General features: G+C 63.5%; 165 protein-coding genes, 2 tRNA genes and 1 pseudogene (1 of these 168 only partly in view). 63 read left to right on the top strand and 105 right to left on the bottom strand.

Annotated elements, in window-relative coordinates; all coding sequences use genetic code 11:
• Positions 1 to 73: 73 nt before the first annotated feature.
• Positions 74 to 850 carry an enoyl-CoA hydratase gene (locus V3C40_RS22515; protein WP_331778574.1) on the bottom strand — a complete coding sequence of 259 codons (777 nt, stop codon included), beginning with the start codon at positions 848 to 850 and terminating at the stop codon, positions 74 to 76.
• A gap of 76 nt (positions 851 to 926) precedes the next feature.
• Between V3C40_RS22515 and V3C40_RS22510 the strand changes: the two genes are divergently transcribed.
• Entirely contained in the window at positions 927 to 2228 is a 1302-nt protein-coding gene (locus V3C40_RS22510) for an MFS transporter (protein WP_331778573.1), read from the top strand.
• Positions 2229 to 2365: 137 nt separating this feature from the next.
• The gene (locus tag V3C40_RS22505) at positions 2366 to 2803 is read left to right on the top strand and encodes a universal stress protein (protein ID WP_070305541.1); all 438 of its coding nucleotides are present in this window, start codon (positions 2366 to 2368) and stop codon (positions 2801 to 2803) included.
• Between the two features lie 32 nt (positions 2804 to 2835).
• Here the strand turns inward: V3C40_RS22505 and mltA are convergent, their stop codons facing one another.
• Entirely contained in the window at positions 2836 to 4014 is a 1179-nt protein-coding gene (gene mltA, locus V3C40_RS22500) for a murein transglycosylase A (protein ID WP_034753545.1), read from the bottom strand.
• Positions 4015 to 4111: 97 nt separating this feature from the next.
• Between mltA and V3C40_RS22495 the strand changes: the two genes are divergently transcribed.
• Positions 4112 to 4258, top strand: coding sequence for a hypothetical protein (locus V3C40_RS22495; protein ID WP_165829277.1), 147 nt, complete (start codon positions 4112 to 4114; stop codon positions 4256 to 4258).
• A 25-nt stretch (positions 4259 to 4283) separates the two neighbouring features.
• Here the strand turns inward: V3C40_RS22495 and apaG are convergent, their stop codons facing one another.
• Positions 4284 to 4658, bottom strand: coding sequence for a Co2+/Mg2+ efflux protein ApaG (gene apaG / locus V3C40_RS22490; protein WP_034753698.1), 375 nt, complete (start codon positions 4656 to 4658; stop codon positions 4284 to 4286).
• Positions 4659 to 4822: 164 nt separating this feature from the next.
• Between apaG and rpe the strand changes: the two genes are divergently transcribed.
• From rpe to V3C40_RS22455, 7 genes are all read left to right on the top strand, one after another.
• Complete coding sequence (rpe, locus tag V3C40_RS22485; RefSeq protein ID WP_034753544.1) at positions 4823 to 5497, top strand: ribulose-phosphate 3-epimerase; 675 nt, start codon at positions 4823 to 4825, stop codon at positions 5495 to 5497.
• Positions 5497 to 6201 (top strand): phosphoglycolate phosphatase, encoded by a 705-nt coding sequence (locus V3C40_RS22480; protein ID WP_070305534.1) that lies wholly within the window; start codon positions 5497 to 5499, stop codon positions 6199 to 6201. The genes rpe and V3C40_RS22480 overlap by 1 nt, the downstream gene beginning before the upstream one ends.
• A 269-nt stretch (positions 6202 to 6470) precedes the next feature.
• Entirely contained in the window at positions 6471 to 7967 is a 1497-nt protein-coding gene (gene trpE / locus V3C40_RS22475; RefSeq protein WP_070305532.1) for an anthranilate synthase component I, read from the top strand.
• A 1-nt stretch (position 7968) separates the two neighbouring features.
• A complete protein-coding gene (locus tag V3C40_RS22470; RefSeq protein ID WP_034753541.1) occupies positions 7969 to 8532 on the top strand; it encodes an aminodeoxychorismate/anthranilate synthase component II in 564 nt (187 codons plus the stop codon).
• A gap of 65 nt (positions 8533 to 8597) precedes the next feature.
• Entirely contained in the window at positions 8598 to 9641 is a 1044-nt protein-coding gene (gene trpD / locus V3C40_RS22465) for an anthranilate phosphoribosyltransferase (protein WP_072457171.1), read from the top strand.
• 34 nt (positions 9642 to 9675) lie between these two features.
• Positions 9676 to 10476, top strand: coding sequence for an indole-3-glycerol phosphate synthase TrpC (gene trpC, locus V3C40_RS22460; protein ID WP_319992281.1), 801 nt, complete (start codon positions 9676 to 9678; stop codon positions 10474 to 10476).
• A 20-nt stretch (positions 10477 to 10496) separates the two neighbouring features.
• Positions 10497 to 10961: a hypothetical protein gene (locus V3C40_RS22455; protein ID WP_331778572.1), complete on the top strand. Its 465-nt coding sequence runs from the start codon at positions 10497 to 10499 to the stop codon at positions 10959 to 10961.
• On the opposite strand, the gene V3C40_RS22450 is transcribed toward V3C40_RS22455, so the two are convergent.
• The 9 genes and pseudogenes from V3C40_RS22450 to dkgB form a co-directional block, all read right to left on the bottom strand.
• On the bottom strand, positions 10912 to 12114 hold the full coding sequence (locus tag V3C40_RS22450) for a GGDEF domain-containing protein (protein WP_331778571.1): 1203 nt from the start codon (positions 12112 to 12114) through the stop codon (positions 10912 to 10914). The genes V3C40_RS22455 and V3C40_RS22450 overlap by 50 nt on opposite strands.
• Positions 12115 to 12303: 189 nt before the next feature.
• A complete protein-coding gene (locus V3C40_RS22445) occupies positions 12304 to 14184 on the bottom strand; it encodes a M61 family metallopeptidase (protein ID WP_331778578.1) in 1881 nt (626 codons plus the stop codon).
• A gap of 138 nt (positions 14185 to 14322) precedes the next feature.
• Positions 14323 to 14802, bottom strand: a pseudogene (locus tag V3C40_RS22440) (nucleotidyltransferase family protein); the annotation flags it as partial.
• A 31-nt stretch (positions 14803 to 14833) separates the two neighbouring features.
• Positions 14834 to 17107 (bottom strand): xanthine dehydrogenase family protein molybdopterin-binding subunit, encoded by a 2274-nt coding sequence (locus tag V3C40_RS22435; RefSeq protein WP_331778570.1) that lies wholly within the window; start codon positions 17105 to 17107, stop codon positions 14834 to 14836.
• A gap of 10 nt (positions 17108 to 17117) precedes the next feature.
• Complete coding sequence (locus V3C40_RS22430; RefSeq protein ID WP_034753534.1) at positions 17118 to 17576, bottom strand: (2Fe-2S)-binding protein; 459 nt, start codon at positions 17574 to 17576, stop codon at positions 17118 to 17120.
• A gap of 132 nt (positions 17577 to 17708) precedes the next feature.
• The gene (locus V3C40_RS22425) at positions 17709 to 18425 is read right to left on the bottom strand and encodes a DsbC family protein (RefSeq protein WP_235194254.1); all 717 of its coding nucleotides are present in this window, start codon (positions 18423 to 18425) and stop codon (positions 17709 to 17711) included.
• A 171-nt stretch (positions 18426 to 18596) separates the two neighbouring features.
• The gene (locus tag V3C40_RS22420) at positions 18597 to 19841 is read right to left on the bottom strand and encodes a UbiH/UbiF family hydroxylase (protein ID WP_331778569.1); all 1245 of its coding nucleotides are present in this window, start codon (positions 19839 to 19841) and stop codon (positions 18597 to 18599) included.
• A 66-nt stretch (positions 19842 to 19907) separates the two neighbouring features.
• Positions 19908 to 20837 (bottom strand): TIGR03571 family LLM class oxidoreductase, encoded by a 930-nt coding sequence (locus V3C40_RS22415; protein ID WP_331778568.1) that lies wholly within the window; start codon positions 20835 to 20837, stop codon positions 19908 to 19910.
• A 1-nt stretch (position 20838) separates the two neighbouring features.
• Positions 20839 to 21663, bottom strand: coding sequence for a 2,5-didehydrogluconate reductase DkgB (dkgB, locus tag V3C40_RS22410; protein WP_331778567.1), 825 nt, complete (start codon positions 21661 to 21663; stop codon positions 20839 to 20841).
• A 186-nt stretch (positions 21664 to 21849) separates the two neighbouring features.
• On the opposite strand from dkgB, the gene V3C40_RS22405 reads away from it, so the two are divergent.
• Together V3C40_RS22405 and V3C40_RS22400 are read left to right on the top strand one after the other, a co-directional pair.
• Positions 21850 to 21925: transfer RNA gene (locus V3C40_RS22405), tRNA-Phe, on the top strand.
• 181 nt (positions 21926 to 22106) lie between these two features.
• Positions 22107 to 23084, top strand: coding sequence for a hypothetical protein (locus tag V3C40_RS22400; protein ID WP_331778566.1), 978 nt, complete (start codon positions 22107 to 22109; stop codon positions 23082 to 23084).
• A gap of 76 nt (positions 23085 to 23160) precedes the next feature.
• On the opposite strand, the gene V3C40_RS22395 is transcribed toward V3C40_RS22400, so the two are convergent.
• Positions 23161 to 23700: a DUF2058 domain-containing protein gene (locus V3C40_RS22395; protein ID WP_034753528.1), complete on the bottom strand. Its 540-nt coding sequence runs from the start codon at positions 23698 to 23700 to the stop codon at positions 23161 to 23163.
• A gap of 264 nt (positions 23701 to 23964) precedes the next feature.
• Between V3C40_RS22395 and V3C40_RS22390 the strand changes: the two genes are divergently transcribed.
• Positions 23965 to 24270 carry a PsiF family protein gene (locus V3C40_RS22390; RefSeq protein ID WP_034753527.1) on the top strand — a complete coding sequence of 102 codons (306 nt, stop codon included), beginning with the start codon at positions 23965 to 23967 and terminating at the stop codon, positions 24268 to 24270.
• A gap of 47 nt (positions 24271 to 24317) precedes the next feature.
• Here V3C40_RS22390 and V3C40_RS22385 read toward each other — a convergent pair whose 3' ends face one another.
• Positions 24318 to 25037 (bottom strand): glutamine amidotransferase-related protein, encoded by a 720-nt coding sequence (locus V3C40_RS22385; RefSeq protein ID WP_331778565.1) that lies wholly within the window; start codon positions 25035 to 25037, stop codon positions 24318 to 24320.
• A gap of 31 nt (positions 25038 to 25068) precedes the next feature.
• Positions 25069 to 26370: a MocR-like B6 salvage transcription factor PtsJ gene (ptsJ, locus tag V3C40_RS22380; RefSeq protein WP_331778577.1), complete on the bottom strand. Its 1302-nt coding sequence runs from the start codon at positions 26368 to 26370 to the stop codon at positions 25069 to 25071.
• A gap of 91 nt (positions 26371 to 26461) precedes the next feature.
• On the opposite strand from ptsJ, the gene V3C40_RS22375 reads away from it, so the two are divergent.
• The 3 genes from V3C40_RS22375 to V3C40_RS22365 all read left to right on the top strand — a co-directional run bounded on the left by V3C40_RS22375 (position 26462) and on the right by V3C40_RS22365 (position 32141).
• On the top strand, positions 26462 to 27268 hold the full coding sequence (locus tag V3C40_RS22375; RefSeq protein ID WP_331778564.1) for a YggS family pyridoxal phosphate-dependent enzyme: 807 nt from the start codon (positions 26462 to 26464) through the stop codon (positions 27266 to 27268).
• A gap of 134 nt (positions 27269 to 27402) precedes the next feature.
• A complete protein-coding gene (locus V3C40_RS22370) occupies positions 27403 to 29667 on the top strand; it encodes a putative bifunctional diguanylate cyclase/phosphodiesterase (RefSeq protein ID WP_331778563.1) in 2265 nt (754 codons plus the stop codon).
• A 92-nt stretch (positions 29668 to 29759) separates the two neighbouring features.
• Positions 29760 to 32141 (top strand): S9 family peptidase, encoded by a 2382-nt coding sequence (locus tag V3C40_RS22365; protein WP_331778562.1) that lies wholly within the window; start codon positions 29760 to 29762, stop codon positions 32139 to 32141.
• A 112-nt stretch (positions 32142 to 32253) separates the two neighbouring features.
• Here V3C40_RS22365 and V3C40_RS22360 read toward each other — a convergent pair whose 3' ends face one another.
• Positions 32254 to 33237, bottom strand: coding sequence for a cytochrome-c peroxidase (locus V3C40_RS22360; RefSeq protein ID WP_331778561.1), 984 nt, complete (start codon positions 33235 to 33237; stop codon positions 32254 to 32256).
• Positions 33238 to 33457: 220 nt separating this feature from the next.
• On the opposite strand from V3C40_RS22360, the gene V3C40_RS22355 reads away from it, so the two are divergent.
• Positions 33458 to 33889 carry a hypothetical protein gene (locus V3C40_RS22355; RefSeq protein WP_331778560.1) on the top strand — a complete coding sequence of 144 codons (432 nt, stop codon included), beginning with the start codon at positions 33458 to 33460 and terminating at the stop codon, positions 33887 to 33889.
• Between the two features lie 20 nt (positions 33890 to 33909).
• On the opposite strand, the gene V3C40_RS22350 is transcribed toward V3C40_RS22355, so the two are convergent.
• Positions 33910 to 34680 (bottom strand): hypothetical protein, encoded by a 771-nt coding sequence (locus tag V3C40_RS22350; protein ID WP_331778559.1) that lies wholly within the window; start codon positions 34678 to 34680, stop codon positions 33910 to 33912.
• A 119-nt stretch (positions 34681 to 34799) separates the two neighbouring features.
• Between V3C40_RS22350 and V3C40_RS22345 the strand changes: the two genes are divergently transcribed.
• The 8 genes from V3C40_RS22345 (at position 34800) to gdhA (ending at position 45471) form a co-directional block, all read left to right on the top strand.
• Positions 34800 to 34875, top strand: a tRNA-Phe gene (locus V3C40_RS22345).
• Positions 34876 to 35164: 289 nt separating this feature from the next.
• Positions 35165 to 37501 carry a PKD domain-containing protein gene (locus V3C40_RS22340; protein WP_152546481.1) on the top strand — a complete coding sequence of 779 codons (2337 nt, stop codon included), beginning with the start codon at positions 35165 to 35167 and terminating at the stop codon, positions 37499 to 37501.
• Between the two features lie 322 nt (positions 37502 to 37823).
• A complete protein-coding gene (locus V3C40_RS22335) occupies positions 37824 to 38156 on the top strand; it encodes a hypothetical protein (protein ID WP_070305493.1) in 333 nt (110 codons plus the stop codon).
• A gap of 123 nt (positions 38157 to 38279) precedes the next feature.
• Positions 38280 to 40634, top strand: coding sequence for an acyl-CoA dehydrogenase (locus V3C40_RS22330; protein ID WP_331778558.1), 2355 nt, complete (start codon positions 38280 to 38282; stop codon positions 40632 to 40634).
• A gap of 66 nt (positions 40635 to 40700) precedes the next feature.
• The gene (locus tag V3C40_RS22325) at positions 40701 to 40946 is read left to right on the top strand and encodes a DUF1059 domain-containing protein (RefSeq protein ID WP_070305491.1); all 246 of its coding nucleotides are present in this window, start codon (positions 40701 to 40703) and stop codon (positions 40944 to 40946) included.
• Positions 40947 to 41122: 176 nt separating this feature from the next.
• On the top strand, positions 41123 to 42484 hold the full coding sequence (gene trhP, locus V3C40_RS22320; RefSeq protein ID WP_331778557.1) for a prephenate-dependent tRNA uridine(34) hydroxylase TrhP: 1362 nt from the start codon (positions 41123 to 41125) through the stop codon (positions 42482 to 42484).
• 182 nt (positions 42485 to 42666) lie between these two features.
• Entirely contained in the window at positions 42667 to 43914 is a 1248-nt protein-coding gene (locus tag V3C40_RS22315; RefSeq protein ID WP_331778556.1) for a DUF819 family protein, read from the top strand.
• Positions 43915 to 44127: 213 nt separating this feature from the next.
• A complete protein-coding gene (gene gdhA / locus V3C40_RS22310) occupies positions 44128 to 45471 on the top strand; it encodes an NADP-specific glutamate dehydrogenase (protein ID WP_034753510.1) in 1344 nt (447 codons plus the stop codon).
• A gap of 143 nt (positions 45472 to 45614) precedes the next feature.
• Here the strand turns inward: gdhA and V3C40_RS22305 are convergent, their stop codons facing one another.
• Positions 45615 to 46172, bottom strand: coding sequence for a flavin reductase family protein (locus V3C40_RS22305; protein WP_331778555.1), 558 nt, complete (start codon positions 46170 to 46172; stop codon positions 45615 to 45617).
• Positions 46173 to 46347: 175 nt separating this feature from the next.
• On the opposite strand from V3C40_RS22305, the gene V3C40_RS22300 reads away from it, so the two are divergent.
• Together V3C40_RS22300 and V3C40_RS22295 are read left to right on the top strand one after the other, a co-directional pair.
• Positions 46348 to 46977, top strand: a complete 630-nt coding sequence (locus V3C40_RS22300) for a head GIN domain-containing protein (protein ID WP_070305483.1) — start codon at positions 46348 to 46350, stop codon at positions 46975 to 46977.
• 42 nt (positions 46978 to 47019) lie between these two features.
• Complete coding sequence (locus tag V3C40_RS22295; RefSeq protein WP_331778554.1) at positions 47020 to 47817, top strand: enoyl-CoA hydratase; 798 nt, start codon at positions 47020 to 47022, stop codon at positions 47815 to 47817.
• Between the two features lie 6 nt (positions 47818 to 47823).
• Here V3C40_RS22295 and V3C40_RS22290 read toward each other — a convergent pair whose 3' ends face one another.
• The 5 genes from V3C40_RS22290 to V3C40_RS22270 all read right to left on the bottom strand — a co-directional run bounded on the left by V3C40_RS22290 (position 47824) and on the right by V3C40_RS22270 (position 53980).
• A complete protein-coding gene (locus V3C40_RS22290; protein ID WP_034753505.1) occupies positions 47824 to 48561 on the bottom strand; it encodes an AIM24 family protein in 738 nt (245 codons plus the stop codon).
• A 3-nt stretch (positions 48562 to 48564) separates the two neighbouring features.
• Positions 48565 to 49206 (bottom strand): AIM24 family protein, encoded by a 642-nt coding sequence (locus V3C40_RS22285; RefSeq protein ID WP_070305480.1) that lies wholly within the window; start codon positions 49204 to 49206, stop codon positions 48565 to 48567.
• A gap of 17 nt (positions 49207 to 49223) precedes the next feature.
• Entirely contained in the window at positions 49224 to 49877 is a 654-nt protein-coding gene (locus V3C40_RS22280; protein WP_080698634.1) for an AIM24 family protein, read from the bottom strand.
• 121 nt (positions 49878 to 49998) lie between these two features.
• On the bottom strand, positions 49999 to 53163 hold the full coding sequence (locus tag V3C40_RS22275; protein WP_219329758.1) for a S8 family serine peptidase: 3165 nt from the start codon (positions 53161 to 53163) through the stop codon (positions 49999 to 50001).
• A gap of 1 nt (position 53164) precedes the next feature.
• Positions 53165 to 53980 (bottom strand): NF038120 family PEP-CTERM protein, encoded by an 816-nt coding sequence (locus V3C40_RS22270; protein ID WP_331778553.1) that lies wholly within the window; start codon positions 53978 to 53980, stop codon positions 53165 to 53167.
• 427 nt (positions 53981 to 54407) lie between these two features.
• Here V3C40_RS22270 and V3C40_RS22265 point away from each other — a divergent pair, with 427 nt between their 5' ends.
• Entirely contained in the window at positions 54408 to 55319 is a 912-nt protein-coding gene (locus V3C40_RS22265; RefSeq protein ID WP_331778552.1) for a histidine kinase, read from the top strand.
• Positions 55320 to 55327: 8 nt separating this feature from the next.
• Positions 55328 to 55975, top strand: coding sequence for a response regulator transcription factor (locus V3C40_RS22260; protein ID WP_331778551.1), 648 nt, complete (start codon positions 55328 to 55330; stop codon positions 55973 to 55975).
• Here V3C40_RS22260 and V3C40_RS22255 read toward each other — a convergent pair.
• A complete protein-coding gene (locus tag V3C40_RS22255; RefSeq protein WP_331778550.1) occupies positions 55972 to 58470 on the bottom strand; it encodes a TonB-dependent receptor in 2499 nt (832 codons plus the stop codon). The two genes, V3C40_RS22260 and V3C40_RS22255, sit on opposite strands and share 4 nt — an antisense overlap.
• A gap of 94 nt (positions 58471 to 58564) precedes the next feature.
• Complete coding sequence (locus V3C40_RS22250; protein ID WP_034784295.1) at positions 58565 to 59026, bottom strand: Lrp/AsnC family transcriptional regulator; 462 nt, start codon at positions 59024 to 59026, stop codon at positions 58565 to 58567.
• Positions 59027 to 59125: 99 nt separating this feature from the next.
• Here V3C40_RS22250 and ilvB point away from each other — a divergent pair, with 99 nt between their 5' ends.
• Positions 59126 to 60877, top strand: a complete 1752-nt coding sequence (gene ilvB / locus V3C40_RS22245; RefSeq protein ID WP_331778549.1) for a biosynthetic-type acetolactate synthase large subunit — start codon at positions 59126 to 59128, stop codon at positions 60875 to 60877.
• Positions 60878 to 61019: 142 nt separating this feature from the next.
• On the opposite strand, the gene V3C40_RS22240 is transcribed toward ilvB, so the two are convergent.
• Entirely contained in the window at positions 61020 to 61877 is an 858-nt protein-coding gene (locus V3C40_RS22240) for a helix-turn-helix domain-containing protein (RefSeq protein ID WP_331778548.1), read from the bottom strand.
• 114 nt (positions 61878 to 61991) lie between these two features.
• On the opposite strand from V3C40_RS22240, the gene V3C40_RS22235 reads away from it, so the two are divergent.
• The 5 genes from V3C40_RS22235 to bamE are packed head-to-tail and all read left to right on the top strand — an operon-like array spanning position 61992 to position 65426.
• Entirely contained in the window at positions 61992 to 63431 is a 1440-nt protein-coding gene (locus V3C40_RS22235; protein ID WP_331778547.1) for a cytochrome P450, read from the top strand.
• Between the two features lie 35 nt (positions 63432 to 63466).
• Positions 63467 to 63928, top strand: a complete 462-nt coding sequence (locus tag V3C40_RS22230; RefSeq protein WP_046682200.1) for a GNAT family N-acetyltransferase — start codon at positions 63467 to 63469, stop codon at positions 63926 to 63928.
• Complete coding sequence (locus tag V3C40_RS22225; protein ID WP_331778546.1) at positions 63925 to 64284, top strand: nucleotide pyrophosphohydrolase; 360 nt, start codon at positions 63925 to 63927, stop codon at positions 64282 to 64284. Before V3C40_RS22230 ends, V3C40_RS22225 begins: the two co-directional genes overlap by 4 nt.
• 48 nt (positions 64285 to 64332) lie before the next feature.
• Positions 64333 to 65121 carry a hypothetical protein gene (locus tag V3C40_RS22220; RefSeq protein WP_331778545.1) on the top strand — a complete coding sequence of 263 codons (789 nt, stop codon included), beginning with the start codon at positions 64333 to 64335 and terminating at the stop codon, positions 65119 to 65121.
• On the top strand, positions 65118 to 65426 hold the full coding sequence (gene bamE, locus V3C40_RS22215; RefSeq protein WP_331778544.1) for an outer membrane protein assembly factor BamE domain-containing protein: 309 nt from the start codon (positions 65118 to 65120) through the stop codon (positions 65424 to 65426). Before V3C40_RS22220 ends, bamE begins: the two co-directional genes overlap by 4 nt.
• 67 nt (positions 65427 to 65493) lie before the next feature.
• Here bamE and V3C40_RS22210 read toward each other — a convergent pair whose 3' ends face one another.
• From V3C40_RS22210 to V3C40_RS22200, 3 genes are all read right to left on the bottom strand, one after another.
• Complete coding sequence (locus tag V3C40_RS22210; RefSeq protein WP_072457118.1) at positions 65494 to 67149, bottom strand: methyl-accepting chemotaxis protein; 1656 nt, start codon at positions 67147 to 67149, stop codon at positions 65494 to 65496.
• A gap of 435 nt (positions 67150 to 67584) precedes the next feature.
• The gene (locus tag V3C40_RS22205; protein WP_331778543.1) at positions 67585 to 69747 is read right to left on the bottom strand and encodes a DEAD/DEAH box helicase; all 2163 of its coding nucleotides are present in this window, start codon (positions 69745 to 69747) and stop codon (positions 67585 to 67587) included.
• Positions 69748 to 69947: 200 nt separating this feature from the next.
• Positions 69948 to 70829, bottom strand: a complete 882-nt coding sequence (locus tag V3C40_RS22200; protein WP_331778542.1) for an alpha/beta fold hydrolase — start codon at positions 70827 to 70829, stop codon at positions 69948 to 69950.
• A gap of 135 nt (positions 70830 to 70964) precedes the next feature.
• Here V3C40_RS22200 and V3C40_RS22195 point away from each other — a divergent pair, with 135 nt between their 5' ends.
• A complete protein-coding gene (locus tag V3C40_RS22195; protein ID WP_331778541.1) occupies positions 70965 to 72581 on the top strand; it encodes a M28 family peptidase in 1617 nt (538 codons plus the stop codon).
• Positions 72582 to 72715: 134 nt separating this feature from the next.
• On the opposite strand, the gene V3C40_RS22190 is transcribed toward V3C40_RS22195, so the two are convergent.
• The 3 genes from V3C40_RS22190 to V3C40_RS22180 form a co-directional block, all read right to left on the bottom strand.
• Positions 72716 to 73132, bottom strand: a complete 417-nt coding sequence (locus V3C40_RS22190; protein WP_034753486.1) for an SRPBCC family protein — start codon at positions 73130 to 73132, stop codon at positions 72716 to 72718.
• A 140-nt stretch (positions 73133 to 73272) separates the two neighbouring features.
• Positions 73273 to 73971 (bottom strand): dienelactone hydrolase family protein, encoded by a 699-nt coding sequence (locus V3C40_RS22185; protein WP_331778540.1) that lies wholly within the window; start codon positions 73969 to 73971, stop codon positions 73273 to 73275.
• Between the two features lie 89 nt (positions 73972 to 74060).
• Complete coding sequence (locus tag V3C40_RS22180; protein ID WP_331778539.1) at positions 74061 to 76955, bottom strand: polymer-forming cytoskeletal protein; 2895 nt, start codon at positions 76953 to 76955, stop codon at positions 74061 to 74063.
• 154 nt (positions 76956 to 77109) lie between these two features.
• Here V3C40_RS22180 and V3C40_RS22175 point away from each other — a divergent pair, with 154 nt between their 5' ends.
• Positions 77110 to 78114: a GlxA family transcriptional regulator gene (locus tag V3C40_RS22175; protein WP_331778538.1), complete on the top strand. Its 1005-nt coding sequence runs from the start codon at positions 77110 to 77112 to the stop codon at positions 78112 to 78114.
• A gap of 4 nt (positions 78115 to 78118) precedes the next feature.
• Here V3C40_RS22175 and V3C40_RS22170 read toward each other — a convergent pair whose 3' ends face one another.
• Positions 78119 to 78352: a hypothetical protein gene (locus tag V3C40_RS22170; protein ID WP_034753482.1), complete on the bottom strand. Its 234-nt coding sequence runs from the start codon at positions 78350 to 78352 to the stop codon at positions 78119 to 78121.
• Positions 78353 to 78482: 130 nt separating this feature from the next.
• Positions 78483 to 79589, bottom strand: coding sequence for an S-(hydroxymethyl)glutathione dehydrogenase/class III alcohol dehydrogenase (locus tag V3C40_RS22165; protein ID WP_035824324.1), 1107 nt, complete (start codon positions 79587 to 79589; stop codon positions 78483 to 78485).
• Between the two features lie 213 nt (positions 79590 to 79802).
• Between V3C40_RS22165 and V3C40_RS22160 the strand changes: the two genes are divergently transcribed.
• The 3 genes from V3C40_RS22160 to V3C40_RS22150 all read left to right on the top strand — a co-directional run bounded on the left by V3C40_RS22160 (position 79803) and on the right by V3C40_RS22150 (position 82700).
• Positions 79803 to 81254, top strand: coding sequence for a PQQ-dependent sugar dehydrogenase (locus tag V3C40_RS22160; RefSeq protein WP_331778537.1), 1452 nt, complete (start codon positions 79803 to 79805; stop codon positions 81252 to 81254).
• A 156-nt stretch (positions 81255 to 81410) separates the two neighbouring features.
• Positions 81411 to 81854 carry a thioesterase family protein gene (locus V3C40_RS22155; RefSeq protein WP_034753479.1) on the top strand — a complete coding sequence of 148 codons (444 nt, stop codon included), beginning with the start codon at positions 81411 to 81413 and terminating at the stop codon, positions 81852 to 81854.
• A 60-nt stretch (positions 81855 to 81914) separates the two neighbouring features.
• A complete protein-coding gene (locus V3C40_RS22150) occupies positions 81915 to 82700 on the top strand; it encodes a substrate-binding periplasmic protein (protein ID WP_331778536.1) in 786 nt (261 codons plus the stop codon).
• Positions 82701 to 82715: 15 nt separating this feature from the next.
• On the opposite strand, the gene V3C40_RS22145 is transcribed toward V3C40_RS22150, so the two are convergent.
• Positions 82716 to 83219 carry a DUF3016 domain-containing protein gene (locus V3C40_RS22145; RefSeq protein ID WP_331778535.1) on the bottom strand — a complete coding sequence of 168 codons (504 nt, stop codon included), beginning with the start codon at positions 83217 to 83219 and terminating at the stop codon, positions 82716 to 82718.
• Between the two features lie 438 nt (positions 83220 to 83657).
• Between V3C40_RS22145 and V3C40_RS22140 the strand changes: the two genes are divergently transcribed.
• Positions 83658 to 85169 carry a DUF3369 domain-containing protein gene (locus V3C40_RS22140; RefSeq protein ID WP_034753476.1) on the top strand — a complete coding sequence of 504 codons (1512 nt, stop codon included), beginning with the start codon at positions 83658 to 83660 and terminating at the stop codon, positions 85167 to 85169.
• Positions 85170 to 85406: 237 nt separating this feature from the next.
• Here the strand turns inward: V3C40_RS22140 and V3C40_RS22135 are convergent, their stop codons facing one another.
• Positions 85407 to 87353, bottom strand: a complete 1947-nt coding sequence (locus tag V3C40_RS22135) for a GAF domain-containing sensor histidine kinase (protein WP_034753475.1) — start codon at positions 87351 to 87353, stop codon at positions 85407 to 85409.
• Positions 87354 to 87538: 185 nt separating this feature from the next.
• Between V3C40_RS22135 and V3C40_RS22130 the strand changes: the two genes are divergently transcribed.
• From V3C40_RS22130 to V3C40_RS22110, 5 genes are all read left to right on the top strand, one after another.
• Positions 87539 to 89086: a C13 family peptidase gene (locus tag V3C40_RS22130; RefSeq protein ID WP_331778534.1), complete on the top strand. Its 1548-nt coding sequence runs from the start codon at positions 87539 to 87541 to the stop codon at positions 89084 to 89086.
• 42 nt (positions 89087 to 89128) lie between these two features.
• Positions 89129 to 89497 carry a cation efflux protein, CzcI family gene (czcI, locus tag V3C40_RS22125; RefSeq protein ID WP_319992239.1) on the top strand — a complete coding sequence of 123 codons (369 nt, stop codon included), beginning with the start codon at positions 89129 to 89131 and terminating at the stop codon, positions 89495 to 89497.
• A 91-nt stretch (positions 89498 to 89588) separates the two neighbouring features.
• Complete coding sequence (locus tag V3C40_RS22120) at positions 89589 to 90821, top strand: TolC family protein (RefSeq protein WP_331778533.1); 1233 nt, start codon at positions 89589 to 89591, stop codon at positions 90819 to 90821.
• A 12-nt stretch (positions 90822 to 90833) separates the two neighbouring features.
• The gene (locus V3C40_RS22115; protein ID WP_331778532.1) at positions 90834 to 92039 is read left to right on the top strand and encodes an efflux RND transporter periplasmic adaptor subunit; all 1206 of its coding nucleotides are present in this window, start codon (positions 90834 to 90836) and stop codon (positions 92037 to 92039) included.
• Between the two features lie 25 nt (positions 92040 to 92064).
• Positions 92065 to 95205 carry an efflux RND transporter permease subunit gene (locus V3C40_RS22110; RefSeq protein ID WP_331778531.1) on the top strand — a complete coding sequence of 1047 codons (3141 nt, stop codon included), beginning with the start codon at positions 92065 to 92067 and terminating at the stop codon, positions 95203 to 95205.
• A 184-nt stretch (positions 95206 to 95389) separates the two neighbouring features.
• Here the strand turns inward: V3C40_RS22110 and V3C40_RS22105 are convergent, their stop codons facing one another.
• Entirely contained in the window at positions 95390 to 95899 is a 510-nt protein-coding gene (locus V3C40_RS22105; protein WP_034753470.1) for a hypothetical protein, read from the bottom strand.
• A 121-nt stretch (positions 95900 to 96020) separates the two neighbouring features.
• Positions 96021 to 96257, bottom strand: a complete 237-nt coding sequence (locus V3C40_RS22100; protein WP_072457088.1) for a hypothetical protein — start codon at positions 96255 to 96257, stop codon at positions 96021 to 96023.
• A gap of 211 nt (positions 96258 to 96468) precedes the next feature.
• Here V3C40_RS22100 and V3C40_RS22095 point away from each other — a divergent pair, with 211 nt between their 5' ends.
• Positions 96469 to 96843 carry a hypothetical protein gene (locus V3C40_RS22095; protein WP_331778530.1) on the top strand — a complete coding sequence of 125 codons (375 nt, stop codon included), beginning with the start codon at positions 96469 to 96471 and terminating at the stop codon, positions 96841 to 96843.
• On the opposite strand, the gene V3C40_RS22090 is transcribed toward V3C40_RS22095, so the two are convergent.
• The gene (locus V3C40_RS22090) at positions 96844 to 99882 is read right to left on the bottom strand and encodes a sensor domain-containing diguanylate cyclase (protein ID WP_331778529.1); all 3039 of its coding nucleotides are present in this window, start codon (positions 99880 to 99882) and stop codon (positions 96844 to 96846) included.
• Between the two features lie 223 nt (positions 99883 to 100105).
• Between V3C40_RS22090 and V3C40_RS22085 the strand changes: the two genes are divergently transcribed.
• Complete coding sequence (locus V3C40_RS22085) at positions 100106 to 100825, top strand: AraC family transcriptional regulator (RefSeq protein WP_331778528.1); 720 nt, start codon at positions 100106 to 100108, stop codon at positions 100823 to 100825.
• On the opposite strand, the gene V3C40_RS22080 is transcribed toward V3C40_RS22085, so the two are convergent.
• Positions 100809 to 101726, bottom strand: a complete 918-nt coding sequence (locus V3C40_RS22080; protein WP_072457082.1) for a sterol desaturase family protein — start codon at positions 101724 to 101726, stop codon at positions 100809 to 100811. The two genes, V3C40_RS22085 and V3C40_RS22080, sit on opposite strands and share 17 nt — an antisense overlap.
• Positions 101727 to 101803: 77 nt before the next feature.
• The gene (gene queC / locus V3C40_RS22075) at positions 101804 to 102517 is read right to left on the bottom strand and encodes a 7-cyano-7-deazaguanine synthase QueC (RefSeq protein WP_046682176.1); all 714 of its coding nucleotides are present in this window, start codon (positions 102515 to 102517) and stop codon (positions 101804 to 101806) included.
• A 220-nt stretch (positions 102518 to 102737) separates the two neighbouring features.
• Between queC and V3C40_RS22070 the strand changes: the two genes are divergently transcribed.
• Together V3C40_RS22070 and V3C40_RS22065 are read left to right on the top strand one after the other, a co-directional pair.
• Positions 102738 to 104636 carry an autotransporter assembly complex protein TamA gene (locus tag V3C40_RS22070; RefSeq protein ID WP_331778527.1) on the top strand — a complete coding sequence of 633 codons (1899 nt, stop codon included), beginning with the start codon at positions 102738 to 102740 and terminating at the stop codon, positions 104634 to 104636.
• A complete protein-coding gene (locus V3C40_RS22065) occupies positions 104636 to 109060 on the top strand; it encodes a translocation/assembly module TamB domain-containing protein (RefSeq protein WP_331778526.1) in 4425 nt (1474 codons plus the stop codon). The genes V3C40_RS22070 and V3C40_RS22065 overlap by 1 nt, the downstream gene beginning before the upstream one ends.
• Positions 109061 to 109229: 169 nt before the next feature.
• Here V3C40_RS22065 and V3C40_RS22060 read toward each other — a convergent pair whose 3' ends face one another.
• The 4 genes from V3C40_RS22060 to V3C40_RS22045 all read right to left on the bottom strand — a co-directional run bounded on the left by V3C40_RS22060 (position 109230) and on the right by V3C40_RS22045 (position 112198).
• Positions 109230 to 109469, bottom strand: a complete 240-nt coding sequence (locus tag V3C40_RS22060) for a hypothetical protein (protein WP_034753464.1) — start codon at positions 109467 to 109469, stop codon at positions 109230 to 109232.
• Positions 109470 to 109493: 24 nt separating this feature from the next.
• Positions 109494 to 109646 carry a hypothetical protein gene (locus V3C40_RS22055; RefSeq protein WP_175444616.1) on the bottom strand — a complete coding sequence of 51 codons (153 nt, stop codon included), beginning with the start codon at positions 109644 to 109646 and terminating at the stop codon, positions 109494 to 109496.
• A gap of 56 nt (positions 109647 to 109702) precedes the next feature.
• Positions 109703 to 110917 (bottom strand): alpha/beta hydrolase family protein, encoded by a 1215-nt coding sequence (locus tag V3C40_RS22050; protein WP_331778525.1) that lies wholly within the window; start codon positions 110915 to 110917, stop codon positions 109703 to 109705.
• Positions 110918 to 111019: 102 nt separating this feature from the next.
• Positions 111020 to 112198, bottom strand: a complete 1179-nt coding sequence (locus V3C40_RS22045) for a hypothetical protein (RefSeq protein WP_331778524.1) — start codon at positions 112196 to 112198, stop codon at positions 111020 to 111022.
• A gap of 189 nt (positions 112199 to 112387) precedes the next feature.
• Here V3C40_RS22045 and V3C40_RS22040 point away from each other — a divergent pair, with 189 nt between their 5' ends.
• The gene (locus V3C40_RS22040) at positions 112388 to 112906 is read left to right on the top strand and encodes a hypothetical protein (RefSeq protein ID WP_034753462.1); all 519 of its coding nucleotides are present in this window, start codon (positions 112388 to 112390) and stop codon (positions 112904 to 112906) included.
• Positions 112907 to 112916: 10 nt separating this feature from the next.
• On the opposite strand, the gene V3C40_RS22035 is transcribed toward V3C40_RS22040, so the two are convergent.
• The 8 genes from V3C40_RS22035 to V3C40_RS22000 all read right to left on the bottom strand — a co-directional run bounded on the left by V3C40_RS22035 (position 112917) and on the right by V3C40_RS22000 (position 122491).
• A complete protein-coding gene (locus V3C40_RS22035; RefSeq protein ID WP_331778523.1) occupies positions 112917 to 113726 on the bottom strand; it encodes a hypothetical protein in 810 nt (269 codons plus the stop codon).
• 86 nt (positions 113727 to 113812) lie between these two features.
• On the bottom strand, positions 113813 to 114391 hold the full coding sequence (locus tag V3C40_RS22030) for a nucleotidyltransferase family protein (protein ID WP_331778522.1): 579 nt from the start codon (positions 114389 to 114391) through the stop codon (positions 113813 to 113815).
• Positions 114392 to 114393: 2 nt separating this feature from the next.
• Positions 114394 to 115398, bottom strand: a complete 1005-nt coding sequence (locus V3C40_RS22025; protein WP_331778521.1) for a DUF4424 family protein — start codon at positions 115396 to 115398, stop codon at positions 114394 to 114396.
• Positions 115398 to 118229, bottom strand: a complete 2832-nt coding sequence (locus V3C40_RS22020) for an ATP-binding protein (protein WP_331778520.1) — start codon at positions 118227 to 118229, stop codon at positions 115398 to 115400. The genes V3C40_RS22025 and V3C40_RS22020 overlap by 1 nt, the downstream gene beginning before the upstream one ends.
• 8 nt (positions 118230 to 118237) lie before the next feature.
• Positions 118238 to 118972, bottom strand: coding sequence for a hypothetical protein (locus V3C40_RS22015; protein WP_219329729.1), 735 nt, complete (start codon positions 118970 to 118972; stop codon positions 118238 to 118240).
• On the bottom strand, positions 118965 to 120335 hold the full coding sequence (locus V3C40_RS22010) for a hypothetical protein (RefSeq protein WP_139248478.1): 1371 nt from the start codon (positions 120333 to 120335) through the stop codon (positions 118965 to 118967). The genes V3C40_RS22015 and V3C40_RS22010 overlap by 8 nt, the downstream gene beginning before the upstream one ends.
• 269 nt (positions 120336 to 120604) lie before the next feature.
• Positions 120605 to 121366: a DUF3108 domain-containing protein gene (locus V3C40_RS22005; RefSeq protein WP_331778519.1), complete on the bottom strand. Its 762-nt coding sequence runs from the start codon at positions 121364 to 121366 to the stop codon at positions 120605 to 120607.
• Positions 121367 to 122491 (bottom strand): DUF3108 domain-containing protein, encoded by a 1125-nt coding sequence (locus tag V3C40_RS22000; RefSeq protein WP_331778518.1) that lies wholly within the window; start codon positions 122489 to 122491, stop codon positions 121367 to 121369. It lies immediately after the preceding gene.
• A 149-nt stretch (positions 122492 to 122640) separates the two neighbouring features.
• Here V3C40_RS22000 and V3C40_RS21995 point away from each other — a divergent pair, with 149 nt between their 5' ends.
• Positions 122641 to 123357 (top strand): PhaM family polyhydroxyalkanoate granule multifunctional regulatory protein, encoded by a 717-nt coding sequence (locus tag V3C40_RS21995; RefSeq protein WP_034753455.1) that lies wholly within the window; start codon positions 122641 to 122643, stop codon positions 123355 to 123357.
• 21 nt (positions 123358 to 123378) lie between these two features.
• Here V3C40_RS21995 and V3C40_RS21990 read toward each other — a convergent pair whose 3' ends face one another.
• From V3C40_RS21990 to pdxR, 11 genes are all read right to left on the bottom strand, one after another.
• A complete protein-coding gene (locus V3C40_RS21990) occupies positions 123379 to 123675 on the bottom strand; it encodes a hypothetical protein (protein ID WP_230516689.1) in 297 nt (98 codons plus the stop codon).
• Positions 123659 to 125389 (bottom strand): response regulator, encoded by a 1731-nt coding sequence (locus V3C40_RS21985; RefSeq protein WP_331778517.1) that lies wholly within the window; start codon positions 125387 to 125389, stop codon positions 123659 to 123661. Before V3C40_RS21985 ends, V3C40_RS21990 begins: the two co-directional genes overlap by 17 nt.
• 11 nt (positions 125390 to 125400) lie before the next feature.
• Positions 125401 to 126120, bottom strand: coding sequence for a sensor histidine kinase (locus tag V3C40_RS21980; RefSeq protein WP_331778516.1), 720 nt, complete (start codon positions 126118 to 126120; stop codon positions 125401 to 125403).
• A gap of 156 nt (positions 126121 to 126276) precedes the next feature.
• Positions 126277 to 128052 (bottom strand): family 2A encapsulin nanocompartment cargo protein cysteine desulfurase, encoded by a 1776-nt coding sequence (locus V3C40_RS21975; RefSeq protein ID WP_331778515.1) that lies wholly within the window; start codon positions 128050 to 128052, stop codon positions 126277 to 126279.
• Positions 128027 to 128956: a family 2A encapsulin nanocompartment shell protein gene (locus tag V3C40_RS21970; RefSeq protein WP_331778514.1), complete on the bottom strand. Its 930-nt coding sequence runs from the start codon at positions 128954 to 128956 to the stop codon at positions 128027 to 128029. Before V3C40_RS21970 ends, V3C40_RS21975 begins: the two co-directional genes overlap by 26 nt.
• 227 nt (positions 128957 to 129183) lie before the next feature.
• Positions 129184 to 129408 (bottom strand): helix-turn-helix domain-containing protein, encoded by a 225-nt coding sequence (locus V3C40_RS21965; RefSeq protein ID WP_070305409.1) that lies wholly within the window; start codon positions 129406 to 129408, stop codon positions 129184 to 129186.
• A gap of 7 nt (positions 129409 to 129415) precedes the next feature.
• Entirely contained in the window at positions 129416 to 130402 is a 987-nt protein-coding gene (gene epsC / locus V3C40_RS21960) for a serine O-acetyltransferase EpsC (protein ID WP_331778513.1), read from the bottom strand.
• A gap of 20 nt (positions 130403 to 130422) precedes the next feature.
• Complete coding sequence (locus tag V3C40_RS21955) at positions 130423 to 130920, bottom strand: rhodanese-like domain-containing protein (protein WP_219329723.1); 498 nt, start codon at positions 130918 to 130920, stop codon at positions 130423 to 130425.
• Between the two features lie 180 nt (positions 130921 to 131100).
• On the bottom strand, positions 131101 to 132732 hold the full coding sequence (gene mnmC / locus V3C40_RS21950) for an FAD-dependent 5-carboxymethylaminomethyl-2-thiouridine(34) oxidoreductase MnmC (RefSeq protein WP_219329722.1): 1632 nt from the start codon (positions 132730 to 132732) through the stop codon (positions 131101 to 131103).
• Positions 132732 to 133295, bottom strand: coding sequence for a DNA-3-methyladenine glycosylase I (locus tag V3C40_RS21945; RefSeq protein ID WP_331778512.1), 564 nt, complete (start codon positions 133293 to 133295; stop codon positions 132732 to 132734). Before V3C40_RS21945 ends, mnmC begins: the two co-directional genes overlap by 1 nt.
• A gap of 38 nt (positions 133296 to 133333) precedes the next feature.
• Entirely contained in the window at positions 133334 to 134815 is a 1482-nt protein-coding gene (pdxR, locus tag V3C40_RS21940) for a MocR-like pyridoxine biosynthesis transcription factor PdxR (protein WP_331778511.1), read from the bottom strand.
• A 105-nt stretch (positions 134816 to 134920) separates the two neighbouring features.
• Between pdxR and V3C40_RS21935 the strand changes: the two genes are divergently transcribed.
• The gene (locus V3C40_RS21935) at positions 134921 to 135382 is read left to right on the top strand and encodes an OsmC family protein (RefSeq protein ID WP_331778510.1); all 462 of its coding nucleotides are present in this window, start codon (positions 134921 to 134923) and stop codon (positions 135380 to 135382) included.
• Entirely contained in the window at positions 135383 to 136036 is a 654-nt protein-coding gene (locus tag V3C40_RS21930; RefSeq protein WP_331778509.1) for an FMN-binding negative transcriptional regulator, read from the top strand.
• Here V3C40_RS21930 and V3C40_RS21925 read toward each other — a convergent pair.
• The 4 genes from V3C40_RS21925 to V3C40_RS21910 all read right to left on the bottom strand — a co-directional run bounded on the left by V3C40_RS21925 (position 136020) and on the right by V3C40_RS21910 (position 138363).
• A complete protein-coding gene (locus V3C40_RS21925) occupies positions 136020 to 136160 on the bottom strand; it encodes a hypothetical protein (protein ID WP_161784201.1) in 141 nt (46 codons plus the stop codon). The two genes, V3C40_RS21930 and V3C40_RS21925, sit on opposite strands and share 17 nt — an antisense overlap.
• Before the next feature lie 2 nt (positions 136161 to 136162).
• Positions 136163 to 137116 (bottom strand): AEC family transporter, encoded by a 954-nt coding sequence (locus V3C40_RS21920; RefSeq protein ID WP_331778508.1) that lies wholly within the window; start codon positions 137114 to 137116, stop codon positions 136163 to 136165.
• 94 nt (positions 137117 to 137210) lie between these two features.
• Positions 137211 to 137648 carry a CHRD domain-containing protein gene (locus V3C40_RS21915; protein WP_331778507.1) on the bottom strand — a complete coding sequence of 146 codons (438 nt, stop codon included), beginning with the start codon at positions 137646 to 137648 and terminating at the stop codon, positions 137211 to 137213.
• A gap of 157 nt (positions 137649 to 137805) precedes the next feature.
• A complete protein-coding gene (locus V3C40_RS21910) occupies positions 137806 to 138363 on the bottom strand; it encodes a winged helix-turn-helix transcriptional regulator (protein WP_034753667.1) in 558 nt (185 codons plus the stop codon).
• Between the two features lie 253 nt (positions 138364 to 138616).
• Between V3C40_RS21910 and V3C40_RS21905 the strand changes: the two genes are divergently transcribed.
• On the top strand, positions 138617 to 138853 hold the full coding sequence (locus V3C40_RS21905) for a hypothetical protein (protein WP_319992211.1): 237 nt from the start codon (positions 138617 to 138619) through the stop codon (positions 138851 to 138853).
• Here V3C40_RS21905 and V3C40_RS21900 read toward each other — a convergent pair.
• Genes V3C40_RS21900 through V3C40_RS21885 form a run of 4 tightly spaced genes read right to left on the bottom strand, consistent with a single transcriptional unit; the run spans position 138850 to position 143547 of the window.
• On the bottom strand, positions 138850 to 139863 hold the full coding sequence (locus V3C40_RS21900; protein ID WP_331778506.1) for a Csu type fimbrial protein: 1014 nt from the start codon (positions 139861 to 139863) through the stop codon (positions 138850 to 138852). The genes V3C40_RS21905 and V3C40_RS21900 overlap by 4 nt on opposite strands.
• Positions 139863 to 142229 carry a fimbria/pilus outer membrane usher protein gene (locus V3C40_RS21895; RefSeq protein ID WP_331778505.1) on the bottom strand — a complete coding sequence of 789 codons (2367 nt, stop codon included), beginning with the start codon at positions 142227 to 142229 and terminating at the stop codon, positions 139863 to 139865. Before V3C40_RS21895 ends, V3C40_RS21900 begins: the two co-directional genes overlap by 1 nt.
• Positions 142230 to 142275: 46 nt before the next feature.
• Entirely contained in the window at positions 142276 to 143004 is a 729-nt protein-coding gene (locus V3C40_RS21890) for a fimbrial biogenesis chaperone (RefSeq protein WP_235194250.1), read from the bottom strand.
• A gap of 12 nt (positions 143005 to 143016) precedes the next feature.
• Entirely contained in the window at positions 143017 to 143547 is a 531-nt protein-coding gene (locus V3C40_RS21885) for a Csu type fimbrial protein (RefSeq protein WP_034753434.1), read from the bottom strand.
• Positions 143548 to 143755: 208 nt separating this feature from the next.
• On the opposite strand from V3C40_RS21885, the gene V3C40_RS21880 reads away from it, so the two are divergent.
• A complete protein-coding gene (locus tag V3C40_RS21880; protein ID WP_257620510.1) occupies positions 143756 to 143884 on the top strand; it encodes a hypothetical protein in 129 nt (42 codons plus the stop codon).
• A gap of 12 nt (positions 143885 to 143896) precedes the next feature.
• Positions 143897 to 144703, top strand: a complete 807-nt coding sequence (locus tag V3C40_RS21875) for a response regulator transcription factor (protein ID WP_070305391.1) — start codon at positions 143897 to 143899, stop codon at positions 144701 to 144703.
• Here V3C40_RS21875 and V3C40_RS21870 read toward each other — a convergent pair.
• Both V3C40_RS21870 and pnuC read right to left on the bottom strand, forming a co-directional pair.
• Positions 144700 to 147267: a TonB-dependent receptor gene (locus V3C40_RS21870; RefSeq protein ID WP_319992209.1), complete on the bottom strand. Its 2568-nt coding sequence runs from the start codon at positions 147265 to 147267 to the stop codon at positions 144700 to 144702. The genes V3C40_RS21875 and V3C40_RS21870 overlap by 4 nt on opposite strands.
• Before the next feature lie 330 nt (positions 147268 to 147597).
• Entirely contained in the window at positions 147598 to 148188 is a 591-nt protein-coding gene (pnuC, locus tag V3C40_RS21865) for a nicotinamide riboside transporter PnuC (RefSeq protein ID WP_331778504.1), read from the bottom strand.
• A gap of 135 nt (positions 148189 to 148323) precedes the next feature.
• Between pnuC and V3C40_RS21860 the strand changes: the two genes are divergently transcribed.
• The gene (locus V3C40_RS21860; protein WP_331778503.1) at positions 148324 to 149085 is read left to right on the top strand and encodes a substrate-binding periplasmic protein; all 762 of its coding nucleotides are present in this window, start codon (positions 148324 to 148326) and stop codon (positions 149083 to 149085) included.
• 6 nt (positions 149086 to 149091) lie between these two features.
• Here V3C40_RS21860 and V3C40_RS21855 read toward each other — a convergent pair whose 3' ends face one another.
• Both V3C40_RS21855 and V3C40_RS21850 read right to left on the bottom strand, forming a co-directional pair.
• Positions 149092 to 149793: an isochorismatase family protein gene (locus V3C40_RS21855; protein WP_198511246.1), complete on the bottom strand. Its 702-nt coding sequence runs from the start codon at positions 149791 to 149793 to the stop codon at positions 149092 to 149094.
• Between the two features lie 77 nt (positions 149794 to 149870).
• Positions 149871 to 150737, bottom strand: a complete 867-nt coding sequence (locus tag V3C40_RS21850; RefSeq protein WP_331778502.1) for a pirin family protein — start codon at positions 150735 to 150737, stop codon at positions 149871 to 149873.
• A 119-nt stretch (positions 150738 to 150856) separates the two neighbouring features.
• Here V3C40_RS21850 and V3C40_RS21845 point away from each other — a divergent pair, with 119 nt between their 5' ends.
• Positions 150857 to 151762, top strand: coding sequence for a LysR family transcriptional regulator (locus V3C40_RS21845; protein WP_331778501.1), 906 nt, complete (start codon positions 150857 to 150859; stop codon positions 151760 to 151762).
• Positions 151763 to 151808: 46 nt separating this feature from the next.
• The gene (locus tag V3C40_RS21840; RefSeq protein WP_331778500.1) at positions 151809 to 152612 is read left to right on the top strand and encodes a metallophosphoesterase family protein; all 804 of its coding nucleotides are present in this window, start codon (positions 151809 to 151811) and stop codon (positions 152610 to 152612) included.
• Here the strand turns inward: V3C40_RS21840 and V3C40_RS21835 are convergent.
• The 3 genes from V3C40_RS21835 to bla form a co-directional block, all read right to left on the bottom strand.
• Positions 152609 to 152782, bottom strand: coding sequence for a hypothetical protein (locus V3C40_RS21835; protein ID WP_175560566.1), 174 nt, complete (start codon positions 152780 to 152782; stop codon positions 152609 to 152611). The genes V3C40_RS21840 and V3C40_RS21835 overlap by 4 nt on opposite strands.
• 11 nt (positions 152783 to 152793) lie before the next feature.
• A complete protein-coding gene (locus tag V3C40_RS21830) occupies positions 152794 to 154002 on the bottom strand; it encodes an RtcB family protein (protein WP_331778499.1) in 1209 nt (402 codons plus the stop codon).
• Positions 154003 to 154281: 279 nt separating this feature from the next.
• Complete coding sequence (gene bla / locus V3C40_RS21825; protein WP_331778498.1) at positions 154282 to 155226, bottom strand: subclass B3 metallo-beta-lactamase; 945 nt, start codon at positions 155224 to 155226, stop codon at positions 154282 to 154284.
• A 124-nt stretch (positions 155227 to 155350) separates the two neighbouring features.
• On the opposite strand from bla, the gene V3C40_RS21820 reads away from it, so the two are divergent.
• Positions 155351 to 156154 (top strand): metallophosphoesterase family protein, encoded by an 804-nt coding sequence (locus tag V3C40_RS21820; RefSeq protein WP_331778497.1) that lies wholly within the window; start codon positions 155351 to 155353, stop codon positions 156152 to 156154.
• On the opposite strand, the gene V3C40_RS21815 is transcribed toward V3C40_RS21820, so the two are convergent.
• Positions 156151 to 156678, bottom strand: a complete 528-nt coding sequence (locus V3C40_RS21815) for a dihydrofolate reductase family protein (protein WP_331778496.1) — start codon at positions 156676 to 156678, stop codon at positions 156151 to 156153. The genes V3C40_RS21820 and V3C40_RS21815 overlap by 4 nt on opposite strands.
• 41 nt (positions 156679 to 156719) lie before the next feature.
• Here V3C40_RS21815 and V3C40_RS21810 point away from each other — a divergent pair, with 41 nt between their 5' ends.
• Positions 156720 to 157316 (top strand): TetR/AcrR family transcriptional regulator, encoded by a 597-nt coding sequence (locus V3C40_RS21810; RefSeq protein WP_331778495.1) that lies wholly within the window; start codon positions 156720 to 156722, stop codon positions 157314 to 157316.
• 30 nt (positions 157317 to 157346) lie between these two features.
• On the opposite strand, the gene V3C40_RS21805 is transcribed toward V3C40_RS21810, so the two are convergent.
• The 6 genes from V3C40_RS21805 to V3C40_RS21780 form a co-directional block, all read right to left on the bottom strand.
• Positions 157347 to 158024 carry a type 1 glutamine amidotransferase domain-containing protein gene (locus V3C40_RS21805; RefSeq protein WP_070305371.1) on the bottom strand — a complete coding sequence of 226 codons (678 nt, stop codon included), beginning with the start codon at positions 158022 to 158024 and terminating at the stop codon, positions 157347 to 157349.
• Between the two features lie 22 nt (positions 158025 to 158046).
• Positions 158047 to 159210 (bottom strand): iron-containing alcohol dehydrogenase, encoded by a 1164-nt coding sequence (locus V3C40_RS21800; protein WP_331778494.1) that lies wholly within the window; start codon positions 159208 to 159210, stop codon positions 158047 to 158049.
• A gap of 91 nt (positions 159211 to 159301) precedes the next feature.
• On the bottom strand, positions 159302 to 159910 hold the full coding sequence (locus V3C40_RS21795; protein ID WP_331778493.1) for a TetR/AcrR family transcriptional regulator: 609 nt from the start codon (positions 159908 to 159910) through the stop codon (positions 159302 to 159304).
• A gap of 66 nt (positions 159911 to 159976) precedes the next feature.
• A complete protein-coding gene (locus V3C40_RS21790) occupies positions 159977 to 161386 on the bottom strand; it encodes an HdeD family acid-resistance protein (RefSeq protein ID WP_331778492.1) in 1410 nt (469 codons plus the stop codon).
• 247 nt (positions 161387 to 161633) lie between these two features.
• On the bottom strand, positions 161634 to 162884 hold the full coding sequence (locus V3C40_RS21785; RefSeq protein WP_331778491.1) for a low temperature requirement protein A: 1251 nt from the start codon (positions 162882 to 162884) through the stop codon (positions 161634 to 161636).
• Positions 162885 to 162996: 112 nt separating this feature from the next.
• Positions 162997 to 163854: an oxidoreductase gene (locus V3C40_RS21780; protein WP_331778576.1), complete on the bottom strand. Its 858-nt coding sequence runs from the start codon at positions 163852 to 163854 to the stop codon at positions 162997 to 162999.
• A gap of 113 nt (positions 163855 to 163967) precedes the next feature.
• Between V3C40_RS21780 and V3C40_RS21775 the strand changes: the two genes are divergently transcribed.
• Positions 163968 to 164909, top strand: a complete 942-nt coding sequence (locus V3C40_RS21775) for a LysR family transcriptional regulator (protein ID WP_331778490.1) — start codon at positions 163968 to 163970, stop codon at positions 164907 to 164909.
• Positions 164910 to 165049: 140 nt separating this feature from the next.
• Here V3C40_RS21775 and V3C40_RS21770 read toward each other — a convergent pair whose 3' ends face one another.
• The 19 genes from V3C40_RS21770 to V3C40_RS21680 form a co-directional block, all read right to left on the bottom strand.
• Positions 165050 to 165829, bottom strand: a complete 780-nt coding sequence (locus V3C40_RS21770) for an enoyl-CoA hydratase (protein ID WP_072457016.1) — start codon at positions 165827 to 165829, stop codon at positions 165050 to 165052.
• Between the two features lie 73 nt (positions 165830 to 165902).
• The gene (locus V3C40_RS21765; protein ID WP_034753391.1) at positions 165903 to 167099 is read right to left on the bottom strand and encodes an acetyl-CoA C-acyltransferase; all 1197 of its coding nucleotides are present in this window, start codon (positions 167097 to 167099) and stop codon (positions 165903 to 165905) included.
• A gap of 60 nt (positions 167100 to 167159) precedes the next feature.
• Positions 167160 to 167606, bottom strand: a complete 447-nt coding sequence (locus V3C40_RS21760; protein WP_034753657.1) for a PaaI family thioesterase — start codon at positions 167604 to 167606, stop codon at positions 167160 to 167162.
• Positions 167607 to 167668: 62 nt separating this feature from the next.
• On the bottom strand, positions 167669 to 170068 hold the full coding sequence (locus V3C40_RS21755) for a 3-hydroxyacyl-CoA dehydrogenase/enoyl-CoA hydratase family protein (RefSeq protein ID WP_070257699.1): 2400 nt from the start codon (positions 170066 to 170068) through the stop codon (positions 167669 to 167671).
• A 14-nt stretch (positions 170069 to 170082) separates the two neighbouring features.
• Complete coding sequence (locus V3C40_RS21750) at positions 170083 to 171873, bottom strand: acyl-CoA dehydrogenase C-terminal domain-containing protein (protein WP_034753387.1); 1791 nt, start codon at positions 171871 to 171873, stop codon at positions 170083 to 170085.
• A gap of 78 nt (positions 171874 to 171951) precedes the next feature.
• Entirely contained in the window at positions 171952 to 172554 is a 603-nt protein-coding gene (locus tag V3C40_RS21745) for a TetR/AcrR family transcriptional regulator (RefSeq protein WP_034753385.1), read from the bottom strand.
• Between the two features lie 258 nt (positions 172555 to 172812).
• A complete protein-coding gene (locus tag V3C40_RS21740; protein ID WP_070305356.1) occupies positions 172813 to 173202 on the bottom strand; it encodes an RNA-binding S4 domain-containing protein in 390 nt (129 codons plus the stop codon).
• Complete coding sequence (clsB, locus tag V3C40_RS21735; RefSeq protein ID WP_331778489.1) at positions 173199 to 174362, bottom strand: cardiolipin synthase ClsB; 1164 nt, start codon at positions 174360 to 174362, stop codon at positions 173199 to 173201. Before clsB ends, V3C40_RS21740 begins: the two co-directional genes overlap by 4 nt.
• Before the next feature lie 9 nt (positions 174363 to 174371).
• On the bottom strand, positions 174372 to 175193 hold the full coding sequence (locus V3C40_RS21730) for an endonuclease/exonuclease/phosphatase family protein (protein WP_034753381.1): 822 nt from the start codon (positions 175191 to 175193) through the stop codon (positions 174372 to 174374).
• Between the two features lie 70 nt (positions 175194 to 175263).
• Complete coding sequence (locus V3C40_RS21725) at positions 175264 to 175530, bottom strand: hypothetical protein (protein ID WP_070305354.1); 267 nt, start codon at positions 175528 to 175530, stop codon at positions 175264 to 175266.
• 109 nt (positions 175531 to 175639) lie between these two features.
• Positions 175640 to 175933: a hypothetical protein gene (locus tag V3C40_RS21720; protein ID WP_072457749.1), complete on the bottom strand. Its 294-nt coding sequence runs from the start codon at positions 175931 to 175933 to the stop codon at positions 175640 to 175642.
• A 19-nt stretch (positions 175934 to 175952) separates the two neighbouring features.
• Entirely contained in the window at positions 175953 to 176417 is a 465-nt protein-coding gene (nudB, locus tag V3C40_RS21715) for a dihydroneopterin triphosphate diphosphatase (protein ID WP_331778488.1), read from the bottom strand.
• 84 nt (positions 176418 to 176501) lie between these two features.
• Complete coding sequence (gene aspS, locus V3C40_RS21710; protein ID WP_035824170.1) at positions 176502 to 178298, bottom strand: aspartate--tRNA ligase; 1797 nt, start codon at positions 178296 to 178298, stop codon at positions 176502 to 176504.
• A 69-nt stretch (positions 178299 to 178367) separates the two neighbouring features.
• On the bottom strand, positions 178368 to 179009 hold the full coding sequence (locus V3C40_RS21705; RefSeq protein ID WP_034753372.1) for a DUF502 domain-containing protein: 642 nt from the start codon (positions 179007 to 179009) through the stop codon (positions 178368 to 178370).
• A gap of 39 nt (positions 179010 to 179048) precedes the next feature.
• On the bottom strand, positions 179049 to 179357 hold the full coding sequence (locus V3C40_RS21700) for an FmdB family zinc ribbon protein (RefSeq protein WP_046682127.1): 309 nt from the start codon (positions 179355 to 179357) through the stop codon (positions 179049 to 179051).
• Between the two features lie 79 nt (positions 179358 to 179436).
• On the bottom strand, positions 179437 to 180039 hold the full coding sequence (locus V3C40_RS21695) for a methyltransferase (protein ID WP_331778487.1): 603 nt from the start codon (positions 180037 to 180039) through the stop codon (positions 179437 to 179439).
• Between the two features lie 18 nt (positions 180040 to 180057).
• Positions 180058 to 181629: a ubiquinone biosynthesis regulatory protein kinase UbiB gene (ubiB, locus tag V3C40_RS21690; RefSeq protein ID WP_128141126.1), complete on the bottom strand. Its 1572-nt coding sequence runs from the start codon at positions 181627 to 181629 to the stop codon at positions 180058 to 180060.
• Entirely contained in the window at positions 181626 to 182264 is a 639-nt protein-coding gene (locus tag V3C40_RS21685; RefSeq protein ID WP_070305555.1) for a ubiquinone biosynthesis accessory factor UbiJ, read from the bottom strand. Before V3C40_RS21685 ends, ubiB begins: the two co-directional genes overlap by 4 nt.
• 147 nt (positions 182265 to 182411) lie before the next feature.
• On the bottom strand, positions 182412 to 183313 hold the 3' portion of the coding sequence (locus tag V3C40_RS21680; protein ID WP_072457756.1) for a Tim44 domain-containing protein. It continues 52 nt past the right edge of the window; only the last 902 of its 954 coding nucleotides appear in the window; its start codon lies beyond the right edge, outside the window; it ends in the stop codon at positions 182412 to 182414.

Here is a 183313-nt window from a genome sequence, read left to right as displayed (position 1 = left end):
CTACTACCCAGCCCCGGAAGGCCGTCCCTTTTGTGCCGCAAACTAGTGCGTCTCATCGGGGAGGCGAATCATATCAAAGACCGTCGAAGTTTGGCAAGCGCTTTTCCAGGAAAGCGTGCATGCCTTCTTTTTGCGCCGGCGTACCGAAGGCGGCCTGGAACAAACGGCGCTCGTAGGCGACACCATCGGTCAAGGTCGTTTCAAAGGCGCGGTTGACGCAATCCTTGATCATCATGGCAACCGAAGTCGGCATGGCGGCGATGGTCTTGGCGGCGGCCAGGGTTTCTTCCAGCAATTTATCTGCCGGCACCACGCGCGACACGAGGCCGATGCGTTCCGCCTCGGCGGCATCGATGGTGCGCGCCGTCAGCAGCAAGTCCATGGCCTTGGCCTTGCCGATGGCGCGCGGCAAACGCTGCGTACCGCCCGCGCCCGGCGTGACGCCAACCTTGATTTCCGGCTGGCCGAACTTGGCGCTGTCGGCGGCGATCAGGAAATCGCACATCATGGCCAGTTCGCAGCCGCCACCGAGCGCATAGCCGGCCACGGCGCCCACCACCGGTTTGCCCACGCGCAAGATATGCTCCCAGTTACGGCTGATGTAGCCTTGGGTATAGGTATCCGGGTAGGTGTAATCGGCCATGGCCGCGATGTCGGCGCCGGCGGCAAATGCTTTTTCGCTGCCCGTGAGCACGATGCAGCCGATACTCTCGTCGGCGTCGAACTTCAGCAAGGCGTCGCCCAGCTCATTCATCATGTTCTCGTTCAAGGCGTTCAGGGCCTTGGGGCGGTTCAGGCGGATGACCGCCACTTTGTCCTGGATATCGATGATCAGGTCTTCGTATTGCATGGTGTCTCCTCTCGATGAACGGTGCAACGATTGTAGCGGCTAACGGCAGCGGCGCGGCAGGTGCGCTGCTATTATTGTGAGCCCGATCTTTTTTATCGAGCAGCATATTTTCTCTTCCCTCTTCCAGTATTGCGCCAGCTACCTGCGCGGCGACGGCAGCGCCGCCAGCGTCAATTTCCGCCGCCTGTGGTTCAGCAACGGCCTCAATTGCTTCGGCGCCCAGATCACCTCGCTGGCCCTGCCCCTGTGCGCGGTGCTCTTGCTGCATGCGACGCCGGAACAGATGGGCGTGCTGGTTGCGCTGCAGGCGCTGCCGTTCGCCCTGTTCGGCTTGCCCGTCGGCGTGCTGCTTGACCGGCGCAGCAAGCACCCGATCATGCTGTTCAGCGAAAGCATGTCGGGCCTGGCCCTGGCCAGCGTGGCCGTGGCTTACTGGTGCGGCGTGCTGTCGATGCCATGGTTATATATAGTGGGCTTCATCATCGGCACGGGCTTCGTCGTCGGTGGTGGCGCCGAACAGGTGTTTCTGACTTTCCTCGTGGGCCGCGATGGCTTGATCGATGCGCAGTCGAAATTTGCCGCCACCGAATCAGCTTCGCGCCTGATCGGTCCCGGCCTGGCCGGCGTACTCGTGCAAGTGCTGTCGGCGCCCGTCGCCATCCTGTGCACGGCGTGCGGCTATCTGGTTTCCGTTTTCAATCTGCGCGCCATGAGCGTGCGCGATCCGCGGCCAGCGCCATCCGACAAGCACGCCTTGCGCGACATCGCCGACGGCTTGCTGTTCGTCTGGCGCGAACCGCTGCTGCGCGCGCTGGCCTGGGGCGCCGGCATCTGGCACTTCCTGTTTTACGCCAGCATGGCCTTGACGGTGCTGTTTGCCACGCGCGACCTGGGCATGAGCCCTGGCGTGCTGGGCATGACGCAGATGCTCGGCGGCGCCGGCGTCCTGCTCAGCGCCTTCATCGTCAAGCCCTTGACGCAGCGCTATGGCGCCGGCCGCACCATCCTGCTCGGCCTGGCATCGACCTCGCTCTGTTTTGCCCTGACGCCCACGATACCCGCCGCGCTGTTCGGCAGCGCGGCCGCCAGCGCCGTGGCGTATGCCATCTTGATGTTCTTTTTCGATTGCGGCGTGATGCTGTTCTTTATTCCCTACCTGGGCTTGCGCCAGAAGGTCACGCCCGATCCCATGCTGGGCCGCATGACGTCGACCATGCGCTTCCTGACGGTGGCGACGGCGCCGCTGGGCGCGCTGGCCGCCGGCTGGGTAGCGGAACACTTTGGCGTGCGCAATGGCCTGGCCTGCATCGCGGCAGGCAGCATTGTGTTGACGGTCGCCATGGTGTGGGGCACGCCGCTACGTAGCGTGCGCACCTGAAGCGATGAACGGGAATACACTGGTGAAAGATTGCCTTGGCGACACTATTCATGCCAAAGCCTGTGAGGTTTGATTTACATCAAGGTTTTAATTGATGTAAATCCATAAGCTGTCTTACATCACTTGAGGAGCACGCTATGTTTAACACCATCTTATTTCCCACCGACGGCTCGCCGTTGTCCGACAAAGCCGCCGAGACCGCCCTCGCCTTCGCCCAATTGAACAAGGCCAAGCTGGTCGCCATCAGCGTGGTACAGCCGTTCCCGTTCTCGCCGATGGCGGACGGCGGCATCGTGCTCGACGCCAGCCTGTATGAACAGCAGATGCAGGAAGCGTCGCAACGCGCCATCGACAAGATCGGCGCAGCGGCAGGCGCCGCCGGCGTGCCTTTCGAAGGCGTGGTGGCCGTGTCGCCGAGCCCGCACGATGAAATCGTCAACGCGGCGCAAACCTACCATTGCGACATCATCCTGATGGCTTCGCACGGCCGCAAGGGTTTGAACAAGCTGTTCGTGGGCAGCGAAACGCAAAAAGTGCTGGCCCACACCCACTTGCCAGTGATGGTCTTGCGCTAAGCCACACCACGAACTGCCCGGCGACGCTTTCCCTAGCGCGCCGGCGCCTGCTTCGGCAACAACACCCACACGGCGCCGCTCTGCTTCATGCGGCCCGCATTCTCGGCCGCTTCCGCGCCAAAACCAAAGAAGTAATCGACACGGATCGGCCCGCGAATGGCGCCGCCCGTATCCTGCGCCATCACCAGGCGCTGCATGGGAATCTCGCTATTGGCTTGCGTGGTGGACAGGAACACGGGCGCGCCCAGCGGCAAGAAGCGCGAATCAATGGCCACCGAACGCTGCGGCGTCAATGGCACGCCAAGCGCCCCCTTCGGCCCCACTTTCGGGTCGGGCAAACGCTCTTCCTTGAAGAAGACATAGCTGGGATTGGCGTTGAACAATTCATCCTTGCGCGTGGGATGGCCGGCGATCCACGCCTTGATGCCCTGCGCGGACGCCTGGCTCAAGGTCAGCTCTCCCTTGTCGACCAGGTAGCGGCCGATCGATTTGTACGGATGGCCATTCTGGTCAGCGTAGGCCACGCGCACGGTTTCCTGCGTATCGGTCAGCTGCACGCGGCCGGAACCCTGCACCTGCAGGAAGAAGGCCTCGACTTCATCATCCACCCACAACAATTCCTTGCCCGTGACGGACGTGGCGCGCTCGATGTCGGCGCGGGTCGCATACGGGATCACCTTCTTGCCGACCAGCTTGCCCCGCAAGCGCATGTTCTTCAATTCCGGATACACGCCGGACAAATCCACCGAGACGAGGTCGTCGGGCACCTTGTACAGCGGTGTCTGGTATGGGCCGCCCCGCTTGCGCGCCCCGTGCAGCAGCGGTTCGTAGTAGCCGGTTACCAAGCCGGTACTGGCGCCATCGGCCGTGATGACTTGATTCGGCACAAAGAAGGTCTCGAAGAACAGGCGGATGGCCTTGTCGCTGTCGGCATTCACCTGGCGCGCGATCGTGCACGATTCCTTCCAGTCCGGACGTTTCACAAGCACGCCGCACGACGCCATGAAGGCGGGCCAGGCGGCGCGCATGTCGTCGCGGGCCCAGCCAGGCAAGGCGGAAAATTTGGCGGGCACGAAGGTGGGTGCCGCCACATCCGCGGCGTCCTTGGCGTCGGCCGGCTTGGCCGGAACCGGCCTGACGACGGTCGGCGCGATGGGCGGCGCCTTGCCGCTGGCAGCGGGCGGCGCGGGCGGCGTGGTACAGGCGGACAACGCAAGCGCGACGGCGCCGATTGAAACGGGTAGACTACCGCGTGTCAACAGACGGCGGGTAAATACTAAGCTGCGGGTAAATAACATAGGGGTGCGTATGTGGATCTTGATGATAGAGGCGCTGGTGGCGTTCTTCTTGCTGGCATTTATAGTCTGGTGGACCATGTATTCGGGTAAAAAACCCGCACCGCCGGCGCGCAAGCAGCTCGGCGAAGAACAGGACAGCACCGAAAAACTGAAGTAAGGGGCGCAAGCCCCCCGGCGTTGCGTCAATGCAGGGTGCGCGGCACCGACAGCACGAACTCGGGAATCGGCGCTTCAAACTGATGGCCATCTTCGGCCACGCAGAAATACTCGCCGTGCATCGAACCTTGCGGCGTGCCCAGCATGGTGCCGCTCGTGTATTCGAACTGTTCGCCCGGCTGCAGCAGCGGCTGGTGGCCGACGGCGCCCAGGCCGCGCACCTCTTCCACCTTGTTGTTCGCATCCGTGATGACCCAGTGGCGCGAAATCAGTTGCGCGCCAGCCGTGCCCGTGTTGACGACGCGGATCGTGTAGCTGAACACGTGCCGCCCCTGGTCCGGTGCCGATTGCTCGGGCAGGTATTGCGTCTTGACCGTTACCGTAAATTCATAAGTCGCCATCGTCATTCCTATTCAGACATTGCAGTCATTATGGCGGCGCGTGTGCCGCATTGGCCACGGCGTGCCGCGTATTCTGTGTTTCATCGTGCTTCAATAAGGCATGGCAGCGGCGTCAAGCGTAAAATAGCGCATCTTCGCATTTTCTATCCTTTGGCTACTCCACCATGACTACATTCCGTATCGCTCCCAGCATCCTGTCCGCCGACTTTGCCCGCCTGGGCGAGGAAGTGCGCAACGTCGTTACCGCCGGCGCCGACATCATCCACTTCGACGTGATGGATAACCATTATGTGCCGAACCTGACCATCGGCCCGCTGGTGTGCGAAGCGATCCGCCCGCACGTGCAAGTGCCCATCGACGTGCACCTGATGGTCAAGCCTGTCGATCGCATTATCCCGGATTTCGCCAAGGCTGGCGCGAACATCATCACCTTTCACCCGGAAGCGTCGGATCACGTCGACCGCTCCTTGCAGCTGATCCGCGACAATGGCTGCAAATCGGGCCTGGTATTCAACCCGGGCACGCCGCTGCACTACCTGGAACACGTGATGGACAAGATCGACATCATCCTGATCATGTCCGTCAACCCGGGCTTCGGCGGCCAGTCCTTCATCCCGCAGGCGCTGAAGAAAATCGCCGAAGCGCGCCGCATGATCGACGAATCGGGCCGTGACATCATGCTGGAAGTCGATGGCGGCATCAAGATCGACAACATCGCCGCTGCCGCCGCTGCCGGCGCCGACACCTTTGTCGCCGGCTCGGCCATCTTCGGCAAGCCCGACTACAAAGCCGTCATCGACGCCATGCGCGCCGAGCTGGCAGCCGTCAAGGGCGCCTGATGCAAGCGGGCACGGTGAAAGACCACGTACTGACCGGCGTGCGCGCCGCCATCATCGACCTCGATGGCACGATGCTCGACACCGTGCCCGATTTCCATGTCGCCATCAACGGCATGCGCGCCGAACTGGACCTGGCGCCCATCAGCGCCGACGCCATCAAGCTGATGGTCGGCAAGGGCTCGGAAAACCTGATCCGCACCGTACTGGCGCTCGACTTCGACGCGGCCGGCGTGGAACAGCGTTTCGAGCAGGCGATGGACGGCTACCAGCGCCATTACCTGGCCATCAACGGCCAGTTCAGCACCCTGTACCCGGACGTGGAAGCGGGGCTGGCGGCGATGAAGGCGGCGGGCCTGCGCCTGGCCTGCGTCACCAACAAGCCGATCGCCTTCGCCCTGCCCCTGCTGAAGCAGAAAAATCTCGACCAGTATTTCGAGATCGTCTACGGCGGCGATTCGCTGCCGAGGAAGAAACCGGACCCGCTGCCGCTGCTGCAAGTGTGCGCGGACTTCGACCTGGCGCCCGCCAAAGTGGTGGCCATCGGCGACTCCTCGAACGACGCGCAAGCGGCCAGGGCTGCGGCTTGTCCCGTACTGACGGTACCCTATGGCTACAATCACGGACACTCTATACACGATACCGATTCCGATGGTATAGTAAAGACACTGCTCGAAGCAGCCCGTTTTATTAGCATGCAAAACTAACCGGCATACTGACCAAACCCACCACCATATCGTGAACACGTTTCTCATCAAAAAACACAATGTCACCCAAACCGGCTCGATTGAGGCCTGGCTTTGGCGACGCTGGCAATCCTGGCAGGCTTAAGGGCCGAGCCGTTACGATTGCTGCCGGCTGCACCCGTATAGTTTGCGCATATTGCGCCTGTTGCGTGCCCCGGCAAGTTTTTTGATAACCCACCGCAGGGTTTGTGCACTATGCACATGCATACCCTGACGGCATGGAGAGAAACATGACCGAACTCGAATTCAAATCGCTGTCCCAGCAAGGCTACAACCGCATCCCCCTGATCGCAGAAGCGTTCGCCGACCTGGAAACCCCGCTCACCCTGTACCTGAAACTGGCACAGTCCCAACAAGGCGGCAAGAACACCTTCCTGCTCGAATCCGTCGTCGGCGGCGAACGCTTCGGCCGCTATTCCTTCATCGGCTTGCCCGCCACGACCGTGTTGCGCAGCCATGGCAAGCGCACCGAGATCGTCAAGAACGGCGTCGTGATCGAAGAGCACGAAGGCAATCCGCTCGACTTCATCGAACAGTACCAGTCGCGCTTCAAGGTGGCCCTGCGCCCCGGCATGCCGCGCTTCTGCGGCGGCCTGGCCGGCTACTTCGGCTACGACACCGTGCGCCACATCGAGAAAAAACTGGCCGGCGGCGCGCCGAAAGATGACTTGAAGCTGCCCGACATCCAGCTGATGGTGACGGAAGAACTGGCCGTCATCGACAACCTGTCCGGCAAGCTCTACCTGATCGTCTACGCCGATACGACGCAGCCCGAATCGTTTTCGAAAGCGCAGCAGCGCCTGAAGGATTTGCGCATGATGCTGCGCCGCGGTGTCGATGCGCCCGTCACCAGCGCGTCCGTGCGCACGGAAACCATCCGCGACTTTTCCAAGGAAGACTACCTGAAGGCCGTCGCCAAGGCGCATGAATACGTGATGGCGGGCGACCTGATGCAGGTGCAGATCGGCCAGCGCATCCGCAAGCCGTATGTCGATTCGCCACTGACTTTGTACCGCGCCTTGCGTTCGCTCAACCCTTCGCCGTATATGTACTTCTATAATTTCGGCGACATGCAGATCATCGGCGCCTCGCCCGAGATCCTGGTGCGCAACGAGAAGACGGCGGACGGCGGCAAGAAAGTCACCTTGCGTCCCATCGCCGGCACCCGTCCGCGCGGCGCCACGCCCGAGCGCGACGCCGAACTGTCGGCCGAGCTGCTGGCCGACCCGAAAGAGATCGCAGAGCACGTGATGCTGATCGACCTGGCGCGCAACGATATCGGCCGCATCGCGGAGACGGGCAGCGTACACGTCACCGACCGCATGGTTATCGAAAAATACTCGCACGTGCAGCACATCGTCTCGAACGTGGAAGGCACCCTCAAGGAGGGCCTGTCGAACCTGGACGTGCTGCGCGCGACCTTCCCCGCCGGCACCCTGACGGGCGCGCCGAAAGTGCGCGCCATGGAAGTGATCGACGAACTGGAAATCACCAAGCGCGGCATCTACGGCGGCGCCTGCGGCTACCTGTCGTTTGGCGGCGAAATGGATGTGGCCATCGCCATCCGCACGGGCGTGGTCAAGGACGGCATGCTGTACGTGCAGGCCGCGGCCGGCATCGTGGCCGACTCCATCCCCGAAATGGAATGGCAGGAAACGGAAAACAAGGCGCGCGCCGTGCTGCGCGCCGCCGAACAAGTGCAAGATGGCCTGGATGGAGGGTTTTAAGATGCTGCTCATGATCGACAACTACGACTCCTTCACCTACAACATCGTGCAGTATTTTGGCGAACTGGGCGAAGACGTGCGGGTCTACCGCAACGATGAAATCACGATCGAACAGATCGAGGCGCTGAACCCGGACCGCATCTGCATCTCGCCCGGCCCGAAAGCGCCGGCGCAGGCTGGCATTTCGGTGGCAGTGCTCAAGCACTTTGCCGGCAAGAAACCGATACTGGGCGTGTGCCTGGGCCACCAGGCCATCGGCGAAGCGTTTGGCGGTAAAGTCATCCGCGCCAAGCAAGTCATGCATGGCAAGACTTCCCTCATCGCGCATACAGGCGTGGGTGTCTTCAAGGACATCCCCAGCCCCTTCACAGTGATCCGCTACCACTCTTTGGCGATCGAACGCGCCTCGCTGCCTTCCTGCCTGGAAGTGACGGCGTGGACGGACGACGGCGAAATCATGGGCGTGCGCCACCGGGAATACGATATCGAGGGCGTGCAGTTCCACCCCGAATCGATCCTCTCGGAGCACGGCCACGCCCTGCTGAAGAATTTCCTCGAGCGCTGATCCCATGCGCACGCCACGGCGTGCCATCAGTGTCCTCCTGCGCCATCATTGAAGAAGGAAGCATCATGCCGATCACACCACAAGAAGCCCTGCTGCGCTGCATCGAACACCGCGAGATCTTTCACGACGAAATGCTGTACCTGTTCCGCCAGATCATGTCCGGCGAAATGTCGCCCACCATGATCGCGGCCCTCACCATGGGCCTGCGCGTGAAAAAGGAAACCATCGGCGAAATCGCCGCCGCCGCGCAAGTGATGCGCGAGTTTTCCACCAAGGTGCCCATGGCCGACACCACCAACCTGCTCGACATCGTCGGCACGGGCGGCGACGGCGCGCACACTTTCAACATTTCCACCGCCTCGATGTTCGTGGCGGCCGCCGCCGGCGCGCGCGTGGCCAAGCATGGCGGGCGCAGCGTGTCGTCCTCGTCCGGCAGCGCCGACGTGCTCGATTCCTTGGGCGTCAACATCAACCTGCAGCCCGAGCAGATCGCCCAGTCGATCGCGCAAACGGGCATCGGCTTCATGTACGCGCCGAACCACCATGCGGCCATGAAGCATGCGGCGCCCGTGCGCAAGGAGCTGGGGGTGCGCACGATTTTCAATATCCTCGGGCCGCTGACCAACCCGGCCGGCGCGCCGAACATCTTGATGGGCGTGTTCCACGCCGACCTGGTCGGCATCCAGGTGCGCGTGCTGCAGCGCCTGGGAGCGCAGCATGCGATCGTCGTGTATGGCCGCGACAATATGGATGAAGTGTCGCTCGGCGCCTCTACCCTCGTCGGTGAACTGGTCAACGGCGAAATCCGCGAATATGAAATCCATCCGGAAGACTTCGGCATGTCGATGATCGCCAGCCGTAACCTGAAGGTGGCCGATTCCATCGAATCGAAAGCGAAGATGATGGAAGCACTGCGCGGCGAGCCCGGAGCCGCTGCCGACATCGTCGCCCTGAACGCGGGCACGGCGCTGTATGCAGCCGGCGTGGCCAGCTCGATCGAAGACGGCCTGGCACGTGCGCGCACCGCCGTCAGCTCGGGTGCGGCCTTGGCGAAACTCGACCAATTCGTGCAGGTGACGCAGCAGCTGGGCACCCCGGCGCAAGCGTAAGTCCTCCGCCCTCCTTTATAGAATAGCGACCATCATGTCCGACATACTCGATAAAATCCTGGCCGTCAAAGCCGATGAAGTGGCCAAGGCCAAAGTCCGCCGCAGCCTGGCCAGCCTGCGCGGCGATGTGGAAAGCGACAGCGAACTGCGCGCCGGCCTGCGCGGCTTTGAAGCCAGCCTGCGCCAGCACATCGCCGCCGGCAAGCCCGGCATCATCGCCGAAGTGAAAAAGGCATCGCCGTCGAAAGGCGTGATACGCGCCGACTTCCGCCCTGCCGACATCGCCGCCAGCTATGCCCAGCACGGCGCGGCCTGCCTGTCCGTGCTGACGGACGAGCAGTTCTTCCAGGGCTCCGTGGAGTATCTGCAGCAGGCGCGCGCCGCCTGCGCCATCCCCGTGCTGCGCAAGGATTTCATGGTCGACATGTACCAGATCTATGAAGCGCGCGCCATGGGCGCCGACTGCATCCTCCTGATCGTCGCGGCACTCGACCATGGCTTGATGGCGGAGATGGAAGCGTGCGCCCACGAACTGGGCATGGGCGTGCTGATCGAAAGCCACGACGGTGAAGAACTGACGGCGGCCCTCAAGCTCAAGAGCGCACTGATCGGCATCAACAACCGCAACCTACGCACGTTCGACACGTCGCTGGAAACGACACTCGGCCTGCTGCCGCGCATCCCGCAAGACAAATTGATCATCACGGAATCGGGCATCCACAGCACGGCCGACGTGCAACGCATGCGCGATGCGCACATCCACAGTTTCCTCGTGGGTGAAGCGTTCATGCGCGCGCCAGACCCCGGCGTGGAGCTGGAACGCCTGTTCAGTTAAACCGTGGTAGGCTGGCAGCCATGAGACACGCGATCACCGTTCTTGCCGCCGCCAGCCTGCTGGCAGCCTGCCAAAGTACGCCGCCACCAGCGGCGAACATGCCCACGTCCACGTCCTCTCGCACGCCGGCCGCGATAAAGCTGGCCGCCAGCATCGACGCCTACAAATCGCTGGTGGCGCAGCAGATCATGGCGGCCAACGCTGAATACACGTTCAGCGGGCGCTTGCCGCCCATGCTGCCGGCCATCGTCGTGCTCGACCTGAGCGTGGGCCCTAACGGCGAACTGAAAAGCGTGCACGTGCACCGTTCGCGCAACAGCGAAGCATCTGCCGCCGCGCTGGCCGCCGTGCGGCGTGTGCAAAACGCGTTTCCACCGGCCGAACACCTGATGCGCCGCCACGCCCGGACCTTCGATTTTTCCGAAACCTTCCTGTTCAACGACCAGTACCGCTTCCAGCTGCGGACATTGTCCGGCCCTCAGTAAGCGCGCAGGCATCGAGTTCGATACGGTCGCGTCCCCGCTCCTTGGCCAGGTACAGGGCCGCATCGGCGCGCGACAGCAACTGTTCCAGCCCTTCCACCACCGATGCCTGGCAAGCGACGCCGATGCTGACCGTACACGGTGGCAGCCCCGCATGACTGGGCTCGTGCAGCAAGGCGCGGATGCGTTCGGCCACGCCGAGCGCATTATGCGCCGGCATGTCCGGCATCAGCACGACGAACTCCTCGCCGCCGAAACGCGCCACGCAATCCGATTCGCGCAAGGCGCTGCCGATGACGGCGGCCACGTGCGCCAGCACCTGGTCGCCCACCGCGTGACCGTAGCGGTCATTGATCAATTTGAAGTAATCGAGGTCGATGCTGAGCAGTGTCAGCGGCAAACGGCGGCGGCGCAGATTGCCTGTCTCGCGCGCATAGGCGTCGCCAAAGCCGCGCCGGTTCAGCACCTGCGTCAGCGGATCGTGGGTCGAACGACGTTCCAGTATCTGCTGCAGGCGGCGCGTGGCCACCGTCATGAAGCCCACCGTCAGCAGCAGCGCCATGAAATTGGCGACCGCCAGATAGATGCCGGCCGGCGTGCCGGCCACCATCAGGTTCACGCTGGCGCCGCCATGCAGCAAGGCCGACACGCCGCGCGCCAGTACCACGACAGCTTGCATCAGCATCAGCGCGCCAAAGAAAAAACTGGAAAAGTGGCGCTCGCCATGGCGCCACACCAGCTGCACCTGGCGCGCATAAAACAGGAAGACCAGCAGGGAAAAAACCGCCACGCGCACCGAGAAATCGGGGCGCGCCAGCAGCCACCAGCTATTGCCGGCGATGGCCAGGGCGAGTATCAGCAGATAGGCGCGGCGGCTGGGCGCCAGGCCGAAGAATTTCTCCGTGCCCAGCATCGACAGGCCGATGCCGGCCACCAGCGCCGCATTGGCAGCGATCATGGACAATGCCGGCGGCAGCACCTCGCGGGTGCCGAACAGCAGGGACGCGCACACCAGCAACAGCAGACCGGCCGCCCAATGCCCGAGGCCCTGCACCTCGCGCCGGAAGCTGCGATACACCGAGAACATGACGATGCTCATCGCCCCGCACATCAGGGTCGTCATCAGCATGATGGTTCGGGGATCGAGGGTTTGCACGTTGGGCGCGATCTAAAAGAAGCAGTTCGGCAATTTTAGTTTAGTTAAAGAAAAATTAGTTCATTTGCAGTAAATATGATGACAAGAGGCCAAGGCGGCCGGCGGATACGCTGCATTGAGAAATTGCAGCCTGAAATAGAAAACCGGCCAGTGACGGCCGGTTCTCTGTCTTACCGCATGACGAACAGCTTATACAGCGCTAGGACGCTTCGGTCCCGTGGCTTTCTTTGGCGCCGGCAGCAGGGCCAGGCTGACGCCCGGCACGCGGTCGCCCTGCAGCACGGCCGCGAACGTCATCAGCTCGTCGCGGCGGAAGGCGTGAACCGCCACCTTGGCGCCGACGGCGTAGCGGCCCAAGAGGGTGTCCAGGTTGGTGCCCGTCACGCGCAAGCCATCGACGGCCACCAGCACGTCGCCCGCCGACAGGCCGGCTGCGTGGGCGGCGCCGCCCTGGTGCACCTGCGCCAGTTTGGCGTCGTTGCCGTCGCGGCCCAGGTTGACGTCCAGGCTGGCTTTTTCCGCCTTGCGCGCGTCGCTGTATTTCACGCCGAATGGTGCCAGCAGGCGCGCCAGCGGCACGTCGTCCGTGCCGCGGATGTAGCGCTCGAAGAACGGCTTCATGCGCGTGCCGGAAACTTCATCGAACAGGGCTTCGACTTCGGCCGGCGTCACGCCGCGCGCTTTGCCCTTGTAGAAATCGCGGCCATAGCGCTGCCACAACGCCTGCATCACGTCGTCCAGCGATTTTTCTCCATTTGTCTTGCTGCGGATCGTCAGGTCGAAGGCCAGCGCGATCAGCGAACCCTTGGTGTAGTAGCTGACGATGGCGTTCGGCGCGTTTTCATCCTGGCGGTAGTACTTGCCCCAGGCGTCGAAGCTGGAATCGGCCACGCTTTGCTTGGTGCGGCCGCTGCCGCGCAAGACGCTGTTGACGGTTTTTCCCAGCAGCTTGAAATAGGCCGCTTCATCGATCAGGCCCGCGCGCACCAGCATCAGGTCATCGTAATAGCTGGTGAAGCCTTCGAACAGCCACAGCAGCGGCGAGTAGCTTTCCGCCTGCAGGTTGTACGGCGCAAAGGCGGCCGGCTTGATGCGCTTGACGTTCCAGGTGTGGAAGTACTCGTGGCTGCACAAGCCCAGGAATTTCAGGTAGCCGTCGCCGATCTCCGTGCTGTTCGACGCTGTCGTCGGCAGGTCGGCGCGCGCGCAGATCAGCGCCGTCGAGGCGCGGTGTTCGAGGCCGCCGTAACCGTCGCCGACGGCCATGGTCATGAACACATAGCGGTCCATCGGCGCTTTTTTGGTTTTCGGCTCGAAGAAGGCGATCTGCGTTTCGCAGATGGCTTTCAGGTCGCGGCACAGACGGTCCAGGTCCAGGTTCGGCACCTTGCCCGTGACGACGATATCGTGCGGCACGCCATGCGCGGTGAAGGTGGCCAGCGCGAAGTCGCCCATTTCCACCGGGTGGTCGATCAGCTCATCGTAGTTGGCGGCCTGGTAGCTGCCGAAGCCATAGCGCTTCGCTTTCAGCTCCGGCAGGGTGGTGGCCACTTTCCAGGTCTTGCAGGCCGCATCCTTAGGCTGCACGATGTTCACCTCATGGGCATCGGATTCCTGGCCCAGCACGCGCAGGAACACGCTGGTGCCGTTGAAGAAGCCATGATTCTGGTCCAGGTGGGCGGCGCGCACGGACAGATCCCATGCATACACGTCGTATTCGACCGTCAACGGGCCCTTGCACGGGGCGGCTTGCCACGAGTGCTTGTCCAATTTGGTCAGCGCCACGGCCTTGCCTTCGGACTCGGCGCGGATGCTGACGATGTTGCGCGAAAATTCGCGGATCATGTAGCTGCCCGGGATCCAGGCCGGCAAGGACAGCACCTGGCCGATGGCGGCCGGCGACTTGACCGTCAACGTCACCTTGAACATGTGGCCGGCCAGGTCCGCTGCGGCGATGCTGTAGATGATGCCGGCGGCCGGTGCGGCTTTCGTCTTGGTTTTCGCAACGGCTTTGCTTGTGGCATTGCCGGAGGCTTTTGCGGTGATTTTTTTAATCGGTGCTTTCTTCATGTTTTCCTCGTGTCTGGCATGGATATTCTTCAATCGCCCGGGCGCGCCATGCACCGGCGACAAATCGTCAGGTGTATCAATATCGCGCAAGATGCCGCCGTCGTCCACTGTCACTTCGCATACGGCATGGCTGTTGACGATGCTGCGCGCGCCCTGGTCGCCATCGAGCGCCAGCAGCAGCGGCAAGTGATAGGCGCCAAACGCGACAGGATTGCCGCGCCGTCCCTCGAACACGGGCACGGCGATGTGCGCGCCATCGCCAATGGCTTGCGACAAGGCGGCGATTGTAGCCGCTTCCACGAAAGGCATGTCGCCCAGAGCGATCAGCCAGCCCGGCGCGCCGCGTACGTAATCGATGGCGCAGGTGAGCGAGGCGGCCATGCCCGTGTCGGCATCATGACAGACGCGCACTTCGCAGCCCAGCGCGCCGAGCACGCGCGCCACCTGCGTGTCGTCGGCACGCACCACGGCCAGCACGCGCGGCAAGGCGGCCAGCATGGCTTTTGCTGCCGCCACCACCACGGGCAATCCCGCATGCGGGCCTTCGGCCAGCGGCTGCAATAATTTGTTCTGTACGCCGGAAGGGTCGAACCTGCGTCCCCTTCCGGCTGCCAGCAAGATGCCGACCGTACTCAAAAAACCGCTGCCGTCATGCGGCCGCCAGGTCGAACGGCAGCTTGCGCAGGCGCTTGCCCGTCAGGGCGAACAGCGCATTGGCAAATGCCGGCGCCAGTGGCGGCACGCCCGGCTCGCCCATGCCCGTCGGCGCGTCGCCCGACGGCACCAGGTGCACCTCGATCACGGGCATGTCGGGCATGCGCGGCACCGGGTAGTCGCCGAAGTTCTGCTGCTTCACCACGCCATCCTTGAGCGTGATGGCCGCGCCGGGGATGGTCATGCCCAGCGCCATCAGCGCGGCGCCCTGCACTTGCGCCTCGATCGTCAAGGGGTTGACGGCCAGGTTGCAATGCACGCCCGCCCATACCTGGTGCAGCTTGGGCGCGCCTTCCACCACCGAAGCCGTCACCACGTAGGCGACGACGGAATTGAACGACTCGTGCATGGCCACGCCCCAGGCTTGTCCCTTCGGCAGCTTCTTCTTGCCATAGCCGGACTTGGCCACGGCCAGATCCAGCGCGGCGATGTGGCGCGTGTGCTTGGCATCGATCAGCTGCTTGCGGTAGGCGACGGGGTCCATCTTCGCCACGTGCGCCGCCTCGTCGATCAGGGTTTCCATGACGAAGGCCGTATGCGTCGAGCCGACGGAGCGCCACCACAGCACGGGCACGTTCGCCTTGGCCGTGTGTACGGACAGCTTCATCGGCAAGGTGTAAGGCTCGCCCATGCCTTCGACCATGGTGCCGTCGACGCCATTTTTCACCATGAAGGCTTCGAACGGCGTGCCGGCCATGATGGACTGGCCCACGATGGTGTGGTCCCAGGCGAGGATCTTGCCCTTGGCGTCAAGGCCGATCTGCGCGCGGTGCACGTGCGACGGCCGGTAGTAGCCGCCCTTGATGTCGTCCTCGCGGCTCCACATAAGCTTTAACGGACCGCTCTTGCCCGCCGCGCGGTAAGCCTTGGCGACGTTGACGGCTTCGACCACGTAGTCGGACGAGGGCACGGCGCGTCGGCCAAAGCCGCCGCCCGCCATCATCGTGTGCAAGGTCACCTGCTCCGGCTTCAGGCCGGAAGTCGCGGCAATCGCCGCCTGGTCGCCTGTCTGGAATTGCGAACCAACCCACATCGTGCATTTGTCCGCTTGCAGATCGACGACGCAGTTGAGCGGCTCCATCGGCGCGTGCGCCAGGTAGGGGAATTCGTACACGGCTTCGATCTTTTTCGGCGCCTTGGCTAGCTTGCCCATGTCGGCAGGCCTGGCGATAGTGCCCGGCGTTTTCGCCAGCGCCTTGAAGGCGGCCAGCTGCTTGTCGCTGCTGACCTTTTCCACGGCGCTCGTATCCCACTCGATCACCAGCGCGTCGCGCCCCTGCTTGGCGGGCCAGTAACCGTCGGCGATGACGGCAACGCCGCTGCCGCCACGGTCGGTCTTCACTTCCAGCACGTCCAGCACGCCCTTGATGGCTTTCGCCTTGCTGGCGTCGAATTTCGCCACCTTGGCGCCAAACACGGGCGGGCGCGCCACCATGGCCACTTTCGCGCCTGGCGGCTTGAAGTCGATGCCGAACTGCTGCTTGCCCGTCGACTTGGCGGACGCGTCGAGGCGTTTCACGGGTTTGCCGATGATGGAAAATTCGCGCGGGTCTTTCAGCTTCACGGTAGTAGGTACAGGCTGGCGCATGGCCGCGTCGGCAAACTCGCCATACGTCGACTTTTGTCCGCCGGGGCCATACAGCACGCCTTTCGCGGCGCGTACCTGGTCGGGATTGACTTTCCACTGCGCGGCAGCGGCGCCCACCAGCATGGCGCGCGCCTTCGCGCCGATTTCGCGGTACTGCGTAAACGAGTGGGCGATGCTGCCCGAGCCGCCCGTCATCTGCATGCCGTAGGCGGCATCCTTGTATTGTTCTCCGGCGGGCGCCAGCGCGCCGTGCACCAGGCTCCAGTCGGCGTCGAGTTCCTCGGCGATCAGCATGGGCAAGCTCGTTTGCACGCCCTGGCCAAATTCCAGCCGGTTCACCTGCACCGTCACCGTGTTATCGGGAGCGATGTGCAAAAACGCGTTCGGCGCATACACGGGCTTGGCGGGTGCGGCATCGGCCGCCTGCGCCAGCTTGCCTGCGCCGGGCAGGAAAAAGCCCAGCATCAAGCCGCCGCCGGCCACAGCGCCGGCCTTCATGAAACCGCGCCGCGACACGCCATCGGCCGCGCCAACGACAGCCACCGGCGCCGATGCCAGCGCCGCGCCCAGGGTCACCCCGCCATGCTGCAATGCTTCCTGATTCAACCATTCGATACGCATGCCGTTCTCCTCAGGCCAGGGTCTTGGCCGCGTCCTTGATGGCCGCGCGGATCCGTTGATAGGTGCCGCAGCGGCAGATATTGCCGCTCATGGCGCCGTCGATGTCGGCATCGCTGGGCGCCTTGTTGGTGCGCAGCAGCGCCGTCGCGCTCATCACCTGGCCGCTTTGACAGTAGCCGCATTGCGGCACGTCGTGGCGTACCCATGCCGCCTGGACAGCCTTGCCCACCTGGTCGTTTTCCATCGCTTCGATGGTGGTGATCTTTTGTGCGCCCACCGAGGAAATCGGCGTGATGCACGAGCGGATAGGCTGGCCATCGAGGTGCACCGTGCAGGCGCCGCACAGGGCAGCGCCGCAACCGAACTTGGTGCCCGTCATGTTCAGGTTATCGCGCAGCGCCCACAGGATGGGCGTGGAAGGATCGGCGTCGACTTGCGTGTCGCGTCCGTTGATATTCAAGGTAATCATCTGCTGCTTCCCCTTTTTTGGATTGTTATGGCGTCTACGAACAACACTTGATGATACGACAGCGGAAAAAAACGCAAAAAAAAGCGCGCCTTGCGAGGGCGCGCCGTCCAGCCTTCCTGGCGACAGCCCGGATTACTTAATGGTCGAGAATTTCTGTTCCAGCGTTTTCGCATCGACCGCGCCCGGAATGCGGCTGCCGTCGGCGAAGAAGATGGCTGGCGTGCCCGAGACGCGCAACTGCTGGCCCAGGGCCAGGATTTTTTCATGCGGGTTGGCGCAATTGGCAGCGACCGTGGCTGGCGCCTTGCCGTTCAACATCCAGTCATCCCAGGCCTTGTTGCGGTCCGGCGCGCACCACACATTGCGCGACTTGACGATCGAATCGGGCGACAGGATGTTGTACATGAAGGTGTAGACGGTGACGTTGTCGATTTCCTTCAAAGCGTTCTGGCGGAAGCGCTTGCAATAGCCGCAGTTCGGATCTTCGAACACGGCGATCACGCGCTTGCCATTGCCCTTGACGGTCTTCATGGCCGAATCGAGCGGCAGGTCGGAGAACTTGATGCGATTGACTTCGTCCAGGCGCACCTTGGTGAGATCCTGCGACGTCTTGGCGTCGAAGACGTGGCCGACGAACAGGTATTGCGCGCTCTTGTCCGTGTACAGGATGTCGCCACCCGTGCGCACTTCGTACAGGCCGCCGTACGGCGTTTCCTTGACCGAATCGACCTTGGCGCCTTCGCCCAGGCGCGGCTCGATCAGCTTTTTAATGTTCGCTTCCGTCGGCGTTTCGGCGCCAGCGCACGACATCATCAGGCCCGAGGCCATCAGCAAGGCGATTTTGCTCATGCTTCTGTTCATTGTTATCACTATCACTTCTCCACTTGAAACGCCCGGCGAAACTGGCAGGGGGCCCGGCGCCGTTATCTCTTTAATAAAACGAGCGCCGCAGACCAGCTGCGGCGACCTTGAATTTTCACTGCTGCCATTATCCGGCGATATCTTAAGATACGCTGATATTTACTGATGTCCCAATGCGTGCGAAATCATTTTCCGCTTCAGGGCAGGTAATTTATCCAGCAAGTTTAATCCCAAATTGCGAACCACGCGCAACGGTTCCAGATCGGCGCCAAATAATCGCGCCAGGCCATCGGTGGCCAGCTGCATCAGCAGCACGTCTTCCTTGCGCGCCCGCGCATAGCGGGCCAGCACGCGTTCGTCGCCGATGCCGCGGTGCGCTTCGCGTTCGCCGATCGTCTTGACCAGCTGCGCCACATCGGCAAAGCCCAGATTCATGCCGTGGCCAGCCATCGGATGGACCACGTGGGCGGCGTCGCCCACCAGTGCCACGCGCGGCGCCACCATGGCGTGCGGGCGCATCAGAGTCAATGGGAAGGCACGCACCAGCTCCGGCTGCAAAGGCGTGAGTTTACCCAGCTTGTCCTGGCAGTATGCGGACAAGCGCGCGGCCAGGGCGTCGGCCGGTTCGGCCATCAAGGTATCGGCCAGCGCATCGGGCGCCGACCAGACGAGAGAAACGCGCTCGCCCGGCAGCGGCAGCAGCGCGACAATGCCTTCGCTGCCCGTAAACCACTGGTGGGCCGCGCCATGATGCGGCTTTTCGCAGGCGAAGTTGCTGACCACGCCGCGCTGGCCATACGAGCGGTAATCGAGGCCGATGTCGCACTGACCCCGCACCCACGACTGGGCGCCGTCCGCGCCCACCACCAGCGCGCAGGTGATGGTGTCGCCGCCATCGAGGTGCACGATGGCCGAGTCGTTCGTCCATTCCAGACGGCTGGCGCGGCCCTGCAGCACGCTGACGTTCGGCGCGAATTTCAGGGCGGCGTCCAGCGCCTGGCCCAGGTTGCGGTCTTCGATGATCCACGCCAGGCTGCCCACATGGGCGCCGTAGGCGTCGAAACCGAGTCCGCCCGCCTGCGCGCCGTCGCCGTTGACCAGCATGGCGTCGACGGGCGCCACCCTGTCAGCCTCCAGCGCGCCCCACACCTTCAGCGAAGACAGCAAGTCGTGCGCCGTGTGATTGAGCGCATACACGCGCACGTCCCAGCTGGCTTCGACCGGCTTGGCGACCAAAGGGGATGCGGTCACCGGCGGGCTCGCCGGAGATAACAAGGTGACGCTTTGTCCTGCCTGGGCAAACGCCAGCGCCGTGGTTTTCGCGATGGCGCCGTTGCCGACGATGCAAACGTCGCTGTGGCTGTCCATGAAGCGCCGCATGGTAGGGGAAGTGGGACTGTTCATGGAGCCATTATAGCGTTTGCCCCACCTGTTTCAGATACTCCGGAAGTACAGAACGCGTGCCCCAGGTCAAGCGGCGCCATGAAAGACGGGCAGCACGTGGTCCGCGATCTCCTGCATCGTCTCGGCCAGCGGGCGGCGGTTCTGCCGCAGCTGCAAGCCGATGTGCCGCACGCCGGCCGCGCGCATGGCGTGCAGCTCGGCGATCAGGCCATCGCGTCCCGTGCGCCCGCCGAAGCGGAAGCGCTGCAGCGGCAAGCTCGGGTCTTCATCCAGGTCCAGGTGAATGAAGCTGACATACGGCTTGTCGTCGCCGGCCACGGCGCGCCATTGCGCCGCGCGCCGCGCATGGTCTTCCGGCGTGCCCGGATAGGCGAGCCAGCCATCCATCTGCGCGCCAATCCACGCGGGCGACTGCTGCGCCAGCCCCGCCACCAGCAGCGGCAAAGGTGCGGCCGGCTGGGGCAGCAAACGGATGCCGGCCGGCAGGCGCGTTACGCCCCAGTCGCGCAGCATGGCGACCTGCTCGCGGAAGGCGGCGCCGCGCTGCTCGAAATCGCGGCCGAACACGGGATACTCGACCGGCCGGTCGCCGCTGGCAACGCCCAGCAGCAAACGCCCGCCGCTCAACTGGTCGACGCTGGCCGCCGCTTTTAACATCAGCGCCGGCTCGCGCAGCGGCAGCACCACGGCGGCCGTGCCCAGCAAGATATTGTCCGTGATGCCGGCCAGGTAGCCGAGATACGTAAACACCTCGAAGACTTGGGCCGCGTCGCCAAACGACGGGTCGTACAGGGGCACGTCGCGCAGCCACAAGGCCCGGAAACCCAGGCGGTCGGCCAGCTTCGCCAGCGCCGCATGCTGTGTCATATCCGGCTCGCCCGGCACGCGGCCGGACACCGCATTCGCCTGGCGTCCCGTGGACGACCAGTCATTGTCGAGCGGCAGTTCCAGGCCGATACTGAAACCGCTCTGCCCCAGCTTCGTCATGGCACCCATTTCAATCCCACTGCGGCGCCAGGCCGTCCGGGTTGGCCAGGCGCTCGCCCCGCTCCAGGGTCGCCATCTGCGCCATCTCGTCCGGCGACAGGGTGATGCGCTGAAAATGCAGGTTCGCTTCCAGGTTGACGCGTTTGGTCGACGACGGGATCACGGCAAAGCCCTGCTGCAGCGACCAGCTCAGCGCCACCTGCGCCGGCGTCACGCCATGTCTGGCGGCGATGGCCGCGATCACGGGGTCCGCCATCACCTTGCCATACGCGAGCGGCATGTAGGCCGTAATGTGGATGCCCTGGCTGCGCGCAAAATCGATGACCTTGCGGTTTTGCAGGAACGGGTGGATCTCGACCTGCTGCGTGGCGATTTCCGATGCGCCCACCGTATCGATGGCTTGCCGCAGCTGCGCGTTGGTGAAATTCGATACGCCGATGGCCCTGGTCAGTCCCTGCGCCTTCGCCTGCGCCAGCGCTTCCATGTACTCGGCCACGGGAATCGCGTTGTTCGGCGACGGCCAGTGGATCAGGGTCAGGTCCAGTTGTTCCAGCCGCAGCTTGCGCAGGCTGTCCTTCAGGCTCGGAATCAGCTTGTCGCGCTGCAGATTGTCGATCCAGATCTTCGTGGTGACGAACAGCGCGTCGCGCGGGACGGCGCTGGCGGCGATCGCCTGGCCCACTTCGGCTTCATTGCCGTAGATTTGCGCCGTGTCGATATGGCGGTAGCCGACGTCCAGGCCCGCGGTGACGGAATCGATGACGACCTGGCCCTGCAGGCGGAAGGTGCCCAGGCCGATTTCAGGGATGGCGGTGTGATTGGTGGTGGTATTCATGCGGCAGTCCTCTCAAATACATGTCGATGACCACACTATGCGCCCATCCTTTGTTGAGAAAAATACCGTTTATGTCAAATCATATTTGATCTACAGGCAAGTAAGCTGATGCCCATGCAGGAAATCCGGGAAAAGTCGTCACCGGCTCTTGCATTCCCGTTTTGGTCTGCTATAATTCGCCACCTTGGCCTGGTAGCTCAGTCGGTAGAGCAGAGGATTGAAAATCCTTGTGTCGGTGGTTCGATTCCGCCCCGGGCCACCAAGAATTAGTTTCACGTTCAAAAACGCCACCTTCGGGTGGCGTTTTTGTTTGTGGCGCCGTCACATTCCCTCCCAGCTCATCATCCGGCACCATTGCACAAGACGCCGGCATTCCTGACACAGGATTTTCCCCACGGGAACATGTTAAGATTAATCAAAGATTAACGCCCGTATCAAGGAACATGACCGTGAAACAATGTTTATTACTGGCTGTTGCCAGTGCCCTTGCCAGTACCGGGATGGCGCAGCCTGCGCAAGTCGCAGCACAGGTGACAACGTCTTCAAGCGCCACGCAGCAGGAACCTCGGCGCGCAATCCCACTCAGGCCATGGGAAAAAAGGCTGGCAGCGTCGACGTTTTCCATGCAGATGCTGGCAAGCGGCCGCATTGATCCCGACTACCCTGGCTTGCCGCTTGGCCTCGCCGTGACCGCCATACAAAAATTCTTGGCCGACAAAAAAGGCGAATTCGAATCGACGGCTGATTATCAGCGTAGAAAGACCGCTGCCCTGGATGAAAAAATCATCGGCAACTCAAGCTTGAATGACTGGTTTGCCTTGGTGACCCCGGTCAAGAATAACGAACAATCTTCAAATGCCATCAGCTACGAATTCAATGCGAATACAGGAAAAGTAAAGCTCTTTGTCTTGCCTTACTCTTTTGAGCTGAATGGCATCGGCGCTCCTGACTACGACCTCAACAAACTGCGATACAAGGGCCTGGATCAATTTCAATTGAGTTCCAAACTGAAATCAAAAGGTCCGTACAAGGGGCATGGCAGCTATCGCGCAAAATACCCCATCGAAGAAACCGACACGGCAAGGCTGGGCATTGCAGTCAATCGCATCCCGTTCCTGGATTTTCAGCGTGACAATTTCCAATCTAACAAGAAACCTGTAATCCAGTTGACGATGGAAAATGCCGTCGCGGCAAAAGAGCTACCTGCCTTGAAGGCGCTGCTCGTGATGAAAGTGGCGGCGCCTTACCTGGTCTATAATTTCTACCGGTCCGAGTTTACTCCGGACAGAACGGACATGAAAACAATACAAAGCATTTACCTTGCCGGCAATATGGCTGGCATTATTTTTTACTCCGGCATCACCGGCGACATTCTGGGGCGATTACCCGCAGGATTTGGCCTGCCTGTCGCACCGAATTAATGCAAAAAAAAGCCAACCCGAAGGTTGGCGTTCTCAAATCACGCAAGGCGGCCGCCTGCGGCCAGCCACATCGCTTTTACCACATCAAATCATCAGGAATCTGGAACGCCGCGTACGGATCGTCCTCATCCACTTCGGTGCTGGCCTGCTTGACGCGCACGACGATGGCGGGGTCGCGTTCGGCGATCTTGTCGGCGATGATGCGCGGCACCAGTTCCACGGCCCCGCCCAGGCAGACGATCACCAGACGGCCCGCCACCAGATGGGCTTGCACGGCCGCCGTCACGTAGATGCGCTCGATCTTGTTGTTGAACGTGAAGTTATACGGCACGTCGCCGTTGTTGCCCTTGCTCTGGCGGTTCTTCTGCACCATTTGCGCGATCTGCGCCACGATGGCTTTCTGGTTGGCGGCCGCGTCGCGCTGGGCATTCAGTTCGCGCGCGCGTTCCGCGTTCTTGCGCTGCGTCTCGAGCGCGGCCAGGCGCACTTCATCGACGCTTTGCGTGCCGCTTTTGCGCTCGTCCTTTTTTTGCTTGCTCTTGTCCTGGTTGGCCAGCTTGACCTTCTTCTTGTCGACCAGGCCGGCCTTTAAAAACTGCTCTTGCAACGAGACCATAACTACTCCGTATTTAGGGTGCGCCGGCCAAGGCAGCGGCATCGGCCGGTGGAAAGACGCTAGCATAGCAAAAAACAGGGACGCTGCCGCCGCAACATGGCTGCCCGGGCCAGCCGGCAGGCGCCTTGTGCCTGTCAGTAACAAAAAGACACACTCGAGTGGAAATTTTGTTGATAAATGTCATATAGTTAGTTACGTTCTGCATATCGGCATTGCCTGCCGCTTGCATGTCCCCTTCCACTGACTGCGCCTAAAGGATTTACCATGAAACAATTCATCGCCCTCTGCATCGCCGCCGCGTTTGCCAGCACCGCCTTTGCCGCCGCACCGGAAGCGGCGCCCGTCGCCAAGACGGCCCAACAGTCAAAAATGACCACCTGCAATGCGGATGCCGCCGGCAAGAAAGGCGATGAGCGCAAGGCCTTCATGAAGGAATGCCTGAGCGCCAAGCCGGCGCCGGCCATGACGCAGCAAAACAAGATGAAGGCGTGCAATGTCGACGCCAAGGACATGAAGGGCGACGCCCGCAAGGCGTTCATGAAGGAATGCCTGAGCGCGCCGAAGAAATAAGCGCCTCGCCGCTTGCCCCAACAACGCCAGCGTCATGCTGGCGTTTTTTATTGCGCTGCGTAAGCCTGCATCAGCCGGTCGAGGAAGATAAACAGCTGGCCGTTCATCGCTTGCCAGTTGTGGGCGCGCAGGGCCGCTGGCTGCTGCACGAAGCGGTGCGACGTGAGCGTGGCCAGCTCTGGCTCTGACGCGGCGATCAGCAGTTCGACCACCTCCGGCGTGAATTCCATATGGCACTGGAAGCCGTACACCAGATTGCCGTATTCGATGATCTGACGCGGGCAGCCTTCGCTATAGGCGATGATCTTCGCGCTGTCGGTCAGGCCCGGCATGTCGCTGTGCCAATGCCCGGTTTCCAGGACGTCGCCGACATGGGTGAACTTGTCGTTCGCCTTTCCGTCTGCCGTCAGCATGATGGGAAACTTGCCGATCTCCTTTTCAGGGCTGTGCGCGTGCCGTGCTCCCAGGGCCGCGCCGATCAGCTGCGCGCCCAGGCAAACGCCGACGACGGCCTTGCCCGCCGCGGCACAGGCGGCAATCAAGGCCTGTTCGGCTGCGGCGTCGAAATGCGGGCATTCCCCGCGCGTCGTCGACGGCGACTGCGGCCCGCCCATGACGACCAGCAGGTCGATGTCCGCGATGGAACCGGGCAGCGGCTCATGGGCATGGACGCGGGAATACGTGGCCTCGTGGCCCCGTTCGCGCACCCATGTTTCGTAGGCGCCCGGCGCCTCGAATGCTTCATGCACGACGAAATGGACTTTCATGATGTTCCCCTTCTGTAGCGAGTAAATGAAACTATGGCCGGCCCAGCACCTGGGCCAGCACCGCGGCGAACGCCTGCGCGCCCGCTTCGTCGATGTCCGACACGGTGATCCGCAATCCCCGCGCCGGCGCCTGCACGCCGAAGGCTTCGCCACCGCGCACCAGCCAGCCATGCCGGGCCAGCGCCAGCACGGCCGCCTGGCTGCTGTCCGGCAGCGGCAGCCACAGGTTCAGCCCATCGGCGGGACTGGCGCAGACCAGGCCTTGCGCCGCCAGCGCCGCCGCCACCATGTCGCGGCGGCGCGCATAGTCTGCGCGGGCCAGGACCACCTGCGCGGACACGTCGGACGACGACAGGCAGGCGCTCACGGCATCCTGCAAAAGATGGCTGACCCAGTTCGTGCCGGGCGCCAGGCGCAGGCGCAAACGCTGTGCCGTCTGCCCGTCGCTAGCGACAACGGCCAGGCGCAAGTCGGGGCCGAAGATCTTCGATACCGATCGGACCAGCGCCCAGCGCTTGGCGGCAGGGGGAATCACGTCCTGGTAGCCGGCGGTGGACAACAGCGAGAAATGGTCGTCGACGATGACCAGCACGTGCGGATAGGCGGCCAGCACGGCGCGCAGCTGATCCGCGCGCGCCGCGCTCAGGCTGCAGCCGGTGGGATTGTGCGCGCGCGGCGTCACGATGACGGCTTGCGCGCCTTGCGCCAGCGCCCGTTCCAGCGCCACGGCCTGCATGCCCTCGGCATCGACGGCCACGCCAACGGCGTGCAGCCCGGCGATGCGCAAGGTGTTGATGCTGCTGACGAAACACGGGTCTTCCACGGCCACCTTGTCGCCCGCGGCCAGGTACGCCCCCAGGAGGCGCTCGACCGCATCGACGGCCCCATTCGTCACGGTGATGTCGAGGCCTTCGGGGCAATCGCCGGCCAGCCAGCGCCGCGCCAGCACTTCCAGTTCCGGGTCCACGGTGGCTTCGCCATACAGGCGCGGACGGTATGGCTTGCGCGACAGGGCCGCGCCGACGTGGGGCAGCCAGGCCAGGTTCGGATTGCCGCCGCCCAGGTCGGCCAGCGGCGAGCCGGGCAGCAGGCCTTCCTGCTCGCCGGGATCGCGCTGCGCGCGGATGGCCGTGCCCAAACGCCCTTGTGTGACCGCGATCCCGGCCGTCACCAGGCGCTGGTACGCCAGCGACACGGTATTGCGGTTGACGCCCAGGGTCGCGGCCAGCTCGCGCACGGTCGGCAGCTCCTGGCCCGGCAGCAATTCGCCCGCCTGCGTCAGCGCGCGGATGCTGTCGAACAGTTCCGCGGCGGTTTTTCCGGCAATCTTCACGATAGTCTCAGACATGATATATTTTGGCATAGGACAATAATACACCACTCCCGCGACTCCTGCCGCTAGAAGGCGAACACAAGGCTGACACATGAACAATGACACTCCCCTGCTCACTCCCACCATGCATGAGCGGCATGGGCGCTGGCCGCAAGCCGTGTCGGTGGACGACTTCCGCCGCAATCTGGCGGCAGTGCATGCGCGCATGGCGGCCGCATGCCAGCGGGTCGGGCGCGATCCGGCCGGCGTGCGGCTGCTGCCCGTCAGCAAGACCAAGCCCGAGGCGAGCCTGCGCCTGGCCTACGCCGCCGGTTGCCGCATGCTGGGAGAAAACAAGCCGCAGGAAGCGGGCCGCAAATGGGAAGCGATGGCGGATCTGGCCGACCTGCAATGGTCGGTGATCGGCCATTTGCAGACCAACAAGGCCAAGCTGGTGGCGCGCTTTGCCAGCGAATTCCAGGCGCTCGACAGCCTGCGCGTGGCCGAGGCGCTGGAACGGCGCCTGCAAGCGGAAGGGCGCGGACTCGATGTGTTCGTGCAAGTAAACACCTCGGGAGAAGCCAGCAAGTACGGCTTGCCGCCGGACGAGGTGGCCGCTTTCCTGCGCCAGCTGTCCGCCTTCCCGGCGCTGCGCGTGCGCGGACTCATGACCTTGGCGCTGTTGTCGGCGGAAGCCGTGCGCGTGCGCCGCTGCTTCGTGCTGCTGCGCGAACTGCGCGACCGGCTGCGCCAGGACGTCCCTGATGGCATCAGCCTCGACGAGCTGTCGATGGGCATGTCCGGCGATTATGAAATCGCCATTGAGGAAGGCGCCACCGTCGTGCGCGTCGGCCAGGCCATCTTCGGCGCGCGCGATACGCCCGATAGCCACTACTGGCCCACGGCGCAAACGGACTAGGCGGCCCTATGCGCCTTGTGGTCGCGCCGTCAATCATGCCGAATGATCAAGATGACATGCAGAAAGATACCGCGTAATATTTTTACCATACTGCTCAGCTCGGCAGCACAGCTCCCTGGGGAAAGGACGGCAGCGTGGCCGCGTCAAACGACCTCGCGCACTGGCGCGGACAGATTTTTGCGCGCCTGCTGCAGGCGGTGCTGCTGCTGGGCATCGTCACTGCCATTCCCAGCGCCCTGCTGGCCGCGCGCGAAGCTATCTGGTCCATAGTCGCCCTCGACTTGCTGGCCATCGGCTGGATCGGCCTCATCTGGCATCTGCGCGCCATGCCCTACCGCTGGCGCGTGTGGCAATTCCTCATCGTCGCCTATCTGGTGGGCGTGGGCCTGCTGATGAAAATCGGCCCCGTCAGCCAGATCTACATGATGCTCATGCCCGTGCTGGCGGCCCTGCTGCTGGGCATGCGGCCAGCCTTGTCGACCCTGGCCCTGACGTCGCTGACCATCTTCCTGCTCGGCCTGCATCCCGACGTGGAGCTGCAATTGCGCGGCGTGCCCGATTCACCCGTGCTGCGCGCGCTGATCGTGGCCCTGAACTTCCTGTTCATCGCCGCCGTGCTGACCCTGTCCTGCGCCTTCCTGCTGCGCCACCTGGAACGCAGCAGCCAGGCCCTGTCACAGCTGAACGCCGACCTGCGCCTGACGGCCACGGCGCTGGCCCGCCTGAACGACATGGTGATGATCGCCGAAGTGGCCGATACCGCGTTAGGCGCGGGTACGGTGCCCGCCACGCGCATCATCTTCGTCAACGATGCCTTCGAGCGCAGCAGCGGCTATGCGCGCGCCGAGGTGCTGGGCCGCAGCCTGCTGTTCCAGCAAGGCCCCGCCACCGATGCGGACGAACTGGCGCGCGTCGCCGCCGCCATGGCCCGCGCCCAGCCAGCCAGGGCGGAATTACTGAATTACAACAAGGCCGGCAAGGCCTACTGGGTCGAGGCGGAACTGGTGCCGTTCACGGATGCGGACGGCAGGCAGACGCACTGGGTGGCCGTCGAGCGCGAAATCGACGAGCGCAAGAAATCGGAAGCGGACATCCACCGCCTGGCTTTCTATGACGTGCTGACGGGCCTGCCCAACCGGCGCCTGCTGATGGACCGCATCGGCCACTTGCTGGCCGCCGCGCCGCGCAACCATACCATCAGCGCGCTGATGTTCATCGACCTCGACCACTTCAAGCACATCAACGACGCGCGCGGCCACGCCACCGGCGACGCGCTGCTGCGCCTGGCCGGCGAACGGCTGGCGCAGCTGATGCGCAAGGCCGACACAGTGGCGCGCATCGGCGGCGATGAATTCGTCGTGCTGCTGGCGCACCTGGCCGATGACCTGGACAGCGCCGCGCGCGCAGCAGCCCAGGTGGCCGAGAAAATCCGCGCCGCCATCGCGCGCGACTTCGAAATCGGCGCGCAGTCCTATCATTGCAGCGCCAGCATCGGCGTGACCCTGCTGCCGAAAATGGAACAGCAGGCGCACGACCTGCTGCGCGAAGCGGACATCGCCATGTACCGCGCCAAGGCGGAAGGGCGCAACGGCATCGCCTTCTTCGAAGCGGCCATGCAGGCGGGCGTGGAGCGCCGGCTGACCCTGGAACGGGCGCTGGCGCGCGCCCTCGATGACCATGTTTTATGCATGCACGTGCAGCCGCAGGTCGACCGCCACGGCCGGGTCACGGGCGCCGAATTGCTGATGCGCTGGCCGCAGGCGGACGGCACGTACATCGCGCCGGATATATTCATTCCCATCGCCGAGGAATCGGGGCTGATCGTCAAGCTCGGCCACTGGGCGCTGCGCGAAGCATGCCGCGCCGCCAGGGTGCTGGCGCAGGCGGGATCGCCCGTCGCCCTGTCCGTGAACGTCAGCCCGGCCCAGTTTCGCCAGCCCGATTTCGCTTCCCGCGTGCAGGCGGCGCTGGCCGAACACGGCACGCCGGCCGGCGCCCTGATCCTGGAATTGACGGAAGGCTTGCTGATCGATCAGCGCGACGCCTCGCTGGCGCGCATGCGCGAACTGGCGGACCTGGGCATCCGCTTTTCCATCGACGATTTCGGCACCGGCTATTCCAGCCTCGCCTACCTGACCTCGATGCCGCTGTATGAACTCAAAATCGACAAGCGCTTCATCGACGACACGCCGCACGATGCGCGCGGCACGGCCATCGTGCAAGCGATCCTGGCCATGGCGCGCCACCTGGGCTTGCGCGTCGTGGCCGAAGGCGTGGAAACGCAGGAGCAGGCAGACTTCCTCATCGCCCACGATTGCGACGGCTTGCAGGGCTTCCTGTATGCGCGGCCGATGCCGCTCGCCGACTTCCTCGCCTGGCTGGCCGGGCGTCAAGCTTAGCTTTCCGACATTTCCTGCACGCAACTCCTCCGCTAGAATACCGGCCTCATAGCCTGTACCTTCACCATCCCCTTTGATTAAAGTGATCCCCGATGCGTCTGGTTCTTCCCCTGCTGCTCTCTCTGCTGCCCGCCGCGCATGCGGCCCCTTCCTCCACCGTCACTGCGCCCACGCCGATCACGCTGGACCAGGCCATGGCCGATCCCGACTGGATCGGCACACCCGTCGAAGCGGCATGGTGGGGTTGGAATGGCCAGCTCTACTACAAGCAAAAGCGCCTCGGTTCGCCCCTGCGCGACACCTATCAATTGCCAGGCGCGAACGCCAAGCTCAATAGCGGCAAGAAGGTCGACGATGCGCAGCTGGCCAACCTCGATGGCCAGCAGATGGTCGTCAACCGGGCCGGCACGCGCGCCATCCTGCTGCGCAACGGCGACCTGTTCGAGCGCGACCTGAAAAACGGCGCCTTGACGCAAATCACGCGCGGCGTGACGGCCATCAGCGACCCGCAATATTCCAGCGACGGCGGCGCCGTGCAATACCGCAGCGGCACGGACTGGTTCAGCTGGAACCGTCTCGATCGCCTGAGCGCCCCCGTCGCCCTGCTGCGCGCGGCCAAGGATCCGGACGCCAAGCCGGAAGCGGACGCCCTGCGCGAACTGCAGCTGCGCCTGATCGTCAACCTGGCGCGCCAGAAGGAAGACCGCGACGCGAGCCGCGAACGCCGCCATGAAGAGCGCCGCCTGGACGCCACGCGCGCGCCGGAACCGATCTACCTGGGCGAGAAAGTGACGATTTCCGGCAGCGCCCTGTCGCCGGACGGCCGCTGGCTGCTGTTCGTCACGCAAGACAAGGCCGCCGAAAAAGGCAAGCTGGGCAAACTGGCCCGCTACGTCACGGAAACGGGCTATCCGGAAGCGGACGACGAGCGCACGCGCGTGGGCCGCAACATGCCGATCGCGCAAAGCCTGAAACTGGCGGACCTGCGCACGGGCCAGGTGCGCGAGATCGCCTTTGACAGCCTGCCGGGCATCGCCACCGACCCGCTGGCAGCCTTGCGCGCCGAACAGAAGCTGCCGCCGTTGAAAGGCAACCGCGCCGTGCGCATCGACGCCCAGCGCGACGGCATCGCCTGGGCCGATGACGGCAGCAAGGCCGCCGTGCGCATCCGCGCCATCGACAACAAGGACGGCTGGCTCGCCAACGTCGACCTGGCCAACGGTACCCTCGTGCCCGTGCACCGCATCAGCGACACGGCCTGGGTCAACCGCCGCGCCGAGGAATTCGGCTGGCTGCCCGACAACGCCACCTTGTGGTATCTGTCCGAGGAAAGCGGCTACGCCCACCTGTACACGAAACAGGGCGCGGCTCCGGCACGCGCCTTGACCAGCGGCCAGTGGGAAGTGAGCGCCGTCGAATGGAGCCGCGACGGCAGGACCGCCTATTTCATGTGCAACCGGCAGGCGCCAGGCACGTATGAAGTGTGCGCCAGCACGGCCAGGGATGGCGGCGCGCGCGAAGTCACCAGTTTGAAAGGCGTGGAAAACTTCGGCCTGTCGCCCGACAACGGCAAGCTGCTGCTGCGCTATTCCACCAGCTATATGCCGGCCCAGCTGGCCACCGTTTCTGTCTCTGGCGGCAAGGCGACTATCCTCACCGATACGCGCAGCGACGCCTTCAAGGCGCGCAACTGGGTCATGCCGGAACTGGTGCAAGTGCCGTCCACGCATGGCGCGGCGCCCATCTGGGCCAAGCTGTACCGGCCCGCGCAGCTGGAAGCGGGCAAGCGCTATCCGATCGTCATGTTCGCGCACGGCGCCGGCTACCTGCAGAACGTGACCGAGCGCTATCCCGTCTACTTCCGCGAACAGATGTTCCACAACCTGCTGGTCGAGCAAGGCTACATCGTGCTCGACGTCGACTACCGCGCCTCGCTCGGCTACGGCAGCGCCTGGCGCACGGCCATCTACCGCCAGATGGGCCACCCGGAACTGGAAGATTTTGTCGATGGCGCCAACTGGCTGGCGCAACAGCACCAAGGCGACATCCGGAACGTGGGCATCTATGGCGGCAGCTATGGCGGCTTCATGAGCCTGATGGCCCTGATGCGCGCGCCGGACATCTTCAAATCGGGCGCCGCCCTGCGCCCCGTGACGGACTGGACGACCTACAACCACGAGTACACGGCAAATATCCTGAACACGCCGGACATCGATCCACAGGCGTATAAAATCTCGTCGCCGATCGAATACGCGGACAAGCTGACTGGCAACCTGCTGATCGCCCACGGCATGATCGACGACAACGTGTTCTACCAGGATTCCGTGCGCCTGTCGCAGCGCCTGATCGATCTGAAAAAGGATAACTGGGAAATGGCCAGCTACCCGATGGAGCGCCACGGTTTCGTCCAGCCTGAAGCGTGGTATGACGAGTACCGCCGCATCTATCAATTGTTCCAGCGTACGTTGAAGTAAGCGATATCAGAATGTCGGATTACACGGCTACGCCGCTAATCCGACCTACCCGCTCCGGCGTAGAGAGTAGGTCGGATTAGCCCGCAAGGGCGTAATCCGACACCACACTCACTCAGTCAAACGGCACCGGCCGTGGCGTCGTATCCGACGATGGTGGCAAGATCGGCAGCACGATGTGCGGGTGCTTGCCCGTCAGGGTTTTCAGGAAAGCCACCAGTTTGGCGTTTTCATCGGGCGTAAACGTGCGGCCCAGCTGCAAGCGGCCCATCACGTCGACGGCCTGCGTCAGGGTCGCCGCTTCGCCATCGTGGAAGTACGGATACGTCAGCTCCACGTTGCGCAGGGTCGGCACCTTGAAATTGAAGCGGTCCGCATCCTTGCCCGTCACGGCCGAGCGCCCTTCAGCCGTCATCGCCGTCTTGTACGGTTCCACCACGCCCATCTTCTGGAAAGTGTTGCCGCCCACGGCGGGACCGTTATGACAGGCGATGCAGCCGCTCGATTTGAACAGCTGGTAGCCGGCCAGTTCGTCTTTCGTCAACGCGCTTTTCTTGCCCGACAGCCATTGGTCGAAGCGCGAACCGGGCGTCACCAATACCTCTTCAAAGGCGGCGATGGCGCGCGTGACTTGCTCGATGGACAGCTTGTCCTGGCCAAACACTTGCCTGAACTCCGCGCGGTAAGCGGGAATCGAGGCCAGCACGTCGATGGCCAGCTCGTGCGTAAAAGCCATCTCGCCCGGATTGGCGATGGGGCCGCCCGCCTGCTCCTGCAAATCCTTGGCGCGGCCATCCCAGAATTGCGCCACGTTCATGCTGGAATTAAGTACTGTGGGTGAATTGATGGGCCCGCGCTGCCAGTTGTGGCCGATCGAGGTCTTGATATTGTCCGTGCCGCCCATGCTCAGGTTATGGCAGCTGTTGCAGGAAATAAAGCCCGAGCGCGACAGGCGCGGATCGAAAAACAGTTTCTTACCCAGCTCGACCATCGCTGGATTGGCAACCTTGGCGGCAGTGATGGGCTGGATCGGCTCCTTGCTGGCGGCGTGCAGCGCGCCACTGAGAGCGAGGCTGGCGATGAAAAGGAAGGGGGACATGGTGCGGCGCATAGTCTAACTCCTGGAAACATTCCCGAATCGGCGGCGCGCGCCGGCGCGGGAATGCAGCGCGCCGGCCCGGTCGCCACCCGTACATCGCTGATTGGATGTTGATTTATATTAACTTTGACGGGTTGACAATGGAAATGACCGGGATCAAGGTTCTGGCCAAGTGCGAATCGCGCTTGCCATTTACGCAAGCGTGGCACATGATGAAGGCATGAAAACGCCTACCTACTCCGCCCTGTTGCGCGCCACGTGCGCCAGCTTCCTGCTGCTGGCCGCCAGCGCCTGCGGCAGCGCCCCCACGCAAGATGATGCGCCGCCCGCCCCCGGCAATGCCGGCTTGCTGGCGCAAATCCAGGCGGAAGTGGGCACCGCCGCCTGCGATTCCACCCAGCAATGTCAGACCATCGCGATCGGCGCCAAGGCTTGCGGCGGCCCCGAGCGCTACCTGGCCTGGTCCAGCAAAAACAATGACGGCAAGAAGCTCAAGGCACTGGCCCAGGCGCAAGCCGAGGCCAGCCGCAAGCAGCAGCAAACGGACGGCATGATGTCGACCTGCTCCATCGTCACGGACCCGGGCGCCACCTGCGAAGCGGGACGCTGCGTGCTGCAAAAGAGCGCCATGGGCGGCAACGCCGCCATGTAATCGAATGTGCCGGCAACACGTCAGGATTGCAATTGCAAGGTCTTGACGATCTTGCTCTCCACCCTCTCGCCCGCGCCTGAGGTGGTGTTTTTGCTCTCCTTGCGCAGCAACAATAAATGGTCGCCGCTGACGCCATACTGGCGCGTCTCGTCCGACTTTTGCGTAAAGCTGACGACCACAAAGGCGCGCCCGCTCACGTCAAAGTGGAAATGGCTGGCCAGCGGCGTGCCGTCCGCGGCGATCCACACCTCGATGCCGCCTTCGAACTTCTTCACATACTTGCGGTCTTTCTCAGCTACCTTGTCGAGCGACAAGGTAAAGCTGAGCAGACGCGCCGGCTTGCCCTTGTAGCTATCCATCTTTTCACTGCTGAACACGGCTTCCTCGATCTCGCGCGACAGGGCGTCCGCCGCCGACACCATGGAACGCAACTCCGTCGCCTTCATTTCTCCCAGCGCAAAGCCGATCGGCGTCTTGACCTTCGGATCCTTCACCCTGGCGCGCTGCTCGGCCTCCACTTTCGCCAGCAAATCCTTGCCGTAGAGCACTTGCAAGCCCGCCGGCCCGCCTTCGACGGTGACTGTCGCCTGGCCGCTATCCTCTTCCGCCGCCTTGCCCTCGCCCTCGCGGCGCCAGCTTTTCGATTCCACCTGCGCCTTGATCGGCATCTGGCCCTGCAATCGGGCCAGCGCCGCAGTCAGATCGGCCAACCCGTCGGCGCGGGCCGCGCCGCAAAACAAACTGAACAAGCCCGCCACCGCCAGGCCCTGCACTCCAATACGTCGCTGCATCGCCACATCCCTTCGGGTCATACAAGGATGCCAAAACACCATGTTTTGGCCATCTGTTGCATTTGAACACAGCTAGCTCTGGTCAGGTAGAAAGTCTTTCTGCTATAATTCGCCGCCTTGGCCTGGTAGCTCAGTCGGTAGAGCAGAGGATTGAAAATCCTTGTGTCGGTGGTTCGATTCCGCCCCGGGCCACCAAGAATTCAGCAGCACATAGCAAAAAGCCAACCTTCGGGTTGGCTTTTTTGTTTGCTGAATTGCTCGCGTCCAGCCTGTCGCCAGTCACGCTGCAAGCCGCGCAGCGCTGCGCGCCACATGAAAAAATACATCCCTACGCCCCTTCAAGTGCATAGCCTTCAATTTCAAGGCATAAAATATTGCTTAAAGATATATAATTTCCCTTAACAGACTGACTTCGGCAAGAGCTTGGCCGTTTGAACGTGACGCCACATGGCATCACTTTAAAAATTGAAAATGGATATATTCGATGAAGATTTTGGCAATTATGCTTGGTTCGTGCATGCTCGTTGCATGCGGTGGTGGTGGTAGCAGCTCCTCACCGGCCCCTGCTAACCCGGCAAAATTAACCGTCAACGGCACTGCCGCAACGGGGAAAGCAATTGCTGGCGCCATGATTACTGCCAAATGCCAGACGGGCACAGGCAACGCCACGTCGCTGGCCGACGGCAGCTACAGCCTTGCCGCCGCCGGTGGCCAACTACCGTGCCTGCTCCAGATCACCGATCCGGCTGATGGTTCGAAATTACACACGCTCGTGCTGGGAAGCGGCAACGCCGCCACTGCCAACATCACGCCACTGACCGAAATGCTGACGGCGCGGGTATTGGGTAACGAACCCGCGGTCTTCTTTGCCGCGTTTGACTCCGCTATTGCCGGCAGCAAGATCAATAGCACTGCGGTGAAAGCGGCGCAGGCCGACGTGGCTGCGGTACTGAGCGGTGTCGTCGACACGACCCCGCTCGCTGATTTCCTTTCCACGCCCTTGAAAGCGGCGACGCAAGGCAACCCCGCCGGCGGCGATGCACAGGACAGGGTTCTCGATGCGCTCAGAATAAAAATCAATGCCGCCCAGCTTACCCAGGTCGTGACCGCGCTGGCCAAGATCAGCAATCCAGACACCATCAAGCAAGTCATCGCCGATATTGCCGCAGTCCCCCCTGTCGCCCAGGCCGGGCCGGCACAAAGCGTGGTAACGGGCACTGTCGTTACCCTCGATGCCAGCGCCAGCTCGGCCTATGCCGGCCGTACACTCAGCTATGCATGGACCCTGCAATCCAAACCGGCAGGCAGCACGGCAAGCTTGTTGTCGCCGACCTCCGCCAGGCCCACTTTTACGGCGGATGTGGCTGGCACCTATGTCGCCAGCGTCATCGTCAACGACGGCAAGGTCAGCAGCAACGCCGCGGCGGTCAGCATTACGGCCAGTGTAGCCAATGCGGCGCCGGTTGCGAACGCAGGCTACGCGCAAAATGTCTTGTCCGGCAGCGTGGTCGAACTCGATGGCAGCGCCAGCTCGGATGCCAATGGCGATGTCTTGACGTTTGCCTGGATGCTGACGGAAAAACCGGCGAACAGTACGGCCACCTTGTCCTCTGCCAGCGCAGCCAGGACCAGCTTTACCGCCGATGCCTCCGGCTTGTATGTCGCCAAGCTCATCGTCAACGATGGCAAAGCGAGCAGTGCGGATGCAACGGTCACTGTCAGCGCCAGTGCCGTCGACACATCGGGACCCTCCGTGTCAGCCATCACTGTCACCCCCGCCACCGTCAACGTCTCGCAGGCAAGCCAACGCGTGACGGCCACGGTGACCGTGACAGATGCCACCGGAATCAATCTCAACGCCCTGCCCCACCCCTATTGGCACAGCATCGCCGATATCGGCGGCACCCGCATCGATAGCAAATGGGTGCTGGCCTACGGCGACGCGAAGCATGCCACCTTCAGTTCGACGGTGACGATCCCCGCAGGCGCCAAAGCCGGCTCCTGGACGGTTGGCTGGACAGCGTTCCGTGACACATTAGGATATACGAGTACGAATGGCGGCTACGAAAAGAGTTTCACCGTGCAAAGTAATGAACTCAGCGACACGTCGGGCCCCGCCGTTTCAGCCATCACCGTCAATCCCACCACCGTTGACGTCTCGCAGGCAAGCCAACTGGTGACGGCCACGGTGACCGTGACAGATGCCACCGGGGTCAATCTCAACGCCCTGCCCAATCCCTATTGGTACAACGTCGCCGATATCGGCGGCACCCGCATCGACAGCAAATGGATGCTGGCCTCCGGCGACGCGAAGCATGCTACGTTCAGTTCAACGGTGACGATACCCACAGGCGCCAAAGCCGGCTCCTGGACGGTTGGCTGGACAGCGTTCCGTGACACATTAGGATATACGAGTACGAATGGCGGCTACGAAAAGAGTTTCACCGTGCAAAGTAATGGACTCAGCGACACATCGGGTCCCGCCGTTTCAGCCATCACCGTCAATCCCACCACCGTTGATGTCTCTCAGACAAGTCAACTGGTGACGACCACCGTCATCGTGACAGATGCCACCGGGATCAATCTCAACGTCCTGCCCAATCCCTATTGGTACAACATCGCCGATATCGGCGGAACACGCATCGACAGCAAATGGGTGCTGGCATCCGGCGACGCGAAGCATGCTACGTTCAGTTCAACGGTGACGATACCCGCAGGCGCCAAAGCGGGGCAATGGGTGGTTGGCTGGACAGCGTTCCGTGACACATTAGGATATACAAGTACGAATGGTGGCTACGACAAAAGTTTCACCGTTAAATAAACGCGCCAGGCAGCACCAGACGATCAATCAGGGAGCTGCCAGCCCGCTTTGAACATCCTCAGCCAACCTTCGGGTTGGCTTTTTTGTTTTTCTTTGCACAAAATCTCTCCCGCCCCACCGCTGTGTACGCAAACGTACGGACTGCAGCGGCCCAAGAGCCCATGCTGCAGGCAGACCACACACCCTTCCCGCCGCCAGCGCCCTGCGCGACACGGCGCAACGGCCACCTGGCCAGTTCTCCCCGCTACACCGCCATGCGAAACTCGCGCCCGACGCCGTCGAGCCGTTCCGTACATTACGGCACACTGCCAAAGGATGCATCATGAAAACTACCCTGATATTGCTCGCGCTCGCCTCTACCCTTGCCCTGACGGCTTGCCAGCGCGAAGCACCACCCGCACCCACCGTCGTACAAGTCGTTCCCGGCCCTGCCGGCGCGCCTGGTCCTGCCGGCGCGACGGGTGCCACGGGCGCTGAAGCCCCTGCCGGCGCGACCGGTGCCACCGGCGCCACGGGACAGACCGGCGACAGCGGTGCCGCCGGATATGACGGCGCCAAGGGCGCCACTGGAGCACAAGGCAACGATGGTGCCAAGGGCGACGACGGCGCCAAAGGTAAGACGGGCGACACGGTGATTGTCGTTCCACAACGTTAATACGCTTTACTCCGGACACCACAACGCCAACCCATCCGGTTGGCGTTGTGCGTATGCGCTGTACCGCACAGTAACATTCGCCATCTCGGCCTATCCTGTTGTCATATAACAGGGAGATATCGCATGCTGACGATCATACTGGTGGTGGCCCTGCTGGGCCTGGTTGTACTGTTCGCGCCCGGCCCCGTGCGCCGCGCCCTGATTACCCCACACCTGCTGGCCCTGTTCAAGCGCATCTTGCCGACGATGTCCGACACGGAGCGTGACGCGCTCGAAGCCGGTACCACGTGGTGGGATGCGGACCTGTTTTCCGGCAAACCCGACTGGCCCAAGCTGCTGAGCTATGGACGCGCCACGCTCACGGCCGAGGAGCGCCACTTTCTTGAGCACGACGTCGAGCGGCTGTGCGAACTGGTCAACGACTGGGAAACGCAGCAGGCGCAGGATTTGCCATCCCAGGCGTGGGACTACATGAAGGCGCAAGGTTTCCTCGGCATGATTATCCCGAAGCAATATGGCGGCAAGCAATTCTCCGCCTACATGCATTCGCAAGTGGTGATGAAATTGTCGAGCCGATGTTCGGCGCTGGCCGTGACCGTGATGGTGCCCAACTCGCTGGGACCGGCCGAACTGCTGCTGCACTACGGCACAGAAGAACAGAAAAACCATTATTTGCCACGCCTGGCCAACGGCACCGAGATTCCCTGCTTCGCCCTGACCAGCCCGTACGCGGGTTCCGATGCGGCCGCCATTCCAGACTTGGGCGTGGTCTGCATGGGCATGCATGAGGGCCGCGCTACCCTCGGTTTCCGCCTCACGTGGAACAAGCGCTACATCACCCTGGCGCCCGTGGCAACCTTGCTGGGCCTGGCATTCCAGACCAGCGACCCCGATCATCTGCTGTCCGACAACGATGCGCCCGGCATCACTTGCGCGCTGATCCCCGCCAGCCACGACGGCGTGGTGATCGGGCGCCGCCACCATCCATTGAACGCCGCTTTCCAGAACGGCCCCACGTCGGGCAACGATGTGTTCATCCCCATCGACTGGGTCATCGGCGGTCAGGCGCAAGTGGGCAAAGGCTGGCGCATGCTGATGGAGTGCCTGGCGGCTGGGCGCGCCATTTCGCTGCCCTCGTCCAGCGTGGGCATGGGCAAGATGGCCGTGCGCGGCACCGGCGCGTATGCGGCCGTGCGGCGCCAATTCAACATGCCGATCGGCAAGTTCGAAGGGGTGCAGGAAGCGCTGGCCCGCATGGGCGCCAACCTGTACCTGATGGATGCGGCGCGCACCCTGGCCGCGCACGCCGTCGACCTGGGCGAAAAGCCGGCCGTCATTTCCGCCATCGTCAAATACCACGTCACGGAACGGGGCCGCGCGCTCGTCAACGACGGCATGGATATTCTCGGCGGCAAGGGCATCTGCATCGGCCCCAACAATTTCCTCGCCAGCGCCTACCAGCAAATCCCCATCGCGATCACGGTCGAAGGGGCCAACATCCTCACGCGCAGCCTGATCATCTTCGGCCAGGGCGCCATCCGCGCGCATCCGTATGTGCTCAGAGAAATGGCTGCCGTCAGCGAAAGCGACGGCCGCAAGGCCTTGCACGATTTCGACTCGGCCTTCTTTGGCCATGTCGGCTTTGTGCTGGGCAACCTGGCCAGGGGCTTGTGGTACGGACTGGGCGGCGCGCGCCTGGCGGCCGTGCCCGATGCCGGCGCGCCTGTACTGACACCCTACTACCGCGCCCTGACGCGGCTGTCGACGGCGTTTGCCGTCATGACGGATATGTCGATGTTCGTGCTCGGTGGCGAACTCAAGCGCCGCGAGCGGCTGTCCGCCCGGCTGGGCGACGTGCTGGCGCAGCTGTACCTGGCGTCGTCCGTGCTGAAGCGCTACGAAGACGATGGCCGTCCCGAGGCCGACCTGCCCTATGTACACTGGTCGCTGCAGGATGCGCTGGTCAAGGCGCAGCAGGGCTTGACGGGCGTGCTCGACAATTTCCCCGCGCGCGTGCTGGCGGCGCTGCTGCGCACCTTGCTGTTTCCGTTTGGCCTGCCCCACCGTCCGCCTTCCGACGAACTGGGCAGCGAGGTGGCGCTGGCCCTGCAAACGCCGGGCGCCGACCGCGAACGCCTGCTGGCCGACGGCTATGTGGCCAACGACAGCAACGACCCCGTGGCCTGCGCCGAGCGGGCCCTCGCCCTGCTGCCCGACATCCTGCACATCGAAAAACGCCTGAAAGACACGCCCGAAGGCGCGGCCCTGCGGCACCTGCCGCAAAGCCTGTCCGCCATGCAGCAGTGGCTGGCCGCAGCCAAGGCGGCGGGTTCGGTCAGCTGCCAGGAGCACAACACCTTGCTCGACTATGCGCGCCTGGTCGACGGCTTGATACAGGTCGACGATTTTGCGCCCGCTGCGGCGCAGCCTACACACTTGCAGGCGCACGGGGCCGATATCAACAGCCGCGCCGCCTAGGCGAATTTGCGGCCTATACTGAATTGAGCGGGTGCTGTGCCCGCTCTTTTCGGAAAGGAGTCGATCATGACGCGCAAATTCATCGATTGCCGGGAATTCCCAAGCGACACGCATTGCTCGGTGGCCATCTCGGCCGATAGCGAGGAAGAGCTATTGGGTATTGCCGTGGAGCACGCGGTCTCGGTACACCATCACCACGACACGCCGGAACTGCGCCAGCAATTGCGTCAACTGTTCAAGGACGGCATGCCGCCCGAACACCTGCCCATGACGGGACAGGCCGGCAACAGCGGGACCGCGCATGCGCACTAGCCGGCCAGGGCTTGCGCCGGTTGCTGAAAGCGCAAGCCCGGCACGAGCGGCACCAGGGACACACAGGCTTGAACGCCTGACGCCTGAGCACGCCGGCAGCGGATGCCAATCCCTTGACCCAAGGCAATGCAATATGCGGCCAGCCAGCATAAGATCGCCGGCTTTGCCCATCCTCCATGCGCCACGCTCCCGAACTCCTCCTGCCTGCCGGCTCCCTGGCCAAGATGCACGCCGCCTTCGACTATGGCGCCGACGCCGTCTACGCGGGCCAGCCGCGCTACAGCTTGCGCGTGCGCAATAACGATTTTTCGACCTTGCAAGCCTTGCAGGAGGGCATCGATGGCGCGCATGCACGCGGCAAGCAGTTCTTTGTCGCCAGCAATATCTTCGCCCACAACGCCAAGCTGAAAACGTATTTGCGCGACATGGAACCGGTGATCGCCATGCGCCCCGACGCGCTGATCATGGCCGACCCGGGCCTGATCATGATGGTGCGCGACAAGTGGCCGGACGTCCCCGTACACCTGTCCGTGCAGGCGAACGCCGTCAACTGGGCCGACGTCAAGTTCTGGCACCGCATGGGCTTGACGCGCGTGATTTTATCTCGCGAACTGTCGCTCGACGAGATCGAGGAAATCCGCCAGCGCTGCCCGGAAATGGAGCTCGAGGTCTTCGTTCACGGCGCGCTGTGCATCGCCTATTCGGGCCGTTGCCTGCTGTCCGGTTATTTCAACCACCGCGACCCGAACCAGGGCACCTGCACGAATTCCTGCCGCTGGGATTACAAGGTGAAAAACGCGTCCGAAGACGCCAGCGGCGACCTGGGCGGCATGCAGGTGGTGCCGCTGGAATTTCACCAGGCGCTGGCCGAGGCGGACAACAATGCGTTTTCCGCCCTGCACCAGCAACCGCGCCACCCGCTGGCCGACCAGCCCTATCTGATTGAAGAAGCCCAGCGCCCGGGCCAGCTGATGCCGATACTCGAAGACGAGCACGGCACCTACATCATGAATTCGAAGGACTTGCGCGCCGTCGAGCATATCGAGCGCCTGGTGAAAATCGGCGTCGATTCGCTGAAGGTCGAGGGCCGCACCAAGTCGCTGTACTACGCGGCGCGCACCGCGCAAGTCTACCGCCAGGCCATCGATGACGCCGTCGCGGGCCGCCCCTTCGACATCAGCCTGCTGGGCCAGCTGCAAGGCCTGGCCAACCGCGGCTACACGGACGGCTTTTACCAGCGCCACCACACGCAGGCGCACCAGAACTACATGCGCGGCGCGTCCGAGGCGGACCGCAGCCAGTACGTGGGCGACGTGCTGGGCGTGGCGGACGGCTGGGCCAGGGTGGAAGTGAAAAACCGCTTCGCCGTGGGCGACCGCATCGAGGCCGTGCATCCGGGCGGCAACCGCGACGTCACCATTACCCGCATGCTCAGCGATGACGGCAAAGAGATCCAGGTGGCGCCCGGCAGCGGCCACTTCGTGCGCATCGAACTTGACGGCGCTCTCGACAAGGCCTTGCTGGCCCGTTATTTGTAACCGCCAGTCTGCTGCGCGGGGTAGCGAAGCAGTCTACAAGTGTTTGATTTGACAAGAAAAATTCCGGCTGGCACTACCTAAATAATTTGTTTAGGCTTCAACATTGCTATACGATACGGCCACCCGCGCCCGGGGCCTTATCGGCATCCCGTGCGTCCCTGACACGTTCACCGGAATCCCCGATGCCACCTGCCACACCCGCCCTGATCACCAATGACGCCGTCGTCCTCGGCCTGCTCGCCATGACCCTGGGAGCCGTCTTCTGGAGCGCTTCCCGCCCAGACGGCTTCTGGAAAAAGTTCTACACGTATATCCCGTCGCTGCTGATGTGCTATTTGATCCCGGCGTTGCTCAACACGTTCGGCATCATCGACGGCAACGCGTCCGGCCTGTACGCCGTGGCGCGCGACTATCTGCTGCCCAGCGCGCTGGTGCTGCTGTGCGTGGCCATCGATTTCGGCGGCATCATCCGCCTCGGTCCCAAGGCCATCATCATGTTTTTGACGGGCACCCTGGGCGTCATGCTGGGCGCCCTCGTCTCGTTCGAAGCCTTGCGTTTGATCCACCCGGAAACGGTGGCCGGCGACACCTGGCGCGGCATGACCACCGTGGCCGGCTCGTGGATAGGCGGCGGCGCCAACCAGGCGGCCATGAAGGAAGTGTTTGAAGTGGATGCGACGCTGTTTGGCCAGTTCGTCGCCGTCGACGTGCTGGTGGCCAACGTCTGGACGGCCGTGCTGCTGTTCCTGGCCGGCCGCGCGGGCGCCTTCGACCGCTGGACCGGTGCCGATTTGTCCGCCATCAATGCGCTCAAGGACAGCATCGAAAGCTACCGCGCCCAGCACGCGCGCGTAGCCAACCTGACCGACATCATGATCATCCTCGGCGTGGGCCTGGGCGTGACGGGCCTGTCGCACTTCCTGGCCGGCCCCATCATCGGCTGGATCAGCACCCTGCCCGCCGCATGGCGCTTGCAGGATTACAGCCTGACGTCGAACTTCTTCTGGATCGTCGTGCTCGCCACCACCTTCGGCCTGCTGCTCAGTTTTACCCGGGCGCGCAGCCTGGAAGGCGCGGGCGCTTCGACCATCGGCTCGGCCATGCTGTACGTGCTGGTGGCTACCATCGGCATGCGCATGGACTTGAAAGCCCTGTTCGACAAGCCTTTCCTGTTCCTGCTGGGCCTGATCTGGATCGCCGTGCATGGCGGCCTGATGCTGCTCGTCGCCAAGCTGATCCGCGCCCCGCTGTTCTTCATGGCCGTGGGATCGCAGGCGAACATTGGCGGCGCCGCCTCGGCCCCCGTCATCGCTAGCGCCTTCCACCCATCCCTGGCCCCCGTCGGCGTCCTGCTGGCCGTGCTCGGCTACGCGCTGGGCACCTACGGCGCCTACATCACCGGTTTGATTCTGCGCAGCATGGCGGGGTGATGCCTGTCCTGGCTTGACCAGCCAGGCACGCAAGAATGACGACAACGCCAGCCTTAGGGCTGGCGTTGTCGTTTACGGCTCGCATCGGCCGCAGCATCCCAAAAAATCCCCACAATGTAGCAGAAACCCCTCAAAACCAAATTTCCGCACCATTTTTGTGCAAAATCTGCGATGATAGTTGTCCAAATAACCGATTACCTCCATGGAATTCTGATGAAATACGCATCTGCTCACGAGTATGTCCAGCATGTCGCCGCACGCAATCCAGGTCAACCCGAGTTTCTGCAAGCCGTCACCGAAGTCATGGAGAGCTTGTGGCCATTCCTGGAGCAGCACCCGAAATATGCGGAACAAGGCTTGCTGGAACGCTTGATCGAGCCGGAGCGCGTGGTGATGTTCCGCGTGTCGTGGGTCGATGACCACGGGCAAGTACAAGTCAATCGCGGCTACCGCATCCAGCACAGCATGGCCATCGGACCGTACAAGGGCGGCATCCGCTTCCACCCTTCCGTGACCTTGTCCGTGCTGAAATTCCTCGCCTTCGAACAGACGTTCAAGAATGCGCTGACGACCTTGCCGATGGGCGGCGGCAAGGGCGGTTCCGACTTCGATCCAAAGGGCAAGAGTCCGGGCGAAGTGATGCGCTTCTGCCAGGCGTTCGTGAGCGAACTGTTCCGCCACGTAGGTTCGGACACGGACGTGCCGGCCGGCGACATCGGCGTGGGCGGGCGTGAAGTGGGCTATATGGCCGGCATGATGAAAAAACTCAGCAACCGCGCCGACTGCGTGTTCACGGGCAAGGGCGCCAGCTTCGGCGGCTCGCTGATGCGGCCGGAAGCGACGGGCTACGGCACCGTATATTTTGCGCAGGAAATGCTGAAAACGCGGGGCCGCTCGTTCGAAGGCATGCGCGTGTCCGTGTCCGGCTCGGGCAACGTGGCGCAGTACGCTGTGGAAAAAGCCATGGCGATGGGCGCGAAAGTCATCACCGTCTCCGATTCGAGCGGCACCGTCATCGACGAGGCAGGCTTTACGCCGGAAAAGCTGGCCATCCTGATGGAGGTCAAGAATCATTTGTATGGCAGGGTCAGCGACTACGCCGCGCGCACGGGCGTGCGCTTCGAGGCCGGCGTGTCGCCATGGCATGTGCCGGTCGACATCGCCCTGCCTTGCGCCACGCAAAATGAATTGCATATCGACGACGCGCGCACCTTGATCGCCAACGGCGTGCAGTGTGTGGCTGAGGGCGCCAACATGCCGACCACCATCGAGGCAGCCAAGGCATTCGAAGCGGCCGGCGTGCTGTATGCGCCGGGCAAGGCCAGCAATGCGGGCGGCGTGGCCACGTCCGGCCTGGAAATGAGCCAGAACGCGGCCCGAATTTCCTGGCCGCGCGAGGAAGTCGATGCGCGTTTGCTGCAGATCATGCAGGGCATCCACGCCGCGTGCAAGCAATACGGTACGCGCGCCGATGGCACGGTCAGCTATGTCGATGGCGCCAATATCGCCGGCTTTGTGAAAGTGGCCGATGCGATGCTGGCGCAGGGCGTGATTTAAGGGGGGTGATTTAAGCGGCCTCACGACACCTAACAAAACCGTAGCGAGCGGAAGATAGAGGTGGCTAAGAAGCGCAACCGTACTCAAGTACGGTGAGCATCGCAGGCCGCCTATATCGACGCGCAGTAGGTTTGGTCAGGTGTCTACAATATCTCCGGCTTCATCAGGCTCTTGCGGCTGATGGTCCGGCCCGACACCATGAACTCGCCGTTGCCGCGGTAATGTAACGTTTCCGGCAGCTTGGGCGAGGTGGCCACGTGGGCTTTCACGCACTCGAAGATGAAGAAGCCGCCTTTCGGATTGCCCGCCACCTGGGCCAGCTTGCATTCGAAGTTGGCGTAGCACTCGGCGATCAGGGGCGCGCCCACCAGTTCGGCTGGCTGGGGCGTCAAGCCGAAGGCCGTGAACTTGTCCGTGTCTTCGCCGCTGCAATTGCCGATGGCGACGACCTGGTCGACCATGTCGGCCGTGGGCAGGTTGATCACACACTCCATGCTGCGCTTGATCATTTCATAGCTGTGGTTCGCGTCGGAAATAAAGCAGCCCAGCAACGATGGCGTGAATTCCATCAGCATGTGCCAGGCCATGGTCATGACGTCGCTTTCGCCCTGCCACGTTGAACTGACGAGCACCACCGGCCCCGGTTCGAGAAAGCGCCGGATATCGGCGACGGGATAATCTTCTTTGTGGTAATTTTTCATCTGCTCTCCAGGACGCGGTACGCCATAGCATAGACCAACGGCGCCTTGCCGGGCGCGCGGCTGGCCGGCCGCGGCGTGTCATCGGCACCGCGATTTGTGCCGTTCATCGCAAATTTCTCCCCCTTGGAGATGTTGCAACATAGAATACACTGATCAACTACTCAAGGAAACCGCCATGCGTCCTCTGTTCCTGTTGTCAGTCCTGTCCCTCGCCTGCCTCTCGACCCTCGCGCATGCCGACGAGCAAACCCGCACGGTAGCCGCCTTCAACGCCATCGACATCCGCGGCCCCATCAGCATCGAAGTGGAATCGGGCAAGGAGCAAAGCCTGCTGCTGCGCGGCGACCAGAAATTCCTCAGCGGCGTCATCACGGAAGTGGTCGATGGCGAGCTGAAAATTTCCATGAAGGACAAGGACATCAAGAAGACCGAGGGCGATCCGCGCATCATCATCACCATGCCCACCTTGCGCAAGCTGATCGCGGAAGGCGCGGGCGAAAAAATCCTCACCAAGCTCAATGGCCCACGAGTCGACATCAGCTACAAGGGCGCGGGCCGCCTGGCCGCCGATGGCCAGGTCGACTGGCTGCGCCTGAAGGCGCAAGGCGTGGGCGAGGTCGATACGAAAGCCTTGCTGGCGAAAAACGTCGATGTGAATTTCGAAGGCATCGGCTCCGTCAAGGTGTATTCCTCGGGCGAGCTGAACGCCGTGGTGCGCGGCATGGGCGAACTGACCTACTACGGCAAGCCGAAGATCGTGCACAAATCGATCGCCGGCATCGGCAGCGTCAATGCCGCAAAATAAGACTTCCTAGAACAACAAGGCCATCAGGCCACTGGAGACCGCATGACCGCAACACATGATACCGAAGCGCCGCTGGTACTGCGCGAGGAGCACGATGGCCTCGTCACCCTGCGGCTGAACCGCCCGCTGCAATTCAATGCCCTGTCCGAAGCCATGCTGGCCGCGCTGCAGGAAGCGTTCGACACGATCGCGCAGCAGCCGCACGTGCGCTGCGTGGTGCTGGCCGCCGAAGGCAAAGCCTTTTGCGCGGGCCACGATTTGCGCCAGATGCAGGCCACGCGCCAGCTTGCATATTATCAAATCCTGTTCGCGCAATGCTCGCGCGTGATGCAAGCCATTCAAACCTTGCCCGTGCCCGTGATTGCCCGCGTGCACGGCATCGCCACGGCGGCCGGCTGCCAATTGGTCGCCAGCTGCGACCTGGCCGTGGCGGGCGCCTCCGCCCGTTTTGCCGTCTCCGGCATCAACGTAGGCCTGTTCTGCGCCACGCCATCGGTCGCCCTGTCGCGCAATGTGTCGCCCAAGCGGGCCTTCGACATGCTGGTGACGGGGCGCTTCATCGACGCCGACACGGCCGCCGACTGGGGCCTGATCAATGAAACGGTGGCCGACGCGGCGCTCGACGACGCCGTGGCGCGCCTGGCGCAGCAGATCATGGCGAAAAGCCCGACGGCCATCCGCTACGGCAAGCAGATGTTCTACCGGCAGCGCCAGCTGCCGCTGGACGACGCGTACGCGTATGCGGGCGACGTGATGGCGCGCAACATGATGGAAGAGGATGCGGAAGAAGGCGTCACCGCCTTCTTGGAAAAGCGGCCGCCCAACTGGGCGCGGCCGTAATATAACTTAACGCTCCTGCTTCATCTGCTGCTGCACGGACAAGCTCAAGGTCCCCAGGTCTTCCTTGCCCAGCATCGGCAATTGCGCCAGCAGGTTGGCCAGGGCCGAGCTGCCCGTCACGTCCAGCTCGGACGACTGCACCAGCACCGTGCCGGCGCCCGTGAAGTCGATCTGCTTTTCCTCGCCCGACAGGGTAAAGCCCGTGAGCGCGCCGGCGGCCGAGGCCCAGCCCTGCACGTGGGCGTAATCGTAGTGATACGAAGGACTGGGGCAATCGGCCCAGCCCAGCACGGCCTGCTCGTCCACGCGGCATGGCAACTCGAGGAAATGCACGGGGCCGTTCGACGAGGCGATCACTTTACCGGTGCCTATCATGGTCAGATAGCCGGGCAAGGTCGATTCCTGGCAAATCACATCCTTCGTAAAACCCAGCAGGTTTTTCGCGCGGATGGTCATGTTGGCGTTATCGAGGTCGTAGCAGGCCAGGTCGTTGCCGTTGTCGCCCAGGATCAATTGGCCTTGCCCTTGCGCGACGACAAAGTGGTGGATGTATTTCGGCGCATTGAAGGCATTGCGCACGATCAGGTCGAGCACGCTGCTGCCCATGGCTTCGAAGCGCAGTTCGCCATAGAAGGCGATCATCTTGCCCTTGCGAATGAAGATCTGTTCCTTGACGTCGATGACATACGAAAAACGGTTCAGGTTATCGTTCTTCGGCAAGGTATCGGGAGTGTAAATCGTCATGGCTTACCTTTCGCTCGCTTGGATGTAGACCGTGCCCTGGCCCGTGAACTTCACCTGGTACGATTCGCCGGACGCCTGGCCGACGAAGGTTTTCCAGTTCAAGTCCGTGACGATGGTCGAGCTCAGCTGCCCCGTGTGGCCGATATACGCTTGCGGATCGACAAAGACGGGCACGTCCGGCGTGACGGGCAAGCCGATGGCATTACCATCCGACAAAATCGCCACGTCGCCCGTGCCTTGCAAGGTGGTGGTAAACAAGCCCTGGCCCGTAGCCATGCCGCGCACCACGCCCTGCACGCCGCCCTGGTTGCCGAGGAACATGGTACCGGCCGTCAAGCGCGCATCGAAGGCCAGCAGGGAATCGCTTTCCACGTAAAACGTTTCGCCGCGCACGGGGACGATGGTGACGAACAGGCCGCCTTGCGCGTAAAACACGCTGCCCGTGCCACGCGCCGACATCATGGCGTAGCCTTCGTTCGTGACGGCGCGCATGGCCAGGCTTTGCACGCCCTGGCCAGCCAGGAAGGAGCGGCTGAACGCCACGTCGCCCTGGTACGACACCATGGCGCCCTTGCGCGCGAACACTTCTTCATTGCCGAGTTTGACCTCGAGCATCTTTTCATTGATCTGCTGATAGACAGGCATCGCGGGTCCTCGCTAACTTAACGTTCGGCGGGCTGGATGAACACCACGCCCTGGCCTGTGAATTTGTGCTGGTACGATTCGCCCGAGCTCTGGCCGATCATCGTGCGCCAGTTGACGTCGAAAACGAATTCCTGGCGGATGTCGCCCTTGAAGCCGACGAAGGCGTCCGGGTCCACGCGCAGCGGATGCGTGGGCGTCACTTCCAGCATGATCAGGTTGCCGCGCGAAATGACGGCCAGGTTGCCGTTGCCTTCGACGGTGGTGGAAAACAGGCCCTGGCCCGAGCTGGCGCCGCGCAAGCCCGCAAAGCTGGTGCCCGTCTTCAGGCTCGTGTCGTAGGCCAGCAGGCTGCTGCTTTCGATGGTCAACTTTTCGCCGGCCAGCGCCATGACGGTGATCTCGGCCGCATTCTGCGCGAAAAACACCGTGCCGGTGCCAGAGGCCTGCATCACCTGCATGCCTTCGTTCGTCACCTTGCGCTTGAGCGCGCCGAAGAGGCCCTCGCCGCCGAGCAGGGACTTTTCAAATTTGATGGCGCCCGTATAGGCGACCATCGCGCCGGCAATCGCCAGCACTTTTTCATCCTGCAGGCGCACTTCCAGCAGGCGGTCGGTATTGGTGCGGAAACTGGTCACGCGCGACTCCCCAAGAATGCCAGGCCACAAAGCCATGGCTATCCGACAAGATACCGGGGGCGTTACCGCCATGCAAGTGCTATTCCTCCCGAACAGGGGTCTGCGTTAAAAAAAAGGCGTGCCCGGAGGCACGCCTTGCGCTGACATCTGCAACGGTTTACTCGGCCAGCACCGGCTTGGCGCCGCGCGCGTTCTGGAACAGCGGCACGGGATCATTGGTATTGACCTCGACCACCGTCACGCCCTGCACCACGCCAGCGACCTGGTAGCCGACGGCGCCCAGGTGGCGCTTGCCTTCGGCCAGGTTGGACCAGCTCAGCGAGACAGACGCGGTGCCGCCCATGAAGGCCGTGCCCGGCATCAGCGCCTTGAAGCTGCCGTTGTTCAAGCCCGGCGCCAGCACCCACGACGACAAGGTGTAGTCGGCCTGGCCGTTTTGCGGCGCAAAACCGATCACGCACACCTTGTAGGTGCCGGCGGCGGGCAGGCGCAGTTCCACCTGCTCATTGGAACTTTCATTGCCGCTGCTGCCGACCAGCACATTGGCGGCGTTGTAGACCTCCATGTCCAGGTCGGTATTCGCGCCGCCCGTCGTTTCCGTATCGTAGGTGGCAAAGCGCGCCGCCAGGGTGCCGGCCGGGACCACCACGTTGTGCACGTTCACGCCCGTCGCGCCGCCCGCCTTGCAGGCAGCCGATGCGGCGGCGCCCGTCACCGCCTGGCCGATCGTGCGCGTCTGGCGCACGGCTTCGACGAGACCCGACTTGACGCCCACCAGCGCGCCCGTGAAGCCCGTGCCCAGGGTCAGCACCTTGCTGCCCGTGGCCGCCTCGCTGCTGACCAGCGGAATGGCGGCCAGCGACGTGCCGCGCGCCGTCAGCGGGCTGCGCACCGTGTGCGTGCCATCCGTCCAGCTCAGGGCGCCGTAGGTCCAGGTATTGGCCGGCGCCGTGGTGCGCGTCAGCTTGACCTGGTACTGGCCCTTGGCGCCCGGCGCCAGGCTCAGACTCGTTGGCGTCACCGCCACCGTGTAGCCGGGCAGGCTGGCCGAGACGTTATAGACGGCGCTGCTGGCGCCCACGTTGGTCACCGTGCGCGTCAGCACTTGCGTACCCAGCACGTTGGCCGCCGTCAGCGACGCCAGGTTCAGGTTGTAGGCAGGAATGGTGCCGACGGCCTGGCAGGTGGCGGGACTGTAGACCTTCAGGTTCAGGCCGCACAGGAAGCGCGCATAGTCGATTTCCGACACGTCGTACACGAGGCCGGGATCGGCAGCGCTGTTCGGTGCGATGTGGCCGGCGCCCTGGCCCCATGGCAGCTGGCCCGAGTTCTTCGCCGTGGCATCCCACGACACGGAACCGTTCAAGCCATCGGGATACGTGCTGAAGGCCGTCGTCATCAGTGCCGACTTGATGGCCGCGGGCGACCAGCCCGGATGCTGCTGCTTGAGCAGCGCCGCCACGCCGGCCACGTGCGGGCTGGCCATCGAGGTGCCGGAATAGAAATCCCATTCCGCCACGGGCGCCGCGCCGCCAGCGGCCACGGCATCGCGCTGCGCCGGCGTCAGGTCGGCCGTCACGCCGGCGAGGATGTTGGTGCCGGGCGCCGACATGTCCGGTTTCAGGATGTTCGCGTTGGCCACGTTCGGTCCGCGCGAGGAACGGTCGCTGACGATCGGCGCCTGCACCGTCGTGTCGGCGATCGTATGGATCTCGCCCAATGCCGCCGTGCCGTCCGGATTGGACGCCATGAAAGCCTTCAGCGCGTCGCCCTGCGCCTGCGCCAGGTGCACGGTCGACAGCGTGTGCGCCTGGTTGATGATGGTGTTGGCGCCGCCGGCCACGTTGGCGATGACCACACCCGCCGCGCCCGCCGTCCTGGCATTCGCGCTCTTGTTGACCAGCACGTTGCCACCACGGTCGCACACGAGTATCTTGCCCGCCACTTTCGCCGGGTCCAGATAAGCGGACGTGGCATCGGCCCCGCCGAAGCAGCGCAGCAAATTGAGGTCCGTCGGCAGCACGCCGGCCAGGCCAGCATCGCGCGAGCGGATCAGCGGCAGCGCCGGCGTCTTCGCATTGCTCGACGCGCCTTCCAGCCTGGTGCCATTGCTGAGGATGACATTGCCCGCATACAGGCGGTTGTGCGTGGAATTGGCCACCGTCGCCAGCCACGGGCTGATGTGCGAGACGGGCGCCGGCACGTCGGGCGCTGGCGTGGATGGGCCGGAATTGCCGCCCGACGTGGCGACAAACACGCCGGCCGCCGCCGCGCCGAGGAAGGCGACTTCCGTCGGCTCGTCGAAGGCGCCGCCGCCCGCGTTCGGGCCGATGGAGAAGTTGATGACGTTGACGCCATCCTTGACGGCCTGGTCGATGGCGGCCACGCTGTCGGCCGTGGCGCAACCGTTGCGGCCCGTCGATGCGGCCGTCCAGCAGACTTTATAGGCGGCGATGCGGGCACGCGGCGCCATGCCCGAGGCCTTGCCCAGCGACACGCCGTTCGAGGTGGCTAGGGCACCATTGTTGCCGCCGGCCGTGGACGCCGTATGCGTGCCATGGCCGCCGTGTCCCGTCAGGCCGGCGACGGAATCACGCGGCGACAGGAATTCCGTCCAGTGCAGCGCCGACGTGGAAGCGCGGTAGTAGCGCGCGCCGATCAGCTTGTTGTTGCAATTCTCGGCGCTAAAACCTTCGCCCGTCTGACAGGTACCCTGCCAGCTGGCCGGTGGCGCGCCGTACACGACGTTGCTGCCGCTGTGGCTGGGCACGCCGTTCTCGTCGAGGCGGTCGGCAAAGGCCGTGTTCTCGGGCCAGATGCCGCTGTCGACGATGCCGATGATGATGTCTTCGCCCGCGTGTGTCTTGCCGCCCAGTTGTTCCCACAGGCCGCCCGGCTTGTCCAGGCCCAGGAAGGTGGGCGTGTAGCTGGTGTCGAGCTGCAGAATGGAGTCGGCGCTGATGCTGGCCACGCCGCTGTTTTTCTTCAGGGCCCGCACTTCATCGTCCGTCAGCAAGGCGGAAAAGCCGTTGAAGACGACGCTGTACTGGTGCGTGATTTCCGCCGCGCTGACGGTGCCGGCCACGGCGGCCTGCTTGCTGTCGAGGTAGCTCAGGTAGGCCTGCACATCGGCGGCGCCCACGTTGATGCGCGCACCCGGGGCCGGCTTGGTGGCGGCCAGGCCGTCGACCTGGCCCGTGTAGGTGGCGGCCGGCTTGTCGACCAGCTGCACGATGTAGGAGCGGCGTTCCTGCGCCTGCGCCGCTTGCGCCAGGCTGGCGGCCAGCAGGAGGATACCGAGAGAGACGGGACGTAATTTCATCTCACGCTCCTTGCACGGTGAACGCTGCGAACTTGCCGCTGCGGCGGCGCGACAGCATGCCGATGGCGCCCAGGCCGGCCAGCAGCAGCATGTAGGTCGACGGTTCCGGCACGGCGCTGATGTTGATATTGTCGAGCGCAAACTGGCCCTGGTTAAAGGCGGGGAAATCGATGGAATTGCTGCACGCGCCAGTGTCATTGAAAATGCAGGCGTTGAAGGTCAGGCCCGTGAAGGAATAGTTGCTGAAGCCGCCCAGCAGGGATGCGCTCTGGAAATGGTAATTGCCATCGCTGCCCTGGCCCGGAAACGCCAGCGACGTGCTGACCACCTGGCCGTTGCTGAGGGTGCCGCTCAGTTGCAGCTGGCCCCACTGCATGTTGGGCAAGCCGGAAACGGGCCCGATGAAGGAATAGTCGAAACCGGCCAGGCTGAACGCCTGGTGGTCGGCACGCGCGAAATTCACGCCGCCATCGTTGAGGATGGCCAGGTAGTTGCCGGTGGCGCCCTGCGGGCAGGCGGCGATATCGCACGACGAGCCCACGCGGCCATCGAGGATGGCGCCCACGCCGCTGACGCCGCCGCCGGCCGCCGTGGTCGGGTCGGCCAGGAACAGCAGGTTGTAGCTCGACGTATTGAGCGTCTGGCCGCTTTCATACACGTCGGGGGGCAAATTATCGAAGGTCAGGACACCGGCCATGGCCGGCGCCGAGGCCAGCACGGACAAGGTGGCCAGCGCGGCCAGGATGGTGGCGCGGCCGCGGGTAGCGGGCCGATCGGCGGTGGCGGGCGATACCCGCGCATGTGATGGACGATTCATTCTATTCCCTTGGTTGTTGTGGATAGATAGGTCGGCAGGTCTCGCGCCCGCTTTCAGCTTTTTCACAAAAGTGTCAACAAATATAGCAAACCACACAAAACAAATATCATATTTTTAATATCATTTATTTATTTTTTATCTAACTCTGCGATACTTTGTTTTGTTTTATCTATGAAAGCTTGAGCAATCTCAACGTTACATCGGAACAACAATGCCTCGCACCGCAGACGTGCGCGCCAGCGCGCCGGCCCGACTTCAGATAAGCTCGAAAACCGCGCCTGCCGCGCCGTCATCCCCGTCACATCGCGGTACACCTGTTCCATCCTGGAACACTTGTCTCTCGCCGCGAAGCGCCCGGCCACAGCCCCTGCGCGATGGCATGAAGCTTGCACAACAAGGGAATCGACCGCGCTCAGGGAGCAGCATCATGGAACACCATCAATTTGCCGGCAACGGCAGCGCAGGCACGCGGCCGGCCCGGCGCCTCCTCGTGTGCTGCGCGCTGGCGCTGGCTTTTTTCCTGCTGGCCGCCAGGCTGGATCTGGCCGAACGGCTGACGTACGCGCTGTGGCGCCACGAACACTGGCAACTCGATGAACTGGCCCTGAGCCTGCTGTTGCTGGCGCTGGCCCTGGCCGGCTTTGCCGTGCGGCGCGGACGCCAGGTGGCGCTGCTGCTGGCACAAAACCGCACCCTCACGCAGCGCCTGCTGCGCGCGCAGGAGGAGGAACGCTGCGCGCTGGCGCGCGAGCTGCACGATGAAGTGGGACAAGACTGCACAGCCATCCGCGCGGCCGCCAGCTACATCCTGCGCGCGCGCGATGGCGACCAGGCGAACGTGCAGGCGTGCGCCGCCAGCATCGCGCGCTCGTCGGAAGCGCTGCATGCGATGGTGCGCACCATGCTGCGCCGGCTGCGCCCGCCCGTGCTCGACAGCCTGGGATTGGCGCCGGCCCTGCAGGCGCTGTGCGACAGCTGGTCCCAGCAGCACGGCATCGCCTGCCATTTCGCACCGCACGCCATCCCCGCCAACCTCGACGACTGCACCGCCACCGCCATCTACCGCCTGGTGCAGGAAGGCTTGACGAACGTGGCGCGCCACGCGGGCGCCAACCGGGCCACGGTGGAATTGCGCGCCGATGCGCACGGCTTGCTGCACCTGGCTATCGAAGACAATGGCCAGGGTTTGCATCCAGACAAAACGCCGACAGATGGCTTCGGCATGCTGGGCATGCGCGAAAGAGTGGCCGGCCTGCGCGGCCATATCCGCTGGATCAGCGCGCTGGGCAACGGCTTGCGCATCGAAGTGGCGATGCCGCTGGCGGCAGGTGCGGCATGAACGCGGCCATGACCCCGATCCGCGTGATGCTGGTCGACGACCACCCGGTGGTGCGCACCGGTTACCGGCGCCTGCTGGAACAGGGCGGCGACATCGCCGTCGTGGCCGAGGCGGGCAATGGCGAAACGGCGTATGGCTTGTACCAGGAGCACGCGCCCGACGTCTGCGTGACGGATTTGTCCATGCCCGGTATCGGCGGCCTGGAATTGCTGCGCAAGCTGATCGCCCGCGATGCCGGTGCCCGCGTGCTCGTGTTCAGCATGCACGACACGCCGCAGCTGATCGCCCGCGCTTTTGAGGGCGGCGCCTGCGGCTTCGTCAGCAAGCAGGCCGACCCGGAACACCTGGTCGACGCCGTGCGTGCCGCCCATGCGGGCCGGCGCTACCTCGATCCGCACAGCGTACCCGGCGTGCTGCAAGACACCGCCAGCATGGAAGCGCAGCGCTTGAGCAGCCTGAGCCAGCGCGAATTCGAAATCTTCCGCCTGCTGGCCGAAGGCCGCAGCGCCGCAGACTGCGCCCGCCTGCTGCACCTGAGCAGCAAGACGGTGGCCAACCACCAGACCTGCATCAGGGAAAAGCTCGACGTACCCGGCCCCGCCGCGCTCGTCCATCTTGCCCTGCGCAATGGCGTCATTGAACAGATCCACCCTTAAAACACGTAGCGCAAGCCCACATTCACGCTGCGCGGGGCGCCGGCCGCGTAGAAGGTCGCGTTGACCATCGGATATTCGCCGTTCACGGCCGGCAGTGGCCGGGCGGCAAAGTTGCCGTTGGCGTCGAAACCCGTCGCGCCCAGCTGGGCCGCCGTCGCATAGTGCCGGTCGAACAGGTTGTTGACCTGGGCGAACACGCTCAGTTGCCGTGTCAGCTGGTATTTGCCATTGAGCTCGACCACGGCGTAGCCGCCGCTCTTGCCCGCGCCCAGGTACGCTGGCCCGCCCGCCTGGTGCGCATTGTTTTCATTACCGCGCGCATAGGAGCTCGACACGGCCATCATGGCCAGGCCCACCGTCCAGTCGCGTCCGCCCTGAACCTCCACGTGCGCCTTCAGGATATGGCTGGGCGTGAGGGGAATCCGGTTGCCCGGCGTGATGACGATATTGCCTTCGAGGCCAGGCGCGTCCGCGTCGCTGCTGCTGTTGGCGCTGCCGTTGACGGTTTCCCGGCTTTGATACGTCGCCTGCAGCCACGTGTAGTTGACGCCGAAGTCCAGCGCGCCCGCCTTGCCGTCGAGCGCCAGCTCCATGCCCTGGTGGCGCGTCTTGCCGAAATTCTTGAAGTAGCCGAAACCGGCCTGGTTGTCGGCCACAAACAGGATATCGTCGTGGTTTTCCGCGCGGAACACGCCAGCGCTCCAGCGCGCCACCTCGTCCCACTGGCCGCGCACGCCCGCTTCCCACGTCTTCGTCACCACCTGTTTCAAGGGCGGGTCGCCAGCCATGGCGTTGGGCAGGCGGCAAGGGTTGTCCGGGTCGGCGCAGCCAAGCTCGATGGCCGTCGGCGTGCGGCTGCCTTCGTTGTAGCCGAGGTAGGCGCTCACGCCCTTGACTGGCGCATAGGCCAGGCCGATGGCGGGATTGAAGCGGCTGAAACGGTGGTCGCCATCGAGCGAGCCGCTGCCGCCGCCGGGCGTGATGGCGTCGCGGTTGCGCACCGTGCTGCGGTTGTAGCGGCCGGAGACGGTCAATGTCTGGTCTTGATTGAACGCGATGCTGTCGCTCGCATACACGCTCCACGTGCGCATGCGTCCGCTCAAGTCGACACGGTTATCGACAGGCGTGCCATCGTCGTCGATTTGCGTACCGTCGGCAAAGAAGTCGACGGGCGTGATGCCGCGGTCCGGGTTCAGGTAGCCGAACTGGCTCGTCTGGCGGAAGGTGGCGTGGCTCGTATCATAGGCGGCGCCAGCCGTGACGGCATGGCGCATGCTGGCCACGTCGGCCAGCGCGGTGAACTGGCCGGAAAAACCATAGTTTTCCTGCTCGGTATGGCTGCGGTTGATCATGCCATTGCATTTTTCGGCCGGCTCGTCATTCAGCAGCACGTTGGCTATGCAGCGCCACTTCGGAAACGGCGTATTGGTCACATTTGCCCCGCTGACGGGAAAGCCCGTGTAGCCGGCCGCCGCCAGGGCCGCGCGCTCGGCCGCGCCGGGCTGGTAGACGGACTGGTCGAGCGACTCGTCGTTGAGGTCGCCATTGAAGGTGTGCGTGTCGATCTTGCGGTAGTACACATTGCCGGACCATAGCAAGGCGGCGCCGGCCTGGTGCTTACCCGTCAGGTTCAGCAAGGTCGACCTGTTTTCCGTCAAGTCTGGCTTGGTGTAGACGCTGCGGTAGTCGCGCGCCAGCATGCGCTGTTCCTGCAAGCCGTTGCCCGTCAACGCATTGTCCGCGTGGGCCACGGTGACGGCGATATCGGTGCGCGCATCGCCCCAGCCCAGCTTGCCAAACACCTGGCGCACGTCGGATGGCGAATCGTCACGCCAGCCCACTTCCTTGAAGCGGTTGCCCGTCACGTACCAGTGCCAGCCCTGCGCATTGCTGCCGCCATGTTCAACTTCCACGGCGCGCCGTTGATCGGAACCCAGGCGCGCCTCGACGGCGGTGCCGGGATTGCTGCGGCCATCCTTGGTCTGCAGGGCCAGCGCGCCACCCAGGGTGTTCAGGCCGAACAGGGGATTCGAGCCGGGCATCAGGGTCAGCGAAGCGATCGCCAGGCGCGGGATCAAGTCCCAGCTGACGACGTCGCCGAACGGCTGGTTCAGGCGCATGCCATCGAGATACACGGACAGTCCCTGCGGCGTGCCCAGCAGCGGCGAGGCCGTATAGCCGCGGTAGCTGACGTCGGGCTGGAACGGGTTGTTCTGCACTTCGTTCACGTAAACGCTGCCCAGGTTGCGGCGCAGGAAGGCGGAAATATCGAGCGCGCCGCTGGCGGCGATCTGCTGTGCGCTGGCCGTCTGCACGGGCGCGGCCAAGGTATCACGCGGCTGCTCCACGGTGGGCAGCGGCATGCTGCCCGTGATGATGACGGTGGGCAAGTCGCCCGAGGCGGCCAGGTTCGCGGCCATGCTGGCGGCAACAGGCTCGGCAGCCTGCGCCTGGCACAGCGCCATGGCAGCGGCAGCCAATAAAGTCAGTTTCATGCGGGTCCCCGTTTTTATCATGGTTTTTATGTCTGTCCATTATCGGACAGCCACCATCGATGAACTAGGGAAAAACTCCCGCCGTGCGGGCAGGCTATCGCTGCAAGGGCAGATAGCTCTGCTTGAGCTGGCGCAGCACAAAACTCGATTTGCTGTGGCGGATGCCGGGAATTTTGTATAAACGCTCGCGCAGCAGCCGTTCATAGTCGCGCGTGTCGCTGACCGCGATGCGCAGGTAGTAGTCGTAGTCGCCGGAGACGAGGAACGCTTCGAGCACTTCCGGGATCATGGCCAGCGCGTGGCCGAATTCGAACAGGGCCTGGTCGGAATGGTCGTCCAGGGTGACTTGCACGATGACGGTGTCGGCCAGCCCTACCTTGGCCGCGTTGACGTTCACCGTGTAGCCTTCGATGACGCCGTCGTCCTCCATGCGCTTGATGCGCGCCCAGCACGGCGACGAAGTCAGGCCCACCTTGGCGCTCAGCTCGTGCAGGCTGATACGGGCGTCCTGCTGCAGGGCCGTCAGGATAGCGAGGTCGAATTTGTCGAGCTTCATTCTGTTTCTTCCATATTTTGCAGCAAATTTTGTTGAAGTATGCATTTTATACGAGAAAACCAGCAACCTTTTCTGCCAGGGCAAGCAGAAAATAGACACATGAAACCCGATCCCGCTCCCCTCCTCGCTCCCGCCCACGATCTTGCGCCGCGCAATGGCGCCAGCACCCTGATCGACACCCTGCTGGCCCTGGGCGTCGACACCGTCTTCGGCTACCCGGGCGGCGCCGTGCTGCCCCTGTACGATGCGCTGCACGCGCAACCGCGCTTGCGCCACGTGCTGGTGCGCCACGAACAGGCGGCCGTGCACGCGGCCGAGGGTTATGCCCGCAGCACGGGGCGGCCTGGCGTCGTCTTCGTCACCTCCGGCCCCGGCATGAGCAATACCACCACGGGCTTGCTTGACGCCCTGTGCGATTCGATTCCCGTCATCTGCATCAGCGGCCAGGTAGCCACCACCAGCATCGGCACGAACGCCTTCCAGGAATGCGACGCGCTGGGCATCTCGCGCCCCGTCACCAAGTGGAACCGGCAAATCCGCGCGGCCGACGAGACGGCCGCCGTCGTGCACGAAGCATTTATCCAGGCCACGCAGGGCCGGCCCGGCCCCGTGCTGATCGATTTTCCCAAGGATATGCAATTGGCGCAGGTCGCGGCCAACACGCCGCCGCCATCCGTCGCCAACGTCGCCGCCCCCTTGCCCGAGGCGGCCGATATCGAGCAGGCCGCCATCCTGATCGCCTCCGCGCGCCAGCCCGTGTTCTATGGTGGCGGGGGCCTCATCAATTCCGGGCTCGATGCCTGCGCCGCTTTCCAGCAGCTGGTGAAACTGGCGGCCGCGCCCTGCACCCTGACCCTGCTGGGCCTGGGCGCCTTTCCCGCCTCGCATCCGGCCTTCCTCGGCATGCTGGGCATGCACGGCACCCTGGAAGCGAACCTGGCCATGCACCATGCGGACCTGATCGTCTGCGTGGGCGCCCGCTTCGACGACCGGGTCACGGGCAGGCTGGACGCCTTCTGCCCCGGCGCGAAAATCATCCACGTTGATATCGACCCGGCGTCGATCGGCAAGGTGGTGCGCGCCGACGTGGCCCTGCGCGGCGATTGCGCGCCCGTGCTGGCGGCATTGCTGGCGCAGCTGCGCGGCCGCTTGCTGGCGGACCGCCAGCCGTGGTGGCAGCGCATCGACGGCTGGCGCGCGCAGGATAGTTTGGCCTTCGACGACACGCCGGACGTGATCGCGCCGCAGGCGCTGATGCGCCGGCTGCAGGCGGCCCTGGACGGACAGGACGCCATCGTGTCCACCGACGTGGGCCAGCACCAGATGTGGGCGGCGCAGCATTTGCGCTTCGAGCAGCCGCGCCGCTGGCTGACCTCGGGCGGCGCCGGCACCATGGGCTATGGATTGCCGGCCGCCATCGGCGCGCAGATCGCCCATCCGGGAAAATGCATCGTGTGCGTCAGCGGCGACGCGTCGATTTTGATGAATATCCAGGAACTGGCCACGGCCGTGCAGCACCGCCTGCCCGTCAAGGTCGTGCTGTCGAACAATGGCTACATGGGCATGGTGCGCCAGTGGCAGGAACTCATCCATGGCGGACGCTACAGCCACAGCTATACGGAAGCGCTGCCCGATTTCGTCGCCCTGGCGCGGGCGTTCGGCTGGCAGGCGCATACGGTCAGCCGGCGCGAAGACCTCGACGCGGCGCTGGCGGCCTGCCTGGCATCCGAAGGCCCGTATTTCCTCGACGTGCGCGTGCATGGCGCAGAAAATTGTTTCCCCATGATGGCGCCCGGCGCGGGGCACCATGAAGTGACCCTGTCCAAGGGCAAGGTGTACAGCGAGCGGTAGGTCGGCATGACCACCACCGGCCACGCCAACGATGTTGTCGGATTACGCGTGGCGTTGCCACGCTAATCCGACCTACTCGCCACCACGGGTAGGTCGGATTAGCGGCGGTACGCCGCGTAATCCGACATCACCACCGGCCGGATTACGCCCAAATCCTGTAGATCCAGTAACTTTCATCTTCGCGGCTGGCGCGCGCCAGTTCGGTGGGACTCAGGCCGGTGATGGCGCGCACTTCGCGGCACAGGTGGGCCTGGTCGGCGTAGCCGCCCTCGGCGGCGATATCGGTCCATGAAGCATTGCCTTGCAGCATGGCCTCGCGTGCGTCGAGAAACGACTGTTCCGCGCGGCGCATGCGGCGCAGGGTGCGCATGGGCTGGCCGGCCCAGGCCTTGATGCGGCGCTCGATATTGCGCGCGCCGCTGGCCAGGCCAGTCGAGGCCGCCTGTACGCCCAGGCGGCGCACCCAGTCCTGGATGGCGCCGGTGGGATGGTCGCCGCTCTTGCGCGCCAACGCCCAGCGCGGCGCGAGGAATGCTTCCACCAGCGCGATGCGCGCTGCATCGTCGGGTGCGGCCAGCACGGCGTCGGACAAGGCCAGCCAGTCGGCGTCGAACAGCGGTTCCAGCGGGAGTACCTGGTCGAACAGGGCCGCCATGTCGATGCCCGTCAGCGCGTGCAGGGCGGCCGGATACAGCATCACCATGAACGAGTGCACGGGGCCGGGGTTGTAGCTGACCAGCGGATAGCCGCGCGGCCCGCTGAACAGGGCGGGCGGCATGCGCACGTGCAGCAGGTCGGGACCGGGCGCGGCCGCCTCGACGTCGCCCGCGACCGTCCACAGCAGGCAGCACATGGGCGTGGCGGGAAAGCGGTTCAGGCGCTGCGCGGGCGGCAGCGGCGCGCAATGCGTGGTGTCGCGCACGAGGAAGGCGCGCACGCAGGAAGCGAGTTCGGTACGCGGCGCGATCAAGCGGGTCAGGGGCATGGGGGCGGCAGGCATGGCGACGATTGTACCGGCAATTTTTGGCCGCGCGCGATGTCGTATTCGTTCAAGACGCGTGCCCGCAAGCGCGCTAGAGTCTAGCCATCGTTCCCACGACAACAGGAGCTTTCCATGCCACCACTCGACCACGCCGCCGCACCCGCCACCACCGCGCCGCTGCGCCAGATCCGCCGCTTGCCGGGGCCCTTCGCCCTGCCCATCGTCGGCAACAGCCTGCAAATCAAGCTCACGCGCATCCACCGCGACGTGGAAGAGTGGGTACGCCGCTATGGACCTTTCATGCGCGCCTGGTTCGGCCGCACCCTGGTACTGGTGGTGGCCGACAGCGAGGCCGTCGGCGCCGTGCTGCGCGACCGGCCAGACGGTTTTCGCCGGCCCCTGAGCAGCTCCATCGTGTCCGACGAAATGGGCGGCGTGCCCGGCCTGTTCCTGGCCGAGGGCACGGAATGGCGCAACCAGCGCCGCATGGTCATGGCCGGCATGGCGCCCGGCGCCATCAAGGCGTATTTTCCCGCGCTGGTGAGGGTGGCGCAGCGCCTGCAAAGACGCTGGCATCTGGCCGCCACGCAAGGCCAGGCCATCGACCTCGACGGCGACCTGAAACGCTACACGGTCGACATCATCGCCGGCCTGGCCTTCGGCACCGAAGTCAACACGCTCGAATCGGGCGAAGACGTGATCCAGCGCCACATGGACGACATCCTGCCAGCCGTGGCGCGGCGCAGCCTGTCCATGTTTCCGTACTGGCGCTATGTCAAGCTGCCCGCCGACCGGCGGCTGGACCGCGACGTGGCGGCCCTGTCCGCCGCCGTGTCCGACCTGGTGCAGCAGGCGCGCACGCGCATGGCGCGCGACCCGGCGCGCCGCGAGCGTCCGCCCAACCTGCTCGAAGCGATGGTCGCCGCCGCCGACCTGGAAGGCAGCGGTGTGACGGACCGCAACGTGGCCGGCAACGTGCTGACCATGCTGCTGGCGGGCGAGGATACGACGGCCAATACGGTCTCCTGGATGATCTATCTGTTGCAATGCAATCCGCACACCCTGGCCCGGGCGCGCGAGGAAGTGCGGCGCCTGGCGCCCGACGTGGCCCACTTCACGATCGAGCAGATGGATAGCCTCGACTATCTGGGCGCCTGCGCCAGCGAAGCCATGCGATTGAAACCGGTGGCCCCCTTCCTGCCCGTCGAGGCGCTGCGCGACACGGTCATCGCCGACATCGCCGTCCCGGCCGGCACCCTCGTGTGGTGCGTGATGCGCAACGACACGGTATCCGATGCGCACTTCCCCGACGCCCAGGCCTTCCAGCCCGAACGCTGGCTGGAAGGCGGCGAGGCGAACAACAAGCGCGCCGCCATGCCTTTCGGCGCCGGCTTGCGCACGTGCCCGGGCCGCTACCTGGCCTTGTTGGAAATCAAGATCGCCATGGCCATGCTGCTGGGCAGCTTCGACATCGCCGGCGTCGACACGCCCGATGGCGGCGAAGCGAAGGAACTGATGGGTTTTGTCATGTCACCCATCGGCCTGACGATGCGCCTGGCACCACCGCAGTGATACCATGGGGGAAGTCCCATTCATTCGACCTCCCCATGACCATCCGCCTGGAATCGCCGCAGCAAGCCGACGTGCAAACCCTGATCGCCGAGCTTGATGCCTATCAACAGACCCTGTACCCGGCCGAATGCGTGTATTCGCTGGACCTGGCGTCCGTGCCGTCCGATACCCTGCTGTTTGCCGTCGCCCGCGATGCGGCAGGCGCGGCGCGCGCTTGCGGCGCCATCGTCGTCACGCCCGATTTCGGCGAAGTCAAGCGCATGTATGTGCACCCGGACAGCCGCGGCCTGGGCCTGGCCAAGCGCCTGCTGGCCCTGCTGGAAGAACAGGCGCTGGCGCGCGGCTGCCGCTTGCTGACCTTGGAGACGGGCATCCACCAGCCCGAAGCCATCGCCCTGTACGCGCGCCACGGCTACCAGCGGCGCGGGCCGTACGGCGACTATCCCGACGATCCGTTCAGTGTCTTCATGGAAAAACCGCTGCAGGTGGCGGCATGAGTACGCCTGCCGACAGCCTGTTTGACATCCGCACGCGCCTGCGCGCCTTTGCCGACGAGCGCGACTGGGACCAGTTCCACACGCCGAAAAACCTGGCCATGGCCTTGTCCGTCGAAGTGGCGGAACTGGCCGAGCACTACCAGTGGCTGCCCACGGGCGCGGACGCCGAGCTGGACGATGCCAAACGCACGGGCATCCGCTACGAACTGGCCGACGTACTGATGTACCTGGTGCGCCTGGCCGACAAGAGCGGCGTCGACCTGCACGCAGCCGTGCTGGAAAAGATGGAACTCAATGCGCAGAAATACCCGGCGCAGCAGGTACGCGGCGACGCGCGCAAATACAGCGAATACTGAACAGCCATCCGTGCGTGGCTGATGCGCAAAAAAGCGTAGCATCCAGCCATGCGCATCCCTATTCCCCTGCTGCTTGCCTGCCTGCTCCCTGGCCCGGTTGCCCTGGCGCAAACCTCGCCCGTGCCGCAGGTGAAAGTGGGCGCCACGCGCGACCCCGTCGATAAATCGTACCGCAAGATGCTGCAGGGCGTGGACCGTTTCGAACGCGACCGTGCGCTGGCGCCGCAAGCGAGCCTGCGCTTTCGTCTGCTGCCGCGCCAGCCTGGCGTGGACATGACGGGCGTGCAGCTGCGCATCGCCGGCGACACCGTCAGCATCCCGTTACCCCTGGCCGAAGACAACAGCTTTGCTCCCGTGCGCAATGCGCAAGCGGCGCGCGAAGACGCCGTGCTGATCGCCAACCGCAAGGCGACCACCATGAGCTGGCGCGCGCAAGTGATCACGCCCGGCTTGCCGCCCGGCACGCGGCGCCTGGGCGACCTGCGCCTGGAATGCCGCGCCGGCATGGATTCGGGCCTGATCTCGAACGACCCGCAAATCATCGCCTGGCTGTCCAGCATGCTCTACAGCACGGACAAGGTCTGTTCCGAGCCGGACGGCAATTATTTGTTCTTCACGGAGCGGCCCCTGTTCGGCGTGACCCTCGTGCATGGCGAGCGCCGCCTGGCGTTACCGTTCAAGATGCTGTATGCGGGCGGCGAGCAGACGCCCGCCTCGCTGCCCTATTGCGATTGCCAGGTCCTGCTCGACCGCACGTATTACGCGCCCTTGTGGGATGCCAGCTGGCCCGACGACACCCTGCTGGAATTTACTTACATGGACGAGGTGGCGCCATGAAATGGCTGCTGATCGCCATGCTGGCGCTGCTGGCCGCCTGCTCCGGCACGCGCGCCTTGCAGGCAAGTAAGAACGTGCCATATGCCACCTTGGAACAGACGGTGCAACCGGGCAGCAGCACGCGCGAACAGGTGCGCGCGGCGCTGGGAGAAAGCACGTCCATCAGCTTCGATAGCGGCAATGAAGTATGGATGTACACCTACCCGGCCGTCTCGGGCGCGCAGGGGGAATATGTGATTTTGTTTGGCGGGGATGGGGTGGTGGTGAAGGTGCGCAGCGGAGAGGTGTATCGGGTGAAGCAGTAAAAGTACCCAGGCAAAACCCGGGGTCAGACCCGACGGGTCTGACCCCAGCCTTTCGCCGTTGGGGTAATTAGCGTGCCTTCAGCAAGGCCCTTGCCGCCACGCCCGCGCCCACGCTGCGCCCCACGCCAGCCGTCTTGCGCTTGGGAGAGGCCTTCAATTTGAAGATGCCGATCGACTGGGCCACGCTGTCGGTGCGCTGCGCCAGGCTGGTGGCGGCTGCCGCCGCCTGTTCCACCAGCGCCGCATTCTGCTGCGTGATGCCATCCATGTGGATGACGGCCTGGTTGACTTGCCCGATGCCCTGGTTCTGCTCGCGCGTGGTCGAGGAAATCTCGTCCATCACTTCCGTCACCCTGGCAACCGAGGCGATCACTTCCGTCATGGTGGCGCCCGCATTGCTGGTCAGCACGCTGCCCGCATTCACGGTGGCGATCGAATGGTCGATCAGGTTCTTCACTTCTTTCGCCGCTGTTGCCGAGCGCTGCGCCAGGCTGCGCACTTCGCCGGCCACGACGGCGAAGCCGCGGCCATGCTCGCCCGCGCGGGCCGCTTCCACTGCCGCGTTCAAGGCGAGGATGTTCGTCTGGAAGGCGATGCCGTCGATGAGACCAATGATGTCGAGAATCTTGCGCGACGAGGTGCTGATCTCGTCCATCGTGGTCACCACTTCGCTGACGATGGTGCCGCCCTTGGCCGCGACGGTAGACGCCTGCGCCGCCAGCTTATTGGCCGTGTCCACGTGGTCGGCGCTGTTCTGCACCGTGGAAGTCAGCTCTTCCATGCTGGCCGCCGTCTGTTCGAGGCTGGACGCCTGCGATTCCGTGCGGCTGGACAGGTCCATATTGCCCGTGGCGATCTCGGCCGTGGTGACGCGGATATCCTCGAAGTTGGCGCGCACGTCGCCGATGATGCTGTGCAAGTTGATATTCGTCTGGCGCAAGGCCGCCATCAATTGGCCCATGTCGTCGTCGCGCACTTTGTCGATGACGCCCGTCAAGTCGCCGCCAGCCATCTTGCGCGCCACCGTGATGGCCTCGCCCAGCGGCGCGACGAGGGAATTGTGCAAATGGGCCCAGAAATACAGCATCAGCGCCACGGCCGCGGCGGCGGCGCCGCTGAGCCAGCTGCGCGTGGCCGTGCTCGTGTCGCCGTCGATATTCCACACGGCGCAGCCGAGGATGGCCAGCACCACGCCAAAGACGATGCAATGCAGGGCCAGGTCTTGCGACAGGGTCAGCTTGCGCCACTCGGCCAGCTTGGCGGCCAAGCCCTGGCGCACGACGCGGCCATTGCGGATCGCCAGCTTGGCGCTATTACCGTCTTTAAAACTTTTATACAGGGCTGCCGCTTCGTTGATCTGCTCGCGCGTGGGCTTGGTGCGCACGGACATATAACCGATCGGGCGGCCGTTTTCGATGACGGGCGTGATATTGGCGAAGACCCAGTAGAAATCGCCATTCTTGCAGCGGTTCTTGACCATGCCGGTCCATGGCATGCCGGTCTTGATGGTATCCCACAGGTCGGCAAACGCTTCGGCCGGCATATCGGGATGACGCAGAATATTCTGTGGCGCACCCAGCAGTTCCATTTCTGAAAAACCGCTGACTTCAATGAAATACTGATTGGCGTAATTGATGTTTCCCTGTAAATCCGTCGTGGAAACAATCGTCATGCCTTCATTTAATACGTATTCATTTTGCGTGATAGGCGTATTGACCCGCATCGTCGCTCCTCTATTTTTTTCAACTAGCATAACAAAATCATAAAAACAATATACCACATCAAGCACCCATGATATATCGCCCCGGCGACAGTGACACTGGTCAAACAATTTAATAAAAGCTAATTCATTTATGTTTTAGAATTTACTTTGATTCAACTTGATTGATTTTATTGAATGCAAAATTCAAATTGCGCGCAAACACAATAATTAATAAAAAATTATTTATCGGCGAAGCAGGCAATAAATACGGCGTATGCGCCGATAAAAGGCGCGAGGGAACTGGCGCAATGGCCGGCATGTGGCGACGCCTGCCGCCAACAATAACGCGGCAACAATATTCATTTCTTGAGGGAAAATAAAAACTGGCGCGAATGCGCCAGTGGGGGATGTGTCTCCAATCCGCGACACAGGCGCCGAAGCGCCCGTGGGGATGGCTTACTTGTAGGTCTTACGCGGTGGCGACTTCGGACGCGGTGGCGCAGGCTTGCGCTCCGTCGTGCCATCGTCCAGGCTGATGCGCAGCTTCTGGCCCGAGACCACGACCGATTTCAGGTGGTCGAGGATTTCCGGCGGCATGCCTTCCGGCAGGTCCAGCACGCTGTAGTTGTCAAAGATATCGATGCGGCCGATATGCTTGGCTTCCAGGTTCGCTTCGTTGGCGATGGCGCCGACGATATTGCTTGGCGTCACGGCGTGTTCGCGGCCCACTTCGATGCGGTAAGCCGTCACGCCTGGACGTGGGCGTTCCTTCTTCGGCGCGCGCGGCGCAGGGGCTGCGTCGCCCGCGTCCGCTGGCGCATCCTTGAACGCTGGCGCGGACTTGGCGGCGAACGGCTTGCGCGGCGCGGCTGGCGGCGCCAGGTCCGGCGCGTCGCCGTCGCGGCTGATACGCAGCTGCTGGCCCGCGACCCACACGGTTTTCAGCTGATCCAGCAATTCTTTCGGCATGCTGTCCGGCAAGTCCAGGACGCTGTAGTCGTCATAGATTTCGATGCGGCCGATGTTTTTCGAATCGATGCCCGCTTCGTTGGCGATGGCACCCACGATATTGCCTGGTTTCACGCCATGCTGATGACCGACTTCAATGCGGAAGGTCTGCATGCCGGCGTCGGCTGGACGCTGGATACGTTCCTTTTTCGGGAAGGCCGGGCGTTCGCTGCGCTCGTTGCGGTCGAAGCGGTCATTACGCTCGAAACGGTCACTGCGCTCAGGGCGGTCAAAACGGTCTTGGCGCACTGGACGGTCGTCTTGCCACGTGGCTTGCTCGCGCGCCTTGTTCTTGTCCAGCAGCAGCGGCGTATTGCCACGCGCCATCTTCGCCAGGGCAGCGGCGATTTCGATGGCGGGAATGTTTTGCTCGCGTTCGAAATCCTCAATCAGCGACTGGAACTGTTCCAGTTCGCCCAGGGCCAGGGTTTCGCTGATCTGTTCCTTGAACTTGGCGATACGCACGTCGTTGACGGCCTGGATCGTTGGCAGTTCCAGCATGCCGATCGGCTGGCGGGTCGAGCGTTCGATGGCTTTCAACAAGTTCTTTTCACGCGGGGTGATGAACAAAATCGCTTCGCCGCTGCGGCCGGCGCGGCCCGTGCGGCCGATGCGGTGGGTATAGCTTTCCGGATCGTGCGGCACGTCGTAGTTGACGACGTGGCTGATGCGCTCGACGTCCAGGCCGCGGGCGGCCACGTCGGTGGCCACGAGGATGTCGATCTTGCCATCTTTCAACTGCTGGATCGTGCGCTCGCGCTGGGCTTGCTGGATGTCGCCATTGATGGCGGCAGCCGAGAAGCCACGGGCTTGCAGCTTGCCGGCCAGCTCTTCCGTGCCCAGCTTGGTACGGGCGAAGATGATCATGCCGTCAAACGCTTCCGCTTCCAGGATGCGGGTCAACGCGTCGAGCTTGTGCATGCCCGACACCAGCCAGTAGCGCTGGCGGATGTTGTCGGCCGTGCCCGTCTTGGCGGCGACCGTCACTTCGGCCGGGTTCACCAGATAGGTCGTGGCGATGCGCTTGATGACGGAAGGCATGGTGGCCGAGAACAACGCCGTTTGATGGCCTTCCGGGGTTTCTTTCAAGATACGTTCGACGTCGTCGATAAAGCCCATGCGCAGCATTTCATCGGCTTCGTCGAGCACCAGGGTTTTCAGCTTGGACAGGTCGAGCGAACCCTTGTCCAGGTGATCGATGACGCGGCCTGGGGTGCCGACGATGACGTGCACGCCGCGGCGCAGGGCCGACAGCTGCGGGCCGTAGCTTTGGCCGCCGTAGATCGGCAGCACGTGGAAGCCGGGGATGTGGGCGGCGTACACCTGGAACGCTTCGGCGACCTGGATGGCCAGTTCGCGCGTCGGTGCCAGGACCAGGGCTTGGGGTGAGCTTTGTTTCAGATCGATGCGCGACAGGATCGGCAAGGCGAAGGCGGCGGTTTTACCCGTGCCCGTTTGCGCCTGGCCCAGCACGTCGCGGTTCGCGAGCAATAATGGAATCGTGGCCGCCTGGATAGGCGACGGTGTTTCGTAACCGACATCCTTGAGCGCGCGAATCAGCGGCTCGCTCAGGTTAAGGTCGGAAAATAAGGAAATTGGTGTATCAGACATGAAATCACTCACAAGTTCGCTCGAATCGCCCAATGCGAAAGAGTGTATCCGCTAGTTTACTCTTTACTGGACCTTACCGGGTGGAACGGGGCGGCAGAACGCCATTTTTTGCAGTCTAAAACGCAGAAAAATCGGCGATCCGCACGCAATTGGTGCAAAAACCAAGCAATATTATATGTTTTGCAATGGATATGCCGGTTTTACAAGTGTGCCTCGATATTGCTTGCCGCATCGACCGAGTGGCGCAAAAATTCCAGCAAGTCCTCGTTCAGCCGGTCCTTGTGCGTCGTCGCCAGGCCGTGCGGCGCGCCCGCATACACGAGCAGCTTGCTGCCGATGATGAGTTCGGCAGTGCGCCGCGCCGAGGCGGCAATCGGCACGATCTGGTCGTCGTCGCCATGGATCACCAGGGTCGGCACGTCGAATTTGGCCAGGTCAGCCGTAAAATCCGTCTCGGAAAATTGCTTGATGCACAGGTAGGATGCCGGCATGCCCGCCTGCATGCCTTGCCGCCAGAAACCGTCGCGCACGCCCTGCGACGGCTTTGCATCGGGCCGGTTGTAGCCATAGAAGGCCTCGCTCAAGTCCTGGAAAAACTGGCTGCGGTCGGCCTGCACGCCGGCACGGATGGCGTCAAATGTGGACAGGGGCAAGCCCAGCGGGGTTTCCGTGGTTTGCAGCATCAGCGGCGGCACGGCGCCCACGAGCACGGCGCCGGCCAGACGCCCGGTGCCATGGCGGCCGATGTAGCGCGCCACTTCGCCGCCGCCCGTCGAGTGGCCGACGAGGGTGGCGCCCGTCAAATCCAGCGCGTCGATCAGGGCGGCCAGGTCGTCGGCATAGGTATCCATGTCGTTGCCGTCAAACGGCTGGCTCGAGCGGCCATGGCCGCGCCGGTCGTGCGCGATGACGCGGTAGCCGCGCGAGGCCAGATAAAACATCTGGTCTTCCCACGCGTCGGACGACAATGGCCAGCCGTGGCTGAAGACGACGGGCGGGCCGCTGCCCCAGTCCTTGTAGTGGATCAGGGTACCGTCGGCGGTACGCAGGGTATTGCTCGATTGCAAGTCAGTGGCAGTCATGGAAAGCTCCTTGTCGGTGGACCAGCAGCCATTGTGGCCGCAATTGGCCCGCGCGCGACGCGCGCTACGCCAGGGCATTGCGGTAGAGTAAGATTGTCGCTGCTTTGCTTTCCCGTATTCACTTTTGGAGTTGTCATGCGCTTTCCCCTCGTCCTCGCCGCCAGCCTGTTCAGCACGGCCGCCCTCGCCCAACCGCTCGTGGCCGAAGCGCCTCTGCGCGCCCACCTGTCCTTCCTGGCCGACGATTTACTGGAAGGACGCGGCACGGGCCAGCGCGGCGGCGACCTGGCCGTGCGCTACCTGGAAACGCAGGCGGCCGTGGCCGGCCTGCAACCGTTGAAGGATGGCACGTACCGCCAGGCGCTGACCATCGTCGGCAGCAAGGCCTTGCCATCCAGCAAAGTCACGTTCAGCGCGGGCGGCAAGACCTTGTCTCCCGCCTTCGGCAAGGACATCGTCTTTGGCGCGGCAAATGGCCAGCAGAAAGTGGCGTTCGACGCGCCCGTCGTGTTCGCCGGCTACGGCATCCGCGCGCCAGAAGAAAACTGGGACGATTTCAAGGGCGTTGATGTAAAAGGAAAACTCGTCATCATGATGGTCAACGACCCGCAGCCCACAAGCGCCGAACCGCAGCGCTTTGCCGGCAAGTCGCTGACCTATTACGGCCGCTGGGTCTACAAGTACGAGGAAGCGCTGCGCCAGGGCGCCGCCGGCGTGCTGCTGATACACACGACCGCATCGGCTTCGTATCCGTGGTCGGTACCGGCCAACGGTTTCGGCCATGAACGCTTCAACCTGGCCGGTGCGGGCAATGCGATGGAAGGCTGGCTGCAGGAAGACATGGCGCGCACGCTGTTCCAGGCCGGCGGACAGGACCTGGACGCCTTGCGCGCGCAGGCGGAAACGCGCGCGTTCCGCCCCGTGGCCCTGAACGCCACGGTCAAGGTGGCGCTCGATAGCCAGGTACGCAGCATCGAGCAATTCAACGTGGCCGGCATCGTGCCGGGCACGGATCCGAAATTGAAGGACGAGGCCGTCATTTACTCGGCCCACTGGGACCACCTGGGCAAGGATGACGAAGGCAGCCAGCGCGCCGGGCAAAGCGACCATATCTACAACGGCGCCATCGACAACGCGTCGGGCGCGGCCGCCCTGCTGGCCATGGCGCAAGTGGCCGTAAAACAGCCGGCGCGCCGCACGCAGATCTTCCTGTGGCCGGCCGGCGAAGAAACGGGCATGCTGGGCAGCACGGCCTACACGCGCGCGCCCCTGTGGCCGCTGGCCAAGACAGCCGCCGACCTGAACCTCGACAGCATGAATTTTGTCGGCAAGACGCACGACATCGGCGTGGCCGGCGCCGAGCGCAGCAGCCTGTACGCGAGCGCCGCCAAGGTTGCCAAGCGCATGGGCCTGCGTCTGGCACCGACGATCCCCGACCTGTCCGGCGCGTTTTACCGGGCCGACCATTTTGCCTTCGCCAAGGCTGGCGTACCCGCCTTCAACGTGGGTTCGGCAGTGTTTTCCGGCGACGGCTCGTTCGACTTCGTCCAGGAGCCGAAAGCGTCGGGCGAGCGCCTGGTCGCATTTAAAAAGGACTACCACCAGGTCACCGATGAGTACAACCCGTCGTGGGACTTGTCCGGCATGGTGCAGCAGGCGCAATTTACATTGAACCTCGGCTATGAAGTGGCGAACGACAAGAATTTGCCGGTGTGGAACAAGGGCGAAGCGTTTGGGAAGGTCAAGCGCTAGGCATCATGAAAAACACCGGCCTGTGCCGGTGTTTTTACAAGCGTGCCGGCCACAATCCCGTAGGTCGGATTAGCGGCACAGCCGCGTAATCCGACAACATTGTTAGCGCCGGTGGGAATGCCGGATACGCGGCTTCAGATTGCCATGATGCGTTTCAGGTCGACGAACGCCGTTTCATACAGATGCTGAAACGCGCCGACCATGACCTCTTCCACGCCTTCGGCCGCGTCGAATTCGCTCGACCATTCGGCCACGCACTCGTTCGCGCCCGGCTCGCCCGTGACGCGCAAGGTGGAACGGTAGTTCTTGACGGGGATCGGGCCCGAGACGATGGTGTAGCTGTAGCTCTTGTCCGCTTCGCTGTAGCTTTGCAGGCGTTCGGCGATGATGGCGCCGTCCGTGGTTTTCAGGCGGCGCACGCGGCCGCCGTGCTCGGACAGGCTGGTCTTGATCGAGCTCGACCATTCAGCCAGCGACTGGAAGCCGCCGATAAAATCCCACACTCGTTCGGCGCTTGCCGCCAATGTTACAGAAACAATTACTTGGGCCATCTTTAATTCGGTTCCTCATCCAGGTTTGCCGAGCGCCGTGCCCGGCCGGCCGGAGTTGCCCGGCACAGCCGCTATTTTAGCGCCCATGCCGCTTTGCTGCTGAGCAAACTATGGCAACTGGCCAGCCTGGGGTGGCTGTCTTACAGGTTTTCCGCCAGGAAAATCAACGAATTGCCATGCGCCTGGGCGGCGGCGCGCTGCTGGTAGCTGTCGCGGTGGGTGCAGTTGAAACCGTGCTCGGCGCTTGGGTAGATATGGATTTCCACGTCTTGGCGGTCTTCGAAGCGCTCGGCGATCTTTTGCACGGCTTCCGGCGGAATATGGCTGTCCTGGCCGCCGAAATGCATGAGCAGCGGCACCTTGATCTGGTCGGCCAGGTCCAGCTTGTTCTGGATGCCGCCGCCGTAATAGGCGATGGCCGCATCGACGAGACCAGCCGCGGCCGCCTGATACGACAGCCGGCCGCCGAAGCAGTAGCCGACCGAAGCGAGCTTGCCCGTCACTTCCGGACGCGCGCGCAGGGCGGCGATGGTGGCGGCGATATCGGCGTCGGCCTGCGGATTGTCGGTGGCCTGCATCAGTTCGACGGCGCGCTTCCAGCCGTCCGCGTCATAGCCCAGCTCGATGTGCGCGCCGGCGCGCCAGAACAGGTCCGGCACCAGCACCACGTAACCATCGGCCGCATACTGGTCAGCCACGGCGCGGATGTGCTCGTTAACGCCGAAAATTTCCTGCAACAGGATAATGGCGGGGCCCTTGCCCACGTGCGGCACGGCCAGGTAAGCCTGGAAGCTGCCGTCCGGGCCGGCGATATCGATCCACTGCGAAGTTGTGCTCATAGAAAACTCCAGTCTGAGGTTGGGGGGAATGCCACAGCCAGCCATGTTACTGGTTTTTCGCGCTGTCTGCGCCTGCCCTTGGTACAGGCTCAATACATCTCGCGCAGGTAAATCACGGGACCCGATTTGAAGACGCCGAAGACGACGGTGCCGATGGTGCTGGCCAGGTAGGGATGGCTGCCCACGGAAACATCCACGCTGCCGGCCTTGCCGGCGCCGGGCGCCAGCAAGGTCAGGAGATTGGTTTGCGGCAGTGCGCCTTGCGTGACGGTGTATATCCGGTCATCAACGGCCAGCTTGCCGCAGTCCAGCGTTTTCTTGCAATTGACAAACAACACGTCCGACTTGTTCAAGGCACTGACGTTGTCGAGCAGATTCGTGACCCATTTCGTGCCGTTCCAGTACTGGACTTGCACGGCCAGCCTGACGGGCAACAACTCGGAACCATAGCCGTGGGGCACCATCCATTGCCCCGACAGCACAGTCATTCGGGCCTCGTTCTGTATCACTGCCGAGCTTGAGCTGACGACGGCGCCGCCGGGATAGGTGCTGCTGGCGCGCAAGCGCACGTCGGTAGGCGCCACCTTCAGCGGCACGCCGGCCTTGCCCGGAAAACGGTAGGCGACCATGGGAAGGGCAACGCCGAGGGTGAATTTCGCGGGCGCCACGCCGGTGATGGTGGTCTGCGCCTTCTTGCCATCGGTAAGCCGGCTGCTGCCATCGGGGGTACTCGGCGGAAAGGAAATCGTGCCCGTGGCCGCATCGAGGCCTTCGAGCAGCACGGGCGCCAGGACGCTCGGGACGCGGTCGTCATAGTTTTTGGTCGGCGTCCCGCCCAAGGCGCGCGCCGTCACGCGCATGCCTATCGCCTGCCCCGAGTAAGCGTAGCGGCCTTTTTCCCCGTCGTTGGCGCAGGTGAGCGGTGCGGCGCACGGCGTGGCGATGCCGGCGGGAGCGCCGGTTTTCACCAGTTCCGTAATGAAGTGGTGCGGGATAAACTGCACCTCCCCGCTCACGCCCGAAGCCTTGGGCAAGGCCGGCATAGCAAGGTTGGCATCCAGGTAGCCGTTGGGGTTGGCCAGATTGAAGGCGATGGTGATGGTGCCCACTTCCGGCCAGTTCATGTCGCTGCTGACAACGCTGCCATTCGTGAAGACCACGCCACCCTGCATGGCCGGCTTGGCTGGTGTGTCCGGCGCGGCGATCTCGCTGGTCGTCGGCTTGACCAGGCTGGCCAGTGTCGGCAGCGCCGTCTCCGCCGGATTTTCGTTGCCGAAGTTCGGCGTCACGGCGCCCGCGCTATTGAGCGCGCGCATGCTGACCGCCACTGCCGCGCCTGCGCGCTGGGGGTTGGCGATGGCAACGACGCTGAACGAGGCCGGCACGACGGTAACCTTGCCACTGCCCGTCATGCTCAAGCCGGCGTCGCCGGTTGTGGCCGACCCCGTATAGGTGGCCTTCAAATTCAGTTGTCCCACGTCCGCATACGACATGATGGCGGTGGCGACGCCCTGGTCGTTGAACGCCAGGTTGACGTTCGCGCCCGCCGTGCCGCAGGCGCTGGTGCTGTTCGATGCCAGTGGCACGAGCGCCCCGGTTCCCTGCACGAAAACAGGCAGGGTGCCGCTGGCGGGATTGCCATAGCTGCAAGCGAGGTTCAGGTTCTTGCTGGTACTTTTGAACAGGGGTACGCAAGCCTGCGGGGTCGCACTGGGGGGCGCCTGCACGGCGCTGATACTGAACGATTGCAGCTTGGCAGAAACATGATTGACGGGAGTGACCGTCAAGCCTGTCGCCGCAAAGCTCATGTCGCAGCTGCTGCTGTTGTCAGAAGCACGCTTGCATACGAGCGCGCCCGTGGTACCGGGCACGCTCGTCAGGCTCAGGGTGGCCGTGCCGGCCGTGTACTGGCGCACGCTGGCCGTCGCCACGCCGGTGTTGCCTATCTGCGTCGCCGTGCCGCCAGGGCTGACAGTGACATTCACGCCGTTCGTGTACTTGGCGCTGCAGGCGGCATCCGCACATGCCGTCACCGTCACCGCCTGCGGCGCGCACGTCAGGGCATTGCCCGAATGCTCGATCTGGAAATGGTGGGGCCCCGCCTGCGTACCGGGCCCGCACTTCGGACCCATCGGTTCATTGAAAGCCCAGCCGCTGTTGTTCGTCACGCAGCTACATGGATACGACGGCGTATAGGTTTTGCAAGTGATGGTTTGCTGCACCCGGCCCTGCCAGCCCAGAGTGATGTGGTCGACCTTGGCGTTGCCCGTGATATAGGCGTTGGACGAGTCGAGCGTTACCTCGCCAGCGTCCACATTGCCCTTGATGCCATTGCCCGAGGCGATCGACAAGGAATTGCTGGCTTCCACGTCGCCCGTGACGAGCAGGCCGGACGCTTTCAAGTCGATCGCCGGCGATTTCAGGTTACCCGTCACCTGGCTGCCGGAACCGATGGTCAGCGAAGTGGTCGCCGTGATATCGCCCTGGATGCGGGTATTGGCGGCCAGGATATTGACGATGGTGCCGCTGATGGGCCCGTTGATGAGCGAACCCGAGGCGATTTCCACCGGCCCCTTGGCGCTGATCCTGCCCGTCACCGTGACGTTGTTCGAGCCCATCTTGATGGCCGTGGCGGAGATATTCGCCGTAATCGTCTGTTCCTGCGCACCCAGGAAGAAAGTGCCACCCTCGGCTGTCAGGTTTCCGCCCGTCACCTTCAGGTTCGGCGGATTGATGTCCTTGATGTCGAGATTGCCCTTGACCGTCAGCGCGGCATTGCCGCTCATCGTCAAACCCTGGTTGTAGCTCATCGACAAGGAACTGTTGACCGTCACGCCATACGCGCTGCCGATGACGATGACGTCGGTAGAACCGAGCGCCAGCGAGGCGCACGTGTATTGCAAACCGTCCTGGCTCAGGCCGCAGCCGCTGACGGCGCCGCCATTGAAGTTGAGCGTGGCCGCGTGGGCAAGGGATGAGCCCAACAGCAATGTCAGGGCGGCAAAAAGGTGGAGTAAGCGCACGATATTCAGGAATCCGATCGGTGGGGAGCCAGCGGGCGCGTCGATTATTTCATGCTAACCTACGCCATCGCTGTTGTTGCATTATGGCAGTATTTATCCCCCTCGCGCATATCGCATGATCAAGCAAAGCCCCAAAGAATTTCCCCTGCGCACAGTCGACATCATCGTCTATCCCGGCTTCAAGGCGCTCGAAGCCATCGGCGCCATGAAGGTGTTTGACTATGCCAACACCCATCTGCGCCTGCGCAAGCTGCCCGGCGGCTACGACGTGCGCATCGCCTCGACGGCCATCGGCCCGGTCGAATCGGACACGCTCATGTCGCTGCACGCAAGCAAGGCGCTCGACGCCAGCCGCCTGCCCGACCTGGCCGTCATCGTTGGCTGCCATCACGTCGAGCAAGTCTTGCAGGACATCCCCGCGCTCGCCGCCTGGGTGGCCGAAGCGGCGCCGCGCATCGATACCCTGGCGGCCCTGTGCACGGGCTGCTTCTTCCTGGCCGAAGCCGGTGTGCTCGACGGCAAAAGCGCCGCCACGCACTGGAGCGCCGTGGACAGCCTGCGCCAGCGCTATCCATTGATACAGGTCAATGCCGATGCGATTTTCGTGCGGGAAGGGAAATTCTGGACGTCGGCCGGCGTGACGGCCGGCGTCGACCTGGCGCTGGCCCTGGTGGAAGACGATTTCAGCCGCGATATCGCGCTGGAAGTGGCGCGCGACCTGGTCGTGTATTTGAAGCGGCCCGGCGGCCAGTCGCAGTTTTCCGTGCACCTGTCGAGCCAGATGACGACGCATCCGACCATCCGCCAGTTGCAGGGCTGGATCATGGAGCATCTTGCCGAAGAACTCACCGTGCCGCTGCTGGCGGCCAGGCTGGCCATGAGCGAACGCAATTTTACGCGCGTGTTCCAGCGCGAAACGGGCACCAGCCCCACGGAATTCATCGACACGGCCCGCTTCGAAGTGGCGCGCCGTTTGCTGGAAGACAATGTATCTTCCTTAAAACAGGTGGCCGTGCAGGCGGGCTTGCATAGCGAGGACAGGCTGCGCCGCCTATTCCAAAAGAAACTCGCCATCACGCCGCGCGACTATCGCGAGCGCTTTTCCAGCACGGCGCGCTAGCAGGTCAGCGCGGCTTGCCGTGACGCACGTGGCGCGTGGCCAGCTGGCGGCTCTGCAGGGCCAGCGGCGTAAACAGGAGTGCGCACAGCAGATACGTCGCCAGCAGCGCCAGCCAGATGGCGGGCGTTGCAAGGCTGGCGGCATTGCTCCACCACAAGGCCAGCAGGGAAGACAGGGCCGCGCCGAGGAAGACGGGCAGCATGCGGCGCAAGGTCGCGAGATAGGCAGTGGCAAACATGGACGGCTCCCAAAGCAAGGCGGATGTCTTCACACTAGCAGGGGCAGGCAGCGAAGTACAGCGTGCCGCCCTGCCCCGTCCGTCAAGTGTTGCGCAATGAGTACAGTCCGATAAGATTAATACAATACGATTAATACAGGACCACGGAACGGATCGATTCGCCGCTCTTCATCAGGTCGAAGCCCTCATTGATGCGTTCGAGCGGCAAACGGTGCGTGATCAGGTCGTCGATATTGAGCTTGCCTTCCATATACCAGTCGACGATTTTCGGCACGTCCGTGCGTCCCCGCGCGCCGCCGAAGGCCGAACCGCGCCATTCGCGCCCCGTCACCAGCTGGAATGGACGGGTGGAAATTTCCTGGCCCGCCGCCGCCACGCCGATGATGAAGGACTTGCCCCAGCCCTTGTGCGTGCACTCGAGCGCCTGGCGCATCAAGGTCGTGTTGCCCACGCATTCGAACGAATAATCAGCGCCGCCGTCCGTCAGCTGCACGATGGCGTCGACGACGTTTTCCACTTCGTTCGGGTTGATAAAATGCGTCATGCCGAACTTGCGCGCGATGGCCTGGCGCGCCGGGTTGATGTCGATACCGATGATCTTGTCGGCACCGACCATTTTCGCCGCCTGGATCACGTTCAGGCCGATGCCGCCCAGGCCGAACACGGCCACGTTGGCGCCCGCTTCCACCTTGGCCGAGAACAGGACGGCACCCACGCCCGTCGTCACGCCGCAGCCGATGTAGCACACCTTGTCGAATGGCGCGTCTTCGCGGATCTTCGCCAAGGCGATTTCCGGCACGACGATGTAGTTCGAGAACGTGGACGTGCCCATGTAATGGAACAGGGGCTGGCCATTGAGCGAGAAGCGGCTGGTCGCGTCCGGCATCAGGCCGCGGCCCTGCGTGGAACGGATGGCCTGGCACAGATTCGTCTTTTGCGACAGGCAGAACTTGCACTGGCGGCATTCCGGCGTGTACAGCGGGATGACGTGGTCGTCCTTTTTCAGGGTCGTCACGCCCGGGCCCACGTCGACGACGACGCCGGCGCCTTCATGGCCGAGGATGGCAGGGAAGATGCCTTCCGGATCGGCGCCGGACAAGGTGTAGTAATCGGTATGGCAAATGCCCGTGGCTTTCAGCTCGACCAGTACCTCGCCGGCGCGCGGGCCGGCCAGGTCGACTTCTTCGATGGTCAGCGGGGCGCCCGCCTTCCAGGCAATCGCGGCTTTGGTTTTCATGTGTGTCATTCCTGCTCGGTTTCAGATGCGCCATTATCGGGCGCTGGCGGGCGCGATGGCGCGGCTGGCCACGCGCTTGTCTGAAAACGCGGCGCATTTGTCCGATGGCGCCGCACGTTTGCGCCAACGCAAACCTACAGGCACAAAGACGCGCATTCTTGGCACAGGCTCCCCGATTGAGCCGCCGTTGCGCCGTTCCCGCAGGAGACCGACATGCGCCATATCCTTTCCCGCTTTCCCCGGCCCTGGCTGGCCCTGCTGCTGGCATGCTGTTTGGCCCTGCTGGCCGGCTGTGGCGGCGGTGGCGACGACGATCCCGCGCCTGGCCCCACCACCGGCAGCCTGACGGTCAGCATCGGCGGCTTGCCGGCCGGCGTGGCGGGCGCCGTCACGGTGACGGGACCTGCGTCCTACAGCAAGACATTGACGGCGAGCGCCACGCTCACGGATCTGGCGCCCGGCGCCTATACGCTCAACGCCGCCAGCGTGACACAAGGCACGGGACCGCTGGCGCCCACGCCCGTCACGCAGCAGGTGCAAGTCAATGCGGGGGCGACGGCCAGCGCCAGCGTCCTGTATGCGGCGGCCACGCCGCTGACCCTGGGCCTGCAGGAGGTGGCCAGCGGCTTGAGCGTGCCCATCTTCCTTACGGCGCCGCCCGGCGACAGCCGTTTGTTCATCCTCGAACGGGCCGGCCGCATCCGCGTAGTGCAGAACGGCACTCTGCTGGCCACGCCCTTCCTCGACATCAGTACGCTCACCACCACCAGCGGCGAACGGGGTTTGCTGTCGATGGCCTTCCATCCGCAATACGCCAGCAATGGCTATTTCTTCCTGTATTACACCAACCTGGCTGGCGATATCGTCATCGAGCGCCGGCAGGTGTCGGCCGGCAACGCCAACATGGCCGATCCCCTGTCAGCGCTGACCATCCTGACGATCCCCCACCCCACGTTCAGCAACCATTATGGCGGCCTGCTCAGCTTTGGGCCGGACGGCTATCTGTATGCGGGCACGGGCGATGGCGGCGGCGCGGGCGACCCGCCACGCAACGCGCAAAACACGAATGTCCTGCTGGGCAAGCTGCTGCGCCTGGACGTCAACGCCAGCAGCGCCGCCCAGCCGTACGCCATTCCGCCCGGCAACCCGTTTGCCACGGCAGGCGGGCGTCCTGAAATCTGGGCCTACGGCTTGCGCAACCCGTGGCGCTATGCCTTCGACGTGCCAGCCCAACTGCTGTACATCGCCGATGTGGGCCAGGCCAATCTGGAAGAAGTCGACGTGCGTCCCGTGGGCCAGGCGGGCAACAACTATGGCTGGAACATCATGGAGGGCACGCAGTGCTACAACAGCACCAGTTGCAACCAGGCGGGGCTGGTCTTGCCCGCCATCACGTACAACAACGATACGGCCAACGGCTGCTCAATCACGGGCGGCTATGTGTACCGGGGAGCGGCCTTGCCGGAACTGGCGGGGCAATACCTGTATTCGGATTACTGCAGCGCCTGGCTGAAGAGTTTCAGCTACAGCAATGGCACGGCATCGGCCGTGAAAGACTGGGGCATCACGAACGTGGGCAACATCCTGTCGTTCGGCCAGGATGCGCAAAACGAGCTGTACATGCTGAGCGGCACGGGCAAGGTGTACAAGATTGTACGCAAATAAGCGTACGCAAAAAGGTGGGCCAATGAGGTGGGCCAATGAGCATGTGCAAGCAGTCATGGCGACGCACGCCTGAGGCCGCGTTTTTCGACGGGGCGCGGGGAACCGGCTAGAATTGGTTTTTCCGCCGCGCCCTGCGCACCAGCCCAAGAGAACACCATGGCCCGTTTGAAACTTGAATTTCCCGAAGACCAGTACTGCTATTCCTCGCAACTGACGGTACGCACGACGGACATCAATGCCGGCAACCATCTCGGCAACGATTCCATGATTTCCATGATTTCCGAGGCGCGCGCCCGCTTCCTGTTCGAATATGGCGTGCGCGACATCGAAGCGGACGGCACCGGTATCATCGTCACCGACCTGGCCACCACCTACCGCGCCGAAGCCCATGCGCGCGACCAGTTGCTGTTCGAAGTGGGCGTCATGGATTTCAACAAGTATGGCGGCGACATCACCTTCCGCATCACGCGCCCGCGCGACAACACCCTGATCGCGATGGCCAAGTCCGGCTTTGTCTTCTTCAACTACAAGCGCAGCCAGGTCGTGCCCATGCCGGAAGAGTTCGGCAGCAAGTTCCCGCAGGTGAACTGGATCGATTGACAGCAGCTCGATGCCGCCATGCTGTATCCTTGCCAGGAAGATAATTAATTCTGGAGCGGCATGCAATCAGCAATAACGGCAAGACTGTGCCTGGCCCTGGCGTTGCTGGGCGTCTTGCCATGCGCCCTGGCCGCGCCGCAAACCGTCACGCTGTACGGCGATGATGACTACGCGCCGTACAGCTATGTGGAAAATGGTGTCTTCAAGGGCATGTATATCGACATCCTGCGCCAGGCGGCGGGCACGATGCCCGGCTACCGGCTGGAATTGCAGCCGCGCCCCTGGAAACGGGGGCTCGACGCGCTGGAAAAAGGCCAGGTTTTCGGCCTGTTTCCGCCCGGACGCAAGACGGAACGCTCGTACGTGCAACCATATTCGGCCGTGCTGCACCGCGAATCGGTGGTGCTGTTTTGCCATGACGCCGTCATGCGCACGCCGCGCACGCACTTCCCGACCGACTTTGCGGGTCTGACCATTGGCGTCAACACGGGTTTTTTGCTGTCGGAAAAGTTGATGGCGCCAGCCCGCCAGGGGCTGCTGCGCCTGGAAGCGGCCAAGGGGAATGAAGCGAACCTGAAGAAACTGGCCCTGCGGCGCATCGATTGCTACGCCAGCGACCGCGGCGCGGCACGCCACACGGCACGCCAGCTTCAAGAGGAACTGGCCGGCTACGGTTTTCAATTGCGCGAAGTGCTGGAATTGTCGTCCGAAGCCACCTACATCGCCTACAGCGCGCGCAACACGCCCGCCTACAAGGCCGATTTCATCGAGAAGATGAATGCCGCCCTGCTCGCCATGCGGCAGAACGGCGAGCTGGCGCGCATCGAAGGCGCTTACCTGCGCTGATTTACTACTTGCTCACTACTTGCGCGCGTGGCGTTTCACCTTGACGCCAAAGGTATCGGAAAACCAGTCATCGATCATCAGCTTTTCATAGCGCAACTTTTCATTGCTGAAGTAAGGATTGATGCGGCTCAGGTATGACATATCGGACAGGGCCGCATTGCCGCTGCTGATGACCTTGCCATCCTGTTCCAGCACATACTGCAAGCGCATGCGCGGCCAGTCGACCCGGCCATTCATGACACGGATATCATGGCCGGCACGCAGTGAAGGATTTTCACGTCCCGCCAGGTCCACATCCGTGACGTCGATTTTCAAGGTCCGCCCGGGCGGCAGCGCCGTACCCAGCTTCTCGAAATGCCGGGTCAGCTCCTTCAGTACGTCTTCCCGTTCGTTCGGATCGAACGGCACATCCGTGAATTGATCCGGTTTGCTGAAATGCACTTCGGTTCCTGCCCAGGCCGCGCTGCTGGCCAGCAAGGCCAGGCCGGCGATCAGGACGCGCGTTGTCTTCTTTTTCATGATGTAATCCTTTCAGGAAAAATATGGGTGGCGCATGAGCCACTTTTTATCCGATTCACTATACCCCCATGCGCCGCCGTTCAAAGCGAAATTCATACCTTGTTACCTTTTCCTACGGCAACTCTGACAAGACCGGCCGCCGACTTTTTTGCAGATTCATTGGCAATATTAATTAAAACAAAGTATTGTCTTGAAAATATAGTTGCCTAAGCGATAAAGTATAGATAGTGTCGGCAGCACGGATTTAAAGTGCTTTTTTAGCACGTGTGTTGCATGATTTTAGTCAATTGTTCTTGCTTATTGTTAATACTTAGCTGTCAGTCTACAATCGACAAAATGCGCCCGAAAAACGCGCAACGCCGGTCATGGCGCACAGGAATTCCTGGCGCGGGCGTCTCAGCATTGCGTCAGTTATGCCTTTTAGCGGAACTCGCCCTTATGTCATTTTTGTCTTCAGCATCGCCCAAGTTACCTCCCTGGAAAGTCCTGCTCGTCGATGATGAACCCGACATCCACGACATCACCAAACTGACGCTGAGCCGTTTCCGCCTCGAAGGCCGCGCGCTGAGCTTCGTGCACGCGTACAGCGGCGCCGAAGCCAAGCAGGTGCTGGCGCGCGAAGAAGGCATCGCGCTCGTCTTCCTCGACGTGGTGATGGAACGCGAAGACAGCGGCCTGGAAGTGGCGCGCTGGATGCGCGAAGACCTGGGCAACCAGTTTACGCGCATCGTGCTGCGCACGGGACAGCCGGGACAGGCGCCGGAAGAACGGGTGATCGTCAACTACGACATCAATGACTACAAGGAAAAGACGGAACTGGACCGCACCAAGCTGTTCACCACCACCTTTGCCGCCCTGCGCGCCTACCGCGACATCATGAAGGTGGAAGAAGCGCGCCAGGCCCAGCTCCATTACCGAGAAGGACTCGAGCGCGTCATCGCCGCCTCGGCGCACATCTTCAAGCAGCGCAACCTGCGCGACTTCGCCAGCGGCCTGCTGCAGCAAGTCGTCGCCCTGCTGCGCCTGGAAACGAGCATGCTGCTGCGCCTGCGCGGCGCCAGCGCCATCACGGGCGAGCAAGACTATGAAATCCTCGCGCAGATCGGCGACCATGAAGCCGATGGCGGCATCCTCAGCCCGTCCCTGCTGTCGCAACTGGACGATGCCAAGAGCAACAAGATTTCGCGCCTGCATGGCGACACCTATGTCGGCTATTTCCCGAACAGCAGCGGCAAGGCGTCCTTGCTGGTACTCAAAGGCGTGGAAGAAATCTCCGACCTCGACGCACAATTGCTGGAAGTATTCTGCTCGGGCGTGGCCATCGCCTTCGACAACATCCTGCTGACGCAGGAAATCACCGATACCCAGGCCGAGCTGATCCTGCGCCTGGGCGACGTGGTCGAATCGCGCTCGCACGAAGGCGGCAACCACGTGCGCCGCATGGCCGAAGTGTGCCAGCTGCTGGCGCAGGCGTCCGGCATGTCGGAAGAAGAAACCATGGTGCTGCGCCACGCGGCGCCCATGCACGACATCGGCAAGATTTCCACGCCCGACGCCGTGCTGCTCAAACCGGGCAAGCTCGATGCGGCCGAATGGGAAATCATGAAGCAGCATCCGACGGTGGGCATGTCCATCCTCGACGGCTCGCAGCGCCCGCTCCTGAAGGCAGCGGCCGTGATCGCCCACCAGCACCATGAAAAATTCGACGGCAGCGGCTACCCGCAAGGCCTGGTCGGCGAAAACATCCACAAATACGCACGCATCGCCGCCGTCGCCGACGTCTTCGACGCCCTCATGCACAAGCGCTGCTACAAGGACGCCTGGCCACTCGAGCGCGTGGTCAGCTACCTGCGCGAAGTGAGCGGCAGCCACCTCGATCCGCAGTATGTGGAGTTGCTGATTGCGAATCTGGATGAGGCGCTGGCGTTGAATCAGCGCTTCCCGGATTAGCAGATCAGAGCCAAGTGCCTCCGAGCGATACGCACGCCAGCAAAATACGCTTCGGCCCAAGCCCCCAACACGGGCACTCCGGGCCAAGCGGGCCTGAAAAATGTCGAGGGCAAGGCGCAGCGACGCAGACAGTACGCATGTACGGCAAGGAGCTGCAACGCCGCCATCGGCATTTTCTCAGGCCCGCGTCTCCGGCCCGCCGTTTTTGGCCGCCGGCGTCGGATTACGGCCTGCGGCCTAATCCGACCTACGTGGCTCCAGCGGGAAGCGTATCTTGTAATGCAATCCCATGCCTGGCGCACTAACCACCTTCACCGTCCCTCCCAGCGGCCCCGTCACCAGGTTGTACAGGATATGCGCGCCGAGTCCGCTGCCGCCCGAGCCCCGCTTCGTCGTGAAAAAGGGGTCGAACAGCTGTGCCAGGGTGGCGCTGTCCATGCCCATGCCATCGTCGCTGTAGTCAAGTTCCAGCATGTCGCCCGCCGTCCTGGCGGACAGCTTGATCTTGCCCGGCTCGCCTTCGGCAAAGCCGTGCACCAGTGAATTGACCACCATGTTCGTGACGATCTGCGAGACGGCGCCCGGATAGCTGCGCAGCTGCACCTCGGGCGCGCAATCGATCTCCACTTTGACCGGCTTGCCCTTGAGTTTGGGCTGCAGGGACAGCAGGACTTCATCAAGGTATTTGCGCAAATTAAAGCTGCGCAATTCGTCCGACGACTGGTCCACGGCCACCTGCTTGAAGCTGCGCACCAGCGCCGCGGCGCGCTGCGTGTTCGTCGTCATGATGCGCAGGGTCTGGTCGATGATGTCGAAGAATTGCCGCAAGCCGTCCTCGTCGAGCTGGCCGCCTTCCAAGTCTTCGCGCGTGAGTTTCAATTCCTGCACCAGGTGGCTGGTGGCCGTGACGCAAATACCCAACGGCGTATTGATTTCATGCGCCACGCCCGCCACCAGGCGCCCCAGGGACGCCAGCTTTTCCTGGCGCACCAGTTCCGACTGCGCTTCCTGCAAGGCGCTCAGGGCGCTGTTCAGGGCCGCGTTCTGTTCTTCCAGCGCTTCCTTGGCCTGGCGCATGGCGCTGTCGGCCTGGATGCGGGCCATCGCCACGGCCACGTGGCTGGCCATGAAGGCCAGCACGTCCAGTTCCGCCTGGCCATACACGACGGATTCGTCATAGCTTTGCACGATGATCACGCCATATTTGCGCTCGCCCAGCAGCATGGGCGCGCCCATCCAGCTGGCGATACCGACATTGCCCAGCGGTTCGTCCATCTCGCCGCTGGCCACCAGCGCCGCATAGCTGCTGGCATCGAGCAGGCAAGCCTTGCGCCGCGCCAGCACGTACGAACTCATGCCGATGCCGTAATGAAAGCGTTTCACGGGCGCCTGCGCATCCTTCTCGTCGACAAAATACGGGATCGTGATGTCCTTGTTGTCCGGGTGGTACAGGGCGATCAGGAAATTCTTGGCCGTCACCAGTTCGCTGATGATGGCGTGCAGGCGCGCATACAGGGTCGTCGCGTCGGCCGCCTGCGCCGACAGGTTGGCGATTTCATACAGCGCATGCTGGAGGTTTTCCGCGCGGCGCCGCTCGGCCACCTCGTGCGCCAGCAGGGCCGTGCGCTCCTGCACCGCCTTTTCCAGCCTGTCCATGCTTTGCATGCCTTGCAGGGCGCTCGACACGTGGGTGGCGATCAGCGCGAACAGGGCCTGGTCTTCCAGGCTGAAGCGGTGCTGCGCGTCATAGCTTTGGATGACGATGGCGCCCAGCACCTGGTGCTGCTGGTCCAGCAGCGGACAGCCGATCCAGTGCTCGGCCGCCGTGCCGCCGCCCCAGGCGCCGCCGCCGATGGCGCGCATGGCGTCGTCGTCGGCCGTCATCACCAGCTGCTTGCGGTTGACGATGACCCACGCCGTGGGCGACTGCGCGGCGCTGGCCAGGCGCACGCCCTCGTCCGGGTCGGGCGCGGCGTCGAATTCATCGACAAAATACGGAAAGCGCACGAGGCCGTCGTCATGGTCGCTGAGCGCCACGTAAAAGTTCGCCGCATACATGATGCGTCCCAGCGCCGCATGCACCGCCTGCAGGAATTCGCTGATATCGCTGCAGGTGCTCGAGCGCTGCCCGATTTCCAGCAACACGGTTTGAACGGCTTCCAGACGGCTGAGACGGCTTTCCATGGGTGACTATGTACCTTGTGCAAGTATATGTTCTGAAAATCAATATTATCAGTTCAGCCCGGCCTTGGCACGGCATAAAACGGAGAATCTTGCCTTGAGGCAGAGCAACGCACGCCACGCGCACATTTGCCACGCTGGCAATACAGTGGCAGACTAGGCCCCTTCCTACAGACCAGACCGTCCTCATGACCGCCACGCTACGCGCCTCGCTTCGTCCCTATACCCTCGCCGGCCTGCTGGCCTTTGCCGCGCTGGGCATGCCGCCGCTGTGCGCCGCGCCAGCCAAGGCGCCGGCGGCGGAAACGGCCGATGGCGGACGCTATTTCGGTCCCCTCGTCGCGGGCAAGATGCATGGCCAGGGCCGGCTCGAATACGCGAGCGGCGCGTTCTACGAAGGGGGCTTCGCGCGCGGCGTGTTTTCCGGCCAGGGCAAGCTGCGCCAGGCTTCGGGCGTCGAATACACGGGCGCCTTCCGCCAGGGCGCCTTCGATGGCATCGGCCGCTACACCTCGCCCAAGGGCGAGATTTATGCGGGCAACTTCGTCAAGGGCAGCTTCGAGGGACAAGGCCGCTTCCAGGGCGCCGATGGCGCCACCTTCGAAGGCCACTTCAAGCACTGGCGCCCGCACGGCGCCGGCAAACTGACCGACACGGACGGCACCGTCTTCGAAGGCGACTTCGTCCAGGGCCAGGTGCAAGGCAAGGCCAAGGTCACCACCAGCGACGGCATCCACTACGAAGGCGAGCTGAAAGACTGGAAATTCGAAGGTGAAGGCGTGCTGCGCACGGCCGACGGCGACGAATACCGGGGCGGCTTCAAGAATGGCCAGTTCGACGGCAAGGGCGTGCTGCGCTACGCCGTGGCGCAAGCGGACGGCCGGCGCGAAGACAGCGGCAACTGGACGGAAGGCCAGTTGGACGACCCGGCCCTGGACAAGCTCACGCGCGACAATATCGAACTGGCCCTGTACAACCAGCGCACCCTGCTCGACGGCGCCCTGGCCCGCATCGCGCCGCGCGATGCGGCGAAAAAGATCAATCTGTATTTGCTGGGCGTGGCCGGCGATGGCGCGCAGGAAGTGTTCCACCGCGAAACGGCCTTCGTGCAGCGCCAGTTCGACCGCGATTACGGTACCGTGGGCCGCTCCTTGATGCTGGTCAACAGCCGCAACACGGTGGCCCAGCAGCCGATGGCCACGCGCACCAGCATCGCGGCCAGCCTCGACGCGCTGGGCGCCAAGATGGACAAGGCCAACGACATCCTGTTCCTGTTCCTCACCAGCCACGGCTCGCCCGAGCACGAACTGGCGCTGGCGCAAAACGGCATGGACTTGCACAGCCTGCCCGCGCAGGAGCTGGCTTCCATGCTCAAGCACAGCGGCATCCGCTGGAAAGTCATCGTGATCTCGGCCTGCTATGCGGGCGGCTTCATTGCGCCCTTAAAAGATGACAATACCCTCATCATCACGGCCGCGCGCAGCGACCGCACCTCGTTCGGCTGCGACGACCAGAACGATTTTACGTATTTCAGCGAAGCGTATTTCAAGGAAGCCTTGCCGAAGAGCGCTGGCTTTGCCGAAGCGTTCGACAAGGCCAAAGTGCTGGTGCAGGCGCGCGAAGCGGCCGACTTTAACGAAGGCGGCATGGAGGCGGAAGAGCATTCCGAGCCGCAACTGTTCCAGGGCAAGGCCATCGCCGCGCAGCTGAAGGCGTGGCGCGCCCAGCCGCGCTGACATGGGCACGGCCTTCTTTCTTTCTGTACAATAGCCGTCACCATGCGCCGATTCTTCCTCATTTTTCTGCTGTTCGTGCTTCCGCTCCAGATGTCCTGGGCCGCGGCGAGCGCGTATTGCCTGCACGAGGAAGGCAAGGCGGCGCAGCACCTGGGTCACCACAGCCATCAGCACAAGGCAGATGCGGACAAGCAGCCTGCCGGCGACAAAAAAGTGGCGGACCAGCAGAAAAAAGGCCAGCCGCACAGCGACTGCAACGTCTGCCACGGCATCGGCCATGCATGGCTGCCAGCCGGCTCCAGCCTGCCCATCGGCGACACGGCCTCCGTCAACGCGGACACCTCCCCCTTCTTTTACGCTTCCCACATCCCGGACGCTCCCAAGCGCCCTGACTGGTCGTCGGCCATCTAGGCCGACGGGACGTTTCAATCACTTATCGCAGTAAGTCAGGCGCAGGCCTGCGCGTCCCGTCGAATTCTTTTTCCGTACCTTGGAGAATTCGATGCACCGATTCATTTTCTTGCTATCCGCTGGCCTGCTGGCCGGCAACCTTGCCCACGCGCAATCTGGCGTGGAACCCGCCGCACCGTTGACCCTGCCCGCCGCGCTGGCGCTGGCCGAGGGCGGCAACGCCACCCTGTCCGCCGCCCGCCACGAACTGGCGGCGCAGGGCGGCGCCCTGCAACAGGCACGCGCCCTGCCCAATCCGGAACTGCAAACCGTGCTGGAAGACACGCGGCGCGCCACGCGCAGCACCACGGTGCAACTGAACCAGCTCATCGAACTGGGCGGCAAACGCGGGGCGCGCGCCGCCGTTGCCCAGCGCGGCGCAGACCTGGCGCAAGCGGGCCTGTCAATGCAGCAAGCCGACACGCGCGCCGCCGTCACGAGTGCCTTTGTCGACGTGCTGGCCGCGCAGGAAGGCTTGCGCCTGGCCGACAGCGCGCAAGCCCTGGCCGCGCGCGCCAGCGACATCACGGCGCGCAGGGTAACGGCCGGCAAGGCTTCGCCCGTCGAGGAAACGCGCGCCAGGGTCGCCGAAGCGAGCGTGCGGCTGGAACTGAACCTGGCTCGCAGCACCTTGGCCAGCGCCCGCAAGCGCCTGGCCGCCCTGTGGGGCAACGCCACGCCGCGCTTCAGCGTCGCGGAAGGACGGCTGGAAACCTTGCCGGCGCTGCCACCGGCCAGCGAACTGGCGGCGCGCCTGGAGCAAGCCCCGGCCGTGCGCCAGGCGCAAAGTGCGCTGGCCCAGCGGCAAGCCATGCTCGACGTGGAACAGCGGCGCGCCACGCCCGACGTCACGGTGAGCATCGGCATGAAGCGCTCGGAAGAGCTGGGCCGCAGCCAGGCCATCATCGGCCTGGCCTTGCCGCTGCCCCTGTTCGACCGCAATGCGGGCAACAAGCTCGACGCCCTGCGCCGCAGCGACAAGGCCAGCGACGAGCTGGCCGCCGCCCGCATCGCCGTGCAAGCGGACGTGGCCGCCGCCACCGAACGCCTGGCCACGGCCCGGCTCGACGTGGAAAGCTTGCGCCAGGACATCTTGCCTGGTGCCCAAAGCGCCTATGACGCGGCCAGCAAAGGTTTCGAGTTCGGCAAGTTCGCCTTCCTCGACGTGCTCGATGCCCAGCGCACCTTGCTGCAAGCCAAAAACCAATACCTGCGCGCGCTGACGGAAGCGCAACACGCCGCCGCCGACATCGAGCGCCTGCTGGGTACACCAGCTCCTTTGTAAGGAACACCAGCCATGCACATCACACTCAACAAAAAGCAGGCGGTCGCCATCGCTTCCATCGCGGCCGCCGGCATCGTGCTGGCCTTTCTGATCCTCGGCACCGGCAAGTCCAGCGCCCCTTCGGTCCCTGCCGTCAAGGCGGAAGCACATGCGGAAAAGAAAGACGAACACGGCCACGAAGAAGTGGAAGGCAAGCTGGAATTGACGGCGGCGCAAAGCAAGGCAGCCGGCGTCGTCATCGCCATGGCCGCGCCCGGCCGCATCAAGACGACGGTCGCCCTGCCCGGTGAAATCCGTTTTAATGAAGACCGCACGGCCCACGTCGTGCCGCGCCTGGCCGGCGTGGTCGAAACGGTGCAAGCGGACCTGGGCCAGCTGGTCAAGAAGGGACAAGTGCTGGCCGTCATCGCCAGCACGGAATTGTCGGAACAGCGCAGCGCGCTGCTGTCGGCGCAGCGGCGCTTGTCGCTGGCCCGCTCCACGTATGAGCGCGAGGAAAAACTGTGGCTCGAGAAAATTTCGGCCGAACAGGATTATCTGCAGGCGCAGCAGGCGTGGCGCGAAGCGGAAATCGCCGTGCAGAACGCGCAGCAAAAGCTCAGCGCGCTGGGCGCCACGAGTACCAGCAAAGGTCCGCTGAACCGCTACGACATCCGCGCGCCGTTCGATGGCATGGTGCTGGAAAAACACATCACCCTGGGCGAGGCCGTCAAGGAAGACGCGAATATCTTCGTCATTTCCGACCTGTCGACCGTGTGGGCGGAAATCGCCGTGCCGGCGAAAGACCTGGCCACCGTGCGCATGGGAGGCAAGGCGGAGGTGAAAGCGTCCGCGTTTGACGCCAGCGCACAAGGCACGATCACCTACGTGGGCGCGCTGCTGGGCGAGCAGACGCGCACGGCCAAGGCACGCATCAGCTTGCAAAACCCCGACATGGCCTGGCGCCCGGGCCTGTTCGTCACGGTGGAAGTGGTGTCCGGCGAAGCGGACGCGCCCGTCACCGTGCACAGCACGGCCATCCAGACGGTGGAAGACAAGCCCGTCGTCTTCGTGCAGGTAAAAGACGGCTACCAGGCCACGCCCGTGGTGCCGGGCCGCAGCGATGGCACATTGACGCACATCAAGCAGGGCCTGGCAGCCGGCACGCCGTACGCGGCGCAAGGCAGTTTTGTCCTGAAGTCCGAGCTGGGCAAAGACTCCGCCGGCCACGAACACTGATCACGTCAAACGAAAGGAAACCATCATGTTTGAACGCTTGATCCGCTTCGCCATCGACCAGCGCTGGCTGGTGATGCTGGCCGTGGCCGCCATGGCTGGCCTGGGCATCTACAGCTATCAAAAGCTGCCCATCGATGCCGTGCCCGACATCACCAATGTGCAGGTGCAAATCAATACCCAGTCCGCCGGCTATTCGCCGCTGGAAACCGAGCAGCGCGTCACCTTCCCCATCGAGACGGCCATGGCCGGCTTGCCGAACCTGGAACAGACGCGCTCGCTGTCACGCTATGGCCTGTCGCAAGTGACCGTGATCTTCAAGGATGGCACGGACATTTATTTTGCCCGCCAGATGATCAACGAGCGCTTGCAGGAAGCCAGGGAAAGCCTGCCGTCCGGCATCACGCCCAAGATGGGGCCCGTCTCCACGGGCCTCGGTGAAATCTACCTGTGGACGGTGGAAACGGAACTTGGCGCGAAAAAGCCGGACGGCACGCCGTACACGCCGACGGACTTGCGCGAAATCCAGGACTGGATCATCAAGCCGCAGTTGCGCAACGTCACGGGCGTGACGGAAATCAACGCCATCGGCGGCTACGCCAAGCAATACCAGGTGGCGCCGTATCCGGAAAAACTGGCCGCCTACGGCATCAGCCTGCAAGACGTGGTGACGGCGCTTGAGCGCAACAACAGCAACGTGGGCGCCGGCTACATCGAAAAGCAGGGCGAGCAATTGCTGATACGCGCGCCGGGCCAGGTGGCGTCGAAAAGCGACATCGGCAACATCGTCGTCGCCAACGTGCAGGGCGTGGCGATCCGCATCCGCGACGTGGCCGACGTGGTGCTGGGGCGCGAGCTGCGCACGGGCGCGGCCACGGAAAACGGCCGCGAAGTGGTGCTCGGCACCGTCTTCATGCTGATCGGGCAGAACAGCCGCGCCGTCTCGCAAGCCGTCGACAAGAAGATGGTGGAGATCAACCGCAGCCTGCCCAAAGGCGTGCACGCCGTCACCGTGTATGACCGCACGGTCCTCGTCGACAAGGCCATCAATACGGTAAAGAAAAACCTGCTCGAAGGCGCGGTATTGGTGATCGCCATTTTGTTCCTGTTCCTCGGCAATATCCGCGCGGCCGTCATCACGGCCATGGTGATTCCGCTGGCCATGCTGTTCACGTTTACGGGCATGGTGCAATACCATGTAAGCGCCAACCTGATGAGTTTGGGGGCGCTCGATTTCGGCATCATCATCGATGGCGCCGTCGTGATCGTGGAAAACTGCGTGCGCCGCCTGGCCCACGCGCAGCAGAAACTGGGACGGCCGTTGACCTTGCAGGAGCGTTTTCACGAAGTGTTTGCCGCATCGCAAGAGGCGCGCCGTCCCCTGCTGTACGGCCAGCTGATCATCATGGTCGTGTACCTGCCCATCTTCGCGCTCACGGGCGTGGAAGGCCGCATGTTTACGCCGATGGCGCTGACGGTCGTCATCGCCCTGCTGGGCGCCATGCTGCTGTCGATCACCTTCATTCCGGCCGCCGTGGCGCTGTTCATCGGCGACAAGGTGGCGGAAAAGGAAAACGCCATCATGCGCGCCGCCAAGCGCTGGTATGCGCCGCTGCTGGACAAGGTGATGCGCAACACGCCCGTCGTGCTGACGGGCGCGGCCGTGGCCGTCGTGCTGTCAGGCTTGCTGGCCACGCGCATGGGCAGCGAATTCGTGCCCAGCCTGAATGAGGGCGACATCGCCATCCAGGCCCTGCGCATCCCCGGCACCAGCTTGACGCAATCGCTGGCCATGCAGCAGCAGCTGGAAAGCAAGCTGATGGCAAACCACAAGGAAATCGCGCGCGTGTTCGCCCGCACGGGGACGGCCGAGATCGCGTCCGACCCCATGCCGCCGAATATTTCCGATGGCTACATCATGCTCAAGCCCCGCGACGAATGGCCGGAACCGGGAAAATCACGCGAGCAATTGCTGGCGGAAATCGAAGCGACGGCCACCAGTTTACCGGGCAATAACTACGAGTTTTCACAGCCGATCCAGCTGCGCTTCAATGAGCTGATTTCCGGCGTGCGCAGCGACGTGGCCGTGAAACTGTTCGGCGACGACATGCTTGTCCTCGACGGGACGGCCGCGAAGATCGCCGGCGTACTGGGCAAGATTCCCGGTGCGACGGAAGTGAAGGTCGAGCAGACGACGGGCCTGCCCATGCTGACGGTGCAGATCGACCGCGAGCAAACGGCCCGCTACGGCCTCAACATAGCGGACGTGCAAGCGGCGATTGCCACGGCCATCGGCGGGCAAGAGGCGGGTACCCTGTTCCAGGGCGACCGCCGCTTCGACATCGTCGTGCGCCTGCCCGACAGCCTGCGCAGCGACCTCGAGCAGCTGAAACGCTTGCCCATCGCCCTGCCCCTGGGCGCGGCGGCGGAAGGCCGTGCCCGCTTCATTCCGCTCGGTGAAGTGGCCAGCCTGCAAGTGGCGCCGGGACCGAACCAGATCAGCCGCGAAGACGGCAAGCGCCGCATCGTCATCAGCGCGAATGTGCGCGGACGCGATATCGGCTCGTTTGTCGCCGACGCCACGCAGCAGCTGCAAGCGCAAGTGGCCATTCCCGCCGGCTACTGGACCAGCTGGGGCGGCCAGTTCGAGCAGCTGCAGTCGGCCACGAAACGCCTGGAACTGGTGGTGCCGGTGGCGCTGGCCCTCGTGTTCGTCTTGCTGTTCGCCATGTTCGGCAACGTGAAAGATGGTTTGCTGGTGTTCAGCGGCATCCCGTTCGCCTTGACAGGCGGCATCGTCGCCCTGTGGCTGCGCGACATCCCCATGTCGATCTCGGCCGCTGTCGGCTTCATCGCCCTGTCCGGCGTGGCCGTGCTGAACGGCCTCGTGATGATCGCCTACATCCGCCAGCTGCGCGAACAGGGCATGCCCTTGCACGATGCCATACGGGAAGGGGCGATCACCCGCTTGCGGCCCGTCTTGATGACAGCGCTGGTGGCGTCGCTCGGTTTCGTGCCGATGGCGATCGCCACGGGCACGGGCGCCGAAGTGCAGCGTCCGCTGGCCACCGTGGTGATCGGCGGCATTTTATCGTCGACGGCCTTGACCTTGCTGGTGCTGCCGCTGTTGTACAGGCTCGCGTATGCCGCAAAAGGTAGGTCGGATTAGGTCCGAAGGAACGTAATCCGACACCACCACTGGCGCAAACAATATGTCGGATTACGGCCTTTCAGGCCTAATCCGACCTACGCCTGCCCCTGCTGTACCGGCTGGCGTATGCCGCAAGAGGTAGGTCGGATTAGCGCGCAAGCGCGTAATCCGACACATTGTTGACGCCGGTGGTGGCGTTGGATTACGGACGGCGGTAGCCGCCCTCGATCCAGTTCGCGGCGGACGTCGCATTGAACTTGAACGCGGCCGAGGTGCGCACCTTGGCGATCTGTTCGCCGTCGGCGTCGTAGGCGCTCAGTTCCGCGTACGGGTGGTCTTCGTCGGGGACGATGTCGAACATCACCTTGACTTGCCCCTCGTCGGTGGCGACGAACAGGTTCTTGTGCAATTGCGCATGCAGCTGCTGCTCGTGGCGGCGCAGCACTTCCGACGCCGTCTTGACCAGGGTATTGAACGCGTTGACGTCGAGCGGCTTCGGGTTTTTCTTGTCGCGGCCCATGGTCCACGGACCCACCAGCGCCGGCTCCGGTTCGCCATCCTTGATCATGGCCACGGCCCAGCCTTCATCTTCCTCGTTCTTGATCACCCTCGCCGTCCAGCCATTGCCTACCCACAGGCGCGGCTCCTGGATCGGGGCGTCATTGTCCTGCTCGGCTGCTTCGTCGGAAAAGTCGGGAAAATCGGTACTCATGGCGGTGCTCGTGATGGAAGGTCGGGGCTAGCATGATAGTCGAAAACGCCCGCCCGTGCCGCGTTCCCGGCGGCACGGGTGAACGTTCAACACTTCCGTCCGGCATCTTCCCACGCGACTGTCAGCACATGGACATGGCAGGCCGGTTGGGCCAGGTCAGCGGCGGGCCCGGCGGCACCCAGCGCGGGTCGATGGCCGGCAGCGGCGCATGGTAATTAAACGGATTGATGATGATCGGCGGTATCGCCGATGGCGCACCGACGGGCTCGGCGCAGGACTGCGTGGCGCTACGCTGGCGCGTGATTCGATGGTCAGGGGGGGATAGCGATTGATCCCCGGTATCTGCAAACAAAAGCATGTTGCCCTCCTTGCGAGAGTGAGGTATTCAGTATAGGACGGCTTGCGCACATTACAAGAAAAGAAATCTTGTTCCAGATCAGCGTTTTCTGGCCTCCAGCGCCTTCCATACCGTGAAAATGACGGCCTGTCGCACGCCGCTGGCGGCAAGCCGGGCGCGCCCCTACAGTGTGACCATGCAATACCCGATCACCCACACTGCGAGGCCTACCATGAAAAAACTGCTCACCTTCGTCCTCACCGTCATGCTCGCCTGCCTGTTCCTCGACAAGGTCGGCGGCAGCGACATGCACATGCAGTTCAACGGCGACGATATCGACGGTCCGCTTGAGTGGCTGTTCGGCCTCGTGTTTGCCGGCGGCGGCTTGCTGATCGCCGCCATTGCGGTGGTGTGCGCCGCCATCGTGGCGGGCGTGGTGCTGGCCGGCGTGGGCGTGGTGCTGATCGCCGCCGTGGCCCTGTGCGTCGTGCTGGCGCTCGCGCTGAGCACGCCCGTGCTGCTGCCGCTGCTAATTCCCGTGGCCATCGTCTGGCTGATCGTCAGCCGCAACCGCAAGCAGACGCAAGCGCGTCAGCACAGCCTGTAATCACTGCGCCATAAATTTGCTGAGCACGCCGTCGCCGCCGCCATCATTCTGTTCGATGCGGTTGCGCCCGCCCCGCTTGGCCCGGTACAGCGCCTCGTCGGCGCGCGCCAGCACGGCATCGCAATCGGCATCGGTACCGGCCATGGCGGCCATGCCGATGCTCACCGTGATGGTGATCACCGTGCCGCCATCGATGGTCAGCGAGCTTTCCGCCACGCGCCGGCGCAGCCGTTCGGCAAACACGGCGGCGGCGCTCAGATCCGTGCCCGGCAACAAGATGGCAAATTCCTCGCCGCCCACGCGGCCCGGCACGTCGACCTTGCGCAACGCCTGACACATCAGCGCGCCCAGGTGGCGCAGTACGGCATCGCCCACGGCATGGCCATACTCGTCGTTGACGCGCTTGAAGTGATCGATGTCGAGCATCAGCACGCTGGCGCAGCTGGCCAGTTCGCGCTGCAAGCGGGCATGCTCGTTTTCCAGCGACGCCATGAAGTGGCGCCGGTTCGGCAAGCCGGTCAGGAAATCCGTGGTGGCCAGCTGCAGCAGTTCCGCGTTCATGCGCTTGCGCTCGGTGATGTCGAGCGAAGACACCATGACGAAATCGAGGCTGTCCGCATGGCCAGGCATCACCAGCAAGCTCAATTCATTTTGCCGCGCCGCGCCATCGAGACGCACGAAGCTGCTCTCGCACTCGTACAGGTGGGCGCCGCCAGCCAGCGCCAGCAGCGCATCGCCGAAACGGGGCAAGGCGCTGTCGTCGAAATTCTGCGCCAGGCTCAGCGCGCCGCGGCGCTGGTCGTCCTCGTTGGCGCGCACCTGCGCCAGCGCGGCGCCGTTCGCATCGATGATGCGCACCAGCCCCGCCAGCCGCCGCAGCGCGTCCGGATTGGCCTGGAAGTGGGCGCCCAGGTCGCGCACGCCCGCTTGCTCGATAGCATCGAGCGCGGCGCGCACGGCCGACCAGTCCTGTTCCCACAAGGCCACGGGCGCATGGTCGTACAGGCTGCGGAAACGCGCTTCGCCGGCGCGCAGGGCCAGCGCCACCTGCGCCTGTTCAATGGCCATGCCGGCCAGGTGCGCCGCCTCGCTCAGCCGCGCCAGATGGGCCGCGCCCGGCAGGGTCGGCTGGCGGTGATACGCCATCAGCACGCCGAGCAGCTTGCCCGAGCCGCCACGCACGGGCTCGGCCCAGCACGACTGCAGCTGGGCCCGGCACGCCAGTTCCATCGTTTCCTGCGCAGCGGCATGCAGGTCGCCGACGATCACGCGCTGGCCGTCGCGCACGGCTTGCGCGGCGATCCCATGCACGCCCTGCAGGGTGTCGAGGTCGTGGCCATGGCTGGACAGGTTGAAAAACGCGGGCAAGCTCGGCGCCGCGCCCAGCACCAGGCGGTGGCGGCTTTCGTCGAGCAGCAAGATGCTGCACAGCATGGCGGGATGGTCGGCCTGCACGCTCAGCACCACGCTTTCCAGCACCCGTTCCAGCGGCGCGCCCGTGGCCAGCATTTCCAGCACTTGCCGCCGCGTGTGCTCGCGCCGTTCCATCTGGCTGCGCTCGCTGATATCGCGGAAAGTCCACAAACGCGCCTGCTCATTGCCCAGTTGCATGCTGCGCACGTATTGCTCGACCACCCGTCCATCGCGCAGGTGCAGCACGTCGCGCCGCTCGCGGTGGCCGTGCGGCGCATGGGCGCGTGCCCCGAGGAAAGGCGCCGCCTGCTCGAGCTGGCTTTCCACATGGCGCACGAGCGCCGTGCCATCGGCTTGCCAGTCGAGCGCGTCGGGCACTTGCCACAGGTCGCGGAAACGCCGGTTCGACGTGAAGATGCGGCCGTTGACGTTGTCGACCAGAATGCCGTCGATGGTCGAATCGAGGATGCTGCGCAGCATGGCCTGGCTGCGCTGCGCCGCCTCGGCCATCGCCAGCACGCTCGCCTGCCCCTGCTCCAGCTGGCCGGTCAGCTCGCTCGAGCGCGCCAGCGCCGCCTGGGCGCGGGCACGGCCCGCCGCCAGCAGCCAGGCCGCCAGCGCCAGCACGATGCTGGCCAGCAAGCCGGTCCAGGCCACCAGACGGGGCCGCGCCAGCAGCTCGCCATCGAAGCCCGGCATGGCGCGCACGCGCAAGGTCCAGGGGCGGCCGGCGATGGTGATGACTTGCCGCGACACGAGGCTGTCCGACGCGGCAGAGGAAAAGCCGCCCGGCAAGCTGTCGTACATCAGGGTCGCCTCGGCCAGTTGCGCGCCATCATAGATTTCCAGGTCCAGCTGGCGCGCCGCCTCGCCGCCCACGCCCGCCATCAGGTCGCCCATGCGGAACGGCGCAAACACCCAGGCGCGCAAGGCGGCGCGCCGCTGTTCCACGCTCGCATGCAGCATGCCGTTGTCATACACGGGCAGCACGACGAGGAAGCCATGCGCCTGCGCGCTGCCGCTGTCTTGCACCAGGTGAATCTTGCCCGTCATGGCGGCCCGCCCCGTATCGCGCGCCTGCTCGAGCGCGGCGCGGCGCACGGGTTCGGACCAGAGGTCATAGCCGAAGGCCAGCAGGTTGCTGTCGCTTAAAGGTTCCAGATAGGTGATGGGCGCATGCCAGGCGCGCTGGCCGTGCGGACGCACGGCATAGCCGGGATAGCCTTCCGCGCGCACGCTGGCCTCGTGCCGCGCCAGGGCGGCGCCGGGCAACAGCGGCAGGTAGCCGATGCCGTGGATGCCGGGAAAGTGACGGTCCACCTGCTGCACCGACAGATAGGCATGGAATTCGCGGCGCGTGACTTCCTGCGAACTGGCATACAGTCCCTGCACCCCGTGCAGCACCTGGATATAAGTCTGCATGCGGCCGGCGATGTTGCCCACCAGTTCGCGCACGCGGAAATCGAAATCGGCCTGCACCTGCTGTTCGCTGGCGTCGTCGGCATTGCGCCAGGCGCCGTACGTCAACCCCAGGCACAGCGCCAGCACCAGCGCGGCCAACGCACGCGGTCCCACCCAGTGCGACACTGGCTTGGCAAACCACGACGAAGACGCGCGTGTAGACATGACAGGCTGACAGGCAGGACGACATCAAACCATTTCACGGCCAGCAACATGGCTGGCAGCGGGCTGTACAACTACCATCGGTAGTCGATGAGAATGATAGTACGTTACAGCGGGCGCCCTTGCAATGCTGAATATTGTATTAAAAAGAGCACATATTTCGTGAACGCAATGATGTGTACTCCAGGAAAATTCGATGCCATGAAAACCATCGCCCGACACTGGTATGATCGCCCCGCAATCCATTACCGAGGAGCCGCGTTTGCAGCAAGATAGCTGGCAGGGAACACTCTGGCTGGCGCCGGACTTTGCCATCTTGCATGGCGCAGCGGGCGCCACGGACAGCCACGCCCATTATGCGCACCAGCTGATGCTGAGCACGGGAGCGCCCTTCACGGCCGAGCTCGACGGCATCATCCACACAGCGCGGCACTTGCTGGTCGACAGCCTGCGCCCGCACGCCATCATCGCCGCGCCGGACCCCATGCTGACCATCTATGCGGAACCGCAGCGCCTGGGCGGCGCGGCCCTGCTGGCGGCGGCCGCCAGCGCCGGCGTACCCAGTCTCGACAGCCTGGCCGCCGCGCTGCAGGCGCAGCCGCGCGAGCGCTTGCCCGATCCCCGCCTGCTGCGGGCGCTGGACAAGGTCGATGCGCTCTTGTCTGGCAAGGTCAGCGCGGCGGAAGTGGCCGAGGCCGCGCATTTGTCGCTGAGCCAGCTGGAGCGCCTGTTCAGCGCCCAGCTGGGCTTGCCTGTGCGGCGCCTGGTGCTGTGGCGCCGCTTGCGCCTGGCCATCCGCTTCATCTTGCTCGGCAGTACCCTGACGCAGGCGGCCCACGGCGCCGGCTTTGCCGATGCCGCACATTTTTCGCGCACCATGCGCAGCCTGTTCGGCGTGCGCGCCGACCGCAGCTTGCGCCAGCTCGACGTCAAGCTGCTCGATTGACGGCACGATTGAGCGCCTGCCGCAAGCCGGCCGGCAGCTCCGGCGCGCGCACGCCCTCTTCCGCGCGGAACGGTTCCAGCAGCTGCGGTCCATAAGCAACGGGATAATCGGGACGGCTGCCGATGCCCAGGTCCTCGCCCCGCATGCGGTAGCCGGGCGCGTCGAACGCCGTGCCCAGCAGGCGGTCCCAGCACGTAAAGAACAGGCCGAAATTCACGTCGCCGGCCGTGCCGTACTTCATGTGGTGAAAACGGTGCAAGGGTGCCCACGCGAACACGTGGCGCAGCGGCCCCATGCGCATGTCGACATTCGCGTGCTGCAGCAACAGCTGGATCGCCACGGCAAACGCCAGCACGGCCATGACCTTCTCCGGTATGCCCAGCAGCAGCAAGGGCAGCATGCCGCCCGCCGCTTCGAGCAGCAGATGCAGCGGATGTTTCATCCAGCCATTAAAACCGTACATGCGCTGCACGCTGTGGTGCACGGCATGCAGTTTCCACAGAAAATAATAACGGTGGCTCAGGTAATGCACGAGCGTGATGCCGCAGTCGGCAATCAGGATCGCCAGCAGCAGCTGCGCCCAGAACGGCAGTTGGCCCGGCCAGAACGGCCCCAGCGCCAGATGCCCGGCCAGCAGGGGAAAGGCCGCCAGGCCCAGCAAGTAGAGCGCTTCATTGACGAGCGCGTGCAGCGTATCGCGCCAGCTGTCGCCGTGACCGTCGTTCCACGCGCCGTCATACGGCGCATAGCGCTCGGCAAGAAAGGAAGTGAGCAGGGCCAGCAGCAGCAAGGGTGGCAAGACCCACAGGGAATAGTGGCACACCGCGATCAGGCAAGCGGCGGCGCCGATGAAGCCGGCCCAGAACACGGGGCCGTACAGCGCGGCAAAGAGGGATTTCATGGCAAGACACTCCTGTGGCAAAAACCACAGCATGGCTGGTCTCCCCGCCGCGCCGCTTGAAGAAACGGCGCAACCTGTTACTTCAGGGCTTTTCTCGCAGCATATTGCTGGTAGCCATTCGCGCGCAGGGCACAGGCGGGGCAAGTGCCGCAGCCATAGCCCCAGTCGTGCAATTCACCCCGCTCACCCAGGTAGCAGGTATGCGTGCCGCTGCGGATCAGGTCGACCAGCGGCTGGCCGCCCAGGTCTTCCGCCAGGTCCCAGCTTTGCGCCTTGTCCAGCCACATCAGCGGCGTTTCCAGCTTCAAGCGCGTGTCCATGCCCAGGTTCAAGGCCACTTGCAGTGCCTTCATCGTGTCGTCGCGGCAATCCGGGTAGCCGGAAAAGTCCGTCTCGCACATGCCGCCCACTAACACCGTCAAGCCGCGGCGGTAGGCCACGGTGGCGGCCACCGTCATGAACAGCAAGTTACGGCCAGGAACAAAAGTGTTCGGCAAACCGTTTTCCTGCATGACGATCTCGACGTTCTGCGTCATGGCCGTATCGGAAATGGCGGAAATGAGCGACAGGTCGATCATGTGATCCTGACCCAGGCGGCTGTCCCACTCGGGCGACTGCTGGCGCATCTGTTCCAGTACGCCTGGGCGCACGGTCAGCTCGATCGCATGGCGCTGGCCATAATCAAAGCCGATGGTTTCGACGCGGCTATAGTGCTTGAGGGCCCAGGCCAGGCAGGTGGTGGAATCTTGTCCACCGCTAAAGAGCACCAGTGCGGAGTCCGTTGCTAGCATAATTTCTTTCTTTTCAGTTTTATTCTGTCCGGGTGCGCGGGAAAACATGATTCCCTGCGCAAAAAATACTTATTCGTCCGCCATCAGTTTACCTATTCCGGTAACATGCAGTCAGCATTTACTTATCTGGAGCACCATGTTTTCTGCACGACCCATACGGCATACGGCTGCCGGCAAGGCGATACGACCACGAATTTTGGCACAAGTAGTGGCAAAAGTAATGGGTCAACTGACACTGGCGGCCGCCGGCGGTGCCATCTTGCTGTTTCCTGCCGCCCATGCTGCCGCACAAGAGGCCACGCAAGATGCTGCTCCAGAGAGCGCCAGCGCCACGGAAGCGGCGCCTGCCCCGCTGCAGTACGAGGTCAAGGTCAACGCGCCCGGCGACCTCGATGAGTTGCTCGAAAAAAACCTGGACCTGGAACGCTTCCGCGGCAACCCGCGCATGGACCGCGAGCAATTGCGCCGCCTCGTGCGCGCTACGCCCGAGGAAGCCAAAAACCTCATCGCCACGGCCGGCTACTATACGCCCGTCGTCACGGTGCGCGTCGATACGACGGGCGCCAAGCCCGTCGTCATCGTCGACGTCGACCCGGGCCAGCCTGCGACCATCGACAAGGTCGAGCTGGAATTGCGCGGCTTCGACCCCACGCCGCCGCTGGCCGCCAGCGAGCCTTACGATACGGAAGCCCTGAAGCGCAGCTGGGCCCTGAAGACGGGTAGCGTGTTTCGCCAGTCCGACTGGGAAGCGGCCAAGCGCGCGCTGCTGCGCGAAGTGGTGCAGACGCGCTACCCGCGCGCCCAGCTGGTCGATACGCAAGCCGTGGTCGACCCGGAAACGCATAAGGTTTCCTTGCTGGTGGTGCTCGACAGCGGCCCCGAGCTGCGCTTTGGCGAACTGCGCATCGAAGGCTTGAAGCGCTACGATGCCAGCATCATCCGCAACCTCGACAAGATACGTCCGGGCGAGTACTACAGCGAATCGGCGCTGCAATCATTCCAGGCGCGCCTGCAGGACACCGGTTACTTTGCCAGCGTGGAAGTGAGCGCCGACATGAGCAGCATCCTCAGCGAGCAGATCGAGGCGGGCCAGGAAAGCCAGCAAGCCGATGCCGCCGGCGCCTCGCCCGACGCCAAGCCCGCCAACCGCGGCCCCGCGCCGCAGTTGCCGCTGGTCGTGCGCGTGACGGAAAACAAGCAGCAGAACGTCAGCGCCGGTCTCGGTTTCAGTACCAACACGGGTAACCGCGCCCAGCTCAACTATGACAACCTGAACGTGTGGGGCACGCGCTTCAAGAGCGCTCTCACGATGGAAACGAAGAAACAGGCGGCGCACGCCAATTTTTACTTTCCAACGACCGAGCGCGGCTACAACGACAGCGCGGGCGCCTCGTTCGAGCGCAGCGACATTTCCAACGAAATCACGGCCGTGACGACCATCTCGGCCAAGCGCAACTGGGGCGGCACCAACCTCGAGCGCAGCCTGACGTTCGAGTTCCTCAGCGAAAACAAAACCGTCGTGGGCCTGGAACAGACGCGCAGCAAGAGCTTGCCGCTGACCTATGCCATCACCAAGCGCAGCCTCGACAGCCTGCTGTTCCCCACCAAGGGCTATGTCATCAACGCCCAGGTGGGCGGCGCCCTGCTGCCCCTGCTGACGGACGAGCGCTTCGTGCGCGTGGCCGGCAAGGCTGTGTATTACCGTCCGCTCGGTGAAAAGGGCGAGCTGATCGTGCGCGGCGAAATGGGCGCGCTGGGCTCGAAGGAAAAACGCGGCGTGCCGGCCGTCTACCTGTTCCGCGCGGGCGGCGACCAGTCGGTGCGCGGCTATGCCTACCAGGAACTGGGTGTCAAAGAGGGCGACGCTACCGTCGGCGGGCGCTACATGCTCACCGGCAGCGCCGAATACCAGTACTGGTTCAAGCCGAAGTGGGCCATTGCCGCCTTCTATGACGCCGGCAACGCGGCCGACACCATGAAAGCGGCCATGACGCCGAAATCGGGCTACGGCCTGGGCGGGCGCTACAAGAGCCCCGTCGGTCCCATCAATGTCGACGTGGCATATGGCCACGCCGTCCACGCCTACCGTTTGCACTTCTCTCTGGGATTCACTTTCTGATGTCCGATATTTCTACCGAATCCCCCGGCGCCGTCCCTCCTCCGCCGGCAAAAAAACCGCGCCGGGCGATGCGCTACGTACTGATCGCCGTCGCCAGCCTGGCCCTGCTGCTGGGCGGCGCCTTCTGGTTCCTGGGCCGCGAATCGACCTTGCAGATGCTGGTGCAAAAAGTGGCCAGCGCCAGCGGCGGCGAGATCGAAGTGTCGGGCGTGTCCGGTTCGCTGTACAACCGCATGCACCTGGGCCACGTCAGCTACCGCAGCAAGACCCAGCACATCACGGCCGACAATATCGACATCAACTGGTCGCCATTCCAGTTCTTCTCGGAAGGTATTGCCATCAGCGAACTGCACGTGGCCAGCCTGTCCGTGGAAAGCACGGCGCCGTCCGAGGAACCGTCGACCATGCCCACCAGCCTGGCCGCGCCGTTCAGGATCGGCATTGCCGACGCGCGCCTGGACAAGGTGACCCTGGTCAGCCCGAGCGGCAACACGGTGTTTGAAAAAATCCATTTCACCTTGTCGGGTGACAAGTCGCAATGGCAGCTGGAAGACGCCTCAGCCCTGACGCCGTTCGGCCAGGCCACGGCCAGCGCGACGATAGCCGCCACGCAGCCGTTCAAACTGTCGGGCAAGGCCGGCTTGACGCAGCTCAACCCCGCCGCCGGCGAAAAACCGGCTGCCCTCGCCTTGCAGCTGGGCGGCGACTTGAACGTGCTGAACGTCACGGCCAAGGGCAGCGCGGGCGCGGCCACGGCCGACGCCCGGCTGGCGCTGGCGCCGTTCGATCCCGTCATCATCCTGCGCTCGGCCAGCATCAAAGGCCGCAACATCAATCCGGGCAAGTTCGACGCCACCTTGCCGCAGGCGGACCTGAGCCTGGAACTCGACGCCGCCATCGACACGCGCCCCAACGCGCAAACCGTGTCGGGCAAGCTGGCCATCCTCAACCACGCCACGCCGGGCCCCATCGACCAGCAAAAGCTGCCGCTGCGCCAGTTCGAGGCACGCCTGGGCGGCACCCTGACGGCCACGACGCTCGAGTCGGCCATCATCGACTTCGGCAACGCAGGCAAATTCACGGGCGGCGGCAAGCTTAACCGCGACGCGGCCGACGCGCCCATCGGCAATGCGCAGCTGACCTTGCACACGGACAAGATCGACTTGCAGCACATTTACAGCAGCATCAACAGCACCAAGATCGTCGGCGACATCGTGCTCGACAGCGACGGCAAGACGCAAACGCTGCGCGCCAAGCTCGGTGAAGCCAAACTGCGCCTGGACGTGGAAGCGACCTTGGCCGACTCCTTGGTGCAACTGCGCAAGGCGACCTTGCAAGCGGGCAAAAGCAGCGTCAATGCGACGGGCCAGATCAGCCTGAAGGACGAGCAGCCATTCAAGGCCGTGGCCAGTACCAGCCGTCTCAATCCCGCCGACTTCGGCGCCTTCCCCGTGGCCGACCTGAACCTCGACGTGCGCGCGAATGGTCACGTGGCGCCCAAGTGGCTGGCGAATGCGGACTTCACCGTGCGCCCCAGCAAGCTGCTCGACCAGCCCCTGTCGGGCAAGGGCAAGCTGACGGCCGATGCGGCCCACTTCAGCGGCATCGACGTGCAATTGGCGCTGGGAAAGAACAACGTGACGGCTAAGGGCAACTTTGGCGGCGCCGGCGAAAAACTCAACTGGAACGTCGATGCGCGGCAACTTTCCGCCTTGCAGGGCGACTTGCTGGGCACGGTACTGGCCAGCGGCGTGGTGCAGGGCACCATGCAGCAGCCGCGCACGAGCTTTGTTGCCGATGCGAAGGGCCTGGGCCTGACCAGCGGCAAGCGCCCTGCGCCCGACAGCGCCATCCACGCCAGCGGCGAAGTGGGCTTGACGGGGCCGAAGCAGCAAGCGGAATTGAAAATGACGGGTTCCCTGCAAAAGATCAACCCGGCCGCGTTTGGCGCATCGCTGCCCAATGGTAACGTCAATGCGGACTTCAACGGCAGCGGCCGCCTGACGAGCGACTGGCAAGTGGCCCTGAACCTTGCCTTGCGCGAATCGACCTTGCAAAACGCGCCGCTGGCCGGCTACGCCAAGCTGTCGGCCAACGCAAAACGCATCGACAGCGTCGATACGGAATTGCGCCTGGGGCCGAACAGCCTGCTGGCCAAGGGCGCGCTGGGCGGCGCTACGGACAAGCTGACGTGGAAACTCGATGCGCCGCAACTGTCGACCCTGGGACCGCGCTTTGCCGGCGTGCTGCATGCGGCCGGTTCCGTCTCGGGCAAGATGGATGCGCCCGCAGCCCAGCTGACGCTCGACGGCAAGGACTTGACCTTCTTTGGCGACCAGCAATTGAAAGCCGTCAAAGGCAGCGCCAGCGTGGGCGCCGGCCAGGGCGCGCTCGACCCCATGGTCAGCAGCCTGGAAATCACGGGCTACAGCACGCCCACCTTCAAGCTGGCCAGCGCCCGCCTGGGCACGACGGGTACGCGCGGCAGCCATACGGTGAGCCTGGCGGCGCGCAATGACGATTTCGACGCCACCGTGCAAGTGCGCGGCAGCCAGAGCGGCGCCAGCTGGACGGGCACCATCGACAGCCTGCAAAACAAGGGCCGCTATGCACTCGTGCTGCAAGCGCCCGTGCCCGTGAAAGTGGCGGGCCCTGCCAACAGCGGCGTGGCGGGCCTGGGCCAGCCCGAGCAGATCAGCGTGGGCAACACCGTCATCAAATTGCCGGCAGGCAGCATCACCATGCAAAGCCTCGTCAAGAACGGCCCCCGCTGGACCAGTTCCGGCCAGGCGGCCGGCGTAGCGCTGACCTATCTGGCGCAAGTGATTCCCGCGCTGCAAGCCAATGCGCGCAGCGACCTGACCCTGGGCGCGCAATGGTCGCTCGACATGCAAGTGCCGACGGCGAAACAGAAGGATCCATCTTTGGCCGGCATGCTGCACATCTACCGCGAAAAAGGCGACGTGACGGTGGGCGTGGAGCAGCCGCTGGCGCTGGGCTTGCGCACCCTCGATGCGAGAGTGGACGTGGCCAACCAGCAGCTGCGCCTGGCCGTGAAACTCGATGGCGCGCGCGCGGGACAGAGCGACATCAATGCCACCGTGCAAATGCTGGGCGGACGCATCAGCAACGACAGCGCCCTCTCGCTGACGGGCACCACCAATATCGATTCGCTGGCGTGGCTGGCGCCGCTGACGGGCCAGCCGGGCCTGGAACTGGGCGGCGCCTTGAAGGTGGCCCTGTCCGGCAGCGGTACCATCGGCGCGCCGCAATTGAATGGCGACATCAACGGCAGCAAGCTGCTCGTCAACTGGGCCGACCAGGGCTTGAAATTGCGCAATGGCGTGCTGCAGGCGAAGCTGGCCGGCGATCAACTGCAATTGCAGCGCCTGAGCTTTGACGGCGGCGATGGCAAGGTGCAGGCAGATGGCTGGGTACGCTTTGCGAATGGTGAAGCAAGCCTGGAACTGAAACTGCTGGCCGACCGCCTGCAGGCGCTGTCGCGGCCCGACCGTACCCTGGTCTTGTCAGGCAACAGCACCCTGGTGCGCAACGACAAACGCTTCAGCTTCGAGGGCAAGTTCAGGGCCAACCGCGCGCTGATCGAACTGGCGCCGCAAGACACGCCGACGCAAAGCAGCGACGTGGTGGTGCTGGGCAAGGAAGTCAAGGGCAGCAAGGAAGCGCCGTCGCTGCCCCTGAATATCGACCTCGAGTTCGACCTGGGCAACGCCTTCCACCTGCGCGGCATGGGCATCGATGCGGATCTGGCGGGCAATGTGCGCGCCAGAGTCATCAACCGCGCCGCGCCGCGCGTGACGGGCAGCATCAAGGTCACCAGCGGCCAGTACGCGGCCTACGGGCAGAAGCTGTCGATCGAACGGGGCTTGATCGCCTTCACGGGCGCCTACGATAACCCGTCGCTCAATATCCTGGCCGTGCGCAAGCGTCCCGAAGGCGAAGCCTTGTCGGAAACGAACGTGGAAGCGGGCGTGGAAGTGCGCGGCACGGCCCAGGCGCCGACGGCCAAGCTGGTGTCCACGCCAAGCGTATCGGACAGCGACAAGCTGGCCTGGCTGATCCTCGGCCACGGCGCGGAAACGGCGGCCGGCGATGAAATGGCCCTCCTGACGACGGCGGCCGGCGCCCTCTTCGGCGGCTCCGGCGGCGGCCTGCAAGGCAAGCTGGCCAATTCGCTGGGCCTCGATGAAGTGGGCCTGTCGCAGGCGCAAGGGCTGGAAAGCACGGTCGTCACCGTCGGCAAGCGCCTGTCCTCGCGCGCCTACCTGACGTTCGAGCAAGGCACGAGCACGGCGACGAGCCTGGTCAAACTCCGTTATAAGCTGAACCGCCGCATCACCTTGCAATTCCAGACGGGCACGAACAATGCGCTCGACGTGTTGTACACGTGGGCGTTTGATTAAATTGGCGGCCAACCATGTTGTCGGATTACGCGGGGCGTTGCCCCGCTAATCCGACCTACGTTCCATGTGCATGCGCGTAGGTCGGATTAGCGGCGCAGCCGCGTAATCCGACACCAGCAGAAACACAAAGGGCGCCGCGGCGCCCTTTTTCATCAATACTGCAAACAGCTTACTCGGCCACGTCGAGCCCCCGCTCGATCATGCCTTCGACGTAGGCGCGCAGGTATTGTTCCAGCGCGGGGCCGGACAGCACGTTGGCCGTCAGCGCGCCGTGCGGCGAGCCTTTCAGCACGCCGTCGTGGTACACGCGCGCAATCCAGGCCACGTCCGCGCCCTGGGTGTAATCGAGTTCATAGTCGAACGATTCTCCGCTGACTTTGCGTGTGTAGACTTCCTTGACAATTGCCATCTAAAACAGCCTTTCTTGAAGAGATTAACTGGGATGCGGGTGCGGCACCGGATCGTCCTGCGGCACCGGGTGCACGGGCCCCGGCTGGCGCCCGGGCGCTTCTTGCGGCTCCGGCGCCGGCATGGGTTCATCGACGGGCGCCGGGTCGGGCGCGCGGTGGGTATGGATGACTGACATGGCTGGCCTCCCTGCAGACAAAGGAAGACCATACCACGAGATGCGCGCCGCTGCCCTTATTTGCTTGCCGGCTTGGCGTCGGCGGCTGGCGGTGCCGCGTTCTTCACATATTTCTCCAGCCAGTTGTTGCTTTCATACAGCATCTGCATGATCGATTCGCGCGCGCGGTAGCCGTGGCTCTCGTTCGGCAACATCACCAGGCGCGCCGTGCCGCCCAGTCCCTTGACGGCCTGGAACATGCGTTCGCTCTGGATGGGGAAAGTGCCCGAGTTGTTGTCCTGCTCGCCGTGGATCATCAGCAGCGCATCCTTGATCTTGTCCGCATAATTAAACGGCGACATGGCCTGGTAGACGGCCGGCGCCTGCCAGAACGAGCGCTCTTCCGCCTGGAAGCCGAACGGCGTCAGAGTGCGGTTGTAGGCGCCGCTGCGGGCGATGCCGGCGCGGAACAGGCGCGTGTGCGCCAGCAAATTGCCCGTCATGAAAGCGCCATATGAGTGGCCGCCGATGGCGATGCGGTTGCGGTCGGACACGCCGCGGCGCACCACCTCCTCGACGGCAGCCTCGGCGTCGGCCACCAGCTGCGGCAGATACGTGTCGTTCGGTTCCTGCTCGCCATTGCCGACGATGGGGAACGATGGATTGTCGAGCACGGCGTAGCCCATGGACAGGAAGGCGGCCGGCCCCCAGTAGCTGACGGCATTGAATTTGTACGGCGAACCCTTGGTCTGGCTGGCGGCGCTGGCCGTCTTGAATTCCTGCGGGTATGCCCACATCAGGGTCGGCAGCGGACCGTCGCGCTTGGCGTCGTAGTTCGGCGGCAGCATCAAGGTCGCCGTCAAGTCCACGCCGTCGGCGCGCTTGTAGCGGATCAGCTCTTTCTGCACGTCCTTCAATTGCGGCAGCGGATGGGGGAAATGCGTGAGAGCCGTCAATTGCGCCGCACCCTGCTGCTTCAGGTTGCGCACATAGTAATTCGGCTGCTCGGTCGGCGATTCGCGCGTCGACAGCAAACGGCTGCCGTCCTCATCCAGCACGGCCACCACGTTTTCATAATACGGCGCGGCGCTCTGGAACAGGCGCTGCTTCTGTTTCGTCGCCAGGTTCAGGCGGTCGATGAAGGGACGGTCGCCTTCCTTCGACGCACCCTGGCCGTCGAGCAGGATGGAGTTGTCAAAGGCGATCAGCAGGCGCGGCAAGCCGGCCGCGTCGGCGCGCATCACCGGCTGGCCCGGATCGTTGTAGCGGTCTTCGAACGATCCCGCATACACGAGGTCGGCCGGCGCGGCAGGTTGGTCTGGCGAAATCTTCCACTGCTTGACGGCGCGCGTCTTGTACCACGCTTCGCTGAGCAGGGCCAGGTCGCCGCGGCCCTAGGCGATGCCCGCATAGCGCGAGCCGAGCTTGGCCAGCACGGCCGGCTTGGCGGTGAACGGCGCCGCCTGCGTGTAGACGATGTCGCGGATCTCGACCACCTTGGCCGGGTCGCCGCCATCCTGCGCCTCGGCCCACACCAGGGTGGCTGGCGCGTCAACGCGCCAGCTGACGGAACGCACACCGGCGGACACGGCATCATTGCCTGGCGGCAGACCTTCTTCCAGCGGCAGGGCCGCCACCGCATGCACCACCTTGCCATTCAGGTCGCGCACGTCGATCTTGTGCGCAAAGTCGGAGGCCGGCACGATGTAGGAATACGGACGCACGATGCTGGTCGTCAGCAGGTGCTTGCCATCGGGCGAGGCCGCCACGCGCGAGAACTGGCCCGGCTGGCCCACGAGGCGCTGCTTGCCCGCCACGTCCAGCAAGGCCAGCTGCACGGTGATGTAGTGCTCGAACAGCTGTGCATCCTGTTCGTTTTTCAGCAGGTCGGGATAGGTGCGCAATTGCTTGACGCCGCCGCCCGGCACGCTGTCCTGGATGGACGGGCCCGTCGGGATGCCGCTGGCCACGGGCGCCGCGCCCAGCTTGGCCGGTTTCAGCTGCACCAGCAAGGTCTTGCTGTCTGGCAGCCAGGAAAAGCCGCGGCCATATACGGTCGACAGGGCTTGATTGCCCAGCTTGCGCGCCGCTTTCGTCTGCACGTCAAGCAGCCACAGTTCCACGCCCGATTCCTTCACGCCCTTGGCGGGATCGGCAAAGGCGATGTGCGTAAACGCCAGGTAGCGCTGGTCGGGCGACCAGGCCAGGTCGGCGATGCGGGGCGAAGCTGGCAAGCCGCTGACCTTGATTTCCTTCTGCGTATCGATGTCGAGCAAACCCAGTCCCGTGTGAAAACTGAAACGGCTGGCCGAATACGTGCGTGGATTGATGCGCAAGCCCGCCAGTTTCAGTTCCGGCTGCGCCACTTCGCTGATGCTGGGCAAGGATGGCGTGGGCAGCACGGCCGCCAGGTTGCGTTTCGGGCTCAGGCTCAGGGTCGGCGCGCGCGGCGCATCGACGATGGCTTGCAGAGGCGCTGGCGGGGCTTGATACGCGCCATCTTGCGCCATGGCCAGGGAAGACGAGGCCATCAGGCCGACAGTGATGGGCAGCAAAGGCAAACGAGTAGACATGGAACTCCAGTGTATGAAGGTGGCGACAACAAGCAAGCGCACCGCACCGCTCATGGCGGCGCTGTGTGACAGGGCATAGTGCGTTCATGCCATGTAAATGTCAACCAGCAACTTTTGCTGTTTGACAAGCATCGCCGCCCATCCCCATCTGGCTTACAATCGCTGTTTTACCCGCACCCGAATGTCTACATGGAAACCACTACTCTCGCCCTGCTGTTCCTGGTCCCGCTGCTGGTCTGGCGCATTTATTCGCGTCTGAAGAAACTGGTGGCGCGCCAGAAGTCGCAGCTGTGGCGCCACTGGAGCGTGGCGGTCGTCTTTCCCGCGCTGCTGCTGTTCCTGGCGACGACGACGAAATTCGAGCTGTTGCCCCTGTCCAGCCTGGGCGCGGGCGCGCTGGCCGGCGGCTGGCTCGGCGTGCTGGGATTGAAACTGACGCGCTTCGAACAGGTCGGCAAGGATTTCTTCTTTACCCAGCACCGCTACCTGGGCCTGGCCATCACGATGCTGTTCATCGCCCGCCTGCTGTACCGCGGCATGGAAATCTACCTGAACACGCGCCTGGACGTGCCCGTGCCGCCGCCACCGTTCGGCCAGAGTCCGCTGACCATGGCCGCCTACGGCCTCGTCATCGGCTACTACGCCGTGTATGCGTGGGGCCTCGTGCGCTGGCGCCAGCGCAACAAGCCGCTGCAGGCATCGGAGTAAGTCACATCAGTCAGTAGTACTGGCACAGGCCGGTACACGTCGTCACCGACAGCGCCTGGCGTATCGCCGCCAGCGCCGACGCCAGGGCCGGATCGAGATCCTTGTCCGCATCGGCCAGGCTGGTCAGTAAACGCTCGCGCAAGGGCGGCGCCATCAGATTGGCATTCGCCGCGGCGTGCTGCGCCGCCGCTTCCAGCATCCGCTTCTTTTGCGCCACGTTCCAGAACGGCACTTGCACGAACTGCACCACGTTCACAAACATGGTGCTCGATCCCTTGCTGAAGGCGCGGGCACGCATGCGCTCCGCACTGCTCACCTCGGGCAAGGGCTGGCTGCTGAACTCCTTTTCCATCAAGCCAATCAAGTGCGCATGGCAATGCATGCCAAAGGCGAACAAGGCAGCCATTTCATCGCCGTAGTCGGCCAGGTTCTGCGTCACCTGTTCCCTGCGCGCCTGCTGCAATTCGGCGCCCGACAACAGCAGCGGCCGCGTGAGGCCAAATTGGTAATAGGACTTGCCCAGATTGGTGCTCCGTTCGCACAGGGACACGCTCTGGTTGACGTCCTGCAGCGCCGCGACGGGCGCCTGGAACAGGCGCGGGCCATCGGCGATATGGGCAAACAGCTGCGCCACGCCAGGGTCGCCCAGGCGCGGCAAGCCGCTTTGCGGCGTGGCCTTGGCCATCAGCGCTTCCAGCTGGCCGCTCGCTTGCTGGAAATCGCTGTAGCTGTCGGCCCAGGCGGCGGGCGCCACGAGGGCGGAGGAAAGGCAGAACAAACGGCCTAGGCGGCGCAGCGGCATGGAAATGGACAGGGACATGAGATCAGGAAAACACTATTGGATAACTGGCAATTATAGGCAATCTGTATCCACAGTGTATTTAATTGCTTTTACGCCAGCATTTTTCAAGCGATGATGGTGACACGCGGCCAGCGCGCCGCATAGTTCTTGCTGGCCAGGCGCTGCGCATAGCCGTCTTCGCTGATGCGCGCCGGGTTGCGCCGCACCACCATGTCGAACAGGTCATCGAGGCCATGCGGTGCGATGACGCCGATCCCGCCGTCAGACTGCAGATGGATGCCGACCGCCGTGGCAAACTCGGGCCAGGAAGCGATGGCGTCGTCGAGCGACAGCAGCGGCGGCACGGCGTAGCCGAACTCGTCTTCAAACCACAGGTGCACCCGGGCCTGGTTGCACACTTCCCACGGCACACCGGGCAGCACAGTCTCCAGGCGCTGGCGCAACTGCGTTTCGCTTTCCGGATGCACATCGTGCGCATCGAAATACGCCACGTCGATGTCGCTCAATGCCGACGGTTGCGCGTAGCCGTGCAAGGCGTCCCACACAAGGTTGCGCACGGCGCCGGCGCCGATACAGCAGTGGGGCAAGCCCAGCTGCGCCACGGCGTGCAGGGCTTGCATGCACCACGGCGTGGCGCGGGCGATGGCGCGCAAGCGCGCGGCCAGCGCTTCCTGCGTGCTCATTGCTATGGCCGGATCCGTGGCGCCACGCCGTCGTGGTCGCCCGCGCCTTCGACATTGCCGAAGTACACGTCGAGGTCCTGCTTCGGATGGAAGTTGCGCAGCTTGACTTGCAAGGTGGTGGGGTTGATCTTGGTGAACGTGCCGGGGAAGCAGAGGCTGACCAGCTCGTCCGGCTTGCCCTTGATCAGGTTCAAGGTAAAGTCTTCGATGCCATTCTTCCACGTGTTACCGGTCGTCAAAATGTACGACACCCACACGGCATTGACGAAGCCGCTTTCGCCCTGCTTGGCCGCCAGGCGGTTCCACGTCTTGTAGAAGGCCTTGTCGCCACAGTATTTCTTTTCAAATGTATCGCCATCGCCCAGGTAGGATGCGCCCGGACCGGCCGCGACAAATGGCGCATATTGATGGCGCACGCGCACGACTTTGCCGGCGGGGAATTTCTGCTGCCACAGATAGATGACTTTGACGGTCCAGGCCGGTACCCATTCCTCGTCATACAGCTGGGCCAGCAAGCCTTCGCGTATCATGATCTTGCTCTGCGCGGCCGTCAGCGGCGCCACCTTCTTGTCGAACGGGGTGTGTGAGGGGAAATAGGCAATTTGCGCATCCGACAGGCCCAGCTGGCGCAAGCGGGACGTCACGTCCTCGGCGTCGAGCTTGGCGACGAAGGTCGTTTGATAGTCCTTGCGCTTGCCATCGACGTCGACGGTGAACTGCTGCGGCTGGCCGTAATACGTGGGCGAGCCATGGTAGCCGGCCGAGTATTCGGGCAGCGGAAAGAAGATCGTCTCTTCCACATCCTTGGCCGACTCGTTGAGGAATTCATACTCGACCTTGATCAAGTCCGTGCTCACGCTAAGCACTTCCTTTTTCATGGCCACGGCATCCGTCTTGCCGAACAGGATGCCGCCCGCGCTGACGGAACCGATGCCGTCGTTGGCCACGGCTGGCGCCGAGCACGCCAGCGCCAGTACTGCAGATGCGAGCAAAGTGCGTACAAGCATCACGCCGCCTTGCCCGGCGCGGGTTCGACCCGGCGCTGCAGCACGAAAATCGGTTGCGCCCATTGGGTATCCTTTTTCTTCTTGCTGGTGATCAAAGTAAGCTCGGACGGATCATAGACGTCCGTGTTGTGCGTCAGCGGCGTCGTCATCAGGTATTGCGCTTCCGTATTCTTCAGGAACTCGCCGACCAGCTGAATGTTGCGGATATCCAAATGGGCAAACGGTTCGTCGATGAAGACGAAGCCGCCGGAACCGTCTTCCGATTTCAGCAAGCCGATCAGCAGCACCAGGGACTTCATCACCTGCTGGCCGCCCGACGCTTCGCCATCGTTCATGCCGATGACGCCCTTGCCGTCGAACTTGAAGCGCACGTGCAAGCCAGCCTGCGACAGTTGCACATCGTCGTTTTCCAGGCGCACGGGGTCGGCATGGACTTCGATGCCAGCCAGCTCGCCCAGCTCCTTGATGTTCTTGCTGTAGGTCTTGATGGTGTAGCGCAAGCGCTCCATATAGGCGCCGCGGGCATTGCCCGTCGCTTCGATGGCGCGGTTGTTCTGGTAGCGGCGCTCGTCCGTTTCCGACTGGCGGCCATGCAGCTGGTCCGACAGGCGGTGATGCTGGTCGATGACGGTCGCGTCCAGTTCCCAGTCGTCGCGCGCCAGGCTGTTTTGCAGGCTGGCCACGCGCAGATCGACCTGGTGCGCATTTTGGTGCTCGGCCACGAGGGCTGCGCGACGAGCGGGACGGCGCCAGCTTTTCGGCAGGTGGCGCCACGCATGGCGCAGGGCCAGCAAGGCGCGCGCATGCTCGGCGCGCTGTTCAATTTGCTTCTTGTAGCCGAGGCGCGAACCGGCTTCCGCTTCCGACAAAGCCAGGCGCGCGTTTTGCCACACCGTATCGGCACGCGTGCGCGCCACGGTGGCGTTCTTCGTCAGGTTCTGCAGCTCGCCCAGGCGGCCGCCCACTTCCAGGCGCTCTTCCTTGAGCGGCTTCGAATTGCGCAGCGCTTCGGCGAATTCTTCCTGGCGTGCGCTCAGTTCCTTGGCCGCGTCGACGCCGGCGATGCGCGCCTTCAAGGCACCCACTTCGGCCGCCAGCTTCGAGATCGCCAGGGTGAGCGTGTCTTCCTGTCCTTCCAGTCCCGGCAGCGAGCGCAGCAGCGCTTCCAGGCGGCCGCTGCGGCCAGCCTGGCCGAAGCGGTAGCGCGACGCTTCCACGAACAGCGAGCGTCCGCCTCGGCGTTCGCGGTGGTAAGCCTCGGGCGTGATCCACTCTTCATGGTTGCCCAGCTTGAAACCGGCTTCGACGGAATCGACGCGTGCAATGCGCGACAGCTGCTCGATCAGCCAGCTTGGCACGGGCGCGGAAAATTTCACCACAGCCAGCAAGCTTTCGTCTTTCGCTACCGGAGCCGTGACCAAGTCGGGCACGATGAAGTGGCGGTAGCGTTCCTTCTCGGCCAGACGGTAAGCGGCGGCGGCATCCTTGGCCTTGTCGAGCAGAACGACGGAGGCGTAACCGCCCAGCACGCCTTCGACGGCGCCCTGCCAGCGGCTGTCCGTCACTTCGACGATGTCCGACAGCATGGCGTGGCTGATCCCCGCGTCACGCAGCGCGCGGCGTATGCCGCGCACATTGTCCGGCTCCGGCATGGCCGTCTTGCCTTGCAATGCTGCAATCGTCGCCTGCTCGCCCGCGATGCGCGCCGACAGGGCGTCGCGCTGCTGGCGCTGGCGCAGCAATTCCGCTTCCTTCTGTTCCAGCTGGGCCGCCACTTCGGCGATGTCGCTGCCCGAGTCCGCCGCCAGCTTGTGCAAGCGGTCCTTCTGTTCCAGCAGGCTGTCCAGCGGTTTCAGTTTTGCATTGATCAGGGAAAGGCGGCTCTGCAGGCCGATCGATTCCTGCTCCAGCAGGGTCTCGTTCATCTGCGCGTCGGACAGCGCCTTCGCTTGCGCGGCCAGCGCATTGCGTTTATCGGTCAGTTGCTGGTCCGCCTGCGCCATCGGCTTGCGCGCGTCGCGCAATTGCCGGCTGGCGATGGCCGCCTTTTCGCGCGCCTCGTGGTATTGCAGGCTGGGCAGCACTTCTTCCAGCAGGTTACGGCGCTCTTTATGCAGCCCTTCCCACTGGTGGTAATTGGCCACGCGCAGGCGCAAGCCTTCCAGGTTGGTCTTCGACGCTTCCAGTTCCGTCTCAAAACGTTTCAGCTCCACTTCCGTGTCGCGCTGGTGGCGCTTGGCTTCGTCGTAGGCGTCCAGCACTTCCTTGTCGCCGAACACCTGGAACACCAGATCGAGCAGCTGGCGCGGCGCATATTCGCACAATTTGTCCGTCTCGCCCTGCTCCAGCGCCAGCACTTTCGACATGGCTGGCGACAAGCCCGCATTGGCCAGGCGCTTGCGGTAGTTTTCCACACCGAGCCAGTCGTTGGCATCCGTGATGTCTTCGATCTGCACATTGCCCGGACGCATCAGATACTGGCGCTTCCAGTCGCCGCCATTTTTCTGGATCTGGCAAAACAGGGTCACTTCATCGTCGCTGAAGAAGCCGGAACTGCGGAACGGACGGTTCGACAGCTGCTTGCCCACGTTCTTGTTGTCGACCACGGCGCGCAGCCAGGCCGTCTGCTGGCCCGAGTGGCGCGCATAGTGTTTATACGTGCGGCCCATCGAGCAGTCGAGGCCGAACAGGGTGCGCAAAGCGTCGAGCAAGGTGGTCTTGCCGGAACCGTTCTGCCCCGCGATGGTGATGATCTTCGCGTCGAGCGGGATATTCTTGATGCGCTGCCAGTAATCCCAGTGCACCAGTTCAAGTGATTTGATATGAAACATGGGCGCTTTCAGTGAGGAAGGTCGGACGCGGGCTCGTCGCCAGCGTCAGGCAGGTCGCCGATATCGGCGGACAGGTCGTCTGCCAGATCGGCGTCAGGATCGATGGCCACCAGGCGCGCCGGCGCCCGCTTGAATACGTCGGCCAGGGCGCCGTTGATGATGCGCTCTTTCAAGACGTCCGTGTCCATCATCAGGTCCAGCAGCGGACCTTCCAGGATGAAATCGCCGCGCCGCTCGATGAAGCCCAGCTTGGCCAGGGTGCCCAGATTCATGTCCATGCGCGTCTTCTTGCCCAGCTTGTCGCCGAAGTCCGACAGCAGCGCCTTGTAGGAAATGCCGATCGACGCGTCTTCCGCGCGCGGCAGCGGCTTTTCCGTGCCGAACATATCGTTCTGGTCATCGTCCGCATGCTGGTGCGTTTCCTGGCGTTCGCGCTTGGGCAGGATGATCTGCGCCCACAGCACCACCAGCAAGGCCACGCCATCGCGCGCCAAACCGAAATTATTGTTTTGCCACACGTCGCGCGCGCCGAAAATCTTCGGTTCGATGGTGCGCGTCAGTGCCAAAGTCACGTGGTCGGCATACACGTTGTCGAGCAGTTTCAAGCCGCAGGCCAGCAATCGCGCATCGATCTCGGCGCGGAACAGCTCGTCGGACAGCACGCGCTTGACGAGCTTGTCGTCGCGACGCAGGGTTTGATGCGTGAGCAGGCGCGCAATCAGGATTTGGGAATCGTCATTCATCGGCAGTGCCGCTATCTAAATCAAGTGAAACATTCAGTGAAAGCGAGGCGATCGACATGGCCGCCACGTGGGGGTCGGTCAGTTGGACCATCTCGTCGGTCGGTGTAAAGGTAATCGGCAAGCGGGCCAGTTCGGCCGTCGAGCCTTGCAAGCTCGCTTCGGACACGTCGCCCAGCAGCGGCAGCATCGAAGCGCGGTATGACGCCACGGCAAAGCTGGCCGGCAGCAAGGAATCCTGCACGGGCACCGATTTCGGCCCCTCTTCGCCGATGCTGGGGAAATTGCCCAGGCTGGCGAAGTTCGACAGGCGGTCCAACAGGTCATCGAGTTCAAGCTGCATGGCGGGTCCGTCGCTGATGGTGGTGGGCGCATCCTCTCCGCTGGGCAGGCCCGTGTTGGTCACGCCTGCCGCCCGTTCGGACAGCAGTTCCGTTTCGGCCACGTCGATCATCTCGGCCGGCGTGGAGAACAGCGGCACGACGGGCTGGTCGATGGCGCCTTCGGCCAGGCTGGCCAGGTCTTCGTGCAGCAAGAGCCAGCGCTTGATGTCCGTGGTTGACAGGCCCGACTGGCCCAGGTGCACGCGCTGGCGCTCGATCTGGTTCAGGGCGCGCGAAAACATGCCTTGCATGTTGAGCAATTTGCTTTGCGCGCGGCCGATCGCCTGCGCCGCCTTGTGCGTGGCGCTATCCGCGTTTTCATCGGACGTGATGGCCACGAGGATTTCGGACCCCTTCTCGACCCAGTCGCACGCCATGTTCCACTTTGCCTGCGCCGTGCGCAGCCGGAATTCGGAACCGGACGCGATGGCGTCGGAGAACTCCTCCGTCAAGTCCACGAGGCGCCCCAGCAAATGCTGGAGTTGTTCAACGGATACGCCGCCGACGGCTTGCGCGCCCGCTACCTGCGACAGCAGAAAACCCATTTCCGCTTCGTCTTCCGTCTGGCCCAGGCCAAGCAAGCTGTCGATGGCCGACAGCACATTGCGCGCCATCGGCGTCACGCGATACACGCCCTGCTGCGCATCCCAGGCCAGCAACTGGTTCGAGCGCAGGCGCAGCAAGACCGTTTCCAGGCTTTCCGGCAACAGGTAGGCGAGTTTCGTGTTGATATCGGCGCGCGTATAGGCGGACGTGGCCGCATCGGACGCGAGTTCGCGCAACACGAGCAGACGCACCAGCACGCCATCGAAACCGCCGTGGAACAGGGCCGTAAACACTTGCAGCAGAGGCTGCGCCCGCTTCAAGTGAAAAACTTGCTCTATTTCATCGGCCGAAATATTGGGCTGGAAATGCGCCTGCAAGGAATCGTGATGCTCTTGCTCTGTCTGATTTGCATCCGTAGCCACGGCTGCACTTGCCATTATATCAATCATTCTTTTCCGGATGAGTGTTCAGCGGGCGGCGCAGCGGGCTAACGCAGCGCTGCGGGGCGGGGGCGTCAGTATATCAGTTCTGACATGCAATTTAGCGCGTGGGAGGGGGAGGTGCGGACACGGCGCAACGCTGGCGCCTGCTTATCAAGACTCCTGATGGCGAAAACGGGCGGACAAGGGTCAGTTCCTTTGGAATCGGGATGCGCCCATTGGGCACCTCCCCCCGGCGGGTCTGACCCCACAACAACAGCAAGCACTTACTTCTGCACGACCTTTTGCAAGGTTTGCTCGACGTAATCACCATCTTCATCGGCGAACGTCACCTTCACGGGATACCATTCCAGCGACGGGGCCAGCCACAGGTCTACTTGCTGGCCCTTCTTGTCCGGCGGTGGCGCCTTGATCAGGTGCACGGCCTCCACCAGACCCTGGCCGGTGGCGACGGTCTCCTGCTTGACGACCTTGAAGGTCCACGGCTCGGCGTCGTGGCGGCCGGCAACGAAGAAACTCCATTCCGAGCCGGGTGTGAATTTCTCGGGGGCGGCGCGCGCTATGCTGACCAGTTGCCAGACGGTGCTGTTACGGTCCTGCTCGCCGCCTTTCAGCGGATAGCTGTCGTCGCCTTCGCTGAAGACGATGGTCTTGCTGTCGCGCTTGAAAGTAGTCGTGGCCGCTTCCTTGCGGAAACGCTTTTCCACGAACTGCGCTGGCGCCAGGCCGTAATCGTCGACCGTGCCTTCGCTGCGCTGCTCGAGGATCTTGCCGAACAGGGCGGCCTTGGTTTCGGCCAGCAGCGAGTACTTGCCATCGCCAGCGCGCCAGTTGCTGACCGATTCGCCGGACAGCGCGATGCCGCGCTGCTTCGCCTTGATCGAATAGACGAGGTCGGCCGACGGCGCCAGCTTGTACGGGCGCTTGATGACGGGATGCTCCACGGGCGCGTCGGCCATGGCGGGAGCGAAGGTGGCGGCCAGCACGCCGGCGGCCAGCAAGTGTTTCAAAGAATTCAGAGTCATCATTTATTTTCCTGTAGCGTCATTGACGCGGATTTGGGTCACGGTTTGCGTGGTCAGCGCCCCGTTCGCTTCGGTATTGCGTATTTGTACCGGATACCATTGCATGGACGGCGCCAGCCAGATATCGAGCTGCGACGAATACGTGCCGGGTTTCGGCGGCCGGCGCAAATGCCAGGTCACCAGGCGGCCCATCTTGGTCTCCAGTTCTTCCTCGCCCACCAGCTGGAAGCGGAACACGGTCGCTTCTTTTTCCTCGCCAACGAGGATGTCAATATTGCCCGCCAGTTGGTTGACGTCCGCGCGGCCGATGGCGGCCAGCTGGAATGGCACGGTGGCCTTGTCCTGCGCCCCCTCCTGCCATGGCACCGTGGCCGTCGTGGCCGAAAACGTGATGGCCTTGGCGTCGCGGTTGAAATGCGTGGCCGTTTGCGCGCGGCCCTTGCGCTTTTCCGTGGCCGTGACGGGCACGATGCCGCTGCCATCGATCAGGCCTTCGCTGGTCAGTACCAGCAGGTTGATGCGCGTGATCAACATGCTCAAGCCCACTTCCAGTTTCAGCTGGTACGTCTCGCCCCGGTTGTCCCACGCCATGGCGGCCACGCCCTGCCACTTGGTACCGTCCGCATCGCGCCGGTCCACATGCAGGTCGAACTGGGCCGATGCAGGCGCATTCGTCTTGTAGCGCCGCGCCTGCTCGACGGGCGGCGGCGGCGGACTGGCCGGTGCCGGTGCTTCCGCCACGGCGGGCGGTGGCGCCGTGATGGCTGGCGCGCTGGCCGCCGGTGCCGCTGGCGTGACCGGCCCTTGCGGCGCGTCGCTGGCGGGCGCCGTGAACTGGGCCGTGTCGCTCGACGGCAGCTCCGTCGGCGGCGGCGGTGGCGGCAAGCGGGGCTCGGGCAAGGGCCGCAGCTTGGGCGGCGGAGGCGGAGGCGGAGGCGGCACCGGCACGGGTGCGGGCGGCTCGGCGATCAAGGCCATGCTGACCACCTGCGCATGATCCTGCCCCAGCGGCACCATGCTGGCACGCGAGGTGAGCCATTCCAGCGCCACGTAATGCAGTGCGCCGATGACCGCGACAAAAATGACGGTGCGGCGGCGCGGTGGCGAAAAGAAGGAGTCAGGCATCATAGGCCGTAGTGTAACGCCTTCCCCCTACTTCCCGCTTCTTGCCCGTACTCAACTCCTGCTGTTTTATGTAAGAAAATGTTGGCGGCTTTGCGTCAGTTGCAAGCTGATATCTGCTACGCTAGGCACATCCACCTACCAGGAGATTTCGCATGGCAAACCCGCAAATGCCCCAAATGCCGGGCGCAGCAGTTGTGACCGACACCCTCGACTTCGTCAAGAACCTGTGGGGCAGCATGAGCGTGCCCGGCATGGGCGTGCCTGGCATCACGGCGCCCACCATGTCGGTGGAAGAGCTGGACAAGAAAATCAACGACTTGAAAGCCGTCGAAGCCTGGCTGAACCTCAATACCAGCATGCTGCGCGGCAGTATCCAGGCATTGGAAGTGCAGCGCGGCACCATCGCTACCCTGAAATCGATGGGCGCTTCCCTGGCGGCAGCCATCACCCAGCCCGGCGCCAGCGAGAAATCCGTGTTTGAATCGGTACCCTACGCTTCCGCATTTTTCCAGCAAGCCGCACCCGCAGCTGCGGCACCAGCGCCTGAACCGAAACCGGCGCCTGCCCCCGCACCGGAACCGGCTGCGGCGGCGCCCAGCGATGCCGGCAGCCAGGCGGCAGCCCAGCTGGCCAATCCAAGTGCCTGGTGGAATTTATTACAAGATCAGTTCAAGCAGGCCGTGTCGACAGCGATGTCGCCCGATGCTGCCAGTTTTGGCGGTGGAGCGGCTGGAGCGACGGCCAAGCCAGCGGCCGGCAAATCCGCCAAGCCCGCTGAAGCAGGCACGGCAGCCAAGGCCAAGGCCCCGCTGCGCAAGGCGCCGGCAAAGCGCGCGGCACCCAAGTCGAAAGCACCAGGCAAGGCCTGATGTTTCAAGCTGGCGACATGATCAGGCGATACGATGAATGCGGATCGCCTCGATCTGATTGTCGGCTTGGCGTTTTACGTCACCGATCGTGATCAGGCCTTCGTCGGCCAGCGCCTTGGCGTGCTCGTACGAAGACTGGAATGTTTCCAGCGTGTCTCCCTTGGCGGCGACCGGGCGTACCCAGGCAACGGCGCCGACTTTCATTTTTTTGTATACTTCATTGACCACATCACGCATAGTTTCTTCCTTATTGTTGTAGAGCAACTCAAGCACGGGCGAACCCACGCTGGCCCCTAGTTTATCATCCGGCACGCTCACGCACGACTTTTCCCCCTTTTTCCGGCACCGGCGGCGCTTTTTCCGGCACCACGACGGCCTCTTCCGGCCCGGGCGGCGGCGTCAGCTGCACCAGTTGCTCCATCAATTGCGCGAAGCGCTGCTGCCCTGGTGCAATTTTGTCCACATACAACAACACTTCCATGGCTTCGGCCGCCAATTCCGCCTGGTAGCCGCGCTGCTCCAGGAACGACACGATGATTTGCGCGGAATTGAACAGGATGCGCAAGTTGTTCGGCAGCTTGTCGCGCGCCGTGCGCATCCAGGCAACGGCTTCGTTGAGCTTGTCCGTCTTCCACAGCAGCACGCCCTTGTTCATCAAGTCCGACGCTTCCTTGCGCGAGGCGATGATCAGGCTCGTGCCCTCGTCGCCCATCTTGGCCTTGTCGAAAATTTTCTGCACTTCGTCCTGCACCACCTGGTTATCGTGGTTGTTCTTGACCACGTAGCACAGCAGGCCGGCCGGCGCATCCTTGACGCCGACGGCGAACAGCAGGGTCGCCAGTTCCATGCAAATGCTTTTCTCGGGCCGCGCCGGGTCTTCGGCCAGCATCGCTTCGAGCTCGTCGCCGCACTTGCGCGCGCGCCGGTAATCGCCCGTTTCGTGGTGCACCATGCCTTCCGTGATCTTCGCGCGCAGCCCGATCTGCTCGGGCGAGAATTCGCGCTGCGCCAGCAGCAGCCACTGCAGCGCTTCCTTGGCATCCTTTTTGAGGCCGCACACGCGCGCCAGGCCCAGGTAAGCGTCCGGCGTCTTCATGACGGAAAACTCGCCGATGGAGATGCATTTGCGAAAGGCCTTTTCCGCCATGCTGACATTGCCGACCTTCAAGGCCGCCAGTCCCAGGTTGCGCTGGCGCGGCACGGAATTGGGCGACAGGCGCGCCGCCTTTTCCAGCACGCCGCACGCTTCCTCGTGCTGGCCCATCAGCTGGTAGGCGACGGCCATTTGGTCGTAGGCATCGATGTAGTACTTGTTTTCCACGATCACGCCTTGGAAGATTTGCCGCGCCGCCTCGTGCTCGCCGTTGTTCATGCGGATCTTGCCCAGGCCAGCCTTGGCCCAGCTGTAATCGCGGTCGGCCAGCACTTTCTCGTACACGGCACGGGCCTTTTCCGGCTCGCCGCTTTTCAGCAGCAACGACGCCTTCATGCGCAGCAGTTCCAGCTCGTGCAGCTTGTTAAGCTCGATCTGCGCGTCGCACAGCTTGGCCGCGCGCAGATAATCCTTTTCCATGCAGGCCTGGTCGATTTCGCGGAACACCTGCTTCTTGTGCCACACGCGGTTCAGCCGCGTCAGCAGCACGCCTTCCGTGATCGGCTTGATCAGATACGCGTCGGGCTGGTGCTCGGCCGCGCCCATCACGGATTCCACGCTTTTCTCGGCCGACACCATCAGCCAGACGCTCGACGGCGCCGTCAGGTTGCGCACGCGCGTCTCTTCCAGTACTTGCTGGCCGTTCTTGCCTTCGCCAAGGTTGTAGTCGCACAGCACCACGTCGTAGCGCGTCTTGGCCAGCAGCTTCATGGCTTCGCCGCCGCTGGCCGCCTGGTCGATATGGCGCGCGCCCAGGTTGCGCAGCGATTCGCGCAGCAGGATGCGGATGCCGATGAAATCGTCGACCAACAGATAATGCTTGTCGGCCCAGTCGGTGCTGCCCGCTTCGGCGGCGGTGGCGTGGCTGTCTGTCGTCATGGCATCCTCGTTCAGGGCAGGCGCAGGATGAAACAGCCGCCGCCCAGGGCGCCGCCGTTTTCCAGGGCGATGCTGCCGCTGCTGCCACGGTGCTTGTGCATCTTTGCCACTTCGCTGGAAAAATACAGGCCCAGGCCCGTGCTGTTGGTGGAAAAGTTCACGCCGGCCGCCATGCCATCCATGGCCGCGCTGCCCGCGTCGAGCAAGGCCTGCGTATAGCCGTCGCCATTGTCTTCCACGCGCAGCTCGAGCATGCCGCCGTGCTCCCGCACGGACAGGCGGATCGTGTCTTTCGTGTAGCGGATGGCGTTGTTGATCGCATGCGCGAGCACGCCGATGACCAGGTCTTCATCGAGGGTCCAGATCAGCTCCGGCGCACAGGCCGTCTCCAGCCGGATGCCTTTCGACGCCAGCAATATCTTTTCCTGGTCCACCACCTGGTCGACCACCTGGCTCACCAGCTGCGGCTGCACGTCGAACGGGTAGCCGGGCTTGCCCACTTCCTTGTACAGGGCCAGCAGCTGGATCAGGTTATCGTTGAGGCGCTTGGTCTGGTACAGCATCTGCGCCATCTGCAGGTAGGCGGGGTCGGCCTGGGGGGCTGTTTTCGCCTGCTCGGCCGCCAGCAGCGACTCCAACGTGCCGCTGACCACGCTGATCGAGTTTTTCATGTCGTGCGCGGTCGACGCCAGGAACAGGAATAGCTCGGGCGAGCTGTGTTGATCTTCCACCGGATATCTCCTTGGGCCGCAGCTTCAATATTGCCAAGGATAAATTATACCGCCAGCCTGCAGGCGCCAGCCAGCCGCACGTAAAGTCCGTGACATGACGCAACAATGCCGCCCCCGCTTGCGCAGGGGCGGCATCAGCTTGACAAGCAGGCAAGATCAGCGGCGCGCGCCCGCCAGGCGCTTGACCACGACGATCATGCGGTCGATTTCCTCATACGTGTTGTAGAAGGCGAACGATGGCCGCACGGTCGCTTCCACGCCGAAGCGGCGCAGAATCGGCTGGGCGCAGTGGTGGCCCGAGCGCACGGCGATGCCCTCGTCGTTCAGCGCGCGCCCCACTTCCGCCGGCTCGTAGCCGGCCAGCACGAACGAAGCCACGCTCGCCTTGTCCAGCGCCGTGCCGATCAGGCGTACGCCGGAAATGGCCTGCAAGTGATGCGTCGCGTATTCCAGCAGCGCGTGCTCGTAGGCGGCGATGTTTTCCAGGCCGATGCGCTGCACGTAATCGATGGCCGCGCCCAGGCCCACGGCATCGGCGATATTGCCCGTGCCCGCCTCGAAACGGTTAGGCACGCCCTGGTAGACGGTGCGCTCGAACGTGACGTCGGCGATCATGTTGCCGCCGCCCTGCCATGGCGGCAATTGCTCGAGCAAGTCCGCCTTGCCATACACGGCGCCGATGCCCGTCGGGCCAAATACCTTGTGGCCCGAGAACACATAGAAATCCGCACCCAGCGCCTGCACGTCCACGCGCAGATGCGACACGGCTTGCGCGCCATCGACCAGCACGCGCACGCCGGCCGCATGCGCCAGCGCGATGATCTGCGCCACGGGCGTCACGGTGCCCAATGCATTCGACACCTGCGTCACGGACACCAACCTGGTGCGGCCGTTGAGCAGCTTGCGGAATTCATCGAGCAGGATCTGCCCGCTGTCGTCGACGGGAATCACGCGCAGGGTCGCGCCCTTTTCCGCCGCCAGTTGCTGCCACGGCACGATGTTGGCGTGGTGCTCGAGCTGCGAGACGATGATCTCGTCGCCGCTGCCGATGTATTTTCGCCCGAACGTATTGGCGACCAGGTTGATGCCCTCGGTGGCGCCCCGCACGAAAATGATTTCATTGGGCGAAGCCGCACCGAGGAAATTGGCCACCTTGGCGCGCGCGGCCTCGTACGCGTCGCTGGCACGCGCCGCCAATGCGTGCGCGGCGCGGTGGATGTTCGAATTCTCGTGCGCATAGAAATACGACACGCGGTCGATCACCGACTGCGGCTTGTGCGTGGTGGCCGCATTGTCGAACCAGGCCAGCGGCTTGCCGTTGACGCGCTCCGCCAGCACGGGAAAATCGCGCCGCACGGCATGCACGTCGAACGGCGCCGGCGTCTGGTGCTGGCCCGGCTTCGTCGCCGAGGGCAGCTCGGTCTGGAAGTAGAACACGGGCTGGCTGTTCGCCGGCGATACGGGCAGCTGGCGCGCGGGTGCCTGCTGCGGCGCGGCCTGTCCCAGACCCTGCTGCGCCAGGCCATCGAGCTTGCCGTTCGACGCGGGATAACCATGTGCGCCGCCGACAAAGTAATACGGCGACGGCGCACCGAGGCTTGATGCACGCGGCGTCGGCACGGAAGCCGGCGCCGGCGCAACCGGTGCTTCCAAAGGTGGCGTCACGGGCGGCACTTGCGCCGTCGCCACGCCGGGGGCGATGGCGGCGAAGGAAGGGCCGGGCTGCGGCGGCGGACGGTTCGCATAGCGGGGCGCCGCATCGAGCACGCTGCCGGAACCGCCAAGGCTGGGCGACTTGTCCAACGCGGGGGCCAACCCTGGCAAACGGGCAAAGAATTCACCGGCCAGGCGGTTCAAAGTCGCTTCATCGGGTAAAAACGGGACGGCAGGCAAGCCCGCCGCGCCATCACTTGTAGGTGTCTGGGTAGTCATGGTATTTACCGATCTCCACGTCTTCCAGTACGGCCAGCGCATCGTCGGTCAGCACGGCCAGCGAGCAATACAGCGAAATCAGGTAGGACGAAATCGCATGGCGGTTGATGCCCATGAAGCGCACGGACAGGCCCGGGCTTTGCTCGCCCGCCAGACCAGGCTGGAACAGGCCGATCACGCCCTGCCGCTGTTCGCCCGCGCGCAGCAAAATGATCTTCGTCTTGCCGTCTTCGATCGGCAGTTTGTCCGATGGCACCAGCGGCACGCCGCGCCACGTGAGGAACTGGGAGCCGAACAGGCTGACGGTCGGCGGCGGCACGCCGCGGCGCGTGCATTCGCGGCCAAAGGCGGCAATGGCCAACGGGTGGGCGAGGAAGAAGCCCGGTTCCTTCCACACTTTCGTCAGCAGTTCGTCGAGATCGTCCGGCGTGGGCGCGCCCGTCAGGGTAAAGATGCGCTGGTCGTCATGCACGCTGGCCAGCAGGCCGTAGTCGGGATTGTTGATCAATTCGCTTTCCTGGCGTTCCTTGATCGTCTCGATGGTCAGGCGCAGCTGCTCCTTGATCTGGTCGTGCGGGCTGCTGTACAGGTCCGACACGCGCGTGTGCACATCGAGCACCGTGCTGACGGCGTTGAGAAAATATTCGCGCGGCTGGTCGTCGTAGTCGACGAAGGTTTGCGGCAGTTCCGACTCGTCGCGCTGCGAGCAGGCGACGCGCACGTCCTTCGGATTTTTCACGCGATTGAGGCGGTAGATACCCGCTTCCACGGGCAGCCATTGCAGCAGGTGCACGAGCCAGCGCGGCGTGATCGTGGATAACTGGGGGATGCTCTTGCTTGCATTGGCCAGCTGGCGCGCGGCGTTATCGCCCAGCGCGAACTGGCTCTCTGTTGCTTCTGCCATGACTACTCCTGATGAGAAAAGTGAATATGCTTATCTGAAAAACGAATAAAGTATCGAGCGTCTCCCCTCTTCTCTCAACATGCTATCGCCACCAAAAAACGCTTAACCAAACCTACTGCGCGTCGCGATTTGCAGCCTGCGATGCTCACTGTGCATTCGCACAGCTGCGCTTCTCGGCCACAACTCACTGCCGCTCGCCACGGCTTTGTTAAGCGTTTTACCCGTTTTTAATCGACCAACTCCGGCTCGCAGCGCGCCATCAATCCGGCCAGGCCGACGCCCAGCGCGACGGCCAGCTTTTCCACCGTCAGCAGCGACGGCGTGGCGGCGCCCCGTTCGATTTCGCCGATGAACGAGCGGTTCAAGTCGGCCGCTTCGGCCAGCCGCTCCTGCGACCAGCCATGCCCTTCACGCAACTGGCGCACGGCCAGTCCAAACTGTTTGATCAACATGCTGTCCTCATGGGTGGTGGGCAAAGGCGGGGTGGGATGGCGCCGGCAATTCCGGTGCCTCCTGCTGGTTGTGCGCTTGCGTGACATGGCTGCCGGGCGCCACGCTGCGGGTCAGCCAGACATTGCCGCCGATGACGGAGCCCTGGCCGATGGTCACCCGTCCCAGGATCGTCGCGCCCGCATAAATGACCACGTCGTCCTGCACGATGGGGTGGCGCGCCAGTCCCTTTTTCAGCACGCCGTCGGCGCCGGCGGGAAAGCGCTTGGCGCCCAGGGTGACGGCTTGATAGATGCGCACGCGTTCGCCGATGATGGCCGTCTCGCCGATCACCACGCCCGTGCCATGGTCGATGAAAAAGCTGCTGCCGATGATGGCGCCCGGGTGGATGTCGATGCCCGTCTGCGAATGGGCCACTTCGGCGATGATGCGCGCCACCAGCGGCGCGCCCAGCGCATACAGGGTGTGCGCCAGGCGGTAATGGATGATGGCCAGGATGCCCGGATAGCACAGCAGCACTTCATCGACGCTGTGCGCGGCCGGGTCGCCATGGAAGGCGGCCGCCACGTCCGTGTCGAGCTGGGTGCGGATGCGCGGCAGCGCGCGGGCGAAGCGCTGCACGATGGCCAGCGCCTGCTGTTCGATGGAGACCGTCTGCTGCAAGCCGTGCTGGCGCGCGTGGTAACTGAGTTCGCGCCGCACCTGTTCGTGCAAGCCCGTGAGGTTCGTGTCGAGCGTGTGGCCGACAAAGAAATCTTCGCTCTCCTGCTGCAGGTCGAGGGGCCCCAGGCGCATGGGAAACAGCGCCGCGCACAGGGCTTTGATGATGTCGTGCAAGTGCTGGCGCGACGGGAATTCGCGCGCGCCGCACTCCTGGTTGCTGGCCAATCCTTCGCGCCACTGCTCGCGCACGGCGCGCAATTCATCGACGATCTGGCGCAGTTCCCATTGCGGCTGTGCGGCAAGAGAGGCAGGGGGAATGGCTCGCTGGTTCATGGTGGTCCCGGGGAAGAGGTTCAATCTTGCAGCCAGGGCAGCGCATGCCAGCGCCAGCCACCGCTGTGGCCGCGCTGCTGCTGCTCGTCAAGGTCACCCTCGAAGCCTTGCGCGATATTGAAAACGTGCGTGAAACCGGCCTTGGCGGCCGCTTCGGCGGCCGCGGCCGAGCGCTTGCCGCTGCGGCACAGCAGCACCACGACGGCATCCTTGCCGCCCACCTTTGCTTCCAGTTCGCGCGTAAAGCGGGGATTGCGGTTCATGGCCGTGCCGGTGGCCCACGCCACGTGCAACGAGGCGGACACGTAGCCGACGAACGTGCGTTCTTCATGCGTGCGCACGTCGACCAGCACGGCTTTGCCGGCCTGCACCAGTTGCCACGCATCCTGCGCGCTGACGATGCCCGCATACGGCAAGCCCTGCGCCTGCGCCTGGGTACGCGCGAGATTGAGCACTTCGTCAAAAGCCGCCTCGCCGTGCGCGGCGCGGGGATCGAAAATCAGTTCTGCAGCAGCCATCTTTCCACCTCTTTATTCCGTCGTCAAAAACCAGCACGAGTCCACTGTAGCGAACTTATGTTGTTCGGAAAACAAATTAAAAAGAGTTTGGAAAGCTGAAAAACGTATATGGAGATATTGCAGCGTAAAGCCGGGGTCAGACCCGCCGGGTCTGACCCCGGAATTTGCCTTTGGGTGTCCTCAGGAAGCGCGGCGCCGTTCCCGCAATAAAAATCGCGCAGGATCCAAGGCAGCGGCCAATTGACTCTCCAGCGGCAGCGGCTCCCCCTCCAGCTGGCACGCCAGCAGCTCGGCCGCCAGCGGCGCCCAGATCAGGCCGCGCGAGGCGTAGCCGAGCAAGCCAAACAGGCCGGGCCAGCGCGGCACGTCGCGCAGGCGCTCGCAGCGGCCCGGTACGCCGCGGTCGGGCAAGGCGCCCGCCAGCGGCAGGCGGTCCGGTGCCATGCAGCGAAAGCCCGTGCGCCCGGCCAGCGGCGCGGCGAACGGGGCCACGCCAAGGATATCGGCGATCTTCGCGATATTGTCTTCCTGGCTCGATGGGCGCAAGCTGGTGTCCGCGTCCGCGTCGTAACTGGCGCCCACGCACACGATGCCCTGGTGCGCCGGCGTCATGTAGGCTTCGCGGCAGACGACGAACGGCAACGATGGCAAGCTTCCTTCGGCCAGGTGCGTGACCTGGCCGCGCACGGCGTCCAGCGGCAGGCCGGCCGCCTGTTCGAAATCGACGGCACCCGTGCCCGCCGCCAGGATGACGTTGGGTGCAGCCGCGATCAGGGCGCCGTCCGCATCGCGCACCAGCCATTCCTGGTCGCCGCGCTCCAGGCGCAAGGCGCTGCTGGAAAAGCGCCGCGTGAGCGAGGCGCCGCAGGCGTCCAGCATGGCCGCGCAGACGGAAGACGGGCGCGCCCAGCCGCCCTGCTCGAACCACCAGGCGCCATCGGGCGCCGGTGCGCCCAGCATGGCGGTCGCCTCGGGCGCTTCCAGCCAGCGGGCGAATTCACGCGGATACAGGCCACTGGCGGCGATCTGCCGCTGCACCTGCGCATGCGCGCCGTCGCGCGCCAGGTGCAGCACGCCGCTTTGCGCACCCTCGATGGCGGCGCCGATGCCTCCCAGGTCTTTCCAGCGGTTCAGCGAATACAGGTAGGCGGCGCGCACCAGGCGCGTGGCGATATTGTCGTCCTTCGACATCAGCGGCATGAAGATGCCGGCCAGGTTGCCCGAGGCCTCGCTGGCCGGTTGCATGTGGCGCTCGACCAGGGTCACCTTCCAGCCGCGCGCGGCCAGCCGTTCGCAGGCGGCCGCGCCGGCCACGCCCGCGCCGATGACGATGGCGCGCCGCTCGGGCGCGGTGACGGCCGCGTACTCTGCGCGCCGCGCATAAAACACGGCGCGCAAACGGCTCTCGTCAAAAACAAAGCCATTCTTTTGCAGGGCCGCGCGCTGCGCCTCGTCCAGATGCACGGCTTGCAGACGGGCGCCATCAGCCATCAGGCGCGCCAGCACCGGCGTGGCTGGCGGCACCCAGGCCAGGTGTACTTCATCGACGCGCGCCGACAGTTGCGCCAGGCAGGTATCGGCTTCGCCGATCAGCACATCGAGCGTGACGAGGCCATCGTGCGAGACCATGCGATGCAGGCCCGGCACGCAGGGCGGCCATTGCGCACGCCACTCTTCGGGCAAGTGGCGCGCATCGACGGGACGCGGCGCCAGCGCGATGTAATGCAGGCGGCGACCGCCATGCGCCGCACAGGCGGCACGCAAGCGGGCGCCGTCAAAATCCGTATCGAGCAGGACGAGCACGCGGTGCATCAGCGCCCCGCGCGGCAAAAGCAGGCGGGCGCATGGTCATTGACCATGCCGATGCCCTGCATGTAGGCGTAGATGATGGTCGAGCCGACGAACTTGAAGCCCAGCTTGAGCAAGTCTTTCGACAGTTGGTCGGACAATGCCGTCTTGGCAGGAAATTCGCCCGGCTGCCAGCTGTTGACGATAGGCTGGCCATCGACATACGCCCACAGGAAGCTGTCCAGGGTCTGGCCTTGCGCGCGCAGGCGCAAATAGGCTTGCGCATTCGTGATGGCGGCCGCCACCTTCAGGCGGTTGCGCACGATGCCGGGGTCCGCCAGCAGCTGCGCCACCTTGTCCGGGCCATACGCGGCGATCTTTTCCGCGTCCCAGTCGTCAAACGCGGCGCGGTAGGTGTCGCGCTTGTTGAGGATGGTTTCCCAGCTCAGGCCAGCCTGTGCGCCTTCCAGGTTCAGCATCTCGAACAGCCGGTGCTCGTCGTGGCAGGGCACGCCCCACTCCGTATCGTGGTAGTCGAGATAGCGGGGATTGGCCGGGTTGGCCCAGGAGCAGCGGATGGTGGTCATGGTCGTGTTCTTAATGTGCAGGCAAGTGCCAGTATAGTTTATCGGCCGCGCAGGATGCGGCCCAATTCCTGCAAGCCGTGCTCCATCTCGGCCGGGGGAATGGCCGCAAAGCCCAGCAGCAGCCCGGGCGGCGTGGCGCACTCGGGCCCCGCCGCCGGATCGGCATAGTGGTTCAACGGACGCAATTCGATGCCCCGTGCCAGGCCCGCGCGCGCGACCGTTTCTTCATCGTGGCCGGCGCGAAAATACGCGCACAATTCCAGGCCGCTGTCGGCCGGGCCGCACGCGAGCTGGTCGCACAATTCGCGCGCGATGCCGCGCACCAGCAGGTCGCGCCGTTCGGCATTGCTGTCGCGCGTGCGGCGGATATGCCGGCCAAAGTGGCCCTCGGCGATGAAGTCGGCCAGCGCCATCTGCGGCACGATGGCCGTGTGCCGGTCCATCACGGCCTTGGCTTGCACCAGCGCGTCGGCCAGCGCGGGCGGCGCCACCATGTAGCCGAGGCGCAGGCCAGGGAACAACACTTTCGACAGGGTGCCGACATACACCACGCAGCCGGCCCGGTCCAGGCTTTGCAGCGAAGCCAATGGCGCGCCCGCGTAGCGGTATTCGCTGTCGTAATCGTCTTCCACCAGCCACGCCTTGTGCTGTGCGGCCCAGGCCAGCAAGGCCAGGCGGCGGGGTAAACTCATGCTCACGCCCAGCGGCATCTGATGCGACGGCGTCACGTACGCCAGCTTCGCCTGCGGACAGTGCGCCACGCCATACGCCACGTCCAGCCCCTGCGCATCGACGGGGACAGGAAACACGCGCGCGCCGGCCGCGCGCAGCGGGCCGCTGGCGCCCCGGTAGCCGGGCGACTCCATCCAGACCGGGTCGCCGGGCGCCAGCAAAATGGTCGACAGCAGGAACAGCGCCTGCTGCGAACCGGACGTAATGACGATCTGCTGCGGCGTGCACTGGACACCGCGCGACGCCTTCAGATACACGCACAGCAGCTCGCGCAGCGGCAGGTAGCCGGCCGGATCGCTGTAGCCGAAATGGTGGTCGGGCCGGCGCCAGCGCCGCGCTTCCAGGCGGTTCCACACGTCGAACGGGAAATGGTCGATACGCGGCATGCCGACACGGAAGGCCCGCAGCGGGCCACGGTGATATGCCACCTGGCGCATGGCCGTCACCACGCCCTGGCCGCGCGCCGACAGGGGGCGCAGCAGGCCAGGCGCGACGGCAGGGACAGGCGCCGGCAGCGGAACGTCGCGACTGACAAAAGTACCGCGCCCCACGGCGCCATCGAGATAGCCTTCGGCCGTCAGAAGCGCATACGCATTGAGCACCGTCTGGCGCGACACGGCCAGCAGGCGGCAAAAGTCGCGCGTGGGCGGCAGCTGCATGCCGGGATTCATGCGGCCATCGAGGATGGCGGCCTTGATGGCCGCATACAGCTGGCGAAACAGCGGCTCGCTGGCGCCGCGCTGCAGCGGCAAGGTGGCGATGATCTGGTGCAAATGGGAAGCTGGCATGGCGGCACTCTTGAATTGGTATCTTCAAGATAGCACTTATTGGCTGTTTTAAATAGCCAAGACTGGCGCTAAGATGACATACCCCCTTACTCTTGCGGAGCACCCATGCATCAGTTTTTCGCCACCGTGGCCTGGCAGCGCGACGGCCAGGATTTCGCCGGCCAGCGCTACAGCCGTGGCCATGAATGGCAGTTCGACGGCGGCCTGACGGTAGCTGCCTCGTCGTCGCCCCTGTCCGTGCCGCTGCCCATGTCGGTGGCGGAAAATATCGATCCGGAAGAAGCGCTGGTGGCGGCCACGTCGAGCTGCCACATGCTGTTCTTCCTGTCGCTGGCGGCGCAGCGCGGCTACGTCATCGACGACTACCGCGACGAGGCCACCGGCGAGCTGGGCAAGAATGCGCAAGGCCGCCTGGCCATGACGCGCATCGTGCTGCGTCCACGCATTGCGTTTGCGGGAACGCCGCCCTCGCCCGAGGCGCTGACCGCCCTGCACCACGACGCGCACAAACGCTGCTACATCGCCAATTCGCTGACGGCCGACGTGGTCGTGGAAGGAGCCGATTAAATGTACTCGCCCGCCAGCTTTCGCGAAGAGCGCCTCGACGTGCTGCATGGCTTGATCGACGCCCATCCCTTGGGCGCGCTGGTGCGCCAGGGCGTCGATGGCTTGTGCGCCGACCACCTGCCGTTCGAGATCGCCGCGCCCACGCCCGACGCCCCATTCGGCAGCCTGCGGGCCCACGTGGCGCGCGCCAATCCGCTGTGGCGCGCCGCCGGCGGGAACGACGAAGCACTGGTGATCTTCCAGGGCCCGCACGCCTACATCACGCCCGCCTGGTATGCGGAAAAGCAGCGCAGCGGCAAGGAAGTGCCGACCTTTAATTACGCCGTCGTGCACGCCCACGGCCCCTTGCGCGCCATCGACGATGCGGCGTGGCTGCTGGGATTGGTGGAGCGGCTGACGGCACGCCATGAGGCAGATCAAGCCGCGCCATGGCGGGTGAGCGACGCGCCGGCCGCCTATATCGAGAAACTCTTGAAAGCCATCGTCGGCATCGAAATCCCCCTCACGCGCATCACGGGCAAATGGAAGCTGGGCCAGAACCGCAGCATGCAGGACCAGGCCACCATGGCGCGCGAACTGGCCGCCGGCACCCAGCCCGGCGCGGCGCAAGCACTCGGTGCGCTGATCGCCGCCAACGTCACGCCAGCCAGCTGACGGCCGCCGAAAACGTCAAAAACGACAGCGCCGTCGAGACCAGAATAATGCGGGCGATGCGCGCCGTCGCTGTGCTCTCGACGATGCGCAAGGCGCGCGGCGAGGCCCGGGGCCACGCGGCCACCCTCACGCCAGCCAGCTGACGGCTGCCGAAAACGTCAAAAACGACAGCGCCGTCGATACCAGGATGATGCGGGCGATGCGCGCCGTGTTCGCGCCAAAGCGCTCCGACAGCAGCGAGACATTGCTGGCGCTGGGCAGGCAAGCCACCAGCACCATGCAGGTCAGCGCGAACGGATCGAGCGGCGCGCCCAGCGCGATGGCCGCATGGCCAATACCCCACACCAGCAGCGGATGCAGCAGCAGTTTTTTCAGCGCCACGGGCACATACTCCCCCAGCGGCGCCGGGTCGGCCGTGCTCATTTGCGAACGGGCCAGCACGGCGCCGATGGTAAACAGGGCAACGGGCGAGGCGGCGTCGGCCAGCAGGCCCACCGTCTGCATCAATGGCTTGGGCAAGGCCAGTTCCAGCCACGATGACATGGCGCCCAGCACGATCGCCCACGGCATCGGGTTGCCCAGCATGCCCTTCATGGCGTTGACGATGGCGGCGCGGCTGCCGTGCGCGCCGCCGCTGCCGATGCGCGACAGGGCGATGCACAGCGAGCTGGTAATGAGCATGTCGACGACGATGGTGACGATGACGGGACCGGACGAACGGGGTCCGAGCAGGGTCAACAGCAGGGGCACGCCCATGAAGCCCGTGTTCGGGAAGGCCGCCACCAGCGCGCCGAAGGCGGCGTTGTTCCAGTCGATGCGGTGGCTCAGGGTCATGGCCGTGGTGACGCCCACCATGATCAGGGCGCACAGCAAGTAGACGCCGAACACGCTGCCATCGAGCAGCTGCGCGATGGGCGTGGCGGCGCCGAAGCGGTACAACATGCACGGCAGCGCGAAGTACAGGACAAAACTGTTCAAGCCGCCGATGGCGGCCAACGGCAGCAGCGTGCGCCGCACGGCCAGGTAGCCGCACAGTACCAGGGCGAAGAAGGGAAAGGTAATGGCGAGGATGGTCAGCATGAAGCGCCATTGTAGCGCGCTGCCGTGGCTGGCCGCCGGGCGCAAAAAAAGGCCGCTCGCGCGGCCCAAGGAGGTTTCGGGAAAGCGCCGGCGGCTATGGCTTGAGCTGGGCGCGGATCTCGCCGGCCGGGTAGGCGGCGCTGTGTACGTTCACGTACAGGTTGCCGGCCTGGTAGCTCGCATACTGGGGCGGCGTCAGCATGGCGCCGGCCGGCACGGCAAACATGCCTTCGGCCGTTTTCACCAGGGGCATGATGACGGGGCCGTTGGCGCCGGCCGGCGCTTCATGGATATGCGCGACGGTGGCCACCATGCCCGTATAGCGCACGCCGCCGCTGACGCTGCGGTCATGAGCGACGCGGATGGTGCTGCTGCCGCTGGCCGTGCTCGTATTGGCCGGCACTTCCTGCGCGCCCGTCAAGGTGACGTCATGGCCGCCCGGCTGATGCGGGCCATGGGAACAGGCGCCCAGCAGGGCGGCCAGCGCCAGCACGGTGGCGGCGCGGCGAGCGTGTTGTGGCAATGTAGTCATCGCAGTACTCCTTCAACGGACATCGGGTCACGGATGGCGCCTCGCCCTGCACAGCCGGGCCTGCGCCGCACTTGCATTGCATAGTGCGACGGTAACGCCATGCCGTGCAGTCCGTCTTGCTTTGCGCCAAACTCGGCGCACCTCCGCCAGCGCGTCTTCAGGCCAGATGCCCTTCCGCCACCCAGCCGCGGTTGGCGGCCGGCGCCTTCGGCTTGGGCGCGATGCCGCTGCTTTTTTCCGCGTCGAGGATGATGCTGCGCATGCTGTCGCTGGCGGCAGGCCCTGGCGCGAACGCGTAATACTCGTCATTGATGGGCAAGCCCGTCGTGGCGTCGACCAGCACCGGATCGGCGGCCAGGCCCGTATCGCGGCTGGCGATGACGAGGCTGGCGCCTTCGGGCGCGAAGTTTTCATTTCCCCAGGCGATAAACGCCAGCAAGACGGGCTTGAAGGCGCGCCCGGACTTGGTCAGCACATAGTCGTAGCGGGGCGGCTTGGCGCAATACAGGCGGCGCGTCATCAAGCCGCCTTCCACCAGGTCGGCCAGGCGGCGCGTCAGGATGGTGGGGGCGATCTTGAGGCTTTTTTCAAATTCGTCGAAGCGCGTCTTGCCGTAAAACGCTTCGCGCAGGATGAGGATGCTCCACCATTCGCCCACCTTGCCCAGGCTGCGCGCAATCGGGCAAGGCAAATTATTAAAGTTGGTATGTTTCATGGCCATCTCCTCACATTGATTCAACACAACAATCGAAAAAAATTTCAGTTGCAACACGGAAACTTAGTTACTATCATTTTGAAAGTGAGGTGCTTGCCCCTGCGGCGGGCTGAAAATACACGAAAACTCACACTTTCCTTGTTCAAGTACAATCATGGCTGGTTCTGCTCTCCCAATCCCGGTGCGAAAAACGGTGCCAGCCACGCCTTCCGGCGCTGCTGCCCACGCCCGTTTTTCACTCGATGCGTTCACGATGACCCCTTTGAAGCTTGCCGTACTGCCTGCCCTGCTCGCCCTGTCCCTTTGCCAGACCACCACCGCCGGTACCGCCGCTTCCGCAACGCTGCAGGCCACCTTCGTCGTGCAGGAAGCGTGCACCATCATCTCGCAGCGCAACATCACCCAGGTACGCTGCCAGCACAACACGCCTTATCTGCTGCACCAGCAGGCGACGCCATCGGGCGCCGGCCTCGTTACCGTCACGTTCTAAAAATAAATCGTTGCCGTCACCGTGTCCTTGTAGTCGCCGGGGCGGGGCGACACCTGCGCCGGCACGCGGCCGTAAATCGTCAGCGGCACGCTGGCGCCCGTGCCCGTGCCCGTGCCCGTCACCATGCTCGTGCCTGCCGTGCCATCGCCCCAGGGCGCGCCATCGAGCGTGGATGACAGCAGGTAGCTGACCTTGTCCGTCGTTAAGAGGTTTTTCATTTGCCGGTTGGCCACATTGGCCGCCACGCTGCCGCCGTTCAGGGCAATCTGATAGACGTTATTGTTCACGCAGCGCACGGACAAGGTGCTGGTGCTGCGCAAGTTGCCCGTCAGGATGGAGGCGTTGGCAAATGCCATCGGGCTGGCCGCGATGGTGCAGTCGTTGACGGCCGTGGCACTTACCGTGAAACCGAAGCTGCCGCTGGTGGCCGAGCACCCCTGCAGGTTGACGAGGCCATACGTCGTGTACGTGTAGGTGCCCACGCCGGCAAAGCTCGACGCATAGACGGTATTGGCGTTGGCGACCGTGGGTACGGCGGCCAGGGCCGTGCCGGCAGGAATCTTCGCGTACACGGTAAAGGTGGTGGAATACGTGCCGGGCGGGGCCAGCAAGCCGGCCGACAGGGTCATGCCAAAGGTCGATGGCGCGCCCGCCACGCCGGCGCCGCCCCAGATCTTCGCCGTCGCATATGAACTGTCCACGTACACGTTGTACTCCATGCGGTTGCTGCCATTGCCCAGCTTGCGCGGCAGGGCCGAGGTGGAATTCGTGCCCAGCCCCAGCGAGATGCACACTTGCGCATTGGGCGTAAGCAACTGTCCCAGGTTCAGCGACGAAAACAGGCAGCTGAAGGTGCCCGTGGCCTGCGCCACGTAATCGGTGCCGGAAATCGGGCTGACGGCGCCGAAATTGATATTCGTCATGCTGACCGTGCAGGTATCGGCCGCCTGCGCCACACTACCCCAGGCGCAGCCCAGCAGCAAGGTCAGCCATGGCAGCAGGCGGCGCATCAGCGGCCTCCTCCGGTGGCAGCGCAGCGCAACGGCCCGATCACGGGCAAGCCGCCCGCGGCAGGACGCACATACGCAAAGCCGACCGTGCACGCGCTGTCCTCCTCACCCACTTGCAACTGATTCTGTTCGTGCAGATCGTCGACGAAAATGATGCCGTCAAATCCCACGACCGTCTGCTTGCCGCTTTGCACATGCAGCACGGGCATGCCTGTGGCCAGCGGCTTGCCATCGGCGCCCTGCACGATGACGGTGGCGGCGCTGTAGCGTTCGACGGGAAAGGCCGCCAGCACGCCGGCCAGGTGTTGCGGCACAACCGTCATATTGCTCACGGGCACGCGCGCGTCGACGTCGAGTTCATCCGTGGCGATGCTGATCTGGTTATTGCCATAGGGATTCAAATTCGGCACCAGCAGATAGCCGCTCCTGCCCGTCACGCCGATCTGGCGGTTTTCATGCAGCACAGGAATATTGCCCACGCCGCCAGTGGAGACCAGCGCAAAACCGTTGCCCACCTGGCGCGCCGTCTCGACATGGCCATCCATCAGCACCAGCGCGCCGGCCGCGCCCAGCGAGGAGGCATTGCCCATGCTGCTGCTTTGCGTGCGCGCACTAACTCGGCCGTCATTGCCCAGGTATTCCACTTGCGCTTGCCGGTAGGCATTGCCGCCCACCGTGCCAGCTTGCAAGTTCCAGCCGAAGCCGCCGCCAAAGTCCGCCGCGCGCTGCGCGCTGACGCTGTGGCCGCTCTCGCCATTTTGCCGGCTGGCGCTCGTGCTGATGGACAGATTATTGTCGAAGGCCATGCTCAGGCCGACATAAAATCCCCGCTTCTCGCGTTGCCGCAAATCCTGGAACAGGCTGGCGTTCAGGAACAGGCCGTGCAACAGGGTGGCTGAATAGCCCAGGGTGGCCAGCTTCGATGACGGTGCGCCCGGTGCGCGGTAGCGGATATAGCTGCTGCTGATGCTGCTTCCCGCCGGCAAGGGCAAACTTACGGTAAAGCGGTCCGCCGCGCGCACCACGGGACTGCCGTCGCGCGAGGCCAGGTCGCCGAATCCGGCACTGGCGCGCACGCTTTGCACGTCGACGCTGAAGCGCGGCCCCATGTATTGGTAGCCTGCGCCCAGCTGCACGCCAAGGCTGTGGCCGGCACTGGCCGACAGCGATCCGCTGAGCACGCCTGCCTGGCCCAGCCGCACCAGCGCGCCCGCCCCCGCCTGATACAAGCCGGCAGCCAGTTCCGCATGGCCTTCAATCGTGAAGCTGTCGCTGACGCCATGGCGGACGGAAGCGCTGGCAACGAGCTGCCGCTCATAGCCGAACAGCCGGCGGCCATAGTCGCGCCGCACGGCGCCCGCCTCGACCGAATAATCGCTCAAGCCGGCAGCCAGCATGCGCGTATCGACATACAGGGGCAGCACGGTCGTCACGCTGCGCCCCAGGGCATCGCGCGTGATGAGGGTGGCTTGCCCGGCGCCATTGATGCCGGCCACCTGGTTCAGCACGAACGGACCGCTGGGCACGCTGGCAGCATATTGCTGCACGCCATTGACGTACAGGCTCAGCGATGAGGGCACGAGCGCCGTGCCATCGACGGAGGCGACGGGAAAGGTCAGCAGGTCGGGGCGCAGCTGGAAATTCTTGCGCCACTGCACGCCGCCCACGCGCACGGCGCGGCTCCAGCTGAGCGAAGACGAAATCAGGTCGCCCACTTGCCACGTCTGCAGGGTCTCGGGGTCGGCGTGACTCCAGAAGGTGTCAAAGCGCATGTACTTGCGCTGGTCCGACCCCAGGTTCACGGTGCCGGTATTGCTGAACACGCCACTGTCATTGAAATAGCGCAAGTCGTTGAAGATGGCGGCGCGCCGCGTCCGGCCCAGTTCCGCATAGGCTTCGTAATTGAGGACGGCGCCGGGCGTAACGCGCGACGGCGGCGTCTGCGGGGCCAGGCGCGCGTTGATGCGGTACGGCGAGCGCAAGTCGTCCGCCACCTGCAGCGACACGCTCTGGCGCGCCGCATCATAGTCATAGCTGAGTCCGGGAATCGCATCAAGCGCCACCTCGGTCTGACCGGGTGCGACCAGGCGCGCCGGGTCCAGCCCCAACTGCTGCAAGTTCGCCACACTGCTGCGCAAGCCTTTGCCCACCTGGGTAAAGCGCAAGATCAGCCCGGTTGATTCAGCATTCACAGTCACCTCCAGATACAGTTCATTCGGCGCCATCGGATCGCTCGGCAAGCTGGCCGGTCCCGGATCGGCACCCGTTTCGGCGGCCGATCCATCGGCCCTGGCCACCGGTGCCATGGCCAGCAACAGCAACAGCAACAGCAACAGCAACAGCAAGGATGCCAGTGCGCGTCTCATGGTTTAACCCGGTTCGCGGCAAACCCGCCCGCCATGGCGGCCCGGTTCAAGGTGTCGAATTCGTGGCAACGAGCGCCTTTGCATTCACGTTTGCCGCAATACTCAACGGTCCATCCAGTTCGGCCTCCCTGGCGACGGGCAAGCGCCAGACGCGCATGCGTGCCGCCAGGACATAACCAAACAGCCCCTTGCTGATGACAAATTCCTTGCCCGCCTGGTTCGTCAACGTCATCGCACCGATCTGTGCATGGAAATTGCCGCTGTTCTTGACACGCAACATCCACTCGCCCCGCTCGCGAAACACTTGCCAGTCGAGTATTTCCTTGCCCGGCGCACCGGCCGGCAGCACGAACACGGGCACCGAATAGCGCAGGCGGATATCGATGCCGCTGCGGCCCGCTCCATCTTCGCGGCTGACTTCATCGATGAGCACGCGATACGTCTTTTCCTGCGCCACGGGACCGGCCTGGGCACGCACGAGGCGGATGGTCTGCCGGCTGTTGGCGGCGATTTCCACGATCGGCGGACTGGCCACCAGTTCCTGCGTCGGCGCCAGAGTTTCCTCGCCATCGCGCTGCTCCCAGGCGAACACCCGCACCTGTCCGTAGATGGGCTGGTCGCCGAGGTTTTGCAGGCTGATGCCGGCCGCATTCTGTGGCGCGCGCAAATTGAGCGTCACCGGCGAAATCTGCAGATTGGCGCCGTGTGCGCCCGCCGCACAGCAGGCCAGCAGCGCCAGCACGCTTTTCATCAGGGAAACAGCACCGGCCTTCACGCAGCGCCTGGCTTAAAAGTACACGGTGGCCGTGATGGTCGACTTGTAGGTATCGGGCGCCGGTGTCGCTTGCGGCGGAATATTGCCGTACACCGTGATCGGCTGCGATGAACCGTTGCCTGTGCCGCCGACGGTATTCGTGCCCTGGGTATCGCCCCACAAGGTGCTGCCGGCCGTCTGGTACAGATTGAATTGCACCGTCCCCAGGTTGCCGCCAGTACCGCTCATATAGCGCGTGGTGCCGCTCGATCCCGTGCCCGAGCCGGCCGTCAGGCCCACGTTATACAGCGTGGTATTGGTGCAGGTGACATTCACGGTCGTATTGACGTTAACGGCAGTAGCCAGTACACCCTGACTTTGGCCAAAGTCGAGATTGGCCGCCGCGATGGTGCAATTGGCGATGATTTTCAGGGTGACGTCAAAGGTGGTGGTGGCGCTGCCATTCAGATACACGGCGGCGTCGGCGCTACGCGGCAGGAACGCCGTGGCGGCAACCGCCACGCTGGCGGCAACGATAAGGCGGGGAAAAATAACTCGCAACATGATACCTCCTGATGATGGAACATCATTAATGAGCCCACCAATATGAAGGGCATCGAGGATAGTCACGGTATTGCCGGCGTTTTCTTGGGCACGCAAACCAGGACGACAAAAAACTTGTGCCGAGAGTCAGGAACCCGGGGACTCCGGCATTGTTTGCAGCATTTGCAAAACAGATTTTTTGGCAATCGACATTGCTTAAAATCAATGCATGAGCGAATTATTGGCGATCTGGGAAATCCGCGCTTCTTCTGGCGGAGAAACATCTTTTGAAACACGAGAAAAGCAGAAAAAAAAGAAAAAGCAGGGCATAATAAGCAACAACTTGCTATTTGGTTAAGTCATCCATGCCATGCCATTGACCAGCGAAACCATCAAAAAGAATATCCTGCTCGTGGACGATTCCGCGTTCGAGCAGCGCATGCTGATGGAGCTGCTCAGCGAGCAGCCCTATCGCTTCAGCATTGCCTTCAATGGCTACCAGGGCTACCAGCTGGCATTGGCCACGCATCCCGACCTGATCCTGCTCGACGTGCGCATGCCCGAGATGGATGGCTACACGGCGTGCCGTTTGCTCAAGGCCAATCCCGAAACGGAACAGATACCCGTGATCTTTCTCAGCGGCGCCGATGCCGCCAAGGAACGCATCATGGGCTTGCAGGTGGGCGGCGTCGATTACATTTCCAAGCCCTTCTTGCCGGAAGAACTGGCCGCGCGCATCCATATCCATCTGGGATTGATGCGTAGAAGCAACAGCACGCCACCGACAGCGACCCCGGTCAGCGACCGGCAGCAACATCCGGACCTCGTGTTCGTCAATGCCGTCAAACAACTGATTCTCGACAACTTGGGCAGCCTGCCCAACCTGTCCGAAATCGCCCGCAGCGTGGGCACCTACCGCGAAAAGCTGACCTTGATGTTCCGCGAGCAGACGGGCATGACAGTCTTCGCTTTCATCCGTGAAGCGCGCATCGCCCGCGGCGTGGAACTGCTGCAGCAGACCGAGATCGACGTGCAGGATATCGCCCTGCTGATCGGCTTTCACAACGCGGGCAACTTCGCCACGGCCTTCCGCGAACGCATGGGCGTCACGCCCAGCGCCTACCGCCAGCGCCTGCATGAACAGACGGGCCAGCGGCAGGTGTCAAACGGTCATTAGAACTTGTAGTTCAGCTTGAGCGAGGCGAAGCGGCCGCGCGGGTCGGCCTGCGTATAGTCGAAACCCGAGGCCGAGTAATCCCACGGCGCGCGCTTGTTGGCCAGGTTTTGCACGATGAAGGTGACGTTCGCCGCTGGCGTGACTTGCCAGCTGGTGGTCACGTCAAACGTGCTGAAGGCGGCCACGGATTCATCGAGATGCGTGTTTTGCGCATAGCTGCCCACGTAGTTCCAGGTGAGCGTGGACGACCACTTGCCCTGCTCCCACGTGGCTGACGTGACGCCGCGCCATTTCGGAATCGAGCCGAAATAATTGGTGCCGGCACCATCGGTGAGCGGCGCGCCGTCCGACAGCGGCTCGGCAAAGCGCAGCACGCGGCTCAACTGGCCGGCCAGGGTCAGCTTGCCCCAGTCCTTGTCGACGAAGCGCTGGCGCAGGTCGAGGTCGATACCCGACACTTCGCGCTGTCCCTGGTTGCGGTACTGGCGGTACAGGGTCGTGATGCGGCCATCGGCATCGCGCGTGATCTTCTGCGGCGCCGACGCTTCATTGGCGAGCGTGGTGGTGGCGCTTTCCGTGCCGATCACGCCATCTTGCTTGATGCGGTAGTAATCGAGGCCGATGCTCGAACTGCTGGTCGGCGACACCACCACGCCCAGGTTCAGGTTATTCGAGCGCTCCGGACGCAGCGCCGTATTGGCGATGGTAATGGCCGTCACGCCGCGCGTCTGCGTGGGCGTGATCGGGTCGCGCGGATCGAGCACGCTGACGTAGCTGACGGCCGTGCTTTGCGTGATTTCCGGCAGCGACGGCGCGCGGAAGCCGCGCGACACGGTACCGCGCACCAGCAGCCACGGCGCCGCCTGGTAGCGCGCGCTGGCCTTCGGCGAAAACGCATTGCCGAAATCGCTGTAATGGTCGGCGCGGCCCGCCAGATTGACGGACAGGTCTTTCACGACGGGCACGTTGAATTCGGCAAACAGGGCCGACACGCTGCGCGAACCGTTGATGATGTTGATGGCCGGGCGCAGCTCCGTACCCGACAGCACGGCCGTCGAGGTTTGCGAATCCATCTTTTCGCGGCGCCACTGGGCACCGGCGGCAAAGCCCAGCGGACCGGCCGGCAATTGCCACAGGTCTTTCGCGGCCGAGAAATCGACGGTGTCGAGGGTCGACTCGGCCGGACGCAGGGTCGACAGGCGCAGGCGGTTGCGCACCGCTTCGCTGTTTTGCGACTGGTCGAGGAAGTTATAGCTGCCATCGGCCAGCACCTTCTGGAATTCGTAGCGGTTGACGAAGTTCTGCACGGTTTCTTCCAGCTTGCTGCTGGAGTGCCCCACGGCCGCATCCCAGTCCCAGCCCGCCAGCGTGCCTTTGACGCCCGCCAGCGCGCGGTAGAAGGTGACCTTGTCCTGTTTCAGGCGCGGTCCCAGGTCGAACAGGGTGGCCGTGAACGGCAGGGGCGTGGCGCCCGGATTGTTCGGATGGCCGACCGGCAGCACGACGGGGATGGTGTCGAGCGCCTGCGTGGCGTTGTTCCACACGCGCGTGGCATTGTTGACAGTGAGCGGCGCGCTGAAGGTCTGGTCGGCGCGCGAATAACTGTGCAGCAAGTCGACGTACGCTTCCGTGTCCGCGTTCAGTTTGAAGGTGGCGCGCGCGGCCGTGTGCACGCGCTGGATGCCGGGGATCAGGGTTTTATACGGCGACGGGTTATACGCGAGCACTTGCCCCGTCTTGCCGGGCGTGATGTCGCCATAATTGACCAGCTGCAGCGGTCCGCGCACCCCGCCCAGGGTCCGCGTCGGATCGCTGCCCGCATAATTGGTGGCTACCCAGCCAAGCGCGCCACGCTGCTGATTGCGGAAGTCCGCATCGCGCATCCACGCCACGTCGCTTTGCTGCAGCTTGTCGCGCTGCTGCGCGTCGATCGAGAAGACCAGGCTGTAGCCGTCTTCCTCGAGCTTGCCGAAACCCGTCTGCAGCGCCGCGCTCTTTTCATGCTGGCCCGTGCCTTCGGTCGAGCCGCCCCACTGCGCCGTGATGTCCGTGCCCGTGAATTCCTTGTACAGGATGATGTTGACGACGCCGGCCACGGCATCGGAACCGTAGATCGACGAGGCGCCATCCTTGAGCACCTCGATGCGCTGTACGGCCGCCATCGGCAGGCTGTTCAGGTCGACAAAGGTTTCCTGCAGGTTTTGCGCCGTCGCATAGCTGGCAACGCGCTTGCCGTTCACCAGGATCAGGGTATTTTTCTGGCCGATGCCGCGCAGCGACAGGCCCGAGGTGCCGGCCGAGAAACTGCCCGTATATTGTTCGTTGTAGCTGTTGCCGCTGTTGGCGGAGATGGCGCGCAGCACATCCGACACGCTGGTCTTGCCGCTGGCTTTCAATTCCTTGGCCGTGATGACCTGCACGGCGCTGGCCCCCTCTTTTTCGCTGACGCGGATATTCGATCCGGTGACGTTGACGCGCAGCATGTCGTCCTCGGCATGGGCGATGGTGGAGACGGCGGGAAAGGCGGCGGCGATGGCAAGACTGATGGCGAGTGGTTTGAACATGGTTTCCTCTTATTGGGATTGCAGCCTTTTTCAGATAAAAAAGGCCGAGCAGGGGCACACGGACCGGATTGGCCTGCGGGCAAAACGACGACGGGGGGATGAAGGAATTACGGGATGCGTGGACGGGCACGCATCGGCATCCACTGCGCCATGCATTGCATGGTCAGCTGGTGCCGGGCGGCGTAAAAACAGGCAGAAAGGGTAAAACGCAACATAAAAGACACCGGTAAGCGGGGAAAGGCCACTATATCCCGGTGTCTTTATGGGGTGAACGAATTAAAAATTGAATGTATATACGATTTGGATCTAAGGACTTGGTTTTTGGCAATATCAGGCGTCGGCCAGCGCCGGCGGTGCGGCCGCCGCGCGGCGTGCCTGCACGCTCCACCAGTACCAGGAAATGACGGCGTTGACCCAGTAGGCCGCATACAGCACGGCTGTCAGGTGCAGGCCGCGGCTGTAGTAGAGCGGCACGGCGACGGTGTTGACGAGCAGCCAGAAAGCCCACGTTTCGATGCGGCGGCTCATCAGCAGGAATTGCGCGATGATGCTAAATACCAACACCGCCGAATCGATGAATGGCGCGTAGGCGTTCGTGAAGCGGTGCAGCAGCATGCCGTAGATCGCCACGGAGGCGATACCGGCCGGCACGACCCAGGCCAGGCTGCGCCAACCCGTGCGCGTGATCGGCAACGGCTTGCCGCCGGCGCCGCGCCGCCATTGCAGCCAGCCGATGACGCAGGTGACGATGAAAAACAGCTGCAGCATCACGTCGGCGTACAGGTTGACCTGGAAAAACAGCACGGCAAACAGCACGCAGCCGACCATGCCGATCCACCAGGAATGAATGTTGTTGCGTCCGGCCAGGATGATGGAAGCAGTCATCAAGACATTGGCGGCGATCTCGAGCGGGGGAGTCAAGCGGATTTCCTTTGGATGAAGACAGCCGCCACTATAGCCCATTTGATATCCGCAACCCGCCATGCACTGCTTGACTTCCGTGGCCATTCTGGCAAATTGCTAAGCACTACACTTGAACCACTGCGGAGATGTTCCATGCGCTTGCGCCACGTGCTGCTTGCGGCAACGCTGCTTGGCAGCGTCCTGCCCGCCCTGGCCTGCCGCATGACGATGGCGCTCGAGCAATGGCCGCCGTATGTCTACCGCGACGCCCAGGGCAGTTATACGGGGCTGGACCTGGAACTGCTGCGCGCCATCTTCAAGGAGGCGCGCTGCACCTTGCTGACCGTGCCGGAACTGCCCACGGCGCGGCGCCAGCTGCTGTTCCAGAAAGGCGAACTGGACCTGCTGCCCGCCGCGTCCGAGACGCCGGAACGCCAGTCCTATGCCCGCTTTTCCCTCTCGTATCGCGATGAAGCCGTCGGTGTCTTCAGCAAATCCGGCGCGCACGGCAACCACCGCCAGGTCGCCAGCTTCGCGCAGCTCGCGCGCGGCAAGTCCACCCTGCTCGCGCCCAAGGTGGGCTGGTACGGGGCCGACTATGCGGCGGCCCGTCCGGCAATGGAAAAAGACGGCCGCCTGAATACCTTCGGCAGCTTCCGGCAAGGCATCCTCATGCTCGACGCAGGCCGCGCCGACCTGTTGCTGGGCGACGTGCTAGCCGTGCGCCACGAAGCGCGTCTGCAGGGCGTGGCCTTGAACACCCTGCCCTTCCTGGCACTGCGCGCGCCCGTGCACCTGATGCTCAACGCGCGCACGACCAGCCCCGCCGACCTGGCGCAACTGAACGCCGCCATCACACGCCTGGAACAGCGCGGCGTGCTGGCGGCGATACGCAGCAGCTACGAAGCGCCGTAGCGGCGACTAACCCTTCGATGCCGCCTCGAGGATTTCCAGCTTCGTTTCGCGGCCATTCTTTTGCACGCCCTGCGCCTTGTCGTAGCTTTCGATCAGCGCGCGGTACGGCGGCACGATGTGGTCGGTCATGATGGCGGCGAATTCCATCGCATCGGCGCGGTTCCAGGTGCTCATCACTTCAGCCAGCACGGCATACGTGTCGATCGGCACGGCGCCCGCTTGCGTGACGCGTGCCATGGTGATGTCGGTGGCCATCTTCGACCAGTTGCCCGAGGCGTCGATGATGGCAAACACCTTGTAGCCGGCCGCCAGCGCGCTGATGGTGGGAAAAGCCATGCACACGCTGGTGAGCGTTCCGGCGATCAGCAGGGTCTTGCGGCCCGTCTTCTCGATGGCTTCGACCCAGGCCGGATTGTCCCAGGCGTTGATCTGGCCCGTGCGCGGGATGTAGACGGCTTCCGGATTGAAATGGTGGATTTCCGGGATCAAGGGGCCGTTCGGGCCGTCGGGCACGGACGCGGTGGTAAACGTCGGCATCTTGGCCAGGCGGGACAGCTTGGCCAGCGCCGTGACGTGGCCGCGCAGCACGTGCTGCTCGATGTCGCGCACCAGCTGGAACAAGCCGCTCTGGTGGTCGATCAGCAGCATGACGGCGTCGTCGGGATCGATCATCGGTGGCAAACCTTGGAAGTTGGCGGGGGTGCTCATGGTGGTCTCCTGAAAAACCGTGCCGCGGGATGCGGCACGGGTACTACACAATTCGCTACACAAATTCGCTGCACAAATTACTTCGCGATGCGGGCAAAACGGCCGCTGTTGAAATCCTCGAACGCCTGCGCGATTTCCGCTTCGGTGTTCATGACGAAGGGGCCATGGCCGACGATGGGTTCATCGATCGGCTCGCCACTGAGCAGCAGCACCACGGCGTCGTTGTTCGCCTCGACGGTGATGCTGTCGCCGTCGCGCTCGAACAGCGCCATCTGCGCTTCGCGCACCACGCTCTCGCCATTGACCAGCACCGTGCCATGCAGGACGATCAGCGCCGTGCTCCAGCCGCGGGGCACGGGCAGTTCCGTCAGCTTGCCCTGGGCCAGGCGCACATCCCACACCTGCATCGGCGAGAACGTGCGGGCCGGGCCATGCTGGCCAGCGAAATCGCCGGCGATCACGCGCACGGAACCTGCATCGTCGGGCAGCGCCAGCGTGGGTATCGTGTCGCTGGTGATGGCCTGGTAGCCGGGCGCCGTCATCTTGTTTTTCGCCGGCAGGTTTACCCACAGCTGCACCATTTCCAAGGTGCCGCCCGACTGCGTGAAGGCAGGCGAGTGAAACTCTTCATGCAGGATGCCGGCGCCGGCCGTCATCCACTGCACGTCGCCGGGGCCGATCACGCCGCCCTGGCCCGTCGAATCGCGGTGCGCCACTTCGCCCTTGTAGACGATGGTCACCGTTTCAAAGCCGCGGTGCGGGTGCGAGCCGACGCCGGGCGGACGGGTGCCGGGGGCAAATTCGGCGGGGCCGGCATAGTCGAGCAGCAGGAATGGGCTCAGCTGCTTGCCATGGCCGTTATACGAAAACATCGAGCGCACGGGGAAACCATCGCCTACCCAGTGCTGGCGCGGTGCGCTGTAGATACCTGTGACTTTGTTCATCTCGATCTCCTGTTGAGGTTTGCATTACGATGGAGACAGAATAGACCTGCAACGATGAAGCGGGTAGACGGTAAAATAGGCCATCAGCGTTCCAAAAATAGAACGATCAAGGAGGTGGCATGCAAGATCTGAATGACTTGTATTACTTTGTGCAGGTGGTCGACCATGGCGGCTTCGCGCCGGCCGGGCGCGCGCTGGGCATGCCGAAATCCAAACTGAGCCGGCGCATCGCGCTGCTGGAAGAGCGCCTCGGCGCACGCCTGCTGCAGCGCACGACGCGGCATTTTTCCGTTACCGACGTGGGACAGACGTTTTACGAGCATTGCAAGGCGATGCTGGTGGAAGCGGAAGCGGCGCAGGAAGCGATCGAACTGACGCGGGCCGCGCCGCGCGGCACGGTGCGCCTGTCCTGCCCCATCGCCCTGCTGCAATCGCTGGTCGCGCCCATGCTGGCCGGTTTCATGCGCGCGCATCCGCAGGTGACTCTGTTATTGGAAGCGAGTAACCGCCGCGTCGACCTGGTGGCCGAAGGCATCGACGTGGCCATCCGCGTGCGTCCGCCGCCGCTGCCCGACAGCGACCTGGTGCTGCGCGTGCTGGCCGAACGGGGCCAGTGCATGGTGGGCAGCCCGTTACTGTTCGCCGGCGCACCGCTGCCGAAGGCGCCGGCCGACCTGGCCGACTGGCCCAGCCTGGCCCTGGGCATGCCGCAACAGCACTACCAGTGGGATTTATATGGCCCCAATGGGGCGCGCGCCCAGCTGCGCCATACGCCGCGCTTCGTCACGGGCGACATGCTGACCCTGCGCGACGCGGCGGTGGCCGGCGTGGGCGTGGTGCAGCTGCCGACCATGATGATCACCGAGCAGGTGGCCAATGGCAGCCTGCTGCAGCTGATGGAGCAGTGGCGGCCGCAGCGCGAAATCATCCACGCGGTATTTCCCTCGCGGCGCGGCCTGCTGCCGGCCGTGCGCGCGCTGATCGACTACCTGGCGCACAGCTTCGCCGCGCTGCCGGAAGAGTGAAGGTTTTCAGGTACGATGGTACTCTTTCAACAGGCGTGAAAACAGCATGCGTTTATTGATACTGTCGGACCTGCACCACGAGCTATGGCGCGACGAAGCGCCGCAGGGCAACCTCGCGCTCAGCTGCCCCGACGCCGTCATCCTGGCCGGCGACATCGACACGGGCACCCGCGCCGTCGCCTGGGCAGCCAGCGCATTCGCGAGCCTGCCCGTGCTGTATGTGCATGGCAACCACGAAGGCTATGGCCACCATCTGGACAAGGTGCGCCAGGAGCTGCGCGCGGCCTGCGCCGCCACGCCCAACGTGCATTTTCTCGATGCGGAGTCCTATGTGATCACCGACCAGGCAGGCAACAAGGTACGCTTCCTGGGCGCCACCCTGTGGACGGATTTCCGCCTGCTGGGCGACGACACGCGGCAAGCGGCCATGCGCGACGCGGAAGCCGTCATGAACGATTACAAGCGCATCCGCCTGGCCGGCATGGGCTTTCGCAAGCTGCGCGCGGCCGATACGGCCATGTTCCATGCGCAGCAAAAAGCATGGCTGGCGCGCGAGCTGGCGCAGCCCTTCGACGGACGCACTGTCGTCATCAGCCACATGGCGCCGTCGCTGCTGTCGGTCGACGATGCCTACGGCAGCGAAGGGTGTTCGCCCGCCTACGCCTCGCGCCTGGACGACCTGGCCGCGCAGGCGGACCTGTGGGTGCATGGCCACCTCCACGTCTCGCGCGACTACCGCATCGGCCGCTGCCGCGTCGTCAGCAACCCGTGCGGCTACAAGACGCGCAGCGGCACGCCGCAAAATCCCGCTTTTGATCCGAACTTCATCGTCGAACTGCCGGTCCGCTAATCGTCAGCTTTGAGGCGGCCCGCCAGCATTTGCTGCAGGCGGTGCTTGCCGGCCCGGCGCGCCGCACGCGGCGACGCCTCCGACTGGTGCGCGCCGGCGCCGCCGCGCAGTTTCGCTGCCGCCACCAGCGGATTGCGCGGCTTGGGCGTGGCTTTCACTTTGATTTTCATATGCTCTCCTTTCAACCCTTGATGCAGACGACCTGGCGCAAGGTATGCACCACCTCGACCAGGTCGCTCTGGTGCGCCATCACGGCGTCGATATTTTTATAGGCGGCCGGAATCTCGTCGACCACGCCGCCATCCTTGCGGCATTCGATACCGGCAGTCTGCTCGGCCAGATCGAAGCGGTCGTAACGGCGCTTCGCCTCGCTGCGGCTCATGCTGCGCCCCGCTCCGTGCGAGCAGGAACACAACGACTCCGGATTGCCCTTGCCGCGCACGATGAAGCTGCGCGCGCCCATGCTGCCGGGGATGATGCCCAGCTCCCCCTGCCGCGCCGAAATGGCGCCCTTGCGCGTCACGTACAAGTCGGCATTGCCATGCGTTTCGCGCGCGATGTAGTTGTGGTGGCAGTTGATGGCCTCTCCGTCGAGCTGGAACGGCGGCGCAAACTTCGCCAGTACGTCGAGCACGCGGCGCATCATTTCGCTGCGGTTGAGCAGCGCATAATCCTGCGCCCAGTCCACCGCTTCCACATAGTCGTCGAACACCGTGGAGCCTGCACTCAGATAGGCCAGGTCCGCGTCCGGCAGCTGCAGCTGGTGGCGCCGCATGTCCTTCTGCGCGGCGGCGATGAAGTATCGGCCGATGGCGTTGCCGATGCCGCGCGAGCCCGAATGCAGCATGATCCACACGCGCTGTTCCTCGTCGAGGCAGATCTCGATGAAATGGTTGCCGCCGCCGAGGGTGCCGGCCTGGCAGATCCACGTGCGTTCGAACTGGCGCAGCATCTTGGCGATACCGCGGTGGCGCTCGACGATATGCTCCAGGCGGCCGGCAAGGGGGCGCGTGGCGCGTGCATGGCGCGAACCCTGCACGCGGCTCCAGTCGTGCTGCTCGAAACCGACGGGCACGTCCGCTTCGATGGCGCTGCGCAGGCGCGCCAGGTTGTCGGGCAAGTCGCTGGCCGTCAGGGTGGTGCGCACGGCGTTCATGCCGCAGCCGATGTCCACGCCCACGGCGGCCGGAATGATGGCGCCGCGCGTGGGAATCACGCTGCCGACGGTGGCGCCGATGCCGGCATGCACATCGGGCATGGCCGCCACATATGGATGGACGATGGGCAGGCTGGCGATATTGTGCAGCTGGCGCAGTGCCTGCGCGTCGATATCGTCGGTAAAAATATGCACGGGCACATGGGCGCCGCGCAGGGTCTGATGAATGGGCATAACGGTGTTCCTGATGTCTGCGTTATGCCGGGGTCCTGGTAAACCAAAAAACCCCGGCGAGTTTCCTCACCGGGGTTTTCAAGGACACCGGCTCGGGATCGGCAAGATGCCGGTGGCCCCGAGCGTCATGCGCGGGGCTAGTGGAAGTACGACTTGCTGCCAGCCTGCTCGAACATGGGTATCCTTTCTTTTGTTGGGTTAATCTGCACTGCGGACGATGATTCTGCACCGGATGCTGCAGTGCGTCAACCGCTTTTCATGGCGAACGCGCCAACGTTGTTATTTTGTCGCAGCCGCTTTTTCCTTGCCGATGCGCGCATCGAGCTTCGCTTCATTTTTGGCCGCGTAGCTGCTGCACGCCTGCGCATCGATGAAGGGATTCGGCGTGACGCCTTCCAGCAATTGCGTCAGCTTGCGGTCGCCGCCGGAATGGTCGGGATGGGCCGAGATCAGGATGTCGCATGGCAGTTTGGCGAAGTCCTGCATGACGCGGCGGAAGGCCGGCGTCAGGTCAGCATGGCGTTCATCGCCCAGGTAGTGAAAATCGTCGGCCGCCACCGGCGTGAGGCTGGCGCCAAACACGACGTTCAGGCAGTCCGTACGCTCCGCATCCTCGCACGACACCCAGGTCCAGCTGGTGCTGCCCGGCGTGTGGCCCGGCGTATAGCGCGCCGTCACCTTCACGCCGCCCAGTTCCAGGGTCTCGCCATCGGCGATTTCGCGCACGTTTTCCACGGCCGGCATGGGGTCGATTTCGCCCGCTTGCGGATCCATGGCGAGCACCGAGCCCGCGCGCAGCGCCTGCGCGCCGAGCGGGCTGGCGATCACTTGCGCGCCGCTGTCGCGGGCCAGGGCGGCGATGCCGCCTGAATGGTCGAAATGCGCTTCCGTATTCAGGATGAACTTGATGTCTTCCAGGCGAAAGCCCAGCTCCAGGATATGCTCCTTGATGGCGGCCACCGATTGCGGCAGCGCGCCGTCGATCAGGATCAAGCCTTCGCGCGTGTGGATCAGCACCACGCTCAAGCCGCCCACGCCCACGTAATACGTGTCGCCGTGGATGCGTGCCGGCTGCTGCGGGCGGTTCCATTGCGCCGCATACGGCGAGGCGATCGGCTGCGTCAAGGGATCGATGGCAGGCGTTTCCGCATGTGCGGCAAACGGCAGCGCCATGGCGGCCAGCGCGATGCTGAGCAAGGACTTGGGAAGGAAGAAAGGCGGCATGCGGCTCCAGGGTAAGTTGCGGTAATCGATGCCACAGGGTAACGTCGCTACCCTTGCGCGGTCAAGCAGACGGGCGCGGCAACTTGCGCTACGATAGAGGCCCAGTCACTGCTCCCCTATTGCCATGCGTTTGCTGATCCTGTCCGACCTGCACCTGGAAGTCTGGGGTGACGACACACCCGCCATCGACCTTGCCGCCTGCCGACCCGACGTGGTGATCCTGGCCGGCGACATCGACACGGGCAGCAATGCCATCGCCTGGGCCGCGCGCACCTTCGGCGCCCTGCCCGTGCTGTACGTGCACGGCAACCATGAAGGCTATGGCCACCAGCTCGAACACATGCAGGACGCCGTGCGCGACGCCTGCGCCAGCGCCAATGCGCACGGCGCCAACATCCGCCTGCTCGACGGCGACGCCGTGACGCTCGGCGGCATGCGCTTCCTCGGCGTCACGCTGTGGACGGATTTCCTGCTGTTCGGCGAGGAGCGCCGGGACGAAGCATTGAGCGCGGCGCAAGCCTACATGCCCGACTACAAGCGCATCAGCACGGGCGGCGACACGCCGCGCCTCTTGTGCGCCAGCGACACGGCGCAGCTGCACGCACGGCACCGCGCCTGGCTGGAACAGCAGCTGGCGCAACCCTTCGAGGGCAAGACGGTCGTCATCACGCACATGGCGCCCTCGATGCTGTCGGTGGAAGCGCAATACGCGACCAATCTCGGCTCGCCCGCGTTTGCCTCGCAGCTCGATGCACTGGTGGCGCAGGCGGACCTGTGGGTGCATGGCCACATGCACGCCTCGCTCGACTACCGCGTCCAGGATTGCCGCGTCGTGTGCAACCCTTGCGGCTACAAGCGGCCCGACGGCACGCCGGAAAATGAACGCTACGATCCCGGCTTCATCGTCGATATCGCCAGCGCGGGCTAATTTTTCCGATAGCGCAGCTGCACCACGCCGCTGGGCAGCTGGCGCGTGCCGTCCAGGCGCCAGTCGCTGCGCGGCAAGCCGTCCTCGAACAGGCGCACGCCCTTGCCCAGCACCACAGGCAGCACGGACAAAGTCAGGCTGTCGATGACGCCCTCACGCAAACCGGCGCGGACAACGGCGCCGCCATCGAGATACACGTGGCGGCAACCCTCTTCCGCCAGCGCCTCCAGCACGTCCCGCACGCTGCCTTCGCGGCGCTGTTCACCATGGCGCGGCGCGAAGCCGCGGTGGCTCAATACCTGCACGCGCTTGGCCGCATACGGCCACGGTTCGAACCCCAGCACGGCGTCATACGTGGTGCGGCCGATCAGCAAGGTATCGACCTGCTCCATCAATGCCGTGTAGCCGGTGGCATCGGGCGAGTCGGGCGCCAGTTCGGCCATCCAGGACAGGTCGCCGTTCTCTCCCGCGATGCAGCCATCGAGGCTGATACCGAGAAAAACGCTGACGAAAGTTTTTTGCATGGGTGCTCCTTGATTTAATTCTACAGTGTAGAATTATGCCCATGAAAACCCAAAAACTTCAAGCCACGGAATCTCCCGTGCGCCGCGCCGGGCGTCCGCGCCGCACCAAGCCCGCGCTGGATAGCGCCGCCATCCTACAAGCGGCCCTGGCCCTGCTGGAAGAAAAAGGTGACGCGTTTTCCATGCGCGCGCTGGCGCAGAGCCTGGGCGTCGATGCCATGGCCCTGTATCACTACTACGCGGGGAAAGAGGAACTGTTGCTGGCCTTGATGGCGCAGCGTTTTACCGTGCTCGACCCGCAGCAGCCGCCATTTACGCGGCGCCAGGCAGCGCCACGGCGTGTGCTCGCGCTGTGCGCGCTGTACCTGGAACTGGTCAGCGCCACGCCGTATTTCGTGCGCCTGATGGCACGCGGGCTGGTGGAGCAAGCCGACGTGGCCCAGCGGTTCACGGCGCTGTTTGAGCAAGCCCTCTACGGTCTCGCGCTGGACAAGAAAACCCGGCTGCGCGGGCGCGATACGCTCGTCGATTTCCTGCACGGCTATGCGCTGGCGGGCAGGCCGGCCAGCGAGACGCAATGGCACGTCTCGGTCGGCCTGATCCTGGCGGGCATGACCGCCGGACGCACTGCGGTGTGACGTCCAGCGGCCGGACGCACTACCCTGGCATCAGCCCAGCAGCTTGAGCAGCGCCTGCGCGGCCGCTTCCGACGATGCGGGATTCTGGCCCGTGACCAGCAAGCCATCGGTGACGGCGTACGGCTGCCAGTCGCCCAGTTTCGAGTAGACGCCGCCGTTTTGCTTGAGCATGTCCTCGACGAGGAAAGGCACGATGGCCGTCAAGCCGACGGCGTCTTCCTCGGTATTCGTAAAGCCCGTCACCTGCTTGCCGCGCACCAGCGGCGTGCCATCGGCTGCCTTCACGTGGCGCAGCACGCCGGGCGCGTGGCAGACGGCGGCGACGGGCTTACCGGCGGCGATCATCTGCTCGATCAGCGCGATCGAGTGCGGGTCTTCGGCCAGGTCCCACAGCGGGCCATGGCCGCCCGGGTAAAACACGGCATCGAAGTCCCCCGCCTTCACGTCGGCCAGCTTGCCCGTGTTGGCCAGCACAGCTTGCGCATCGGCGTCCTGCTTGAAGCGGCGCGTGGCGTCCGTTTGCGAATCCGGCTCGTCGCTTTTCGGGTCCAGCGGCGGCTGGCCGCCGTGGGGCGACACTACCGTCAGCTTCGCGCCCGCTTCTTTCAGGGCATAGTAGGGCGCGGCGAATTCTTCCAGCCAGAAGCCGGTTTTCTTGCCGGTATTACCGAGTTGGTCGTGCGAGGTCAGTACCATCAGGATGTTCATGTTGTGTCCTTTTATGTCAGGGTTACAGTGCTGCTTCGAGGATACGGCGGCTGCGCGCGAGGTCGATATCGCGGTGTTCGCCGAGTGAGGTCATGCCATGTGCTTCCAATTGTTTCAGTACCGCTTCCACCGCTTCCTGGCCCAGCTGATAGGCCGACAAACGGGTTGGGATGCCCAGGCCTTCAAAGAAGGCGCGCGTGCGGGCGATGGCGGTATCGATGCGCTCGTCGTCGCTGCCACTGGTGATGTTCCAGACACGTTCACCATACTGTAGCAATTTGCCGCGTTTCTGCTCGCGCTGTACGTCCAGCAGGGCCGGCAGCACCAGGGCCAGGGTGCGCGCATGGTCGATGTCGTACAGGGCCGTCAGTTCGTGGCCGATCATGTGGGTGGCCCAGTCCTGCGGCACGCCCGCGCCGATCAAGCCATTCAGGGCCAGGGTGGCGGTCCACATCAGGTTGGCGCGAGTCGCATAATCGTCGGGCGAAGCGACCGCCTGCGGCGCGATCTCGACGAGCGTCTGCAGCAAGCCTTCGGCAAAGCGGTCCTGCACCATCGCCTGCACCGGATAGGTCAGATACTGCTCCGTCGTGTGGACAAAGGCGTCGACCAGGCCATTGGCCACCTGCGTGGCCGGCAAGGTGAAGGTCTTGCTGGGGTCGAGTACGGAAAACTGCGGGTACAGCAGCGGATTACGGAAACTCAGCTTGGCATGCGTGGCTTTTTTCGTCACCACGCCGCCGCTGTTCATTTCCGACCCCGTGGCTGGCAAGGTCAGCACCGTGCCGAACGGCAGGGCACGCTGCACATTGGCGCCGCCGCGCTCGGCGATTTCCCACGGCTCGCCGTCGTACAGGGCGGCTGCGGCGACGAACTTGGTGCCGTCGATCACGGAGCCGCCGCCGACGGCCAGCAGGAAGTCCACTTTCTCGCTGCGCACCTGGGCGACGGCGCGCATCAGGGTTTCATAGCTGGGATTGGGTTCGATGCCACCAAACTCCTGCACGCTGCGCTGGCCCAGCGCAAGCGCAGCTCGCACTTCGGCCAGGGTGCCCGTCTTTTCCGCGCTGGCGCCGCCGTACAAAATCAGCACGCGCGCATCATGCGGCACCAGGGTGGACAATTTGGCGACGGTGTCGGCGCCGAACACGATCTTGGTCGGGTTATGGAATTCAAAATTCTTCATGCTGCTGCTCCTCTATTATTAGACTGGTCGTCTAGAATGCAGTTCAAAAAATGCGGACATGGTGCGTCCGCTTGTTTGCTTGGTTTGCTGCCTATCGGTCGCTGTCCGGCGGCAGCTGCAACATCGCCAGGGTCGCACGCCACGCTGTTTGCAAGGCGCTGGCGTCGCGCCGCAGCTTGGTCAGCATGGCCGCACCCAGCCACAGCTGGTACAAGGTGGCGGCCATCTGCGCCGGATCGGCCACCGATGGCAGCGAATCGTCCACCCTGCCGCGCGCGATGGCCAGGGCGAGTCTGGCGATGATGCGGTGGGTGCCGTCGAGCAGCGCCACGCGCATCGGCTCCGACATGTCCGCCACTTCACTACTCAGCTTGACCACCAGGCAGCGGCAATCGCAGCCGCTGCCGTCGAGGCTTGCACTGGTCCAGCTGGCCCAATACGCCATCAGCGCCTGCGCCGCGTTCTGGCCCGGCTGGCCCAGCACGTCTTCCATTTCCGCCAGGTAGCCGGTGACGTAATCTTCCAGCATCGCTTCGCCAAACAATTCCTTGGACTTGAAGTAATGGTAGAACGAGCCCTTGGGCACGTCGGCGGCCGACAGGATCTCGTTCAGCCCCACCCCGGCAAAACCCTTGCGCGTGATGATGGCCTTGCCTTGGTCGATAATGTGCTGGCGCACGTCGGTGTATTCAGCTTTCATGCGAGGCATTGTAGCACAATTAGACCAGTCGTCTATAGACCTCTATTTCAATGCAGCAGCGGCGACCTACGCGCGCTTGTCACGCATGGCGTCTTCATCAGGCTGCTCGCGAAGATCAACGGCGCCATGATCCTGGGCGCGCCATTCGCGGCGCAATTGCGCCATCCGGCTGAAGGCGGTCCTTGCCAATTTCCACCAGGCGAACGGACGCGGGTCGGCCAGCATGCTGAGCGCTCGGGAGTAATCGAGCGTCAGCCCGGGCGTCCACGCCATCGTCACGGCACGCTTGCGGATCTGGGCGGCGACCCACAGTTCCGGTGTCGCCAGGATGCGGAAAAACACTCTCCAGCCTGCTCGCTCCCCGTACAGGCGTCCAACGGCGCCGTCGATAGCCGCTTCCAGAGCCCGGGCGACGGTACTGGAACAATTGCGATGCGTGAGATTGTAAGTCGCGTCCTCGCGATAATGGCGCCAGAAAGACTGCAGCTGGCGTGGGTCATAATTCCGGATACGGACCTGAACGGTGGACGGGCACCATGCCTTCGACTCTGTCGCGTAATCGGGCTGGAATACGCCCGGTACGTCATTTTCGCGGGTGGCGCGCAGCAGGCGCCCGAAATCGTCGGGCGAACGGTCAATCTCCACACTCGGATACAGGCTGATATAAATACCCTCCGGCGACTCCAATGCCGCATGCCCGGTGGAGATCACGCCGTTGACATCGACCGCGGCGATATAGCGGTCGACGATCGGGTAATTCTGGGTGGGCGACTTGGCTGAGCCGGAAGGCGTCCAGACGTGCACCGTCAGCGCCTGCTCATGGTCCGCGGGAGGACCTTCCCACTCCACTTGCGTGAATGCGGAAGCAAGCTGCTCATCCGGCTGAATGTCAGGCTGCACCGATTCCGACAGCGCCGGGTTATCGCTCATGCGGCGAACACGGGCGGCCAGGGCGATCAAGTTGGCGCCGCCAAACATCAGGAACAAGCCCAGGCAATACGGCAGTGTGCCGACATAATGCGTCGGGTAGGGCTGATAAAAGAAAATGGCCAGCGCAATCTCGGCCACACCCCACGAGAAGGCCACGCGCCAGCGGCGATAGCGGACCATGTAAGCGGAAATGCACTGTATCAGCCCATCGGCGAGAAACAGCGTCCCAAAAATCATCGATAACAGGAAATTGCCATGGTGGTGACCGGCGAAGATCAGCATCGCCGCCAGCACGACGGCGCAGCCTTTCACGTATCGCAGGATGCGTTGGCCGCCGACGCCGGTCCATGCCACAGCCAGCGTTGCCAGGCCTTCGGCCAGGAACAGGTAAGCAAAGAAATTGATCGGGAAGTACAGCGCGTTATCGAGTGCGTCGATAAATATGACCAGGCCTGCGAGCAGCCATATCAATCCGATCAACAGGATACCGCGCCAGCGCTTGCGTAGATATTCGACGCCCAATAACAGCAACACCAATCGAATCATGAATGCTCCTCCTGTTTTTAACTGCAGCAGCAATACTCGAACAATACGCATTAACTGGCCGTCATGGCTGTGAAAGCGTATGGCTACGGACTCTCACATCATTTGAGAATGACAATTGTCGCAATCAATGAATTAGCGTAAAAAAATGAAATTCTTCAGAAAAGTATCATAAAAGATAAAAATGTCAGGTTTGCTTGTCGGCAGCCCTATCAACAGCATGCAATCGGTTCGCGCACTGCGTCACACACTAACGCGGCGTTGGCATGTCGCCCTGGTGACGGTGTCCCAAGACTTCATAGCCGACGACCGTGATGACCGGTGCAAAGAGCAGAATACCGAGACATTCAACGATATTCGCGCCAAAGATCGCCGCCATGATCGCTGTCGCGATGACGGCAGCTGTCGCAAGCAAAAGCCATATATGCAGTTGGTCGAAGCGGCGCACAAGAAAATAGTGGAGCGCATAAATCAAGGCGAGGAAAATGGTCACGGGAAGCGCGGTGGCGAGCAGGGCCGGGAGTGTGCCGATATGGGCCTTGTTTTCAATCAGGTTCGCCGCGACGTCCAGGCCAGCCCCCGTTGCCACAATAGATGCAATGATCAGTATCTGCCCATAGCTCCAGATGAAAGCGCGTGAGCGATGCACGTGCAGCACATTTGCCGACGGCAGAATGGAATACACCCACCACATGCCAAAGGTCAGTCCGACACCTGCAAGACAAGCGAGCGCCGTTTCCAGTGTCCAGCCCTGGTGCTCTATTTCGGCAGACAAAGTCGCGACCGTACCGACCAACCCTTCACCCAAGGCAAGGATGGCGAACAGGCTGTAGCGTTCGGCAATGTGCTCCGCGTGCCAGGGCGTACCGCCATCCTTGCGCTCCGCCAGCATGGGGCCGGCGAACTCGATGAGAAACCAGATGACAACGAGGACAATGGTCACGCCCATCGAGAAAGGGAAAAGAATAATCGCTATCCAGCCTATCTGGGCAATCGCAATGGCGGCGGCATAGCTGAGGCACGCGCGGCGCCGTGCGACGTCTTGCCTCGCTGCCCGCAACCATTGAAATATCAGCGCCACGCGCATGATCACGTAGCCAAGTACCATCACCGAGTTATCGAGCTGCTGGCCGTGTTCGATGGAAGAGAACAGGCGCGGCAAGCCAACCGCCAGCACCAGCACACCCGTCATCTGTACCATGGTGGTGATGCGGAAAATCCAGTCGTCAGTGTCGTAGGCGGATGCAAACCACGTGAAATTGAACCAGGCCCAGCAGATGCAGAGGCTCGAAAATCCAAATCCGATGAGCGCGCTGGCGTAATGGCCTGCCGCGAGTGCGTGTGCGAACTGTGCCGCGGCAAACGCAAAGCATGTGACGAAAGTCAGGTCGAATAACAATTCCAGAGACGATGCGACACGGTGCGGCTCGTGCGGATCGCGTCCTGACATCCGCCGTATGTGATGGTGGAGAACTTTGACAACAGAATCAGGTGTGCTCATGCGTTATTCCTTGCCAGCGAACGCGATATCAACAATGGTTTCAAGCATCGGGGGATGCAGCTGCGAACCGCTTACATGGGCAAATTCAGGCATGGCCCCCGGTCAAACTCTGTCAGGCGGGAAAATCCGTCGATGCGGAGAGCTCGCGCCACGTCTCCATTTCCTGTGCCACAAAGGCGTTTTTTGCGGCAATAGCAGCCAGCGTGTCGGTGCCCATGGGAAGGCGCAGTGGCGGATTGGGCGCGTCGGCAAGGCGGAGCATGGCGGCCGCCAATTTTTTGGGATCACCGGGCTGATTGTGGTTCAGCGCTAACGCTTGTTTGCGCACGGCGCCCGAAGTCGCCGCGTAATCGCCAATTTCATCGGGTGCTACGAGCAGCGACGAGGCATCGAGGAAATCGGTGCGGAAATAACCTGGTTCAACGATGGTGGCGTGAATTCCCAGTGGCTTGAGTTCGGTATGCATGGCTTCCGTGATGCCTTCGACGGCAAATTTTGTCGATGAATACACCCCGAACCCTGCCGCAGCCTGATAGCCGCCGATCGATGAAATATTGATCACGTGACCGGAACGCTGCGCCCGCATTGTGGGTAGCACGGCGCGCGTCACGTTCAGCAAGCCGAAGACATTCGTGTCAAACATCCGTCTCACATCCGCATCGCCAGACTCTTCCACGGCAGCCAGCAGACCGAAGCCCGCATTATTGACGAGCACGTCAATACGCCCAAAATGTTCCAGCGCAACACGCACGCCCAGCCTGATTTGCTCCTCATTCGTCACGTCGAGCGCAAGCGGCAGCAACGCGGCGGATGTGCCAAGCCGCTCGACGACCGCTGCCGCGTTACGCCCGGTTGCGACCACCGCATTGCCGTCCGCCAGTGCCGCCTCTGCAATCAGCGCGCCGATGCCCCTGGATGCACCGGTAATCAACCAGACGCGCTTGAATTCGTGCTGTTGAACGTTCTTCATCATTCTGCTCCCGAGGTGCTTAAAGGGCGAATGATAGAAGCAAAAATTGGCATGAACTAGTGGTCAAATGCTAGAATGATAATCAACTAAAACTTGCTAATCATTCTCGCTCCATGTACGATATCCGCTCCATTACCGTCTTCGTCCGCACGGCAACGCTGGGCAGTTTGCGGCGTGCGGCCATCGACCAGGGCATCTCGCCGCAGGCGGCCAGCCAATCGGTGATCCAGCTGGAAAAATCACTTGGCGTGCGCCTGTTCCACCGGACCACGCGCAAGCTGAGTTTGACGGAAGAAGGCCAGCGCCTGTTCGACAGCGTGAAACCGGCACTGGCCATACTGTCGTCGTCCCTCGACGAAGCGCGCCGGTCAAAGGAAGAAGTGAACGGGATATTGCGCATCAACGCTGCCCAGTCGCTGGGGCTGTCCGTGCTTTGGCAATTTTTCGAATTATTCCACCAGTCCCATCCCAAAGTGCAGCTCGACATCCAGCTCGATGACCAGTTCACCGATCTGGTGAGCGGACGCGCCGATGTCGGTTTCCGGGGTGGACCGCCGCCCTCGGGAGCGTCGATTGCGCGGCGGCTCGTGCCCATTCAGTTGATCGTTTGCGCATCGCCGGACTACATTCAGCGCCACGGCGCTCCTCGGACGATAGACGAACTGAGCCAGCACAGCTGCACCGGCTATCGGTGGGCAAATACAGGCAAGGTCGCCCAATGGCAGTTCCAGATCGGCGATGAAATTGTGCATCGGGACATACCGGCCGTCATTTGCGTGAATGACACCGCGATGGAGACACGGGCGGTGTTGTCGGGCCTTGGCATTGGACAGCTAGGGAGTTTCGAGGCCATGCCGCATATCCGTAGCGGCCGGCTCGTGCCTTTGCTCATGCAGCATGTCAGCGAGTGCGGCGCCATCTATATCTACTATGGGCATCGGGCGGAACAGTCTCTGCGGGTGAGGACTTTTATTGACTTCATGATCGAGAAACTCGCTGACAACCGCGCATTCTTCCTCGATAGCTCGGAATTGGCCGCTTCCATCCCTCGTTGAAGGCACATCCTCATACGCAGGTCGGGAGCTGAGAAAAATCCATTCGATGAATTGCGGCAGCACCGGCCACCGCATTCTCATCACTGATCATCATGTCCAAATCAGATGGTGCCGGGCCCGACGAGATGTCAGGCCCTGCCTTATGCAAACTGTTTGAAATCCGGCTTCCGCTTTTCAAAGAACGCCGTAAACGCTTCCTTCGCTTCGGCGCCGCCCAGCATGGCGCTGAACAGTTTGTTTTCCTCGGCGATGGCCGCCTTCATCGGCTCCATGCGGCTTTGCTTCATCAATCGCTTGGTGGCGCGGATGGAGGCCGCTGGCAGGGCTACCAGCTTGGCCGCCTGGCCTTGCGCGTACGTCATCAAGTCGTACAGGGGCACGACTTTCGAGACCAGGCCCATTTCCAGCGCTTCGCTGGCCGGGAACGCTTCGCCCAGCATCAATTTTTCCGCCGCGCGCGGGTACCCGGCCAGTTGCGTGAGCAGCAGGCTGGAGCCGAATTCCGGGCACAGTCCCAGCTGCGTAAACGGCATCGAGAAGCTGGCGTTGTCGGCCGCATAGACGAGGTCGCAATGCATCAGCAAGGTGGTACCGATGCCGATGGCGGGACCGGAAACAGCCGCCACCACGGGCTTGCTGCTGCCGTACAGGGCGCGCATGAACTGGAACACGGGGCGGTCATGGTCGAGCGAGCCATCTTTCGGGCGCGCCGTCTTCATGAAGTCGTCGAGGTCGTTACCGGCCGTGAAAATCTCGCGCTTGCCGCAGATCAGGATGGCGCGTACTTCATCATCGGTCTCGGCCGCCACCAGCGCGTCGGCCAGGGTCTGGTACATGGCGCCCGTGATCGCATTCTTGCGTTCCAGGCGGTTGAATTCCAGGGTCAGGATGCCCTCGCTCTTGCTGCACAAAATATCCATGTCGTCTCCAAAAAGATAAAGGGCGCCGGGGTAATCCCGCAGCGCCCTGTTTTATTGCTTTAGCCCGTCGAACTTATACGCGTTCGAAAATACCTGCCGCGCCCATGCCGGCGCCCACGCACATCGTGACCATGCCGTACTTCTGCTTGGTGCGCTGCAGTGCGTGGATCACGGTGGCGGCGCGGATGGCACCGGTCGCGCCCAGCGGGTGGCCCAGGGCGATCGCGCCGCCCATCGGGTTGACCTTCGATGGGTCCAGGCCCAGGTCGCCGATGACGGCCAGGGCTTGCGCGGCAAACGCTTCGTTCAGCTCGATCCAGTCCAGCTGGTCTTGCGTGATGCCGGCGGCGGCGCAGGCGGCAGGAATGGCGAATTTAGGACCGATGCCCATGATTTCCGGCGGCACGCCGCGCACGGCGAACGAGGAGAATTTCGCCAGCGGGGTCAGGTTGTGCTCGCGCAGGATTTTTTCGCTGACGATCAAGAGCGCACCGGCGCCGTCGGACATCTGCGAGCTGTTGGCGGCCGTGACGGAACCCTTGGCGGCGAAGACAGGCTTCAGTTTTGCCAGCGATTCCATCGACGAATCGGCGCGCGCGCCTTCGTCGGTGTCGACGGTGCGGCGCGTTACATCGACCTGGCCGGTGGCCAGGTTCGGCGTGCGCGTGATGATTTCCACTGGCGTCGTTTCCGCCTTGAAGAAACCGGCTTGCTGCGCGGCGATGGCGCGGCGGTGCGATTCAACGGAGAACGCGTCCTGCTGTTCGCGCGACACTTTCCATTGCTGCGCCACTTTTTCAGCCGTCAGGCCCATGCCGTAAGCCATGCCGATGTTCTCGTCGCTGAACATGTCCAGGTTCATCGATGGGTGGTGGCCCATCATCGGTACCATCGACATCGATTCGATGCCGCCGGCGATCATCACGTCGGCTTCGCCCACGCGGATGCGGTCGGCCGCCATGGCAATCGCCGTGATGCCCGAAGCGCAGTAACGGTTGACGGTGACGCCGCCAACGGTTTTCGGCAAGCCGGCCAGCAGCACCGAGTTACGCGCGATATTGAAGCCCTGCTCCGCTTCCGGGAACGAGCAGCCGATGATGGCGTCGGTGATCAGTGCCGGGTCGAGGCCAGGCGCTTGCGCCAGGGCCGATTGCAGCACGCGCACCAGCAGGTCGTCCGGGCGGGTGTTCTTGAACATGCCGCGCGGCGCCTTGCCGATCGGGGTGCGGGTTGCAGAGACGATGTACGCGTCTTGAAGTTGTTTGCTCATTTTATGCTTTCAAAGATGTTGAACGAGGTTCGTGTTCTGTCGAATGTCCGGGATGCTGGCCTATCGCTTCTGCGACAAATACCAGTCCACCGTCACCTGTGCCGCCAGCGTGCCTTCGGCGTCGAAAATATCGACTGCCACGGGAAACGCCACCTTGCCGTCCTGCGCCAGCTGCGCCTTCAAGGCAGCCAGGTCGCCCGGTACCCGGCCTTCGGCGCGCGTCGCGCCCCGGGCCACCTTCTGGTACTGGATGCGCGACTCCTTGGCCACCGGGCGCAAGCCCAGTATCAGCTCGGCGAAGCCGCCAGCCATGGCCGCGCCGGAAGCCGTTTCGGCCAGGGTAAACAAGGCGCCAGCATGCTGCGTGCCCAGGTGATTATTCAGTTTTGGATCTTCCGGCATCGACACCTTCGAGGTGCCGGCGCCGATGTCGTCGATGCTGATCCCCAGCAGCCGCACGAAGGGCAAGGTGTCCATCATCTGTTGTTTGATACGGTCATACACCATGCTTGGCCTCACGCGCAGCAATACTTTAAAAATAATGGACAGGATCGTCATCGACGTCAGGCTTAGTTGCGTACCGGCTTACCGGTTTGCATCATGCCCATGATCCGTTCCTGGGTTTTCGGATGGTTCAACAGCTCCAGGAATGCCTTGCGTTCCATATCCAGCAGCCACTGTTCGCTGACGAAGCTGCCCTGGTCCACGTCGCCGCCCGATACGATCTCGGCGATCATCTCGCCCAGCTTGAAATCGTGCGCCGAAATGAAGCCGCCGTCGCGCATGTTGACCAGCTGCGCCTTGATGGTGCCCCAGCCGTAACGGCCCGTGACCTGGATCAGCGATGGGAGCGCTGGACGGAAGCCGGCGTCGAACATGGCGCGCGCTTCGACCTTGGCCACGTGCAGCAGCTCGTAGGCGTTGAACACGATCACGTCGTCTTCCTTCAGGTAACCCATCTTCTTCGCTTCCAGCGCCGACTTCGACACGTTGGCGGTGGCTGCGTTGGTGAAACCCGTTTTCAGGAATTGCAGGATGTCGTTACCCTTGGCTTCCTTGTAGGCGCGCTGCGCCGCTTCCTTCAAGCCGCCGCCGGCAGGAATCAGGCCCACGCCCACTTCCACCAGGCCGATGTACGACTCGATCGAGGCCACGCGCTTCGATGCGTGCAGGGCCAGTTCGCAACCGCCGCCCAGTGCCAGGCCAGCGACCGCGGCGATCACCGGCACGTTCGCGTATTTCAGCGACATGAAGGTGTTCTGCAGTTCGGCGATGATCGGATCGACGGCTTTCACGCCGCCTTGCATGAACGCCGGCAGGGCCGATTGCAGGTCGGCGCCGGCCGAGAAGGCACCGCCTTCGGCTGCGTCCGCGTGCCAGATCACCAGGCCCTTGAAGTTCTTTTCCGCTTCTGCCAGCGCCAGTTTCAGGCCATTGATCACGCCTTCGCCGATCACGTGCATCTTGGTCTTGAACGAGATGATCAGGACGTCGTCGCCCGTATGCCAGACGCGCACGGATTCGTCTTCGAAGACGGTGGTGCCGGCGGTCTTGCCGTCGATGGCGCCACTGCCCAGGACTGGCGCGCGGAATGGCTGGCGGTCATACACGGACAGGGTCGAGCGTGGCACGAAACTGTTCGACACGGCGGAGTACGAACCTTCCGGCGTATGCACGCCGCCTTTTTCAGCGACCGGACCTTCGAAGACCCAGGCTGGCAGCGGTGCGTTGCACAGCGCGTGGCCGGCGTCGATGTCTTCCTTGACCCAGTTGGCCACTTGCAGCCAGTTCGATGCCTGCCACGTTTCAAACGGACCGACGTTCCAGCCGAAGCCCCAGCGCATGGCGAAGTCGATGTCGCGCGCATTGTCGGCCACGGTATCCAGATGGATGGCGATGTAGTGGAAAGCGTCGCGGAAGATCGCCCACAGGAACTGGCCTTGCGGGTTCGTCGATTCGCGCAGCGCCTTCATCTTCTTGACCGGATCCTTTTCCTTCAGGATGCGGGCGATGATGTCGGCAGCCTTGGCGCCGCCGGCCACGTATTCACCGGTGGCGAAATCGAGGCGTTGAATTTCCTTGCCGACCTTCTTGTAGAAGCCTGCGCCGCTCTTCTGGCCCAGCGCGCCTTTTTCCACCAGTTGCGCCAGCACGGCCGGCGTCTTGTAGACGGCGGCGAACGGATCGTTCGGCAGGTAGTCCTGCATGGTCTTGATCACATGGCCCATGGTGTCCAGGCCAACTACGTCCGCCGTGCGGAAGGTGCCCGATTTGGCGCGGCCCAGCTTGGCGCCAGTCAAATCATCGACGACGTCCACGGACAGGCCGAATTTTTCAGCTTCGTGGACGATGGCCAGGATGCCGAACACGCCAACGCGGTTGGCGATGAAGTTCGGCGTATCCTTGGCGCGTACCACGCCCTTGCCCAGGGTGGTGGTCAAAAAGCCTTCCAGCTGGTCGCTGATTTCAGGCTTGGTGAACTCGGTCGGGATGATTTCGACCAGGTGCATATAGCGCGGCGGGTTGAAGAAGTGCACGCCGCAGTAGCGCGATTTCAGGTCGGCGTCGAAGCCTTCGGCCAGCTTGGTGATCGACAGGCCCGAGGTGTTCGAGGCGAAGATCGCGTTCGGGCCGATGTGCGGTGCGACCTTCTGGTACAGGTCGTGTTTCCAGTCCATGCGCTCGGCGATGGCTTCGATGATCAGGTCGCAACCGGCCAGCAGGTCCAGGTTGTCTTCGTAGTTGGCGACCTGGATCAGCGCGGCGTCATCCTTGTTGCCCAGCGGGGCAGGCGACAGCTTTTTCAGGTTCTCGATGGCGCGCAGCACGATGCCATTCTTTGGACCTTCCTTCGCCGGCAGGTCGAACAGCACGACCGGCACTTTCGCGTTGATGCAATGGGCGGCGATCTGCGCGCCCATCACGCCGGCGCCGAGGACGGCTACTTTTTTAACGATGAAATTGGTCATATTTTCCTCAAGTCTTAGAACAGGTCTGCGTCGAGTGCCATCAGGTTGGCCGAACCGGAACGCGCCTGACGGATCAGGGTTGCCGTTTCAGGCTGCAAGCGGGCGAAGTAGAAACGTGCGGTAGCCAGTTTAGCGGTGTAGAACTTGTCGCCGCTGGATTCTTTTTCGAGGGCGATCTTGGCCATCTGCGCGAACAGATAGCTGTAGATCATGTGGCCGACGACGCGCAGGTAAGGCACGCATGCCGCGCCCACTTCGTCCGGATTCTGGAAGGCCTTCATGCCGATTTCCATGGTCAGCTTGGTGACTTTGTCGCCCAGGTCGCCCAGTGGGGTGACGAATTCGCTCATCGCTTCATCGGTGCCGTTGTCTTCGACGAATGCCTTGATCTTTTCGCCGAACTTGCGCAGCTTGGCGCCGTTGTCGCCGAGGATCTTGCGGCCCAACAGGTCCAGCGACTGGATCGTGTTCGTGCCTTCGTAGATCATGTTGATGCGCGCGTCGCGCACGTACTGCTCCATGCCCCACTCCGAGATGTAGCCGTGGCCCCCGAACACTTGCATCGCGTCCGAAGTGGCGATCCAGGCGTTGTCGGTGATGAAGGCCTTGATGACAGGGGTCAGCAGCGCCACTTCGTCGGCCGCTTCCTTGCGCACGTCGGCGTCGGGGTGATGCAGTTCGCGGTCGATCTGCAGCGCCACGTACGAGGTGAAAGCGCGCGCGCCTTCGGCGTAGGCTTTACCCGTCAGCAGCATGCGGCGCACGTCAGGGTGCACGATGATGCGGTCGGCCGGCAGTTCCGGGTTCTTGATGCCGGACAGCGAACGCATTTGCGTGCGGTCCTTGGCGTAGATCAGCGCGTTCTGGTAGGCGATTTCCGTCAGGCCCAGCGACTGCATGCCCACGCCCAGGCGGGCCGCGTTCATGAAGACGAACATGGCGTTGAGGCCCTTGTTCGGCTGGCCGATGATCCAGCCTTTCGCGCCGTCCAGGTTCATCTGGCAGGTCGAGTTGCCGTGGATGCCCATTTTTTCTTCGATGGCGCCGCAGGTGATCGGGTTGCGTTCACCGACCGTGCCGTCCGCGTTCGGCAGGAATTTCGGCACCAGGAACAGCGAGATGCCTTTCGAGCCTTCCGGCGCGTCCGGTACGCGGGCCAGCACCAGGTGCAGGATGTTTTCCGCCATGTCGTGCTCGCCGGCCGAGATGAAGATCTTGTTGCCGGTGATGGTCCAGGAACCGTCCGCCTCAGGCAGCGCTTTCGAGCGCAGCAGGCCCAGGTCGGTGCCGCAGTGCGGTTCGGTCAGGCACATGGTGCCCGTCCATTCGCCCGACACCAGTTTCGGCAGGTAGACTTCCTTCTGGTGGTCGGTGCCGTGTTCCTTCAGGCACTCGTAGGCGCCGTGCGACAGGCCCGGGTACATGGACCAGGCCTGGTTCGACGAGTTCAGCATTTCATAGAAGGAATTGTTCAGCACGACAGGCAAGCCCTGGCCGCCGTATTCCGGATCGCAAGCCAAGGCTGCCCAGCCGCCTTCGACGTACTGCTTGTAGGCTTCTTTGAAACCTTTAGGCGTGGTCACGCTTTTCGTGACGGGGTCGTGGTGGCAGCCTTCGCGGTCGCCCGAGTGGTTCAGCGGGAACAATACCTCGGAGGTGAATTTGCCGCCCTCTTCCAGCACCTGGTTGATGATGTCGGCGTCGACGTCGGCGTACGACGGCATTTGCTTCAGTTCTTCTTCCACTTGCAGGAACTCATGCAGGACGAATTGCATATCCCGGATTGGCGCGACGTATTGACCCATAATTTTCTCCTGAAGGCGATTAGCTAAAGTGTTGTACTTGTAAGTGCGTGTGCGTTGTTGCGGATACTGCCTGACGGCTTATTTGCTTGTGACGGAATTCTGGTACGACGCCAGCAGGCGGATAAAGCCAGCTTGCGCCCGTTCGATGCTGCCCGGCACGCGCAGGAAGCGCGCGTCGTGATGCAGGGCCAGGATCAGGCCATACATCTCGTACACCAGCTGCTGGGCGTCCGTGTCCGCTTTCAGGTCGCCCGTGGCGATCGATTGCTCGACACAGCGCAGCAGCGCGCCCTGCCAAGCCCGCACCATGGCCACGAGGGCCTCGCGGATGGGACCGGGACGGTCGTCATACTCAACGGCGCCGCTGATATAGATGCAGCCGGAAGCGATTTCCACGCTGACCCGCTTGACCCAGCGCGCAAACATCGATTGCAGGCGCTGGATGCCGCGTGGTTCTTTCATGCTGGGGAAAAAGACTTCTTGCTCGAAACGATAGTGGTAGAGCTTCAGCACTTCCATCTGCAAGTCTTCGCGCGAGCCAAAGTGGGCAAACACGCCCGACTTGCTCATGTTCATTTTGTCCGCAAGCAGCCCGATGGTCAGGCCTTCCAGGCCGTCGCGGCTGGACAGGTCCAGCGCCACGTCGAGGATGGCTGCACGGGTCAGTTCGCCCTTGCGCATGAATTTGACTGAAGTATTCAAGAGGTCCGTTCTCAAAGTGATGTTGCCGATCTGGCGGACTGAAGCGAGGGTAAAAAAAAGCACGCTTCGAAAAAATCCGAACGCTCGTACTATTATCCACTACCACGTAAAAGTCAAACGGGAACTTTAGAGCCGGTGTTCTATTGGTGCGGCGCAGCATTTTTTAGCCGCGTGTTTGTAGCGATTTCAGGCAGGCAAAAGCGGCGCGCGCCCCTGCCGCCTGAGTGCCAGCGTGCCTCAGTCGAGGCCGCCTGCCTTGTTCAGTTGACGGCGGTCGCGCTTGGTCGGCCGCCCCTTGATGGTGGTGCCAGGCTCGCGGAACAGCTTGCGCTCCTCAGCCAGCTGCTCGCGGCGGGCGATGCTGGCCGGCGTTTCGCCATACAGCAAGCGCGCCACGGGCGCCGCGCCGCGCTTGTCGGACAGGCCCAGCACGGCCACTTCCCATGTCTCCGCGCCATTGTCGATGGCCAGCTCGTCGCCCACGCGCACGCTGCGCGCCGGTTTCACGCGCTCGCCGCCCACTTTGACCTTGCCCGTGTCGACAGCTTCGCTGGCCAGCGAGCGCGTCTTGAAGAAGCGCGCCGCCCACAGCCATTTGTCCAGCCTTACCGTTGTCATCTCGTTCATGCGTACTTGCCTACTGAAAAAATGCGCATCACCAGCCGGTACGCGAGGAACGCGGCTTCATAGCCGATGCGCCGGAAGCGGCCGATGTGCTTGAAATCGTCCTGGTGAATGACGATGCCGTCGGCCACGCCCTGCTCGATATGCTGGCGCAAGCTTTGCGCGAAGGCCACGTCCTTGATCACCACGTTCGCCTCTTGGTTCAGGAACAGGCTCAGCGCGTCAATATTGCTGGAGCCCACCGTCGCCCAGTCGTCGTCGACGACGGCCACCTTGGCGTGCAGCTGCGTCTTGCGGTATTCGACGATTTTCACACCGGCGGCCAGCAGTTTCGGATAAAACGAGTGCGCCACGGCATCTTGCATACGGAACTCGCCCACGCCGATCAGCAGCACCACGTCGACGCCCCGCTGGGCCGCCTGGGCCAGCGCGTGGCGCAGCTTGTGTCCGGGTGCGAAATACGGGTTGGCCAGCATCACGCTTTTGCGCGCCTGGCCCAGCGCCTGCAGGTAGGCGCGCTGGATGGTGCGGCGGTTGCGCAGGTTGTCGCGCACGACAAAGCCGGCCACGACGGGATTTTTCGCCAGCTCCTTGCTGACGACGCGCATCTTGCGGTACAGCTTGATACGCCGCACCAGATTCATCTTGCCCAATCGCGCCCACTGCGCCTGCACCTCTTCGTGGATGGCGTCGACCAGCGGCCCCTTCACCTGCACGGCAAAATCCCAGCGCGGCGCTTCCAGGCTGATGTTGTGATCGTAGTCGCAAAACATGTCGTCGTTGATATTGATGCCGCCCACCAGCGCGATTTCGCCATCAGCCACGCAGATCTTGCGGTGCGTGCGCGTGATGCCGCGCCGGAACCACGGGTTGAAGATGCGGTGGTGCACGCCAACCGCCTCCAGCTGCGCATGCATGGCGTTGACCCGGCGGTTGCCCGTGCCGAACCAGTCCGTGATCATGCACACGAGCACGCCGCGCGCGGCGGCACGCTTGAGGGCGTCGAGCACCAGGGTGCCCGTCGCGTCGTCGGCAAAGATATACGTTTCGAAATAGACTTCCGAGCGCGCACCGTCGATGGCCGCAATCAAGGCAGGGAAGTAATCGGTGCCGCAATACAGCAGCTTGATGTCGTTGTGGGCGATGAAATTGACTGTACGCATGCCGGCAGTCTACGCGAGTTTCAAAGCAGCAACGATCGGCGCGTGGTCCGACAGTTTTGCCCACAAGGTGCCATGCATCACTTGCGCGCCCTCCACGTGGAAACCGCGCACATAGATGCGGTCCAGGCGGAACCAGGGCAAGGCGGCGGGAAAGGTGCGCGCCGGCACGGGGATCGGCGTTTTCGTCTGGCGCCGCGCCAGGGTGCGCACCAGGTCGCCCAAGGCCGAGTTCGACGCGCGCTGGTCGAATACCTCGACCACGCCCAGCGCATTGCGCAGCTTGTCGCTGAGCGTGTTGCGCCAGTCGTTGAAATCGCCGGCAATGATGACGGGCTCGCCATCGGGCGCCGATTCCATCACGGCGTCGATCAGCGCCTGCGTCTGGCGGCCCCGTCCCGACTCGAACAGGCCCAGGTGGACGACATAGCAGTGCACGTCGGCCTGCGGCGTCTTGAGCACGCAATGCAGGATGCCGCGCTGCTCGTAGGCATGGTCGGAGACGTCGTGATTGGTTTGCGACGCGATGGGAAACTTGCTGAGCAAGGCGTTGCCATGGTGGCCGTGATCGTACACGGCATTCATGCCATACGCGGAATGGTGCTCGGCACCGGCAAAGAACTCGTGCTGCGACGCTTCCGGCCAATGCTTGTGGCCGTTTTTCTCGGCACCATAGCGGGCCGCATTGCGGTCATGCTTGCCTTGCACTTCCTGCAAAAAGACGACATCGGCATGAAACAGGGCGATCGCCTGTTTTAAAGCATGTACGCGGGGCAAGCCTCGCACGGAGGAGACACCCTTGTGAATATTATAAGTTGCTACGCGGATTTTCATGCATTGATTCTACTCCCAGACGGGCCCCGCGCGGCGCCAGCGTAGGTGCGCGTGCGCACCTACGGCAGCTTTATTTGCCTGCAGCCGACAGCAGCAGACTACTAGCGGCACTGATGCTGCCGACGATGGCGCCTGTCACCCACAAGCCCTTTATCAAACTGGGCGCGCTGCTCCAGCTGAACGGTCCGCGTCCGCCAGCGAAGAAACGCGGATGCAGCAAAAATCCCAGCATCAACAAGGGCAAGCCCGCCTGCGGAAAACTGGCATGCGGCTGCTCCGGGAAACAGACGGCATACAGGCTGCCCAACACCCAAGACAGGAATAGCACACTGATCATGCGCTGCCGTAAAGAAAGTTGAGACCAATTCAGCATGCCATCCTCTCGTCATCGCTGACGTTGTTATTCATATCAAAATGTTGCCGGGTAATCGTTCGCTATCGGGTGTTCAGGCCAGCATGCGTCCCACGCCCGCCGTCACGCTGACGAGCAGCGCCGTGATGCCGGCCGCCCAGACGATCTTGACCAGCAACGGTGCGCCGCGCCAGGCCACGGTGCGCTTGCCCTTGGCAAACGCGCCCGGGTGCAGCAGCCAGCCGATCGCCATCAGCGGCATGCCGATCGGCGGCGTGCGGCCAGGCACGGTGGAACTGAACAGCAGGAAGATAAAGCACAGGCAAAAAACGATGCCCAGGGTGCCCAGCAGTTTTTGCTGCGCAGTCAAATGTAACCAGTTCAACATGGAATGCTTTCTAGGAAAATCAGGTGGGACGCGCCAGGCCCGTCATGGCCGGCAATTGCAGAATCGCTTCCGCGTTGGACGACGAGAAACAGCGGTCGGCCGCCGCCAAGTACGGCAGCCACGCATATTGCAAGTGTTCGCGCGGGCTCAGGGTGATGGCGATGTCGCGCGGCACTTGCACGCTGAACACGTGCTCCGTGTTGCGCGTCATGCCGGGCGCATAGCGGTGGCGCCAGATCGGATAGATCTCGTACACATTCGACAATTTCCAGTCGCGCAGCACGATATCGTGTCCATCGGCAACGATGCCGGTTTCCTCGAACAGTTCGCGCGCGGCCGTCTGCAGCAGCGGTTCGTCGACGGCATCGACGGAACCCGTCACCGATTGCCAGAAACCGGGCTGGCCCGCGCGTTCGATGAGCAAGACGTCAAGGTCAGCCGTATGAATGACGACCAGCACGGAAACAGGGATTTTATGAGTCATATCAACAATGAAAAAGGCGCCACGACAGCGCCTTTTTTTGCATAGTGGATCAAACAGCGGCCGCCGGGGCAGCCGCATGCTTCATTACACTACTTTTGGCTCGGCGCTGCGCAAACGGATGTGCAGTTCGCGCAGTTGCTTCTCGTCCACTTCCGACGGCGCATGGGTCAGTAAGTCTTGCGCACGCTGGGTTTTCGGGAAGGCGATCACGTCGCGGATCGATTCGGAACCGGTCATCATGGTCACGATACGGTCCAGGCCGAATGCCAGGCCGCCATGCGGTGGCGCGCCGTATTGCAGGGCGTCGAGCAGGAAGCCGAACTTCAGCTGCGCTTCTTCGGCATCGATCTTCAGTGCGCGGAACACTTTCGACTGCACTTCTTCGCGGTGGATACGGATCGAACCGCCGCCCAGTTCCCAGCCGTTCAAGACCATGTCGTAGGCCTTGGCGATGCAGGCGCCCGGATCGCTTTCCAGCATGTCTTCATGGCCGTCTTTTGGCGCCGTGAATGGATGGTGGGTTGCCGTCCAGCGGTCCGCTTCTTCGTCGTGCTCGAACATCGGGAAGTCGACCACCCATAATGGCTTCCACACGTCTTCGAACAGGCCGGCTTTCTTGCCGAACTCGCTGTGACCGATTTTCACGCGCAGCGCGCCGATGGCGTCGTTGACGACCTTGGCCTTGTCGGCGCCGAAGAAGATCAGGTCGCCGTCTTGCGCACCCGTCTGCTCGAGGATCGTGGCCAGCACGTCGGCAGGCAGGAACTTGACGATCGGCGACTGCAAGCCTTCAGGACCCTTGGCTTTCTCGTTGACCTTGATGTAAGCGAGGCCCTTGGCGCCATAGATGGCGACGAACTGGGTGTAGGCGTCGATTTCCGAACGGGGCATGCTGCCGCCTTGCGGTACGCGCAGGGCAACCACGCGGCCGCCTTTCATGTTGGCGGCGCCGTTGAAGACCTTGAATTCGACCGACTTCATGACTTCGGTCAAATCGGTGAAGGCCAGCTTGACGCGCATGTCCGGCTTGTCGGAACCGTACAGGCCCATCGCTTCGGCGAAATCCATCACCGGGAACGGGTTCGGCAGGTCGATGTCCAGGGTGTTCTTGAAGACGACGCGGATCATGTCTTCGAACAGGTCGCGGATTTCCTGTTCCGTCAGGAACGAGGTTTCGCAATCGATCTGCGTGAATTCAGGCTGGCGGTCAGCGCGCAAGTCTTCGTCGCGGAAGCACTTGGTGATCTGGTAGTAACGGTCGAAGTTAGCGACCATCAACAGTTGCTTGAACAACTGTGGCGATTGCGGCAAGGCAAAGAAGCTGCCCGCGTTCACACGCGACGGCACCAGGTAATCGCGCGCGCCTTCTGGCGTCGACTTGGTCAGCATCGGCGTTTCGATGTCGATGAAGCCCAGCGCGTCGAGGTACTTGCGCACTTCCATCGTCACCTTGTAGCGCAGGCGCAGGTTGTTCTGCATTTGCGGGCGGCGCAGGTCCAGCACGCGGTGCGTCAGACGCGTCGTTTCCGACAGGTTGTCGTCGTCCAGCTGGAACGGCACAGGCACGGAAGGGTTCAGCACTTCCAGCTCCGAGCAGACCACTTCGATCTTGCCGGACTTCAGGTTGTTGTTGATCGTGCCTTCGATACGGTTGGTCACGACGCCCGTCACGCGCAGGCAGAATTCGTTGCGCACGGCTTCGGCGACCTTGAACATTTCCGCTTGTTCCGGGTTGCAGACGATTTGCACCAGGCCTTCACGGTCGCGCAAGTCGATGAAAATCAGGCTGCCGTGGTCGCGGCGGCGATGTACCCAGCCGCACAGGCTGACGGTTTGTCCCAGCATGGCTTCGGTAACGAGGCCGCAGTATTCAGTACGCATAGACATAAAATTCTCAGTTCAGGTTAGTGAGTGTTCAATCCGGCCACGTCCCGCATGGGACGCCTGCCTTTATTCTTTGGCTGCCGGGGCCGGTACAGCAACAACTTCCGCAGGCGCCACCACGCCCATCGAGACGATATATTTGAGCGCCGCATCGACGCTCATGTCGAGTTCGACGACATCGCTGCGCTTCATCATCAGGAAAAAGCCCGATGTCGGGTTCGGCGTCGTCGGCACATACACGCTGACAAAGTCGCCCACCAGGTGGTTCGCCGCATCGCCGCCCGGCACGCCCGTCAGGAAAGCGATGGTCCAGGAGTTCTGGTGCGGATATGGCACCAGCACGGCCTTGCGGAACGCATTGCCCGACGGGGAAAACAGGGTATCCGACACTTGCTTGACGCTCGAATACAGGGAATTGACGATGGGTATGCGTTGCAGCAATTTTTCCCACAGCTTCACCACGTAATTGCCGACCAGGTTATTCGTCAGCAAGCCCGTGAAGAACACGATCAGTACCGTCAATACCGTGCCCAGGCCGGGAATGGTGCTCAGCGCGGGAACCTTGTGGCCGAACCAGACGCTGGGCTGCGTACTGCCGGGCACCAGCAACAGCGACTGGTCCATCGTGCTGATCACCAGATTCAGGACCCAGGCCGTAATGGCCAGGGGCACCAAAATCAGTAATCCGGTAATAAAGTATTTACGCATCAGTTTCTCGGTAAGGGATCGTATCGGCGCGGCGCGCTTTCAGTCCGCTTTCGGCGCGGTTGCAGCCGGGGCGGGCGCTGGGGCTGCGGCAGGCGCGCTGTCGGCGGCCGGGGCAGGCTTGGCGTTATCGGCCGGGCCCGTCGGAATGGCCGTGGTGGGCGCCGTGCCGCCGCGGAAATCGGTCGCGTACCAGCCAGTGCCCTTCAATTGGAAACCGGCGGCCGTCAATTGTTTCTTGAAACTGGGCTTGCCGCACGACAGGCACACCGTCAGTACTGGATCGGAGATCTTTTGCAAGACGTCCTTGGCAAAACCACACTCGTCACAACGGTAAGCGTAAATCGGCATCTCTACTCCGAGAAAATCATCAAAAACCCTGAATTATAAAGCTTTTCCTTTGCCCTCAACGGAAATTGACCGGTCCGCCTCAGTCCGCCCGGCGGCGCCAGCTCATCCAGCGCTCCTTGCCGGCGAAGACGGCGATGGAATCATCGACGGCTTCGTCGGCCAGGCAGTCGAAATGCGGGGCCAGCAATTCCTGCAGTTTCTCCCGTGAAATACCAAATGGCGGTCCCTTGGCATTGTCGTCAAAGAAAAAGTAACCGGCCAGCATGGCGCCCGGCGCCAGCAGCTGCGCCCAGCGGGACGCCACCTGCGGCCACATCGCGCGCGGCATGGCGCACAAAAAAGCCCGCTCATAGATCAGGTCCAGCGGCGCTGCGGGCTGCCAGGCAAAGAAATCGGCTTCCACCACCTGCCCTGCCCGTTCGCCGACGACGGCGCGCGCAGCGGCCACGGCAGCCGGCGAAAAGTCGATGGCCGTGGCATCCCAGCCGTGATCGAGCATAAAGACCAGCTCATAGGCCGAGCCGCAACCGGGAATCAGGCAGCGCAGCGGCGCCGGGCTGCCGGCGACGAAGCTGCGCAGGCGCATGGGCACGCCGCCGTGGTCCCAGGGCGTGAATTGCTTCTCGAAACGCTCGTCCCAGAAGGCGGGCGAGAGCGGATCGCGGGTATTGAAGTCAGCCATCACTTACGTCCTCAGCCTTTAAAACGGCAGTTGATGCCAGCGCATGAACACTTGCAAGCCCAGCGCGCCGAGGGCGAAGGCGCCCACGAAATACACGATAAAGCTCAGCAAGCGGTTCGTCTGGCGTTGCTCCGCCAGCAAGGTTTTCATCAGTTCCACATCGTTTTCGCGCGGCTCGCCATGCACGGTCAAAGCCTGGTGCAGCAAGCGCGGCAGTTGCGGGAAGATGTGCGCATAACGGGGCGCTTCGGCACGCAGGCGCTCCATGAAGCCTTGCGGCCCCACTTGGTTGCTCATCCATTTTTCCAGGTAGGGCTTGGCCGTTTGCCACAGATCCAGTTCCGGGTCCAGCTGGCGGCCCAGGCCTTCGATATTGAGCAGGGTCTTTTGTAGCAGCACCAGTTGCGGCTGCACTTCCACATTGAAGCGGCGCGACGTCTGGAACAAACGCAGCAATACCTGCCCAAAAGAAATATCTTTTAGCGGACGGTCGAAGATCGGCTCGCAACAGGCGCGCACGGCCGCTTCCAGTTCATCGACGCGCGTGTCTTTCGGCGCCCAGCCCGATTCGATGTGCGCCTCGGCCACGCGCTTGTAGTCGCGGCGGAAGAAGGCGAGGAAATTTTGCGACAGATAATCCTTGTCGTAGTCGTTCAAGGTTCCCACGATGCCGAAGTCGAGCGCGATATAGCGGCCGAACGATTCCGGCGCGATCGACACGAGAATATTGCCCGGATGCATGTCCGCATGGAAAAAGCCGTCGCGGAACACTTGCGTGAAGAAAATCTCCACGCCATCGCTGGACAGCTTGCGCAAATCCACACCGGCCGCCACTAGGCGCTCGGTCTGCGACACGGGAATGCCGACCATGCGCTCCATGACGATGACGCTGCTGGAACAATAATCCCAGTGCATTTCCGGCACCAGCAGCAAGTCCGAGTTGGCGAAATTGCGGCGCAGCTGGCTGGCGTTGGCCGCCTCGCGCATCAGGTCCAGCTCGTCGTGCAGGTATTTGTCGAACTCGCCCACCACCTCTTTCGGCTTCAAGCGCTTGCTGTCGGCCCACAGGCGGCTGGTCCAGTCGGCGGCGATGTGCATCAGGGCCACATCTTCGTCGATCAGCTTTTTCATGCCTGGACGCAAAACCTTCACGGCCACTTCGCGCCCATCTTTCAGGGTAGCAAAGTGCACCTGGGCAATCGAGGCGGACGCCACCGGTTCGCGCTCGAAGTGGGCAAACAGCTGGTCCGGGTGGGCGCCCAGCGACTTGGTGATTTGCGCGATGGCCAGGTCGGAATCGAAAGGCGGCACGCGGTCTTGCAGGCGCGCCAGTTCTTCGGCGATGTCGAGCGGCATCAAATCGCGCCGGGTCGACAGCACCTGGCCGAATTTGACGAAAATCGGGCCCAGCTCTTCCAGCGCCAGGCGCAGGCGCAAGCCCCGTGGCGACGACAGGTCGCGCCAGAAAATCAGGGTGTCGATCAATTTGGCGGTGCGGGGAACTTGCAGACCAGAAATCGCTATCTCATCCAGACCGTACTTGATGGAAACACGGATGATTTTAAACAGGCGCAGGAATTTCAATATCATGTAGACAAATCCGGTGAGGAAGACTGCGGCTGGACGGCGGCGGCCGCCTTTTCCAGCCGGGCAAGGCGCTTGGCCAGGCGTTCGACGTCATCGCGCACGCGCGTCACGCCAGCGGAATACTCTTGCAGGGTAGAAGGACGGATCAGCATGGGCTGTTCGTCGAGAAAATATTCGGCCACGTTTTCCGCCAGCTTTTGCTGGCCCGTGCGCACAAACGCGGCGGCATCCTTGGCGCCGGCAACGAGGCGCGTGGCCAGCATGGGGCCGACGACCTTTTCCAGGTCGTGCTCGGCTTCCCAGCGCAAGCCCTTGCTCAATTGCGAAATCGCATTGGCAAACTCGGCATCGCCTTCGATCTTGACGTAGGAAAACGCCCGCTCGCGGTTTTGCAGGATCAGCGGCACATCGGACAATTTTACGCGAATGGTGACGTTGGCCGGCATGTCGGCCGGCGCCGCTTCCAGCATGCCGGCGCTGTCGACGCGCAGGCGCAGGGCCACGGCGCCCGTGTCGATGCAGGCCAGCTTGCCGGCGTGAACGGCCAGTTGCTGGCGCGCCCACGGCTCTTGCGCCAGCAAGTGGTTGATGGTTGCAATGACGGGCGTCATCAGGGAAAGGTCGGAAAGTGGTGCCATCATGTTGCGCGCTTCGCGCCCCCAAAAAGAAAAAACCGCCCGTAAAACAACGTGGGCGGTTTCGATCTTACCAGTTCAGCAGGAAATATCTGTTAAGCATCATGCATTCCGCATGGACTTAAGCCATTATTCAGCAAGTTTTTACAATTAATTCAATTGCTGGATGCCTGCCAGGACCCAGCCGCTATTGCCGCTGACGGGTTTCGACATATTCCACACTTCCGCGAACGGTTCCGCTGCCGCGCCCGGCGCCGAACGGATCAGGCCCACAAACTTCACGCTGGCCAGGTAATCGTTGACGCTCGTCTCGATGCCCAGCAGCTCGGCATCGATGGTGACGACATCGGTAAAGTCTGCCTGCGTGCCCCGCTCCTGGATTTGCATGCGCAGTTCCGCATACACTTCCGGCGACGTGAATTCGCGGATATCGTTGACGTCGGCCTTGTCCCAGGCCGCTTGCAGGCGAATGAAATTGCTTTTCGCGTGGCGCAGGAAGGCTTCCTTGTCGAAGTCGCTTGGCACGCCCCATGGCGCGGCAGCCGGCACCGGGACCGGGTCCGGCTTATCCAGGCCGACGCCGGACGAGACGGGCTGCAGCGGCGGCAGCGGTGGAATGCGCGAACCGATGTCAGGCACGTTGCCCGCTGGCGCAGGCTGGTTGCCGAAGCCGGCGAATGGTGCATTGCCGCTGCTGTTGCCAGCACGCTTGCCGCGCACCATGCGATAGATGAAGAAGACCACGCCGGCCAGCAAAGCCACCATCAGCAAGGTGCTGATCATGCTGGCCAGGGCGCCGCCCAGGCCGAAGTGCGACAGCAGCGCGCCCAGACCCAGACCGAGCAAGGCGCCGCCCAGCAAGCCCTTCCAGCGGCTCGGTGCCTTGGCGGCAGGTGCTGGCGCAGGAGCCGGCGCAGGTTGCGCCTGGCGTGGCGTGGCAGCCGGTGCCGGCGCTGGGGCCGGCGCGGGCGCCTGGCGGCTCACGCTTTGCGACTGACGGCCTATCGAACGGCCACCGCCCATGGGACGGGCCAGCGCCTCGCCCAGCATGG

The sequence above is a fragment of the Janthinobacterium sp. LS2A genome (genome assembly GCF_036543145.1).
Taxonomy (GTDB): domain Bacteria; phylum Pseudomonadota; class Gammaproteobacteria; order Burkholderiales; family Burkholderiaceae_D; genus Janthinobacterium; species Janthinobacterium aestuarii.
Note: the sequence above shows the minus strand (reverse complement) of the source record. Positions and strands in the feature narration are given on the sequence as shown.

Coding starts and splice junctions, on each gene's coding strand:
- trhP (WP_331778557.1), top strand. CDS start 41,123: ATGCGCCACGCTCCCGAACTCCTCCTGCCTGCCGGCTCCCTGGCCAAG.
- V3C40_RS22040 (WP_034753462.1), top strand. CDS start 112,388: ATGGAAACCACTACTCTCGCCCTGCTGTTCCTGGTCCCGCTGCTGGTC.
- gdhA (WP_034753510.1), top strand. CDS start 44,128: ATGAAATACGCATCTGCTCACGAGTATGTCCAGCATGTCGCCGCACGC.
- V3C40_RS22140 (WP_034753476.1), top strand. CDS start 83,658: ATGTCATTTTTGTCTTCAGCATCGCCCAAGTTACCTCCCTGGAAAGTC.
- V3C40_RS21800 (WP_331778494.1), bottom strand. CDS start 159,210: ATGAAGAATTTTGAATTCCATAACCCGACCAAGATCGTGTTCGGCGCC.
- V3C40_RS22515 (WP_331778574.1), bottom strand. CDS start 850: ATGCAATACGAAGACCTGATCATCGATATCCAGGACAAAGTGGCGGTC.
- V3C40_RS22305 (WP_331778555.1), bottom strand. CDS start 46,172: ATGAAAAATTACCACAAAGAAGATTATCCCGTCGCCGATATCCGGCGC.
- V3C40_RS21725 (WP_070305354.1), bottom strand. CDS start 175,530: ATGATCAGTGTGCTATTCCTGTCTTGGGTGTTGGGCAGCCTGTATGCC.
- V3C40_RS22055 (WP_175444616.1), bottom strand. CDS start 109,646: ATGTCAGTCATCCATACCCACCGCGCGCCCGACCCGGCGCCCGTCGAT.
- V3C40_RS21855 (WP_198511246.1), bottom strand. CDS start 149,793: ATGAGCACCCCCGCCAACTTCCAAGGTTTGCCACCGATGATCGATCCC.
- V3C40_RS21790 (WP_331778492.1), bottom strand. CDS start 161,386: ATGATTCGATTGGTGTTGCTGTTATTGGGCGTCGAATATCTACGCAAG.
- V3C40_RS22145 (WP_331778535.1), bottom strand. CDS start 83,219: ATGAAAAAGAAGACAACGCGCGTCCTGATCGCCGGCCTGGCCTTGCTG.
- aspS (WP_035824170.1), bottom strand. CDS start 178,298: ATGCGTACTGAATACTGCGGCCTCGTTACCGAAGCCATGCTGGGACAA.
- V3C40_RS22210 (WP_072457118.1), bottom strand. CDS start 67,149: ATGCGGGTCAATACGCCTATCACGCAAAATGAATACGTATTAAATGAA.
- pdxR (WP_331778511.1), bottom strand. CDS start 134,815: ATGCCAGCTTCCCATTTGCACCAGATCATCGCCACCTTGCCGCTGCAG.
- V3C40_RS22060 (WP_034753464.1), bottom strand. CDS start 109,469: ATGGCAATTGTCAAGGAAGTCTACACACGCAAAGTCAGCGGAGAATCG.
- nudB (WP_331778488.1), bottom strand. CDS start 176,417: ATGACTCATAAAATCCCTGTTTCCGTGCTGGTCGTCATTCATACGGCT.
- V3C40_RS22195 (WP_331778541.1), top strand. CDS start 70,965: ATGCGCTTTCCCCTCGTCCTCGCCGCCAGCCTGTTCAGCACGGCCGCC.
- V3C40_RS22135 (WP_034753475.1), bottom strand. CDS start 87,353: ATGGAAAGCCGTCTCAGCCGTCTGGAAGCCGTTCAAACCGTGTTGCTG.
- V3C40_RS21745 (WP_034753385.1), bottom strand. CDS start 172,554: ATGCGCAAGGGCGAACTGACCCGTGCAGCCATCCTCGACGTGGCGCTG.
- trpD (WP_072457171.1), top strand. CDS start 8,598: ATGCCGATCACACCACAAGAAGCCCTGCTGCGCTGCATCGAACACCGC.
- V3C40_RS22080 (WP_072457082.1), bottom strand. CDS start 101,726: ATGAAATCCCTCTTTGCCGCGCTGTACGGCCCCGTGTTCTGGGCCGGC.
- V3C40_RS22505 (WP_070305541.1), top strand. CDS start 2,366: ATGTTTAACACCATCTTATTTCCCACCGACGGCTCGCCGTTGTCCGAC.
- V3C40_RS21905 (WP_319992211.1), top strand. CDS start 138,617: ATGACCCCTTTGAAGCTTGCCGTACTGCCTGCCCTGCTCGCCCTGTCC.
- V3C40_RS22280 (WP_080698634.1), bottom strand. CDS start 49,877: ATGGCTTTGTGGCCTGGCATTCTTGGGGAGTCGCGCGTGACCAGTTTC.
- V3C40_RS22085 (WP_331778528.1), top strand. CDS start 100,106: ATGATCGCCCCGCAATCCATTACCGAGGAGCCGCGTTTGCAGCAAGAT.
- V3C40_RS22120 (WP_331778533.1), top strand. CDS start 89,589: ATGCACCGATTCATTTTCTTGCTATCCGCTGGCCTGCTGGCCGGCAAC.
- V3C40_RS22240 (WP_331778548.1), bottom strand. CDS start 61,877: ATGCCTGCCGCCCCCATGCCCCTGACCCGCTTGATCGCGCCGCGTACC.
- V3C40_RS22170 (WP_034753482.1), bottom strand. CDS start 78,352: ATGTTTGCCACTGCCTATCTCGCGACCTTGCGCCGCATGCTGCCCGTC.
- V3C40_RS22430 (WP_034753534.1), bottom strand. CDS start 17,576: ATGATTACCTTGAATATCAACGGACGCGACACGCAAGTCGACGCCGAT.
- V3C40_RS22260 (WP_331778551.1), top strand. CDS start 55,328: ATGACCCCGATCCGCGTGATGCTGGTCGACGACCACCCGGTGGTGCGC.
- V3C40_RS21755 (WP_070257699.1), bottom strand. CDS start 170,068: ATGACCAATTTCATCGTTAAAAAAGTAGCCGTCCTCGGCGCCGGCGTG.
- V3C40_RS22000 (WP_331778518.1), bottom strand. CDS start 122,491: ATGATGCCTGACTCCTTCTTTTCGCCACCGCGCCGCCGCACCGTCATT.
- V3C40_RS21685 (WP_070305555.1), bottom strand. CDS start 182,264: ATGGCACCACTTTCCGACCTTTCCCTGATGACGCCCGTCATTGCAACC.
- V3C40_RS22265 (WP_331778552.1), top strand. CDS start 54,408: ATGGAACACCATCAATTTGCCGGCAACGGCAGCGCAGGCACGCGGCCG.
- V3C40_RS22160 (WP_331778537.1), top strand. CDS start 79,803: ATGCGCCATATCCTTTCCCGCTTTCCCCGGCCCTGGCTGGCCCTGCTG.
- V3C40_RS22250 (WP_034784295.1), bottom strand. CDS start 59,026: ATGAAGCTCGACAAATTCGACCTCGCTATCCTGACGGCCCTGCAGCAG.
- V3C40_RS21780 (WP_331778576.1), bottom strand. CDS start 163,854: ATGAAGAACGTTCAACAGCACGAATTCAAGCGCGTCTGGTTGATTACC.
- V3C40_RS22375 (WP_331778564.1), top strand. CDS start 26,462: ATGAACAATGACACTCCCCTGCTCACTCCCACCATGCATGAGCGGCAT.
- V3C40_RS22255 (WP_331778550.1), bottom strand. CDS start 58,470: ATGAAACTGACTTTATTGGCTGCCGCTGCCATGGCGCTGTGCCAGGCG.
- V3C40_RS22415 (WP_331778568.1), bottom strand. CDS start 20,837: ATGGGTGCCATGACGAAGCTGGGGCAGAGCGGTTTCAGTATCGGCCTG.
- V3C40_RS21770 (WP_072457016.1), bottom strand. CDS start 165,829: ATGGATATTTTGTGCAGCAAGAGCGAGGGCATCCTGACCCTGGAATTC.
- V3C40_RS21805 (WP_070305371.1), bottom strand. CDS start 158,024: ATGAACATCCTGATGGTACTGACCTCGCACGACCAACTCGGTAATACC.
- V3C40_RS21975 (WP_331778515.1), bottom strand. CDS start 128,052: ATGACTACCCAGACACCTACAAGTGATGGCGCGGCGGGCTTGCCTGCC.
- V3C40_RS22045 (WP_331778524.1), bottom strand. CDS start 112,198: ATGTCTACTCGTTTGCCTTTGCTGCCCATCACTGTCGGCCTGATGGCC.
- V3C40_RS21775 (WP_331778490.1), top strand. CDS start 163,968: ATGTACGATATCCGCTCCATTACCGTCTTCGTCCGCACGGCAACGCTG.
- V3C40_RS22270 (WP_331778553.1), bottom strand. CDS start 53,980: ATGAATCGTCCATCACATGCGCGGGTATCGCCCGCCACCGCCGATCGG.
- V3C40_RS22300 (WP_070305483.1), top strand. CDS start 46,348: ATGCGTCCTCTGTTCCTGTTGTCAGTCCTGTCCCTCGCCTGCCTCTCG.
- V3C40_RS21895 (WP_331778505.1), bottom strand. CDS start 142,229: ATGAGACGCGCACTGGCATCCTTGCTGTTGCTGTTGCTGTTGCTGTTG.
- ubiB (WP_128141126.1), bottom strand. CDS start 181,629: ATGATATTGAAATTCCTGCGCCTGTTTAAAATCATCCGTGTTTCCATC.
- V3C40_RS21920 (WP_331778508.1), bottom strand. CDS start 137,116: ATGCTGACCATCCTCGCCATTACCTTTCCCTTCTTCGCCCTGGTACTG.
- V3C40_RS21930 (WP_331778509.1), top strand. CDS start 135,383: ATGTACTCGCCCGCCAGCTTTCGCGAAGAGCGCCTCGACGTGCTGCAT.
- V3C40_RS22150 (WP_331778536.1), top strand. CDS start 81,915: ATGCAATCAGCAATAACGGCAAGACTGTGCCTGGCCCTGGCGTTGCTG.
- V3C40_RS22105 (WP_034753470.1), bottom strand. CDS start 95,899: ATGAGTACCGATTTTCCCGACTTTTCCGACGAAGCAGCCGAGCAGGAC.
- V3C40_RS22225 (WP_331778546.1), top strand. CDS start 63,925: ATGAGTACGCCTGCCGACAGCCTGTTTGACATCCGCACGCGCCTGCGC.
- V3C40_RS22235 (WP_331778547.1), top strand. CDS start 61,992: ATGCCACCACTCGACCACGCCGCCGCACCCGCCACCACCGCGCCGCTG.
- V3C40_RS22495 (WP_165829277.1), top strand. CDS start 4,112: ATGTGGATCTTGATGATAGAGGCGCTGGTGGCGTTCTTCTTGCTGGCA.
- dkgB (WP_331778567.1), bottom strand. CDS start 21,663: ATGAATACCACCACCAATCACACCGCCATCCCTGAAATCGGCCTGGGC.
- czcI (WP_319992239.1), top strand. CDS start 89,129: ATGCGCCGATTCTTCCTCATTTTTCTGCTGTTCGTGCTTCCGCTCCAG.
- V3C40_RS22470 (WP_034753541.1), top strand. CDS start 7,969: ATGCTGCTCATGATCGACAACTACGACTCCTTCACCTACAACATCGTG.
- V3C40_RS22385 (WP_331778565.1), bottom strand. CDS start 25,037: ATGAAAGTCCATTTCGTCGTGCATGAAGCATTCGAGGCGCCGGGCGCC.
- V3C40_RS22330 (WP_331778558.1), top strand. CDS start 38,280: ATGCTGACGATCATACTGGTGGTGGCCCTGCTGGGCCTGGTTGTACTG.
- V3C40_RS21750 (WP_034753387.1), bottom strand. CDS start 171,873: ATGGGTCAATACGTCGCGCCAATCCGGGATATGCAATTCGTCCTGCAT.
- V3C40_RS21810 (WP_331778495.1), top strand. CDS start 156,720: ATGAAAACCCAAAAACTTCAAGCCACGGAATCTCCCGTGCGCCGCGCC.
- bamE (WP_331778544.1), top strand. CDS start 65,118: ATGAAATGGCTGCTGATCGCCATGCTGGCGCTGCTGGCCGCCTGCTCC.
- V3C40_RS21870 (WP_319992209.1), bottom strand. CDS start 147,267: ATGTTCAAACCACTCGCCATCAGTCTTGCCATCGCCGCCGCCTTTCCC.
- V3C40_RS22035 (WP_331778523.1), bottom strand. CDS start 113,726: ATGTCCCTGTCCATTTCCATGCCGCTGCGCCGCCTAGGCCGTTTGTTC.
- V3C40_RS22480 (WP_070305534.1), top strand. CDS start 5,497: ATGCAAGCGGGCACGGTGAAAGACCACGTACTGACCGGCGTGCGCGCC.
- V3C40_RS22220 (WP_331778545.1), top strand. CDS start 64,333: ATGCGCATCCCTATTCCCCTGCTGCTTGCCTGCCTGCTCCCTGGCCCG.
- V3C40_RS22095 (WP_331778530.1), top strand. CDS start 96,469: ATGAAAAAACTGCTCACCTTCGTCCTCACCGTCATGCTCGCCTGCCTG.
- V3C40_RS22175 (WP_331778538.1), top strand. CDS start 77,110: ATGATCAAGCAAAGCCCCAAAGAATTTCCCCTGCGCACAGTCGACATC.
- V3C40_RS21820 (WP_331778497.1), top strand. CDS start 155,351: ATGCGTTTGCTGATCCTGTCCGACCTGCACCTGGAAGTCTGGGGTGAC.
- V3C40_RS21945 (WP_331778512.1), bottom strand. CDS start 133,295: ATGACCACCATCCGCTGCTCCTGGGCCAACCCGGCCAATCCCCGCTAT.
- V3C40_RS22200 (WP_331778542.1), bottom strand. CDS start 70,829: ATGACTGCCACTGACTTGCAATCGAGCAATACCCTGCGTACCGCCGAC.
- V3C40_RS22325 (WP_070305491.1), top strand. CDS start 40,701: ATGACGCGCAAATTCATCGATTGCCGGGAATTCCCAAGCGACACGCAT.
- V3C40_RS21910 (WP_034753667.1), bottom strand. CDS start 138,363: ATGAAACATACCAACTTTAATAATTTGCCTTGCCCGATTGCGCGCAGC.
- V3C40_RS22155 (WP_034753479.1), top strand. CDS start 81,411: ATGGCCCGTTTGAAACTTGAATTTCCCGAAGACCAGTACTGCTATTCC.
- epsC (WP_331778513.1), bottom strand. CDS start 130,402: ATGAACCAGCGAGCCATTCCCCCTGCCTCTCTTGCCGCACAGCCGCAA.
- V3C40_RS21840 (WP_331778500.1), top strand. CDS start 151,809: ATGCGTTTATTGATACTGTCGGACCTGCACCACGAGCTATGGCGCGAC.
- ilvB (WP_331778549.1), top strand. CDS start 59,126: ATGAAACCCGATCCCGCTCCCCTCCTCGCTCCCGCCCACGATCTTGCG.
- V3C40_RS21970 (WP_331778514.1), bottom strand. CDS start 128,956: ATGGCAGAAGCAACAGAGAGCCAGTTCGCGCTGGGCGATAACGCCGCG.
- V3C40_RS22190 (WP_034753486.1), bottom strand. CDS start 73,132: ATGGCCCAAGTAATTGTTTCTGTAACATTGGCGGCAAGCGCCGAACGA.
- V3C40_RS22400 (WP_331778566.1), top strand. CDS start 22,107: ATGACCGTGAAACAATGTTTATTACTGGCTGTTGCCAGTGCCCTTGCC.
- queC (WP_046682176.1), bottom strand. CDS start 102,517: ATGCTAGCAACGGACTCCGCACTGGTGCTCTTTAGCGGTGGACAAGAT.
- V3C40_RS22295 (WP_331778554.1), top strand. CDS start 47,020: ATGACCGCAACACATGATACCGAAGCGCCGCTGGTACTGCGCGAGGAG.
- V3C40_RS21995 (WP_034753455.1), top strand. CDS start 122,641: ATGGCAAACCCGCAAATGCCCCAAATGCCGGGCGCAGCAGTTGTGACC.
- V3C40_RS21795 (WP_331778493.1), bottom strand. CDS start 159,910: ATGAAAGCTGAATACACCGACGTGCGCCAGCACATTATCGACCAAGGC.
- V3C40_RS22435 (WP_331778570.1), bottom strand. CDS start 17,107: ATGCGTATCGAATGGTTGAATCAGGAAGCATTGCAGCATGGCGGGGTG.
- V3C40_RS22455 (WP_331778572.1), top strand. CDS start 10,497: ATGAGACACGCGATCACCGTTCTTGCCGCCGCCAGCCTGCTGGCAGCC.
- V3C40_RS22425 (WP_235194254.1), bottom strand. CDS start 18,425: ATGAGCAAAATCGCCTTGCTGATGGCCTCGGGCCTGATGATGTCGTGC.
- V3C40_RS22205 (WP_331778543.1), bottom strand. CDS start 69,747: ATGTCTGATACACCAATTTCCTTATTTTCCGACCTTAACCTGAGCGAG.
- V3C40_RS22185 (WP_331778540.1), bottom strand. CDS start 73,971: ATGAGCACAACTTCGCAGTGGATCGATATCGCCGGCCCGGACGGCAGC.
- V3C40_RS22005 (WP_331778519.1), bottom strand. CDS start 121,366: ATGATGACTCTGAATTCTTTGAAACACTTGCTGGCCGCCGGCGTGCTG.
- V3C40_RS21915 (WP_331778507.1), bottom strand. CDS start 137,648: ATGACTACATTGCCACAACACGCTCGCCGCGCCGCCACCGTGCTGGCG.
- apaG (WP_034753698.1), bottom strand. CDS start 4,658: ATGGCGACTTATGAATTTACGGTAACGGTCAAGACGCAATACCTGCCC.
- V3C40_RS21765 (WP_034753391.1), bottom strand. CDS start 167,099: ATGAGCAAACAACTTCAAGACGCGTACATCGTCTCTGCAACCCGCACC.
- V3C40_RS22100 (WP_072457088.1), bottom strand. CDS start 96,257: ATGCTTTTGTTTGCAGATACCGGGGATCAATCGCTATCCCCCCCTGAC.
- V3C40_RS21720 (WP_072457749.1), bottom strand. CDS start 175,933: ATGTTGAACTGGTTACATTTGACTGCGCAGCAAAAACTGCTGGGCACC.
- V3C40_RS22025 (WP_331778521.1), bottom strand. CDS start 115,398: ATGCTTGTACGCACTTTGCTCGCATCTGCAGTACTGGCGCTGGCGTGC.
- V3C40_RS22390 (WP_034753527.1), top strand. CDS start 23,965: ATGAAACAATTCATCGCCCTCTGCATCGCCGCCGCGTTTGCCAGCACC.
- V3C40_RS21695 (WP_331778487.1), bottom strand. CDS start 180,039: ATGGCTGACTTCAATACCCGCGATCCGCTCTCGCCCGCCTTCTGGGAC.
- V3C40_RS22355 (WP_331778560.1), top strand. CDS start 33,458: ATGAAAACGCCTACCTACTCCGCCCTGTTGCGCGCCACGTGCGCCAGC.
- V3C40_RS21860 (WP_331778503.1), top strand. CDS start 148,324: ATGCGCTTGCGCCACGTGCTGCTTGCGGCAACGCTGCTTGGCAGCGTC.
- V3C40_RS22165 (WP_035824324.1), bottom strand. CDS start 79,589: ATGAAAACCAAAGCCGCGATTGCCTGGAAGGCGGGCGCCCCGCTGACC.
- clsB (WP_331778489.1), bottom strand. CDS start 174,362: ATGCGTACAGTCAATTTCATCGCCCACAACGACATCAAGCTGCTGTAT.
- V3C40_RS22445 (WP_331778578.1), bottom strand. CDS start 14,184: ATGAAGAAAGCACCGATTAAAAAAATCACCGCAAAAGCCTCCGGCAAT.
- bla (WP_331778498.1), bottom strand. CDS start 155,226: ATGCCGCCTTTCTTCCTTCCCAAGTCCTTGCTCAGCATCGCGCTGGCC.
- V3C40_RS22360 (WP_331778561.1), bottom strand. CDS start 33,237: ATGTCCCCCTTCCTTTTCATCGCCAGCCTCGCTCTCAGTGGCGCGCTG.
- V3C40_RS21885 (WP_034753434.1), bottom strand. CDS start 143,547: ATGTTGCGAGTTATTTTTCCCCGCCTTATCGTTGCCGCCAGCGTGGCG.
- rpe (WP_034753544.1), top strand. CDS start 4,823: ATGACTACATTCCGTATCGCTCCCAGCATCCTGTCCGCCGACTTTGCC.
- V3C40_RS22285 (WP_070305480.1), bottom strand. CDS start 49,206: ATGCCTGTCTATCAGCAGATCAATGAAAAGATGCTCGAGGTCAAACTC.
- V3C40_RS21760 (WP_034753657.1), bottom strand. CDS start 167,606: ATGGTGTATGACCGTATCAAACAACAGATGATGGACACCTTGCCCTTC.
- V3C40_RS22030 (WP_331778522.1), bottom strand. CDS start 114,391: ATGAGCACGCAGGAAGCGCTGGCCGCGCGCTTGCGCGCCATCGCCCGC.
- V3C40_RS21965 (WP_070305409.1), bottom strand. CDS start 129,408: ATGTTGATCAAACAGTTTGGACTGGCCGTGCGCCAGTTGCGTGAAGGG.
- V3C40_RS22020 (WP_331778520.1), bottom strand. CDS start 118,229: ATGTTTCATATCAAATCACTTGAACTGGTGCACTGGGATTACTGGCAG.
- V3C40_RS21935 (WP_331778510.1), top strand. CDS start 134,921: ATGCATCAGTTTTTCGCCACCGTGGCCTGGCAGCGCGACGGCCAGGAT.
- V3C40_RS22010 (WP_139248478.1), bottom strand. CDS start 120,335: ATGGCAAGTGCAGCCGTGGCTACGGATGCAAATCAGACAGAGCAAGAG.
- V3C40_RS22315 (WP_331778556.1), top strand. CDS start 42,667: ATGCCACCTGCCACACCCGCCCTGATCACCAATGACGCCGTCGTCCTC.
- V3C40_RS22090 (WP_331778529.1), bottom strand. CDS start 99,882: ATGTCTACACGCGCGTCTTCGTCGTGGTTTGCCAAGCCAGTGTCGCAC.
- V3C40_RS22115 (WP_331778532.1), top strand. CDS start 90,834: ATGCACATCACACTCAACAAAAAGCAGGCGGTCGCCATCGCTTCCATC.
- V3C40_RS22130 (WP_331778534.1), top strand. CDS start 87,539: ATGACCGCCACGCTACGCGCCTCGCTTCGTCCCTATACCCTCGCCGGC.
- trpC (WP_319992281.1), top strand. CDS start 9,676: ATGTCCGACATACTCGATAAAATCCTGGCCGTCAAAGCCGATGAAGTG.
- V3C40_RS22365 (WP_331778562.1), top strand. CDS start 29,760: ATGCGTCTGGTTCTTCCCCTGCTGCTCTCTCTGCTGCCCGCCGCGCAT.
- V3C40_RS21785 (WP_331778491.1), bottom strand. CDS start 162,884: ATGAGCACACCTGATTCTGTTGTCAAAGTTCTCCACCATCACATACGG.
- V3C40_RS22395 (WP_034753528.1), bottom strand. CDS start 23,700: ATGGTCTCGTTGCAAGAGCAGTTTTTAAAGGCCGGCCTGGTCGACAAG.
- V3C40_RS22420 (WP_331778569.1), bottom strand. CDS start 19,841: ATGAACAGTCCCACTTCCCCTACCATGCGGCGCTTCATGGACAGCCAC.
- V3C40_RS21815 (WP_331778496.1), bottom strand. CDS start 156,678: ATGCAAAAAACTTTCGTCAGCGTTTTTCTCGGTATCAGCCTCGATGGC.
- V3C40_RS21875 (WP_070305391.1), top strand. CDS start 143,897: ATGCCATTGACCAGCGAAACCATCAAAAAGAATATCCTGCTCGTGGAC.
- V3C40_RS21900 (WP_331778506.1), bottom strand. CDS start 139,863: ATGCGCCGCCTGCTGCCATGGCTGACCTTGCTGCTGGGCTGCGCCTGG.
- V3C40_RS21850 (WP_331778502.1), bottom strand. CDS start 150,737: ATGAACAAAGTCACAGGTATCTACAGCGCACCGCGCCAGCACTGGGTA.
- V3C40_RS21830 (WP_331778499.1), bottom strand. CDS start 154,002: ATGCCCATTCATCAGACCCTGCGCGGCGCCCATGTGCCCGTGCATATT.
- V3C40_RS21740 (WP_070305356.1), bottom strand. CDS start 173,202: ATGAACGAGATGACAACGGTAAGGCTGGACAAATGGCTGTGGGCGGCG.
- V3C40_RS21845 (WP_331778501.1), top strand. CDS start 150,857: ATGCAAGATCTGAATGACTTGTATTACTTTGTGCAGGTGGTCGACCAT.
- trpE (WP_070305532.1), top strand. CDS start 6,471: ATGACCGAACTCGAATTCAAATCGCTGTCCCAGCAAGGCTACAACCGC.
- V3C40_RS22110 (WP_331778531.1), top strand. CDS start 92,065: ATGTTTGAACGCTTGATCCGCTTCGCCATCGACCAGCGCTGGCTGGTG.
- V3C40_RS21880 (WP_257620510.1), top strand. CDS start 143,756: ATGAGCGAATTATTGGCGATCTGGGAAATCCGCGCTTCTTCTGGCGGA.
- V3C40_RS21985 (WP_331778517.1), bottom strand. CDS start 125,389: ATGACGACAGACAGCCACGCCACCGCCGCCGAAGCGGGCAGCACCGAC.
- V3C40_RS22350 (WP_331778559.1), bottom strand. CDS start 34,680: ATGCAGCGACGTATTGGAGTGCAGGGCCTGGCGGTGGCGGGCTTGTTC.
- V3C40_RS22065 (WP_331778526.1), top strand. CDS start 104,636: ATGTCCGATATTTCTACCGAATCCCCCGGCGCCGTCCCTCCTCCGCCG.
- mnmC (WP_219329722.1), bottom strand. CDS start 132,732: ATGCACCGCGTGCTCGTCCTGCTCGATACGGATTTTGACGGCGCCCGC.
- V3C40_RS22340 (WP_152546481.1), top strand. CDS start 35,165: ATGAAGATTTTGGCAATTATGCTTGGTTCGTGCATGCTCGTTGCATGC.
- V3C40_RS21730 (WP_034753381.1), bottom strand. CDS start 175,193: ATGAAAATCCGCGTAGCAACTTATAATATTCACAAGGGTGTCTCCTCC.
- V3C40_RS22290 (WP_034753505.1), bottom strand. CDS start 48,561: ATGACGATTTACACTCCCGATACCTTGCCGAAGAACGATAACCTGAAC.
- V3C40_RS21700 (WP_046682127.1), bottom strand. CDS start 179,357: ATGCCGATTTACGCTTACCGTTGTGACGAGTGTGGTTTTGCCAAGGAC.
- V3C40_RS21955 (WP_219329723.1), bottom strand. CDS start 130,920: ATGGCTGCTGCAGAACTGATTTTCGATCCCCGCGCCGCGCACGGCGAG.
- V3C40_RS21705 (WP_034753372.1), bottom strand. CDS start 179,009: ATGCGTAAATACTTTATTACCGGATTACTGATTTTGGTGCCCCTGGCC.
- V3C40_RS22070 (WP_331778527.1), top strand. CDS start 102,738: ATGGGTCAACTGACACTGGCGGCCGCCGGCGGTGCCATCTTGCTGTTT.
- V3C40_RS22335 (WP_070305493.1), top strand. CDS start 37,824: ATGAAAACTACCCTGATATTGCTCGCGCTCGCCTCTACCCTTGCCCTG.
- V3C40_RS21835 (WP_175560566.1), bottom strand. CDS start 152,782: ATGAAAATCAAAGTGAAAGCCACGCCCAAGCCGCGCAATCCGCTGGTG.
- V3C40_RS22015 (WP_219329729.1), bottom strand. CDS start 118,972: ATGAATGACGATTCCCAAATCCTGATTGCGCGCCTGCTCACGCATCAA.
- V3C40_RS22230 (WP_046682200.1), top strand. CDS start 63,467: ATGACCATCCGCCTGGAATCGCCGCAGCAAGCCGACGTGCAAACCCTG.
- V3C40_RS22275 (WP_219329758.1), bottom strand. CDS start 53,163: ATGAAATTACGTCCCGTCTCTCTCGGTATCCTCCTGCTGGCCGCCAGC.